Source organism: Calditerrivibrio sp., assembly GCF_049968475.1.
In the GTDB taxonomy this organism is placed as follows: Bacteria; Chrysiogenota; Deferribacteres; order Deferribacterales; family Calditerrivibrionaceae; genus Calditerrivibrio; species Calditerrivibrio nitroreducens_A.
The window spans coordinates 1-191,510 of sequence record NZ_JBMFQS010000003.1; the positions used below are offsets into that span (position 1 = coordinate 1).

Annotated in this window: 181 protein-coding genes, 4 tRNA genes, 2 other RNA genes and 4 pseudogenes; 109 read left to right on the forward strand and 82 right to left on the reverse strand. The window is 35.9% G+C overall.

The features are described from left to right. Nucleotides 1–110: 110 nt before the first annotated feature. On the forward strand, nt 111–569 hold the full coding sequence (locus tag ACP5Q2_RS03790; RefSeq protein WP_428097383.1) for a pilus assembly FimT family protein: 459 nt from the start codon (nt 111–113) through the stop codon (nt 567–569). Here the strand turns inward: ACP5Q2_RS03790 and galE are convergent. Further along, nucleotides 562–1,569 (reverse strand): UDP-glucose 4-epimerase GalE, encoded by a 1,008-nt coding sequence (gene galE, locus ACP5Q2_RS03795; protein WP_428097386.1) that lies wholly within the window; start codon nt 1,567–1,569, stop codon nt 562–564. The genes ACP5Q2_RS03790 and galE overlap by 8 nt on opposite strands. Nucleotides 1,570–1,703: 134 nt before the next feature. On the opposite strand from galE, the gene ACP5Q2_RS03800 reads away from it, so the two are divergent. From ACP5Q2_RS03800 to ACP5Q2_RS03820, 5 genes are all read left to right on the forward strand, one after another. Then, the gene (locus ACP5Q2_RS03800) at nt 1,704–3,425 is read left to right on the forward strand and encodes an ABC transporter ATP-binding protein (RefSeq protein WP_428097388.1); all 1,722 of its coding nucleotides are present in this window, start codon (nt 1,704–1,706) and stop codon (nt 3,423–3,425) included. 87 nt (nt 3,426–3,512) lie between these two features. After that, nucleotides 3,513–5,339, forward strand: a complete 1,827-nt coding sequence (typA, locus tag ACP5Q2_RS03805) for a translational GTPase TypA (RefSeq protein WP_424605061.1) — start codon at nt 3,513–3,515, stop codon at nt 5,337–5,339. A 288-nt stretch (nt 5,340–5,627) separates the two neighbouring features. Then, the gene (locus ACP5Q2_RS03810) at nt 5,628–6,734 is read left to right on the forward strand and encodes a glutamate synthase (protein ID WP_424605060.1); all 1,107 of its coding nucleotides are present in this window, start codon (nt 5,628–5,630) and stop codon (nt 6,732–6,734) included. After that, nucleotides 6,722–8,365 (forward strand): glutamate synthase-related protein, encoded by a 1,644-nt coding sequence (locus tag ACP5Q2_RS03815; protein WP_428097392.1) that lies wholly within the window; start codon nt 6,722–6,724, stop codon nt 8,363–8,365. The genes ACP5Q2_RS03810 and ACP5Q2_RS03815 overlap by 13 nt, the downstream gene beginning before the upstream one ends. A 9-nt stretch (nt 8,366–8,374) precedes the next feature. Next, complete coding sequence (locus tag ACP5Q2_RS03820) at nt 8,375–10,705, forward strand: FAD-dependent oxidoreductase (RefSeq protein ID WP_428097394.1); 2,331 nt, start codon at nt 8,375–8,377, stop codon at nt 10,703–10,705. An 82-nt stretch (nt 10,706–10,787) separates the two neighbouring features. Here the strand turns inward: ACP5Q2_RS03820 and ACP5Q2_RS03825 are convergent, their stop codons facing one another. From ACP5Q2_RS03825 to ACP5Q2_RS03835, 3 genes are all read right to left on the reverse strand, one after another. Next, complete coding sequence (locus ACP5Q2_RS03825; protein ID WP_428097397.1) at nt 10,788–12,074, reverse strand: ammonium transporter; 1,287 nt, start codon at nt 12,072–12,074, stop codon at nt 10,788–10,790. A gap of 9 nt (nt 12,075–12,083) precedes the next feature. After that, nucleotides 12,084–12,422 carry a P-II family nitrogen regulator gene (locus ACP5Q2_RS03830; RefSeq protein ID WP_428097400.1) on the reverse strand — a complete coding sequence of 113 codons (339 nt, stop codon included), beginning with the start codon at nt 12,420–12,422 and terminating at the stop codon, nt 12,084–12,086. Nucleotides 12,423–12,672: 250 nt separating this feature from the next. Next, nucleotides 12,673–13,017 (reverse strand): ArsR/SmtB family transcription factor, encoded by a 345-nt coding sequence (locus tag ACP5Q2_RS03835; protein WP_424605055.1) that lies wholly within the window; start codon nt 13,015–13,017, stop codon nt 12,673–12,675. Nucleotides 13,018–13,115: 98 nt separating this feature from the next. Between ACP5Q2_RS03835 and ACP5Q2_RS03840 the strand changes: the two genes are divergently transcribed. The 8 genes and pseudogenes from ACP5Q2_RS03840 (at nt 13,116) to ACP5Q2_RS03875 (ending at nt 19,163) form a co-directional block, all read left to right on the forward strand. Next, nucleotides 13,116–14,288 (forward strand): permease, encoded by a 1,173-nt coding sequence (locus ACP5Q2_RS03840; RefSeq protein WP_428097403.1) that lies wholly within the window; start codon nt 13,116–13,118, stop codon nt 14,286–14,288. A gap of 14 nt (nt 14,289–14,302) precedes the next feature. Then, nucleotides 14,303–15,262, forward strand: a complete 960-nt coding sequence (locus ACP5Q2_RS03845; RefSeq protein WP_428097406.1) for a cation diffusion facilitator family transporter — start codon at nt 14,303–14,305, stop codon at nt 15,260–15,262. Between the two features lie 10 nt (nt 15,263–15,272). Continuing rightward, complete coding sequence (locus ACP5Q2_RS03850; protein ID WP_424605052.1) at nt 15,273–15,518, forward strand: thioredoxin family protein; 246 nt, start codon at nt 15,273–15,275, stop codon at nt 15,516–15,518. Between the two features lie 45 nt (nt 15,519–15,563). Continuing rightward, nucleotides 15,564–15,755: a DUF2798 domain-containing protein gene (locus tag ACP5Q2_RS03855; RefSeq protein ID WP_424605051.1), complete on the forward strand. Its 192-nt coding sequence runs from the start codon at nt 15,564–15,566 to the stop codon at nt 15,753–15,755. Between the two features lie 106 nt (nt 15,756–15,861). Further along, the gene (locus ACP5Q2_RS03860; protein WP_428097411.1) at nt 15,862–16,281 is read left to right on the forward strand and encodes an arsenate reductase ArsC; all 420 of its coding nucleotides are present in this window, start codon (nt 15,862–15,864) and stop codon (nt 16,279–16,281) included. A 17-nt stretch (nt 16,282–16,298) separates the two neighbouring features. Beyond that, a pseudogene (gene arsB, locus ACP5Q2_RS03865) lies at nt 16,299–17,332 on the forward strand (ACR3 family arsenite efflux transporter). A gap of 137 nt (nt 17,333–17,469) precedes the next feature. Beyond that, entirely contained in the window at nt 17,470–18,438 is a 969-nt protein-coding gene (gene hemB, locus ACP5Q2_RS03870) for a porphobilinogen synthase (protein ID WP_424605049.1), read from the forward strand. Continuing rightward, nucleotides 18,438–19,163 (forward strand): DUF815 domain-containing protein, encoded by a 726-nt coding sequence (locus ACP5Q2_RS03875; RefSeq protein ID WP_424605048.1) that lies wholly within the window; start codon nt 18,438–18,440, stop codon nt 19,161–19,163. Before hemB ends, ACP5Q2_RS03875 begins: the two co-directional genes overlap by 1 nt. Here ACP5Q2_RS03875 and ACP5Q2_RS03880 read toward each other — a convergent pair. Then, nucleotides 19,160–20,389, reverse strand: coding sequence for an EAL and HDOD domain-containing protein (locus ACP5Q2_RS03880; RefSeq protein WP_428097414.1), 1,230 nt, complete (start codon nt 20,387–20,389; stop codon nt 19,160–19,162). The two genes, ACP5Q2_RS03875 and ACP5Q2_RS03880, sit on opposite strands and share 4 nt — an antisense overlap. A gap of 297 nt (nt 20,390–20,686) precedes the next feature. On the opposite strand from ACP5Q2_RS03880, the gene ACP5Q2_RS03885 reads away from it, so the two are divergent. Genes ACP5Q2_RS03885 through nrfD form a run of 3 tightly spaced genes read left to right on the forward strand, consistent with a single transcriptional unit; the run spans nt 20,687 to nt 24,807 of the window. Further along, complete coding sequence (locus tag ACP5Q2_RS03885; RefSeq protein WP_428097417.1) at nt 20,687–23,014, forward strand: molybdopterin-containing oxidoreductase family protein; 2,328 nt, start codon at nt 20,687–20,689, stop codon at nt 23,012–23,014. Between the two features lie 16 nt (nt 23,015–23,030). Continuing rightward, on the forward strand, nt 23,031–23,588 hold the full coding sequence (locus tag ACP5Q2_RS03890) for a 4Fe-4S dicluster domain-containing protein (RefSeq protein ID WP_424605045.1): 558 nt from the start codon (nt 23,031–23,033) through the stop codon (nt 23,586–23,588). A gap of 10 nt (nt 23,589–23,598) precedes the next feature. Continuing rightward, nucleotides 23,599–24,807 (forward strand): NrfD/PsrC family molybdoenzyme membrane anchor subunit, encoded by a 1,209-nt coding sequence (gene nrfD / locus ACP5Q2_RS03895; RefSeq protein WP_428097420.1) that lies wholly within the window; start codon nt 23,599–23,601, stop codon nt 24,805–24,807. Between the two features lie 23 nt (nt 24,808–24,830). Here nrfD and ACP5Q2_RS03900 read toward each other — a convergent pair whose 3' ends face one another. Beyond that, nucleotides 24,831–25,163 (reverse strand): STAS domain-containing protein, encoded by a 333-nt coding sequence (locus ACP5Q2_RS03900; RefSeq protein WP_424605043.1) that lies wholly within the window; start codon nt 25,161–25,163, stop codon nt 24,831–24,833. Nucleotides 25,164–25,311: 148 nt separating this feature from the next. Here ACP5Q2_RS03900 and lnt point away from each other — a divergent pair, with 148 nt between their 5' ends. The 11 genes from lnt (at nt 25,312) to ACP5Q2_RS03955 (ending at nt 35,707) form a co-directional block, all read left to right on the forward strand. After that, entirely contained in the window at nt 25,312–26,772 is a 1,461-nt protein-coding gene (gene lnt, locus ACP5Q2_RS03905; protein ID WP_428097424.1) for an apolipoprotein N-acyltransferase, read from the forward strand. A gap of 2 nt (nt 26,773–26,774) precedes the next feature. Continuing rightward, the gene (locus ACP5Q2_RS03910; RefSeq protein WP_424605041.1) at nt 26,775–27,020 is read left to right on the forward strand and encodes a hypothetical protein; all 246 of its coding nucleotides are present in this window, start codon (nt 26,775–26,777) and stop codon (nt 27,018–27,020) included. A gap of 58 nt (nt 27,021–27,078) precedes the next feature. After that, nucleotides 27,079–27,168 (forward strand) — tRNA-Ser (locus ACP5Q2_RS03915). A 36-nt stretch (nt 27,169–27,204) separates the two neighbouring features. Then, nucleotides 27,205–27,302: signal recognition particle sRNA small type (ffs, locus tag ACP5Q2_RS03920), an RNA gene on the forward strand. Nucleotides 27,303–27,342: 40 nt separating this feature from the next. Then, nucleotides 27,343–29,214, forward strand: coding sequence for a SurA N-terminal domain-containing protein (locus ACP5Q2_RS03925; protein ID WP_428097427.1), 1,872 nt, complete (start codon nt 27,343–27,345; stop codon nt 29,212–29,214). Nucleotides 29,215–29,432: 218 nt separating this feature from the next. After that, nucleotides 29,433–30,419 carry an ABC transporter substrate binding protein gene (locus ACP5Q2_RS03930; protein WP_428097430.1) on the forward strand — a complete coding sequence of 329 codons (987 nt, stop codon included), beginning with the start codon at nt 29,433–29,435 and terminating at the stop codon, nt 30,417–30,419. Further along, nucleotides 30,416–32,893, forward strand: a complete 2,478-nt coding sequence (locus tag ACP5Q2_RS03935) for an ATP-binding protein (protein WP_428097433.1) — start codon at nt 30,416–30,418, stop codon at nt 32,891–32,893. The genes ACP5Q2_RS03930 and ACP5Q2_RS03935 overlap by 4 nt, the downstream gene beginning before the upstream one ends. Before the next feature lies 1 nt (nt 32,894). Next, the gene (locus tag ACP5Q2_RS03940; RefSeq protein WP_428097436.1) at nt 32,895–33,443 is read left to right on the forward strand and encodes an isochorismatase family protein; all 549 of its coding nucleotides are present in this window, start codon (nt 32,895–32,897) and stop codon (nt 33,441–33,443) included. Continuing rightward, nucleotides 33,436–33,918, forward strand: a complete 483-nt coding sequence (locus ACP5Q2_RS03945; RefSeq protein WP_428097438.1) for a SprT-like domain-containing protein — start codon at nt 33,436–33,438, stop codon at nt 33,916–33,918. The genes ACP5Q2_RS03940 and ACP5Q2_RS03945 overlap by 8 nt, the downstream gene beginning before the upstream one ends. Before the next feature lie 44 nt (nt 33,919–33,962). After that, nucleotides 33,963–34,823, forward strand: coding sequence for a hypothetical protein (locus tag ACP5Q2_RS03950; protein ID WP_424605035.1), 861 nt, complete (start codon nt 33,963–33,965; stop codon nt 34,821–34,823). An 89-nt stretch (nt 34,824–34,912) separates the two neighbouring features. Next, on the forward strand, nt 34,913–35,707 hold the full coding sequence (locus ACP5Q2_RS03955; RefSeq protein WP_428097442.1) for a phosphate/phosphite/phosphonate ABC transporter substrate-binding protein: 795 nt from the start codon (nt 34,913–34,915) through the stop codon (nt 35,705–35,707). On the opposite strand, the gene ACP5Q2_RS03960 is transcribed toward ACP5Q2_RS03955, so the two are convergent. The 3 genes from ACP5Q2_RS03960 to ACP5Q2_RS03970 are packed head-to-tail and all read right to left on the reverse strand — an operon-like array spanning nt 35,658 to nt 40,164. Further along, on the reverse strand, nt 35,658–36,440 hold the full coding sequence (locus ACP5Q2_RS03960) for an SDR family oxidoreductase (protein WP_424605033.1): 783 nt from the start codon (nt 36,438–36,440) through the stop codon (nt 35,658–35,660). The two genes, ACP5Q2_RS03955 and ACP5Q2_RS03960, sit on opposite strands and share 50 nt — an antisense overlap. After that, nucleotides 36,424–37,752, reverse strand: coding sequence for a 2-dehydropantoate 2-reductase (locus ACP5Q2_RS03965; protein ID WP_428097445.1), 1,329 nt, complete (start codon nt 37,750–37,752; stop codon nt 36,424–36,426). Before ACP5Q2_RS03965 ends, ACP5Q2_RS03960 begins: the two co-directional genes overlap by 17 nt. A gap of 15 nt (nt 37,753–37,767) precedes the next feature. Beyond that, nucleotides 37,768–40,164 (reverse strand): ATP-dependent Clp protease ATP-binding subunit, encoded by a 2,397-nt coding sequence (locus ACP5Q2_RS03970; protein WP_428097448.1) that lies wholly within the window; start codon nt 40,162–40,164, stop codon nt 37,768–37,770. A gap of 112 nt (nt 40,165–40,276) precedes the next feature. Between ACP5Q2_RS03970 and ACP5Q2_RS03975 the strand changes: the two genes are divergently transcribed. From ACP5Q2_RS03975 to ACP5Q2_RS03990, 4 genes are read left to right on the forward strand one after another with little or no spacing between them, the layout of a single operon-like run. Next, on the forward strand, nt 40,277–41,500 hold the full coding sequence (locus ACP5Q2_RS03975) for an HD-GYP domain-containing protein (RefSeq protein WP_428097451.1): 1,224 nt from the start codon (nt 40,277–40,279) through the stop codon (nt 41,498–41,500). Next, nucleotides 41,493–42,020, forward strand: a complete 528-nt coding sequence (locus ACP5Q2_RS03980) for a glycine cleavage system protein R (protein ID WP_424605029.1) — start codon at nt 41,493–41,495, stop codon at nt 42,018–42,020. The genes ACP5Q2_RS03975 and ACP5Q2_RS03980 overlap by 8 nt, the downstream gene beginning before the upstream one ends. A gap of 1 nt (nt 42,021) precedes the next feature. Continuing rightward, nucleotides 42,022–42,528 carry a peptide deformylase gene (gene def / locus ACP5Q2_RS03985; RefSeq protein WP_424605028.1) on the forward strand — a complete coding sequence of 169 codons (507 nt, stop codon included), beginning with the start codon at nt 42,022–42,024 and terminating at the stop codon, nt 42,526–42,528. Between the two features lie 43 nt (nt 42,529–42,571). After that, on the forward strand, nt 42,572–43,522 hold the full coding sequence (locus tag ACP5Q2_RS03990) for a 2-hydroxyacid dehydrogenase (protein ID WP_428097454.1): 951 nt from the start codon (nt 42,572–42,574) through the stop codon (nt 43,520–43,522). Between the two features lie 47 nt (nt 43,523–43,569). Here ACP5Q2_RS03990 and ACP5Q2_RS03995 read toward each other — a convergent pair whose 3' ends face one another. Next, nucleotides 43,570–43,995 carry a hypothetical protein gene (locus tag ACP5Q2_RS03995; protein ID WP_424605026.1) on the reverse strand — a complete coding sequence of 142 codons (426 nt, stop codon included), beginning with the start codon at nt 43,993–43,995 and terminating at the stop codon, nt 43,570–43,572. 179 nt (nt 43,996–44,174) lie between these two features. On the opposite strand from ACP5Q2_RS03995, the gene sppA reads away from it, so the two are divergent. Continuing rightward, a complete protein-coding gene (gene sppA / locus ACP5Q2_RS04000; RefSeq protein ID WP_424605025.1) occupies nt 44,175–45,029 on the forward strand; it encodes a signal peptide peptidase SppA in 855 nt (284 codons plus the stop codon). A 1-nt stretch (nt 45,030) separates the two neighbouring features. Beyond that, a complete protein-coding gene (locus ACP5Q2_RS04005) occupies nt 45,031–45,471 on the forward strand; it encodes a bacteriohemerythrin (RefSeq protein ID WP_428097458.1) in 441 nt (146 codons plus the stop codon). A gap of 30 nt (nt 45,472–45,501) precedes the next feature. On the opposite strand, the gene ACP5Q2_RS04010 is transcribed toward ACP5Q2_RS04005, so the two are convergent. Next, entirely contained in the window at nt 45,502–46,680 is a 1,179-nt protein-coding gene (locus ACP5Q2_RS04010) for a sodium:solute symporter family transporter (RefSeq protein WP_428097461.1), read from the reverse strand. Nucleotides 46,681–46,753: 73 nt separating this feature from the next. Continuing rightward, entirely contained in the window at nt 46,754–47,275 is a 522-nt protein-coding gene (locus ACP5Q2_RS04015) for a macro domain-containing protein (protein WP_428097463.1), read from the reverse strand. Between the two features lie 161 nt (nt 47,276–47,436). Here ACP5Q2_RS04015 and ACP5Q2_RS04020 point away from each other — a divergent pair, with 161 nt between their 5' ends. From ACP5Q2_RS04020 to ACP5Q2_RS04030, 3 genes are read left to right on the forward strand one after another with little or no spacing between them, the layout of a single operon-like run. Continuing rightward, nucleotides 47,437–48,216 (forward strand): nitrilase-related carbon-nitrogen hydrolase, encoded by a 780-nt coding sequence (locus ACP5Q2_RS04020; RefSeq protein WP_428097466.1) that lies wholly within the window; start codon nt 47,437–47,439, stop codon nt 48,214–48,216. Nucleotides 48,217–48,238: 22 nt separating this feature from the next. Continuing rightward, complete coding sequence (locus tag ACP5Q2_RS04025) at nt 48,239–49,831, forward strand: acetyl-CoA hydrolase/transferase C-terminal domain-containing protein (protein WP_428097469.1); 1,593 nt, start codon at nt 48,239–48,241, stop codon at nt 49,829–49,831. A 43-nt stretch (nt 49,832–49,874) separates the two neighbouring features. Beyond that, on the forward strand, nt 49,875–50,798 hold the full coding sequence (locus ACP5Q2_RS04030; protein ID WP_428097472.1) for an AEC family transporter: 924 nt from the start codon (nt 49,875–49,877) through the stop codon (nt 50,796–50,798). Here the strand turns inward: ACP5Q2_RS04030 and csrA are convergent. The 9 genes from csrA to ACP5Q2_RS04075 all read right to left on the reverse strand — a co-directional run bounded on the left by csrA (nt 50,795) and on the right by ACP5Q2_RS04075 (nt 59,835). Next, entirely contained in the window at nt 50,795–51,025 is a 231-nt protein-coding gene (csrA, locus tag ACP5Q2_RS04035; protein ID WP_428097475.1) for a carbon storage regulator CsrA, read from the reverse strand. The genes ACP5Q2_RS04030 and csrA overlap by 4 nt on opposite strands. Before the next feature lie 3 nt (nt 51,026–51,028). Then, the gene (fliW, locus tag ACP5Q2_RS04040; RefSeq protein ID WP_424605017.1) at nt 51,029–51,496 is read right to left on the reverse strand and encodes a flagellar assembly protein FliW; all 468 of its coding nucleotides are present in this window, start codon (nt 51,494–51,496) and stop codon (nt 51,029–51,031) included. Between the two features lie 10 nt (nt 51,497–51,506). Then, nucleotides 51,507–54,932 (reverse strand): hypothetical protein, encoded by a 3,426-nt coding sequence (locus tag ACP5Q2_RS04045; protein ID WP_428097479.1) that lies wholly within the window; start codon nt 54,930–54,932, stop codon nt 51,507–51,509. Nucleotides 54,933–54,942: 10 nt separating this feature from the next. Then, the gene (gene flgK, locus ACP5Q2_RS04050) at nt 54,943–56,691 is read right to left on the reverse strand and encodes a flagellar hook-associated protein FlgK (RefSeq protein ID WP_428097481.1); all 1,749 of its coding nucleotides are present in this window, start codon (nt 56,689–56,691) and stop codon (nt 54,943–54,945) included. Nucleotides 56,692–56,720: 29 nt separating this feature from the next. Continuing rightward, complete coding sequence (locus tag ACP5Q2_RS04055) at nt 56,721–57,200, reverse strand: flagellar protein FlgN (protein ID WP_424605014.1); 480 nt, start codon at nt 57,198–57,200, stop codon at nt 56,721–56,723. A 39-nt stretch (nt 57,201–57,239) separates the two neighbouring features. Next, complete coding sequence (flgM, locus tag ACP5Q2_RS04060) at nt 57,240–57,521, reverse strand: flagellar biosynthesis anti-sigma factor FlgM (protein ID WP_428097484.1); 282 nt, start codon at nt 57,519–57,521, stop codon at nt 57,240–57,242. Between the two features lie 106 nt (nt 57,522–57,627). Then, nucleotides 57,628–57,993, reverse strand: coding sequence for a rod-binding protein (locus ACP5Q2_RS04065; protein ID WP_424605012.1), 366 nt, complete (start codon nt 57,991–57,993; stop codon nt 57,628–57,630). 9 nt (nt 57,994–58,002) lie between these two features. Beyond that, complete coding sequence (locus ACP5Q2_RS04070; RefSeq protein ID WP_424605011.1) at nt 58,003–59,082, reverse strand: flagellar basal body P-ring protein FlgI; 1,080 nt, start codon at nt 59,080–59,082, stop codon at nt 58,003–58,005. A gap of 18 nt (nt 59,083–59,100) precedes the next feature. Continuing rightward, nucleotides 59,101–59,835: a flagellar basal body L-ring protein FlgH gene (locus tag ACP5Q2_RS04075; RefSeq protein ID WP_424605010.1), complete on the reverse strand. Its 735-nt coding sequence runs from the start codon at nt 59,833–59,835 to the stop codon at nt 59,101–59,103. A 126-nt stretch (nt 59,836–59,961) separates the two neighbouring features. Here ACP5Q2_RS04075 and ssrA point away from each other — a divergent pair. Next, nucleotides 59,962–60,303: a transfer-messenger RNA gene (ssrA, locus tag ACP5Q2_RS04080) on the forward strand. Nucleotides 60,304–61,135: 832 nt separating this feature from the next. Here ssrA and pyk read toward each other — a convergent pair. The 8 genes from pyk to ACP5Q2_RS04120 form a co-directional block, all read right to left on the reverse strand. After that, nucleotides 61,136–62,527 carry a pyruvate kinase gene (gene pyk, locus ACP5Q2_RS04085; protein ID WP_424605009.1) on the reverse strand — a complete coding sequence of 464 codons (1,392 nt, stop codon included), beginning with the start codon at nt 62,525–62,527 and terminating at the stop codon, nt 61,136–61,138. Between the two features lie 99 nt (nt 62,528–62,626). Beyond that, on the reverse strand, nt 62,627–63,301 hold the full coding sequence (locus tag ACP5Q2_RS04090) for a rhodanese-like domain-containing protein (RefSeq protein WP_428097490.1): 675 nt from the start codon (nt 63,299–63,301) through the stop codon (nt 62,627–62,629). After that, complete coding sequence (locus ACP5Q2_RS04095) at nt 63,302–63,649, reverse strand: DUF3783 domain-containing protein (RefSeq protein WP_428097493.1); 348 nt, start codon at nt 63,647–63,649, stop codon at nt 63,302–63,304. After that, entirely contained in the window at nt 63,639–64,388 is a 750-nt protein-coding gene (locus ACP5Q2_RS04100) for a nitrilase-related carbon-nitrogen hydrolase (RefSeq protein ID WP_428097495.1), read from the reverse strand. The genes ACP5Q2_RS04095 and ACP5Q2_RS04100 overlap by 11 nt, the downstream gene beginning before the upstream one ends. 9 nt (nt 64,389–64,397) lie before the next feature. Continuing rightward, on the reverse strand, nt 64,398–64,871 hold the full coding sequence (locus ACP5Q2_RS04105; RefSeq protein WP_424605005.1) for a bifunctional nuclease family protein: 474 nt from the start codon (nt 64,869–64,871) through the stop codon (nt 64,398–64,400). Beyond that, entirely contained in the window at nt 64,868–66,184 is a 1,317-nt protein-coding gene (gene miaB, locus ACP5Q2_RS04110; protein WP_428097499.1) for a tRNA (N6-isopentenyl adenosine(37)-C2)-methylthiotransferase MiaB, read from the reverse strand. Before miaB ends, ACP5Q2_RS04105 begins: the two co-directional genes overlap by 4 nt. Beyond that, nucleotides 66,181–67,407 carry a hypothetical protein gene (locus ACP5Q2_RS04115; RefSeq protein ID WP_428097501.1) on the reverse strand — a complete coding sequence of 409 codons (1,227 nt, stop codon included), beginning with the start codon at nt 67,405–67,407 and terminating at the stop codon, nt 66,181–66,183. Before ACP5Q2_RS04115 ends, miaB begins: the two co-directional genes overlap by 4 nt. Continuing rightward, nucleotides 67,404–70,238: an anaerobic glycerol-3-phosphate dehydrogenase subunit C gene (locus tag ACP5Q2_RS04120; protein ID WP_428097503.1), complete on the reverse strand. Its 2,835-nt coding sequence runs from the start codon at nt 70,236–70,238 to the stop codon at nt 67,404–67,406. Before ACP5Q2_RS04120 ends, ACP5Q2_RS04115 begins: the two co-directional genes overlap by 4 nt. 177 nt (nt 70,239–70,415) lie before the next feature. Between ACP5Q2_RS04120 and ACP5Q2_RS04125 the strand changes: the two genes are divergently transcribed. From ACP5Q2_RS04125 to tpx, 25 genes are all read left to right on the forward strand, one after another. Continuing rightward, the gene (locus tag ACP5Q2_RS04125; protein ID WP_428097506.1) at nt 70,416–71,639 is read left to right on the forward strand and encodes a LarC family nickel insertion protein; all 1,224 of its coding nucleotides are present in this window, start codon (nt 70,416–70,418) and stop codon (nt 71,637–71,639) included. Nucleotides 71,640–71,655: 16 nt separating this feature from the next. Beyond that, the gene (locus tag ACP5Q2_RS04130) at nt 71,656–73,734 is read left to right on the forward strand and encodes a CHASE2 domain-containing protein (RefSeq protein ID WP_428097508.1); all 2,079 of its coding nucleotides are present in this window, start codon (nt 71,656–71,658) and stop codon (nt 73,732–73,734) included. Between the two features lie 18 nt (nt 73,735–73,752). Next, nucleotides 73,753–75,429 carry a cation:proton antiporter gene (locus tag ACP5Q2_RS04135; protein ID WP_428097511.1) on the forward strand — a complete coding sequence of 559 codons (1,677 nt, stop codon included), beginning with the start codon at nt 73,753–73,755 and terminating at the stop codon, nt 75,427–75,429. 77 nt (nt 75,430–75,506) lie between these two features. Next, complete coding sequence (locus ACP5Q2_RS04140) at nt 75,507–76,319, forward strand: ATP-binding protein (RefSeq protein WP_428097514.1); 813 nt, start codon at nt 75,507–75,509, stop codon at nt 76,317–76,319. Continuing rightward, nucleotides 76,319–77,140: an MBL fold metallo-hydrolase gene (locus ACP5Q2_RS04145; protein WP_428097516.1), complete on the forward strand. Its 822-nt coding sequence runs from the start codon at nt 76,319–76,321 to the stop codon at nt 77,138–77,140. The genes ACP5Q2_RS04140 and ACP5Q2_RS04145 overlap by 1 nt, the downstream gene beginning before the upstream one ends. 111 nt (nt 77,141–77,251) lie before the next feature. Beyond that, entirely contained in the window at nt 77,252–77,926 is a 675-nt protein-coding gene (locus ACP5Q2_RS04150) for a GntR family transcriptional regulator (RefSeq protein ID WP_424604996.1), read from the forward strand. Next, nucleotides 77,923–78,591 carry a GntR family transcriptional regulator gene (locus ACP5Q2_RS04155; protein WP_428097519.1) on the forward strand — a complete coding sequence of 223 codons (669 nt, stop codon included), beginning with the start codon at nt 77,923–77,925 and terminating at the stop codon, nt 78,589–78,591. The genes ACP5Q2_RS04150 and ACP5Q2_RS04155 overlap by 4 nt, the downstream gene beginning before the upstream one ends. 1 nt (nt 78,592) lies before the next feature. Beyond that, the gene (locus ACP5Q2_RS04160) at nt 78,593–79,498 is read left to right on the forward strand and encodes a hypothetical protein (protein WP_428097522.1); all 906 of its coding nucleotides are present in this window, start codon (nt 78,593–78,595) and stop codon (nt 79,496–79,498) included. Next, complete coding sequence (locus ACP5Q2_RS04165) at nt 79,482–81,014, forward strand: DUF445 family protein (protein WP_428097524.1); 1,533 nt, start codon at nt 79,482–79,484, stop codon at nt 81,012–81,014. The genes ACP5Q2_RS04160 and ACP5Q2_RS04165 overlap by 17 nt, the downstream gene beginning before the upstream one ends. Continuing rightward, nucleotides 81,011–81,676 (forward strand): hypothetical protein, encoded by a 666-nt coding sequence (locus ACP5Q2_RS04170; protein WP_428097527.1) that lies wholly within the window; start codon nt 81,011–81,013, stop codon nt 81,674–81,676. The genes ACP5Q2_RS04165 and ACP5Q2_RS04170 overlap by 4 nt, the downstream gene beginning before the upstream one ends. Further along, a complete protein-coding gene (locus tag ACP5Q2_RS04175; protein WP_428097529.1) occupies nt 81,669–83,591 on the forward strand; it encodes a M3 family metallopeptidase in 1,923 nt (640 codons plus the stop codon). The genes ACP5Q2_RS04170 and ACP5Q2_RS04175 overlap by 8 nt, the downstream gene beginning before the upstream one ends. Nucleotides 83,592–83,838: 247 nt before the next feature. Next, a complete protein-coding gene (locus ACP5Q2_RS04180; protein WP_424604990.1) occupies nt 83,839–84,612 on the forward strand; it encodes an ABC transporter ATP-binding protein in 774 nt (257 codons plus the stop codon). Continuing rightward, nucleotides 84,603–86,486: an AMP-binding protein gene (locus ACP5Q2_RS04185; RefSeq protein ID WP_424604989.1), complete on the forward strand. Its 1,884-nt coding sequence runs from the start codon at nt 84,603–84,605 to the stop codon at nt 86,484–86,486. The genes ACP5Q2_RS04180 and ACP5Q2_RS04185 overlap by 10 nt, the downstream gene beginning before the upstream one ends. Before the next feature lie 7 nt (nt 86,487–86,493). Continuing rightward, entirely contained in the window at nt 86,494–87,378 is an 885-nt protein-coding gene (locus ACP5Q2_RS04190; protein ID WP_424604988.1) for a branched-chain amino acid ABC transporter permease, read from the forward strand. Continuing rightward, nucleotides 87,375–88,427: a branched-chain amino acid ABC transporter permease gene (locus ACP5Q2_RS04195; RefSeq protein ID WP_424604987.1), complete on the forward strand. Its 1,053-nt coding sequence runs from the start codon at nt 87,375–87,377 to the stop codon at nt 88,425–88,427. Before ACP5Q2_RS04190 ends, ACP5Q2_RS04195 begins: the two co-directional genes overlap by 4 nt. 23 nt (nt 88,428–88,450) lie before the next feature. Beyond that, nucleotides 88,451–89,587, forward strand: coding sequence for an ABC transporter substrate-binding protein (locus ACP5Q2_RS04200; protein WP_428097535.1), 1,137 nt, complete (start codon nt 88,451–88,453; stop codon nt 89,585–89,587). Nucleotides 89,588–89,638: 51 nt separating this feature from the next. Continuing rightward, nucleotides 89,639–90,424 carry an ABC transporter ATP-binding protein gene (locus tag ACP5Q2_RS04205; RefSeq protein WP_424604985.1) on the forward strand — a complete coding sequence of 262 codons (786 nt, stop codon included), beginning with the start codon at nt 89,639–89,641 and terminating at the stop codon, nt 90,422–90,424. Continuing rightward, nucleotides 90,412–91,542, forward strand: coding sequence for a phenylacetate--CoA ligase family protein (locus tag ACP5Q2_RS04210; RefSeq protein WP_424604984.1), 1,131 nt, complete (start codon nt 90,412–90,414; stop codon nt 91,540–91,542). Before ACP5Q2_RS04205 ends, ACP5Q2_RS04210 begins: the two co-directional genes overlap by 13 nt. 15 nt (nt 91,543–91,557) lie before the next feature. Then, nucleotides 91,558–92,226, forward strand: a complete 669-nt coding sequence (locus tag ACP5Q2_RS04215; protein ID WP_428097538.1) for a CBS and ACT domain-containing protein — start codon at nt 91,558–91,560, stop codon at nt 92,224–92,226. 214 nt (nt 92,227–92,440) lie between these two features. Beyond that, nucleotides 92,441–92,620, forward strand: a complete 180-nt coding sequence (locus tag ACP5Q2_RS04220) for a hypothetical protein (RefSeq protein ID WP_424604982.1) — start codon at nt 92,441–92,443, stop codon at nt 92,618–92,620. Between the two features lie 21 nt (nt 92,621–92,641). Then, complete coding sequence (locus tag ACP5Q2_RS04225; RefSeq protein WP_424604981.1) at nt 92,642–93,448, forward strand: transporter substrate-binding domain-containing protein; 807 nt, start codon at nt 92,642–92,644, stop codon at nt 93,446–93,448. Between the two features lie 18 nt (nt 93,449–93,466). Beyond that, nucleotides 93,467–94,414, forward strand: a complete 948-nt coding sequence (locus ACP5Q2_RS04230; protein WP_424604980.1) for an amino acid ABC transporter permease — start codon at nt 93,467–93,469, stop codon at nt 94,412–94,414. After that, nucleotides 94,407–95,150, forward strand: coding sequence for an amino acid ABC transporter ATP-binding protein (locus tag ACP5Q2_RS04235; RefSeq protein ID WP_424604979.1), 744 nt, complete (start codon nt 94,407–94,409; stop codon nt 95,148–95,150). Before ACP5Q2_RS04230 ends, ACP5Q2_RS04235 begins: the two co-directional genes overlap by 8 nt. Nucleotides 95,151–95,179: 29 nt before the next feature. Further along, entirely contained in the window at nt 95,180–96,859 is a 1,680-nt protein-coding gene (locus ACP5Q2_RS04240; protein WP_428097543.1) for a 2Fe-2S iron-sulfur cluster-binding protein, read from the forward strand. 48 nt (nt 96,860–96,907) lie between these two features. Continuing rightward, nucleotides 96,908–97,411, forward strand: a complete 504-nt coding sequence (tpx, locus tag ACP5Q2_RS04245; RefSeq protein ID WP_424604977.1) for a thiol peroxidase — start codon at nt 96,908–96,910, stop codon at nt 97,409–97,411. Nucleotides 97,412–97,467: 56 nt separating this feature from the next. On the opposite strand, the gene dapB is transcribed toward tpx, so the two are convergent. The 6 genes from dapB to ACP5Q2_RS04275 all read right to left on the reverse strand — a co-directional run bounded on the left by dapB (nt 97,468) and on the right by ACP5Q2_RS04275 (nt 105,252). Next, nucleotides 97,468–98,271, reverse strand: coding sequence for a 4-hydroxy-tetrahydrodipicolinate reductase (gene dapB, locus ACP5Q2_RS04250; protein ID WP_428097546.1), 804 nt, complete (start codon nt 98,269–98,271; stop codon nt 97,468–97,470). Between the two features lie 2 nt (nt 98,272–98,273). Continuing rightward, entirely contained in the window at nt 98,274–99,155 is an 882-nt protein-coding gene (gene dapA, locus ACP5Q2_RS04255; protein WP_428097549.1) for a 4-hydroxy-tetrahydrodipicolinate synthase, read from the reverse strand. A 16-nt stretch (nt 99,156–99,171) separates the two neighbouring features. Beyond that, nucleotides 99,172–99,990: a diaminopimelate epimerase gene (gene dapF, locus ACP5Q2_RS04260; protein WP_428097551.1), complete on the reverse strand. Its 819-nt coding sequence runs from the start codon at nt 99,988–99,990 to the stop codon at nt 99,172–99,174. A 159-nt stretch (nt 99,991–100,149) separates the two neighbouring features. Then, complete coding sequence (locus ACP5Q2_RS04265) at nt 100,150–101,562, reverse strand: sigma-54-dependent transcriptional regulator (protein ID WP_428097554.1); 1,413 nt, start codon at nt 101,560–101,562, stop codon at nt 100,150–100,152. Nucleotide 101,563: 1 nt separating this feature from the next. Beyond that, on the reverse strand, nt 101,564–102,682 hold the full coding sequence (locus tag ACP5Q2_RS04270) for a sensor histidine kinase (RefSeq protein WP_424604972.1): 1,119 nt from the start codon (nt 102,680–102,682) through the stop codon (nt 101,564–101,566). Beyond that, nucleotides 102,661–105,252, reverse strand: a complete 2,592-nt coding sequence (locus ACP5Q2_RS04275) for a tetratricopeptide repeat protein (RefSeq protein ID WP_428097557.1) — start codon at nt 105,250–105,252, stop codon at nt 102,661–102,663. Before ACP5Q2_RS04275 ends, ACP5Q2_RS04270 begins: the two co-directional genes overlap by 22 nt. Before the next feature lie 89 nt (nt 105,253–105,341). Between ACP5Q2_RS04275 and ACP5Q2_RS04280 the strand changes: the two genes are divergently transcribed. The 10 genes from ACP5Q2_RS04280 to ACP5Q2_RS04325 are packed head-to-tail and all read left to right on the forward strand — an operon-like array spanning nt 105,342 to nt 115,361. Beyond that, complete coding sequence (locus tag ACP5Q2_RS04280) at nt 105,342–106,304, forward strand: Gfo/Idh/MocA family protein (RefSeq protein ID WP_428097560.1); 963 nt, start codon at nt 105,342–105,344, stop codon at nt 106,302–106,304. A 19-nt stretch (nt 106,305–106,323) separates the two neighbouring features. After that, on the forward strand, nt 106,324–106,974 hold the full coding sequence (locus tag ACP5Q2_RS04285) for an acyltransferase (RefSeq protein WP_424604969.1): 651 nt from the start codon (nt 106,324–106,326) through the stop codon (nt 106,972–106,974). Between the two features lie 8 nt (nt 106,975–106,982). Continuing rightward, entirely contained in the window at nt 106,983–108,092 is a 1,110-nt protein-coding gene (gene wecB / locus ACP5Q2_RS04290; protein WP_424604968.1) for a non-hydrolyzing UDP-N-acetylglucosamine 2-epimerase, read from the forward strand. Next, nucleotides 108,085–109,332 (forward strand): oligosaccharide flippase family protein, encoded by a 1,248-nt coding sequence (locus ACP5Q2_RS04295; RefSeq protein ID WP_428097564.1) that lies wholly within the window; start codon nt 108,085–108,087, stop codon nt 109,330–109,332. Before wecB ends, ACP5Q2_RS04295 begins: the two co-directional genes overlap by 8 nt. After that, nucleotides 109,316–109,876 carry an acyltransferase gene (locus ACP5Q2_RS04300; protein WP_424604966.1) on the forward strand — a complete coding sequence of 187 codons (561 nt, stop codon included), beginning with the start codon at nt 109,316–109,318 and terminating at the stop codon, nt 109,874–109,876. The genes ACP5Q2_RS04295 and ACP5Q2_RS04300 overlap by 17 nt, the downstream gene beginning before the upstream one ends. 3 nt (nt 109,877–109,879) lie before the next feature. Beyond that, nucleotides 109,880–111,091 carry a hypothetical protein gene (locus ACP5Q2_RS04305; protein WP_428097567.1) on the forward strand — a complete coding sequence of 404 codons (1,212 nt, stop codon included), beginning with the start codon at nt 109,880–109,882 and terminating at the stop codon, nt 111,089–111,091. Next, nucleotides 111,088–112,131: a glycosyltransferase gene (locus tag ACP5Q2_RS04310; RefSeq protein ID WP_428097570.1), complete on the forward strand. Its 1,044-nt coding sequence runs from the start codon at nt 111,088–111,090 to the stop codon at nt 112,129–112,131. Before ACP5Q2_RS04305 ends, ACP5Q2_RS04310 begins: the two co-directional genes overlap by 4 nt. Next, on the forward strand, nt 112,121–113,119 hold the full coding sequence (locus tag ACP5Q2_RS04315) for a glycosyltransferase family 2 protein (RefSeq protein WP_428097572.1): 999 nt from the start codon (nt 112,121–112,123) through the stop codon (nt 113,117–113,119). Before ACP5Q2_RS04310 ends, ACP5Q2_RS04315 begins: the two co-directional genes overlap by 11 nt. A gap of 1 nt (nt 113,120) precedes the next feature. Beyond that, nucleotides 113,121–114,206, forward strand: coding sequence for a DegT/DnrJ/EryC1/StrS family aminotransferase (locus ACP5Q2_RS04320; RefSeq protein WP_428097575.1), 1,086 nt, complete (start codon nt 113,121–113,123; stop codon nt 114,204–114,206). Between the two features lie 21 nt (nt 114,207–114,227). After that, complete coding sequence (locus tag ACP5Q2_RS04325; RefSeq protein ID WP_428097577.1) at nt 114,228–115,361, forward strand: DegT/DnrJ/EryC1/StrS family aminotransferase; 1,134 nt, start codon at nt 114,228–114,230, stop codon at nt 115,359–115,361. A 112-nt stretch (nt 115,362–115,473) separates the two neighbouring features. Here ACP5Q2_RS04325 and larA read toward each other — a convergent pair whose 3' ends face one another. The 6 genes from larA to purE are packed head-to-tail and all read right to left on the reverse strand — an operon-like array spanning nt 115,474 to nt 120,344. Further along, nucleotides 115,474–116,727 carry a nickel-dependent lactate racemase gene (gene larA, locus ACP5Q2_RS04330; protein ID WP_428097580.1) on the reverse strand — a complete coding sequence of 418 codons (1,254 nt, stop codon included), beginning with the start codon at nt 116,725–116,727 and terminating at the stop codon, nt 115,474–115,476. A gap of 1 nt (nt 116,728) precedes the next feature. After that, nucleotides 116,729–117,712, reverse strand: a complete 984-nt coding sequence (gene moaA, locus ACP5Q2_RS04335) for a GTP 3',8-cyclase MoaA (protein WP_428097582.1) — start codon at nt 117,710–117,712, stop codon at nt 116,729–116,731. Further along, on the reverse strand, nt 117,705–118,454 hold the full coding sequence (gene tatC, locus ACP5Q2_RS04340) for a twin-arginine translocase subunit TatC (RefSeq protein WP_428097585.1): 750 nt from the start codon (nt 118,452–118,454) through the stop codon (nt 117,705–117,707). The genes moaA and tatC overlap by 8 nt, the downstream gene beginning before the upstream one ends. Further along, nucleotides 118,451–118,750 (reverse strand): twin-arginine translocase TatA/TatE family subunit, encoded by a 300-nt coding sequence (locus ACP5Q2_RS04345; protein WP_424604957.1) that lies wholly within the window; start codon nt 118,748–118,750, stop codon nt 118,451–118,453. The genes tatC and ACP5Q2_RS04345 overlap by 4 nt, the downstream gene beginning before the upstream one ends. Before the next feature lie 57 nt (nt 118,751–118,807). After that, complete coding sequence (locus ACP5Q2_RS04350) at nt 118,808–119,833, reverse strand: L-threonylcarbamoyladenylate synthase (RefSeq protein ID WP_424604956.1); 1,026 nt, start codon at nt 119,831–119,833, stop codon at nt 118,808–118,810. Then, nucleotides 119,823–120,344, reverse strand: a complete 522-nt coding sequence (purE, locus tag ACP5Q2_RS04355; RefSeq protein WP_428097589.1) for a 5-(carboxyamino)imidazole ribonucleotide mutase — start codon at nt 120,342–120,344, stop codon at nt 119,823–119,825. Before purE ends, ACP5Q2_RS04350 begins: the two co-directional genes overlap by 11 nt. 60 nt (nt 120,345–120,404) lie before the next feature. Here purE and flgB point away from each other — a divergent pair, with 60 nt between their 5' ends. The 13 genes from flgB to ACP5Q2_RS04420 are packed head-to-tail and all read left to right on the forward strand — an operon-like array spanning nt 120,405 to nt 131,894. Beyond that, complete coding sequence (gene flgB, locus ACP5Q2_RS04360; protein ID WP_424604954.1) at nt 120,405–120,809, forward strand: flagellar basal body rod protein FlgB; 405 nt, start codon at nt 120,405–120,407, stop codon at nt 120,807–120,809. Nucleotides 120,810–120,817: 8 nt separating this feature from the next. Further along, nucleotides 120,818–121,222, forward strand: coding sequence for a flagellar basal body rod protein FlgC (gene flgC / locus ACP5Q2_RS04365; protein WP_424604953.1), 405 nt, complete (start codon nt 120,818–120,820; stop codon nt 121,220–121,222). A gap of 53 nt (nt 121,223–121,275) precedes the next feature. Beyond that, nucleotides 121,276–121,575: a flagellar hook-basal body complex protein FliE gene (gene fliE / locus ACP5Q2_RS04370; protein ID WP_428097594.1), complete on the forward strand. Its 300-nt coding sequence runs from the start codon at nt 121,276–121,278 to the stop codon at nt 121,573–121,575. 7 nt (nt 121,576–121,582) lie between these two features. Then, entirely contained in the window at nt 121,583–123,247 is a 1,665-nt protein-coding gene (gene fliF, locus ACP5Q2_RS04375; protein WP_428097597.1) for a flagellar basal-body MS-ring/collar protein FliF, read from the forward strand. Between the two features lie 3 nt (nt 123,248–123,250). Beyond that, on the forward strand, nt 123,251–124,255 hold the full coding sequence (fliG, locus tag ACP5Q2_RS04380) for a flagellar motor switch protein FliG (protein ID WP_424604950.1): 1,005 nt from the start codon (nt 123,251–123,253) through the stop codon (nt 124,253–124,255). Between the two features lie 50 nt (nt 124,256–124,305). After that, entirely contained in the window at nt 124,306–125,076 is a 771-nt protein-coding gene (locus ACP5Q2_RS04385) for a FliH/SctL family protein (protein WP_428097600.1), read from the forward strand. Next, entirely contained in the window at nt 125,054–126,358 is a 1,305-nt protein-coding gene (gene fliI / locus ACP5Q2_RS04390) for a flagellar protein export ATPase FliI (protein WP_428097603.1), read from the forward strand. The genes ACP5Q2_RS04385 and fliI overlap by 23 nt, the downstream gene beginning before the upstream one ends. A gap of 4 nt (nt 126,359–126,362) precedes the next feature. Next, the gene (locus tag ACP5Q2_RS04395; RefSeq protein WP_428097606.1) at nt 126,363–126,800 is read left to right on the forward strand and encodes a flagellar export protein FliJ; all 438 of its coding nucleotides are present in this window, start codon (nt 126,363–126,365) and stop codon (nt 126,798–126,800) included. After that, entirely contained in the window at nt 126,790–127,263 is a 474-nt protein-coding gene (locus tag ACP5Q2_RS04400; protein WP_428097608.1) for a MotE family protein, read from the forward strand. Before ACP5Q2_RS04395 ends, ACP5Q2_RS04400 begins: the two co-directional genes overlap by 11 nt. A 3-nt stretch (nt 127,264–127,266) precedes the next feature. After that, nucleotides 127,267–127,896, forward strand: a complete 630-nt coding sequence (locus ACP5Q2_RS04405) for an O-methyltransferase (RefSeq protein ID WP_424604945.1) — start codon at nt 127,267–127,269, stop codon at nt 127,894–127,896. Beyond that, nucleotides 127,886–129,085 (forward strand): peptidase U32 family protein, encoded by a 1,200-nt coding sequence (locus ACP5Q2_RS04410; protein WP_428097611.1) that lies wholly within the window; start codon nt 127,886–127,888, stop codon nt 129,083–129,085. The genes ACP5Q2_RS04405 and ACP5Q2_RS04410 overlap by 11 nt, the downstream gene beginning before the upstream one ends. Continuing rightward, nucleotides 129,082–131,049 (forward strand): NAD-dependent DNA ligase LigA, encoded by a 1,968-nt coding sequence (ligA, locus tag ACP5Q2_RS04415; protein WP_428097614.1) that lies wholly within the window; start codon nt 129,082–129,084, stop codon nt 131,047–131,049. Before ACP5Q2_RS04410 ends, ligA begins: the two co-directional genes overlap by 4 nt. Beyond that, entirely contained in the window at nt 131,049–131,894 is an 846-nt protein-coding gene (locus ACP5Q2_RS04420) for a pyruvate, water dikinase regulatory protein (RefSeq protein ID WP_428097617.1), read from the forward strand. The genes ligA and ACP5Q2_RS04420 overlap by 1 nt, the downstream gene beginning before the upstream one ends. A gap of 37 nt (nt 131,895–131,931) precedes the next feature. Here ACP5Q2_RS04420 and ACP5Q2_RS04425 read toward each other — a convergent pair whose 3' ends face one another. The 10 genes from ACP5Q2_RS04425 to ACP5Q2_RS04470 form a co-directional block, all read right to left on the reverse strand. Then, nucleotides 131,932–133,527, reverse strand: coding sequence for a SulP family inorganic anion transporter (locus ACP5Q2_RS04425; RefSeq protein WP_428097619.1), 1,596 nt, complete (start codon nt 133,525–133,527; stop codon nt 131,932–131,934). Between the two features lie 448 nt (nt 133,528–133,975). Continuing rightward, nucleotides 133,976–134,209 carry a GGDEF domain-containing protein gene (locus ACP5Q2_RS04430; protein ID WP_428097622.1) on the reverse strand — a complete coding sequence of 78 codons (234 nt, stop codon included), beginning with the start codon at nt 134,207–134,209 and terminating at the stop codon, nt 133,976–133,978. A 328-nt stretch (nt 134,210–134,537) separates the two neighbouring features. After that, nucleotides 134,538–135,167, reverse strand: a complete 630-nt coding sequence (nth, locus tag ACP5Q2_RS04435) for an endonuclease III (protein ID WP_424604938.1) — start codon at nt 135,165–135,167, stop codon at nt 134,538–134,540. Beyond that, nucleotides 135,146–136,594: a menaquinone biosynthesis decarboxylase gene (locus ACP5Q2_RS04440; RefSeq protein WP_424604937.1), complete on the reverse strand. Its 1,449-nt coding sequence runs from the start codon at nt 136,592–136,594 to the stop codon at nt 135,146–135,148. Before ACP5Q2_RS04440 ends, nth begins: the two co-directional genes overlap by 22 nt. A 9-nt stretch (nt 136,595–136,603) precedes the next feature. Further along, nucleotides 136,604–137,290: a bifunctional demethylmenaquinone methyltransferase/2-methoxy-6-polyprenyl-1,4-benzoquinol methylase UbiE gene (ubiE, locus tag ACP5Q2_RS04445; RefSeq protein WP_428097626.1), complete on the reverse strand. Its 687-nt coding sequence runs from the start codon at nt 137,288–137,290 to the stop codon at nt 136,604–136,606. A gap of 2 nt (nt 137,291–137,292) precedes the next feature. Next, entirely contained in the window at nt 137,293–138,864 is a 1,572-nt protein-coding gene (locus tag ACP5Q2_RS04450; protein WP_428097629.1) for a SpoIIE family protein phosphatase, read from the reverse strand. Next, nucleotides 138,851–139,930: an HDOD domain-containing protein gene (locus tag ACP5Q2_RS04455; protein ID WP_428097631.1), complete on the reverse strand. Its 1,080-nt coding sequence runs from the start codon at nt 139,928–139,930 to the stop codon at nt 138,851–138,853. The genes ACP5Q2_RS04450 and ACP5Q2_RS04455 overlap by 14 nt, the downstream gene beginning before the upstream one ends. Beyond that, complete coding sequence (locus tag ACP5Q2_RS04460) at nt 139,923–140,288, reverse strand: response regulator transcription factor (protein ID WP_428097634.1); 366 nt, start codon at nt 140,286–140,288, stop codon at nt 139,923–139,925. Before ACP5Q2_RS04460 ends, ACP5Q2_RS04455 begins: the two co-directional genes overlap by 8 nt. Before the next feature lie 2 nt (nt 140,289–140,290). Further along, nucleotides 140,291–140,851 (reverse strand): hypothetical protein, encoded by a 561-nt coding sequence (locus ACP5Q2_RS04465; RefSeq protein WP_428097636.1) that lies wholly within the window; start codon nt 140,849–140,851, stop codon nt 140,291–140,293. 4 nt (nt 140,852–140,855) lie between these two features. Continuing rightward, the gene (locus ACP5Q2_RS04470; RefSeq protein WP_428097638.1) at nt 140,856–141,473 is read right to left on the reverse strand and encodes a pyrimidine 5'-nucleotidase; all 618 of its coding nucleotides are present in this window, start codon (nt 141,471–141,473) and stop codon (nt 140,856–140,858) included. Nucleotides 141,474–141,600: 127 nt separating this feature from the next. Between ACP5Q2_RS04470 and ACP5Q2_RS04475 the strand changes: the two genes are divergently transcribed. Next, a complete protein-coding gene (locus tag ACP5Q2_RS04475) occupies nt 141,601–142,482 on the forward strand; it encodes a DUF362 domain-containing protein (RefSeq protein ID WP_428097641.1) in 882 nt (293 codons plus the stop codon). Between the two features lie 55 nt (nt 142,483–142,537). Further along, nucleotides 142,538–143,812, forward strand: coding sequence for a 4Fe-4S binding protein (locus tag ACP5Q2_RS04480; RefSeq protein ID WP_428097643.1), 1,275 nt, complete (start codon nt 142,538–142,540; stop codon nt 143,810–143,812). 44 nt (nt 143,813–143,856) lie between these two features. On the opposite strand, the gene ACP5Q2_RS04485 is transcribed toward ACP5Q2_RS04480, so the two are convergent. The 10 genes and pseudogenes from ACP5Q2_RS04485 to ACP5Q2_RS04530 all read right to left on the reverse strand — a co-directional run bounded on the left by ACP5Q2_RS04485 (nt 143,857) and on the right by ACP5Q2_RS04530 (nt 146,684). Then, entirely contained in the window at nt 143,857–144,237 is a 381-nt protein-coding gene (locus ACP5Q2_RS04485) for a c-type cytochrome (protein WP_428097646.1), read from the reverse strand. Nucleotides 144,238–144,273: 36 nt separating this feature from the next. Continuing rightward, nucleotides 144,274–144,873: a cytochrome c oxidase subunit II gene (coxB, locus tag ACP5Q2_RS04490; protein WP_428097649.1), complete on the reverse strand. Its 600-nt coding sequence runs from the start codon at nt 144,871–144,873 to the stop codon at nt 144,274–144,276. 15 nt (nt 144,874–144,888) lie between these two features. Beyond that, nucleotides 144,889–144,948: pseudogene (locus tag ACP5Q2_RS04495) on the reverse strand (hypothetical protein); the annotation flags it as partial. Beyond that, nucleotides 144,926–145,244, reverse strand: a pseudogene (locus ACP5Q2_RS04500) (cbb3-type cytochrome c oxidase subunit I); the annotation flags it as partial. The pseudogenes ACP5Q2_RS04500 and ACP5Q2_RS04495, both read right to left, overlap by 23 nt. Nucleotides 145,245–145,367: 123 nt before the next feature. Next, nucleotides 145,368–145,508: a hypothetical protein gene (locus tag ACP5Q2_RS04505; protein ID WP_428097651.1), complete on the reverse strand. Its 141-nt coding sequence runs from the start codon at nt 145,506–145,508 to the stop codon at nt 145,368–145,370. 72 nt (nt 145,509–145,580) lie between these two features. Next, nucleotides 145,581–145,898, reverse strand: coding sequence for a hypothetical protein (locus ACP5Q2_RS04510; protein WP_428097654.1), 318 nt, complete (start codon nt 145,896–145,898; stop codon nt 145,581–145,583). A 206-nt stretch (nt 145,899–146,104) separates the two neighbouring features. Then, on the reverse strand, nt 146,105–146,242 hold the full coding sequence (locus ACP5Q2_RS04515; protein ID WP_428097657.1) for a c-type cytochrome: 138 nt from the start codon (nt 146,240–146,242) through the stop codon (nt 146,105–146,107). A 192-nt stretch (nt 146,243–146,434) separates the two neighbouring features. Beyond that, nucleotides 146,435–146,508, reverse strand: a tRNA-Gly gene (locus ACP5Q2_RS04520). An 11-nt stretch (nt 146,509–146,519) separates the two neighbouring features. Continuing rightward, nucleotides 146,520–146,602, reverse strand: a tRNA-Tyr gene (locus ACP5Q2_RS04525). Between the two features lie 9 nt (nt 146,603–146,611). Continuing rightward, nucleotides 146,612–146,684 (reverse strand) — tRNA-Thr (locus tag ACP5Q2_RS04530). Between the two features lie 207 nt (nt 146,685–146,891). On the opposite strand from ACP5Q2_RS04530, the gene ACP5Q2_RS04535 reads away from it, so the two are divergent. Beyond that, nucleotides 146,892–149,333, forward strand: a complete 2,442-nt coding sequence (locus ACP5Q2_RS04535; protein WP_428097660.1) for a FapA family protein — start codon at nt 146,892–146,894, stop codon at nt 149,331–149,333. 1 nt (nt 149,334) lies between these two features. Here the strand turns inward: ACP5Q2_RS04535 and ACP5Q2_RS04540 are convergent, their stop codons facing one another. From ACP5Q2_RS04540 to ACP5Q2_RS04585, 10 genes are read right to left on the reverse strand one after another with little or no spacing between them, the layout of a single operon-like run. Beyond that, on the reverse strand, nt 149,335–149,778 hold the full coding sequence (locus ACP5Q2_RS04540; RefSeq protein ID WP_428097664.1) for a hypothetical protein: 444 nt from the start codon (nt 149,776–149,778) through the stop codon (nt 149,335–149,337). After that, nucleotides 149,775–150,608, reverse strand: coding sequence for an HDOD domain-containing protein (locus ACP5Q2_RS04545; RefSeq protein WP_424604921.1), 834 nt, complete (start codon nt 150,606–150,608; stop codon nt 149,775–149,777). Before ACP5Q2_RS04545 ends, ACP5Q2_RS04540 begins: the two co-directional genes overlap by 4 nt. Then, nucleotides 150,605–150,916, reverse strand: coding sequence for a hypothetical protein (locus ACP5Q2_RS04550; RefSeq protein ID WP_424604920.1), 312 nt, complete (start codon nt 150,914–150,916; stop codon nt 150,605–150,607). The genes ACP5Q2_RS04545 and ACP5Q2_RS04550 overlap by 4 nt, the downstream gene beginning before the upstream one ends. A gap of 18 nt (nt 150,917–150,934) precedes the next feature. Next, complete coding sequence (locus ACP5Q2_RS04555) at nt 150,935–151,327, reverse strand: hypothetical protein (RefSeq protein WP_424604919.1); 393 nt, start codon at nt 151,325–151,327, stop codon at nt 150,935–150,937. Beyond that, the gene (locus ACP5Q2_RS04560) at nt 151,311–151,913 is read right to left on the reverse strand and encodes a UbiX family flavin prenyltransferase (RefSeq protein WP_424604918.1); all 603 of its coding nucleotides are present in this window, start codon (nt 151,911–151,913) and stop codon (nt 151,311–151,313) included. Before ACP5Q2_RS04560 ends, ACP5Q2_RS04555 begins: the two co-directional genes overlap by 17 nt. A 1-nt stretch (nt 151,914) precedes the next feature. Next, nucleotides 151,915–152,769 carry a UbiA-like polyprenyltransferase gene (locus ACP5Q2_RS04565; protein WP_428097668.1) on the reverse strand — a complete coding sequence of 285 codons (855 nt, stop codon included), beginning with the start codon at nt 152,767–152,769 and terminating at the stop codon, nt 151,915–151,917. Next, a complete protein-coding gene (gene hemH, locus ACP5Q2_RS04570; RefSeq protein ID WP_428097671.1) occupies nt 152,769–153,731 on the reverse strand; it encodes a ferrochelatase in 963 nt (320 codons plus the stop codon). The genes ACP5Q2_RS04565 and hemH overlap by 1 nt, the downstream gene beginning before the upstream one ends. After that, the gene (hemE, locus tag ACP5Q2_RS04575; RefSeq protein WP_428097674.1) at nt 153,718–154,728 is read right to left on the reverse strand and encodes a uroporphyrinogen decarboxylase; all 1,011 of its coding nucleotides are present in this window, start codon (nt 154,726–154,728) and stop codon (nt 153,718–153,720) included. Before hemE ends, hemH begins: the two co-directional genes overlap by 14 nt. Before the next feature lie 9 nt (nt 154,729–154,737). Further along, nucleotides 154,738–156,081, reverse strand: coding sequence for an NAD(P)/FAD-dependent oxidoreductase (locus ACP5Q2_RS04580; protein WP_428097676.1), 1,344 nt, complete (start codon nt 156,079–156,081; stop codon nt 154,738–154,740). Nucleotides 156,082–156,091: 10 nt separating this feature from the next. Further along, nucleotides 156,092–156,577, reverse strand: a complete 486-nt coding sequence (locus ACP5Q2_RS04585) for a metallophosphoesterase (protein ID WP_428097679.1) — start codon at nt 156,575–156,577, stop codon at nt 156,092–156,094. Nucleotides 156,578–156,596: 19 nt separating this feature from the next. Here ACP5Q2_RS04585 and ACP5Q2_RS04590 point away from each other — a divergent pair, with 19 nt between their 5' ends. The 5 genes from ACP5Q2_RS04590 (at nt 156,597) to ACP5Q2_RS04610 (ending at nt 161,015) form a co-directional block, all read left to right on the forward strand. Next, a complete protein-coding gene (locus tag ACP5Q2_RS04590; RefSeq protein ID WP_424604912.1) occupies nt 156,597–157,187 on the forward strand; it encodes a pyruvate kinase alpha/beta domain-containing protein in 591 nt (196 codons plus the stop codon). After that, nucleotides 157,166–158,485: a CCA tRNA nucleotidyltransferase gene (locus tag ACP5Q2_RS04595; protein ID WP_428097682.1), complete on the forward strand. Its 1,320-nt coding sequence runs from the start codon at nt 157,166–157,168 to the stop codon at nt 158,483–158,485. Before ACP5Q2_RS04590 ends, ACP5Q2_RS04595 begins: the two co-directional genes overlap by 22 nt. A 43-nt stretch (nt 158,486–158,528) precedes the next feature. Then, nucleotides 158,529–159,293, forward strand: coding sequence for an amino acid ABC transporter permease (locus ACP5Q2_RS04600; RefSeq protein WP_428097685.1), 765 nt, complete (start codon nt 158,529–158,531; stop codon nt 159,291–159,293). Between the two features lie 10 nt (nt 159,294–159,303). Beyond that, a complete protein-coding gene (locus ACP5Q2_RS04605) occupies nt 159,304–160,098 on the forward strand; it encodes a transporter substrate-binding domain-containing protein (protein WP_428097687.1) in 795 nt (264 codons plus the stop codon). 125 nt (nt 160,099–160,223) lie between these two features. Next, the gene (locus ACP5Q2_RS04610; protein ID WP_428097690.1) at nt 160,224–161,015 is read left to right on the forward strand and encodes an amino acid ABC transporter permease; all 792 of its coding nucleotides are present in this window, start codon (nt 160,224–160,226) and stop codon (nt 161,013–161,015) included. Between the two features lie 37 nt (nt 161,016–161,052). On the opposite strand, the gene ACP5Q2_RS04615 is transcribed toward ACP5Q2_RS04610, so the two are convergent. Next, nucleotides 161,053–162,039 carry an NAD(P)H-quinone oxidoreductase gene (locus tag ACP5Q2_RS04615; RefSeq protein WP_424604907.1) on the reverse strand — a complete coding sequence of 329 codons (987 nt, stop codon included), beginning with the start codon at nt 162,037–162,039 and terminating at the stop codon, nt 161,053–161,055. 522 nt (nt 162,040–162,561) lie between these two features. Between ACP5Q2_RS04615 and ACP5Q2_RS04620 the strand changes: the two genes are divergently transcribed. The 3 genes from ACP5Q2_RS04620 (at nt 162,562) to ACP5Q2_RS04630 (ending at nt 168,936) form a co-directional block, all read left to right on the forward strand. Beyond that, complete coding sequence (locus ACP5Q2_RS04620; protein WP_428097693.1) at nt 162,562–165,636, forward strand: UvrD-helicase domain-containing protein; 3,075 nt, start codon at nt 162,562–162,564, stop codon at nt 165,634–165,636. Continuing rightward, nucleotides 165,629–168,394, forward strand: a complete 2,766-nt coding sequence (locus tag ACP5Q2_RS04625; protein ID WP_428097696.1) for a PD-(D/E)XK nuclease family protein — start codon at nt 165,629–165,631, stop codon at nt 168,392–168,394. The genes ACP5Q2_RS04620 and ACP5Q2_RS04625 overlap by 8 nt, the downstream gene beginning before the upstream one ends. Before the next feature lie 251 nt (nt 168,395–168,645). Then, complete coding sequence (locus ACP5Q2_RS04630; RefSeq protein WP_424604904.1) at nt 168,646–168,936, forward strand: HesB-like (seleno)protein; 291 nt, start codon at nt 168,646–168,648, stop codon at nt 168,934–168,936. Between the two features lie 97 nt (nt 168,937–169,033). Here ACP5Q2_RS04630 and ACP5Q2_RS04635 read toward each other — a convergent pair whose 3' ends face one another. From ACP5Q2_RS04635 to ACP5Q2_RS04675, 9 genes and pseudogenes are all read right to left on the reverse strand, one after another. Then, the gene (locus ACP5Q2_RS04635) at nt 169,034–170,122 is read right to left on the reverse strand and encodes a hypothetical protein (RefSeq protein WP_428097699.1); all 1,089 of its coding nucleotides are present in this window, start codon (nt 170,120–170,122) and stop codon (nt 169,034–169,036) included. Then, the gene (locus tag ACP5Q2_RS04640; protein ID WP_428097702.1) at nt 170,119–171,477 is read right to left on the reverse strand and encodes a TIGR01777 family oxidoreductase; all 1,359 of its coding nucleotides are present in this window, start codon (nt 171,475–171,477) and stop codon (nt 170,119–170,121) included. The genes ACP5Q2_RS04635 and ACP5Q2_RS04640 overlap by 4 nt, the downstream gene beginning before the upstream one ends. Nucleotides 171,478–171,558: 81 nt before the next feature. Then, nucleotides 171,559–171,795: a hypothetical protein gene (locus ACP5Q2_RS04645; protein WP_424604901.1), complete on the reverse strand. Its 237-nt coding sequence runs from the start codon at nt 171,793–171,795 to the stop codon at nt 171,559–171,561. After that, nucleotides 171,770–172,672 (reverse strand): sigma-54-dependent transcriptional regulator, encoded by a 903-nt coding sequence (locus ACP5Q2_RS04650; protein ID WP_428097705.1) that lies wholly within the window; start codon nt 172,670–172,672, stop codon nt 171,770–171,772. The genes ACP5Q2_RS04645 and ACP5Q2_RS04650 overlap by 26 nt, the downstream gene beginning before the upstream one ends. Continuing rightward, entirely contained in the window at nt 172,669–173,340 is a 672-nt protein-coding gene (locus ACP5Q2_RS04655; RefSeq protein WP_428097708.1) for a sensor histidine kinase, read from the reverse strand. Before ACP5Q2_RS04655 ends, ACP5Q2_RS04650 begins: the two co-directional genes overlap by 4 nt. 36 nt (nt 173,341–173,376) lie before the next feature. After that, entirely contained in the window at nt 173,377–173,772 is a 396-nt protein-coding gene (locus tag ACP5Q2_RS04660) for a hypothetical protein (RefSeq protein WP_424604898.1), read from the reverse strand. A 39-nt stretch (nt 173,773–173,811) separates the two neighbouring features. After that, the gene (locus ACP5Q2_RS04665) at nt 173,812–174,078 is read right to left on the reverse strand and encodes an ATP-binding cassette domain-containing protein (protein WP_428097712.1); all 267 of its coding nucleotides are present in this window, start codon (nt 174,076–174,078) and stop codon (nt 173,812–173,814) included. Nucleotides 174,079–174,087: 9 nt separating this feature from the next. Next, nucleotides 174,088–175,248 (reverse strand): ABC transporter permease, encoded by a 1,161-nt coding sequence (locus ACP5Q2_RS04670; RefSeq protein ID WP_428097715.1) that lies wholly within the window; start codon nt 175,246–175,248, stop codon nt 174,088–174,090. A gap of 11 nt (nt 175,249–175,259) precedes the next feature. Next, nucleotides 175,260–175,687: pseudogene (locus tag ACP5Q2_RS04675) on the reverse strand (DUF2318 domain-containing protein). Nucleotides 175,688–175,807: 120 nt separating this feature from the next. Here ACP5Q2_RS04675 and ACP5Q2_RS04680 point away from each other — a divergent pair. The 4 genes from ACP5Q2_RS04680 to mfd are packed head-to-tail and all read left to right on the forward strand — an operon-like array spanning nt 175,808 to nt 181,461. Then, entirely contained in the window at nt 175,808–177,106 is a 1,299-nt protein-coding gene (locus tag ACP5Q2_RS04680; RefSeq protein WP_424604895.1) for a PhoH family protein, read from the forward strand. Nucleotides 177,107–177,113: 7 nt separating this feature from the next. After that, a complete protein-coding gene (gene gmhA, locus ACP5Q2_RS04685; protein WP_424604894.1) occupies nt 177,114–177,701 on the forward strand; it encodes a D-sedoheptulose 7-phosphate isomerase in 588 nt (195 codons plus the stop codon). Further along, complete coding sequence (rfaE2, locus tag ACP5Q2_RS04690) at nt 177,702–178,178, forward strand: D-glycero-beta-D-manno-heptose 1-phosphate adenylyltransferase (RefSeq protein ID WP_424604893.1); 477 nt, start codon at nt 177,702–177,704, stop codon at nt 178,176–178,178. It begins immediately after the preceding gene. Next, nucleotides 178,168–181,461: a transcription-repair coupling factor gene (mfd, locus tag ACP5Q2_RS04695; RefSeq protein ID WP_428097720.1), complete on the forward strand. Its 3,294-nt coding sequence runs from the start codon at nt 178,168–178,170 to the stop codon at nt 181,459–181,461. The genes rfaE2 and mfd overlap by 11 nt, the downstream gene beginning before the upstream one ends. Nucleotides 181,462–181,551: 90 nt before the next feature. On the opposite strand, the gene ACP5Q2_RS04700 is transcribed toward mfd, so the two are convergent. Further along, nucleotides 181,552–182,274 carry a rhomboid family intramembrane serine protease gene (locus ACP5Q2_RS04700; protein ID WP_424604891.1) on the reverse strand — a complete coding sequence of 241 codons (723 nt, stop codon included), beginning with the start codon at nt 182,272–182,274 and terminating at the stop codon, nt 181,552–181,554. Between the two features lie 495 nt (nt 182,275–182,769). On the opposite strand from ACP5Q2_RS04700, the gene ACP5Q2_RS04705 reads away from it, so the two are divergent. The 8 genes from ACP5Q2_RS04705 to cas4 are packed head-to-tail and all read left to right on the forward strand — an operon-like array spanning nt 182,770 to nt 191,118. Next, nucleotides 182,770–184,473, forward strand: coding sequence for a TIGR02556 family CRISPR-associated protein (locus ACP5Q2_RS04705; protein WP_428097724.1), 1,704 nt, complete (start codon nt 182,770–182,772; stop codon nt 184,471–184,473). A 3-nt stretch (nt 184,474–184,476) separates the two neighbouring features. After that, a complete protein-coding gene (cas7b, locus tag ACP5Q2_RS04710; protein ID WP_428097727.1) occupies nt 184,477–185,460 on the forward strand; it encodes a type I-B CRISPR-associated protein Cas7/Csh2 in 984 nt (327 codons plus the stop codon). A 15-nt stretch (nt 185,461–185,475) separates the two neighbouring features. Then, nucleotides 185,476–186,210 (forward strand): type I-B CRISPR-associated protein Cas5b, encoded by a 735-nt coding sequence (gene cas5b / locus ACP5Q2_RS04715; RefSeq protein ID WP_428097730.1) that lies wholly within the window; start codon nt 185,476–185,478, stop codon nt 186,208–186,210. Then, the gene (gene cas3 / locus ACP5Q2_RS04720) at nt 186,185–188,524 is read left to right on the forward strand and encodes a CRISPR-associated helicase Cas3' (RefSeq protein WP_428097732.1); all 2,340 of its coding nucleotides are present in this window, start codon (nt 186,185–186,187) and stop codon (nt 188,522–188,524) included. Before cas5b ends, cas3 begins: the two co-directional genes overlap by 26 nt. A 10-nt stretch (nt 188,525–188,534) precedes the next feature. Beyond that, complete coding sequence (locus ACP5Q2_RS04725; protein WP_424604886.1) at nt 188,535–189,200, forward strand: CRISPR-associated endonuclease Cas6; 666 nt, start codon at nt 188,535–188,537, stop codon at nt 189,198–189,200. Between the two features lie 6 nt (nt 189,201–189,206). Beyond that, nucleotides 189,207–190,190 (forward strand): CRISPR-associated endonuclease Cas1, encoded by a 984-nt coding sequence (cas1, locus tag ACP5Q2_RS04730; RefSeq protein ID WP_428097735.1) that lies wholly within the window; start codon nt 189,207–189,209, stop codon nt 190,188–190,190. Then, nucleotides 190,183–190,485, forward strand: coding sequence for a CRISPR-associated endonuclease Cas2 (cas2, locus tag ACP5Q2_RS04735; protein ID WP_424604884.1), 303 nt, complete (start codon nt 190,183–190,185; stop codon nt 190,483–190,485). The genes cas1 and cas2 overlap by 8 nt, the downstream gene beginning before the upstream one ends. A gap of 3 nt (nt 190,486–190,488) precedes the next feature. After that, on the forward strand, nt 190,489–191,118 hold the full coding sequence (cas4, locus tag ACP5Q2_RS04740; protein ID WP_424604883.1) for a CRISPR-associated protein Cas4: 630 nt from the start codon (nt 190,489–190,491) through the stop codon (nt 191,116–191,118). Nucleotides 191,119–191,510 lie beyond the last annotated feature (392 nt).

Consider the following 191,510-nt stretch of genomic DNA (forward strand, 5'->3'; position numbering starts at 1 on the left):
TACCTTATAAATATAAAAGTAAACTCCACCACATCAAAAGACAAAGCGGAAGTGGAGTTTGCTTATGAGGTGGAAAAGTAGAAAATTAGTAACATAGAAGGTAAGATGGGATGAAAAGGGGGCTGACACTTTTAGAATTGATAATCGCGTTGGTTATTCTTGGGATAGTCTTGTCTGTGGGTGTATATAGCTATGAATCTTATTCCAGAAAGATATCCGTGGAAGATGATGTTCATACCGCATATGCATTTATTATGAAGGCAAGAGTGGCTTCTTTTACCGAAAAGGAAGATACTTATGTTATTTTAATTAATCAGGATGGTAAAGCTCTTGTAATGGATAATGATTCTGATACAAACAATGGATTTATAGAAAGGATCGATCTTAAAAACAGATTCTTGCAGAATATTAGCTATTTCAAGTTTGATAAAAATGGTTTTGCAGATTTTCAGGGGCATATTAGATCATATGAAGATGTTGGAGCACAATATGATTGTGTCGTCATCTCCTGGAGCAGAGTGGCAAAGGGGAAGTACGACCAAAACCAGAACAAATGTGTGGCTAATTAATGTTTAAGAGCTTTTTTTCCCACTCGAGGGCAGTTTTACATATTAGATCGAGATCGTTGAATTTGGGTTCCCATTTCATAATCTCTTTTATCCTCGTATTATCCGCCACCAGCACTGCCGGATCCCCTGGACGTCTTCCGAAAATTTCCACCCGAAAGTCCACTCCGGAAACCTTTTTCATAGTGTCAATTACCTCTTTTACCGTATATCCATAGCCATAACCACAGTTGAAAATGTTGCTATTATTATTCTTAAGATATTCAAGGGCTTTGAGGTGGGCATCCGCAAGATCATCAACGTGTATGTAATCCCTTATGCAGGTACCGTCCTTGGTATCGTAGTCTTCCCCAAAGATGAATAGTTTATCCCTTTTACCTATTGCTGTCTCTGCCGCCACTTTAATTAGGTGGGTGGCATTTGGAAAAGATTGACCAATTCTATTTTTGATGTCTGCACCTGCAACGTTGAAGTATCTGAGAATTACATATTTAAAGTCTTTATAGGCATTGGCGGAATCTCTCAAAACATTTTCGGTCATAAGTTTACTCATTCCGTAGGGATTTATCGGTATTAATTTGGAAGATTCTTTTACCGGAATCTCCTCAGGTTCACCATAAACAGCTGCGGTGGAGGAGAATATAAAGTGATTTATCCCATATTTTACGGCCAGATTAATTAGATTGGTGGTATTCACAGTATTATTTAGGTAGTATTTGAGAGGGTTTTCAACGCTTTCTGGCACCACAATACTTGCTGCAAAGTGGATAATTGCATCAAAATTATTAGATTTTATGATCCCTTCCACCTCTGAAAAGTTTTTCAGATCTGTGTGCAAAAATTTTAATCGATCTACTGAGATATCTTTCAGCGTATCTACAGTTTTCATGAGACCTGTGGACAGATTGTCTATGATTGTTACGTGATGTTCGGTATTTTCCAGCAGCTGTTTTACCACATGACTACCGATATATCCGGCTCCTCCGGTCACTAAAATCTTCACGGCATATCTCCATAATTCTTTTAAAACTTATTTTAGCATATTTCTAATAGATTTGCAAACTTTAATATTGCTATTTTGTAATAAGAAAGGTAAAATAATAGTTTGAAAATATGTAAATTCATGGTGAGGTCTAATTGAATAAGATTGTCCGTTTGTGGGGTTATTTCAAGGAGTATAAGGCTGCTATTTTTTGGTCAGTTTTTGCTTCGTTGCTTGTTTCCATAAGCAATGGTGCATCTGCTTACATTGTAAAGCCGGCTCTGGATGAGATTTTTATAAAAAAAGATGAATCAAAGCTTTATCTTATTGTGGGTTTGATTGTGGGGATATACCTTATGAAGGGTGTGGGGAGATTCTTTCAGAATTATCTTATGAGTATTACTTCACAGAAAGTCATAAAAAAATTGAGGGATGAGCTTTACGAAAAGATAATTGATCTTCCTGTAACATTTTTTAATGAGAGCTCCACAGGTATGTTGATGTCAAGAATTACTTACGACGTGGGGCTGATTCAATCATCCGTGCCAGCTTTTATATCTTTGATTCGGGAGGCTTTCAGTATCATAGGGTTGGCTTTTGTGGTTTTATACCAGGATTGGCAGTTAGGGCTTATAGCACTCATCGTGTTACCTGTTTTTGTGACTCCCATAGTAAAATTGGGTAAGAAGATAAAAAAGTATAGTAAAAAAAGTCAGGAGACGATTGGTGATATCTCTTCGATGCTCAAAGAGACGATCACAGGGATTAAAGTAATAAAAAGCTTTACCAACGAAGAAAAAGAGAAAGAGAGATTTAAGAAAAATAATTCAACCTTTTTAAGTCAACAGATTAAGGCCACATTTTACAATGAGCTTGGGTCCCCCATAATGGAGCTTCTCGGTTCTTTTATTATTGCCTCTGTGGTGATTTATGGTGGAATACAGGTGATAGAAGGTAAATCAACTCCGGGGACATTTTTTTCATTTCTGGCTGCCATTGCCCTTATGTATGATCCTTTTAAAAGGATAAATAGCTCAAATAGCACTATACAGGCCGCAATTGGTGCATCAGAAAGGGTTTTTGAGATCATCGATCAGTATGAGGTGCAAAAATGCCCTGAAGGTAATTTGATCTGTGATGCAAGGGGAAAAGATATTTCCTTTGAAAAGGTGTATTTTAAATACAACCAAAGTGACAGCTATGTTTTAAAAGATATATCATTCGTCATTAATCCCGGAGAAACTGTTGCTTTGGTGGGCCCCAGCGGTTCTGGAAAGACTACAATTGCAAACCTTTTGCCAAGATTTTATGATGTGAGTGAAGGTGCTATAAAGATAGGTGGTATCGATATCCGTGATTTTACCCTCAGGTCACTGAGGGGAAATATCGCTATGGTGAGCCAGGATATTTTTTTATTTAATGACTCTATCATTTATAATATATGCTATGGATCTGATGAAATCGATATGGAGAGGGTTGTGGAGGCTGCCAGAGCTGCTTACGCTCATGATTTTATTATTGAGATGCATGATGGATATAATACAAGAATAGGTGAAATGGGGGTAAGACTATCAGGGGGACAGAAGCAGAGGATTGCAATTGCAAGGGCGATATACAAAAACCCACCCATTTTAATACTTGATGAGGCCACCAGTGCCCTGGATACCGAAGCGGAAAAAACGGTTCAGGCTGCTCTTGACAATCTTATGCTGGGTAAAACTAGTCTTGTGATAGCGCATCGATTATCCACGATTAAAAATGCTGATAAAATTATAGTGATGAATAATGGTAGCATTGAATCGATAGGCACCCACAAAGAGCTTCTGGATGTTTCGCCTCTGTATAAAAAGTTGTATTCTGTACATTTTGGGATGTAATCTTTTTTATAAAGAATAATTTTATTGCTTTTTATATTTTAATCATGTAGAAAAGCCCCTTAAAATTAAAAATCATACGGAGTAAAAATGAAAAAAGTTTTGAGAAATGACAGGATTAGAAATATTGCAATTATTGCACACGTAGATCATGGAAAAACTTCACTTGTGGATAGTCTCTTTAAATATAGTGGCTTTTTCAGGGAGGATCAGCAGGTGGATGATAGAATTATGGACAGTATGGAGCTTGAGAGGGAAAGGGGGATAACAATTGCAGCAAAGAACTGCTCCGTTTATTATAAAGGTGTTAAGATAAATATCATAGATACGCCGGGACACGCAGATTTTGGTGGGGAAGTGGAAAGGGCACTTTCTATGGTGGATGGAGCGATTTTACTGGTGGACGCTTCTGAGGGGCCACTACCCCAGACAAGATTTGTTTTAAGTAAAGCATTTCATGCAGGATTAAAGATTATTGTAGCAATAAATAAAATAGATAGGAAGGATGCAAGACCGGCCGAGGTTCTTGATGAGATATATGATCTATTTTTTGATCTGGATGCAAACGATGAACAGATCGAGTTTCCCATCCTTTATACAATTGGCAGGGAAGGGGTGGTGAAAAAATCTCTTGAGGATGAAAATGGAGACATGTCAATACTCCTTGATGCCATTCTAGAAGAGTTCCCTGGTCCATCATACATAGAAAATGAGCCTTTTCAGATGCTTGTGTCTGATTTGGGGTATTCAGATTATCTCGGTAGACTTGCCATTGGTAAGGTTTTTAATGGTTCCGTAAAGCAGAACGACACATTGGTGTGCATAAATGAAAATGGGGAGAATATCCCCTTGAAGGTATCTAAAATACAGTCTTACGTTGGGCTAAATTTAAAAGAGGCGGAGGTTTCAGAGGAAGGTGATATTGTAGTAATATCTGGAATTGATAATGTCATGATTGGTGATACGATCTGTAAAAAAGATTTCCCCAAACCTTTAAAAAGGATTACCGTAGATGAACCAACAGTTTCCATGAAATTTATGGCAAACACATCACCTTTTGCAGGTAGAGAAGGTAAATTTGTACAATCAAGTAAAATCAAAGAACGTCTGTACAAAGAGGCCATGAGGAACGTTTCCATCAAGGTGGAAGAAACCGCAGATGCAGATTGTCTGATTGTGAAAGGTAGAGGAGAATTTCAGCTTGCCATTATTCTTGAAACGATGAGAAGGGAAGGGTATGAGCTCTGCGTGGGTAGACCTGAGGTAATTATGAAAAAGAAAGGTGACAAATTGCTGGAGCCCATCGAACATCTTTATATAGATTGCGATGAGCCTTTCCTGGGTATTGTTACCGAAAAGATCTCTTTGAGAAAGGGTAAAATGATCAACCTTATCAACAAAGGGAGTGGAAGGATAAGGGCAGAATTTACAATTCCTTCCAGGGGACTTATAGGATATCGGGATGAATTTTTGTCGGATACTAAGGGTACTGGGCTTATAAGCTCTTATTTAAAAGGTTATGAAGAGTATAGAGGTGATTTTCCGGTGAGGTATTCGGGGTCTCTTGTTTCGGATAGGCAGGGGAAGGCGGTGGCTTATGCACTTTTTCATCTGGAACCACGAGGCAGGCTTTTTGTCGTACCAGGAGACGATGTATATGAGGGGATGATAATAGGTGAATACAACAAGATGGGGGATCTGGAAGTAAATCCATGCAAAGAGAAGAAGCTTACAAATATGAGGGCTGCGGGGAAAGATGAAAATATCATTTTAAGACCGGTTTTACCACTCACACTTGAGCAGGCGATAAACTTCATTGCTGAGGATGAGCTTGTGGAAATTACGCCGAAAAATATAAGACTTAGGAAGGAGATATTATCTGCCCAGGACAGACATAATAGAAAAAAGGAGAAATAGAACAGGTAGCTAAATGTTTAAACTAATTTATCTTAGTTTTGGTCAGAAAAATTTTTCCATATAATCCAGCCTGAAATCATTAGTTTATATATGTAGAAGTCTTTAAAAAATAATATTTACTCTGTGGTTTATTTTAAAAAATGTTTTATAAAAAATATCTATTTATGTTATGGTTATGATATTTTGAGTAAATTGTCTTGTTTTGATAGGTATAATTTTTTTTAAAATAATAAAATAAGCATTTACATCATAAAAATTTTATTATATTAGCGTAAAACGGAGGTAGCTATGTGTAGGATAGGTGCAATTAAATCTAAAAAATATTTTCACCCTTCCAAAGCTTTAAGGCTTATGAGATCCCAGCAGGAAGGGCATGATAATTCAGGTTTTGCAATGGTTATGCAGGATCTGGGAGGTGTTTTTGAAAATTACAAAGATCTACCGATATTGTCTATGGCGTGTACGGATGAGGGGATAAAAATAGCAGAAGATATTTTACATAAAAAAGGATTTGTTCGTGTTTTCCAGTGGACACCACTTGTTTATCCAGATGAAAATCTCAATATAAATCCGATGCCTAATTACGTGTTTCAGGTATATCAATACCCAAAGCTTTATAATTATGCCCCTCAGGAGGAAAAAGAAGAGCTGCTTGTTGAGATGAGGCTTACCATCAGATCGATCCTGGATGAAAAAGATGCTGGATACATCTATTCTTTTTGGCCTGACGTAATTATGCTGAAGGAGATAGGGGATCCCACAGATATAGGTAAGTATTTTGATCTATGGAGGGAAAATGATGAGCTCACGGCAAAAATCATCACTGCCCAATGTAGACAGAATACAAACTATGATATCGTTAGATACGCTGCCCACCCGTTTTTCTTACAAGGCTATACTGCCCTTGCTAATGGTGAAAATACCTTTTTTGAGAAAAACAGAAATTTTCAAAAGAAACTATACAAAGGGTATATCGGTTTTGAATCTGATTCCCAATCGTTTCTTTACACCTTACACTACATTCATAAAATTTTGAAATGGCCGCTTATATATTTTAAACATGTTATAACCCCTTTACCTTTTGAAGAAACATTAAACAGAGATGATCAAAAGGTACTTCAATATATCAGAGGCTCTCTAAGCAATCTTGAGATAAATGGTCCTAATACTGTAATCGGTGTATTACCAGATGGGACGGTATTTACCTGCTGCGATGCAAAAAAGCTAAGACCTGTCGTAGTGGGGTGGGATGATGAGACGGTTATCATTACATCCGAAGTTATAGGTATAAATGATCTTTTACCTAACAGGGATTGGTCTTTGGATATATATCCAAGTGAAAGGGAGATGGTAATAGTCAATAACAATTTAGAGGTGCAGAGATGGCAACAATGAAAGTAAATGAATTAGCAAAAGACGATCTGTTTTGGCAGATAGAATACAAACATGATAGATGTACGATGTGCGGTAGATGTGTGGCGGCTTGTCCATTCAAGGCTATCGTAGCAGGTGTTGAAAAGAGGAGAAAAGTTGTAAGTGAGGATATAAAGCCTAATCCAAAGGTATACTTTCAGACGGTACCGGTTATCAAACAGGTTTTGGATACATACAATTTTTGCCGTGGGTGTGGTATATGTGAAAGAGTTTGCCCAAACGACGCTATTCGGCCGGTGAGAAATCCTGACTTCCGATTCCCTGCTAAATACAGAGGTTTTGAGGGAGATCCTTTTAAAAGAGGTGGTAGGAATAATTTAGAAGTTGGCGATAGAACTCTCGATAAAATAAGAATTGGTCGTATATCCCAGATGACAGACCCATCTCTTGATGCTCAACGGCATACCTTTGATCTTCTCACACCCTTTGGAAGGGTTTTGTCCCCAGACGAGATAAATTTTCAGGTAGATAAAGAAGGTAATTTGGTAGTGAAAGATAATCTTCCTCCTGTAAGATGGATATACCCTATAATTATTGGAGATATGTCTATAGGTGCTCTTTCATGGAGAGTATGGGAAGCCCTTGCAATTGCCACTGCGTATCTTAATGAGGTGGTGGGTATTCCTATAAGAATGTGTTCGGGAGAAGGTGGGGTACCGGTGAGACTTTTAAAATCCAAGTATCTGAAATATATGATACTTCAGATTGCATCAGGTCATTTCGGATGGAATAGGATCATAAATGCTATGCCGCATATGGTGGAGGATCCTGCTGGTATTTTAATAAAGATCGGACAGGGGGCAAAACCTGGAGATGGTGGGTTATTAATGGCTAAAAAGGTGGCAAAACATATTCAGGAGATTAGAGGAGTCCCAAGAACTGATCTTCTAAGTCCACCAAACCATCAGGGATTGTATTCCATAGAAGAGTCTGTTCAGAAGATGTTTTTATCGATGAGTGCGGCTTTCAAATTTAGGGTACCTGTTGCTATAAAGGTTGCTGCAAGTGCCACTTCTGTTTCAGTTTATAATAACCTACTGAGAGATCCGTACAACATAGTGGGTGGTTTTTTCCTTGACGGTATTGATGGTGGTACCGGTGCGGCTCATGAAATCTCTCTTGACCACACAGGTCATCCGGTGGTTTCCATATTGAGGGACTGTTATAGAGCTGCTTTACATCAGGGGAAACAGGGACAGATCCCCTTATGGGCTGGTGGCGGTATGGGTAAAGGTTGGAACCTTGCCGCTGATGCTTTTAAGATGATATGTCTTGGGGCAAATGGGATATTCACCGGTAAGCTGATGATACAACTTGCTGGATGTGTTGGAAATGATAAAGGTAAGTGTAATGCATGCAATACAGGGCTCTGTCCTGTGGGTATATGCACACAGGATCCTATACTCGTAAAACGGCTCGACATAGACAAGGCGGCAGAAAATATAGTCAACTATTTTATCGCTGTGGATCATGAATTGAAAAAGCTGATGGCTCCTATCGGGAATAGTTCTTTACCAATTGGTAGATCTACAGCTTTAATATCCACAGATAAGTCGGTTGCGGAAAGGCTTGACATACCTTTTGCTTGTTAGGAGGAAAAGATGGCAGATTTAATAAAAATAAATGGACTTGATAACGAACGGAGAAAATCTACCCAAGAGCTATTGCTTGAGATAAATGAAGCTGTGGAAAAATGTTTTACTGAGATCTCTGTTTATGCTTGTGGTCAACATGATATTGGCGGACCTTTGTGGAATAAGCATGGTAGACCGTTGAAATTTTATGTGAAAAACCCTGGACAAAGGGTTGGTTCAATGGGGATGCAGGGGACTACAATCATCGTGGAAGGATCTGCCACTGCGGATACAGGGTGGCTTAATGCAGGGGCGGAGATAATCGTCAAAGGGAATTCCGGTGATACCACTGCCCATTGTGCAGCTACAGGGAAGATTTATATAGGTGGATCTGCAGGGGCAAGGTCTGGGGCTTTGATGAAGTACGACCCAAAATTCTCTCCACCAGAATTCTGGGTGCTAAAAAATACTGGATCTTTCAGCTTTGAGTTTATGGGTGGGGGTATTGCCGTTGTATGCGGTTATGGCTGTGAAGATATGGAATCTGTGTTGGGGTACCGTAGCTGTGTAGGGATGGTAGGTGGAGTTATATATGTTAGAGGTAACGTAAAAGATTTATCGGATGATGTTTGGCTAATGGATATTGATGAAGAGGATTGGAGGTTTTTGGATACCAATCTACCAGTATTTCTCAAAAAGATTCAGCGTCCTGGGGCATTGGGGAAGCTATTAAAAAGGGAAGAGTGGAAAAAGATTGTGCCTAAGAGTCATGAGGAGAGGAATAAGCATGATCTGCCATCTTTGAGAGATTTCAGATTAAATAAGTGGGTGGAAGGTGGAATATTCGGTGATATGTTGGATGATGACTTTAAGGTCGCAAAATTTGTGGAAACTGGAGATTTAAGACTTAAATATCCTGAGTGGAGAAATGCAAATTATTCTGCTCCATGCGAGTACAACTGTCCAACGTATATCCCCACACAAAAAAGGATTTCTCTATTAAGGCAGGGTAAGATAAAGGAAGCCCTTGAACTTGTGCTGGATTATTCACCTTTTCCTGCTTCTGTGTGTGGTCAGGTGTGTCCAAATCTTTGTATGGATGATTGCTCCAGAAGACATATAGATATACCTGTAAATATAGGTGAGCTTGGGCTTCTTAGCAAAGATATCCCAGCAAAGAGATGTGAAACCACAAAACTTGAGAAGGTAGCCATAGTGGGATCTGGTGCGTCAGGGCTTGCGGCAGCTTATCAATTAAGGTTGATGGGTTATGAAGTAGATATATACGAACAGGATGACAAATTAGGTGGTAAGCTGCGTCAGGTTATACCGGTAGAGAGGCTAAACAGAGAGATACTTGAGTTTGAGATTAAACGGATATTAGATATGGGTGTAAAAGCATTTGTAAATTCAAAAATAGATAAAGATAAGATGAAGTCGCTGCTTAAAGAGTATGATGCTGTGGTATTAGCTATCGGTGCCCACAATCCTGTTGTATTACCTGTGGAAGGGCATGAAAAACTGATAAAAGGGCTTGATTTCCTCAAATCTATTAACAAGGGTGAGATCCCCAAGATTGGTGAAAGGGTTGTTGTGATTGGGGCTGGTAATGCCGGTATGGATGTGGTTTTATCTGCGTATAAAATAGGTGCAAAAAAGGTTACAGCTATAGATATACAGAAGCCTGCAGCATTTGATAAAGAAATTGAGCATGCCAAATCATTAGGTGCAGAGATAATCTGGCCATGTTACACAGAAAAGATCACAGATGAAGGTTTGGTACTGAAGGATGGAAGAGTTATCCCTGCCGATACTGTTATCATATCTATAGGTGATAGACCAGAATTTGTAATGCTCGACAAAGAGTACCTTGATGAGAGGGGTAAAGTAAGAATAAATGAGTATTATCAGTCGGAAATCGAACCAAAGCTCTTTGTAGCAGGTGATGCAATAAAACTGGGTCTTTTTACTCATGCTTTGGGGGATGGTAGAAAGGTTGCGTTAAATATAGATAGAATGTTTAAAGGGTTACCGCTAAGCAATTTTGCAAAAGCTCCGATGATCCCTCAGGATAGAGTGAAAAAAGAGTATTATCAGGCTTTTAATTTGAGTAAAGTTGGTGAAATTCCACCTGAAGAGGAAACGAAAAGATGTATGAGCTGCGGTTTTTGTAGAGACTGTGAGTTGTGTATGGAATCTTGTCCTGAGCAGGCGATTTCACGTGTACAGAAGGATGATGGAAAGTTTGAGTATATAAGTAATCCCAATAAATGTATCGGCTGCGGTATCTGTGCTGGTATCTGTCCATGCGGTATTTGGGAGATGATAGATAATACTATGAAATATTTAGAAAGTTAGCGGTTTGAAAAGGGATTTCTAATTGCTATATGTATAGTTCATCAAACAAAAAAATGGGGGTGGCTTTCCACCCCCATTTTCTTTATATGTTAAACCCTCTTTCACCATGTTCTACTTCGTCAAGCCCTTTGAGCTCAGATTCATCATCAACTCTTACTGGTACAAAAATCTTTGTGATATAGAAGAGTATTATGGTAACAATCCCTGAGTAGACAATTGTGATTATAATAGATAAAAACTGAACCCATAGTTGATGTGGATTGCCGTAAAGTAGCCCTTTCCCTATACTATTTATCTCTGGGTTTGCAAAAATCCCAGTTAATAATGCACCAAGAATACCACATAAACCGTGAACGCCAAAAGCATCGAGGGAATCATCGTACTTTAGCTTACTTTTGAGAACGAATACACCAAAAAATCCCACGATCCCCGACAATATCCCAAATATTACAGATGCTGACACAGATACGAAACCTGCAGCAGGTGTGATAGCCACAAGTCCAGCGATAGCACCTGATGCGGCTCCCAGCATTGTGGGGTGTTTGGCCACTATCCACTCTATGATTATCCAGGTAATTGCACCAACAGCAGCTGATGTGTTTGTTACTAAAAAGGCATTTGCCGCCACACCGTCAGCCGCCAACTGACTACCAGCATTAAACCCGAACCATCCAAACCACAGTAATGCTGCTCCCAATACAGTTAAAACGATGGATGATGGTATAATAGCTGTTTTTCCGTAATCTCTTCTTTTCCCAGCTAAAAGGGCAAGTACTAGTCCAGTCACACCAGCATTTATATGGACAACTGTACCACCTGCAAAATCCAGAGCCCCAATTGAGCCTATAAATCCACCGCCCCACACCCAATGGGCTATAGGAGCATATACGAATATTAGCCATAATACCCCAAATATAAGCCAAAAACTAAACTTAACCCTTTCAACAATGGAGCCACTCACTAATGCAAGTGTAATGCCGGCAAAGGTCATCTGAAATGTTGCAAAAAGGATTTTTGGGATTGAACCTTGTAGGTCTGATACCTTAATATTATTAAAAAAAGCGTAATCAAGACTACCGATTATCCCACCTATATCGGGTCCGAAAGCTAAGCTAAAGAGGAAGAATACCCATAAAACTGATGCGATGGCATATGCCATAAAACTCATCCCTATGGTATTAAGAATATTTTTAGTTCTTGTCATTCCACCATAAAAAAGAGCAAGGCCTGCAGGCGTCATTAGCATTACTAGGGCAGTAGCCACGATTATCCAAGCAGTATCTGCACCATTCAACACCGGTTTGTCTTCTGCGATTGCTAAGCCATTAGCCAAAAGTATCAATAAGACTACACTAGTCATCTTTTTCATAAAAGCCTCCTATAAGCTATTTTCATTTATTTCACCAGTTCTAATCCGTAAGGATTTTTCCACTGGTAACACAAAAATTTTACCATCACCAATTTTACCTGTGCGGGCCGATTTTGTTATAGCTTCTAATGTACTATCAACAATATCATCTGGGACCACAACATCGATATGCAATTTTGGGATAAACTCTATGGTGTATTCTGCTCCACGATAAAGCTCACTGTCCCCTTTTTGTCTGCCGTACCCTTTCACTTCTATTACAGTCATCCCTGTTACACCTATTTCCATCAACGCTGCTTTAACATCATCCAGCTTGAATGGTTTGATTATTGCTCTTATCATCTTCATATATACATCCTTGAGCATGTTGAATATTGAATAGAAAGATTTATGCCAAATATTATTATGTTGATAGTTAAGACTGTTTTTAAGGTAATGTCTATGGCTGATTAATCTTTAGACAGATAATGTTTTGTTTTTAATCGATAATTGCTATATTAGTGGATGGTTGTCTGATACTTTGTAGAATAGTTTTAAATCGAATGATTACTGTTTTGAAACTTTTGTTAAGTGTCTATGCAACCATTTAGGAGATTTTTTACCGGTTTGAACAGGTATATCTGTCTATTTTTGATAGCTTTTCAATGTCTTGCAAGATTATCTGGCAATTTGATAAATTGTTTTTGATGAAAGTTAAAAGTTCTCGTATTTCTTTATCATCTGTTAGCCTGTATTCCACCCATCTTTTATCTTTTACATCGGTTATTATTCCTGCAAACTTAAGTGTTTTAAGATGGGCTGAAATGGTAGAGAGGGCGATATGAAGTATCTCATTTATTTCGCAAACGCAAATAGGTCTTTCAAGGAGCATAATGGCTATTCTGAGTCGGTTTTCATCTGATAGGGCTTTTAATACTGTTGAAACTTTTTTTAAACTGTCCATATAAACCTCTTTCCATATTTCGATAAATATAAAAATATGCTTGACAAATATTACTATCATTATATATTCCTTTTTGTAAAATATTCAAGAGGTGAATTATGAAGGAGATAAACAAGTTTTTGATGTTGGTGGGTATATTTTTGTATGTTTATTTTGTTCCATTTGGCAGTCCAAGAGTTAGCAACGCAATATTGGAAGGGTTTTTTATGCTTCAGGACTATGTAAGGGAACATACCCTAACATGTCTTATCCCTGCACTTTTTATAGCAGGTGCTGTCAGTGTAAAGGTTTCTCAGGCATCTGTGGTACGTTATTTTGGAGTGGGTGCCAAAAAGATAGTATCGTACGGTGTAGCATCTGTTTCAGGTACTCTACTTGCGGTCTGTTCATGTACAATTTTACCACTTTTTACTGGTATATATGCAAGGGGTGCTGGACTGGGTCCTGCTATAGCTTTTGTATATTCAGGGCCTGCCATAAATATATTGGCAATTGTGCTTACTGCAAGGGTACTTGGATCTGAGATGGGTATTGCCAGAGCGATTGGGGCTATATCTTTTTCCATTTTGATAGGTTTGGTTATGGCATTAATCTTTCATAAAGAGGAGAGTCAAAGACAGATAGAGATGGCCAAAGCTACCCCTACAATGAGCTTGACAAAAGGAGGTTCCCCTTTTAAAACAATTTTACTTTTTGTTTCACTTTTGGGGGTATTGCTGTTTGCCACATGGGCAAAGCCAATAAATGAAGGGACTTTATTTGCACTTATCTACCAGTATAAATGGGTACTTACCGCAATCTCTTTGCTAGCAACAATTGTAATTGCATTTACCACAATGGGTAAAGATGAAAATCTTTCATGGATGGAGGAGACATGGATATATGCAAAGCAGATTATTCCCCTTTTGTTTATTGGTGTTCTTGTGGCTGGATTCTTGTTTGGTAGACCCGGACACGAGGGGATCATCCCATCTAAGTATGTGGAGAGTTTGGTGGGGGGTAATTCTATTTTCTCAAATCTTTTTGCTTCGGTTGTTGGGGCTTTTATGTACTTTGCCACTTTGACTGAGATCCCTATACTTCAAGGACTTATGGGGTCGGGCATGGGTAAGGGTCCTGCACTTGCACTTCTGTTGTCAGGTCCGGCTTTAAGCTTACCAAACATGCTTGTTATAAGAAGTGTAATTGGTACTAAAAAAACAGTTGTATATGTTTTGTTAGTTATTGTAATGTCCACCATTGCAGGAATTATATATGGTAAATGGGCATAAGCAAAGGTGAGTAAATGAGCGATAATAATATGAATAACAAATGCTGTGAGTCTGAACATACACACAATCACAACCATGATCACGGTCATAATCATAGTCATGTGGAAGATATATCTGGAAAAAGGCTTTTTTGGGTAATTATACTTAATCTTGCTATTACAACATCTGAAGTCGTAGGCGGTATAATTTCTGGCAGCCTTTCCCTTATATCAGATGCTCTACATAATCTTTCTGATGCGGTGGCGGTGGTAATAAGCTATATTGCCATTCAGCTTGGTAAAAAAAGCAGCAGCTTAAAACATACATTTGGTTTAAAAAGGGCTGAGATTCTTGCGGCTTTATTGAATTCTGCTGTTTTGGTGGGTGTTTCTATATACCTTTTTTACGAAGCGGTAAAAAGATTTTATCATCCTGAGCCGATCATGGCTGGGGCGATGCTTGTCATTGCTGTAATAGGTCTATTGGGTAATGTTATCTCTATTTTTCTTCTGGAATCAGGATCAAAAGATAATATAAACGTAAAGTCGGCTTATCTGCATATGTTATCAGATGCAATTTCTTCTGTGGCAGTTATAATTGGGGCATTAGGGATTATATTCTTTAAAATTTATTGGATAGATCCTGTGCTGACCATTCTAATAGGGATTTATGTTTTTAAGGAGAGCTTTGGTATTTTAAAGAGAAGTGTCCATATACTTATGGAAGGTGCTCCAATAGATATATCGTTGGATGAGATAAAAATGAAGCTTGAATCTATCGAAGATGTTCAAAACGTTCATCATATACACCTATGGCAGGTGGGGGAGAAGGAGATTCATATCGAAATGCATGCTGATGTTACGGATATGATGATAAGTAAGACGGAAGGGATTAGAGAAAAAATTGAGTTGTTGTTGAATGAATACGGTATAACTCATGTTACGGTGCAGTTTGAAACAGGTTGTTGTGAAAATAAAAATATACTATGTAAATAGGAGGTAACTTATGAACATCAAGATTCTTGGGACAGGCTGCAGAAATTGTGAAATACTTTACAAAACGGTTTGTGAAGCAGTTGAACAACTACAGCTTACAGATGTGACGATCGAATATGTAAAAGAGATCAATGAGATAATTAAGTATGTTATGACCACTCCAGGGCTTGCAATTGATGAAGTTGTGGTACATGAAGGTAAACCTTTACCGAATTTAGAACAGGTTAAAAAGATTATTTTGCAGATGAAAAAATAAAACAGGAGATAAAAGCATGACCAAAAACAGGCTAGACTATTAACTATGGCTACTATGGTGTTAATCATGACACTGGTGGTGGTTTTTATATCCACGATTGTAAATTTTGGTTTTAATGATCCTAACTTTTGGTTTAGATTCATCAGGGGCTGGATACTTGCTTTTGTAATTGCGTTTCCTATCGTTGTGGTTATTATGCCGGGGCTACAAAAATATTTTCAAAAATTTGTAAACTAAATTGTAAATAAAAGCAGATTATGTTATAATAAATGGGGAAAGATCCGACGGCAGTTTCTCTTGTAAATAAACCATACTATTTTTGTATGTTAAGGAGTATGATAATATGAAGAAAAGGAATCTTCTTTTTTTATGTACGGGTAATTCATGCCGAAGTCAGATGGCTGAGGGTTATGGCAGATTATTTCTGGGAGAAAGATACAATGTATATTCCGCAGGGATAGAAAAGCATGGATTAAACCCCTATATGGTGAAAGTTATGCAGGAAGATGGCATGGATCTCTCCGGTCATTACTCCAAAACAATAACAGAACTGAAAGATATAGATTTTGATGCTGTTGTAACAGTATGTGATGATGCTAATGAAACCTGCCCTGTCTATTTGAAGAAGACGAGACTCATACATAAGGGGTTTGAAGATCCTGCGAAATTTCAGGGCTCTGAAGAGGACAAACTAAATTTTTTTAGAAAGGTCAGGGATCAGATAAAAAGATATATAAAAGAAGATCTGGCAAAGGAGATTTAAAAACGGCTGAGAAAAAAATGAGTTTTTTTGACCGTTATCTCACAATTTGGGTGGGATTATGTATGGTGGTGGGTGTATTTCTGGGCAGAATAGCTCCGGAATTTATAAAAACTCTTAGGGATATCGAGATTCCAAAGGGATCCCAGATCAATCTGCCAATAGCAATTCTTATATGGCTAATGATATACCCTATGATGCTAAAGGTGGATTTCTCTTCAGTTTTAAATGTTGGTAAAAATCCAAAAGGGTTATTGATAACTGCTTTTGTAAACTGGTTCGTTAAGCCATTCAGTATGGCTATTATTGCATTTTTCTTTTTTAAAGTTTTTTTGCTAAGATCATACCTATAGATATGGCGGATCAGTACATTGCGGGCACTATAATTCTTGCTGCAGCACCCTGTACAGCGATGGTGTTTGTTTGGAGCTACCTTGTGGATGGTGATCCTGCTTATACCCTTGTGCAGGTGGCTTTGAATGACCTTATTATGCTTGTGGCTTTTGCTCCTATTGTGGGGTTACTGGTTAGTGGGGCATCTAATCTCACTGTGCCTATGGGTGTTCTGTTTTACTCTGTGATTATATTCATAGTTGTCCCTTTATCTTTTGGGGTTTTAACCCGTTATATCCTTTTGAAAATTAAATCCAGAGAATGGTTTGACTCATTCATCAAAAAGCTTCACCCTGTAGCTGTAAGTGCTCTTTTACTGACATTGGTACTTATATTTGCATTTCAATCAGATAATATAACAAATAAATGGTTTCACGTTATTTTGATTGCAATACCTATTTTAGTTCAGGTTTATTTCAACTCTTCTGTGGTATATCTACTGATGAAAAAATTCAGGGTAAATTTTGAAATTGCAGCACCAGGTGCTCTTATAGGGGCAAGTAATTTTTTTGAATTGGCCGTTGCCACTGCCATCACACTCTTTGGCCCAGAATCTGGAGCAGCTCTTGCCACAGTTGTGGGTGTACTTGTGGAGGTACCTGTGATGCTCTCTGTTGTGAAGATATGCAAAGTAACAAAAGGGTGGTATTGTAAAGGATAGGGAACTGTTTAGGAAAGTATGTTTATTGTTTGTTTTAATTATTTGGGATTATGGGAGTATTATTTTGCTGTTGAAAAAAGTTTTATTGACTTATACCATTATATTTGTGTATAAAAGCTCAAGCTGGAGGTGGTTTTATGGCATATCCCATAGAAAGAGGTAGAAGATTAAGAAAAAATGAAAAAATAAGACGGATGGTAAGGGAAACTGTTTTATCTCTGGATGATCTTATTTACCCTTTATTCGTTGTGGAAGGGGAGGGCATAAAAAAAGAGGTCTCCTCCATGCCGGATGTTTACCAGATGAGCATCGACTATATTGTAAAAGAATGTATAGAGCTTGAAAGACTTGGTTTGCAATCGATTATATTATTTGGGATACCAAACCATAAAGATGAGCTTGGTAGTGAGGCTTACAATGATAATGGGGTTATACAGCAGGCAATCAGAGCCATAAAACAGAACACAGGATTGTATATAATTACCGATGTTTGTATGTGTGAATATACATCTCATGGGCATTGTGGAATTATAAAAGATGGGGATGTGGACAACGATACAACCCTTAAATACCTTGCGGTGGAGGCTCTGTCTCACGCTAAGGCAGGCGCTGATATGGTGGCTCCCAGTGATATGATGGATGGAAGGGTGGCGGTTATCAGAGATACCTTGGATGATAATGGATTTGAGCATATCCCAATAATGAGCTATTCAGTCAAATATGCATCTGCATTTTATGGACCTTTCAGGGAAGCAGCGGAAAGTACCCCTCAGTTTGGTGACAGAAGAAGCTATCAGATGGATCCAGCTAATAGACGGGAGGCTCTAAGAGAAGCAAGGTACGATCTTGAGGAAGGGGCTGATATACTGATGGTTAAACCTGCTCTGCCTTATCTTGATATAATAAGAGATCTAAGGGAAAATTTTGACCTGCCAATTGCGGCGTACAACGTAAGTGGTGAATATTCGATGATTATGGCGGCTGTACGAAATGGGTGGGTTGATAAGGATAGGGTTATTATGGAATCCCTCACTTCGATAAAAAGAGCCGGAGCTGATCTAATTTTAACGTACTTTGCAAAAGAGGTTGCCAGGATTTTGGGCTGATGTTTTCAAAACATATAGCTTTTTTGTGGGATAATTCTGAGATTATACCTCTAAATATAAGATTAAAGTATGATAATCTAATCTGCCTGGATGAACAGATCAATAGGATAGAAAAGAATATTATATCATTCATAGATGAAGGTGTGTATTTAAATATGCTTTTATGGGGGGAAAGGGGAGGTGGTAAGTCGTCAATTATAAAAAATATTTTGTATAAATACCATTCTAAAGGCCTTAAAATAATTCAGTATATTGATGATAATCTGAAATCTATTTATAGACTATATGAAATTGTTTCAACTTCTGAATATAAATTTATACTTTTCTTTGATGACATATCATTCAACTACGATGATGAGAAATACCGCAGTTTTAAATCTTTGTTGGAAGGGGGGCTGATTTCCCAGCCTGAAAACCTCATGATTGTGGCAACCTCCAATAGAAGGCATCTTATTTTTGAAAAAGCACACGATAGCTCAGATATTTATAGCCGTGATGATGAAAATGAATCTATATCACTTTATTCCCGATTTGGTCTCGTGGTGGGTTTTTATCCAATGAGTAGGGATGATTATCTTCAGATTGTCAGGTATTACCTAAATCTTTTTAATCTCAGCTTATATGAAAACTGGGAAAGAGATGCAGAAAATTTTGCTATGGATAGAGGGGGAAGAAGTGGAAGAGTTGCCAAGCAGTTTGCAATATATAAGAAGATTTTTGGTTAAAGACTCTTTAGAAGAGTGTTAAGCCAAATAAAACTGGAGAGTTTTGCATCGTTAAACAACATCTCATCTATTTTTAATTCTATTGATAATTCTAAAAACTTTTCGTACTCATTTTTTTCATCGTATTCTGTAAGTTGAAGTAGTTTGCCCATTACCCCTTCTTTTTCTATAATTGCTTTTTTTATGTCATCATCCACATTTAAATCTTTTAAAATATCCTCTAAAGGTGTTTTGTATATGGCATCAGATAGAGATAAAACTCCCACTAGAAACCCTTTATCGATAATCCGCTGGTCATTTGAAATTTTTTCTAATAAGTATTCTAATACTTTACCTCTTATAATGGCGGCGTGGAAAAGAGGAGAGCTGGATGGGGATTCCCCTTCGGCGTAGCTCATCAAAAGGAGCCAATTTTGTAATTTAATAAGACCTATAAGATTTATTGCATGTGTAATTGAGTTTATATTTGTTCTAAAATAGAATGCAGCAGAGTTTATAAATTTTAAAAGACTTATCGTAAGGTTTGGTTCGAGTTCAAAATAATTTGCTATCTCTGATGTCCTGACGTTATTATTAATAGCATTGATGATTTTGAAAATAATCGCTCTATTTGAAGAATGTCCCTGCTTTATCATAATTGTGGGCTTTTCGAAATAGTATCCTTGAAACAATTCATATCCTAAATCTCTTGTAAAAACATACTCATCATAGGTTTCAACTTTTTCTGCAAGTAGTTTTGCATTTAAACTTTTGAGATTTCTGGTTTTCTTTATCAGATCGTATTTGGTGGAACCCCTAATATCCACTTTGATAAAATCCACTATTTCAAAAAAAGGTTTGAAGGTCTTGATATATGCTTCTGTAAATATAAAATCGTCCAGAGCAAAGCGGTATCCCTTTTTTTTAAGTTCTAAAACCCTTGAGATAAGTTTATTGTCAACGTTGGAAGTTTCTAAAATTTCAAAAACAAATCTTTTTTTATCTAAAATTTCTATGAAATCCCCCATTAGGAACTCTTCGTTTACATTTAAAAAACCTTTTGCATTGTTTAATATATTGTCTATACCAAACTTATCTATTGCATTTAGTATAGTTCTGGATATTGCGTATCTGGCATCTTTAAAATTGGCTGCATTCTGAGTGCTTTCTCTAAAAAGCAGTTCATATGCATAAACGCTGTTGTTTTTGTCAAGTATAGGTTGTCTACCGATATAAAAATTTTTCATATAAATATATTACTATAACAGATAAAAATTAGCAACATAAAAAATCTTATTAAGATTTTGAATGCATCATATATCTCTATTTTATAGTTAAAAATATTTAACTTTTAATATATAATGATTTATGAATGACTTATTTTTATACAATATAAGTCTTAAATTAACATGGCCAATATCATACTTTTTTTATATAATATATACATAAATCATTGCTAAAAAAATTAAAAAAATATTGACATTATATTGTATTTTGTATAAATTTTGCTAAAAGTTTTTTATACTTTAAAAAGGAGGCATAGAATGTCTTTTAAAACAAAGTTGACAAGAAGAAAGTTTCTGGCTTTCAGTAGTGGGACTATTGCTACTGCTGTACTTGCTTCAAATCTTTCTTCTGTTAGGGCTGTTGCTTCAAAAGAAGGTGTTCCACAGGGTAAAGTTGGTAGAGAATTTGTTTTTAGCTCATGTGAAGTATGCGTAAATAAATGCGGACTTATTGCAGAAGTAAATAATGGTGTAATAAGAAAGCTAAATCCAAATCCAAAGTTTTTCAAATCAAGGGGCATGCTTTGTGCCAGAGGTAATGCTGGTGCAAAATTTCCATACGACCCTGATAGACCTAAAAAGCCTTTAAAGAGGGTTGGTGCCCGTGGCGAAGGTCAGTGGAAAGAGATTTCATGGGAAGAGGCATTTAAGGAGATCTCCCAGAAGACATATGAAATAATTAAAAAATATGACAACAGATCTGCTATTGCTTTTGCTTCCACAGAGGGTTTTCAGGAGGCATTTTTCAAGCATATGGCAGGTATGATAGGTTCTGTCAATACAGTTAGACATCCCACCCTCTGTCTTTCTTCAGTAATTCAGGGTTTCTCCGCTGTATTTGGCACATATCCTGATGCTGATATAGTCAATTCAAAGTTTGTGATTATGTCTGGTGCTAATAGAGCTGAAGCGATATACACCCCAGACACGATTGATATCGCTAAAAAACATAGGGAACAAACACTCATCTATATAGATCCAAGAGCCACTAAAACTGTTGCTATCGCAGATAAATGGTATCCGATAAAGCCTGGTACTGATCTTGCGGTTGTTCTGGCTATGATGAATGTCATAATAGCTGAAAATCTATACGATAAGGCTTTTGTGGAAAAATATACTGTGGGCTTTGAAAAGCTTGCAGAACATGTAAAACAGTACACCCCAGAATGGGCAGAGAAGGAGTGTGAAATCCCTGCCTCAGAGATATATTGGCTTGCAAGGGAGTTTGCCAAGAATGCACCTGCATCTGTGTGGTATCCTGGCAGAAGAACTTCTTGGTATGCCAACGATGTGCAGTTCAGGAAAGCTTGCGCTACACTTAACGCCATCTGTGGGTGCTGGGATAGACCAGGTGGTTTGATGTCTAAAGCACCAATAGCTATTGGTAAGCATGATTTCGATTTCATGGTATACGATAAAACAAACCCTGAAAGGATAGATGTTGGTGTAAGACCTTTCATAAAAGACCTATTGCCTCCTTATGCAAGGGAGAATTACGGATTGTTGACTGATCAATGTGCGTATTTGGGTGAAACTGATGGTAGCTGGGTGGTTTTCAGAGAAGCCATATTAAGAGGCCAGCCATATCCTGTTAAAGGTTTGTTTGTTTACAAGCAGAATCCTGTGGAATCTGTACCTAATAGAAAGAAAACGCTGCAGATGTTGAATCAGATGGATCTTGTTGTGGCTATAGACACACAGTTTTCTGATACCGCATGGTATGCTGACTACGTCCTTCCTGAATCCACATATTTAGAAAGATGGGATCCTGCTGAAACTCAGGGTGGAGTTGTTTCTATAGTTGTCGCCAGGAAAGAGGTTATAAAACCGGTGTATGATACAAAGTCTATGAGAGAGATTGCTCTTGGATTTGCAAAAGCTTTTATGGAACTTCCAGGATGGTTTGAAGATACTGATGATCCAGAAGAGGCAAAAGCTATTTTTGAAGAGTATATCGATGAGTTTAGCAAACCAAGAGAAGCACAGATGAAGCATCAGCTCAAGATGTTTGAAGGGGCTTATGAGATGTTGGAAAAAGAAGGGGTATTTTACCTTACCGATAAAAGGGCTTATGGGAAATCCCTTGAAGATGGGTTTATATTTAAAACAAAATCTGGTAAGATAGAGCTTTACTCTGAAAAATATGCAGAAAAGGGGCTTGATCCTTTACCTGTTTACAGAAGACCTGCTCAGCCAGCTCCTGGACAGTTTAGATTCGTGGTTGGAAGACATGCTCAATTTACCCATGCAAGTACTCAAAATGATGAATATTTGTTGGATGCTTTTGGTTCAAAAGAGAATATGGTCTGGATAAATTCAAAAGTTGCAGCAGAAAAAGGTATCAATAATGGTGATAGAGTTATTGTAAAAAGCAGAGTAGGAGAGCAGGTATTAAAGGCATATGTGACAGAGTTTATTAGACCAGATACAGTTTACTATGTTCATGGATTTGGTAGATTGTCTAAAGGGTTATCTCATATTTATAAAGTGGGTGGCTCAGAAGCTGAGATTCTTGAGGATTATGTTGAGACTATTTCAGGTAATGCCCTTCTTCATGAAACTTTTGTAGAAATAAAGAAGGCTTAGGTAAGAGAGGTGATATATGAGTAATAAAAAAAGATATGCTATCGTTTTAGATGCCTCTAAATGTATAGATTGCAAGGCATGTACAATTGCCTGCAAAATGGAAAACAATGTTCCCAAAGGACCCTATGCTTATAGAATATGGGTGGCAGAAAAACCATTCAGGGGGAGCTTTCCTGTTATAAAAAGGGAATTTTTACCATCCCAGTGTCAGCAATGTTCGAATCCCCCCTGTGTTCAAGTATGTCCTACGCGCGCTTCTTATCAAACTGAGGATGGGGTTGTATTGATCGATTATGATAAATGTATCCTCTGTAAATATTGTATGACTGCATGTCCATATGATGCAAGATATGAAAGCGAAAATGTACATGCCATAGACAAATGTACATTTTGTTATCATAGATTAGCTGAAGGAAGAGAGCCTGCTTGTGTGGAAACATGTCCTCCAAAGGTAAGGGTATTTGGCGATTTAAATGATCCTGAAAGTAAAGTTTCAAAACTTCTTGTGGAACATGAGCATACGGTTTTAAAACCAGAGAAAGGCACAAAGCCTAAGCTCTATTATATAGTTTAAGGAGGTAAAAATGGCTGTACATAGCGAAAATACTGGTGGAGTTTTGGGATTCTTAACTCCTGATATGTTAAAAGGTAATGATAAAATTCCATTAAAAGCAATTATTATTTTTCTAATAATAGGTGGCCTATATATTATTGGTGCTGGAAATATCCTCATAAATGGACAAGCGAAAACTCTTGGAGTTACAAGGTCTGCTCCATGGGGGATATTGATTTCTACATATGTATTCTTTGTTGCTTCAAGCACAGGTTTGGGCTTGGTATCTTCAATGGCTCATGTGTTTGGTATTGAAAAATATGAAGTAATAGGTAAGAGAGCTATTATCCTTGCAATTCTTACGTTACTTTGTGGATTTTCTGTAATAGGTATGGATCTTGGCCATCCTTTTAGAATGGCTATTTACAACGTCATCTCCCCAAATCTGCAATCTGCCATTTGGTGGATGGGTACGCTGTATAGTGTTGAACTCGTGTTTATAATCGTTGAATTCTATTTTCTGATGACCCATAATCATAAAGGGGCTTTCTGGGCTGGTTTAGGTGGATTCCTGGCAGGTATATCTGCGTATTCAAACCTTGGATCTGTATTTGCCTTATTGGAAGCAAGACCTTTCTGGCATGGACCATTTTTACCAATTTACTTCATTCTTTCCGCTATAGTTTCAGGCTCTGCAGTGATTATAATAGTATTCAGCATAGCATATGGAGGAATAGATAGACTTCCAACAAAAGCCAACGAAGCTGTTCGTGGTATAACTAAGCTTTTTGGATTAGTACTGGGAATTTTTATATTCTTTGAAATCTGGAGGCTCATCACATCTGTATATGGTGCTCCACCAGAAAAGTTTGAGGCTACAATGGCTCTTATGTTTGGTCCTTTGAAACTGAGCTTTTGGTTGTTTGAAATATTATTGGGGATGTTAATACCATTTATATTGATAATTGCCACAAAAGCTTCAAGTTTAAAGGCGGCCTACTATGCAGCTATATCTGCAATGATTGGGATCTTTTTTATGAGATACAATCTTGTTGTGGCTGGACAGATTGTTCCTATGAGGGAACCAGCACCAGGTGCAGGTATTGAGGGGGCTACTGCGGATGGTTTAGTGCATTATTTCCCATCGTTCACTGAGATAGCTGTTGTAATTGGTGCTATAGGTATATGTATAGCTCTTTATCTAGCTGCTGAAAGATTTTTGAATTTATCTGAAGAATAAAAAAGGCGGGTAAACCCCGCCTTTTATTTCATTGCATCTTCATAAGATTTATAAATTTTTAGAATCTTATCCAGGTTTGTGATCTGTAGTATCTCCATAACCCTCTGGGTGGGGGATATTAATTTTACATCTCCACCATTTTTTCTGCAGGTACTTATTTTCCCTACTAATGCACCAAGGCCACTGGAATCTATAAAGTGTGTCTGGGTAAGATCAATGATAAGGTTTATATAACCCTTATCCACAAGCTCTGACATCTTTTCTTTGAATGGTTGCGAATTACTTGCATCTAATCTTGTGGGTATCTTTATTACAGCAGCTTTTTTGTCATCAAAAAGTTCTACCGAAACATCCATCTTATCACCCCTGGTATTTTTTATAATAATATTGGATTATATTAAAAAATCAAGAAATATATTGCAACAATTGAATAATTCTGTTAATTGATGGATATATAATAAGATATTTCTGGTATTAGATGAGACATCAAAAATGGATTAGATGATGGATAAGTTGAAGATTTATTTATTGGCAGTTATTTCTGTATTTTTACTAACGATAAGTGGGCCAGGTTTTGGTTATTCGCTATTAGTTTATATTGCACTTGTGCCAGTTATCTATGGGGTTTATAAGTATAAAGACAGATGGTTCAGCATATCCATTACCTTTTCAATGTTGTATAATATTATTGCTTTTTATTGGGTGACTGAAACGGTAAATTATTTTGGGGATGTAAATATTGCGGTAAGAGTAATATTACTGATTATGCTTGCTGGATATTTAAGTGTATTCTGGGTATTATTTTTTAGAATCGTAGTAAAATTTAATAATGTATTTATTATATCGATGGTTTTTGCTGTGATAGAGCTGATTAAAGGCTTATTATTTAGTGGGTTTCCCTGGATGAATCTGGGATTAAATAGCCTGTTATATAGACCATTAGCGCTAAATGCGGCTTATGTGGGGGAGATAGGAGTCAGCTTTATTATAATGTTATCAAATATACTATTGGTATATATCATTATGGGGTATAAAAGATATCTAATCTATTTTATTGGACTTACCATAATTTCACATTTAGCATATTTTAGACTGAAGGAAGATTTTAGAAGATTTGAAAAGATAGATGTGACAATAGTTCAACCTTCGTATAATTACCTTAAAAAATGGGATCCGGATGAGAGGAGTAATGTTGTAAGGGAGGTTTTGCAGACTGCAGATGAGGCGATGAAAAAAGGTAGCAGTCTAGTTGTATTACCTGAGTCATCATTTCCTCTGTATATTCAGGATGATGAAAGAATCATGAACTATTTTAAATCCTATTCATATTATAAAGGGATCATAGTGGGTAATATAAGATACCAAAAAAAAGATGAGAGGGTTGAAGTATATAATAGTAATTTTTATTTTAATAATGGTGAAATGGATTATTACGACAAGATCCATCTTGTACCTTTTGGTGAATATTTTCCGATGAAGTTTATAACTGCACCGATCCAGAGGTACTTTTTTGGCGGTAACAACGATTTTTCGGAAGGGAAAGAGAGCAAGATCTTTCAGTATAAAGGTAAAAAAATTGGTAATCTCATTTGTTTTGAGGATGCATTTTATAAACGGATGATTGAAAATGTGAGAAAGGGGGCAGAGATTGTCGTTGTTACCACTAATGATAGCTGGTTTGGGAAATCACTTGGGAGATATCAGCATTTTGCAATAAGTATAATGAGAAGTATTGAGACGGGAAGAGGTATTGTAAGAAGCTCCCAATCCGGAATATCTGCCTGCATAGCACCGTATGGGCAAGTTACGGCAATAAAAATGATAAATGAAAAAGGGATACTTAGCTGCGATGGATATTTAAATAAAGATAATACTATTTTTAGTATCATAGGGTATTGGTGGCTGGTTTTTTTATTATCTATTGCAATTGTTATTGAAATATTATATAGAAACATAAGGAGTTGACTATGAAAAAGATGACTATTATTCTTGTGATGATTTTCATAAATGGTTCAGTTTTTGCTTTTTCCAAAGAGAGTAACTATGAGGTATTTGCCCAAAAATGCAGCAGTTGTCACGGGCTTGAAATTATCGAGAAAAAACAGAAAAGTAGAGAAGAATGGAAAAATACCATTAAAAGAATGGAGAAATATGGCGCAAAGTTTGATGGTAAGCAGGGGCAGATTTTAGAATATCTTGTAAACAGGAAATAGTTTACAAAAATATTATAGACAAATGAAAAAATCTTGTTATAATAAACATCCCTTTTTTGGAGAGGTGTCCGAGCCCGGTTTAAGGAGCACGCCTGGAGAGCGTGTGTAGGGTAATCCCCTACCGCGGGTTCAAATCCCGCCCTCTCCGTTTTGTCCACCAGGTTGTTGGTGGATATTAATAGCTCGATGGGGACTTTGCAATGGGTCGACTATGAACCCCGCCAGGTCCGGAAGGAAGCAACGGTAGTAGTTACCCCATGTGCCGAAGCAACCCTGTCGGGCTTTTATTAAATAATAAGAAAAATAACTATGAGGGATATATATGCTGAGACACTTTCGCAACCAGAGAAAAATTCTTTCAATTTTCTTGTGGATCGTGATTGCATCATTTATAGGGACAATATTTTTAGTATGGGGAGTTGGTGGCAAAGGAAATCAGAAAACTTATGCACTTAAAATAAATGATCATGTTGTGAGCTTCAATGAGTATAAGACAACTTATGAAAATATTTCAAACACATACAGGCAGCTTTTTGGAAGTAACATAGACCAAAAAATACTTTCAAGACAGGTTATTGAAGAGATAATATCCAAATATCTACTTCTGGATGAGGCAAACAGACTGAAACTGCCTGTTACAGATGCTGAAATATTGGAGGAGATCAAAAAGGTGCCGGCTTTCCAGGTAAACGGTCAGTTTGACAAAAACAGATATCTGGAGGTACTTAGATTAAATCATATCACACCTGATGCTTTTGAAAATGATATTAGAGTGAATTTGCTTTTAAACAAGATCAAAGGTTTAATTGCCACATCCATATATGTAAATGATCAGGAGATTTTAAAAGAGTACAGAATGAGAAATAAAGCGGCTGAGATATCTTACATAAAAGTTTCTCCAGAAGATTTTGAAAAAGATGTAAAATTTGATGACAAAACCATTGAGAAATATTATCTTGAAAATAAAAATGAATTTTTAGAGCCAGTAAAAGTGAAGTTAAAATATGTAGAATTTACGCCTGACAATGTAAAAATTGATGACAATATATCTGAGCAGGAGCTTCAGAGCTATTATCTAAAGAATAAGGAAAAATTTAAACAGGATGAGCAGATAAAAGCAAGGCATATACTTATAAAAATTGATAACTTCCAGGACAACTCATCTGTGGAAAAAGCACTGAAAAAAGCTGAAGAGATTTACAAAAAAGCCAGGTCTGGAGGGAAATTTGAAGAACTTGCAAAACAGTATTCTGATGATATATCCAAAAATAATGGTGGGGATCTTGGCTTTATAAAAAGGGGGATGATGATAAAAGAGTTTGAAGATTCATTGTTTAGCCTTAAAGAGGGTGAGATAAGTAAGCCGGTGAAGACATCATTTGGATATCATATAATCAAAAACGAAAAATATCTTCCTAAAAAAGAGTACACATTTCAAGAGGTGAGGGATCAGATAAGAGCGACAATACTCAAAGATAAAATTATGGCACAGTTTAAACAGACTGTACAGACAAAATATAAAGAAATACAGAGCTTTGGCAATCTGTCTGGTTATATTGCGAAAAATCCTAAGGCACTTGAAATTAAAGAGATAGGCTATCTGTCTGAAGGGGTTAACAATATTTTTATTCCACAGGATATAAAAAATGAGCTTTTAAAAATGGACAAAACAGAATTAAGCCCGCTATTTCTGATAAATGGGAAATATTATCTGTTTGAAGTTGCAGACAAGATAGCACCCACAGTGCCTCCACTGGAGAAGATTAAAGACAAGGTTATAAAATCATACATACAAAAGCAATCCTCCATCATAGCAAAGAAGAAGGCTGACGAGGCGGCAGACAAATCAAGTATTAATGAGGCTGCTAAATTTCTAAATCTTGCTCCACAGGATGTGGCAGCATTTAAAAGGATAGATCCAATACCCAATATAGGGGTGAATAGTACCATGACGGAAGCAATTTTTACAACAAAAGCACCATCTATGGTGAGGAAATCTATTCAGCATGGCAACAGCTATTATGTGATATATGTGAAAAACTTTATACCAGCTTCTGATGATAAGCTTCCGGAGCAGAGAAATACCATAGCTCAGTACCTCATCAATCTAAAACAAACAGAGGCTTACAATAGCTACATAGATAGATTAAAAAAAGATGCCAGGATTGATATATCTCCAAACCTGCTGGATTAAAAGATAAAGCATAAAAAGTCCTGTTTAATTAGTTAAAGCGCAAAGATATAAACAGGCAAAGATATTTGGGTCTTAAAAATATACAATAAAAAAACTCTCTGTGATTCTCTGTGCTATTTGTTGTTAAATAAATCGAATTTTTACTTAGATGCACCAAAAATGTGGTGATGAGGGGTAGATTCTGTTGACAAAAAAAATTTCCATTTTAGAATATAAGTATGAAAAGGATGAAAACATTCTTAATAGTAATAACATTTGTATTGTTCTTTCTGGCGTTATTTTTCATATTTAAGAATAATTCAGAGTCAAGATCATACCCACAAAAGAAAGTAGGCGTTATAATATTTTCAAAGGAATTTGAGGATAGTTTCAGGGGATTTAGCGATGGTGTAAAAAAATATAACTATTTGGATGTTGAATTTCAGGTGGTTAATATAGATGGTGATTTGACTAAGGTGGAGCCGGCACTTGAATTGTTTCATCAGAAAAGTATAAAGATAATTTTAGCCACAACGACCCCAGTTAATCAAAAAATAAAAGAGTTAAACGATAAATATGGTTTTTATGTTATCTTTACTCAGGTGGCATCCCCGCTGGAAAGTGGTTTGACTATGGATGAAAAATCGAGTGGGACAAACTTTGTGGGGGTATCAAGGTTAGCGTTTGTAACTTTAGCTAAAAGGATGGAGATATTCAAAGATGCATTTCCTGAACTTAAGAGGGTGATAATATTCTACGGTCCTAATGAGAAATTTCTTGAGAAACATCTTGCCCAATATAAGGATATTGCAGGGAATATCGGGTTAGAACTATACCTTTTACCTTTAATTGATGAAAAATCGATAGATGATGCACAAAAGCTGGTTTCAGAAAACACCGGTGTTTTTATGGCGCCTTCCCCATACTCTGTAAAATATTTTAGTAAGATTCGTGATTTTGCAGATAGAAATAGAATTCCCATTATGGCTATAGACACCTATCTGGTTCAAAAAGGTGCTACACTTGCTTATTCCCAATCTTTTTACAATGATGGAGTTCAAGCTTCATATTACCTATTCCTAACTTTAAAGGGGATCGAACCTAAAAATTTACCTATATTAAGACCTGATAAGATGGAATTATACTTGAATAGAAAAAGTATAACCAACACAAAGATGAAATTTAATAAATCTTACTTCGGTTATGCTGATAGGATTGTGGAATGAAAAGGATTACCACAGATATATTCTACAAACTGTTTATTTATAGTATAGCCCCAGTTGTTTTATTGCTGATGGTTTTCGGAATTTTGATGATGGAACATGTTTATCAGAATATCAATGAGATAGCCCATAGGCAAGTAGAAATGATGAATAATAAACTTGAAGATGAAATAGAATTTTTTGATGGAAGAATCGCACAAAGAATCGATCATTCAATTCATAGATATGGTTCAATACAGGACGATCTAAAATATTTTATCTATAGAGTGAAGGAACTTTATGATATATATATCGTGGATAAAAATGGTAAAGTTATTGATGGGGAATCTAAATTTTATCGTGTAGATCGGGGTAAACCATTAAATATTGATAACCATAGATATCATGTGGACGATATGGAGGTAATGATTAGGTTTGACAAAGATCTGGCTGATGGTAATAGAGTAGTTTTTAGATTATCCATCAGAAAGATTCTGGACATGGTTTGCTACTCAAACAGCGAGTTTGAATATTTTGTTGTGGATAAGATGGGTAATGTGATATACGATTCAGATCCATCCATATATGTCAAAAGGATAAATTTAAAAGGGTTGGGATTTTTGGAAAGTGGTGGGAAGAACGTTTCAGGTTATTATCCATTGCCAACAGAAACAGGGTCGATCGAACGAAATTACATTAATATAATAAAAGATCTAAATGACGAACTTATTTACGGTGTCAAAGTAAATACAGATCTTTTGAGAAAAGAGATGCGAAAGATTTACCTTCAGACTGGCATGATCTTTGTTGTTTATCTTCTCATTTTATATCTTATTGCTAAATATCTATCAAAATATCTGTCTAATCCTATTATTGCTCTTAAAAGATTTTCAGAAGAAGCTTCAAAATCAGAGAATCTTAATTTTGATGAAAAAGATTTTCCGGATAATGAATTAAGAATACTTGCTAAAAATATTTATGAATCATTTTTAAAAATAAAAAGGCTGAAAGATGAATTGTTCATTACCCTTATGAGTATTGGTGATGGTGTTATAGTTACAGATAATAATGGTAAAGTAGAGATGATGAATCAGGTAGCTGAAAAAATCACCGGATATAAAAATAATGAGTCGGTTGGAAAACCGCTGGTGGAAATATTTAAAATAAATAATGAGATTACAGGAGTGCAGGTGGAAAATCCAGTTGGGAGGGCTTTGAGAGAGGGGAAAATCGTTGGTCTTGCAAATAAGACTGTGTTAACTGATAAAAATGGAAATAGAAAGATAATATCAGATTCTGCAGCACCTATAATTGTAAATGGGGAAGTTAAAGGGGCTATCTTAGTATTTCGGGATGATACGGAGAAAGAGAAATTCAAAAAAGAGATGATCAGAAAAGAGCAGATAGAGACGATTGGGCTTGTGGCGGGTGGTATCGCCCATGATTTTAACAATATCTTATCAGCTATTAATAATTATATGCTTGTGGCTAAGATGAACTTTGGGGAAAATGAAAAGGTGGTTGAATTTGCTAACAACGTCATAACACTTTGTGGAACAGGTAAATTTCTTGCCAATAAGCTGCTGGTATTATCAAAGGGTGGGGAACATATGACCCTTGTGGGAACGGATCTTTTTAGTCTGATATCTGAAACTGCAAGATTTGTATTAAGCGGCACAAATATAAAATATGAAATAAAAAAGACTGATTATTTGTGCTATGGACTTGTTGATCAGAACCTTGTGGCTCAGATATTTCATAATCTTTTAATAAATGCAAAGCAGGCAATGCCTGAAGGTGGGGAAATCAATATAGGTATAGAAATTGATGACTCTTTTCTCATTCATGAAAAGCCATCAATTAAGATAACCGTTAAAGATACAGGACCGGGTATCCCTGAGGATGTAATAGACAATATATTCCAACCTTTTTTTACAACCAAACAGTATGGAAGTGGATTGGGGCTTTATATCGTAAAAACAATTGTGGAAAAACATGATGGTAGGATTAGCGTTGAAAGTGTAAGGGGTAAAGGGACTACTTTTACAATAAATTTACCTGCATCAGATAAATGTGGTATAGAAACTGTAAAAGTAGATAAAGAAGTGGAGGCAGATAGATTCTGTCATAAGATACTGATAATGGATGACGAATACTTTGTAAGAGATTCATTGGGTATGGTATTTGAAGGTTTGGGATGTGAGGTTTTCATGGCTGAGGATGGTGATGAAGCTTTGAAAATATATAAAGAACATCTTGAGAGGGATAAAAAATTTGACATTGTATTTCTGGATATTACTGTGCCGATTGGTAAAGGTGCTAAGTATACAATAGAGAAGTTAAAAATAATCGACCCCGACGTAAAAGCTGTTGTTATGAGTGGATACACCGACAGTGATATTATGGGAAATTATAAGAGTTATGGTTTTATCGATGTTCTCAGTAAGCCTTATGACAGAAAGAGGATCATAGAAATTCTAAGAGAAATAGGAGGGTAGCATGTTTATGCCTAAAAGGGAGAATTCTGGGCTTATCATTATTGATGTACAGGAAAATCTGGTTAAGGCTATGAATCCAGATATATATAGAGAGAAACTTTCAAATATGATAAAACTGGCTAAATTTGCAAAGCTTATCAATCTACCTTATTTTATCACACAACACTATACAAAAGGTCTGGGGGATACTGTTAAAGAATTGCGGGATATCTTAGGTGAGGGATATTTTGAAAAGATCCATTTTTCTGCATACAGAGAGCCCGGATTCACTGATTATCTATGTGAGTGTAAAAATATATTTGTTATTGGTATGGAGGCTCATGTCTGTGTATTGCAGACAGCTCTTGATCTGCTGGATGCTGACTATAATGTTTTTGTTGTGGAGGATGCGGTATTATCCATAAAGAAACACTGCTGGAAAAATGCCCTTGAATATCTCAAAATTGCTGGGGGGATACTCACCAATACAGAAACTTTAATTTTTCAATTGCTGGAAAAGGGTGGGACAGAAGAGTTTAAGGAAGCTTTGAAAATTATTAAAGATGTATGAGATTAAAAAAAGATTATACAGTAAATTATTGGCATTAAACAGTAGGTCAGTTGAAATATTTGGTGTGGATTTGACTGGGGTAACAATCAAGTGCGAACTAAAAGGTATTGCCGCCGGTAAGTATTACCCAAAAAGAGGTTTAATCAATCTTAATAAAGATCTTATACAAAGATATCCGGATGATATGATAAATAATATTTTATGTCATGAGGTGGCTCATCATATTACTTATAAATTGTATGGAGGTAGGGTAAAACCTCATGGTAAGGAATGGAAAGATATATGTATCTCTATAGGTGGTGTACCTGAGATTTACCATAGTCTTCCAACAACTAAAGTGAAAAATTATAAGAGATACAAATACATTTGTGATTGTGGTGAACATCTACTGACAGCCACTAGGCATAACCGTATACAGAAAGGTGTTGCATATTTTTGCAAAAAATGTAAGAAAAAGCTGTCAGAAGGGAGTTAATTTTTCAAAAATTAATTTACATAGATTTATGATGGATGGTTTTTATGATTAAGTTTCTTAAAACTGTTTTTTTGCTGTACATTGCAATATCGATAATGGGTTGTGGAAAAAAGTTAGACCCAAAACCTAAGGATTCTATCATCATCCCTGCCCCACAGAACGTTATCCTTAAAAATACTGATGATGGGATATACATAAAAAATAATGAGAAATATGTTTTATTTATAGAAAAGTCATCAATTGATGACTTGAGGTGTGCTGAAGACTTTAAATTTTTGATAAAATTAAAGCCTGAAGAGGAATTTGTTGACAAAAACGTCATAGAATCCCATAGCTATGTGTATAGATTTACAAATATGGATGAAAATATCGGGGTGGAATCTATTTTTAGACCTAAAAGCATCCTCTTTTCCCGCCCTATAAGTATAAAAAGTTTTGTCATTATGCCAAATCCAAATGGTGAAGCTCTGATATCGCTACAGTTTGATAGAGTGCCAAGAGGATTTATAGTAAAGCTAAATGGCAAAGATCTTGGTAGATTTAGTGGGGACAATGTGACGATTTTGCTTGAGGAAAAGGAACAGAATGAGATCGTAATTATACCATATGATCAGTATAACAATACTGGGGTAGAAAAAAAGATCATTTTCAGTAATCCTAAGATATACTTTTTAACGCCGCCAGAAAAGATAAAATTTATAAGAGATGAGGATAAGATCTTTTTAAGCTGGGAGGCGGTGCCTTATGCAAAAGGGTATAGAATCTATGACAATGAATCTAATCTAATTATCGATACAAAAGTAAATTATGCTAAGATTGTATCCTCTAAATGCATCAATTTTTACATATCTTCCTACAATGATGTGACAGAATCGGATAAGAAATTATATAAAAATTGTGAATAATTTTTGTATAATTTATTTAGGAGGCTGATATGGGTAGATTATTTTTTCTTTTTAGTTAATTTTTCAGTTTTTGCTGAGTTGTACTTAAAATGGGGGTGTTTCCATATTCCAATCCCCAAAAGGTGGTAACTGATTACTCACATATTGCTGAAAAGATATCAAAAGACTTAGGTTGCAAGGTAAAAATCTATACTGCTACTACCTATGAAGAATATATGAACAAAGCTAGTAATCTTGAATATGATATATTTGTCCCATGCGTTAGCTGTATAGTTAAGTTGGTTACAAATAAGGTTCCGTTGGAGGTAATAGCTGCGGGATACCCACCCTTTAAGGGGGCAGTGATTGTTCGACATGATTCTAAAATAGATAGTCTTAATAAACTCAAAGGTATTAAGATAGCAGCTGTGGGGGAGCATAGCTTTGGAGGTTATCTCTTTTTAAAATATAACCTTCAGTCTATGGGTATAGATATACAGAGGGACAATTTTATCTCTTTTGTGGGGAAAACAGCCTATGTTCTTATATCTGTGTTGAATGGAAAGGCTGATGTGGGTGTTACAAGATTGGACGTGTTAAATGAAGATATTTATCTTAATGTCAGGAAGGATCTCAAGGTTATTTACGAAAGTGATCCTATTTTAAATTTTCCGTTTGTTGTTTCAAAGAGTATGGATAAAGAACTCAAGTTAAGTATAAAGCAGTCTCTTTTTAGCTACATTCCGGATAAAAGTAATAACAGCTTGAAGTATGAAAAGATTATTGAAACTACTAGTGAAGATTATGTGATGTTTGCAAAAAAACATGGTATAAAATCTCTTTTTAAGCCACATTTTAAAGGGATTTTACTTTACCACCATCCACAAAAATTGTGCTTCCGGTGATATACGACGATGCATCAGATAATAGAAAAGTAACTACTTTGCCAATCTCTTCTGTAGTTCCATATCTAAGAAGTGGGATAGCGCTTTCCTCTGATGATCTTTGGGCTTCAATGGAGATCCCCTTATTTTTAGCATTTATCTCATCAAGAGCTTTTACTCTATCAGTATATATCCTACCGGGGGCTACATTGTTAAACCTGATATTGAATTGACCGTGAGTTATCGATAGAGATTTTATAAGACTCTGTACGCCGGATCTGAAAACATTTGATAATAGAAGAATATCTATAGGCTCTTTTATAGATGTGGAGGTGATGGTAACGATACTGCCGCTGTTATTTTTCTTCATATAAGGTAGAACCTCCCTTATCATTCTAACTGCACTCATAAGGGTGAGATTGTAGGCATTGAGCCAGTCTTCTTCAGAAAGATCTTCAAAAAAACCTGCTTTGGGTCCACCAGCATTTATCACAAGTCCGTCTATGCGATTATATTTTTTATAAGTTTCGTTAATCCAATTTTTAATTGAAACAGGATCAGATGCATCCATCACAAACGCAGACACTTCGGTGTGTTGTTTTAATTGTTGGGCTGCTTTATCAATTTCAGATCTGTTTCGACTTGCAATTGAAAGGATAGCTCCTTCCTTTGCGGTTTCCTGAGCAATACCGAAGCCTATCCCTCTACTGGAAGCAGCAACTAATATTACTTTATCTTTAAGATTTAAATCCATTCCATCCCCTATTCTTTAGAATATTTTTAAAATCTTCTATTATCTTTTTATGGTCGAATGCTATATCTTCTGGTAATTTATCTATATTAAAAAATTTTGCATCTTTAGCATCATCAGCAGCTTTTGGATCATCATCAGAAAAGGTGTAGTAAACAATACTTACTGTGTGAAATCTACTGTCTCTTCCAGGATCGGAATAGACCCCAAGCATTTCAAATTTATTCACAGCTATCCCTGTTTCCTCTTCCAGCTCCCTTTTGGCGGCATTTTCTACAGTTTCTCCATAGTCTACAAATCCACCAGGAATTGCCCAGCCGTAGGGTGGGTTTTTCCTTTCTATCAGGAGGATCTCATTTTTAGAGTTGCAGACTATCATATCCACAGTAAGTTTTGGGGTATAGATATATTTTTTACCATATTTATACTTCAAAAGTTTGTATATCGTTTCAGTATATGGGGCGGGGTTTGTATCTTTTAATCTATTTATTACTGGCAACATTATCCCATCCACTTCAGGTATTTTTAGCTTTTGTATATCCTGCAGCATACTGGTTTTGTAATTGTATAGGTTACCCTTTACATCCATGATTTTTTCCAGATAATCCTGTGGGATCTCAACACCATCTTTCTTTGCAGCAAGGCAACCTTCCACAAGCATCTTTTCCATGATATATCTACTATGATCATTTTCCACTAATTTGCCGCAGGTGGCCTCCAGAAGTGCGGAAAGAGGGTTGAAAATAAGATTCCAGAGGAGTTTTTTCCACATTACAAGTTTTATGTCATCTGATATAGCGCAGGGGACATCTATACGGTCAAATATCATTTTTATAAGCTTTAAATCAGACTCTAAAACGTTACTAGTATAGGCACCAAGTATTATACGGCCATCGGCTGAATGGGTTACCTCTCCGGGGCTGTCTACAGATGATCCCACAAAAACGGATGCGGCCACGACTTTGTGATCTGGCAGTAATGAAGCGATGGTGGAGGGGTTGTCTATTCCATTTTGCATAGAAATTATTATAGATTCTGGCTTGATAAAATCTTTGATCGATGCACAGGCATTAGCTGTATCCTGAGATTTTACAGCTATGAAAACTATATCATATTGGGATTGGGGTATGTCATAGGCTTTGACGGGAACTATTATATGACCGTATCTATAACTATTTATAGTTAAACTCCCCTTATCCTGTAATCTTTTTAGGTGTTCACCTCTTGCTATAAAATCGATATTATAACCTTTATTTGCCATGAGCCCGCAGAATAAAGATCCAACTGCACCGGCTCCGAAACATAACATTTTCATAAAAAAACCTCTTTATTATCTAAAATGGACACTATTATTTTTGAGAATTACAGAGATATTTTTCCGTTTGTGAAACTTCCCATCCAATAATAGTTCACTTAAAGGATCTTCGATAAACTTAGATATGAGGCGTCTCAATGGTCTTGCCCCATAGCTATAATCGTATTCCTGACTTAAGATAAATTTTTTCACATTTTCACTGACGTTGAGATACTTCCCATTTTTGGACAATAGATCGTTTATTTCTTTAATATACTTGTCAATAATTTTCATAAGATCATCCTGACCAAGTGGTTTAAATACCACTATATTATCGATTCTGTTTAAGAATTCCGGTCTAAAAAACTCTTTTATCTCTTTGTGGGCATACTGGCAGAAGGTTTCGTAATCTATATTATTATTCTCTATTTCATTAAATCCAAGTTTTTTTCTACCAAGAAAAGATTTCGTTCCAAGGTTTGAAGTCATGATGATTATGGCGTTTTTAAAGGAGCATCTTCTACCGTATGAATCGGTTATGAAACCTTCATCCATTATTTGTAACAATATATTCAATACCTCAGGGTCAGCCTTCTCTATTTCATCAAATAAAACCACACTGTAAGGCTTTCTACGGATCATTTCTGTCAGCTTCCCTCCATCATCATATCCAACATAACCTGGAGGAGATCCTAGGAGTTTTGAAACTGAGTGCTTTTCCATAAATTCACTCATATCCACTCTTATTAAAAAATCTTCTTTACCAAAGAAATTTAAAGCAAGCTGCTTTGCAAGCTCCGTTTTACCAACACCTGTTGGCCCCAGAAAGAGGAAATTTGCAATCGGTTTTTTCCCATCGTGTAAACCAGCCACACCTTTTTTAATAGCTTTTGCAACTACTTCTATCGCTTCTGATTGACCAATCACCTCAGATTCAAGCTTGCTTTTTAGCATCAGTGCTTTTTGAATATCTGATGAAGTGACGTTTGAGATATTTATCCTTGAAATTTTTGATACAATTTCATTTATGTCTGATATTGTTATCTCTGAGTAGCTATTTTTACTGCGGTTTAACCATGCGGAGTATCTTTTTCTATAAAGTTCCCCCAGGGATTCAATTTCTGTGGTAATCCTTTCCGCATTGACATAATTTTCAGCATTAATGAGAAGTTTTTTCTTCATCAGGAGGCTATTTAGTTTATCTTTTAAGTTTTTCAGCTCTTCAGGGAATTGTTCATTCTTAAGCTTTACATGGGATGAGGCTTCATCTAAAATATCTATCGACTTATCCGGCTGATATCGATCTGTAATATATCTCTCGGACAGATGGATTATTTTATCTACTATTTCATCAGTTATAAAGACCTTATGGTATTGTTCGTATCTATTTTTTAGCCCAAGGAGTATCTTTTTTGTCTGCTGTGGGGTGGGGGGCTCCACCAAAATTGTTTGAAATCTCCTTTCAAGGGCGGAATCTTTTTCTATATATTTTCTATACTCTTTTATGGTTGTGGCGCCTATGCACTGAAACAAGCCTTTTGATAGATATGGTTTTAAAATATTAGCCGCATCCACTCCCCCTTCAGAGTCTCCGGCCCCCACCATAGTATGTATTTCATCAATGAAAACAATTATATCACCACTATTTTCAACCTCTTTGAGCAAAACCTGCATCCTTTCCTCAAATTGTCCTCTGTATTTTGTACCAGCCACAATAGTACCAAACTCCATACTGATGATCCTTTTATTCCTAAGAGAGAGGGGCACTTCAGCATTTGCGATCTTTATTGCAAGACCTTCCACAATGGCAGTTTTCCCTGTTCCGGGTTCACCAATGAGGATTGCATTGTTTTTAGTCCTTCTGCAAAGGATCTCTATTAACCTATCTATCTCAGAATCCCTTTCAATGACGGGGTCTAATTTATTTTCTGTAGCAAGCTTTGTAAGATCTTTACAAAAATAATCTATATTTGGGGTTTCGGTTTTCGATTTATTGGTTTGTACTTTCAACCGTTGTAATTCTTCCCGCAATGTATACAGATCAAAGCCGTATTTTGTGAGTATCTGGGATGCCTTACCCCTTTTCTCCTTGATTAGACCCAACAGGATATGTTCTGGTTGTACAAACTTTTCCCCCAACAGTCTTGCTTCCTCTAATGCAAACTCCATTGCTCTTTTGGCATTAGCACTAAAAGGCATGCTCCCTTTAAGAAAAAATGTATCTGTCTTTGCGCAGTTTTGCTTTATATCCTGAATCATTGTGTTTATATCTACGTTAAAGGTCTCAAAGAGGGTGGATATGTGTCCTGATTTTTCACGAAGTATCCCAAGAAGGATATGCTCTGTATCGATTGTTCCATTGGCGAGCTTTTCCGCTTCGTCTCTCGAATAGAGGATTGCACGCCTTGTTCTGTCTGTAAAAAGATCAAACATAAAATTCCTTTTGATTTTTATTATTTTTCTATTATAATAATACAAGAAAGATATATGTCAAGAGACCATTGGGGGAGCTTGTAGTTATATAGCTCATAGGATAGGGGGTTTAATGTTAAAAGCTATACCTATTAATGAAATAAAAGCAGGGATGACAATCTTAAAATGTGATAAAGAGTGGTTGAATTTGCCTTTATTTGGGAAACCACTCGAATCTGATGATATTATAAAAATTTTAAAAAATTATGGTGTATCAAAGGTATATATCTCTGTAGATCAGGAAGAAAATCGTTCTTCAAACTTTGAAGCCACAGCGGAAGAGGAGGTATTGAATAACACCGCAGATATAAAGAAGTATTCCGCCACTATAGAAGAGGTCAGTCATATTCAGAGGATTCATAAAAATAGTGTAGAGATTGTTCAGGAGATTTTAAAAGACATCAGAAAAGGTAATTCTATTTCCATGGAGGACATCACACTGGTGATTGATCAATTTCTGGAGGATTGTTTCAAAAATCCTACGCTTGTGGCAAGTGTTACCAGAAAAAAAAATAGTGATGATTACGAAGTAAGCCATGCCATGAATGTGTCCATTCTTAATATGGCTCTAGGGCGCAAGTTAGGGCTTGATATTGAGCAGATGAAAATGGTAGGTATTGGTGGTTTGCTTCATGATATAGGTAAAGCAAAGATCCCGGAAAGTGTGTTAAAAAAGCCTGGTAAGCTTACAGATGAGGAGTTTGCCATTGTAAAAAAGCACCCGGAATATGGTTATGAGATGTTAAAGGGGAGATTTCCCAAGCCGGTTTTGGAGTGTGTACTTTTTCACCACGAAAAGGCGGATGGAAGTGGTTATCCATTTGGTTTAAAAGAGTCTGCTATCCCAAGATATGCAAAAATTACCTCCGTATCCGATGTTTATGATGCTATTACCAGTGACAAGGCATACAAAAATGGTTCCTCAGCCCCAAAGGCCATATCCGAGATGCTGAGGAGCTCTGGTATTCAGTTTAATAATGTACTTCTTAAGATGTTTATAGAGATTCTTGGAGGATATCCGTCAGGAACAGTTGTATTGCTTGACACCGGGGAGATAGCGGTTGTTTTCAAAGAAAATCACAAAGAGCCACAATATCCTCTTGTGATAGTTGTGACTGATAAAAATCAGATGCAATGTCAACCTTACCTTTTTGATTTAAATGAATACAATCTGTTGACTAAAAAGCATTATAAAACTATATTAACAGCTCTGGATGCAAAAAAGTATGGAATAGACCCAAATAAAGTGATAGAGATGTTTATAAATAACACCTCTTTGGAGGCAAGATATGGATAGAAGATTTTATGCACTGACGTTTGTTTCAGAGGATCGGCCTGGGATTGTGGCGGATGTTACGAAGATTCTTTACGAAAAAGGTTTCAATATAGAGGATTCCAGCTCTACGCTACTTAGGGGTATATTTGCTATGATTTTAATAGTAAGCACAAGAGAGGATATCGATGAAGCAACCATTCAGAAACTATTTTCTCCACTTGATTATATGACTATCAGCGCAAAGAGGATAGATCGTGATGTGCCTGAAACTGAGGGGGAAAGTTACTCGATATCTGTTTATGGCGCAGATAAGGCAGGTATTGTATATAATGTGTCTAAGTTTCTGTCGGATAGAAAGATAAATATTGTGGATCTTCAAACTAAAGTTGCTGGTAAAAAGGATAAACCTATATACATAATGATATTAGAGGTTGTTGTACCAAAAGGATCTGATGGTGATTGGGTAGAGAAGTTGAAGGAGATTGCGAGGGGTATGGGTATAGATATATCTGTAAAATCGATAGAGACATTCGAGTTTTAATATGGCCGTAAGAGAGGTTTTGACATATCCAAATCCAAAGCTAAAAGAGATTTCCGAGGAGGTTCGGGAGATTGATGATTATGTAAGATCTGTGATTACAGATCTCAAAGATACTATGGAAGATGCAGGGCATTCCGTTGGTATTGCTGCGCCTCAGATTGGGGAATTAATAAGGGTTATCGTGGTGGATCCGTCTAAAAATCCAAAGTGTAAAGAGCACCATGGACCTAACGTTATGATAAACCCTGAGATTATAAAATGGGAAGGTTTGACGCAATTCAGGGAAGGGTGTATGAGTGTACCCGATTACACCGGCAATGTTACGAGGGCTGAAAAAATATTAGTTCAATTTCTTGACGAAAATGGAGAACAAAAGGTTTTTGAAACGGAAGGTTTTGAGGCTATCCTTATTCAGCATGAGATAGATCACTTAGACGGTGTACTTTTTATAGATAGAATTATATCCAAAAGGACAGATCTGTTTAAAAGGAAAAACTATAAAAAGTAGTTTATCTTTGTATTTTTTAAACTAAATTATTTAGAGGTCTGATGTGGACAAGATCGTGGTTACGCAAAAATTACAATATCCAGTTGTTGAAAAACTGAGTGGATACAACATTTTTTACAACGATAAAGATATGCAGTTGGATAGGGAAGAATTACTGATGCAAACCTCCGATGCGGTTGCCATCGTTTCGATGCTTTCGGATAAAATTGATAAAGAGCTTATAGATAATGCGAAAAAGCTTAAGATTATAGTGAACTACGCTGTGGGATTTAACAATATCGACGTTGTTTATGCAAAAGAAAAAGGGATCGTTGTGTGTAATACACCACATATTTTGACGGAGACAACTGCCGAATTAGCTTTTGCACTCATGATCTCTGTTGCCAGAAGGTTGGTGGAGGCTGATAGATTTATCCGTGAAGGTAGATTTAAAGGGTGGACTCCGAATCTTTTTTTGGGTACAGATCTTTTTAGGAAAAGAGTGGGGATTTTTGGATTTGGTCGAATAGGGCAGGCTTTTGCAAGGTGTTGCAGAGGTTTTGAAATGGATATAGTGTATACAGGTAGGAGTAGAAAATTTGAAGGGGAGTTGCTGACTAACGCTAAGTACCTACCTTTTGAAGAATTTGTATCCACTTCTGATTTTATTGTGGTTACAGCCCCTCTAAATGAATCAACAAGATATACCTTTACAATAGATACTTTTAAAAAGATGAAGAGGGATGCTATCTTTATAAATATAGGCAGAGGACCTATTGTGAAGGAATCTGATCTGGCTTTTGCGTTGAAAAATCATCTTATAAGGGGTGCAGGGCTTGATGTTTATGAGAATGAGCCGGAGATATATCCAGAGCTGATGGATCTGGAGAATGTTGTTCTATTACCCCATATAGGCAGTGCCACGGAAGAAACAAGGTACAACATGGCAGATCTATGCATCAGGAGTATAAAGGATTTTCTTGAAAAAGGGGAGAGACCCTGGAACGAGGTCTAAGATTTTTAAGGGTTATGATAAAGATCACAACCCTTAAAAGAAACTGTTTAGTAAAAAATTATCATTGATAATGATGGAAGGCCTGCTTTATTGAGCATCCCATCGACATTTGTTCTTATATATGGGTAAGCTATAATATTCTGGTTTGCTTTAATAAAATTTTTAAGGAGTTCCAGATCATGTTCATCATCCATGATGATATCCCCTCTGATTAATCCTGCGGCATCAAAAACCAGATAGTTTTTATCTTCCATAGGATTAACGGCTCTAAATTTAAATTCCATAGCATATCTGTAAAGATGTTTTCCATCATCTAATTTGCTTATGTGGGCGGTTTCCTGTACAACTGTGTCGAGGGTGATGCCAGGTTTAAATTTATCCTGCTCCTCAGGTTTCACTAAATATGTATTGTAGGACATAGCTGGAAACCAGGTGTGTCCCACCGCAAATTGTGTTGTGGTTTCATTTGACATAGATTATCTCCTCTCTTAAAAGTATTTCTGACTTTATAATATTGTTCAGTTGTATATGTCAATTGAAAATTTGCATTTAAAATTTATTAAATATAAAAGTTTAAACAAATTGATTGACTTAAAATTGCTTTAATCTATAATATAATAAGAATGAGAATGTTTGCCAAAGGTGTTATGTTATGAAAATTATAAAATTTCTTTTCAAGTTTCTTATTATTTTGTTGATAGCTGGCTTTGTTGGTAGATCAGTATATCTTTTAAATTACAAAAATCCAGTGATAAATAAAAAGCTGATAGTTTTACTTGACCTTGAAGGGATTATACTGGAATCTGATACCCTTATTGAAAAACTTAAAAAATATGAAAAAGATAGCAATGTAATTGGGATCATTTTAAGGATAAATTCTCCAGGGGGTGCAGTTGCCCCAAGTCAGGAGATATATAGATTTATTAAAAAAATGAGCAAACCGGTTTATGCTTCTATGTCTACAGTGGCCGCTTCCGGTGGTTATTATGTGGCGTCAGCCTGTGATAGAATTTATGCTATGCCGGGAACTATTACTGGGAGTATTGGTGTTATAATGAAGTTTACAGACTTATCTAAAATATACGATAAACTTGGTGTTAGGACAGAGACCATCAAGAGCGGAAAATTTAAAGACATAGGTAGTACCACCAGAAGCATGACAGAAGAAGAAAAGTCTATCCTTAAGCAGTCTGTGGATGATGTGTACAACCAGTTTATAGAAGATATACTAAGCAAAAGAACTTTTCTGAATAAAGAGGAACTGCTTAAATATGCAGACGGAAGAATAATTACCGGTAGGGAAGCCAAAAATCTTAAACTAGTCGATAAGTTGGGAAGCTATGAAGATGCTTATGAGGATATGAAAAAGGATAAAAATACTCCGGATGCTGAGCTTTTTATCCCAAAAGATGAAAAAACATTTTTACGAAAATTAATTGAAGAGACGAGAACCTCCATTAAAGAGGTTAAAGCCTTAAATGGACCACTTTATTTGATGGAGTATTGATATGAAAATAGAATGGAAAGATGAATTAAGTGTGGGGAACACCCAAATTGATGAACAGCACAAGACCCTTATAAACATTACAAATAAATTTCATAACGCCATGTTGAATGGAGAAGGTAATGAGGCCATATTGGATGTATTAAAGTTTTTGGATCTATATGTTAAGATACATTTCAGGACAGAAGAGAAATTTATGGAACAAACAAATTATCCCTTTTTGGAAGAACATAAACAACAACACAACGATATGATCGATTTTGTGGAAAATATGAAAAGGACTTTTGTTAGGAATAGAGATGACTACGAAAATGTGTTAAAGTTAAATATAAAGCTTATGAAGTGGTATTTAGACCATATCGGTAATTCGGATAAGAAGCTGGGGGATTATCTTCAGGACAAATCGATAAAAGTAGTGGTTGTGGATGATAATGTGAATAATTAATTCATCATTAACTAAAAAAGCTCCATCTGATTAAGCTATTAGTTTTGTAATTACTGTATAGATAACGTATAAAATCGGAAGTGTGTAAATAAAAAATGAAGTCCTTTTACCATATCTTAAATTGAAGATTATTATGATAAGGGGAAGAAATATCGATGTTCCTCTAAGTCCCATGGATAAAAAACTCCATTCTAATATACTACTTTTTACATTTAGAGTTATCATTGATGAAATTATAATTAAGATAAGTCCGGTTATCCTGTAAAAAAAGATAGGGTTATCACTTACTCTTTTATAGTATATCTTTATATGATCTTCAAAAAGCATAGTAAGTGTACCCAAGAAGAGTCCAGATGCTGTTCCTATCGATATAATAAATATAAAGACGAGAAAAATGGAAGATATACCAAAAGGGATATATGTCTGGATGAAAATGGCAAGTACATCTGATGTTATTGGAATGTCTGGTTTGATATTTTTCATATATAGACCTATCAAATAAAACCCCAATCCCACCGGTGGTATAATTAATGCTGCAAGTAGTGAACCATTTCTTGCGTGTTTTACATCTTTTGCCGCAAAAATAGCCTGTAGGTATGTCTGGGTGGATAACACGCCTAAAATTGTTGAAATAGTGTCTTTTAATCCCCTTGCGAATCCATATTCTTTTAAATTTTGTTGAATAAAATAAAAACCATTTTTAAAAATAATGATTAAAGAGAATGCTAAGATCATATACAGCATATAGAATTTATATTGTCCTAAAAATGATGCCCCTTTTATCCCGAATAGTATTATGAAAAAGAAGATAAAAAAAGATGTAATCACAATAGATGCTTCAAAAGAAACTTTTATATTTGCCCTGATTATTGAGGATGCTGCTATCATTTGGGCTACAGTTTGCAAGAATATACCAGCAAGTGCAAAAAAAGATAAGTATTTTCTGGTATGTTCACCAAATCTCTTCCCAATGAGTTCTATTACCGTAATACTTTCTGATTCCCTCAATTTATAAGAGAAGAATATACCAAGTATCAGGCAAGCAAAGGCACTTGAAAAGGTAAATATAAGTGACGGAGCACCATATTCGTAGGCCATCTGGGTGGTACCTATTGTGGATGCTCCCCCCACTAATGTACCAACTATCAGAAATGCTACATGATAAAAATTGAGTTTACGACCGTATAGTGTCCATTCAGAACTTTCCATTGATACACTATTCTTAAATAGAGTGTAGGTGATAAATATAGCAAGAAATAGAAAAAAAATTAATGAATTTATATCAGTTGTGATCATGTTCTGAAAAGCTGACAAATATTTTATAATCCTCATCGTCAAAAAGACAAAGTATAATATCTTCAAGGTATTGAGGATTGGTGTTTATAAAATCCCTGACTGCCCTGGTGATTATTTCTGCGGCCTCTTTTTTAGGATAGCCAAAGATCCCAGTGGAGATGGCTGGTAGGGCTATAGACTTTAGTCTATTATTTTCAGCTAATTTAAGAGCGTTGAAAACGGCGTTATAAAGTAATTTATCAGAAGGGTTGTCTATTTTATATCTTGGACCTACGGCATGAATGACATATTTTGCTTTGAGGTTGCCACCAGATGTAATAACTGCTTCACCAACGGGGCAATGGCCGATTTTATCACATTCATCCTGAATCTGTTTACCACCTTTTTTTGCTATAGCACCTGCGACGCCTCCCCCAAGCTTTAAAGAGCTATTAGCTGGATTAACTATTGCATCTGTAAAAAGCTCTGTTATATCCCCTTTAAGATAACTTACGGTTACTTTACTCATAAAACCCCCTTTTAAAACAATATCTTTTTATAATAAAAATCATCAGTATTTTCAATAATAAAAAATTAATTTAATTAATAGAAAAAATCTATACTAATTCTTTATATTTAGTGCTTGACTTTTTAAAAATAATGTTTTAAAAAGAGTATAGGGTTGTGAATATGAAAGTTACGTGTATACAGAATATAATTTATACTGGTGATATCCGGAGCAATACTAGTAATTTTATCAATAGAATAGTGTCTTGTAATGAGGATGTGGTTGTTTTGCCAGAGATGTGGTTTTGCGGGTTTGATTATCAAAATATGAAAAGGTATGCCCAGGAAACCAACGGAATTATAGATATTCTAAAATCAAACGGGAAAGGGAAAATTATTGTATCTTCTATGCCGGAAATAGAAGGGAATGACCTTTATAACACGGTGTATGTTGTTGGAGAAAATGGGATTTTAGCTAAATATAGGAAGCAGTTTTTGTTTTCACCACAGAGGGAAGATGAATATTTTAAAGCTTCTGACAACGACATAACAGTATTTGAATATAAAGGTTTTAAATTTGCAGTTGCCACTTGCTATGAGATAAGGTTTCCAGAGATTTTTAGAATTGGGGCTTACAAAGGCGCAGAGGTGTTCCTTGTGCCAGCCATATGGCCTGCGGCAAAATCCTCCCACTGGTTGACCCTATTAAAGGCAAGGGCCATTGAGAATCAGGCATTTGTTGTGGGGTGTTCCTCCTCATCGGTTGTTAGGAGAGAAAAGGTTTTAAAATGTGGTTATTCAGCTGCTTATGATCCATGGGGGGAGCAGCTTTTTTCTTTGGGTGAGGAGAGCTCTATGGCTTCTGCGGAGCTAGATATTTCTAAGATTTCGGCCGTAAGGGAGCAGATCCCGAGTCTTAATGATGCAAAAAAATGTTTTTACATTAATAAAAAACCGCTTTGAGCGGAAAGTTTAGGAGGAATATATGTCAGATTACGGTACACTTGAATCCAGAGTAAGGATGAAAAGTCTTCTTTCAAAAGTTATGAAGCCTGAAGACACAATTCAGTTTTTTAAGCCAGGGATGAATCTTGGTTGGTCAGGGTTTACTCCTGCTGGTTATCCAAAAGTAGTACCAATAGCTCTTGCGGACTACGTTGAGAAGAATAATCTGCAGGGTAAGTGGAAGTTTAACCTTTTTATAGGTGCTTCTGTTGGTGTTGAAACGGAAGACAGATGGGCTGCTCTGGATATGATCGATAGAAGATGGCCTTATCAAACAGGTAAAAATATTCAAAAGGGGATTAACGAAGGTAGAATTAGAATGGGTGATAAACACCTTTCTCTTTTTGCTCAGGATCTGGGCTATGGTTTCTACACAAAAGACACTGAAACAGGGAAGCTTGATCTGGGTATTATCGAGGTGTCTGCAATTACTGAGGATGGTGGACTTGTGCCCACCTCATCATGCGCAGTTATTCCTGAAATTTTGATGATTTGTGATAAAATTATTGTTGAGGTTAACACTGGTGAGCCTTCTTTTGAAGGTATGCACGATATAATGGTTCTGAATCATCCACCTAAGAGGCAGATAATTCCAATTACCAAAGCCAATGATAGAGTGGGGACAACTTATGTTCCTTGTGATCCAAATAAAATTATAGCTATAGTTGAGTCTAAACTCAGAGATAAAGGTAGAGCATTTTCTGAGCTTGATGATACTTCCGATACAATTGCAGCTCACATCCTTGATTTCTTTGACTTTGAGGTTAAAAAAGGTAGATTGCCTAAGAACCTTCTCCCGCTTCAGTCCGGCGTTGGTTCCATTGCAAATGCTGTTGTGGGTGGCCTTGTGAAGGGGCATTTCTACAATCTTTCCGTTTATACTGAAGTTCTTCAGGATACTATGCTTGATCTCTTCGATTCTGGTAAACTGGATTTTGCATCAGCATGCTCACTTTCTCTTTCTGAAGATCCAGGATTCCCAAGATTTTTCGAAAAAATGGATTTTTATGCATCAAGAATAACTTTGAGACCACTTTCCATTTCCAACTCTCCTGAGGTTATCAGAAGACTTGGTGCTATCGCTATGAATACTCCAGTGGAATTTGATATATATGGACATGCAAACTCTACTCTTGTGGGTGGTACAAGAATGATTAACGGTATTGGTGGTTCTGGTGACTTCTTGAGAAATGGTTATCTTTCAATTATGCATACACCATCTGTCCGCCCAAGTAAGACAGATCCTATCGGTATTACGTGTGTTGTTCCAAAAGCACCTCATATAGACCATACTGAGCATGACATTGATGTCTTAGTTACAGAACAGGGTCTTGCAGATTTAAGAGGTCTTGCACCAAAAGACAGAGCTCGTGAAATCATCAAGAAGTGTGCTCATCCAGAGTATAAACCTATCCTGATGGAATACCTTGAAATGGCTGAAAGGGAGTGTTTTAGAAAAGGTGTAGGCCATGAGCCTCAGCTTTTCGACCGTTGCTTCAAGATGCAGCTTAACCTTGAAAGAAACGGTACAATGAGAATCAAAAACTGGGATATAAAAGTAGATCTTGACTAATTATAAATTTTTAGGGGGAGTATTAACTCCCCCAATTTAAAGAATGCTCAATACCTCTTTATTAGTTTTACCAATATTTGTTGTCGTATTTTTTGGTTATTTTTTGAAACGATTTGGGTATATCGACGATGTTTATGTTAAAAGTAATAATAAACTGATATTCAACTTTTTTTTGCCTTTACTGCTATTTTATGAAATATCAAAGACAGCAATCAATGCTGAAAGTTATCTGCTTATAATTATTGTGATGGTTGCTTCTATTTTTACAATTTTTATATTCAGCTTTCTATTTGGTAAAGTTTTAAAAATGCCCCAATACAGCCTTGGAACCTTTGCTATGAATAATTTTAGGGCAAACTATGCTTACATGGGGCTTCCGATATCTTTTTATGCTTTCGGGAAAGAGGGGTTATCGATAGGTAGCATATTGATGGCGGTTATCGTTCCGTTTGTGAATCTTTTATCAGTGGTTGCACTTAGTATAGGGAAAAAGAGTGATAAGAGTAAACTCATGTTTTTTATCCAGTCTACACTTATCAATCCCATCGCTTTTTCCTGTATTTTAGGTTTAATATTTTCATATTTTAAGGTAGAACTACCAGTATTTATTACAAGGTCGATTGATATAGTCAGTAAAGTAGCTCTCCCTCTGGCACTAATCGGTATTGGAGCAACGATAAATTTTAACTATATAAGGGGGAATAAATTTTACCTTTTGATGGTTGTAATTATAAAACTTTTTGTCCTTCCATTTGTGGCACTGTCTTATATTTATCTTTTTAATATTAAATTGGATATCGTTTCCAAGGTTTTAATAGTAATGCTTGCCTCCCCACCTGCAACGGTGAACTTTGTTCTGGCGGATATGATGGGTGGAGATAAAGAGCTTTCCAGCGGAGCTATAATGCTAAGCACTCTTATGGCTATATTTTCATTTATATTTTGGCTAACTGTATTAAAAGTTTAGCCTTTATTCTTTTTCAAATAGTCGATAAGAGAAACGATATTCTCCTGGGCTGTAGCTTCAATATTCTCCTGTTTTATAGCTTCGTAAATCTCTTTTCGGTAGACAGAGACAGACTTGGGTGCCTCTATTCCGATCTTTACAGATTTTTGATTTACGTCCACTATCTTTATCTCAATATCATCGCCTATTATTAAACTTTCCCCTATCTTGCGGGTGAGTACAAGCATATACTATTCCTTGAAGAGTGGTGTTTTTATCTGGTATCTATCATCCTCCAAAATTATCTGTTTTGCAAGTTTTTTTTGTACATTTATTGCAAGGGGAGCTTTCAGATTGACGGTGGCATCTTTTGGGTTTGCAGGAACAACCACAATGCCAAAGAGTACAAGATCATCTCTGGATTTTGCCTGGAGTATCTTCAAGTCTCTTTTATGGATTTCTGGTGCATAGTCAGGGAAAAAAGATTTTATGTCTATTATGACAAAAGATACTGTGGGATCTTCAGAAGAATGAAAAACGTAGAAAGGGAGGTGTTCTTCTGACGAGATCAAAAGAAAGTCGCTCAAATGGGCGAATCCCAAAAGTGGAGATGTCATGTAAAAGATATCGCCATCTGTAAACTCAAGTTTTCCATACTTTAAAGAGTATAAAACCTTTTTCTCCATCTGTTTTCTTTTTGCATTAGCTTTTGCTTCCATATATGGCCTCCTATCTTATGTAATCTAATATTGAGAGTTGCATTATTTTAGATGCTGTGGCAAGGGCTGCCTGGTATGCCTGTTGGGCCAGCTGAAACTCTGTAATCGCTTTTGTGGCATCCTCGCCTCTTGAACCAAGGTATTTGGATTTTATATCTTCTGCAACCGTTTTGACGGTTGCTTGAAAATTTACTACTGCATCAGCTCTATTTTTTCTAGTACCGGCCATTGTGAGTTTTTCATTAATCTGATTTTCTGCTTTATCCAGTATCCCTATTTCGTAGTTTATTCCTGATCCTACCGTTGATGTAAAAGAGTCAGTGGCATAAGCGGTACCGGCATCGAAAGACAATTTTACCCCGTCAGCCACAAATTTGGTTTGATTTGCAGTATCAAATTTAAGTTCGTTTACCAAGTCACCTTTTGAATTGGTTATTTTAATCTTTATTTCATCACCTTTTTTGAAAAATCCGAGGGTACCTTGATGATCACCTGAAACGATCATATTGTTTAATCCGGTGTAATTAAAAACAAGCTGATTATCTAAATTTTGGGCAACTATTGAAGGGGTTGGAGTTAAAGCAGTTATTTTATTGTTTATTTCTGAAATCAGATCATCCAGGGAGGTGTAGTCTCTTTTTTGTACAGTTATATCTGCGTTATTCCAATTTGTACCATCGTAGTAACTAAATTGTAGAGTGCGCTGGAGATCTGTGCTATTTGCAAGGTTTAGATTGGGTGTGGTTTTACTGTAAACGATGTTTTGCTGTAGACCTAAAGCAGTGGCTGAAGCTGAATCTGATGGGTTTATCTCTATCTCCTGAAGCCCAGAACCTGATCTCAAAACGAGCCGGTTGTCCACCAATTCCGCTTTTACGCCAAGGTTGGCCAATGTGGTATCGGTGTTTATCACATTTACGATGTTGCTAATATTCACATTTGAGAAGGTTACCCTTGTCATACTATTATCTGCACCTTTTACTAATATATCAAAAGAAGCTTGGGTAGTGGCATCTATAGTATTTTTGGTGGATGTGGTGAGCTCTTTTTGTAGATAGAATGATGTTTTTTGATCCTGGCTTAGTACCTCATATTTCCACTCATCGTTGTAATTTCCTCTGAAAGTGCCGCCAAGGTAAGGTTTTAATGTGGATATAAAGTTTTCATCCCTCCATGCGGAAGGGGCACCTATACCCTCTTTTGGGATGTTGAGGTTGAGGGCGTTGTAAAGGTTTTTCAATGATCTAAAAGTATTGACGTTTTTCCCTTCCTGGACGATGTTCATATCACCAAAACTAAGGCTTGAAGATGCTTTTAAGCTGACTTTAAAGGATGATGGAATGGATATATCCGGTAAAATTATATTTACACCATAGCCAAGATCTATTGGTTCCCCTTTGTAGGTTGATGGATCTATGGTAATATCTTTTATAGTAATTCCATTTTTATCTTTTACTGTAATTGTTCCGGGAGCTGTGAAGGTTGAAATATACCAGTCGTCATCCAGACCACCATTGTACCTCCCCTGTAGAACGACATTCTGATCAACTTCGGGGTATCCTATACCGGAATTACTCGGGATAAGCTTGATGGAAAGTCTGCTGGTTCCACCCCTTTTGTCGGCCACTTCCAAGTATCCATTGTTTAATTTTGCATCCACCGTATTATCGTAAAGATCTTCGATAAATTTCAATAGATCTGAAATATTTTTCTCAGGTGCATATGGGTATCCATTGTTGCGGGGGGTGGCGGATTTATAGACATTGTTTGTACCATCGTCGAGTCTTACCGTGAGGATCGTATTATTGGAAAAGTTCATATTTAGCTTTTCAGCTACCAGGTTTCCACCATCAACTTTGAAATTATAAAGAAACTTTATGTCTGATGGCAACTGATTATTAAGTTGATTGGCAACATCCGTCAATGTTCTGCCCGCAGAGGCAGGAATCGATATCTGGTGGTTGTCCAGATTTACCGTAATGGCAGATGTGGTAACCACTGAAGTAAATGATACAGAAAGTGAATCGCTAAAATTATCATAACCGAAGTCAAAGGTGGTATCTTTACCTGAGGCTTCGATGGATCCAATTGCCATTCCAAAAGGGTTACCGTCTGATGCTGTTATTTTGAGTTTAACAGCGTTTCCAGCCCTTGTGGTGGCAAGCATAATTTTGTCACCATCCATCACTGCTTTAATCTCTTCCCCAAGCCCCTGACTTTCTAATTCTCTATTTATAGAAAATATTACGTCATTCAAATCAGTATAGCTTCTCGAATCTAACGTAACAGAATAATTGCGATTAGCATAAACTATTGATAGGGTTCTCTGGGCGGAATTATATTTTGTAAAATTGAGGTCAACATTATCCACACCAGTGATTTTGGCTGTACCAATTTTTAATCCGTTGTGATCTGTACCTGATATTTCGATACTATCTGCCAATGAAACGTTGGCGTCCTGAATCTCACTAAATTTTGTAGTTTCGGTAATTGCAAGACCTTTTATTGTATTAAAACGTGTTCCCTTAAGTATTCTTTCAACTTCAGTAAAAACCTCTTTCCCTGTGAAGTTTATGGTAACGTCCTGCTGGTAACCAATTTTTGTGGTAATCTGGCCGTCATCACCAAAGTAATTAATGTCATCTCCCGGTTTGTAATAGAAGGTGGCATTAAAAGAGCTATTAACTTCAGGTAGTTTTACTGCCACACCAACACCTAAATTTACAACTTCTCCAGGTTTATACTTAATCTTGATACTGGTTCCAGCAAAATTACCGTTTTTTGCTGATTCATCTGAACCATTTGAATCGATAATTACGTTTTCTCCATTAGCATTTTTTAGAGATATCTCCGCATAATCCCCCATAGAAATTACCGATACAGAGTAACTTCCCTCCTTTAACTCCGGAAGATCGGCAAAAACATCTCTTTTTATGACATCTGCGCCATTTACATTGCCATTTATTTTTACTGCACTGATGGCTCTACTATCCGCAGCAAAAGGTTTTGTATCGGTTTTATATCCCGCAAAAAAGTATCTACCGAAATAGTTTGCATTTCCAACATCGATGAGTGATTGAAGCATATTTGCCACATCTCCAGCCAGGGCTTTTCGGCTTGTGGCATTCTGGCTGTCATTTGCTCCGGCTACAGCATACTCACTTTTTGCATTTCTTATTATATCAAAAGCCCTTTGTAGTTCATTATCGTAATTCGATAGCCAGCTGATGGCATTTTCTGCATTCCTGGAAAATTGTTGACCTTCATCTATGGTGCGTTGCACATTTATTGCGGAAGCGTAAAACACGACGTCATTTTCAGGATTTATGAGATTTCTCCCTTTCGTTACTTTGTCATTTGCAATTGTTACCTTTTCAAGGCTATTGCCTAAATTATTCAGATATTTTAATGAAAGCATGTTAAAGGTAACTCTCATAGTTCACCTCTTATCTACCAGCAAGTCCTGTACCATTGATAAGTTTATCTATCATCTGATCAACCGCAGTTATAAACCTGGCATTAGCCTCGTAAGCTTTCTGGAATTTTATCAGATTTGTATATTCTTCGTCCATTGAGACACCCTGAATCTGGTCCAATTTTAGTTTTAATTCCTGTACAACGTTTTTCTTTGTGTCGTAGAATGTGTCCACCTGGGCCTTATCACTTCCTATAAGGGATACAAAAGTAGTATAAAATTCATCTATAGTAACGTTATTGCTGAGTGGTTTGTATTTTATGTTTGAAATATTCAATGCATTCTGGTTATCACCTGGCTCACCTGTAAGAGAAGTGGCTATAAAACCTGAATCATCTTTTACCAATGAACTTAAATCTATATCTTTTGCAGATGTACCTTTGAAGAAAGAGTTTAATCCGGAAGCCACGAGGAAGTTAGATGTATCCTCTTTGAAGGTAAATGTGTAGCCCTCGGCGACGGTTATTTTTATAGTGTTATTTTCTGATAAAAAAGCCTGAATTTTTCCTCCGCTGGGGTCAGCATCGGCGGAAGAGATTTTTAAAATTATTGAATTTAATGAATCTTTTTCTGGATCCACATCTATGTCGTAGTAGTTTTCCACCTGATTATTGCTGTTGTATAATGCTATTCTGAAGGTTCCTTTATTTATGGGATAATTAAATTTTCCGGAATCTTCGTTGAATTTATAAGATGGGTTTATTACGCCGTTGTTGGATGAGATCTGATCAAACCTTTTAAGCCCTTGACCTATACTATGAAGTTGGTTTGTGGAAACGATCAGTGTAGATGCCAATTCATTCAGTTGTGCAGTGTATTTGCCGATGTAGCTGTCCCTAGTTTTTATCTCCCCATAAATAGATCCACCGATTATCTTATCTGTAATATTTACCTGTGGTTTATCAATACCACCTGAACCCCAGTAGATATCGAAATGGTCGTTGTTTTTAGGGTTTTCCACTGCATAAAGTTTATTTGATTCGGAAGAGTCCACTATTGCTATTCCACCAATAAAAACTGAAATCTGGCCGTTACTTTGCTCAGATGATACAAAATTTACCTCTTTGCTCAAATCATCTAAAAGCTTATCCCTTTTATCTCTGAGGTCGTTGGCTATATCTCCACCTGATTCTGATTTGGCAATCTGATAGTTAAGGAAGGCTATATTTTTGGCTAAATCATTTATTTTTTCTATTTTAGTTTTGATGTTTTGGTCATTCTGGCGTCTGATACCTTCCAGATTGTTGTAGCTTTCTCTTATTTTCATCGTGAGGGTGGTTGCCTTTTCGATTAAAGTCCTTCTTTTGACGTATGATTCATCTGAATTATCTGGTGCAGTATTTGATAGGTCAGACCAGGCATTGAAATATTCTTTGAGATCATCCCCAAGACCGGATCCTGATTCCAGTTCGTTAAAATAGATTTTTATGTTATCCATTGATGTTTTTAAATTATCCCAATAGTTGAAAGAGCTTGTCTCATTTCTAAGTGTTTTTGCAAGGACATCGTCATATGTTCTTACTACCGCATCGAGTTTTGCTCCTCTTCCAAATGGCCCCGGATGAACGTTTAATGGGGATTCTGTGGTAATTATAACCCTCTGACGGGAATAACCTTCAGTGTTTAAATTAGCAATATTGTGGCCGGTCACATCTATCCCTGACTGTGCCACATAAAGCCCTGAAACCCCTGTATGTAAAATTCCAAATATATTGGCCATACGATTCTCCTAAATTGTGTAAAACCTTATCAAGCTGTTCTAACCACACCTTTAGGTTTTGTTTGGGTCACACCAAAACTATCGTAAGAGCTGCTACCAAGCATGCCAATCTGTTCGAAGAAATCCCTTATGAGTTGTAAATTTGTATGATAAAGAATTTTTATCGCCATGTTCTCAGAGTATATTTTGTTTGTTATATCGAGAATCTCTTTTCTCAAGCTTATTAGCTCCTCTTTAAGGGATGAGTCATCAATGGCATCCACCAGTTCACTTAAGGATGCATTTTTAAGATTAAGTCTTTTTTGAATATTTTTGGCTATTCTATCCCTTGATTCATCAAGTATTTTCTCTTTGTAAAGAAGGGTTTCTTTTTTCTTGACTGTCTCAAGGGTTTTATCTATCTGCCATTTGGAGATATAGCTCTTTTCTTCTTTTAAAAGTTCATAAATAGATTGATACAGCTCTATTTGTTGTTTAAGCACACCTATAAGGCTCTGGATTGTTTCCATAACTACCTCCGTAATATCAGTTTTATGTTTTAACTGTTTTTAAAAGAGGTTGTTTATCGCAGCGCCTACAATCTTTTCCGCCACCTTTTTACCTGAAATGGTATAGGTACCGGCTTCTATCTGATTGCGGATTTGGTCGACCATGTCTTTTCTTACATCAGGAGTAGACTTGACTCTGTCGATGAGAGAAGAGACCTGTGACTTGGCCACGGAAGGTGATTTTTCTTTTAAAACATCACCACTTTTTGCATTTTCAGAACTATTTTTCTTCATATTGGATATCTTATCGTATTGAGATATATATTTTTCATCTACTCTCATGACCGTCTCCTTCTACTTCTTAGACAACATATCGACCAAAATTTACACTACTTTAGGATATTTTTCAATATCTTTTCCGACCTCTTTAATATTTAAATAGCAACATCTATGCCATAATACCGGGATAATTTTTCCCAACGTTGTTTTTCATATTCTGATTATAGTTTTGGTGGAGTGTAGCTTTAAGCTGGTTAAAGAGGATATCTTTTAATCCACCTTTTGTACTTTTTGCTATCTCTTCAGAAAATTTTGAATCTAACATTTCTGTAAAAACATCTTCACCAAAACTTCGCTTGATAATACCGTCGTTTGATACCGTTTTTCTGGCTGATTTCATAACCATATCATAGAATAGTGCTTCAAAATCTTCACAGGCTTGTTTGAGTTGTTTTTCCCTATCCATGTTCATAAAATTTCTTACCTGCAATTTCACTTTTTCGTTTATAACGTTTTGAGTATTGACACTGTTCATATATCCCCCCTAAATTACTTCCAGATCTCCCTGTAGTGCCCCTGCTGATTTTATCGCCTGCAGGATTGCAATGAGATCTCTTGGGGTTACCCCTATTGCGTTGAGGCTTTTTACAAGGTCGCTTATTCTTACCCCTTCAGGTAATACCATAAGCTTTGCTTTGTCCTCTTCAACCTTTATATCGGTTTGTTTTGTGACTGTTGTTTCCCCTTTTGAAAGGGGGTTTGGCTGGCTTACCTGTTCTGTGCTGGTGATTTTTATGGTTAAATTACCGTGGGATACTGCCACCGTATTTACTCTTACGTCTGATCCCATGACTATGGTGCCAGTTCTTTCATCAACGATAACTTTTGCAAAAGTTTCTGTCTCTATTTCAAGATTTAATATCGCATCCATAAATTCGTAAAACCTATCCTTGTATGCATCTGGGATTTTGACTTCAATTGTTGTTGGGTTTACAATCGTTGCTTTGTCTTTAAATATTCTATTTATGACCTGCTTAGCCCTAACCACATTAGAAATACTTACATCTTTAAAGCTTATCCTCAGAATATCTTCTGTCATATTGAAATTTATCTCCTTCTCAATTATTGCTCCATTAGGGATTCTCCCAACGGTGGGGTGATTTTTTACTGCACCTGCTCCTGCCGCCTGAACATTCATACCACCAACGGATATGGGGCCCTGTGCAGAAGCGTAAAACTGACCATTTGGGGCAGCAAGTGGGGTAAGTATCAGAGTTCCCCCTTCGAGACTTTTGGCATCACCAATTGAAGATACAACAACGTCTACTTTGGTACCAGGTTTTGCAAAAGGTGGGAGTTTTGCTGTGACTACTACTGCGGCAACATTTTTCACCTTTACCTTTTTCTTATCTACGGCGATACCCATTCTATCCAACATATTTGTAAGGGATTGGATGGTAAATTCAGTCCCTGATTTGTCTCCAGTGCCATTTAATCCTACCACCAGGCCATAACCAACAAGCTGGTTGTCTCTAATGCCATCTACTTTTGCAAGATCTCTGATCTTTGTCCCGGCAAAACTGTTTATAGCTATCAAAAGTATTACAGTTATCCATCTAAACATAACCTACCTCCTCAGACATTAAAATGGCCATACCCAATCTATTATGTTGCTCAACCATCCTTTTTTATTGGAATCTGAAATTATACCTTTGCCACTGTAGCTAATTTGTGCATCAGCAATGGCAGTGGATAATACCTGATTGTCTGCGTCTATATCTTTTTGTCTTATTATACCTTTTACAGTGATTACCTGTTTTTCTTGATCAACAATGATCTCCCTCTGCCCTTCTATCACAAGATTACCGGAAGGTAATACATCCACGACTCTTGCTGCCATTGTGGCTTTTACCTGGTCGGACTTCTGTTTTTTCCCCTGGCCGGTGAAACTATTTTTTGTACTTTCTTTTACAGTGGGATCAAGTGGGTTGCCAGTTCCAAGGAAGTTTTTAACACCTAAATTTGTGGGTAATCCCAGAAGGTTTGTAAGTCCCATATCGTATGATGAGGTCTTGGATGCAGATGTGCTGTTTGAATTGGTGGCGGAAGATGATTCCACAATTTTTACTATGACTATATCACCTATGGTTCTACCTTTGTAATCCAAAAATAGGGCGCTGCTATTTCCAATATCTGTCCATAATGATGCTGTGGGGGCTTTGGGGGCAGTTCTTTTATGATATTCTTCAATCTCTTTTTTATAGTCTGCAGTTGGGACATTTGTTTCCACTTTTGATGCACACCCGGAAAAGATTATAGTAGAAGCAATTAAAAGTGATAAGATCTTTATGTTTGTTAGCCCTAACTTTTTTTTCATACATGCCTCCTTAAGACGTTTTTACTACTTTTTATCAAGTGGGATGCCAACTTTTCCGGAAATAAATTACCTATTTACATTTTTTGGGAAAAATATATATTCTTATGTGTAAACCACCCTTATAAGGGGGGCGCTAAGGTTTCGACGGGGAAGCCGTAGGCGTGAAGGGCATGCCGAGTTCGGAATCTCGTAAAAATCCGGCTAAAGTAACTGCAAACGACGAATACGCTCTCGCTGCTGCTTAGTCAGCGACGCTCTCTGATGGTTTGCCTGTGACTGTCAGAAGGGCGCCAGAAAGCAGGCTGGTCTGATATGACGCCTTTAAGTATCGGACGAGATTAAAAAGGCTTGCAAAGCTTAAGCCTGCCTGTGGGCTCTAAGCTTAGGACAACCAATCACAGGATAAGCATGTAGTCCTTTATGTCGAAAGTTCTTCGGACGCGGGTTCGATTCCCGCCGCCTCCATATTAATTGTTTTTTTGTCTCATGAAATTTCCAGATAAATTTATAAGATATCTGAGTTGGATAGGATGAAAATTAAGGAAAGTAGGGGGCAGGACTGTGTGTATGCTAAAATAATGCATTTATGGGCAAACATGTAGGTTTTCCCCTATTTATGGTTTATGGATGCAAAAATGGGGGGACAGCAGTTGCAAGTTATTGAAAAATGGAATATAAAAAAGGGTACTGTCGGAATCACTGGCCTGACTTTGTGTGAGTAATGTTTGAACGTTGGAGCCTAAACCGGGAACCGAAAATCAAAAACCGTGAACCGTTAGAACTTTGAAATGTTAGAACATTGAACTTAGAACATTAAACGTTGAACATTTATCAAATATTGTCTACATTCTTCAAAAGCCTTATTAAATAGTGCTCCCAATACTCAATCAAAAGTATCTTCTTTATATGATATACCTACCTACGCAAGGTAAAACAGATGATAGATTACCGGCATATCTATATCAGCAGCTGTTTTTTCATCATACTTAGCCTGATCCGGAAGTTACCATCTGGCAAGGTAAAATTTAAACTTTGCTTTTTATGTATTATCTATTTTTTATAAACAATTTTTTATGGACTACCAAAAACGTTTCATCCTGGATTTTCGATAAAAACTCTTCGGAGGAAACTTTGTTAAAAAGTGGGAATAGCTAAACACGCAGTGATACGATAAACCATCAATTAAAGAGATTTTTAATTTTCTTTATATCTTAATGCTTACTGTATCACCATTTTTCGACCTTAAAGATTTCATTATTTTGCAATAAATTTGAGGTTATGCCATAGTTTAAGCTCCATTTTATACTTCAATTATTCTGAGTAAATTTGTGCTCCCAGGGACTCCAGCCGGATATCCCATTACGGCTATTATCTTTTCACCTTTCTTTAAGATACCATCTTCCGTTGCTTTTTCTAAAAAATCGGAAATTAGTCCATCGATATCATCCGATTTAATCACGAGCATATTTGGTGTTACACCCCAGACAATTGAAAGTTTGCGGGCTACTTTTATATCAGTGACGTTTGCAATGATATCAGCTTTTGGTCTGAAGTAGGATGTCCTTATTGCAGATGCGCCAGTACTGGTAAATACCACCAGCTTATCGATTCCTGTATATTTGGAGAGCTCCGTAGCGGAAAAGGGGATTGCATAGCCACCTTCGATCTTTCTTGTTTTATGATATTCATATATTTTTTCTGCTTCAATAATTGTTTTTTTCATCACCCTTACAGATTCTAAAGGGTACTTCCCCGCTGCTGTTTCATCCGATAACATAACGGCATCTGTGCCATCCAATACCGCATTTGCCACATCGGATACCTCTGCTCGTGTTGGTCTTGGAAGGTTTACCATTGAGTTTAGCATCTGTGTTGCGGTAATTACCGGCTTATTTTTTTCATTTGCTTTACGTATTATCATCTTTTGAATGACTGGTACTTTTTCTAATTCTATCTCCACACCTAAATCACCCCTCGCTACCATTATTCCATCTGATACTTCTATTATCCCATCGATATCTTTTATCGCTTCATGTTTCTCTATTTTGGCTATGATAGGTATGTCTCCACCGTTTTGACGGATAAATTCTTTTAGTTCTAAGACATCTTCCTTTCTTTTTACAAATGAGATGGCAATAAATTCAAATTCATTTTTAATTGCAAAAAGTACATCTTCTTTATCTTTATCAGTGATTGCAGGTATGTCGAGTGAAATATCTGGAAAATTAACCCCCTTCCGGGAAGAGATTCTCCCCCCTACTAATACCACAGTATGAATAAGATCATCAGTTATCTTTTCCACCTCAAGCCTTATGAGTCCATCGGCAATATATATTCTACTACCCACTTTTATCGATTTTAAAATTTCAGGATGGTTTATGGCGAGATGTTCTCTCGTGGATGTTGTCAGACTTTTTTTAATAGATATCTTTTCTCCACTATGAATATCAAAGGGCTCTTCTACTTCTGTAAGCCTTATCTTTGGTCCACCAAGATCCTGCAGTACTCCGATGAATTTTCCTGCGATGGCGGAAAGTTTTCTTATCTTTTGTAAGTTTTCCAGATGTGAGAAATGATCCCCATGAGAAAAGTTTAGCCTGAAAATGTCCACCCCTTCTTTAATTAGACTCACTATCATATTTTCATCATTTGAAGCTGGTCCCAGAGTGGCCACTATCTTCGTTTTTTTCATATTATCACCTCACTAGTTGTATTATAGCCTAAAAATGAATGTGATAACAACAGAAATAATTTTTAGTTTTATATCTTTTCAAGATTTATCATGGTGCAATCAAACAATCTTTGCTTTGTCCCCATTAAAAATTACCGAAGCTCCTAAATAGAAGATTTCACCATCTTTAAAAATATTTTTTTCTTTTAAAAAATAGTATATATCTTCACTCCTTGTTCCGGATGCACAGTAGAATATCAGTTTTTTATTTTTGGGTAGCTTATTGTAGTTTGTAATTATATAGCCGTATGGATAGTTTATAGCTCCCTTTAAATGTTTTATTTTATAGTCGTAGCTATCGTTAACATCTATTATAAGATATTCATCATCTTTTCTTTTGTATATCTCTATGAATTGTTCCTTGGTAAGCTTCCCAGGTTCGTTCATCTGGGGTAGTTCAATGTTCTTTTTTTTAATCCATTCTTCTACTCCACCTTTGTATAAATATACATTTTTATACCCAAGGGATACCGCTTTCTGGGCGGAATTTGGGGATAAAACGCAATATACGTTTTTACAATAGAAGACTAAAGGTGTATCTGTGGAGTCTGGTAGTAGGTGTGAGAGTTCGGTGAATTCTTCATCCGGAATATTTATGGCTCCATCTATGTGGAATTTGGCATAAGAGGATCTTCCTCGGGAGTCCACAAGACAATGGTCAACTTTCATCAGGTTTATCAATTCTTCGTAGGAGATCTCTTTAGGTTTTATCTCTTTACTTCGTTTGAAAAGCATCTAATTGATCTTCTTTAATTCTTTTTCTTCCTGTATTAGGTGATAGATGAGATCTTTTAATTTCCAGTTTATAGAATGTGTTGTGATCATAGCAAAAAGAGCCTTTGGTAGCCCCAGGCTTTTGTAGATCTGGATGAAGGAGAATATCTCTTCTCTGTTGAAACCGTTTAGTAATACAACCTTTATGTCAAGGGGATCCCCAACAGAACTCTCCTTTGTGAGGATATCGGCTATTACGAGGTCTACATCTTCAGATGTCAATACTGAAAATTCGTAAGTTACGTTCGACTTTAATAGATCTATTGTATTTAAAGGGAAACCGCCTACAAGTATTTTTTTATTGTCCATAAATGTCTGGCCTCAGGTATGACTTTATCGGTATCCTCGATCGGAAATCTTTTACAATATTCAGATCAATATCAATGGTGGATATTTCATCAATCGTTTTCCCCATGGATAAAACTGTTTCCCCGGTGGGGGATATCACCCTTGATTCCCCTGCAAACTCTTCACCCCATATCTTCCCCACTGCGTTTGAATAGATAAAATACGATTGGTTTTCTATCGCTCTGGCGGTGGCAAGGGTAACGAGATGATTTTTACGCGAATCTGGCCATTGGGCAGGTAAAAAAACTACTTCCACTCCTGATTTAAAGTATATTCTAAAGATCTCAGGATATCTGAGATCAAAGCAGATGGCACATCCACATACTGCCCCATTTAAACGGAAAGCAGATAGGTTTTTTCCGGCAGTAAAATGTTTATCTTCGTCCATCAGAGGGAAAAGATGGGTTTTATCGTAGGGGAAGTCATATCCTTTGTCGTTTTTGACGAAAAAAGAATTATAGCGCTTCCCATCCTGATATCTTACGATTGATCCTACATATGTGTTTCCCTCTGGAAGATTGGCTATGATCTGGTGATGGTTATGCGGCATTTTTTCGATATGTTCATAGTTGAAACCAGTTGTCCAGAGCTCCGGCAAGATGACTATAGAATCTTTTATAGATTCTGTCAGAGTAACGACTTTTTCAAGATTTTTAAAAGGGTCTTCCTCCACCCTCATCTGTAGAAGAGATATCTTCATTATTCCACCTTATAAATATGTAACTTCTTGATCCATTAAAATCTGCTCCAGAAGAGCCTTTTCATGTTCATTCAGACAGCTTTTGGAGATGCATTTCTTCCGCTGCACCACATGTTCATCTATGAATATTGGATAATTCATCCTTAGACTCATGGCTATTCCATCTGATGGACGGCAATCTATGATTAACGTATTGCCAGAATGATTAAGCTCTAACTTTGCGGTAAAAATACCGTCGTCAAATGTATCGATAAACAATCTGTTAACGGTCACATCCCCAAGTTGTCTTAGTATGTCTGCCATTAGATCATACGTCATAGGACGAGGCTTTTTTAGAGATGATAAGACATAAAAGATTGCCTCCGCTTCAAAAGGCCCCACCGGCAACGGTAATAGTATAGAATCATCAATACTTTCCAATATCACTTTGTAGGATGATATAAAGGGGTCTTTGATCACGCATTTTACTTTAAACTGCCTCATGATACCTCCAAATTGCCGAAAAGGGAGTTCTTTTTCGCCTGAGTGATTTTTACTTTTACAATTTCACCATTCTGTAATGATTTTTCAGAAGTAAAGTTTACAATACGGTTTTTTCTATTTCTACCAGAATACACATTTGTATCCTTTTTACTCTTCCCTTCAACTAAAATTTCCTGAATCTCACCGATCTGACGTTTTAAAAGTTTGTCCGTTATGATCTGTTGAGCATCGAGAAGCTTTTTCAGTCTATTTGCTTTTTCTACATCTGAGATATTATCCGGCATTGATGATGCCTTCGTCCCTGGTCTTGGGGAGTACTTGAAGGCAAAGATTGTCTCATACTCTATCTCATTTACGGCTTTTAATGTTTGTTCAAAATCCTCATCTGTTTCCCCCGGAAATCCCACGATAAAATCCGATGAAAGGGCAAGACCTTTTATTTTTTCTTTTGCATAAGAAATCTTCTCTTCATATTCTTCAAAAGTATATCCTCTATTCATTTTTTTGAGAATATCGTTTGACCCCGCCTGAAGTGGTAAATGAAGATATTCGCAGATCTTACTTTCTGACGCAACGAGATCCACCAAATCTTTATTGAAATCTTTTGGATGAGAAGTAACAAACCTTATTCTATTTAAACCAACAATTTGTGTAGCCATATATAGAAATTGTGTAAAATTAATCTTTTCGTCAAGGGTTTTTCCATAAGAATTGACATTTTGTCCTAAAAATGTCACCTCTCTTACACCATTGTCCACTAAAAATTTCACTTCATCAAGTATCTCTTTGTAGTGTCTGCTTTTTTCTCTTCCTCTAACGTATGGCACTATGCAGTAGCTGCAAAAGTTGTCACATCCTTTCATTATCGTCACAAAGGCTGAAACAGAGCTATTCCTATTGAAAATAGGTACAGTAAAATCATCATGGTAAAACTCCGTAATGGCAAGGCGTTCACCTTTTTCCACTCTAAAAATGGCTTCATACAGCTTTGGAATCCCATCTGTTCCTATAACAAGATCAACACTTTTATTCTCTTTTAGTATAGCTTCCCCATCCTCCTGAGCAACACAACCTGCTATGGCTATTTTAAAGTATGGATTTGAATTTTTAAATCTTTTTAACCTTCCGATTTCACTTTTTACCTTTTCTTTGGGTTTTTCTCTAACACTGCAGGTATTGATTACGGCAAAGTCTGCCTCTTCTGGATCATCTGTTCTGTCGTATCCGGATTCTTCAAATATAGATAAGATTCGCTGGGAATCGTATTCATTCATCTGACAGCCAAAAGTTTTGATGTATACCTTCTTAATCATTTTAAATACCTTTTAAACCTCTTGTATATGTTATTTTTTAGATCTTTGACCGTTATTTTATCGTAATACTTTTTTAATAATTTTTTCTTTCCCTCAAGCCCATAGGCATATGCAAGGTAGTAATAGCTTTTTTGATTCTCCATGCCAAAATGAATCTGGATTAAATGGAATGTAAGCCCCTGTTGCAAAAGATCATTAGAGATATTATCTATATTTTCACAATTTATTAAACGCTTGTAGTTCTTTTTGTCTAAAAGATTGGCAGTTATTATGGATGAACCGAGTTCGCAGAGGATATTTGACTGATTGTCCGGTAGACTGTTTATTAGATTTTTTAGCATGGGGATGTCGTTATTAACGCTATAGGCTCGTATGAGCGCTTTGTAATATTTTTCATCTTTTGCTGTAAAGCATTTTTCGATTATTGAATAGTTTACTTTTTTATTTGTTTTAAAATGGGCATCCAGCACCATACAGTAGGTTTCCGGAAGAAGTGCATGTTGTCTGTTGTAGTTGTACCCTTTTATTACATCTTCATACTTACCCACCTTCCATACCCTTTCGATTGCAAGGTTTATGGTATCTTTATCCCTATAAGTTTCGTAGGCTTTCCAGAATTCAGTGATAAGTTCGTATTTGTAGAGCTTTATACTCAGTTGCTTTATCTGTTCGTTGGTTAAGTTTTTTAGATTTAGCATTTCAAACGTCTTCTTTATCAATGCCTTGTCATTTATCTGCATAATATAGGAAAACTTAAGGCTGTCAGGAAGTTCTTGAATGTCTATATTGGTGCTATTGTCAATGGCGCATTTTGTACCGATGAGGGCTTTATTAAGGGAATAATCCTTTTTCTGGTCTATTATTGCGTATGCTTTACTGCAATTATCAATGGCGGTAAGGTAGACTTCATCAAAAGACATCGATTTATTATCGAATCTGTCGTCGTTTAGATCTTTTATCATCTGGAAATACTCTTTTGCTTTTTGAATATTGTTCTGTTTTAGATAGATTTTGTATAATAGGTACTTTGCAAATATCGCTTCTTTTGAAGCATTGTCTGTTTTTAAAAAATCTTCAAGATTCATAAGAGATACATCGTAGAATCCATCCTGATAAGCCTTTAGCCCTACATAGTAGCTGTCTATTTCGGCAAAGGCAATATTAGAAGCCAGCAAAACGAAAAATAGGTAAAAGAAATTTTTTACAAACGTAGTTCTCTTCATTTTTCCACAATGCACTCTGCTAAAATCTCGATGGGATGTTTTATCTTTTTGTAGCTCATATGTTCCATCTGAATTCTACATGTGGGGCAATCTGTGGCACCTAAATGGGAGTTTGATTTATTGAGCTTTTCTGTCATCGGTGTTCCAATTTTTATACTGAGGTCGTAATTTTGGGCCGAAATCCCCCAACTACCGGCCATACCACAACAGTGGGAATTTAAATTTTCCACCTCGATATTTTCAATATTTTTAAGCATCAAAATGGATGAATCTGCTTCTTTTTGTACTTTGAGGTGGCAGGGCATATGGTAGGATATCTTCAGATTTGTGGGGGCTTTAAAGGAGACCTTACCCGAAAATTTATTCACCAGTGCACTGATATGTATTAGTTTCTGCTTTATCACCGGTATTATACTGTCTGATGATAGATAGCTCCATTCCTCCTGCAGTGATAGCCCACAGGAAGAGCATGTAACCACGATGAAATCCACATCGTATACTAATTTTTTCCAGGATTGCAGATTTTCCTTTATCTTATTTTCGGCATCTTTCACCATACCCTTGGAGAGCATCGGCAAACCGCAGCAATGTTGATTTGGAGTGATCACCTGCATCCCGAGGGAATTTAAAACTTTTATGGCAGCTTCACCAATCTCCGGCCTGATGTATGAGGCATAACATCCGGCAAAGTATAATACCTTTATTTCACCTTCCCCTTCGTACCGTTTTACCCTTTCATAAAGACAATTTTTGGGAAATATTACAGGTTCCCTCTCCGAAGAGATGCCCACCATCTTTTCAGCTAACAGTCTAATAGGCTTTAATTTCATTGGAGCATTTAGGATGGATGAGAATTTTCTCGTGTATCTTCCGGCAAGCTCTGCGTTTACAAGTAGTTTTTTTTCTAGTGATGTACCGAATTTTTTGGCGTACTGGCTTCTGGCTTCAATTGCTAGCTTGGGTATATTTACGTTGGAAGGGCATTCTTTATAACAGCTACCGCAGTTTACGCAGTGATCAATGACGTATTGAAAAGCTGATTCGTATATAGAGCTATCATCAATTTCACCACTTATTAGATATCTCAGTATATTTCCCTTTGCTTTGGGTGCCGCCGCTTCATCCCGTGTAAATTTATATATCGGGCACATACGGGTGGCGGTGGTGACCGTGGTACATTTGGAACAGCCGTGACATTTTTCCACTTCGCTGATGAACTCCCCGTTCCATTTTAAAAGGGGCTGTATTACATTTGAGCTTTTGTAATTTTCCCCATAACGCAGATTTTTCATCACCTGGTATTCATCGTGATATGTTTTTATCTCCGGATTTAAAATATTGTGTGGGTCAAAGAGTGCTTTGACTTTTAAAAATAGTGGGTAAATATTGGAATACTGTTTTGCTATGTAGCAGCTTCTAATCCTTCCATCCCCATGTTCCCCGGATATCGCTCCACCTAAGGAATGAATAAGCTCAAAAAAGTCGTCGGCTATGGCCTTGAGCTTTGCCACATCTTCCGGGTCTTTCATGTTTAGTAGTGGTCTTGTGTGCATGAGCCCTTTTGCTATATGTCCATATACGACAAAATCCACTTGATGTTTATTTAAAAGATCGTATGTCCCTTCGAAATAAGGCACAAGATTGTCCAGTGGTACCGCTGCATCCTCTATTAGGGCTAATATCTTTTTTTCACCTTTCAGTTTATAAAGTATTGGTACGGCAGCTTTCCTAATAGCCCAGAATCTGTTTTTCTCCTCTTCTTCGATGGCAATAAAGCTTGAGCTGGCAAGTCTTTCCTCTTCTAAAATCTTTTTAGCCATTATCGCTTTTTCTTCCACTTCCTCTTTGCTTCCTGAATCGAATTCAATAAGTAGTACGTTGTCTATGCCCAGAGGTATCTTATCTTTTAGTGAATCATCCGATTCTTTTGCAATTTTCAACAATGATTTGTCCATAATTTCGATACCGGCAGGTTTAAGTGGCATAAGCTTTTGTACAGCTTTTGCGGATGAGATTATATCGTTGAAGTATGCCACCACAAGACTATCAAATTCCGGTTTTGGCTCCAGCTTGAATTTCAGCTTCGTAACCACCGCAAGGGTGCCTTCAGATCCTGCAATGAGCTTTCTGATATTTAGCTTTCCATTTTCCACTAACCCTTTAAGGTTGTATCCAGCCACATTATATCTTATATGTGGATAAGAAGATTCTATCTCATCTTTGTTTTCTAAATAAAGGTTGTATATCTCTTTAAATTGGGCAGGTAGATCATCAAAATCTGCTTCTTCTATCTGGCTCAATGAGTATATCTCCCCCGTACTTAATACAATTTCTGCATCTAAGATATAATCAGCCACATTCCCATATTTTACGGAGTGGGCACCGCTGGCATTGGTTCCATACATTCCACCGAAGGTGGCATACTCTCCACTTGATGGGTCTGGTGGGAAAAAAAGACCTTTCCCCTTAAGTAATGCCTCCAGTTCACCAAATCGATAGCCAGGTTCGCAAAGGAAGTATCTGTTTTCATAGTCTATTTCAATTAATCTATTCATATATTTGCTAAAATCTAATACAATCCCTTTCCCAATTGCAGATCCGCAAAGACCACTACCAGCACCCCTTGAGTGGACGCTAAAACCATATTTTCTACAGAAATCCACTGTCTCCACCACATCTTTTCTGGACTTGGGGTAGATGACACATATCGGTTCCACTTTAAAGATACTGCCATCGGTGGAGTGCATCAATCTTCTTAATTTATCTGTAAAGATATCCCCTGATATCTTTTCTTTCAAATCATCAAAGATATTACTTGTCAAATGAGGCATTGTATGCTCCTGATAAATTTTTACTTAAATATTCATAAAAAGATGTCTATTGTCAACAAATAATCTATAGAATTAATTATATTTGTCAATGTAAAAGGAAAAAAAAGTAAGAGAAAATTTAGGTTTTTAGTCCAATAAAATATTTACTTTTATAGGCATATAAGGTAAAATATTGTTATGAGTGGATTATATCTGGATATGATTTCAGGGATATCGGGCGATATGACTATGGCGGCACTTTTGCAAATAGAGGATAAAAGTGTCGAACTGTCGGAAATATTTTCTAATATATTTGGTATTGCAGTGAATATAGGACTAAATAAAAAGTATGTAAATGGAATAAAAGCTTATCAGCTAAAATTAAACTTTAGCAAAGAAAGACTCCCTCGTAGAAATTTTAAAACGATCCGGGAGATTATAGAAGATTATTCTTTTGATGAAAAGGTGAAAAGTGACGCTCTCAGAATCTTTACATTGATTGCGGAGGCGGAATCTAAAATCCACGGGGTTGACATAGATGAAATACATTTCCATGAAGTGGGGGCTATGGATTCCATAATAGACATTGTGGGGGTGGCGTACCTCATAAATAGTATAAATCCTGGTTTTATTTTTTCCTCTCCTGCGAAATTTGGATGCGGTACGATAAAGTCTGCACATGGGATGATTCCGGTTCCGGCACCTGCCACAATAGAGATTCTCAAAGATTTTCCATTTGAAAGGCTAAATATCAATACGGAGCTCACGACGCCCACGGGGGCGGCTATCATCAAGCATTACGTATCAGAGGTGACCTATAATTTTTCCGGAGTGGTGGAAGATATATACTATTCCACCGGTACAAAACAACTTATCTCCGGTAGTAAATTAACTAAAAAAGCCAATCAGCTTACCTTTGAAGAACCTGTGGTCATTTCACCCACTTATCCAAATCTACTTAGAGTCATAAAGTATAAGGATGATAATTCAAAGAAGAAGCTTGTCATGATAGAAACAAATATCGATGATATGTCGTCCGAGCATCTCGGACATACCTTTGACATCCTTTTTGACAAAGGGGCTCTCGATATATTTTTTACCCCTATATTTATGAAAAAAAACAGGCCTTCTTACAAATTATCCGTTATAGCAGAAGAATCACACAAGGATCTACTGATTCAAACAATCTTGCGTCATACTACCACAGGAGGTGTGCGCTTCTACAATATTGGTAGGTATGAGCTTGATAAATCTTTTACTGAGGTGGAGTATTTAGGATGCAGATTTAAAATAAAGATTTTAACCGGCGATGGGGTAAAGAAATATTCACCTGAATGGGAGGATATAAGACGTTACTCTGAATTTCTTAAAATACCCACAAATCAGCTTTATTATGAAGTGATGAAGATAGTGGACATATGATGTTTCTGGAGGTTTTATGAAAAAATTTCTAATCTATCGAATGTTGGTGGCTTTTGGGGTGATTGTTATTTTAACATCTGTATTTAAATATAAAATTTCTCTGGTGGAAAAGATATCAAATAATATAACCGATTCAAAATTCAAAATAAGATCCATCTTAAACATAAAGCATGAGCCTGATAAAAGAGTAGTTGTGGTGGATGTGGATGAGGAGAGCATAAATAAGCTTGGAAGATGGCCGTGGGACAGAAAAGTTATCGCTGGATTGATAGGTAAACTGAACCAGGCTACTGTGGTGGGGCTTGATATTGTATTTTCCGAATCATCAAATCCAGAAAGCGACAGAGCCCTAACCGAGACGATTGCAAAAAATGGGAATGTCATCTTAGGATTTTTTTTCAGGGATAATGCCACTCAGGATATAGATGAATCCAATTTAGAAAAGATTTCAGAGTTTTCAATATTTAGAGTAAAAATGGAATCTAACATGACAAAAGTCAGGGAATTTCAGTTTATAGAGGCGAATATCCCTGAAATCACTGACGCAGGCCTTGCGAGTGCTTTTTTCTCAATAGAGCCTGATCTGGATGGATTGTACAGAAATTACCCTATGGGTTATATTTACAAAGGTAATCTATTCCCGTCGATGGGATTTCAGCTATTGAGGTTTTACCTCAACAAAGATATAGAGGTGATACTAAATGATAAGGGATTCAAAGAATTTAAATTGGGTGACATAAAGGTATCAAATAGGAATTATATCAGGTTGAATTACTATGACAATGTGGAGTATGTTTCAGCCCATAAAGTTTTAAATGGTGAGATCAAAGAGGAGTATTTTAAAGATAAGATCGTTATAATTGGTATAACTGAGGTGGGGGTGTATGACCTTAGACCCACACCTGTAGATCCAGTTACCCCGGGGGTATCCCTCCACTACACCCTTGTATCAAATATGCTAAAATCTGATTATTTAACAGATAAGCCTCTTATAGATATAATTCTTATGATTATTTTGCCTGTTTTGGTATTTGGGGTTACCTTTATAAGAAGAATATCCCTTAGGTTGATGGTCTATATACTTATTATCATTATGGATTTAGTTTTTGTTAATTTTATGTTTATTAAATACTATATATGGCTCAATGAATCTTATCATATCTTTTCTATACTCTTTACCAGTATTATATCTGAGTTGCTACTATTTTTTATAACTGATCAGAAGTCGTTGATGATCAAAAAAGCTTTTGCTACATACGTTTCACCAGAAGTGGTGGATATTATGCTAAAAGATCCCGAAAGGCTTAAGCTTGGGGGAGAAAATAGAGAAGTAACGGTTATATTTACCGATATTAGGGGATTTACAACACTTTCTGAAAAATTAAAATCTGAGCAGGTGGTGTACATACTTAATCAGCTCAATACTCCACTGACTAAAATTATAATAGAACATGGCGGTATGCTGGATAAGTATATTGGTGATGCAATAATGGCGATTTTCAATGCCCCGGTGGATATTGAAAAGCACCCTGATAGAGCTTGCCGTGCGGCTCTTGAGATGTATAGGAAGGTTGAAGAATTAAGTACAAAATTCCAGTCTGAGGGGTTGCCACCTGTGAAGATAGGTATTGGAGTAAACACCGGTGAGGCAACTGTGGGGAATATAGGGTCAGATATCAGGTTTGACTATACAGCAATAGGTGATTCTGTCAATCTTGCATCAAGGTTGGAAGGGCTAAACAAGTACTACAAGACACATATAATAGTAAGTGAATCAACGAAATCAAAAACGACAGAGCCATTTATTTTCAGGAATGTAGATCTTGTGGTGGTGAAGGGTAAGACGGAGCCGATAGCTATTTATGAATTAATGGAAGATACCGAGACGAATAGAAAGATAACAGATCTTTTTTCAGATGCCTTTAGCGACTATCTAAAAGGTGAGTTTTCAGAGGCAAAGTATAAGTTTGAAAGGATCTTCAGGGAATATGAAGATGGACCTTCTGAAGTGTATATGAAAAGATGTGAAGAACTTGCAAATAGCGGTATAGATAAAACGAAATGGACTGGTGTGTATGTGGCTAAAGATAAGTAGCATTTAGGACAGCAGACGATGGAACATAGCTACGGTTATTTTTTTCTATCTCTATTTTTGATACTTTTATCTGCAAAGTTTTTGGGTGAGATCACCCGCAGGTTTTTTAACAGTGCCCTTGTGGGGGAGATTATTGCTGGAATTATCCTTGGGCCTACAGTGTTGGGGATATTTTTCCCAGAATTTTATCAAAAAACGTTTAATCAGGATCTATTTAGAGAATTTTTACACCTTTTCAATGGGGTTGGAGTGGTTATGCTGCTACTTGTGGCGGGGATGGAGTCGGATCTGGGGTCGATTCTCAAGCAGAAGGTGATACTATTTTCTGCCCCTTTAAAGATTGTTGTGTCGCTGTTGGTTTCTTTTTTTGTCTTTTACTATCTTATTGACATAAATTACAATCAAATTGAACAATCATTTTTTATTATCTCCCTGGGGTTTATGTTGGCCATAACGGCTTTGCCAGTTCTTGTGAAGATTCTATCTGATCTAAATCTTTACAGAACAGATGTGGGGATGTCTCTTGTGGGTACTGCTGTTTTCATTGATATGGTTGTATGGATAGGTTTTTCTGTTATATTGATCTTTTTCAAAAAGTTTCATGATACAAATATCTTTTTCATCTTTTTAAATATTTTTTTGGTTATCCTTTTTGTAATAATGGTTCTTACTGTAATCAGAAAGATTGTGGATAAAATTTTACCCTATATTCAATCTCAATTTAGCTGGCCAGAAGGGATAATAGCGTTTGTGTTTTCTTTATGTTTTCTATTCTCCACAATTGCAGAATTTTTGGGGACTCATGCCATAATTGGATCATTTCTATCAGGTCTTATTATAAGCGATTCGGAGCATTTCAGGGATAAGATACATTATAGAATAGAAAGTATCGTAAATTCATTTTTTTCCCCGATATACTTTGGGTCATTGGGCTTGTATTTAAACTTTAGCAACCAGATAGATTTAAAGCTAACAATTTTATTTGTGGTGCTTGGTGTAATAATTTCAGTTACTTCAGGCTTTTTTCCTTATAAGTATTTTAATAAAAGTACACGGGAGGCATATGGCTTTGGATATGGTTTATCCATCAGAGGGGCTACGGATATTATATTTATATCGATGCTTTTATCGCTACAAATTGTAAATGAACAGATTTTTGTTTCTTATGTCTTATCTGTATTGTTTGTAATTCTGTCATCTCCTGTCATTTTGAGAGTGATATTTGCCACAAGGTATCATTATAAGTTTTACGATTATTTGTCGGACAAACTTTTTATTAAAGATTTAAATGCTGATACGGATGAAAAGGCTATAGAGCAGCTGTGTAAGGTCATTTCTAATGTTTATAATCTGGATTTTGAGAATATAAAATATATCGTAACCGAAAGGGAGAGGCTGATGCCAACGGGGATTGGAAATGGTATAGCTATTCCCCACGGAAGGGTTCCGGGGCTTGAGAAACCTATTATTGCAGTGGGAATTTCTAATGTAGGAATAGATTTTGGTAGTAGAGATGGTACATTAGCCCATCTGATCTTTTTGATACTCACTCCTAGTGATAATCCACAGATTCAGCTTGAGATTCTTGCGGATATTGCAAAAACATTCAAATATTTTGAGCCAGATACGATACTTGGGGTAAAAAACTTAAATCAATTTATATCTTTTGTGAGAAATGAACTGCAGACCAAATGATTTCGCATGAAAAATTTCCATTAGATTTAACTTAAAAATTTATTTATTTTTTTAAAATAATTTGGTATACTTATGTCATGAAGTCGATATATTTTAAAACAGATAATGATGGATTAATTGGTGAGATTGGAGCTTTCTGTCAGGAGGAAGGGTTTCAGAGTATAGATCTGTCCAGGGAGCATATCGATCCCTCCGATATAAAATATGGCTTTATCGTTGCGGATGCCAGATTTTCCAATTTGTTTCAAAAAGTCAAGGTACCTATAGCTTTTGTGGGGGATCCTGATGATTACAATACACCACATTACATATTGGACGAAAATGCTAAGTTGATCCATATAAAAAGTTTTATCGATTCTGCCATGAATGGTGGAGTAATTGCAAACATAAGCAGTAATTGTAGATTGAAAAAGATATCGTATCATTATGAAATAGGCAACGATATCTTTTCTATTGATAAGATTGTGTATAATCTTACAAAAGATTTTGTATATTTTTTCAAGATATCAGACCTCCAGAAGATAAGAATCGGTTTGTCAGAGATGATCACAAATGCTATAGAGCATGGAAATCTTGAAATCACCGGTGAAGAGAAGTTCTTTGCAACAGAGAATGATAGCTACTACGACTTATTAAATCAGAAACTTCAGGATAGTAAATTTAAAAATAGAAAAGTGAATATTTTTGTGGCTATCTCACAAAAGCTCCTCAAGATAACCATCAAGGACAAAGGTAAAGGTTTTGATACCTCGAAAATAAAGAAAGAGCATACCGATGAAGATCTTTATAAGCTCCACGGGAGAGGTATTTTGATAGCTTCTATGTATTTTGACGAAATAAATTACAATAAAAAAGGGAATGTTGTTGAGCTTATAAAAAAGGTGACTTGATGCTGAAGATATTAGGCTGTAGAGGGACGATTCCGGTTTCCGGCGAACACTTCACGAAGTATGGGGGTAATACATCTTCCATCTATGTCCCGGTGGACAAATTTTCATGCGTCATTTTAGATTGTGGCACAGGTATTACGGCTTTAAACAGTCCTGAGTACTCATCTATTCAGAACTATAATATTTTTTTTAGTCATCTTCATTGGGATCATATAATTGGGTTACCTATTTTAAGGTCGATGTACAATCCTAAGGCAAATGTAAATATATTTGTGGAAAATAAGGATATTTTCAATTCCCCCACTGATTTCTTAAAGGAGTTATTTAAACCACCTTTTTTCCCGGTTTCATACCAGAATCTCAAGGCCAACATAAATGTTAATTTCATAGATTACAGTAGATCTTATCATTTTGGTGATCTTGAAGTATCTTCTATGAAAGGGAACCATCCGGATGGTGCTCTGGTATACAAGATCAATAGAAATGGATATACTGCAATATATGCCACCGATTATGAACATTCAGAAATATTTGATGATAGGTTGGCTGAATTTGCCCGTAACGCTGATTATATGCTATACGATACTACCTATCTGCCTGACGACTACAATGGTATGTTTGATGGTACACCAAAAATAGGCTGGGGGCATTCCACATACAAGGAGGCCATACGCATTGCCAGAAAAGCAAATGTAAAAAATATAATCCTTTTTCATCATAACCCTGACTATGCCGATTCTATGATTGATGAGATGTGGGAGCTTTCTAAAATGGAATTTGAAAATACCATCTGTGCCTATGATGGTTTGACACTTTATTAAAGTCTTTTAATCTCGTTCTCATTTCAATTTGACAAAATCATTGACTATAAGATTATTTTGTATATAATAAAGTATACTGTATACAAAATACTATTTTATTAGGTGAAAGCTGTGAGTAGTAATATGTTGTTGGATAGCAAACCTCTTAGAGAGAGGATTGCTGATAGAATTAGGACAGATATAGTGAAAGGTATTTTTAGCGATGGTGAAAGGCTTATTGAACCAAAGCTTGCTGAGATTTATGGCATAAGCAGGACTCCAATCAGGGAAGCTTTAAGACAGTTGGAGAGCGAAGGTTTCATTGAGATTGTTCCCCGAAAAGGGGCTGTGGTAAAGGAATTGACCATAAGGGATATCGACAATCTCTATGCAATAAAAGCCAACCTAGAGGGGCTTGCCGCAAGACAGGCTGTCAATCTAATCTCTGATAAAGAGATAGAACGGCTTGTCAATGTGAATGAAAAATTTATTTCTCTGTTTAAGGGGAGTGAAAACATCGTGGAGGAGTATTTAAAGTATAATATCTCTTTCCACAACCTTTTTATTAAGTATTCCCAAAATGATAAGTTAATTGAGATTCTGGAAGGGCTTAATAAAAATTTTCAGAGATTTAGAAGTTTCTTAGTTTCAAAGGTGGATAGAGTAAGGGAAGCTTATATGGAACACAACAGGATTATCGAAGCTTTTAAGGATAGGGATCCGGAGAAGGTGGAAAAGGCTGTTAGGAATCATATAGAAAGTGGATGGAACTATTTGAGAGCCAAAATCCAAGGAGCTAAAAAATGAAAGATATAAATATAGACAATACCCCTTTATCTGAAAAGATAGCTGAAACACTCAGGGATTATATTATGAAAGGGAATTTAAAGCCTGGGGAGAGACTTACGGAGCCCAAACTTTCGGCAATGCTTGGTATCAGTAGAACGCCCATAAGGGAAGCGCTGAGACTGTTAGAAAATGAAGGTTTTATAGATATTTATCCTCGTCGGGGGGCGGTGGTATCAGATATAACTGCTAAGGATGTGGATGAAATATTTGTCATCAAGACAAAACTGGAATCTCTGGCGGCAAGGCTTGCGGTGGAGAATATCTCTGAATCAGACATAAAAAGGATGATGGAAATTAATGAAAGAATGGCTAAATATTCTGAAACAAAAAATGTAGTAAATTTGATAAAACTCAACGCAGAATTTCACAACATCTTCATTGAGAATAGCAACAATTCAAGGTTGATAAAATTTATCGAGAGTTTAAACAAGCAGTTTAAAAGGGTTACCGCATACTCATTTACAGAGGCAGGAAGGATAAAAAAGGTATTGGAAGAGCATGCCAACATTGTGGATGCTTTTGTCAATAGGGATCCAGATAGAGCCGAACAGCTTGTGGATTTACATGTGAAAAATGGATGGCAGTTTATCATATCCAGAATGAACTATAAGACTTCCAATTAAGATGATTACTGCTGGGATTGATATCGGAACAAACACTGTCAGGATGATAGTTGCTGATGTCATCGATGGCAAAATCTCAAGTATCATTCATCAAAATAGATCAGTTACAAGGCTTGGAGAAGGTTTCATCAAGTCAGGTTTGCTGCGGGAAGATGCCATAAAAAGAACATTTGATTCGGTTGTCAAATTCTATTATGAGGCTCTATCTTATAACCCTTTAAAGGTTAAATGCTGTGCCACAAGCGCCGTCAGGGAAGCTGAAAACGGCCATATTTTTACCGAACTACTCAGAGATCATGGTATACAGATAGAGATTATCGATGGTGAAACTGAGGGGAGATTAACCGCTCTGGGGGTTATGTCGGGTCTGAATTTTCGTAATGAACCATCTCTTATTGTTGACATAGGTGGAGGATCCACGGAGCTTATTTATTGGAGTGGAAGGGATCTTGATTTCGCAAAAAGTTTTAAAATTGGTGTTGTGAAGCTTTCCGACATGTTTGATTTTTCAAAACCATCTACAGAAGATCTGCTGGATAGGGTCAATCTCTATATTGCAGATTTCTTTTCTGATTTTAATTTTTCAATAGAAATCAAAAACATCATAGCAACAGCAGGCACCCCCACGACACTTGCCGCCATCGATATGCAGATGGAAAATTATGATTATAGAAGAGTCAACGGCTATATAATTACAAAAAAGAGATTAAATGAATTGATATCTTTTATATCTTCAAAAAATATTGAAGAAAGAAAGATGATAAAAGGACTTGAGCCTGGCAGGGAGGATCTGATCGTTCCGGGATCTTTGATACTTATGTTTTTGCTGGATAGGTTTTCAAAAGATCAACTAATCGTGAGTGATTTTGGCCTCAGGGAAGGGATAGCCATTGCAGCTGCATTATAGTCTTATCCTTACACCATTTTTAACTGGTTTTGTTGGGTATTTTACAAACTATCTGGCTATAAAGATGCTCTTTCGTCCACACAAAAAGAGTTGGTACAGCTTTGGATGGCAGGGGGTTATCCCCAGAAATAGAAGTAAATTGGCAAAAGAGATCGGAAAGCTTGTGGGAAATGAACTTATCAAAGAAGATGATATTATAAAGTCGATAAAAGATGAACAGTTTCAGGCTTTGTTGTCCGATTTCATCAGAAAAGAGTTAAAAAGATTACTAAACTCTGAGGGGAATATCTATTTAAATGATATTTTGAAGAAATTAAATCTACCTGTAGAAGAATTGATAAAAATTACGCTGGATGTAATCATAAAAAATGAAGAGTTTAAGAGTAAGTTTAATGAGGTTCTAAAAGATCTGATAGATTTGATTTCGGATTTTTTGGGGAAAAGAAAAATCGGTGATTTGAAAATAGATATAAATGAGATCTATAGCAGGATCTACGTAAACGCCATTGAAAATGGAAGCTGGCAGCAGATTGTAGTAAGTAGTTTGAAGGAAAAGCTATATGACTGGTTGTATTCCGGGAAAAAAATAAAAGAGATATTGCCGGATAGCTTAAACGATAAAATATATGAACTTTCACCTATATTGGCGGAAAAGCTGATAAATCAGGTCAGACAGCTATTTAATGATCCTATATTCAAAATCAAGATAACGCGTAAAATAATAGATTGGAAAAACAACTATTTTGGAGATTCGTTTTTCGATCAGCTAAAGTTGGGAGTATTAAATGCTTTCCTAGGTGATGATAAGATTGCAGAGCTTGTGGATAATGAATTACCTAAAATACTAAATACCATATCCGAAGATAAGTCAACCTTTGAGAATATCAAAGGGATGATCTCAAACCAATTTAATATTTTGTTGGATAAACAGGTCAGTCATTTTGTGGATTTTTTAGGGGTTGAAAATGTGCATAGTTTTATAAACCGCATTATGGTTTCTTTTGAATGGTATTTACGAAGTGAAGCTTTTGGGGAAACTATTTTTAATTTCCTGAAAAATCTCATGGAGCAGAACGGCCAAAAGAGTTTCAATGAGGTTCTGACACTTTTAGATATCGATATCAAAAATTTTTTGGGAAAACTTTTATCTTATAGTACGATCATAGAAAGAAGAGATGTTATAGAAAAGATCCTGGTTGATTTAATCTCAGGGATAAATATTTCATTAATGTTTAGAAGTATGACTGAGAATAGTTATGAAAATATTGCCGAAAAGATACGTAGTGAGATTAATCTGTTGCTTGATAGGAATATCCCAAATGTTATCAGGAGTTTGAATATTCCAAAAATTGTTGAGGATAGGATAAATACTCTCAACCTTTATCAGGTGGAAGGGCTACTTTTCTCTTTTATGTCGGATCAATTTAAGTGGATAAATATTTTGGGCTTTATTTTAGGTTTTATTTTTGGTATGATGCAATCAGTTTTTGTAATCATATATGGAGGTATAGTATGAAAAGGTTTTTAGTTTATCTTATACTTGGAATTATTCTTTTTGGTTGTGGTGGTAAACATGAGGTTCCCATATCGATCCCTCAAAAGATGGATCAGAAACAGGCCATTTCAATATTGGAGCAGTATATTTCAAAACAGTTTAATGAAAAGGGTTATTACTACTATAAAACCATACAGAACTTAAAGCAGGGGAGGATAGCTTTTGTCTGGAAAAATGATCAATTAGGAAAATATTTCGTAAGATACTACATCGTTTCTGGAAAAGATAGGTATGTGGAATTGTTAGATAAAGGCGGAGAGTACCAGATTTCTGTAAAAAAAGGGGATGTTATCGTAAATTGTTATGGCTATACGTACAAGCTTCCTAATGTGTACGATAGAAATATGAAGATAAATTTTGAGGTATTCTCCCAGAATGACTGTAGAAATGCCATCAGATTCACATTAAAGGATAAGAAGGATGCTGAAGAACTGGCTGCTGCCCTTATGACGCTATTTTCTGTTCCTGAAGATAATGAGGATGCCGAAGTACTGGATCAGATGGAAAAAGCTGACAAAAAAGATTCTACCAAGCAGTATGGTACTAAATGTAGCGTTGATAAGATATTAAAGATGAAAGAGATAGGTCTCACCAACGATGAGATAAAAAAGATCTGTGAGTGATGGTTTAATGGGTGTGTGGACGTCAGAAGGGAGAAAAGATCGTTTTGAAAAACTACTATCAGACTCTAGGCTGAAATTAGATAATCTTCTGCTAAATGCTGATGGATATGAAGGTTTTATGTTGCCGTATCAGTCTGTCATTGCAAAAATACATGAAGAGTTTACACCGATCAGCCACCTTAACGCAGTAAATAATTCAACAGAAACTCAGGATCTTTTTAATCATTGTTTAGAGCTTTATACAGATTTTTTCACTGAAATTAATCAATCAAAAGCGATCTATTCCAAGATCAAGGATATTCAATATAACAATAGGGATGAGAGTAAAGATAGATTGTATTACATCACCTTAAAAGAGTTTGAATTAGAGGGTGTACATCTTTCTCAGGATGAACGCAGTAGAATCAAAGAGATAAACCTTCAATTGAGCAAACTTTCCACAGATTTCTTTCAAAATATCTTAAACGATACAAAAAAATTTGAGTTGATCGTTGATGATAGATCCATTTTAGGGGATATGCCTGAAGAGGATGTTAATACGTATTGTAAAGATGGGAAGTATTACTTTAATCTTACGGCACCGTCCTATAGCACTTTTATGAAGTATTGTACTGATGAGTCTCTAAGGGAAAAGATGTTTAAAGCCTATTTTGAAAGGGCGCCACAGAATTCTGCTTTGATCGAAGAGATATTGAAATTGAGGAAGGATAAGGCTAATCTGTTGGGTTTTAAGAGTTTTGCTGATCTTTCCCTTCAAACCAAAACTGCAAAGGATCCTGAAAATGTGCTAAATTTTCTCAAAAATCTCGGGGAGAAGACGAAGCCTTATCTCAAACAGGATCTGGAAAAGCTTAAAGAGGAATCGGAAATGCTTGGGTTAGGAGATCTCAAAGCTTACAATATCCCATTTCTTATGGAGCAGATTCGTAGAAGAGAGTTAGGGTTAAAAGAGGATGAGATAAGAAGGTTTTTTGAGCAGAAGAGAACGGTGGAGGGGCTAATCAATTTTGTATCTGAATTTTTTGGATTAGAATTTATTAGTATTACAGAAGAGACATGGCATCCAAAAGTTATCGTTTACGATGTCAGAAAAGATGGGAGATATGTGGGTAAGCTATATTTCGATCTGGAAGCCCGTATAGGAAAAAGGGACGGCGCCTGGATGAATGAATGGCTAACCAGATATAGAAATGATAAGGGTGAGATCGTCTATCCTGTAGTATTTATCGTGGCAAATTTTCCCCCTTCAAATGGTGATACTCCGTCCCTATTGAAACATTCCGATGTAGAAACTCTTTTTCATGAAATGGGGCATGCTTTGCATCATCTTTTGAGTAATTCTGATGATTATTTTATAAGTGGGATAAATGGCGTGGAATGGGATGTGGTGGAATTCCCATCACAATTTCTTGAAAATTTTGCCTTTGACGAAAAGGTTTTGACAAATATAGGTATCGATTTTTATACAGGTAAAAGAATTGGATCAGACATTGTAAGTAAGATAAAAAAGGAACGTTCTTTTTTTGCCGGCTATCAGATGGGAAGACAGTTAGAGTTTGGGATATTTGATATGTTGATACATCAGGATGCCTATTCTGCTGAGGAGGTGGATGCTATTTTAAAAGAGACCCGCAGAATGTTGGGAACTTTAGAACAGCCGGACTACGCAAAATTTCAAAACCAATTTTCACATATATTCTCCGGAGGTTATGCCGCTGGGTATTACAGCTATAAATGGGCGGAAGTGCTGAGTGCGGATCTATTTGTGAAACATAATAAAAAGATTGTAGATGGAAAGAAGATAGCAAGCTATCTTTTCGCATCTGGAGGAGCAATTAACATATATGAGGAGTATCTGAATCAATTGGGAACCCCACCTGATCTTTCTTCAATATTTCAGTTATATGGATTATAACTGATATCTGTTAAATTTTAACTCAAGATTAAATTTGAAGTTAGACTGGATCATCCTGCTCAATGTAAGAATATCTTCAACTCTCTGATAAATTGTATATTTTTGGCATTTTCATATTTTCTGAACAAATAGTGTTGTTTACTTATAGTGTGGTATAGCTTAAATAATTTTGATTAAACTTAATTTTTCTTGACATTAAGGGTTAAATCAATTATTAAAATAAAAAATAATTATATTTTGGAGTGCTATGTCGGCATTGCTAGAAGTTAAAAATATTTATCTAAGTTTCGGCGGTATAATGGCTGTGGCTGGAGTATCATTCAAGGTTAATAAAGGTGAGATATTCTCCATTATAGGACCAAACGGTGCAGGCAAAACAAGTGTTTTAAACGTTGTTACAGGGATTTATAAGCCTAAAAGGGGTAAAATATTATTTGAAGATACAGATATTACAAATCTGCCGGTGAAGAAAAGGGCTAAGCTTGGTCTTGTCAGGACGTTTCAAAATCTTGAGCTTTTCAAAGGGATGACTGTCCTTGATAACCTTATGCTTTCAAGACATATTTTCATGAATTACGGTTTGATTTCATCCATCTTCTATTTTGGTAAGGCGTTGAAGGAAGAGGTAAAAAATAGGGAATTTGTGGAGGATGTCATAGATTTCTTAGACCTTTCGGCGGTTAGAAAAAAGTATGTTTTTGAACTTTCCTATGGAATACAGAAAAGGGTGGAGCTGGCAAGGGCATTGTGTCTTCAGCCGAAGCTTCTAATGCTGGATGAGCCTATGGCTGGTATGAATACCGAAGAAACTGAAGATATGGCGAGATACATTATCGATATCAACGAGGAGATGGGGATTACGATCATCTTAATAGAGCATGATATGAATGTGGTGATGGATCTTTCCCATAGGGTGGTGGCTCTTGATTTTGGTGAAAAGATCTGTGAAGGGAAGCCTGAAGAGGTGGCAAATGATGAAAGGGTGCTTTCTGCTTATCTGGGGGAAGAGAAATGGGTATGACACTTCTTCATTACTTTTTTGAGAGATATAAGAACAATCCAAATAAAATTTCATTCAGAGAAAAGGATCTGGGAATATGGAAGGAGTATAGCTGGAAAGATTACTTTGAAAAAGTAACAAAGCTGGCAATCTATTTTGAAACATTGGGGTTGAAAAAAGGGGATACCATTGCAATAATTGGCGACAATAAGCCTGAATGGATAATATCGGAAATAGCAGCCCAGCTTTTGGGTGCCTATCCGATCGGTATTTATCAGGATTCGATTTCCAGCGAAGTGGAATATATTCTTACAAAGGCTGAATCGAAGGTGGTGGTGGTGGAAGATCAGGAACAGGTGGATAAGGTGCTGGAAAATGTGGATAAATTTTCACATCTTAAGAAGATAATCTATTACGACAAAAAAGGGATGTATCAATACAAAGATGGATTGTTGATCTTTTTTGGTGATATTTACCATGAGATTTCTCAAACGGATCTGAATAGCTATTTTGAAGATAAGTTGAAATCGCTTAACGAAAACGATGTTGCAGTCATGTGCACAACATCCGGGACAACGGGATATCCCAAGCTGGCAATGTTGAGTCATAAAAACATGATCTTTATGGCGACATCTCTTGCAAAGGCTGATCCGAAGTATGAGTCGGATGAGTTTGTTTCTTTTCTACCTCTACCCTGGATAGGTGAGCAGATGATGAGTGTTGCAAGTGCTCTAATCTTCGGTTTTACTGTAAACTTTCCCGAAAGTCATAACACGGTTCAGGAGGATATGAAGGAGATAGGGCCACGTATAATCTTTTCACCCCCAAGAGTGTGGGAGAACATAGCATCTACCGTCAATATGAAAATCATGGATGCAACCCCGTTTAAAAGGTTTATTTACAACAAATGTCTTCCTATAGGTTATAAGTATGCCGAATTGAAGTTTGATAAAAAGAAACCATCATTTTTTCAGAAAATACAGTATATGTTTGCATACATTCTTCTTTTTAGAAAGCTTAAGGAGAGGCTTGGATTTAGCTTTTTAAGATCCGCAATGACCGGTGGAGCTGCACTTGGGCCTGATACATTTAAATTTTTCCATGCTCTTGGTATAGAATTAAAGCAGATTTATGGGCAGACAGAAATTGCCGGTATCTCTTGTATTCATAGAAGTGATGATATAGATTTTACCTCGGTGGGGAAACCGATCGAAGGGACAGAAGTAAGAATCACAGAAGCGGGGGAGATTATATCCAAGAGTGATGCGGTTTTTGTGGGATACTACAAAGATGAAAAAGCCACAGCCGAAACCGTAAGGGATGGTTGGTTATATTCCGGAGATGCTGGATATTTTGATGAAAACGGAAAGCTCGTGGTGATTGATAGAATGAAAGACCTAATGTATCTATCGGATGGCACAAGGTTTTCTCCGCAATTTATAGAAAATAAACTCAAGTTTAGCCCTTTTATAAAGGAAGCCGTCGTTCTGGGGGATAAAAAAGATTACATCACTGCCATCATCAATATCGATATGGGGATAGTGGGGAAATGGGCGGAGGATAACAAAATAGCATACACCACCTACACAGATCTTTCCGCAAAAGAGGAGGTATATGAACTTATTCTCAAAGAGGTGGATAAGGTGAATGCCCAACTGATCGAAAAACACAGAGTAAAAAAATTTGTTTTACTATACAAAGAGCTGGATGCGGATGATGGGGAACTCACAAGGACGAGGAAGGTTCGTAGAGGATTTATAATAGAGAAGTATCAGGATATATTCAATGCACTTTATGCTGATGATAAGGATGTTTTTACCACCGCCACCATAAAGCTCCAGGATGGCAGGGTTAAAACTTTTCATACAACTTTAAAGATTATGTTTGTCAAATGAGGTGAATATGGAGTTTTTGACACAGATTATCATAGCTGGGATTGTAATTGGTAGTATATACTCTCTTGTGGCTCTTGGATTTACACTTATTTATAAATCCACTGGTATAGTAAACTTTGCCCAGGGGGAACTTTTGCTCGTGGGGGCATACGTCTGTCTTCATCTCACCGTAAGTTACCAGATACCTTTCATATTTTCATTTTTAATTACACTTATATTTATGTTTTTTTTCGGTTTTCTGATAGAAAGAGTCTTTTTAAGAAGAATGATAGGGGAGCCAATTATATCCATTATAATGCTTACCATAGGGCTTTCATCCCTTTTGAAATCTATAGTGCAGATAATTTGGGGTACGGATACCAGAACATTCCCTAAAATTTTTTCCCATGAACCGGTGAAAATCGGTTTTTTAAACATAAGTATGGTATATATTTTTGCGTTAATATCCATAGCTATATTTCTTGGTATATTTTCCTACTTCTTTAAAACCACCAAGACCGGTGTGGCTATGAGGGCCGTGGCGAGTGATCAGCAGGCTGCCCTATCTATGGGGATAGATGTAAGGAGAATATTTGCTCTCTCCTGGGCTATTGCGGCAATCGTATCCACTGTGGGAGGCGTTTTGCTGGGGAATATAAATGGTATAAACACAAGCTTATCACAGTTTGGTTTAAAGGTTTTTCCGGTTGTCATTCTTGGGGGGCTTGATAGTATCATTGGGGCAATAGTTGGTGGAATAATCATTGGAGTGCTGGAGAATATAGTCGGAGGCTACATAGACCCACTTGTGGGGGGCGGTGCAAAAGAGGTATTCCCCTTTGTTGCCATGATAATAATACTCCTTATAAAACCTTATGGGTTATTTGGAACAGTTAAGGTGGAAAAGGTATGAATTACGTTAATTGTGGTAATTTTAAAACAAGCTATGCTAAAGATGCTGCCATTTATAAAACAGTTTTTTCAAAAATATCGATCTATAGTTTTTTAATACTGATGTTGTTAGTGCCATTTTATGCAAACAGTTATATACTTTATATCCTTAATATGATTTTTATATCTTCCATAGCTGCAGTGGGATTGAATATATTGACAGGGTTTACCGGGCTTATTTCCCTCGGACATGGTGCCTTCATAGGTGTTGGTGCCTTTGCAACTGGTTATTTAGCTTTGAATTACGGCATGAATTTTTATTTTGTAATCCCTTTAGCTGCACTTATTACTGCAATTATCGGAATAATTTTTGGGCTACCATCTTTGAGATTAAAGGATCTGTATCTATCCATAGCAACTCTGGCAGCTCAGTTTATCTTAGAATTTATTTTTATTAGGGCGGAGTCGTTTACTGGTGGTGTAAATGGTATGCCTGTGGCGTACCCAACTATTTTTGGTATTGAGATAAATAACGATTTTAGATTCTACTTTTTTGCTTATTCATTTGCCATAGTTATGATTACCATTGGTAAAAATATTTTGAGAACAAAAATAGGTAGAGCTTTTATAAGCGTCAGGGACAACTACATTGCTGCGGAGGCGATGGGGGTGGATATTTTCAAATACAAACTCTTATCTTTTGGAATTAGCTCCTTTTATGCCGGAGTTGCCGGATCTTTGTGGGCCTACTATGTCCAGTTTATAACGCCGGAGCATTTTACGATCACGGTATCCATTCAATATCTGTCAATGATAATTATCGGCGGGCTGGGGTCTGTACTTGGATCGATCTTTGGTACCATTTTTATGGTGATATTACCTGAGATGTTAAGACATCTTGTGGATCTATTGTCAGGAGTGGCTCCATTTTTAAAACAGATATTCCCAGCCATCAGGGAAGCTTTTTATGGAATTGTAATTATACTTTTTCTCCTTTTTGAGCCGGAAGGGCTTGCCAGGAGATGGAATCTCATCAAAGCTTATTGGAAGTTATGGCCATTTTCATATTAAAATATATAGTTTAGGAGGATGTTATGAAAAAACTTTTTTTTATGGTATTTCTGATCTTTTCAATATCAGCTTTCGCTGCTGATACGATTAAGATCGGGGCAATTTTTGATTTTACAGGTGGTACGGCTGATGTTGGTAAGCCTTATGCTGAAGGGGTGAAAGATTGTGTTAGATGGTTTAATGAAAACGGTGGTATTAATGGTAAAAAGATAGAGCTTTTTGATGTGGACTATTCTTACAAAGTACCAAATGCCCTTGCGGCTTACAAGGATTTCAAAATGAAAGGGGTTGTGGCGATACATGGGTGGGGTACTGCAGACACCGAAGCATTAACGAAATTTGTGGCTCAGGATAAGATACCATATCTTTCAGCTTCTTATTCAGAGCATCTTGCGGATGGTAAAAAGACACCCTATAACTTTTTTGTGGGGGCCTCTTATTCAGACCAGACAGAAGCTGCTTTGCAATTTATAAAAGATAATAAAGGTAAGACGGTTGCTTTTATTTACAACGATACAGGATTTGGTAGATCACCATTCTTTCCTGATGGGGAAAATGCCGCTAAAAAACTTGGAATTCAATTGGTGGACAAGCAGGTTGTGGATCTTAAAGCCCTTGATGCCACTGCCCAGATGCTAAATCTTAAAAAATCTGGTGCTGAGTATGCCATAGTTCAGGAAACTTATATGGCAACTTCAACCATCCTGAAGGATGCGAAGAAGAACGGTCTTACTACCAAATTTATAGGACTAAACTGGACATTTGATAGGCCTCTGATAAAGCTTGCTGGTGATGCAGCCAACGGTTTTTATGGTGTGAGCCCATTTGCCTTCTGGAGCGATACCGATGTGGAGGGGATCAAATTTTTAAGGGAACTAAACAAAAAGTATCACCCAGATGTTCATGAAAGAGAGGTAAATTACATTCAGGGATTCTCATCTATGTATGTACTTTTGAGTGCCATTAAGAATGTCAAAGGTCCTATTACCGGTGAAAGTATAAAACATAGCCTTGAGTCTATGAGAGATTTTAGTACTATGGGACTTACTCCACCTGTAACATTTACGCCTGACATACACAAAGGTGTAAGAGCGGCAAGGATATATCAGATTCAAAATGGTCAGATCAAACCTGTTTCAAAAGTAATTACGCTTCAATAAAAATAAATGGGGGAATATCCCCCTCTTTTTATAACTTTATAAAGGTGAGGAATGCTTAGTATAAAAAATATTGAAGTGGTTTATAATGATGTGATACTTGTTTTAAAAGGGTTGTCTTTAGAGGTTCAGGAGGGAAATATTGTATGTTTACTGGGATCAAATGGTGCCGGGAAAACCACCACCCTCAAAGCCATATCTGGTTTATTAAGGCCGGACAACGGAGATATTACCGATGGAGAGATTCTCTTTATGGGTACCAGAATAGACAGAAAAGATGCCGCTGAAATAGTAAAAATGGGGATATTTCAGGTTATGGAGGGTAGAAGGGTTTTTAAGGATCTGACTGTTGAGGAAAACCTTATCGCTGGTGGATATACAAGAACAAAGGGAGAGATATCTGAAGGGATTGAAAAGGTTTATACCTATTTTCCGAGGTTGAAGGAAAGAAGAAAACAGCTGGCGGGATACATGAGTGGCGGAGAACAGCAGATGCTTGCCATCGGAAGATCCCTGATGGCTAAACCGAAACTTATATTGATGGATGAGCCTTCCCTTGGTCTGAGTCCTCTTCTGGTTAAAGAGATATTTAAGATTATAAAACAGCTTAACGAAATAGAAAAGACCTCCATATTGCTGGTGGAGCAGAATGCCAATATGGCTCTTTCTTTTTCCCACAGGGGGTATATCATGGAGAATGGTAGGATAGTTCTGGATGGTGACAGAGATTACCTTCTGGCGAATGATGATGTGAAAGAGTTTTATCTGGGTGTTTCTTCAGGTAAGAAAAGTTTTAGAGATGTTAAACATTACAGGAGAAGAAAGAGATGGCTTTCTTAGGGGATTTTGGAACTGTGATATCACTTTTAAAAAAGATATATGACACCAATCCGCCTCTGAGGGATTTTTTAAAAAAGAGGTATTCGGGTATTTTTAATGTTGAATCATATGATGATTTCAGGAAACTTCCCATTTTGAGAAAGTCGGAGTACTCAAAGATTCAGCAGGATAATCCACCTTTTGGCAATCTTATAAATGTAAAACCGATAAAATACTTCCAATCTCCTGGCCCAATAAATAATGTAAAATTAGTAGATTATGAACATTATAGATTTTATAAAGGTTTGAACGCGGTGGGTTTTGATGAAAATGACATTGTGGTCAACAGCTTTGGATATTCCATAACACCGGCGGGGGAAATGTTTGATGAGGCGTGTAGATTTCTAAATATCCCAGTTTTCCCTCTTGGACCAACAGATTCCAGCAAAGCAGCAGAGTTGGTGGATACCTTTTCTGCTACAGCTTTTATCGGGACGAAGAGTTTTTTAATAAAGGTTTCTGAGCAGACCAAAAAAAGAAGCTTAAAAAAAGCATACCTTATTGCGGAAAAGATGACTGAGGATGACAGGATTTATATTAAAAAAGAGTTTGGTATAGATGCTTATCAGGGTTATGGTGTAGCTGAAGTGGGGATGATAGCTACTGAGGTGAAAGGTGAAAGGTATATGCAGGTTGATACAGATGCCATTTTTGTGGAGCATATAGATCCAGGTGGTGAACAGGATGTCGAACTAAATTGTTTTGGTGAGCTTGTTTTAACATTCCTCAACGATAAACTTCCTTTTATAAGATTTGCCACAGGGGATATAGTATCTTATGAAAATCGATTTTTGAAAGGGGTTTTTGGGAGAGTCGATTCATCTGTGAAGGTAAAAGGGGTATTCATACATTTCTGGCAATTTGAAGATTTTTGTAACAAAATCGGGGCTAAAATCAGATTGATTGTTGATAATATGGGGAAAAATGATATAATATTACTACAGGTGGATAGAAATATAGATAATTTAAAGGAACTTTTTAAAAGTAAATTTGGACTTTCGATTGGAGGTATAGAGGTTATAAATTCAATTGATAAGAATGAGATCGTTGATAAAAGAACTAACTGGGGCAAAGAATAGTATAAGGAGTGTAATATGCTCGTAAAAGATTGGATGACCACTGAATTAATTACGATAGAACCTGATGATACCGTTTTGGATGCTCTTCACGTCATGAGAGAAAATAGACTTAGGAGAATCCCTGTTGCAAAAGGTAAAAAGTTACTGGGAATTATCACAGAAAAAGATATAAAAACCTTCTCCCCATCAAAGGCAAGTACACTTGACATTTATGAGATGCACAACATCCTTGCGGATACATTGGTGAAAGATGTAATGACCAAAAACCCAATTAATGTTGCTCCGGATGATCCAATAGAAAAAGCGGCTCTGATACTAAGGGATAAAAGGATTGGTGGTTTGCCTGTGGTGGATGAAAATGGTGATCTTGTGGGGATAATAACGGCTATAGATGTCTTTGATGTATTTGTGGAAGCTATGGGGATGAGGATACCTGGGGCGAGGATAAGTATAGTACTGGATGATAGACCTGGGGCTATTGCGGAGATGGCAAAAATAATAAAACAGCACGAACTAAATATTATAAGTCTTGCGACTTTCTTTTTAAAAGATCAGTCTATGAGGGATGTGGTTATCAGGGTAAGCGGTGATGATGTTAAGATAAAAAGTGCAGTGGAAGAGCTAAAGTTTTTGGGGTATAATATATCAAGCTTCATGTATATGACGGGAAAAACGGAAGTGTAAAAGGTTGTTAAATTTTTTCAGGAATACTTAAGAGAGAGTATTTGGTTTAGTTAAAAATCTTTGTGTGGTTTTGTCTGCAGAGTTTTGTGTAGTTTTTGATAATTGATTAAGAAGATAACCCCTCATAACCCCAAATGTTTTCATTAACTATGTAAAGTTTTTCTTGAAATATTCATTTAATTGTAATAAGGTTTGATAAAAAGCAGGAGCGCCTATGGGTCAGCAGGATAAAGGAAAAGGAAAAGTGGAGAGACTTGAAGCTGTGGAGGTTAAATGCCCTAAATGTGGTTATCTCTCAATTATTTATATCCCAAAAGAGGATATCCCAAAATGCCCTGAATGTGGAACCCAGATGGTAATCAATGAGCTTTTAGATGAAGGAAAATCATATTAAACAGAGTATGGAGGTTGCATTATGAAAAAATTGTTTTTTGTAATTTTCAGTTTGCTTTTTGTTGTTTCTTTGTTTGCTGCTGATATGGCAGTTTGGGAAAAATCTACTTTAAACTCTATAATCAAAAGAAAAGAGTTAAGGGTAGGGCTTGAAGCAGGTTACATGCCGTTTGAGTTGAAGGACAAAAAAGGTAATATTATTGGGTTTGACGTGGACATTGCAAAAGAGATGGCGAAAGAGCTTGGGGTTAAGCTTACTCTTGTGAACACTGCCTGGGATGGTATTATTCCCGCTCTTCTCACAAATAAGTTTGATATCATTATGTCTGGCATGACGATTACCCCTCAGAGGAATATGCAGGTGAATTTTGCAGATCCTTATATCGTTGTGGGTCAAACTATACTTATTAGAAAGGATCTCGCAGGTAAGATAAAAAGCTATAAAGATCTCAATGATCCTAAATACACTGTGGTCACCAAGCTCGGTGTGACAGCAGATTTTGCCACTAAAAAACTGATGCCCAAAGCTAAGCTCAGATTATTTGAGACAGAGCAGGAAGCTGCCATGGAAGTTATAAATGGCAAGGCGGATGCATTTGTATACGATCTTCCATACAACGCGATATTTTATACTCAGAATAAAAGCAAGCTTGTTTTTCTTGACAAACCTTTTACTTACGAGCCTCTGGCATGGGCAATAAACAAAGGTGATCCAGATTTTCTCAATTGGATCAATAACTTTTTGATGATCATTAAAGGTGATGGCAGATACGATGCTATTTACAACAAATGGTTTAAGACTACTGATTGGTTAAAAGAAGTTCAGTAAGGAGATAACCGGTAGAAAATGTTTAAATTAGATACAAAAAATCTCTTTTGGAATCTGGTATTTATTTTAATAATCGGGTTGATAGTATATTTTGTTTACTATTCGACTAAAAAAGTGGATTATATATGGCGATGGGAAAGGATCCCGGAATATATAATCAGTAAACAGAACTTGGAAATAAGGGCACCTTTTGAAGGTGTCCTCACTTTTGAAAACAGAACTATTGTTCTAAAAAGCAAAGATGGAACCAATACAATTAGAATTGATGACTATGATGAGACAAATCTTACCTCCAATACCGATGTATATGAAGGTGATCTGGTAGCATTCAAAAAAAGCTACAAAGTTGGCCCCCTCACCATCGGGCTATGGAATACGCTTTATATCTCATTTGTGTCTATCCTTATTGCTATTGTGATTGGTATTGTGACAGGTTTATGTAGAATTTCATCCAACATAGCTTTAAAAAAACTTGCTGTTACGTATATAGAGCTAATAAGAGGTACCCCATTACTCGTCCAGATTTTCATATTTTATTTTTTCATAGGTACGGTGTTTAAGCTTGATAGGATAACGTCAGGTATTGCTGCTCTTGCTATTTTTGCAGGTGCATATATTGCGGAGATAGTAAGAGCTGGAATACAATCGATTCCAAAAGGGCAGATGGAGGCATCTAGAAGTCTTGGTATGAACTATTTTCAAGCTATGAGGTATGTTATCTTACCTCAGGCACTCAAGAGAACATTACCTCCTATGGCGGGTCAGTTTATATCCCTTATAAAGGATTCTTCACTTGTATCAGTGATATCGATAACCGATCTTACAAAAGCAGGTAGAGAAATCGTTTCTTCCACCTTCAGCCCTTTTGAGGTATGGTTTGTGGTGGCTGTGATGTATCTCATATTAACATCAGGATTATCATTTTTAGTACAAATTTTAGAAAGGAGATTGGCTGCAAGTGATTAGTGGGAATGTAATCATAAAAGCTGAAAATGTTGTGAAAATATATCACAATGGTGTTTGGGCACTAAAAGGGGTTTCCCTCGATATATATCAGGGGGAAGTTGTGGTAATTATAGGGCCCAGCGGATCTGGCAAGTCTACTTTTTTACGTACATTAAACCATCTGGAAACCATAAATGAAGGTAAAATCATTATAGATGGTATAGAATTAACACACAATAAAACGAATATAAATAAAATAAGGGAAGAGGTTGGGATGGTTTTCCAACAATTTAATCTCTTCCCACATCTGACGGCTATGGAGAATATCACACTTGCTCCCCGTGTGGTGAAAAAAATGAAAAAAGAGGAAGCTGAGGAGATAGCCCAAAAATTATTAGATAGAGTGGGTTTAGGGGATAGGGGTGGAAGCTATCCTTCACAGTTGTCTGGAGGTCAGCAACAAAGGGTGGCAATAGCAAGAGCTCTTGCTATGAAGCCCAAGATAATGCTTTTTGATGAACCCACCAGCGCTCTTGATCCGGAGATGATAGGTGAGGTTTTAGATGTAATGAAGACTCTTGCTAAAGAAGGGATGACAATGGTTGTGGTTACCCACGAAATGGGTTTTGCAAGAGAAGTATCTGATAGAATAGTATTTATGGATGAAGGGAATATCGTGGAAATGGGGAAACCAGAAGAGATTTTTAATAATCCTAAGAATGAAAGATTAAAGCAATTTTTAGGGCAGATACTATAGCTATGTTTTTTGGAAGTCGCAAATGTAAAGTGATTATTAAAAATTTAAACATTACGGTGGAAGTGAAATCAGGAACAAATCTGTATAATCTCCTTATTGAAAATAATGTTGTTGTCCCTTCTCTATGCAAAGGGAGTGGGCAGTGTGGTAAATGTAAGGTACGAGTAACCTCTGCAGATGGTAAATCGATAAACAAACCTTCCAAAAAAGATACAATAATACTTGCACCAATCAGTATTGATGCCGGATTCAGGCTTGCCTGTCAGTATGAAGTAAAATCTGATATTGTGGTGGATATTTCAGAGTTTCAAAAAAATACTGACCTTGATAGTGATATTATTGCTGTGAAGAAGAAGGGATCTGTGGTAACAGCTATTAGTGAAAGACCTTCGGTATTTGGACAGGGAAAAAATGAATCGGAAACGAGTAAACAATCGTCAGGAAAAGTTATTGAAAATAATGATGAAGATGTTATTTTAGAAGAGCTTATAAAACCACAGGTTATCAAAGTAACTCCCAGGAAGAAGCAGGAGATTGGTGAATCTATTGATGATAAATCCAGCTCTACCGGAGATAGTGTTGTAGAAATAAAAAAAGTTGAAGATATTTATGACCCCGTGGAGGGGATCATATTAATTCAGTATCCACAGGGGATAAAATATTTCACTTATTCCCCAAGCATAGATAACATATCGGGGGAAGGTTTTAATAAAAACGCCGAAAAGATTACCTCTTTGTTAAAGGATAACACCCTGATAGATTTTATATACAACGGTACAAGTGCTAAAAATATCGAAAGGGTATTGTTGATTGATGATAAAACTAGTAACGATGGTGATATATTACTAAATCTGATAAATTACAAACAGATGGATTTAAATGGTATAGTGTGTGAGTATATTGCACCATATAGACATCCAAAAGACCTCCTATCTTTTTTTCGCTTGATTATCAATTTCAAGGATGGGACACTTAATATTCCACTTGACAACCTTGCTGACTGCTATTTTTGCTCCAGTGGCAAACTAATACATTTAAATGCCAATTATGTGGTTGATGATATAAAAATATCTGAATTCTTAAATGTTGGCAAAAACCCGATAATAGATGTCAGTACCGATCTTTCTGAAATAATAACTAAAGATAAGCTCATCAGCCCTGATTCTATGCTGCTGACAGCTTTCATTAAAGTGGTATCCAACTTGAAAGCAATGGGGATTGTGGATAATAAGCTTATACTTAAAAGTAGAAACGAGCTGATGGATAAGATACCATTGGAACTTCTTGTGAAGCTGAGTTATCGCAATGAACAAAAATTATTTAATATATATAGAAGTAAGGAAGTTAATATTTATATTAGCCAGAGGGAACTTGATAGTCTGAATTATCTAAGAGTGTTTATAAATACTCTTTGTAGCTTCGTGGAAAAGAACTGCGGCAAGATAGATTCTTTGACTTTTCACACCCTTGCACCTTTTGAGGCTCTTGTAAACGAATTTTTAAATATGGGTATTATACCAGCCATGCTTGCTAAAAAATGTAAACACCAGTTTGGGGATCCAGCCGTTCACTGCATAAAGCTTTTTGGGTATAAAAACATCCCTGATTTTGTAAACAAAAATTTTGGTGAGGAGTTTGGAATTATTGAGCTTTATAAAAATGAAGATTATAATTCTATTAGCAGCACTTTTGAGAAGGAATTTTTTTAGTTCTGTTATTTCTTAATGTAGAAAGTATAAATATAAGGAGGAAAATATATGTCTTTGACAGTAAAGTTGAAAGGTAATGAAGTAAAGTTAACAGGGGATGTTGTATCTGTGGGTGATTTTGCACCTGAATGTAAAGTGGTTTTATCAGATCTATCTGAAAAAACAGTTGGTGGGAAAAAAGATAAATTTCAACTACTGATAGCAGTTCCATCACTGGATACCCCTGTATGTGCCACAGAGGCCAGAAGGTTTAACGAAGAGGTGGCAAAGCTTGAAAATGTAGATTCAACGATTATTTCTATGGATCTACCTTTTGCTGCAAAAAGATTCTGCACCACTGAAGGTGTAAATATAGCTGTCGGGTCAGACTTTAGAAACAAAAGATTTGGGATATCCTATGGTATTCTAATTGATGAAGGTCCCCTTACAGGGCTTCTGGCGAGGGCTATCTTTGTGGTGGATACAAATGGCAAAGTAGTTTACAAACAGCTCGTTCCAGAGATCACAATTGAGCCGGACTACGCTGACGTACTTAATTTTTTGAAGAAATAGATTTCTTCAATTCAAGATTGAAATAAATAAGGCGGGTATTCCCCGCCTTTTTTCTATCAATTTAATCCCAGCACATCAAACATACTGTATTTACCTTTTGGTTTTCCGTATAACCATTTGGCTGCTGTCACAGCACCTCTGGCAAAGGTATCTCTTGTGTGGGCTTTATGAGTTATTTCAATCCTCTCACCATTTCCACAAAACATTACAGTATGTTCCCCTACGATATCACCGGCTCTGATGGTCTGAATCCCTATCTCTTTATCCTTCCTTTCACCTATTATTCCTTTTCTAGCATAAACAAGATCTTTTTCCATATCTCGCCCCAGGGTGTTTAGGATTGTTTCAGCCATCTTCATTGCTGTGCCACTTGGGGCATCTTTTTTCATTCTATGGTGAGCTTCTATTATTTCGATGTCGTACAGGTCACCAACAGTCTTTGATACCATTTCAAGAACTTTTAATGTTAGATTTACACCAAGACTTGTGTTGGCGGCAAGTATGAAAGGTGCCACTTCTGAAAGTTTATCGATCTCTTTCACCTGTTGACCTGTAAAGCCTGTGCTTCCTATAAGTATAGGTTTTTGAGCTTTCATATAAAAATTGAGATTATGGTATGTGGGTTCTGCACCTGTAAAATCGATGATGACATCAGAAACCTCAGCCCCTTTTAAAATGTCGGAAGAGATTTTAACTCCCAATTCACCACAACCGGCTATAAGACCGGCATCCTGGCCGATCAGAGGGGAGTTTGGATTTTCTATTGCAGCTGACAGTGTTGTACTTCCATCCTCGGTTAAAAAATTTATAATACGTTGCCCCATTTTTCCGGCGGCACCCACCATCATGACCTTTATCATATTTACCTCATAAGTTTGACATTTAAGTCTAAAAGAATTTTTCTAAGTTTTTCAGTACCTTCTGGAGTCATTTCCACAAGCGGAAGTCGTATGTCGTTTTCAATAATACCCATAAGATAGAGAGCTTTTTTAACAGGGATCGGATTTGTCTCTATGAAGATTCCTTTAAACAATGGGAAAAGCTTCAGATGTAAATCTCTTGCAGTAGCTATATCACCTTTCAGCCAAAGATCTACCATTTGGGAGACCTCTTTGGGGATGATATTGCTGGCAACAGAGATAACACCTTTTGCACCTAAGGCCATCATAGGTATCGTAAGGGAATCATCCCCTGATAAAACGTCAAAATCTGGACTTACACCAGCGATGATTTCGGAAACCTGATCAAGTGAACCGCTAGCCTCTTTAACGGCAACAATATTTTTGATCTTTGAGAGTTTAATTACTGTATCAGGTAACATATTTACCGATGTTCTGCCTGGAACGTTGTAAAGGACAATTGGGATATCCACAGCATCCGCAACAGCTTTGAAATGTTCGTATAAACCTTTTTGTGTAGGTTTGTTGTAGTATGGTGTAACTACAAGGGCGGCGTCACAACCAACTTTTTTTGCAAATTCTGTAAGGTATATCGTTTCATGGGTACTGTTGGAACCGGTGCCTGCGATGACAGGTACCCTTTTATTAGATTGTTCCACGACGATTTCGATTACCCTCATATGTTCTTCGTAAGATAGTGTGGCGGCTTCGCCGGTGGTACCACATGGAACTAAAGCGGAAATACCATTATTTATCTGAAACTCCACTAAATTTCTTAATTTCTCTTCATCCACCATCCCATCTTTCATAGGGGTAACTAAGGCAGTTATAGCTCCTTTAAACATAATTCCTCCTTATATTTTAATATTTATAAGCTTCTTCGGTTAATGTTCCTTTGTATACCAACCTTGCTTCACCTTCCAGATATATCTTTTCATTATCGTCGATATGTATTATCAACTTCATACCGCCGGATGTAATCAGCTCCACAGGTGTTTTAAGGATAGATTTTTTGTGTAAGATGAATGCCACAGCCGCAGATCCTGTCCCGCAGGCGAGTGTTTCATCTTCTACACCTCTTTCGTAAGTTCTTATTTTTACCGTTTTGTTGGGAAGAATTTTATAAAAATTCACGTTTGTTCCTGTTGGGGAAAAGAGTTTGTGAAATCTTATCTCTCTTCCATATTTTTTTATATCGAAATTATCTATATCCTCCACCTCTATAGCTATATGGGGGACGCCTGTATTTACAAATGATCCATTTAGGGTTAAATCAGTTAATGGTATTTCAATATCTAATTTTAAATCTGAGGGTCTGGTGAGCTTTACTTTAACGGATGAAGAGCCGGTAATTTCGGCTTCAATAATGCCAGCAAGGGATTCAAATTTCATCTGCTTACCTGCAATGCCATTCTCATAGCAAAATCTTGCGGCACAACGGGAACCATTGCCACACATCTCTGCGGTGGATCCGTCAGAATTGTAAAAATCCCATTTAAAGTCAACCTGTTTGGATGGCTCTATCAGGATCAGCCCATCGGCACCCACTGACATAGAACGTTTGCATAGTTTTGCAACTATATTTCTAAAATCAGTTTTATCGATAAAAAGAGTTCTATTATCAATTATTATAAAATCATTTCCACTCCCACTCATTTTCCAGAAAGATACACCATCCATAAAAATCTCCTTACATTTTCTGAATTTTATTACAGTTTTTTATTATTATCAAGGAAAATTTCACCAACATCAACTCATTTGAATTGCGTATAACAGATATCATATTTTTATGAATGAAAGCTAAAGGAGTATAGCAACATTTTGATAAATCATAATCCGCTACTCCTCCAGATATTCATCCACCTCAATCCCCTGCTCCCTGTATTCGTGCAGCTTGTTTCTCAGCGTCCTTACCGTAATACCCAATAGCTCTGCAGCTTTTGTTCTATTTCCTTTAGTCTCTTTAAGAGTATTAAGGATAAGTTCCCTTTCCATGTCGGCTATCTTCATACCTGCAGATATCTTCATCGGTTTATCTTCATAAGTTAGTTCTGAATTGACAACTTCTGTAATCTCAATCTTATCTTTGTTATTGATATATTCCTTATAGCTGTTTAAGCTTATCCCGTGGAGAAAAAGATTTAGGGGTGTTATATACTGATCCTTTGATAAAATAACTGCCCTCTCGATGGTGTGTTCCAACTCTCTAACGTTTCCAGGCCAATCATAGCTTTTTAAAAGATCAAGGGCTTCTCTTGTCAACTTTTTCTGGGGTTTCTTATTTATATTGCAATATTTATCTATAAAAAATAGTGCAAGGGGTTCTATATCCTCTTTCCTTTCCCTCAATGGGGGGATCTCTATGTTTATCACGTTTAGTCTGTAGAATAGATCCTCCCTAAAGTTTCCATTTTTTACCTCCTCTTTGAGATTTCGGTTGGTCGTGGCTATTATTCTAACATCCACCTTTTGCTTTTTTGTGCCGCCCAGCCGCTCAATCTCCTTCTCCTGGAGCACTCTTAAAAGTTTTGCCTGAAGATTTATAGGTATCTCTCCGATTTCATCAAGGAGAAGTGTCCCTCCGTTTGCCAGCTCAAATTTTCCCTCTTTTCTGTTTATAGCACCGGTAAAAGCACCCCTTTCATACCCAAACAGTTCACTCTCAATGAGAGATTCAGGGATGGCTGCGCAGTTTATCGCCACAAAGTCCCCCTTTCTTTTGCTGTGTTCGTGGATAAACCTTGCCAGAACCTCTTTACCGGTACCCGATTCTCCGGTGATCAAAACGGTAGCCTCACTCTCTGCAATATCTTTTGCTATGGTAAATATTTGACTCATATAAGGGCTTTTGAATACTGTTTTATTTTCATCCACTTCCGGGATAAGATCTTCTATTGCAAAGGCTCTATTTACCAGCTCTTCTATCACTTCAGGTGCAAAAGGTTTTAATATATAATCGAAGGCTCCTTCTTTTATTAATTTCACTGCGGAGTCGACTGTGCCGTAAGCCGTTATGAAACAGACCTTCGTGTTTATCCCTGCTGATTTTAACATTTTAAACATCGTTTCCCCGTCCATAACGGGCATTCTCATATCACTGATAATGAGATCAAAATGTTTATTTGTTGCGTAATCAAGCCCCTCTTTCCCATTTTCTGCGGTGGTTACATCTATACCCATCCTCCTTAGGGTTGTTTCAACTGCTGTTCGCATATTGTCGTCATCATCTACGATTAAGATCCTTTTGTTCATATTAATTCACCTCTTTGGGTAATGTTATCTTAAATATCGTTTGCCCTGGCTTACTGATGGGATAAATATTACCATTGTGGGCTTTGATTATTTTATATACTATTGAAAGCCCAAGTCCAGTCCCCTTGGCTTTTTTGGAGTGGAAGGGTAAAAAGATCTTGTCTATAAAATCCGGGCTTATTCCTGGTCCATTGTCCTCTATAAAGATAGATGAGCTTGTGGAGGTTTCTTCGGAATAGATGGTTATCTTACCCCCCTGAGGTACAGCATCTATGGCATTGTGGATAATATTCATTACCACCTGTTTTATCAATTCTATATCACAGTAGATCTGATCGTTATCTCCTATCCTGTTTTGAAATACGATTTTTTTGTCGTTCATCAGGTGTTTCATGAAAAGGATGACATCATCCACTATGTCAGCAATATATACATATTTTTTATTTAGACGTATATCTTTGGTAAACAGTAATATATTTGAAATGGTATTGTTTATCGTTTTTACACCTTTGATGATTGAGTTTAAGAGATTCTCTTTTTCCCTATCACCCTCTAAGTCTCTACGAAGAAGGGTGGCAAATATTTCTATGCTGCCCAATGGGTTTCTTATATCGTGGGCTATACCTGCCGCCATCTCCCCCATCAGCTTCAGGTTTTCATTTCTCCTCTGCTCCTTTTCTATCTCTTTTATGTTTGTTATGTCATCAATTATGTAGATATAACCATTTTTGTCGGAAAGTGTAAATTTCCCGAGGCTGACGTTGTAATACTTTTCATTCTCTTCGATGACGGAAACGGAAGGGTTTTTTATGCCTAATAGCTTTTCCTGAAAAGCTTTAGATGAAGATTCAAGTAGTATGGTGGCGGAATTATTTTTTAATATGATATTGTTATAGTTATCGGTAACTATTATTGCACTTGTGGCATTCATCATCACCGCATCCAAAAGCTCTGTTTTTTCCTTAAGTTCAACATTTTTTTTCTCGATCTCTTTTCTGAGTCTTTCAGCCTCTTCCTGGAGTTGATTATAAGAGTTTTGCAATTTTACGGTGGCTTCGTTGAATGTTTCAAATGCCTTTCTGAGTAGCTCTATCTGGTCTATTTTTTCAATCTCTTCCATTTTATATCCTCAATCTCATACTTTGCAAGTGTTGCATACTGGTTGTTGGGAAATCTTTTCGTAAGATCCGTGAGATATTTGAGGGCGAGGTTGTTGTCCCCAATTGCAATATATGATTTACCTAAAAAATATAGGGCTTCCGGGTGATTTGGGTCATCTTTTGGGGCATATTTAAGATAATTCAGGTAATTTTTGATGGCATTTTGGTAGTTTTTTGAAATAAATCCGTTTTCAGCTGACTTAAAATATAACCTGTATGCTGATTTTTTTATGTTATCTGGTTGTTTTTCTATATTTTTAAGAAAATTATCAATATTTACCATTTTATCCCCTGTATCCATATTTTCCAAAATATCTATGGCAGTTTTTATCCCAATGGGCTTATTTCTGTTGTAATCTAAAGATAGGTGATAGGCCTTCAAGCTGTTTGTTTTTCTCAGGTCAGAAATAATCTTCTGAAACTGATCTTCGTTGTAGTTGTTGATATTAAACCTGTTTGGGGTAATATTTAGCATATTTCTTACAAATTCTGTTTCATCATTGACCAATTTTATCGATTTTATAAGTTGAGCTGATTTCTCCTTTTCTCCCACCATATACAATGCATATGCTACTTTTGATATGTAGTATTCCCTTTTATCGGATCTATCCAGATCGTTTCTGTTTTTCTGATAGAAAACAATGATAGAGTAATAATCATTGGTTTTTAAGATAGCTTCAAATTCTTTCTGGAGATTTTTAATGATCTGATCTTTTAATTCCGCCACCTTATTACTGTTTGGGAAAAGTGTGATGAATTGTCTTGCATTAAGCCCAAATTTTATAGGATCTGATTTTAAGCTATTAACGTAAGCAAAAAAGGTATCTTCCCAGAGCTTGTACCATCTGTCTTTAAGGAGAGGATTTTTGTTTGTGGTCAAATATTTTTCTATGGTTTTAAGCGCTTCTGCGTACTTTTTGTTATCGTAAAGAGATTTTATTATAGAATACTCCATCTCTTCTTTTAATTTTAGTGCTTCCGTAAGGTATTTTGTTTTAGGAAATTCAGTTGTCAACCTGTCAATGTAGGATGAAGCCTGAGCTATGTCCCCTTTTCCAACATATTCCTTGGCAAGATTGAATAGGATCTCTTCTTTTTTTTCTAATAAGGATTTGCTGTCAGTGGTATCCGGAAATTTATTTATGAATTTATCTATTTCAGCCAGACCATCCTTATATCTTTTGCTGTTTAAAAGGGATTGGATATAGAGTTTTGTAGCTTTCATAGATATATTTGGGTCTGTGTTATTTTTCATGGCATCGTTTAGAAAAATAGACCAGAATTCTGGATCTTTTGATGAAAGTGTCAGCTCTGCTATCTTTATAGCGGCAAGAAGCCCTCCTTTTTTCTGTGGGAATTTATTTTTAGCATCCTTAAGGATATCAAGGGCAATATCGTTTTTACCTTTTTTGAGAAGAATCTCACCTGCTTTATACATAGCCATATCTGTGTAGCTGTTATCCTGGTATTTATTGTAAAATATGGTAAAAAGTTTTAATGCTGTATCATCATCACCTTTATTTTCATAGGTTACTGCCATCCAGTAAAGGGTTGTTGGGGTTACATCATCTATCTTTTTGGGCTTATATTTAGAAAAGAAATCGGAGGCTTTTTCAAAATCCCCTTTCTGGGCATATATTGAACCTACGTATCCGTAAATGGGTGAGTTTTCAGGTTTTGTTTTTTGGAGATAGTCAATGAAATATTTTAGTGCTTTGTCCGGTTGACCCAATTCATTAAATAGCTCTCCTATTTTTGTATAAGCAATATTCAGATACTTTTCATCTTTTACATTTTTTATTATCTCCTGATAAACATAGATGGCTTCATTTTTAAAGCCAAGCTTCTCCTTTGTTTCTGCAGATTTAAGCATTGCTTCCGGAAACAGTCTCGATTTAGGGAACTTTCTGGTAAATTCATCTAAGGTGGATGCGGCGGAAAATAGGGCTTTATCCGATTCTTTGCCCAGCTCAAGGTATGATAGCCCCTGTATAAAAAGGGCTTCTTCCCCATACTTGTCAAGAGGATTCTTTTCTATGAGCTTATCTGCAAGTGTTATGACTGTTTCATAATCTTTATTTTTGAATTTGTTTTTCAATTCTGTCAGAAGTTTTTCAGACTCTTCGTTTTTATAAGTTTGATCCTCCACAGGTATGGCTGCTGTAGTATTTACGTTTATATCGATCTTACCTTTTGGGTTGTTTGCTATTACGATTCTTATCTGATCCTGTTCTTTTGCCACAAAGATGGATGCCCATGGATTGGCTTTCACTATAAGGCTATTGCCGTTTTTCGTGATCTCTTTTAACACTTTTTTATTAAAATCTTTAAGATTTAAATTAAATTTCTTATTGAATTTTATGATTGCCGTATCACCTTTGTAGGTGTAATCTTCCACATAGGATGGGGGTATTTTTAAAATAATTTCACTGATATTGCTACTTTCCTTTATCAAAATAGTTCCGGAAGATGCCATTGCAGATGTAAAAGCTAACAATAAAATAAAGATTTTAAAAGGTAATTTTATCATATACCCTCATGTCATTAGAAAATGTTTGACAATTTCCAGCCATAGGATTATTTAACATCAAACAAAAAAAATGTAAAGGAATGAATTTTATGTATAAAAGCGGATTAAGATTTGCCATTATAGGAGTTGGTGGATATATAGCACCAAGACATCTTAAAGCAATTAAGGATACAGGTAATATTTTGGTGGCGGCACTTGATAAAAATGATTCTGTGGGGATTATGGATAGCTATTTTCCGGATGCAGATTTTTTTACAGAGTTTGAAAGATTTGACAGGCATATCGATAAACTGAGGAGAAGGGGTGAAGGGGTGGATTTTGTCTCTATATGCTCCCCAAACTATCTTCATGATGCTCATATAAGGTTTGCCCTGAGATCAGGGGCTAATGCTATATGTGAAAAGCCGCTTGTTCTCAATCCTTGGAATGTGGATGGATTAAAGGAGATGGAGAAGGAGACCGGTAAGAAGGTTTACACCATTTTGCAGTTGAGATTGCACGAAAATATTATTAAAACGAAGAGAATGGTTGAGGAAACCTTGAAAAGGGATCCTTCAAAGATCTGGGATATAGACCTTACTTATATTACCAGCAGAGGGAATTGGTATTTTACCTCATGGAAAGGGGATGACAGTAAATCTGGTGGGCTTGCCACCAATATAGGTATCCATTTTTTTGATATGCTTTCTTTTATATTTGGGGATTTTAAGAAAAATCTGGTTTACCTGAGGGAAAAGGATGCCTATGCGGGTTATATTGAGCTTGAACATGCAAGGGTGAGGTGGTTTTTAAGTGTAAATGCAAAATATCTGCCGGAATCAGTTGTCTCTCAGGGTAAAAGGACGTATAGAAGTATTACTATGGATGGCGTTGAAATAGAGTTTTCCGAAGGGTTTACCGAATTACACACCGAATCTTACAGGCATATCTTAAGTGGTGGGGGATTTGGCCTTGATGATGCTCTTCCATCAATAAAGGTTGTCAGTGAAATAAGACATCTTGATATTGAAAAAGATGATACTGGCTGGGTTGAAAAGATAATAAAAAAGTGATGGGATTAGAGGTGGTTTTATGAACTACTTTGTACATAGTTCGAGTTTTGTGGATGAAAATGTGGAAATAGGTGATGGTACAAAGATATGGCATTTCTGTCATATTCTACCAGGTACCAGAATAGGTAAAAACTGTTCATTTGGACAGAACTGTATGGTTGGGCCAAATGTAATTGTGGGGAATAATGTAAAAGTTCAGAATAATGTATCCATTTATGAAGGTCTGATTATCGAAGATGATGTTTTCCTGGGGCCTTCCTGTGTCCTTACAAACGTTACAAACCCCAGAAGTCAGGTTAACCGTAAAAATTTTTATGAAAAAACGGTTCTTAAAAAGGGTTGTACAATTGGGGCGAATGCCACCATCGTTTGCGGTATTACTGTGGGTAGATACGCTTTTATATCAGCTGGAGCTGTGGTGGTGAAAGATGTCCCTGATTACGCACTAATGGTGGGGGTGCCTGCAAAACAGAGGGGATGGATGAGCAGGCATGGGCATATATTAAAAAACCCAGATAAAGATGGTGTGATGGTTTGTCCCGAAAGTGGGCTCAGGTATAAAGAGCTGGAGCCTGGCGTTTTGAGATGTCTTGATATCGACGAGGAGGCACCTTTGCCGCCGGATCTTGCGGTGGGGAAACTTTTTTATGACGATTTGAAAAAGAGATAGATTTAATAATGAAGATATTAACAGTAATTGGTGCTCGTCCGCAGTTTATAAAAGCGGCGGCGGTGAGTAGAATCATTTCCAATAAGAAGATACAGGGATTTGATATCGAAGAGGTGATCGTCCACACTGGGCAGCATTTTGACGAGAAGATGAGTGATATCTTTTTTGAAGAGATGGAAATACCCAGACCTAATTATTCTCTTGGCATCAATCAGCTATCCCACGGTGCAATGACGGGGCAGATGCTTGAAAAGGTGGAGGATCTCCTGTTTAAAGAGAAGCCCGATATAGTTTTGGTGTACGGGGATACAAATACCACGCTGGCGGGTGCACTTGCGGCGGCGAAGCTTCACATTAAAGTTGCCCATGTGGAGGCAGGTCTTAGAAGCTACAACATGTTGATGCCGGAGGAGATCAATAGGGTTTTGACCGATAGAATCAGTCACATCCTTTTTTGCCCCACCAACCAGGCGGTGGAAAACCTAAAAAAAGAGGGGTATCCAAACCTGCTGAAAAATGGTGTAATTCAAAGGGTCGAGATGGTTGGGGATGTGATGTATGATACGGCTATTTATTACAATAATAAAATTGATGACAAAGATAACATCTATGCCAGATATGGGGTAAAAAAAGGTGAGTATCATCTGGCAACAATCCACCGTGCGGAAAATACCGATGATGGAAAAAGATTAAGGGATATATTTATGGCATTGGAGGAGATAGCTTCCGACAGAACTATCGTTTTACCCATCCACCCCAGGACAAAAAAGATACTTAATAATCTTGACCTGAGGATTAGAAATATAAAACTAATCGATCCTGTGGGATATTTTGAAATGTTGACTTTACTGGATGGGGCGGATCTGGTATTTACAGATAGTGGAGGTTTACAGAAGGAGGCTTATTTTTTTAAAAAGTTTTGTATTACTCTTCGGGATGAGACGGAGTGGGTGGAGTTGGTGGAAAATAACGTGAATTTTCTTACTGGAGCAGACAAAGATAAAATTTTAGATACTTATAATACCATAAAGGGAAGATCTTTTGATTTGAAAAAAGAGCTTTATGGTGATGGCAGGGCAGCAGATAAAATAGTGGAAATACTATTATCGTATGTTTAGCCTTAAAAGTAGCTTTTTGAAGAATGTACTGACACTCTTTACCGGATCTATCCTTTCCCAGGTGATTACACTTGCCATCTCCCCAATACTTACCAGACAGTATTCCCCAAACGATTTCGGTGAATATGCTTTTTATCTTTCAATTATTACTATCCTGTCCGTTGTGGCGACCGGCAGGTATGAACTGGCTATTATGATAGCAGATGGTAACGAAAAAGCGGATGCCACCACTTACCTTTGTCTCATTATCTCTTTATTGGCGGGTGGTTTTGTGTTGATAACTGCAATTATCTTAAAGTCCTTTGGATTTTTTATCAAATATAATCATTTACTATTTTATGCAGCTTTTCACATTATGCTTATCGGTTTTTATAATACATTCTATCATAGATTAAATAGATACGGTAGATTCAATATGATATCGATGGTGGTGATAGTTCAGTCTTCGGTGGTGGCGATTTACCAGATAGCGTTTGGCTTTATAAACCCCGGATCGATTCATCTTATCGTTGGCAACATATTAGGAATTTTTACTTCTGTATTAACCATTCTCTTTCTGGACAAGGGAATAGGTAATATTTTTAAGTATAGAGGGATGATTTTAGAGATGTCCAGAAGATATATAAATTTTCCAAAATTTGACTTATGGGCGGGTCTTTTCAACATCGGATTTCAACAACTACCTGTGATTCTCATCACCACCCTATTTGGGACAACCAATGGTGGGTATTTTTCCCTTACGCAGAGGGTATTGCAGGCTCCGGTGTCACTCATAGGTGGTTCTATTCTGGGGGCTTTCCGACAGAAGGCGGTGGAAGATTTTAGAAATTATGGGCAGTGTAGCAGACTGTTTTTAAAGGTCATGTACTTTATGTTTTTTGTTGCAATTTTACCTACATTGTTAGTCCTATTTTACGGAAAAAGTATCTTTGAGTATCTTTTTGGCAGTCAGTGGGGAACGGCTGGGTTATTTTCTCAGATTATGATTTTAGCTTTTCTGGCAAGATTTGTGGCATCTCCCCTTACATATCTTTTTTACATCGCCGAAAGGCAGGACTGGAATTTAATCGGGCAGGTGCTTTTTATAATTGTGACCTTTTTAGGTTTTTTTATAGGGTATAAATTTGACAGTGTAGTATTAGGACTTGTTATTTACACAGCAGGCAATTGTGTGCTATATACTCTTTATCTTTACATCTCATATCTATTTTCAAAGGGGCTTTATGTCTATAAAAGGTAGGATAAAAGAGATACTACTCAAGATGGAAGGGGAAGACAGGTTTATAAACCGTTTTGCAGTGAAACTGCTCTTAATGAGGAAGATCGGCTTTCCACTCTATCTTACAAACTTTTTTTTCCAGAGGATACTAAGAAATCAGTCTGAGATAAATTTTTCAGTTCATTTTACATCCAAGGTATCTCACATTGAAAATATTAAAATACATTATGATCTCATCACATTGACCAGCTTTGCGGTGAGTGGTAATTGCTACATACAGGCGTATAATGGTCTTATCTGCGGTAAAAACTTCCTTTTTGCCCCCGGTGTAAAGATTATAACGTCGGGGCATGATTTTAAAGATATCAGCAAACCCACCAAAAACGAACCGGTGATATTTGGAGATAATGTCTGGATTGGTGCAAATGTGGTAATACTTCCGGGTGTAAGGGTAGGTAATAACTGTGTTATTGGGGCGGGATCAGTTGTGACAAAAAGTTTTGTGGATGACAATCTTATCATTGCGGGCAATCCGGCTAAAGTGATTGGTAAAAGGGAAGAATAATAGATGAAAAAATATAATCTTTTATTAATTACCCCATTTTACCCCCCTGTGGAATCTGTAGCTACGAATAGAATGGTTGCGTTTTGTAAATATCTCAAACATTTCAATATTACAGTACTTACAAGATCAAATAAGTTTCATTCTGACGAGATGGTGGATGGAGTAAGGGTCATAAGAGTTCCGGATCGATCTTTATTTAAAAAAGCCACCTTCAATCGTAAGACAAACGTTTTTTTACACAATATCAAAGCACTCTACAACAGAATCTTACTGTTTACACAGCTGGATGAGTACGATGGATGGAGGAGCTCTGTCTTTGATTATCTCAATAAAAATAAACCTGATGTGGATGTGGTGTTAAGCTCATTTGCACCGATTTCCACTCACATAATCGCTTTATATCTTAAAAATCTAAATAAAAAGATTGTATGGGTTGCGGATATGAGGGATCATATGAGTAGCAACATATTTTTCCCCGAAAGGTATAGAAAAAAGATTGGACATTATGAAGGAGAGATCCTATCCAGAGCTGACATCATTACTGCTGTGTCTAAACCTATTATAGAGGAGTTTGAGGGTAAGACCCAGAGAAAAGATATAATTTTCTTAGAGATAAGAAATGGTTATGATTTTGAACCCTGCTTTGATAATCCACCTGCGAATAGTGTATGGACCGTTACGTATACAGGCACATTTTATGGTTTAAGAAATCCGGATAATTTTCTAAAGGGTGTAAAAGAGTTGTTGCAACGGGGGGATATCGATGATATAAGGATAAACTTTGTGGGGGTCACAAAGCCTATGGTGGTGGATGAACTGTTGAAAGAAAAGGTGCATTTTTTTGACAAAGTTTCTAATAAGGAATCTATCGACTTTATGAGAAAATCTGATGCACTTCTTTTGATACACCCCACTTCCGAATTAAAAGGGGTTTATACAGGTAAGCTTTTTGAATATATAGGTGTAGTAAGACCGATATTAGCACTGGTGGATCCTGATGATGTGGCGGCAGATCTTATAAAAAAGGGGAATTTTGGATTTGTGGCGGATAACAACGATATTGAAGGGATAAAAAAATGCATATTGAAATGCTATGATTTGTGGAAAAATGGGGAAAAGTTCAATCCGGATATTGAGTTAGTGAAAACCTGCCACAGGCGTTTTCAGGTGGAAATATTGGAAAAAAGATTAATGGAAGAGTTAGAAAAAAGATGAGATATCTTATAATTGGGGATGGCAACAGTCCACACCTTTTAAAATGGGCAAAAACACTAAAAAAAGATGTTGATCTGTACCTCTTTTCCTTCAACAGAATATCAGATGAATTAAAAAGTATTTTGGGAGAAAAGAAGGCTTTTTCGGCAAATCTTTCCGTAAGTCAGACGGGGGGGAATTATTCGATTTTGAAATATGCAAGTTTACTCAACAGCATTATAAAATATGTTCATCCAGATATAGTAAATCCTCATTACATCACCAGCAACGGTTTTATGGCGGTATTGGTTAAAAAGCTTATGAAGTATGACTACAAGATAGTATCATCCTGCTGGGGTTCGGATATCCTTGTGAATCCAAACAGGAATTTTTTGTATAAAAAGATCACCCGATACATTTTAAAACATTCAGACCTTATAACTTCAGATTCATACTCTATGACCGATAAAATACTGGATTTTTGTAACAAAAGGGTTCTCACATTCCCTTTTGGGGTTGAAAATATCCCCAATGTTACGAATAAAGAGCCTCTGCTATTCTTTTCCAACAGGATGTTAAAGCCGAATTACAACATTGATAAGATAGTGTCATTTTTCAAAAATATCCACGACAGGGACAAAAGATCAAGATTGATAATAGCAAATGACGGAGTTTTAAGGGATGATATCTTAGGACAGATAAGTAGTCTCGGACTGTCTTCGGCTGTGGAATACGTAGGTTTTCTTTCAAAAGAGAAACAGGACGAGATATACGCCAAAAGCACGTTTTATATCTCCATTCCCGATTCGGATGCCACGTCTGTTTCACTTCTGGAAGCAATGTCTTTTGGATGTATCCCAATTGTTTCCAATATCCCATCTAATAGGGAATGGGTATGGGATGGGTACAATGGATTCTACTTCGATGGGAATATAGATAGGCTCTTTTCTGTCCAGAGCAGAATAGATGAATTTCTCAAGATAAATCAGGAGATTATAAGAAAAAGAGGATTATGGCAGAATAATATTAGCAATTTTTTAAAGGTGATATATGAACTATGAAGAACTACCAAAGGTATCATTGGTTATTCCATGTAGAAACGAAGAGAAGTTTATTGGTACATTTTTAGATTCACTTACAAAGATAGATTATCCAAAAGAAAAGTTAGAGATTCTATTTATCGATGGTATGAGCGATGATCGGACAAAAGAGATAATCCTATCATATAGGGATAGGTTACTCGTAAGTGTGACAGATAATCCCAAAAAGATTACCCCTGTTGCTCTGAATATTGGGATAAAGAATTCAAGTGGCGAGTATGTTATTATTTTAAGCAGTCACACAAAGATACCTGATAATTTTGTATTAAAAAATATAGAAACCATCCTATCAACCGGTGCAGATTGTGTGGGGGGAATAATCGAAACGATATCCCCATCGGATAACATTTTAGCCAGATCGATTTCTTATGTTTTATCTAATAGGTTTGGGGTGGGGAATTCACTGTTCAGGACAGGTACGGATAGATTGATGGAGGTGGATACAGTTCCTTATGGATGTTACAAAAGAGGGGTATTTGAACGTTTTGGGTATTTCAATGAGAGTCTTGTAAGAAATCAGGATATAGAGCTTAATTTAAGAATCAAAAAATCAGGTGGAAGGATTATTCTAAATCCAGAGATCAAAAGTACCTATTTTTCAAGAGATACATTAAAAGGGCTTTTTAGGCAGAATTTTTGGAATGGTTTCTGGGTTTTTTATAGTTTGAGATTTGCTAAAATCCCCTTTTCCATAAGACATACGATACCTGCAATCTTTGTATTAACTCTGGTGTCATCCCTTTTACTTAGTAATATCAGCTTTTTTTATATACTGTTCTGGCTTACACTTGGATCCTACTTTATGGCAAACATCTATTTTAGCTATCAGATAGCAAAAAGTAAAGGTTTTAAATATTTTTTACACTGCGTTATCTCTTTTTTCACCCTTCACATATCTTACGGCCTTGGTTCCATCTGGGGATTGATCAGGTATTTATTCGGGAGGTAATATGTCAACAATTTATACATTTTTTAAAGGTAGAGTGGCGCTATATGCTATTTTAAAAGGTATGGGGATAAAAGAGGGGGATGAGGTTATTCTTCCAGGTTTTACCTGTGTAGTGGTGCCTAATGCCATCTGTTATGCAGGTGGAAGGCCTGTATACGTGGATATTGACCCATCTGATTATAACATAGATGTGAACAAGATTGAAGAGAAGATTACGGATAAAACAAAGGCCATAATAGCACAGCATACATTTGGAATTCCTGCCAGGATGGATGAGATAAGATCTATCTGTAAAAAGTATAACCTTTTTCTCATAGAGGATGCATGTCATTGTCTTGGTTCTACCTATAGAGGGGTTGAAATGGGGAATTTCGGTGATGCTGCCTTTTTTTCCTCCCAATGGTCAAAGCCAGTTACAACAGGTTTAGGTGGCTGGGCACAGATAAATAACCCCGATTTAATCTCTGGTATGGAAAAAATTTATAAAGAGTTTAACATGCCATCAAAAAAAGAGGAGTTGCTCCTTGATGCTCAGTACAATCTTTATGAAAAATTTCTCACGCCAAAATTGTTCTGGATAGCCCAGTCTTCATACCGCAAACTATCATCATTGGGTATTACTGTGGGGTCATCTTCCAATGATGAACTGGAATATGAAAAACCTCAAAATTTTGAAAAAAGAATGGGGCTGACTCAGGAAAGATTACTTTTCAAAAAACTTTTGAATAAAGAAGATATTATAGTCCATAGAAAAAAGATAACCAATATCTACAGAGAATATTTTTTAAATGAATACGATAAATTGAAGAATGATAATATGGAAATTATTTTTTTAAGGTTTCCTCTATTGGTTAGGGACAAAAGAGGGATACTCGAAAAAGCAAAGAAGCTTAAAATAGAGATTGGGGATTGGTTTTTATCTCCACTTCATCCAAATTTGACAGGATGGGAAAAGGTTTTTTATTATAAAGGTGCCTGCCCCATTGCGGAAGATATTTCGGATCGCATAATAAACCTTCCCACACACGATAAAATAAACGAAAAAGAGGCTAAACGTATAGCAGAATTCGTAATAAGATATAGATAATAATTTTAAGGAGTGTGTATAATGTATATTCCATTTCATAAAGCACATATTACTGACGAAGAGATAAATTTGGTGGTGGATGCCTTAAGATCCGGATGGATCACCATGGGGCCAAAGGTGATGGAGTTTGAAAAAAAATTTGCTGATTTTATCAACAGGGATAGTTCAAAACAGATTAATGCTTTACTGGTAAATTCCTGTACCGCAGCTCTTCATCTTGCTTTAAAGGCAATTGGCTTAAAAGCAGGTGATGAGGTTATTTTGCCTACGAATACCTTTATTGCTACGGCGGAGGTGGTGACATATTTTAATGCAAAGCCAGTTTTGTGCGATATAGATTACGATACAATGCTGATGAATGTGAATAAGATAGAAGCTTTAATTACTGATAAAACAAAGGCTATAATACCTGTTCATTTTGCGGGTCAGCCCTGTGATATGGATCAGATTTTAGATATTGCAAGAAAGTATAACCTAAAGGTTATCGAGGATGCCGCCCACTCATTCCCTGCCTTTTATAAAGATAAACCTGTAGGTACAATTGGTGATATTACATGTTTCAGTTTTTATGCCACCAAAACTCTTGCTATGGGGGAGGGTGGCGCAATAACCACGGATAACGAAGAATACCTGAAATCAATAAAAATTAATAGACTACATGGGATAAATAGAGATGCCTGGGATAGATACACTATGAAAGGTAGCTGGTATTATGATGTGGTGGATAACGGCTTAAAATACAACTCCACCGATATAAACGCAGCAATGGGGCTTGCTCAATTGAATAAAGCTGAATGGATGATGAAAGAAAGGGAAAAGATAGCAAAAATGTACATCGATGCCTTTAAAGATGATGAAAGGATTGGACTGCCGGTTTTGAAGGATGATAGGGTATCGGCATGGCATCTTTTTGTCATAAAAGTGAAGAATAGAGATCATCTAATCGAAAAATTAAAAGAGGTGGGGGTTGGCACATCGGTACATTTTATACCTGTCCACAAACATCCATACTACAGAAGTAATTTTGGTTATAAAGATGCAGATTACCCCATAGCAAATAGAGTTTTTGAGCTATCCCTTTCCCTTCCAATCTGGCCCGGGATGAAGGATGAAGAGGTGGAATATGTGGTGGATATGGTAAAACGGTACGCCTGATGGAGGGGGGATGAGTAATTAGCGATTATATTGAAATGGCTAATAAGAACAAACCGTATAAAGTTACTATAGAAAATTCTAAACAAATTGAATAATGATTAATGGTAACTCATTAATCTTTTACTTTAAAGAAATAGTTGTAGCTAATGGGGACAAAAGCTACATTGGAATCTCCGATTATTTCAGTCATCTCACCTATTGAATTTAGCTTTTTAAAGCCCATTCGCTCTGTGTCCTCTTTTGAAAAGCTGGAGTAAAGGTGGCAGTTAAATCTTTCTGTGATTGTTTTTAGATTAAAAGCGGTCTGTTTATTGATCTGGTAGTCCTGTAGCAGGATTTCAAACATTTCTTTAGAGGAGGAGATATCGAAAAAATCTCTAAAATAATCATTTCCATATCCATCGATACATTCAGCAAAAAAGAAGATATTACCACCATCTTTTACTATATTTTTTATTCTATCTATAGATTTTTGTGACTGAACCATATTTATGTCCTTAGGGAAACCACCTGCGGAAACCACTACGTTATCGTATTTTTTTTCCACCTCTATGGTGGTATATTGTTTTAGTTTTTCACAGGCTTCTATATGTGAGGTGAAAAGATCGCCACATACCAGATCTACTACTTTATTGTCATCATTTAATATTGTGTTGATGGAAAAAAATGTTTTGCCTCTTCGTGCTATCATTACAGCTTCCACAATATCGCTGTGAACGGGGTTATTTTTCAGGTTACCGGTTGTGGCATATATGTTTTTGCATCTATTTGTTTCATCAAGGACTAATTTATGATTATGCAGGGCAGTTTTCCTGGATGCTATGCCTGGTATTATCAGTTTCCTTCCTCCACCAAATCCACAAAAGTAGTGATAGCTCACAGATCCTATGGGGATTATTGTATCTGCCTTTGTGTAAGCGTTGTTTATCAGTATTGGGGTGTTATTGCGGGTTTTCCCAAAATAGAAATGGTTGTCAAGGTCATCGGGATTGTGGTCAATGATCTTATGATGATATTTATTGAAAAGATCTTCGGTGAGTATCTGCTTTTTCTCTTCAATGGTGAGATTTCTATGTGTGCCGATGGCAAAGATAATGTTGAAATCTTTGTTGTACTGTTCAAAAATGTTGAAAAGATAGGGTAAAAAGATCTCTGCCCCTGATTTTCTGGTGATGTCAGGTAAAATAATTAGGCTCTTATTGGATTTTTCAATGACCTCTTCGATCCCTTCCATTAAAATCGCTTCATTGTTCAATATCTGCAGGATCTTTTCAATCTTGAGGGGTTCCATTATTCTGTCTGTTGCCAATATGTCAATTTTTTTTAACGTAAATTCAAGACTATCTTTTCCATATTTGATAAACATATCAACCACCAATTTTAGACATAGTTCTGTTAAATTTAATAGACTCACAATCGGATATATGATGCGACCAATCTTTTATATCAAGAGATTCTTTAATCTTTTTCAAAAATAGATCTTCGTCCCTCATCTTTATGGCATAAGTCAGATCTATTTCTCTATCGGAGAGTAGACATGGTCTCAGCTTCCCATCCGGGGTGATTCTAAGTTTGTCACATTCTCCACAGAAATGGTTGGATATTGGGGTGATGATCCCGATTCTGGCTCCATTTGAGAGTTTATAGTTCAACGCTGGTCCTTCAAATTTATGTTTTTCTATTTTTGTAAGTGAAAAATGTTCCCTTATTATATCTAAAATCTCTTTACCTCTTATGATGGCATCTTTGTTCCACCCAATACTATTTCCAATAGGCATAAACTCAATAAATCTGACGGTAACATTGTTGTCTGCAGCAAAATGACAGAAATCCACTATCTCATCATCGTTGAAACCTTTTATGAGAACGGTATTTATCTTTATGGGGAATAATCCTGCATCCTGGGCTGATTTTATTCCATCAATTATGTTATTTAAATCAAAACCGCCGGTAATAAGCTGGTACCTTTCAGGTTTTAGAGAATCTATACTTACATTTATTCTGTTTATACCAGCTTTTTTTAAGTTTTCTGCAAATTGGGTTAAAAGGGATCCGTTTGTGGTAAGAGTTATCTCCTCAATATCTGTTTCTGATTTAATATTCCTGATGAAATCGGTAAGTCCTTTTCTTACCAATGGCTCACCACCAGTTAATCTTATCTTTTTGATTCCATATTTAGAGAATATTTTAAGGGCAAAAAGCAGGTCTTCATACCTTAAAATTTCACTGTGATCTATAAATTTAAAATTGTGTGTTGGGATACAGTATTTACATCTAAAATTGCATCTATCTGTTACGGATACCCTCAAATATCTGTATGTTCTACCATATTTATCGGTTAATTCATTCATATATACTCAAATCTTTCCCTTTTTTCTTCCCAAATATTTTTGCCACAAAGATGCTTATTTCATAAAGGATAAGTAGTGGTATTGCCATCAATACCTGACTTACTACATCTGGCGGAGTAAGTATGGCAGCAATTATGAATATACCTACGATCGAATAGCCCCGATACTTTTTTAGCATATCTTCTGTGACCAACCCTATTTTAGCAAGAAAGAACACTATTACAGGTAATTCAAACACAACACCAAAACCGAGCATCAGTTTGACAACAAATGACAGATACCATGTCAATGAAAGGTTTGCTGTGATCCCATCTGTTGCATAAGTTAAGAAAAATTTAAAGGCAATTGGTAAAACAAACTGATAACAGAAAAATGATCCAAAAAAGAAGAGAAAAGATGCGGATATTACAAATCCTGATACATATTTTCTTTCATGGGCGTAAAGTCCTGGTGCGATAAATTTCCATAATTCGTATAATATATATGGCATAGCAAAAAACACTGCAGCCATAAAGGAAAGTTTTAATTCAGTGAGAAACCCCTCCGTTAGCTTCAGCATAGACAGAGATGAATTTGGTGGCATGAACAATATAAGCGGTTTTTTTATAAACTGAAAAAGGTATACACTTTTCCAATAACATATAGAAAAGACTATAGTAAGAGCAATCATTATTCTAATTAGTCTTTTCCTTAGTTCTTCAAGATGTGTCATTAAGGGTTGTTCTGCATCAACAGGCTTCATTTTGTTTCCTTTGTTTCATTTTTTGCTGTTTCGGTATTTGTGGGTGAATCTTTTGATTGTTCACTGTGGGCGGTTTTCCACTTATCTTCATAGACATTTTTTAAGTCATTATCTTTAGGTTTATCGTGGATGACTTCGTCTATATTGACGGCCTCTTTAAAACCATCCATCGCCTTTTTAAACTCAGCGTATCCTTTCCCGAGAGCTCTTGCAACTTCAGGCAGCCTCTTGGGACCTATTACAACTATTGCCACAACAGCTATCAGCAATATCTCTGATAAACCTAAACCAAACATAATAGACCTCTTATATATTTTGCAACAATATGTAATATTTTTATTTTAAAATCAAGCTTAAATAACATCTATGATTTTATCTGAGCCCCTTTCAATTCTATCTTCAATGCTTACCCATAGCCCATGGTGATCTGGTAGGGGAAGTATAATGATTTCGTCCACTGATTTTTCCATCTTCCGCAGTGTCCGGTAAAAAAATTTTGAAGCATGTTCCGGATTGCCTGATAGATTCTCTATTTGAATATTGTTGTAATATCCTTCCATATCAAGCCCAAAGTGTATAACTCCTATCTTTTTATCGATTGAAATGGTACTTAATAGAAGGTTTAAGTGATCCGGTGAAGTGATCTTTTTGATGTAAGTTGTTTTTATCCCAGGTGCGTAATGTTTGTACTTTGTCCCGGGGGATATGGTGCCTTCCCCAGGGCTGGAGAAGTTTACAACTTCCACTACCTTTTCGATCATCTCTTTAGATATAGTTCCTTTTCGTAATATCACAGGTGGATTTATCAGTGTGTTTATGACAGTGGATTCCAGTCCGCATCTTACGATCCCCTCATCTACAATGAGGTCTACTTTACCGTTTAATTCTTCAAATATATCTGAGATTTCCGTTCCGGATGGTTTTCCGGAGATATTTGCTGATGGGGCTGCCAGAGGGCCTGTCATTTCTATAAGTTTTAATGTGAAATCGTTGTCTGGCATTCTTACGGCTATGGTGCTTAGCCCACCTGTAATTTTTTTATTGATACCCTCTTTGGCTTTAAATATGAGGGTGAGGGGGCCAGGCCAGAAGTGTTGCATAAGTTTTTTGGCAGCTTCGTTTATCTCATCTGTTAAGTCATTTAGTTGTTTTGAATCAGAAATGTGAACTATCAGTGGGTTGTCTGCTGGCCTGTTTTTGGCTTCAAAGATCTTCTGGATTGCATAAGAATTATATATAGATGCCGCAATACCGTAAACGGTTTCAGTTGGTATTACGGCTATTCCACCAGTATTGATTATTCCTGATGCGATTTTCAAAGCTTCATTGAAATTCTCTTCTGTTAGTTTTATGATTTTAGTGGAAATTTTATTCTTCAATTTTTATACTTAATACCTTCTGTCTCTGTTTTTCAATGAAATCTTCAAGCTTTCTCTGATACTCATCATATTTTAGTGCAAGAATACGTATGGCAAGAAGTGCAGCATTTTCCGCAATTCCTACCCCAACGGTTGCCACAGGGATCCCTTTTGGCATCTGTACGATTGAAAGTAATGAGTCGAGCCCATCCATAAATTTACTTGGCATAGGGATACCAATCACCGGAAGTGTTGTCTTTGCTGCTATTACACCTGGCAGGTGGGCTGCCCCTCCAGCTCCGGCTATGAGAATTTCTATGCCTCTCTCTTTTGCCTCTTCTGTATATTTTATCGTTTCATCCGGAGTTCTGTGGGCTGATAAAACCTTTATTTCATAAGGGACGTTGAATTCCTTAAAAATGTCAGCCGCTTTTTTCATAACTGGTAAATCACTATCACTTCCCATAAGAATTCCGACGATAGGTTTAGACACTGATAAACTCCATAATTTTATTTTTAAGAGTGGTAGCATAAAAATTTTCCATCGTCAAGTGGCACATAATTTGATATGAGCACTATATGGAGGAAGCTTATGAATATCTTTGATAAGACAGTTATAAAAGATTTGAGTTTTGCATTGAAGGTAAACAGTGTAAAAAACAATATTTTAGCTAATAACATCGCAAATGTTGACACACCAAATTATAAAGCAAAAAAACTTGAGTTTTCCGAAGTAATGAAGGAATATTTTTCCGGTGGTTCAAAATTACCACTTATGACCACTAATGATCGCCATATAAAAGGAACTACTGATATTACTGATCCAAATAGCTTCGTTAGATTGCAAAACAATCCCTCCCTCAGGAATGATGGTAATGATGTAAATTTAGATTATGAAATGAGTGAGATGGCGAAAAATGGTATTCAGTATTCTATGTTCAGCCAAATTATAGCAGGTAAATTTACCGGACTTAAATCTGCTATTCAGGGTAGATAGGAGGTTTTATGGGATTTTTTAATATCTTAAACGTTGCAGCCACAGGTTTATCAGCACAGCGGATAAGGATCAACGTTATATCTTCAAATCTTGCCAACGCAAATACCACAAAAACTGAAACAGGGGAACCATACAAAAGAAAAGATGTGGTTTTTAAAGAGCTTCTGGAAGGGGAATATTCTGGTGGAGTTAGAGTGGAAAAGGTGGTGGAGGATAAAAAGCCTTTTGTTTTAAAATATGAGCCAGGCCATCCGGATGCAAATGAAGAGGGGTATGTGCAGTATCCAAACGTCAACCCGATTGAAGAAATGGTGAATATGATAGAGGCAAGCAGAAGTTATGAAGCAAATGTAACGGTTTTAAATACGGCAAAGCAACTTGCAATGAGGGCACTTGACATCGGTAGGGCTTAAAATTTTTGTTGTAAAATATTAAAAAAATTAATATAATATATAAAAGGTGTGCTATGTCAGAGATAAAGAATATTAATTTACTGTTACCAAACAAGTTGAGTGAGCCTTCGGGCAGTAAATCCACAGAAAAGTCTGATCTTTCTTTTTCTGACGTATTGAAGAAGAGTATAGAGCAGGTTAATGATGCTCAGATTCAGGCGGATGCCGCCATCAAAAAAGCGATGTCAGGAGAGACGGATATTCACGATACTATGATAGCAATTCAGAAGGCAGATGTATCTTTGAAGCTGATGATGGAAGTAAGAAACAAATTACTCGAAGCATATCAGGATATTATGAGGACTCAGGTATAAAGGTTAGATGAATATCAAAGATGTAGGAGAGCAATTTAAAAAAGTATTTCAGAAATTTTCAAAGGTTCAGCAGATAACTATAATATCTGCTGCTGTAGCCATTTTACTATCCATAATAGTCCTTGTTTACTGGGCAAATAAGCCGGTTTACAAGATTCTTTTTGCCAATCTATCACAGGAAGATGCTGCAGAAGTGGTGGCTAAGCTTAAAGCCAAAAAAATTCCCTATAATCTTAAAGATAGTGGTAAAACCATCGAGATACCCGCGAAGGATGTTTATGAAACAAGGATAGAGCTTGCCAAGGAAGGTATACCCAAGGGGGGCGGTGTAGGTTTTGAACTTTTTGATAAGACATCTTTTGGTATTACGGAGTTTGCGCAGAATGTAAATTACCAGAGGGCGTTACAGGGGGAATTATCCCGTACTATTAGTACATTGGAAGAAGTGGAAGAGGCAAGAGTTCATCTTACTCTACCTAAAGATAAACTGTTCATTACCGAAGATGGTGAGTCAAAAGCTGCGGTTGTTTTAAAGCTGAAGAAAGGGGAAACCCTCAACCGTGATAAAGTGAAAGCTATAGCTTCACTTGTGGCAGGGGCTGTTAAGGGTTTGAAAATTCAAAATGTTCAGATTGTGGATACGCAGGGTAATTTGCTTAGTGAATCGTTGAATGAGGAAAATCTTCCTTACGTCAAAACCCAAACACAGTTGGAATATCAAAAGAAAATTGAAAAAATCATTGCTTCAAAAATAAATTCCTTGCTTGCCACAACATTAGGGGAAAACAATGCCGTTGCACAGGTGACCGCAGAAATTGACTTTGACAAAAAAGAGATCAATAAGGAAGAGTATGACCAAAATCCGGTATTGAGGTCATCCCAGACCATAGAGATAGAGAGTAAAAATACACCCAATACACCACAGGGGCAGCCGGGGGTGGAGCCAAATCTTGCTGAGCCGAATATCCAGCAAAATGGTGTCAATTCAACGTATACAAAAAATGAAGAGACCCAGAATTTCGAAATAGGAAAGACTGTTACAAAGGAAGAGAAATCGATAGGTAGTATCAAAAGGCTCACAATAGCTGTAGTTGTAAATGATAGAGCCGAAATTGTGAAGGAAGGGAAAAAAGAGGTAACCAAATATGTACCACGCACCAAAGAGGAGTTAGATAAGATAAAAGGGCTTGTGGCAAAAGCAGCGGGATTTGATGAAAAGCGTGGTGATCAGATCGAGGTGACCAATGTATCTTTTGATACATCACAAATGTCAGAAAGTAAGTTATTAGAGAAGGAAAAGATGAACGAGCTTATCATTCAGATTTCAAAGTACGTAATGGTACTAATCATGTTTCTATTGTTCTATTTCCTTGTGATCCGCCCTATTATGAAAAAATTGGGGGATATCAAGGAAACTAAGAGTGGTGAACTGGCCGCGGTGGGGGATATACCCATTAAAGGTGCCAATGTGGATCTGCAGTTGGATGATAGTGTTAAGTTTCCCAAAACACTGGAAGAACTTGAGCGGGAGATTGAATCTGAACTTGATGAAAAGGTATCAGTTGACGTTGGTACAGTGAAAACAAAAGTTATGGTTAAAAAGATAGAAGAATCGGTAAAAGAAGACCCCGAAATGATAGCTAATTTGATAAAAACATGGTTGAAAGAGTAGTGTATGAGTGAGACAAACGTTTCAGGTGTACAAAAAGCTGCAATACTTTTGATAACGTTAGGGGATGAGCTTTCGGCTCAGATCATGAGTCATCTGGATGATGAAGAGGTTCAGGAGATTTCAAAAGAGATCGCTGTAACAAAGATGGTGTCTCCCGAAGTTGCAGATGCCGTTGTGGAAGAATTTTACAACATGATGCTTGCCAAAAAGTTTATTGCAAAGGGTGGTTTGGAATATGCCAAAACGTTGCTTACCAAATCGCTGGGACCAGAAAGGGCTCGGAAAGTTATTGATAGACTTACCAAGATGCTGGAGCAAACGAGCGGTTTTGAATTTCTCTCAAGGGTGGAGCCGAAGCAATTGGCAAAATTTATAGCAAACGAGCATCCCCAAACTATCGCTCTGGTATTGGCACATCTTGATCCTTCCCATGCAGCAGAATCTCTTGCGGAGTTGCCGGATGATTTAAAGGCAGAGGTGACCATCAGAATTGCCAATCTTCAGGATATATCCCCTTCTGTTGTTAAAACACTTGCTAAGGTTCTGGAGGAGAGGTTTGAATCTATCAGTTCTTATAATGTGGAAGTGGGTGGTGCAAAAGCTGTAGCTGAAATATTCAACAGAATGGACAAAAACACAAGTAAGATCGTTATGGAGAGATTGGAAAAGGATGCTCCAAGCCTTGTGGCATCCATCAGGGATATGATGTTTGTGTTTGATGATATAAAAAGACTTGGTAATACTGCTATTCAGGAGATACTAAAGAGAGCTGATAAAAAGACCCTTACACTTGCCCTTAAAGGTGCCGATGACGAATTGAAGGAAAAGTTTTTTGCAAATATGTCTAAGCGTGGAGTTGAGGCGATGAAAGAGGAGATGGAATTTATGGGACCGGTTAAGCTTAAAGATGTGGAAAAGGCTCAGCACGAGATTGTGGAGATCGTAAGAGAGCTGGATAGTGAAGGTCTTGTGAGTATCTCAGGTGGAGAAGAGGATCAATACGTATAATATTTTTGGCTTCATCCAACGTATCGTATAAAACTTTTCTGGAGTTTTAGATGCCGAGAAAGATTGTGAAAAGGGGTGATAACAAAGGCTTTTCATCTTTTACTTTCAAAACATTTTCCACTGTGGATAGGGGTGTATCGGTATTTTCTTATAAACCTTTTGAAATAAAAAAAGAACAGAGAATTGAGGAGAAAACGGAGGAAGCTCCTGAAGATAACTCCGAAGAAATCTCCACTCTGACTGTTTTGCAGCAGGAGTACGAGGAAAAATTGAAAGAAGAGTATGAGAGGGGATTAAAGGATGGGCTGGAGAAAGGTTTCATCACAGGGAAAGAGGAGGGGTTAGCTGAGGGATACCGGAAGGGGTATGCTGAGGCGGAGCAGAAGCTAAATAAAGAGTATCAGGCCAAAAGGGAAGATTATCTAAATCTCCTACAGAATGAACTATCTGGTATCCAGAATTATATCAAACGACTACATTCTTTTCTGGATGAGATTGATGGAGAAATACCTAAGGTTTTGCTAAATCTGATAAATGAAATTGTGGGTGTGGAAAGAAAGATAAATGATAAGTTAGTTATAAATATCGTTAAAAAGGCCTTTTCAAAGCTCAAGGATATAGAGATTACCGATATAATCGTAAATCCCAAGGATGTTGAAATAGTACAGGAATATTTTCCTGGTTATAATGTCATAGGTGATGGTGGTATATTACAGGGGAGTGCCAGAATAAAGACAAAGATTGGTGAGGCAGATTTCTCCATAGAATCTATTCTAAACGATCTGACCAAGAATATATATGAAGAGCTTGGAATTAATTAAGAGGGTTAAGCTGTCAGATCAGCTTACCATTTACGGTAAAGTCACGAAAATAGTAGGGCTTACAATTGAAGCTGATGGACCTTTGCTAGGTATAGGCACGAGGTGTTTGATTGAAAATGGTTCCAGAAATGGAATTCTGGCGGAGATTATAGGATTTAAAGATGATAGGATAGTTTTGATGCCGTATGGGGAGAGTGAAGGGATAGCCCCCGGCAGTAGGGTACGGAATGTATCCTACGGTAATAGTGTAAAGGTTACGGAGAAGTTATTGGGGCGTATCCTGGACGGGCTTGGTAATCCTATAGATGACAAAGGGCCTATTACCGATTTTGAACTCTGGCCTGTTTACAATGACCCCCCAAAACCACTTGAAAGAGAGATAATAAAAGATGTAATTCCTACGGGTGTAAAGGCTATAGATGGGCTTATTACTGTGGGTAACGGGCAGAGGGTAGGGATCTTTGCCGGTAGTGGTGTGGGGAAATCAGTGCTGTTGGGAATGATTGCCAGAAATACTTCCGCTGAGGTGAATGTAATTGCCCTAATAGGTGAAAGGGGAAGGGAGGTTAGGGAATTTATCGAAAGGGATCTTGGGGAAGAGGGATTGAAAAGAAGTGTAATAGTGGTGGCAACAAGTGATCAGTCTCCATTGGTGAGGAAATTGGGGGCATTTGTGGCGACCACCATAGCTGAATATTTCAGAAGTACAGGTAAAAATGTTATGTTTATGATGGACTCTGTGACGAGATTTGCAATGGCCCAGAGGGAGATAGGTCTTACCGTTGGGGAGCCCCCCACTTCAAAAGGTTATACTCCTTCTGTATTTGCTCTATTACCAAAGCTTTTGGAAAGGGCAGGTACCAAAAAAGGGGAAGGGGCGGTGACAGGTCTTTACACAGTATTGGTGGAGGGGGATGATCTTACGGATCCTATTGCGGATAGTGTGAGATCGATTATTGATGGACATATCGTATTAAGTAGATTGCTTGCGGCAAGAAATCATTTTCCAGCTATAGATGTGCTGATGAGTGCCAGCCGCTTGATGAAGGAGATCGTCACCGACGAACACTTTAGATTGGCAGGCACTATGAGGGATCTTATGGCTGCCTACAACGAAGCTGAGGATCTTATAAACATCGGCGCTTATGCAAAAGGTAGCAATAAAAGGATAGATACGGCTATCGCAAAAATAGATGCAATAAATAGCTTTCTTAGGCAGGGGATCGATGAAAAATTCGATTTTGCGACTAGTTATGAGTTGATGAAAAAGATAGTAGGTTAAAAGATTGGATAAAAAGTTTAAGTTGCAAAAAATACTTGAGTATAGAGAGAGGGTTTTTGAGATTGAAAAACAGAAGTTAACTGACCTGCAGAATAGATTAAAGGATTATCAGTTTAAACGGGAGGCTCTTTCAAAAGAGATTGAGGAAAAGAGATTACAGCTTGATACGTTGAAGAAAGAGGGAAGGTTTGATTTTGCCATTCTTGGTGAAAAATATCTTGAAAAATTGCTGAAGATGTTGCAAACTCTTAATAATATGATTGAGGAAACGAAAAAAGAGATAGAAAAGCAGAAAACTACTGTTGTAACTGCCATAAATGACCTAAAAATTATGGAAAAACTAAAGGAAAAGCATAATATTAATTATTTAGCATATCTAAAGAAAGAGGAATTGAAATTGATAGATGAACTTGTAATAACAAGGAGAGGTAATGAAAATTAGATTTTTAGCTTTAATGCTGCTATTTAGCTTTGGGTCGCTTTTATATGCAGAAGATAGCTTAATCAACATACAGCAGCTCCAAAAGTCACTTCAGGCTAAAGAGAAACAGCTGGCGGAGAAGGAGAAGGCTTTAAACGAAAAGGAGAAAAGACTTAAAACACTTGAAGCGGATCTCAATGCAAAACAGAAGGAGCTGGAGGAAATAAGAAATACTATACAGAAATTGTACAATGACTTAAAAGTGGTGGATGATGAAAATATAGATAAATTGGTGAAAACTCTTTCAAATACAAAACCAAAATCTGCGGCGGCAATAATAGAAAAGATGGATGATAATCAAGCTGTAAAAGTTTTGAAAAAGATGGATTCTAAAAAATCTGGTGCAATAATGACGGCACTTGGAAAGAGTAATCCAGAAAAAGCTGCTAAAATATCAGAGCAATTAATCTCATCACAAAGATAGTCTATGAAAAGTCAGTTGCTTGTCCCGGCGGTTTACGACTTCCTTGAAAATATGGAATTTGAAGGATTTGATCAATTTTACGAATATGCTATAAAAAGGGATGTACCAGTGGTGTCAAAAGCTGTGGGGAATATCATCAGTTTTTTTGTATCACTGTTTAGACCCACAAATATTTTAGAATTGGGGTGTGGAATAGGTACAGCTGCTAAATATATGCTAACAAAGTCAAAAGCTAACTATACAGGGGTGGATAATAATCTTGAAAGGATAGAGGTAGCAAAGAGATTTTTGAAGGATTTTAACAAATTGAAGTTTATTCATTCAAGGGTCGAAACTTTTTTATGTGGCACAGATGAAAAATACGATTTTGTGTTTGTGGATTCGATAAAAAAAGATTATGAAAAGATATGGTATCTACTAAAACCTGTTCTAACGAAAAGAAGTATGGTGATATTCGATGATTTTTTCCTCTATGGCTATATTTTTCAGGAAGAAGCGGAGATACCTTATAAATATAGGGAAGGGGTAAGACTTATAAAGAGGTTTATCAATAATATAAAAAATGATCCAACGGCGGAAATCGTTTTTCTGCCCATAGAAAATGGTATTATGGTGGTACATTATGAAGGTTGAGTTATTATCCCCAGCGGGTAACATGGAGAAGCTAAAAGCAGCAATAAATTTTGGTGCTGATGCAATTTACCTATCCGGAAAAGATTTTGGACTCAGAGCAAGCGCCGATAATTTTACAATAGAAGAGATGCATGAAGCTTTCAGTTTTTTGCATTCTAAAGGGAAAAAAGGGTATGTAACTGTCAATATATATGCAAGAAATTACGATTTTAATGAACTTGGATCTTATCTGGATCAGTTAAAAGAGGTTTCGCCGGATGCTCTCATCGTTAGTGATCCGGGTGTTTTTAAGTTTATCAGGGATAGAAAAATAGATATTCCAATACATATCAGTACTCAGGCTAATATTACAAATTATATGGCGGTAAAATTCTGGCAACAGTTAGGGGCAGAAAGGATTGTACTTGCAAGGGAATTGTCACGGGAGGAGATAAGGTTTATAGCTGAAAATGTTAAGTGTGAGCTTGAAGTTTTTGTGCATGGTGCAATGTGTATATCCCATTCTGGTAGATGTGTATTGAGTAATTATTTTAACAAAAAAGATTCCAACCGTGGAGAATGTACACACCCCTGCAGATGGAAGTATCATCTAATGGAGGAGACAAGACCGGGGGAGTATCTGCCGGTGTTTGAAGATGAAAGGGGGACATACATCTATAATTCAAAAGATCTATGTTTGATAGAGCATGTGGGGGAATTGATCGATATGGGGGTTAAAAGCCTCAAGATAGAAGGCAGGATGAAAAGCTCTATGTACACCGCTGTGGTTACCGGGGTTTATCGTCAGGCCATCGATACCGCATTAAAGGGGGAGTTTAAGGTGGATGAAAAATGGATAAGGCTTTTGAATACTGTAAGTAATAGAACCTATACAAAGGGGTTTTATGCGGATGAGGCTGATGAAAACAGTATAAACTATAAAACGTCATCATATGTTAGAGGTTCAGATTTTTTGGGCGTTGTGACTTCCTGTGAAGATGGCAGGTTAAATTTCCATTGTAAAGGTAAAATCAATATAGGGGATGAGCTACAGATATTAACACCCGATATGGATGAGTTTGTATTCAAAGTGGATGAGATTTATGATATAAATGTTGAAAAGGTGGAGTTTACAAAGCCTAATTATGATTATTTTTTCAATTTTGATATAAAGATACCCGAGAATAGTATAATCAGGAGAATCCTGTGAATTGGACAAAAGCTGATTATGAGAGGCTTGTAAAAGAGCTAAATCATCATTGCATAAGGTACTACCTCCTGAATGATCCTGTGATATCTGATGCTGAATATGATAACCTTTATAAACAGTTACGTAAGATAGAAGAAGATCATCCTGATTGGATCTCACCTGATTCCCCCACCCAGAGGGTTGGTTTTAAAGTAACATCCGGTAAAACGATAAAGCATCTTTATAAGATGTTTTCTCTTGATAATATTTATAGCGAAGGGGAGTTGAACGACTTTTTTGCAAAAGTATATAAAGTGGTGGGTGGTGATATCGATTATGTGGTGGAGCCCAAGATAGATGGAGCTGCTGTATCTGTTGTGTATGAGGATGGGGTTTTAAGTTATGCGGCAAGTCGTGGGGATGGTGTTGAAGGTGAGGATATAACCCATAATATAAAAACGATAAGAGATTTGCCTGTTTCTATTTCTGAAAAAAATAGGATTGTATTGCGGGGTGAGGTGTATCTATCCAAAGAACAGTTTAATAAAATCAACCGTGAAAGAAAAAACGCAGATGAGCCTCTTTTTGCAAACCCAAGAAACGCCGCCGCAGGTACCCTTAAAATACTTGACCCTGCCATTACCGCCAAAAGAGGGCTTTCCATCTTCATATATTCCATTGAAGAGGGAAGAAGATATGATAACCATTTTGACGATCTAAACTGGCTTAAGTCTATAGGTTTTCCAATAAATGAACATATATTTATAGGTAAAGATAGAGATGTTAAAGGGTATATAGATAAGATTGGAGTATTGAGAAAATACCTCGCGTATGATATCGATGGGGCTGTGGTGAAAGTAAATAAGTACGAAGTTAGATCTATCCTGGGTGAAACGATAAAATATCCAAAGTGGGCAATTGCATACAAATATGAAGCGGAGCAGGTGACCACAGTATTAAAGGATGTAATATTTCAGGTGGGTAGGACAGGTATTGTAACTCCAGTGGCAGTACTTGAAACGGTAAATATATCCGGTAGCAATGTATCAAGAGCAAGTTTACATAATGAAGATGAGATTAAAAGGCTTGGGGTAAAGATTGGCGATACGGTGTTTGTGGAAAAAAGTGGTGAGATTATACCGAAGGTCATCAAGGTAGTTCCGGAGTTTAGAACGGGGGAAGAAAAGGGGATCGTCTTTCCATCCAATTGTCCCTCCTGCGGTGATAAACTTGTGAAAATAGATGCCTACTGGAAATGCTTGAATTTAGATTGCCCCGATAGAGTTAAGGGGAGTATTACCCATTATGCCAGTAGAGATGCAATGGATATTCGGGGGCTGGGGGAGAATAATGTGGAGAGATTCTACGGTTTGGGTCTTTTAAGATCGATTCCAGATATCTATAGATTAAAGTATGAGGATCTTGTAAAGCTTGAAAGATTTGGTGAACTGTCTGCGGATAATCTTTTAAAAAGTATAGAGGAAAGCAAAACTAAGGAGTTTTATAGGTTTATATATGCACTTGGTATAGATGGAGTTGGTATAAAAATGGCACAAACTCTGGCATTACATTTTAAGAATATAGATTCTTTAATGACTGCATCTATTGATGAACTGAAGGATATTTACGGCATAGGTGATGAAGTGGGTAGATCTATATTTGAGTTTTTCAGAGAAAAAAGAAACATCGAGATGCTACAGTTTTTACGTAAAGTCGGTGTTAATATGATGCAGAAAGAGGTTATGGGAGATAGACTTTCGGGGTTTACATTTCTTATCACCGGAACACTTTCAAAACCAAGGAAGTACTATGAGGATATTATTATAAAAAATGGCGGTAAGATACTTAGTGGAGTAAGCAAAAATCTAAACTTCCTCATTGTGGGGGAAAATCCCGGAAGTAAGCTGGAAAAAGCAAAATCTTTAGGTATAGAAGTTATAACGGAAGAGGAATTTTTTGAAAAATTTGGGATAAGGGGTGATTGATGGAGATCCATACCATAGGAGAGGATAACGGTTCTGATGTCAAAAAAGTATACATTTTATCAGATGGTACAGGTCAGAGTGCCATAAATGTGGTAAGAGCCTGTCTTATACAATTTGACAATATTAATGCAAAGCTTATTGTATATTCAAAGATGGATGATGAAGAGAAGATTAAGCTTGCACTTTCACGGGCAAAAGAGGATAAGGCATTTGTGGCGTTTACCATTGCAACAAAGTCACTCAGGAGATTGATCCATACCATCTGTCATGAAGACAACATTATGCATCATGATATACTTGGCCCCCCTGTGGAAAAATTTAAAATTTTTCTTGATAGTGAGCCAAGAGAGTTTCCAAACCTCCTCAGGAGACTGGATAGTAAATATTTTAAGAGGATTGAAGCGATAGATTTTGCCATAGAGCATGATGATGGCAAAAGTATGAAAAGGATTCGTGAAGCAGATATCGTTATCCTGGGACTTTCACGTACTTCTAAAACCCCCACCAGCTTTTACCTTGCCCAGATGGGATATAAAGTTGTCAATATTCCTTTGATCTATGGTATGAAGATTCCGGAAGAAGTTTATTCAATTGATCAAAACAAGATCATTTGCCTTGTGATGGATCCGGAGACCCTGCAAAAGATACGACAGGAGAGGTTGAGACACTATAAGACAAATTCTGATTATACAAATATCAAAAAGATTCTTGAAGAGGTGGAGTTTATCTACGAATTGGTAAGTAAGAATAGAAAGTGGCATCTTGTTGATACCACTAATAAATCAGTTGAAGAAACGGCTCGGGAGATTATCGTAAAGGTCTACGGTAGAGAATTGGAGCTTTGACATTAACTTTATCAAAATAGTTTATGTGTGTTTTACCTCATTTGCACTCTTTTATATGTTTCTTCGCATGATCCACACCTTTTTGAAGATCATTAAAAAGATGCTGATGAGGTATAATATTAGTAATGCCCAGATTTTTTATGGTGTCTATAATTTTATTATCAGCGTATATTAATACTTTTATACCTTTATCATTTAGAGTTAAAAATATATCCTCAAGGGCAAATACTGCTGATGAATCGATAAATGGGATTTTAGAGCAATCAAATAATACAACTTTTGTATCTAATAGTTCATTCCCTAGATTTACAACCTTCGTCATTGAACCGAAGAAAAAGGGGCCATCTATCCTTATAATCCTCATACATTTTTCTCCAATTGTTTCAATTTCTCCACTGATTACCTGATCCTGTTGGGGGTTAAGGATATCGATATTCATCTGCTGTGCCATTCTATAAGTGAGAAGTATTGAGGCTAAAACAAGACCCACTCCCACAGCAACTATAAGATCAACTAAAACCGTCAGAAAGAAAACGATAGCCATTACAAATACATCATGTTTTGGGGCGAATTTTATCAATTTCAAGAATTTATAATCTATTATATCAACCCCAACTTTGATAAGAATACCCGAAAGAAGTGCCATTGGTATGTATGAGGCATATTTCCCTGCACCTATAAGAACAATAAATAAAAATATGGCATGTATAATACCAGAAAGTCTTGAATTACCGCCTGTTTTGACATTTATTACAGTTCTCATTGTTGCCCCTGCTCCAGGAATTCCACCGAATAACCCGGCTAAAGCATTTCCCACCCCTTGTCCTATCAATTCTCTGTTTGGGTCATGTTTCGTTCTTGTGATAGAATCTGCAACAAGGGATGTTAGTAGGGAATCTATTGCACCCAGAATAGCAAGGCTAAGGGAGAATGTAAATGCAATACTTATCATATGAAGGTTAATAGATGGAATTATGGGGGATGGTACTCCTTGAGGTATGTTACCAATCTTTTGAATATCAAAATTGAGTATATTTGCAATTGGTGTTACTATAATTAATGCCAGAAGTGGAGTAGGTATGATTTTCCCAATCTTTTTGGGAGTTAGATATAGGATTAATAAAGTGATTATAAAAACAAATAATGCTTGAAGATTTATATTGGACAACGTAGACCCCAGACTTGCAATCGTAAGTATCGGTGATCCTTTTATAGGGCTTCCTAATGCTGGATTTATTTGTAAAATGATAATGATTATTCCTATACCAGACATAAAGCCTGAAACAACGGGATAAGGGATATATCTGATAAAGCTACCAAGTTTTATTATACCGAAGATGATCTGGAATATACCTGCCAACATAATGATCATTACTACAGATGAAACATCCCCTTTTACAGCTGTGACGATCGATGCCATAACGACTGTCATAGGGCCGGTGGGGCCTGAAATCTGTGTTTTAGTACCACCTAAAAGGGCGGCAAAAAAACCTAAAAATATGGCACCATAAAGTCCAGCTTTAGCCCCCATACCACTTGCCACACCAAAAGCAAGAGCCAGAGGTAATGCAACAATTCCAGCTGTAATCCCACCAAACAGATCACCCTTTAATTTTGAAATGCTTATCCCCATATTTAACCTCATTTTAAAAATTTAACTATTAATAAGTTACAATTCTTATTTTACTATTACCATCTATTTTAATTGTCAACATAAAATTTACTGCTGTCACCCCATTTTTTGCAACCCTAAACAATATTTATGGGCAAACTTAAGTGTTTGCCCATAGATGCATTATCAGGGCATACACACAGGTATGCCCCTACTTTTCCTTTCCTTATTCTGGAGGCTTTCACAAACATAACTTATTGAAAATAAAAGATCAAGACATAAAAATGGGGTGATGCCATACGATTTAACAAAATGAAAGATAGTTTATGCTAAATTTTAATTTATGTTATATTTATGAATGTTCTGAATATAATTTCATATTGATATCGGTTTTAATTGTTTTGATTAGTATATAATCTATTGAAAAACAGTGCAATACCACTCCATCTGGCTGGTAAATCGGATTTTCTTAAATGTTTTTAAGCAGTGTACCTAATTCTTTTAATAGAAAATCACCTATACTATGACCATATTTATCGTTTATTGATTTGAAGTTATCTATATCAAAAAGAATTATTGAAAAAACTTCTTTGTGCCTTATATATCTTGTAAATTCAGAATAAAGATGAGTTTCAATTTTTCTTCTATTATACAACCCGGTTAGCTGATCCATCTCAGACAGGGCTTTTAGTTCATCATTCATTTCCTGCAATTCTTTAGTTTTAAGATAGATGGCATCAAAGGTTATTCTTTCTTAATCTTTTTCAATATGTCCAATCTCATTATTTGGGTATACATAACTAGATGTAATCACTTTCCTAATTCAATTAAACCGATTAAAATCCTAAAAAACAATACGATGATTAAAGAATTTAAGAAGATAGTTATAAAAATATCTCTTTTTATAGAATCAACCTTAATTTTATACATAATATCATCTTAGGTCCTACCTACATTCTATCATGCAGAAATTGATTTTAAACAGAAGTTTTTATGATAATTTTGGAATGACTGTATGAAAAGGTAAATTATTATTGTTTATAATAAGAGCAGAAGTCTTTCATCTGGCAATTGCTGCATTCAGGTTTGCGGGCTTTGCATATCTGTCTACCAAAATGGATAATTTGGTGGGATATTTTCCCCCATCGATTCTCTGGTATCAAGCTTATCAGGTCTTTTTCGATTTTTATTGGGTCATCATGGGTAGTAAGCCCCAACCTCTTTGATACCCTTTTTACATGGGTGTCTACTACTATCCCTTCAGCTGTAGCATACTCTGATAGTATGATATTTGCGGTTTTTCTTCCGATACCAGGTAGCTTGACAAGAAGTTCCATCACAAGTGGTAGCTCACCTCCATATTTTGTTACAACTATTTTGGCAAGGGTTGTGATCGATTTTGCCTTGTTGTTATAAAAGCCTGTTGGTCTTATTATCTCTTTGACTTCCCCAATATCTGATAATGCAAGCGCTCTAAAGTCCGGATATTTTTCGAATAGTAGAGGTGTAACTCTATTTACCATTTCATCGGTGCATTGGGCACTTAGTATGGTAGAGATGGCAAGTTCATACAAATTTTTATGGATCAGCTCACATTTCGCATCGGGAAACCTGCCATCTAAAAACTCAAAGAATTTATTTACAACCCAAGTTTTTTCCACTTTTCATCAACCAGTTTTTTAATCTCCTCACTCATTACAATATCATCCGGCCATTCTCTTGTATGCCCTTCAGATGGCCATTTTTTAGTGGCATCTATCCCTATTTTTGATCCCCAGAATGCAAATGGTGATGAGTGATCAAGGGCATCAAGGGGTCCTTCCATAATTACTATGTCTCTCTTCCAATCCACGTTATTACCCAATCTCCAGAGGACTTCAGATGTGTTTTGAACGTCAACATCTTTGTCCACAACCACGATCATCTTGGTAAACATCATCTGTCCTGTTCCCCATACGAAATTCATAATCTTTTTGGCGTGCATTGGGTATTTTTTGTCTATGGAGATAAACATTATGTTGTGGAATACCCCTTCAAGGGGAAGTGCCATGTCCACAATCTCTGGAACTTGTTTTTTCAATAATGGTAAAAATATTCTTCCGGTGGCTACTCCCATATAACAGTCTTCCATTGGTGGTTTACCAACAATGGTTGTGGGGTATATGGCATTTTTCCTGTGTGTTATACATGTGACGTGAAAAACAGGGTACATATCCGCCAGTGAGTAATAGCCGGTATGATCTCCAAATGGACCTTCAAGTCTTAATTCATCCACATCCACATACCCTTCAAGGACGATCTCGCTATTTGCAGGCACCTCGAGATCCACCGTTTCACATTTAACGAGTTCAACAGGTTTTTTTCTTATGAATCCAGCAAGTAACATCTCATCTATACCATCAGGGGCAGGAGCAGTGGCGGAATATATTACAGCAGGATCAGCCCCAAGTGATACAGCCACCTCCAATCTTTTTAATCCCATCCGTTTTGCTTTTCTGAAATGATCTGCTCCGTGGTGATGAATGTGCCAGTGCATACCTGTGGTTTTTCTGTCATAAACCTGCATACGATACATTCCGCAATTTCTTGCACCGGTTTCTGGATCCTTTGTGAAGATATTGGGTAAAGTAATAAAACGTCCGGCATCTTTAGGCCAGCATTGTAGAATTGGGAATTTAAAAAGATCCACATCGTCCCCTTTTAATATAACATCTTTACAGGGGCCACTTTTTACTATTTTAGGGAAGATCTGGTTTAGTTCAAAAAGCATTGGTAAGGATTTCATTTTGTCGAAGAAATTTTGTGGGACATTTCGATCTATCAGGTTTATGATTCTTTCACCCAGTTCATCAAGCTTTTCCACCTCAAGAGCCATATTCATCCTTTTGAATGAACCGAAGGTGTTTATCAGAAGTGGATGTTCTGAACCCTTTGGTTTTTCAAAAAAAAGAGCTGGGCCGTGGTTTTTGGATACCCTGTCGGTAATCTCTGTTATTTCAAGTATTGGATCACATTCCTCTTTGATCCTGATAAGTTCGTTTTCCTGCTCAAGCTTTGCTAAAAACTCTCTTAAATCTCTATAGGCCATAAAACCCTCTTAATATTTTTTATAACATATTGCTGCGTTGCATATACCAAATGTCATGAAGTTGAAATCAGCTTTTTCAAAACCAGCATTAAGTATCATCCTTTTATAATCATCATTTTTGGGGAATTTATATACCGAATCTGGAAGATAGCTATAAGCGTTTCTATTGCCAGAAATGAGTCCTCCAATAAAGGGCATAACTTTTTGAAAATAAAATCTGTATATTTTTGAAAAAATTTTACCTTCCGGTTGAGAAAATTCAAGAATGCACAAAATTCCACCAGGTTTCAGCACCCTGAATAGCTCTTTCAATCCGACTTCTTTGTTTACAACATTTCTGAATCCAAATGCGATCATAATTCTATCAAAACTTCCCTCTTTAAAAGGTAGATAATGGGCATCAGCATTTATAAGGGGATCTATTACCCCTTTCTGTCTTGCTATATCAAGCATATTCTTACTGAAGTCTGCACCTATGATATTTACATCTTTTATCTTTTTTCTAAGTTGTATCATCATATCACCTGTACCACAGGCAAGGTCAAGTACCGTCATCCCATCAGATATTTTTAACAGGTTAATGGACTTTTTTCTCCAGTATAGATCTCTTCTGAAGCTCAACAGCCTGTTTAAAAGATCATATTTAGGTGCTATATTGTTAAACATATTTTGAATCTGTTTTGATTTCTCTTCCAAAATTACCCCTTTATATCAATTTTTATGCAGGTGAAATCATCCATCTGATTATTTTTATCTATCACCAGTTCATTGTATAAACTTTTTATAAAATTTTCCGCATCAGTATTGCACATAAGTACCTTTTTTTCAAGGTCATCGTAATTGGTATACTCCACAAGTCCATCGGAATATATAAATAGCGACGTACCTTTTTTGATTTCAATTATGGAATCTTTATATTCCTCCACTATAATTCCCGCAGGCATATAATCTGATTCTAATTTTTTGAGATCTCCTCCTTCGTATACAAACACCGGTTCATGTCCAAGGGATATATACTCCATCTTGTGTTCTTTTTTGTCTATAATACCTATAAATAGCGTGACAAATCTACCATCTAAATTCTTTTGCATAATAAATGATGAAAGGTCAAAGGCAAAGGATGAAGGTATGGGATTTTGTAATTTCGTGAAAAACTGGAACATTGTGGACATCGAAACAGTTATCACCGCGGCGGAATAACCTTTGCCACATACGTCACCAATAAACACGATTATTTTATTATCAGTATTATGTAGACCTAAAAAGTCTCCACCTGCCTGTTTAGCGGGGTAGCTTACACCGTAAGCATTGCAAAAATCGGATGATAATGATACCTCCCTATCAACGAAACTATTGAGGATTTCGGCGGTGGCTTTCATTTCATTTTCTTCTAATTTTAGTTGCAATTCTTTCTGATGATTAATTGCATTTTCCACTGCTATTGATGTTATGTGGGAGATAATTTCTGAAAATTCTTTATCGGGGTAAAAGCTTGTTGAAATGTTAAACAATACAACTTTTATTTTAAACTTCTCTTCGTGTATTATAAATATGTTGTTTATTAAAAACTTACTTGAATCTATTGAACTGTCGAAGAATTCTGTTGCATGGATGTTGCATACGATATCATATAATGGTGTCCCGTTTATATGGATATTTTCTTGTGAATCTACTTTTTCAACCCCTATGGATAAAAATGTGTCGTTATATTGTAGAAAACCAGCCTGTGCATCGAAAATCTGGATGAAGAAGTCCAGTGCTTTTGAAAAAATAGTCTCAAATTCAAGAAATTTTAATACATCATAAGCATTCTTGATGAAGTCTATTTTCTTTTGATATTCTATAAATATCTCTGTACGATTTTGTGAGGCAATAATGTCATATAATTTGGATGATAGGTAAGGTATTATTTCGTAGAGATCTTTGCATTTTAGATTTGTGGGCTCACAGATAGATACTGCCATGAGTAGGGCGTCATTGTGCTCTAAAAAAAATGTCTGATAGATTTTTGTGTTTTCGGTGAGATTTATGGGTTGGCTAAAATCGGAACATGCTTGATAAAAATATCCTATGTCTGAAATATCCGCAAAAAGAAGGAGTGATTGGTCATTTACCGTTGAAACATTCACTGTGGCGATACTTTTTGATATATCCCAGATTATATATTTTGTAATATTAAGATTATGAAGATATTTTTCTATGCAGTTTACGAAATCTATTTTGTTGTCAGTTAGCAGAGTTTTAAGGATATCTTCATTAAACATCATCATGATCTACCCTAAAATGTTCCAGTATATTGACTAAATCAGTCAGATCTATTTTGATTCTATTTTCTAAATCTTTTATCAGTTCTAACCTTGATTCAACATCTTTTTCGATTAAGTTTGCATAATAAAGGATAATGTTGAAGTTATTATCCGTCATCGTGTGATGGTTTAGGACACTATTAATGATCTGCTTAGCAATATTCCATTTTTCCAATACAAATGCAGCCACCTCCGAATGTGTTAAGCCGGTTTGCTGTTTTTCATCATCAGGTTTTTTTACTTCTTTCACGAGAAAGTCCACAAGAACTACTTTTCCTATATCGTGCATCAGTCCTGCAAGGTAGGCGGAGTCGGTATCCATTTTTAGTTTTCGGGCAATTAATTCAGATATAGTGGCGGTGTGGTGGGAGTGTTCCCAAAGTTTGCCTCCTGTTGTACCATACAATGAAAAGTTTTTCTTATAAAACTCTTCGATCGATATCGACAAAACGATATTTTTAATTGTGGATGTACCGATAAGTATAGCCGCCTGATCAATACTTGTGATCTCTTTTTTTAAAGCATAAAAGGGGGAATTTACCAGCTTTAATACTTTGGATGATATCCCCTGATCGGTTTTTATTTTATCTATAATTTTCTTCATTGAAGTCTCATCATTTCTGGTTAGTTTCAACAGCTCCTGTGCTATAACGGGTAATGGTGGAATGTTGTCTATCTTTGCAAGTACTTTGGTTTTAATTAATTCATTTTCATTTACCGTTTTAGTCTGCTGGACTGAAAGTAACGTTGAAATCTTATTTAGTATCTGTTCTTTAGTAGCAGAAAAAGGTATGATTCCTGAAAAGTTATAATTTTTGATATACTGTACTATCCGTTGATCATTGCTATTTAGACATAGCAGTGCAGGTTTTTCGAAATTTTTGGGCAAAGCATTAAAATCCCCTAAGGTTTCAACGGTAACAATGATGATATCAGCTTTTGACGTTACGGTAATATTTACTGATGAGCTTAGATTGCTTTTCAGGGATTTTATTAACCCTTCGTTACCGATAAAAGAGATATTAACCATTTCTCATTTGCTCCTGGATCTTCTCGATAAGCTCCTTTGGGCTAAAGGGCTTTGTTAGATACTCGTTAGCTCCTGCATTTTTCCCTACTTCTATGTCATCCGATGTGGCTTTAGCGGTAAGCATTATGATGGGTGTTTTGGTAAATTCAGGTAACTTTCTAAGCTCTTTGCAGGCGGTTATCCCATCCACTTCCGGCATCATTACGTCTAATACTATAATTTCTGGATTATGTGTTTTTGCAAGATCGATTGCCTGTTTTCCGTTATTTGCTTCTATTACGTCAAAACCTGCTTTTTTAAGATGCAGCACCACAACCTTTCTAAGTCTCAATTCATCATCAGCCAGCAATACCTTCATATCTAAAACTCCAGAGTATATTCTTTATCATTAAATGTAAATTTAAAACCATATTTATGAAAAATATCAGCCAGAAGATTGAATATTACGGGTGGATTATCTTTGGGATTATTGATCTTTATATGGACTTCCTTATCCGAAACCCTGATATTTAGAAAATCCGAACTATTTTTTATTGCTTCAAAAATAATGAGCTGTAACAAATATTTTAATATATAACCATTTTTATATATTACCAAATCATCACCGCTTACATTAGTTTCAACTTCATTTAACAGGATAAAGCTTTTTTGCTCGTCAAGAAATTTTTTTATTAGATTAGTCACATTCAGTTCATAATCGGTATTTTTTACTTCCTTTTGGATTAGGTGATCGATGCAGATATTTAATGATATATCCAGAATATCCATGATGTATGCCGATTCGTAGACGCTGTTCATCTCCTCATCATTTACATTTATCAGATCCATTTTCAAAGCTTCCAGTGTTGCCACAATTGTTGATGTACAAGTTCTAAAATTGTGGGAAAAGTATTCATAAATTTTGATCAGCTCTTTTTTCATCCTGTTAACCTACGATTATTTTATCTATATCATAAATAGATTCTAAACAAAAATCGGCATTTTCACAAGAGTTTTTTGAAATTAAAACTGTTTTAAAACCAAATTCATTTGCTTTTGAGATATTCTCTGGCATGTCATCAATAAAGTATGATAGATGGGGGGATACCCCAGTTAGTTTAATGAATCGTTCAAAGCTTTCATCTGAAGGCTTGGGATGAAAGTCTAAATCTTCTATTGAATAGATCTTTTCAAAAAATTCTAATATCTCCAAATGGGATAAAACATTTAACGCATGATTTCTGGAACCGTTTGTGTATATATACTTCTTATATGGTATATTACTTAAAATGTTAATCAATTTTTCGTCTCTGAATAATATGAGATGGTACTCAAGGTTGTGAACGTATTCAAGGTAATGATAAGGATCCACATTGTGATGTAAAATAAGACCTTTTAATGTGACACCATACTTTTTTCGATATTCCTGCCTTAATAAATCAACCTCATCGGTATCTATACCCATGATCTCATTCATATATTTGTTGATATTTTTATCTACTACACGTAAAACACCGAGTTCTGGGTGATAAATGGTGTTATCAAGGTCAAAAATCAGATTCATTTTTACATTTTATCAAAGATAAATAAAAATTTCAATATCAAAGCTGGATTAAGATTTACAAAAATTTTATGTAGGTTTAGTTGAAAAAAAGTCTATTCTTATTTAGAATAATGATAAGGGGGTTTGTATGAAAAGAAGAGAATTTATAAAACTTGGTATTACAGCTCCTCTAGTACTAAGTACACCTTCTTTACTGGAAGGGGGTGCAAAATCGGATGTCTACATTGCTGAGTCAGCTAACCATAGAAAGGCTGTGGTGGCTGCAATCGAGATGATGGGGGGGATAGATAAGTTTATCAAAAAAGGGGATAGGGTGGCAATAAAACCAAATATGGCATGGGCGAGGGAGCCGATGTACGCTGCTAATACAAATCCTGAAGTGGTGGCGGAGGTGGTAAAGCTATGCTACAGAGCTGGTGCAAAAGAAGTTTATGTGACGGATAATCCCTGTGACAATGCAAGAACTGTATTTAATCTATCACAGATACCCCTGTTTGCCCAGAAAGAGAACGCAGAAGTTTTTATTCCCCAGAGCAGACATTACGAAAATATGAATATCGGCGGTACTTTTCTTATTGAATGGCCTGTTCTGGCTCTATTTAAAAAAGTGGATAAAGTAATCAACATTCCAGTTGCCAAAAATCATTCATCTTCCAAGGTAACTGTCGGTATGAAAAACTGGATGGGAGCAATCGGTGGTAATAGAGGTTTTTTACATCAGAATCTTCATCAGGCAATATACGAGCTTGCAGTATTTTTCAAGCCCACCCTTACATTGATTGACTGTACGAGAATTATGCTGAAAGGAGGTCCCTCCGGAGGTGATCTAAATTATGTAAAACAGCTTAACAGATTAATTGCTACCAATGATTTTGTTGCGGGGGATTCGGTGGCATCTGAATTTTTGGGGGTAAAGCCAGATGAGGTGGGGTATTTGACAATGGCCGCCAGAAATGGCCACGGTCAGATTTCAAAAGCAAATATGAATATCAGGTATGAAAAGATTTAGATTATTCTCCCAGATATCCTTTTTCATTTTGTTTTTAATCATTTTTTTCTCAGCAATGATCGATTTAGGGAAGTTTGGTGAGGAGTTTTCCCTTAAAGGGGGGATAAAATATATTTTTATTATTGATCCTTTTATAACAATTTCTACCTTCTTTGCTTCACATAAGTTTGAGTTGATTTATTCTTTTAGTATCCTTTTTATATTACTAACATTAGTCTTAGGAAGATTTTTCTGTGGATGGGTCTGTCCATTCGGAACGATGCATCATTTTTTTAGTTTTATATTTGAAAAAATCGGTTTATATAAGAAAGATAATTCATTACAAAACTTTTACAAATGGAAGTATTATATACTTTTTTTTATCCTGTTTGGGGCTATTTTGGGGGTTAATCTGTCTGGTTATTTTGACCCTCTTTCGATAATTGTAAAAGGTTTTGGTATATTTTTATTGCCTGTAGTTTCATTACTGTATAAATATCAGTTTCTTCCATATGGTATAAAAGATATTCTTTTTTATTATATACTTGGAAGGGAAGAGTTTTACTATAGCCAGGCGTTTATGGTTGGTCTGTTTTTTTTGATATTATTAATATTGAATTCTTATAGACAAAGATTTTGGTGTATTTCCCTATGCCCATTGGGAGCTTTTTATGGTTTTTTGTCAAAATATTCTCTTTTCAAGATAAATAGAAAAGATAGTTGCAATAACTGCGGTATTTGTAATACACACTGCACCGTATCGGCGAATCCTGGTTTAGACTCTTTTAAAAGTAGCGAATGTATGCTGTTGTTTGATTGTATTGATAAATGTCCCAGGGGATCTTTGGGCTTCTCGATCAGCACAAAAAAAAGTGATGTCGATATCAGGAGAAGATCTGTTGTGATCTCATCAGCTTCTGCTATTGCGGCTGTAGGTCTGATGAAAATCTCTTTAATGGAACCGGCTAAAAATCAATACCTCATTCGTCCCCCTGGATCTAAACCTGAAGGGGATTTTCTTGCTCTATGTATAAGGTGTGGTGGGTGTATGAAAGTGTGTCCGGAAAACTTTTTGCAGCCTGCATTTCTTGAAGCTGGATTAATAGGGCTATGGACACCTGTTGGTAACCCTAAATTTGGATATTGTATTTATAATTGTAATCTATGTGGGCAGGTGTGTCCCACCGGAGCAATTTCAAAGTTAACCTTAAATGAAAAGAAAAAAATTGTAATAGGTACAGCATTTTTTGACAAAGATAGGTGTTTGCCTCATGCTTATAATGTAAATTGTATGGTGTGTGAAGAGCACTGCCCCACAAGTTGCAATAAAATATCCGGCAAGGGTACTTAAAGCCACCGTAAAAGATAATAAAGGTCTGAAAAGCTTCAAAATCATTATTTTAAGCTTTTTATGTATTCTATAAGATTTTTCACCTCTTCATCACTTAAATTGCTAAATGATGGCATAATATTATCGAATCCTTTTACGATCTCTCTATCAGGGTATTTTATGGCAACAAAGAGGTATTCATCATCTACTGTTATCTCATAGCTCTTACCATTTTTAATTACAGTTTCTTTTAAGTTATATAAGCCCTTCAGGCTGTGGCCAGCCACAACCGAACCATCTGTGGAATGACAACCTGAACAGCCTTCCCTCTCAAATATCTTTTTCCCTTCCACAGCTGAAATTTTTGAATCAGACAGGTTGTTTTTAAAATACTGGATTATGGCGTTAAGTTCTTCATTTGTGACAATACCTTTGAATGATTGCATAACAGGATCAAACCCTTTTACCACTTTTTTTTCTGGTTATAAAATAGATTCTCTTAGGTAATTCTCGTCAGACTTTATTTTATACTCTTTGCCTTTTTCCAGAACCACCACATCTCTGTTGTAGATATTTTTAAAAGATGGACCCACCAGTATGGAACCATCTGTAGAATGGCAATCGAAACAACCATGTTTTTTTAAAATCTGATCTACTTTGGTTATCTTATTATCAGATTTTAACCACTTGGTGTATTCATCTTCTGTGAGAACATTTACCTTTGAAAGCATATAAGCATGTCTTACCCCACAGTATTCAGCACATAAGATATCGTATTTTCCGGCCTTTTCGGCTTTAAACCAAGCATATGTCTCCATCCCGGGGACAGCATCTATCTTGATTCTAAAGGCAGGAACATAAAAACTATGGAGTACATCCACTGAGGTTAAATTGAGTTTTACAGGTTTACCAACGGGTACGTAAAGCTCATTTGTGGTTCTTCCGTCTGGATATATAAATTTCCATGACCACATCTTACCTTCGACTTTAATTTGAAATGAATCCTTAGGAGCATTTCTTAAAGCTCTGAAGCTATCCCATCCGGCGAAGAAAATTCCTATTACTATTAATGTGGGAACCACTGTCCAGATAATTTCCAGAAGGGTGTTACCTTTAATATCAGCAGGCTCTGGATGCTTATTATATAAAGATACCAGGAGAAAAGATTTAGTCTTGGAAAAGATACATCCTCTGCACCTATCATTATTGGTAAAAAGAAATTACCAAGTGATGCTGGGATCCCTGGAATTACGAAGAGGAATATCATTATCACACCATGAAGGGTGAATAGGGCATTATAAGTTTGGGGGCCGACGATATCCTGGCCGGGGTTAAATAGCTCTATCCTTATTAGTAGTCCTATCAATACTCCAACTAAAAATAAGGTAAGAGTGGAATATAAATATAATAGCCCTATCTTTTTGTGGTCTGTAGTCAAAAGCCAGCTTTTAATCTTACTCTGAAACCTGTTATCTTCTAAATAGCCTTTTAAATTCGTTGCTCATTCAGATCTGCTCCTTTTTTCTCTTTTTGCTTAAGTAAAGAAGGTATAAGCCAAGTAATATCAGCATTGTAATTATAATAGTACCTGAAATGGTAGTAGTCTTATGCCATAAAGATATCTTGATATCTTTCCATCCGGATTGACAATGACAGTTACAACAGGATGTATAAAATCTTTTCCTGTAGGTTTGAAATAAAATCTTATAGAATCCATGAATTGTTTAATATTTTTTTCGTCTGATGTTAAAAATAGCCATCCTTCATCAGGAAAATTTTTTCCGGCCGCTTACAAAAAGTTTACTTTTTTATCCTTTGCGATTAAAGGGGTATCATTTTTGTCAAAGCTAACAGAGATTATCCTGTAATCCTTAATCGGTCTAACACCCAATTCATTTATTATCGAAGCAACACTTCCCATTAAAAAATTGCAAACATTCGGGCAGGAATAGTAAACTGGAAGGATGATCAGTGGTGTATCGTTAAGGAGTTGTTTAAATTCTATTTTTTCACCATTTTCCTTAAGGAATACTGTATTAACTGCTACTAAATGACCGCTTTTTTCTATAATGCCAGGGTTATCCTCTGCCGAAAGAGGAGTAACCAATAGTAACAGAATGAACGAAACAATAATTAATAGAAATTTTTTTACTTAAGTGTTCCGATATATTCTGCTAATTTTTTTATCTCTTCATTACTTAACTTGTCCGCATTATTCTTCATGATGTTCTTTTTAGACCCTCCATAAGTGCCATTCTTATAGCCCAGAAGTTTTTTTTCTATTTCTGTTGCAGATTGACCTTTTAGAATATTTCAGGTGCCAAGAGCTTTCTTTTCTCCTGATGTACCATGGCAGCTGGTGCATTTTGATTGAAATAACTCTTTTCCATCAATAGCATATAATGTTGAAACAAAACTTAAAACCATAAAAAAAGATGCAATCTTTTTCATATAATCCTCCAAACAGTAGTATTCAATATAATCGTAGCATATAGTTTCCAAATTAAAATATAATTTTTTGACGTAGAATAATTAGTATTCAATTATATAAAATGTTATGGAACTGTATTAAGATAATTGTTGGATATGAAAAGTGATTTTTGGGTGGTGGTATTTGTTATAAAATTTCAGTTTTTAAAATAGAGCGGGCGACGAGATTCGAACTCGCGACCCTTAGCTTGGAAGGCTAATGCTCTAGCCAGCTGAGCTACGCCCGCCTGATTGGGAGTGGGGAGAGGAGGATTCGAACCTCCGAAGGCGAACGCCAACAGATTTACAGTCTGCCCCCTTTGGCCACTCGGGAATCTCCCCATAAAGAGAAGCTGGCGAAGGGAATTGAACCCCCAACCTGCTGATTACAAGTCAGCTGCTCTACCGATTGAGCTACGCCAGCACACTGAAGTGGATTTGAATACTATAAAAAATTAATCAATTTGTCAATAGATTTTTGATATAAAAATAAAGGTATTGTAAAATCGACGTTTTTTATAAATGAACGGAGAAACCATAATCTTATGTGCAGCAGGGAACGTTTAATCTTATTCATAATTAATATCAAATTTTCCTTGATAATTATTATTTTATATGTTATCAATAAATTATGGATAGCCAATTTTTATCACGATACGATATTAAGGATTTTTTAATCTCCCTTCCATCAGGTGATCTTTACAAAGCTATTGATATTAAGTTTAAAAGAAACGTATTGATAAAGATCGTAGATTTGTCAAATATTAAAGAAATTTCTGATATTGAAAATATTAAAAATAGGTTTATTAGATATGTAAATAATGCGTTAAAACTGATTCATCCGAATATTGTGAATATTCTGGATTACCATATAGATGAAAATAATAAATGTTATACAGTGACGGAATATTTTAATATAAATGATTCAATCTTTAGCAAAGAGATGCTGTTTGACATGAGCTTTAATGCGAAGCTCAAAATAGCAACTTCCCTCGTGGAGGCTATTGAGTTTGCCCATAATATTAAAATTCTTCATCAAAACCTTTATATAGATTCAGTTTTCTTTGCAAATGGTAATATTAAAATCGATAATTTTGACCTTAAAAGATACCTTGCAAAAAACTCCCTCATCAGTGAACTTGGTATTTATAGCAATCCACCTCCATATATTCCACCGGAATACATTTCAAGTTATGAACCTTCTGTTTACGGTGATATCTTCCAAATAGGCTGTATATTGTATTTTATTTTTTGTAGGGAACATCCTTTCGGCGATACCATAAATGATGAAGCAATTCTGAGGATAAAAAATTTAGACTACATAGATCCAACATACTATTCCGATGTTGATATAGATATAGCAAAGATTATAAACCGTGCCCTGATGAAAAAACCTTCTGAAAGGTTTGAAACGGTAAATCAGATGTTTATAGAGTTAAAAAAGATCATCGAAAAGCTTAAAGATAAAAAATATGACATAAGCACCTATAGATTTTTCATACAGAATAATAAGATGTATATTCAGACAAATCCAACCACTCACATCGATATTTCTGAACTTGAAAACAGATTATTGAATGAAAATATATTCAACTACGACTTAGATCGCATTCAAGAGGCCATACATATTTCGAATGGAGAGCCGATCGAAATAGGGGAAGTATTCAAAAAAATAGACAGTGCAGTTTTCAACTATTTTGATATATCTGTATCCGATGATCAGATGGAATGCTATCTCAAAAAATTAACCCCCAAAAAGCTCGATCCAAAAGAGATTTTATTCTATCTAAAAAAGAAAAATATAAGATATGGATATATAAAAGAGAATATAAGTGAGTTAGCTGAGGATGCCGAAGGATCCATAAGGCTTGTGGCTCGGGGAGCTGAGCCTATAAAAGGTGAGGATGCCTACCTTGTATTCTTTTTTGAGCCGGAAAATAAATACAAACCGAAAGAAGATGATGAAGGGAACGTGGATTTCAGGAATATTAGTGTAATTCAGCAGGTGGATAAAGGTGATCCGCTTGTCATAAAAGTGCCAGCCACAAAGGGTGTAGATGGATATAATGTTTTTGGAAACATTATTAAGGCCACTCCGGGAAATGATGTAAAGTTGCCCACCGGGAAAAATGTTTATCTTTCTTCAGATGGACTTAAGATACTCTCCACCACCGATGGAATAGTTAACTATGATAATGGCAAAGTCAATGTCATTGAGATGATCGTTATAGATGGTGATGTAAATTTTTCCACAGGAAATATAAATTACAAAGGGGATGTGCTTATAAGAGGTGATGTTCTCCCCGATTTTAAGGTATTTGCTGGTGGGGATATAAAGATAAGGGGGGTTGTGGAAGGGGCATTTATAGAATCTGAAAGGGGATCGGTCATTATTAGCTCCGGTGTTTTTGGAAAAAATCAAACAAAGATCAAAGCTTTGAAAAATATCAAGGCTGACTTTGTGCAAGATGCGGAACTATTTGCGGGGGAAACGGTGGAGATTACAAACTATACGAGGAATTCAAAGGTGTTCTGCAAATCGTTCCTTTCTTATAAGGGGATGGGGGCTGTACAGAGTAGCTTGATAGAGGCTACTCAATTAATTGATATTAATATAGCAGGTGCAAAGAATTACACCAAAACCACCCTTTATATAAACCAGTTGAACAAGAACAATTTAAAGCTACAAATACAGGATATAATGGAAAAACTTGATACAATTTCCAAATCTATCAACCAGTTAAAGCTTCAGATTAAAAAGATAATAGTATCATCTGGATCTATGGAAAATGCTATACTGGATACCGAATACAAGGCCTGTGTAGAAAAACTAAAAAAGTTGGATAATTTGAACTTGGTTTTGCAGGAAAAACTTCAGTCTTTACAGGATGATATGAATTTCATTCTGAGTGAGCAGAAGGAGATGATAATTATTCGAAGGTATCTTTACAGCGACGTGAAAATTAGAATCGGATCAGCATTAAAAATAACAAAAGATGAATATGAAACAAGGGTTGTTATTATAAAAGATGAAAAGGACGAACTCGTACTTGGGAGTGCAGTAAGTAAATAATTTATTTTATTATCAATATAGTCTTTTCAGTCTTTTCAAATAAACCATTATCCGATATGTTCGGATTTAAAAATGCATCTTCAGGCATGATTTCGTATTTGAAAGATATATAAAGTTTTGAAAGATTCTTGTCAACTTCCAGCGATATCGTCTTTGAATTCAGATTCTTTATGTTACCTATGTATAGATACTTATTTAGCTTACCAGAATCGTCAGTTATATCAAGGGATAGACCTTTTATAAACATATTTGATACATTTTTTATATTTATATCCAAAACTTTATCTGTATTGTTAAACTTTATGTTATAATAAAGTACCATATCTCCAGTTTTCTGTGAGTATGCAAAGTTTTGTTTTAACGTTTTATCCGTTTTGTAGTTAAATGAACTGCTGAAACAGCCGGTAAAAAATACCAGGATAGATAAATAGATTAGTTTTCTCATAATCTTAATAGTTCCTTTTCAGATTTTATAATTTCTTCAAAATATGTATCAAGCTCCCTTAAATCATCCTCTGGGTAGGCATATGATTTAAATAATTCTTCAAAATCTTTGTCGCATCTTGTGGTGAGATTGTATCCAAAACTTTTCACTTTATTGTTGGCAATAAAAAGAAGCTTTGCCATATCTGGATAATTGCTTTTAGAGATATTATGATGGTGATATATTGTATCCACATATAATTCTGGTAATCCCCACTCTCTTAAGAGATATCCACCCACATCAGCATGGTCAAAACCTAAGTATTCCCTTTCAATGGTACATACATCCACATCCTGACCATAAATCATCTCTTTTAATGTATTATATTTGTCCAGATAGATGGAAAGAACGATCTGCCCTATATCATGTATTAAACCGATTATAAAAGCTTCTTCAGCGATACTTCTATGAAACTTTAATGCAAAAATTCTGGCATAAATGGCAGTGGCTACGGAATGTTCCCATAATTTATGTTCAAATACACCTATTTTTGATGCTTCAAAAAGACCCTTAGTGGAAAGAGCAATTACGAGATTTTTTAGATTTTTAATTCCCAAAAGGGAGATAGCCTGAGTTAGATTATTTACCGTTACTTTCAGCCCAAACAGGGGGGAATTGGCAAGTTTTAAAATGGCTGTGGTAATGCTAACATCCCTTGATATTACTGATACGAGATCGGCAAAACTAAAATCTGGTTTTTCAATTATCTGTAAAACCTGAGCCCCCACCTGCGGCATTGGTGGTAGCTCCGTCACCCCTGTTAAAACCTCTTTTATTCTGTTACCAATCATTCAGTATCACTATCAAAGGAGCTTTTGGATTCCTTTATTGCCTTAATTTCCAGCTCCAGATCCTCCACCTTCTGATTTATTTTTGTGATGTCATCATAGTCAGATACCAGCTGTGGATCATCGATTATGCCATCTTCCACCATCTTGAATGCCCTTTTTCCCATAGATTTGTACCTTTCATCTTTTCTTTTTCTGAGGGTGGATATTTCTAACTTCAGCTTACTTATTTTGGAAAATTTTACGAGCTCCTCTTTACCCTTCTCAATTTTGGTCCTCAACCAATCCATGCTTTTTTCTTTATCAAACATACTATTCCTCCATCTATACTATTTTTTTGTTATTATATATATCAAAACAAGCATCACAATATTAGCGGCAAACGACAACATAAATAGATAAAACCAATTTTTAGATTTATCAACTGTTTTTTTAGAATCTGTCAATATCGTTGGCAAAAAAACTGCAAATTCTGAATCCTTGAGCCTCATCCAGGGGGCTCCGTCATAAGTTATATAATCCACAGAGAGATACTTTCCTTTTGCGATCCCCTCCTTTACATCCTCATATTTTAAGTCTGAGATCTTAAGGCCGTTTAGAAGCTTAAGATCATAAGTTTCCGACTTCATATTAAGGTCATATGATTCTCCGCAATTACTACAAGAAAATATCTTCTTGTTTTCAACAATGTCAATGTTACACTTTTTACATATCATCTTCATAATCAATACCCCACCTTTTAAAAAAACTATGCTCTATAGATATTATATCAAAAATTTTACCAACTACAAATAAAATTATATCTTCAATTTTTTTAGGGGAATGATAAAATCCAGGTGCCGCAGGTAGAATCTTTGCACCAGCTCGTGCCAACTTTAAAAGATTTTCAAGATGTATCTGATTTAAAGGCATCTCCCTGAAAACTAAAACTAAATCCCGATACTCCTTCATCGCCACATCAGCACATCGCTCTATAAGATTTGAGCTAACACCGGAAGCAACTCTGCCAATAACTCCCATAGAAGCAGGACATACGATATATTTATCTATTTTAAAAGATCCACTGGATACAGGGGCAGCAAAATTTTTAAAGTTATGGATGAAAGTCTTCTTTTTGTCGAGCATTAATTTGTCTATAAAGGTATAATCAGAAATTTTACCTAATTCTGTCTCCAATTCGATATTCGTATAAGCATCCGGTGTAATCGATATATGAAGCTCCACGTTATTTATTTTATCAAGCTCCTGAATCAGCCTTAAACCATATACTGCACCACTTGCACCAGTCATCCCCACGAATATCTTCATCTCAACCTCTAAGGAAAATATCAGTAGTTGTAGCCAGAAAAATTATAATGCTAATATATGCATTTATGTTAAAAAAAGCCATATTTAGCTTTTTTAAATTGGATTTTTTTAAAATGTAATGTTCGTATATCATAAATAAGCCTGAACCCACCACACCTATTAAATAGAAAATTCCCATAGGCTGCAGATACTTCACCAATATAAACAGGCTAAAAGCCACCATATGAAAAAGTCTTGCCACCCATAAAGAACCATTTACACCTAAAAATCTTGGTATAGAAAAAAGCCCTTTTTCTCTATCGTATTGAATATCCTGAATTGCATAAATCACATCAAAACCCGCCACCCAGAATAGTACACCAAGTCCCATAATAACGATGGGTAGATCTATTCTGCCTGTTATGGCTACGTAAGCACCTATTGGGGCAAGTCCCAGAGCCACACCAAGTACAACATGACAGAGAGCAGTGAATCGTTTTGTATATGAATATAGAAAAAAGATTATCAAAGGTATTGGGGATAATAAAAATGAAAGTTTGTTTAGCTTATAAGTGGCATATTCATATGCAGCAAAAGATATTAAGATGTATATAATTGCCTCTTTTTTACTTATTTTACCGGCAGGTATTTCCCTATTTGCTGTTCTGGGGTTTTCTTTATCTATTTCTGCATCTATTACCCTGTTTAGACCCATTGCACCGCTGCGGGCACCAACCATAGCCACCACTATCCACAAAATCTGCTGAAAAGTTGGTAAACCATTTGCGGCAATGATAGCTCCGGTAAAAGCAAATGGTAGTGCAAAAATGGAGTGTTCAAATTTTATCATTTTTAAAAAATCTACTAATTTTTCCATTAATTCACCATTATATCAATGATACTCGTGGCAAAATCGTCTGAGTCGTTTAAACTATCACTTCTTACGATATTAAGTCCATATTTTCTGGCATAATCGATATATTCCTCGTCGATCTCTATAACAGTTTCGATATGGTCAGAAACAAAAGAGATGGGGCAGACTATTACATTACGGTAATTGTCCTTAATAAGTCTATCGATCTCATCTTTTGTGGATGGCTCCAGCCACCTCATCCTGCCTGTTTTACTCTGAAATGAGATAGAAAAAGATTTTGGCTTTATTCTATCCACAATTAAGTTCACCTGTTCCTTGAGATGTATGGTGTATAGATCCCCTTTTTCTAATGTGTAATAGGGTAGGGAGTGGGCGGAAAAGAGTATATGACATTCTGAAATATCAGTATTAAGCTTGCGGGCAGCATCGATTATCCGATTTGTAATGGCAGAATTATACGATTCATTGCCATACCAGTATGGTATCACCTTGAAACTTCCTTTTGGAGGATTTGATTTTATCTCATTGAAAAATCTTGAAAAACATGCACCACTTGTCGTATAGGAATATTGTGGATACATAGTCATTACAAAAATATTCTGATAATTGCCATTTTGCAGAAACTTTACCGTATCTTTTATATAGGGATGATAGTAGCACATCCCTATAGCAGTTTCAAGCTCAGTACCATATTTTTTAAAGTATATATCTGAAACCTTACCAAGTAAGCTTTTTAATATCGGTAATTGGGGAGAACCACCCCCCAACCTCTCATACTGTGGGGCAACCTTTTTACTTCTAACCTTTGAAATAATTCTGGCAACGATTTTTTGAGGAAAATTGCCTATGCCAAAATCGATTATATCTCTATCGGTAAAAAGATTATATAAAAAAGGCTCAATTGCCTGTAGCGAATCAGGCCCACCCATATACATAACGTATAAAAAATCTTTATTGGCAGCCATTTTTTATAAGCTCCACAAGATATTTTACATTTTCGACAGGAGTATTGGGCAATATGCCGTGTCCTAAATTGAAAATATGCCCTTTTAATCTCTTACCTTTGTCCACGATCAGTCTGGCAATATTTCTAATTTTTTCTTTGTTTGTGAAAAGAATTACGGGATCCATATTCCCCTGCAATACAAATTTCCCTTTTCCCAATTGTATGTCCGCCTCATCAAGCTCAATTTTCCAATCAACACCAATACAGGAAGATTTAAGATTGGAGATATGCTTATAAAATGTTGCACTATCCTTTGCAAAATATACCACGTGGGCATTTTTGAGATTATCCACAAGAATATTGACAAATGGTAAAACCATTTCAGCATATTCGCATGGGGAAAGGATACCCGCCCAGGTATCAAAAATCTGTACCACAGGGCATCCATTGTCTATCTGTGCCTGAAGGTACCTGATGGTGCTTATGGTGAGCTTTTCCATAAGTGTATTGAAAGCTTTATAATCATTATGCATCATCTTTTTGATCTCTATAAAATTTTTGCTTCCACCACCTTCCACCATATAGCAGGCAAGTGTAAAAGGGGCACCCGAAAAACCTATTAAAGGTACTTTTAGATCTTTCACGAGGAGTTTTACGGTCTCAACCACAAAGGGCACATCTTTGTATGGATCTAAAATACTCAATCTGTCTGCATCTTTTTGTGTTCTAACCGGATTTGAAATTACAGGTGCCGGATCGAAATCGAGCCTAACCCCCATTGGCTCCACAGGTATCAGTATATCAGAAAAAAGAATAGCGGCATCCACACCTAAAATATCCACAGGTTGATGGGTAACTTTTGCTGCAAGCTCAGGATTTTTGCATAGTTCAAGAAATGTTACATTCTTTCTCACTTCCATATACTCCGGCATGTATCTACCAGCCTGTCTCATAAGCCATACCGGAGGTCTATCAACCTTTTTACCATCTAAAACATCAATCAATAGACTATTCATATTCTACCCCTAACTTCTTTTTGCTATATCATTTGCTGCAATTATCCCAGAAACAGACGCCTGAATGATCCCTCTTGTAATTCCTGCCCCATCACCAATACAATAAAGATTTTTTATACTTTTAGATCTCATATTCTGGTCTACATTTATCCTTAATGAATAAAATTTCGCTTCCACTCCGTATAATAACGTATTGGGATCCGCCATCCCCGGCATCACCTTATCCAGCTGTAAAATAGTTTCTTTTAAATTCGATAGGTATCTATATGGTAGCACGAAGGAAAGATCTCCCGGCATAGCCTCCTGAAGGGTGGGCCTGACAAAGTTTTTTCTTATTCTACTCTCCGTTGATCTTCGCCCCCTGATGAGATCCCCAAATCTCTGAACGATGACAGATCCACCACTTAGCATATTTGCCAGATAAGCCACATATTGACCATATTTGACAGGTTCCTTGAAAGGCTCTGTAAATTTCGTGGATACGAGTAATGCGAAGTTGGTATTGTTACTTTTCTTATTTTTATAGGAATGACCATTTACCGTTAAAAGATTATTTTCATTCCGCTCTATTGTGATGAACCCACCGGGATTTACGCAAAATGTTCTTACTTCATCCTCAAATTCTGAGGTATAATATTTGATTTTAAACTCGTAAAGGTAATCTGTAAAATGATCTGTAATAGATCTGGGAACCTCCACCCTTACCCCAATATCAACAGGATTTATGGCGGATTCTATCTGATAGCGATTTACAATCTCCTGCATCCATGAATTACCACTTCTACCAACCGCAAGAACTACAATGTGGTAATACCTTTTTTCTCCATTTTCCAAAACCAACCCTTTTATCTCATTATCTACAAGTATGATATCAGAAACTCCACACTCAAAAAATAGATTCACATTACTACTTTTTTCTAACATAACCTGAAGATTTTTCACCGCCAGAAGGCAGTTGTCTGTCCCAAGATGTCTGATTTTAGCTGAATAGAGTCTTAAATTGTGCCTTGAACAGAGGTATTCAAGGTCTTTTATCTTTTCATAATTCTGTGAACTGTCGAGCTTATCAACACCGGATACATCTTTCCATATCGTATCAGCCTCTTCAATAAGATTTTCAAGCTCTTTTTCATCAATGAAATCTGTCAGCCACCCACCAAACTCTGTGGTCAAAGTAAGCTTTCCATCCGAATATGCTCCTGCACCACCAAAACCAGACATAACCTCTTTTCTACTTCTATTTGTGATATCTTTACCTTTTTCGTAAAGATCTACTGTGATACCATTTAGATTCATCAATTTGTATGCAGTAAATATCCCGGCACTGCCTGCACCAACGATTGCTATTCTCATTCAGTCTCCTTTATGAAATATCCACAAATGTAACTTTAAAGTCTTTCTCATAAATATCCATAATATCCATAATAGCATAGCTGTTTTTATTTTTCCATCTATTTTTTGAGGTGCTTCCGGGGTTGATAAGGCATAAATTTTTCTCCCTATAAAAATAAGGGGAATGTATATGTCCAAATACAACAATATCGCATTCCGAAAAATTGTAGATTAAACCGTTGTATAGATTGTTATATTTATGTCCATGGGTTAGTCCTATTTTAAATTTTCCCAATTGGAATATTAGCTCATCTTCCAGTCCTTCAATCTCTACATCCATATTCCCCTTAACTGCGTATAACCTTTTTGATATCTCTTTCAATTCGTTATAAGCTTTTAACCCCACGATATCCCCTGCATGAATGACAGCTTCAGAACTAGAAATATCATCCAATAATTGATCTGGCAAATTTTTTATTGAATAGATGTGAGTATCTGATATAATGGTTATCCTCATCAATCCACCGGAGGTTTTGATGTTTAAAGTTTCAAAAACATATTACTTTGATAAACCAGGAGTTGTCAATACAGAATTAGCCATAACTTTTGCTGTGGAAAGAGCGTTGGAAGCTTGTATAGATACCATCATAATACCCACAGAAACAGGTAAAAGTGCAATTATTCTAAGTAAAATAGCTAAAGAAAAGGGATTTTCAAAGGAATTAATTGCCGTCAGATATCATACAGGATTTGAAAATCTAAATGAGCAATTTATGTCTGAGGATGTTTACAATAATCTTATTAATTCAGGATTTAAAGTCCACACCGGTACACATCTTTTCTCTTCCATATCAAGATCTTTCAGACTGAGATGGGAAGGTATTTTTATGCCGGAAATAGTTGGTGAAACACTAAAGATAGTATCGTCAGGGTTTAAAACCGCCATTGAAGTGGCTGTTATGGCGGCTAATGGCGGGCTTATAAAGGATATAACGAGAGATGTGATTTCTTTAGGCGGTACATCTTCTGGGATAGATACTGCTATAGTTTTAAGAGCTGCTTATCAAAATAATTTTTTGGATTACATTAGAATAAGAGAATTGATATGCAAACCCCGAGATTATTAAAACTGCCGGATTTCCCTTTTAAGGAGTATTTCTTAAAATTTTATAGAGAAACAGGGGTGGATTTCTACTTTGTGGGGGGCTTTGTCAGGGATATTCTTCTGGGAAGGGGTGTCAATGATATAGATATAGTACCAGTAAAGATCGGTTATGTTGATTGTGCAGAAATGTTAAACAGATATATAAGAGGTTCCTTTGTGCATTTTAAAGATAACGTAAGAATTACGAAGGGGGGTTTTACTATAGATATATCACGTTTGAGGGGGGAAACAATCGATGATGACCTAAAAAAGCGTGATTTTACGATAAATAATCTTGCTTACCATTTTGGAAAAGGTTTAGTGGGGGATCCCACCGATCTGAATAACAAAACTATTAGAGCTGTATCGGATGAGTCTTTCGTAGATGATCCACTTAGGGTGTTAAGAGGTTATAGATTTGCTTCCCAATTTGGGTTTACAATTGAACCTCATACAGGGGAGTTGATGAAAAGCTATGCACCACTTTTAGCCGGCATCCCAGCGGAAAGGATAAACAAAGAATTAAATGAAACGCTACTGGGGGAGTATTTTTTAAACATTTTAGATACGATGATCAAAGATGATATATTTTTGATAATATTTCCAATCTTTAAAACTATAAAAGATCTCTATGGGGGTGTTTATCATATCGAAGATGTCCTGTCTCATACCTTTTCGTTGGTTAGGATTATCTATCCTATGGTAAAAGAGTATGGTGAGATGGATAGATTAATTCTGATATTGGCTGCTCTTCTTCACGATATAGGTAAGGGGGATGAGAGATTTAAAACCACTCCGGGAAAATTTGTGGGTCACGAAGAGATAAGTGCAAAATTGACCATTGAGGTACTAAAAAAACTCACCTATCCCGCTAAAATTGTAAAAGAGGTATCAACGCTGGTAAAAAAACATGGAATAATAAGAAAATATGCAACAAATGGTGCTGGAGAGATTACCTTATTAAGGTTTATATTTGAAAATTACAATATCCTTGATAAACTGATGATCTTATCAGTGGCTGATGCCCTATCGAAGAATAGATGTGATATATGCTTCCACAATACAATAGAAAGGATAAGATCGTTGATTCCACGGATAGATCTATCCAGGAAAGAGTTGATAAATGGAAACGATATCATAAATATGGGGGTGGAAAAGGGGCCCCTTCTGGGGAAAATATTGGATGATTTGCATTTTAGATTATGTGCCGGGATTATAAAAGATAGGGGAGAACTGGATAACTATCTGAGGATGAAGATGAAAGAGATAGGAGTATCTTAGAGCTGAATGAAAGATTGATGAATTTTCGAATTACATTTAAATTATGATAAATAACAGTGATAAAAAAAATTTAAATAGAGCAACGGCGGTAATTATTTTTTTTATAATAGCATACTTTTTATTCAATAGATTGGATTACAGATGGGATTTACAGCGTTTGTTGAGGTTTATATACTATGTGCAGGACAATAGCCTATACGCAGGGACATTGATTAAAGGGCTATTAGCAACAATTAAGATATCTTTTTTATCTATATTTTTGGGGATTCTGATAGGTGTCGTTGTGGCTTTTGGTAGTCAATTCCCTTTATACTCCATAAAAACAATATGTAAAATCTACATCCTCACCATCAGAAACACACCTCTTATGACACAGATATTAATAAACTATTTTGTAGTGGGAAATATTTTTAATATCAATGGGTTCTGGGTTGCTGTATTTACTCTCTCCCTTTTTGAAGGTTCATATATTGCAGAAATCATTAGAGGTAGTATCCTTTCGATAGATAAACAGCAATGGCTATCAGGGTATGCCCTTGGTATGAGTAGATTTCAGGTGCTCAAAAATGTAATACTACCACAATCTTATCCAATAATCATTCCATCTCTATCAAATATTTTGGTGTCCACCGTAAAAGACTCATCCCTTCTCTCCATAATTTCCATATACGAACTTACATTTGAAGCCCAAAAAGCTGTTAGTGAAACTTTTATGACATTTGAAATCTGGTTTATGGTTGCATTTTTATATCTTTCGATTAATATTATTATAACTCTATTATTAAAATTTGTAGAAAAAAAATTATGAGGTAGAGAAGATGAAAAGGATTTTTTTTGCTTTAATTATGGTTATTATGGTTTTTGCTATAGGTTTTGCTGAAGATAAGAAGAGTACTCTTGATTCAATAATCAAGAGGGGGAAGATAAAAGTCGGGATGTCCACATTTGTACCCTGGGCAATGCAGACAAAATCTGGGGAATGGATCGGATTTGAAATTGATGTTGCAAAGAGGTTGGCCAAAGATATGGGGGTAGGTATTGAATTTGTCCCCACCAAATGGTCTGGTATAATCCCTTCCCTTTTGACTGGTAATTACGATATAATTATAGGTGGTATGGGGATAACACCAGAAAGAGCCCTAAAGGTGGAGTTTTCCATACCTTACGATTATTCTGGTATGGCTATTGTGGCAAACAGATCAAAAACAAAGGCTAACTCGCTATCAGAACTAAATAATCCAGATGTAACCATAGTTGCAAGACTTGGCACCACCGCTGCAGAAACCGCTAAAAAGTTCTTTCCTAAAGCAAAATTAAAACTGTTTGATGATGAACCACAGGCTATTCAGGAGCTTTTAAACGGAAGGGCTACGGCATTTATAAGCTCTGCTCCATTACCAGCATTTCTGGCTATAGATCATAGCTCCAAACTCTATCAGCCGGTAAAAGGTACTTTTACAAAAGAGCCGATAGGCTTTGCAGTAAGAAAGGGGGATCAGGAATTTTTAAATTATCTTAATAGCTGGATAACCGTAGTATCTTCTGAAGGATGGCTTGAAGAAAGGAAAAAATACTGGTTTGAATCTAAAGATTGGGAAAAGCTTTTAAAATAGGTTCATAATCGGATAGTTGACAAATAATTTAGAGAGCTGAATCAGAAGTGAAGCTTATCAGAAATAGATATTTACCGGTGGATATTTTTATATCTATTCTGGTAGTATCTGTTTTTTTATTTTTAATGAAAAAGATATCGACAGAGATAGATTATCAATTTAACTGGAATGACCTCGTAAAGTTCTTTTTCTATTACGACGATCGGTTAAAAATAGGCCTTATAACTAATGGAATTATCTACACCGTAAAGATCTCTATATTTGTCCTCATCCTATCTTTTATAACTGGTTTGATAACAGGATTTATAATATCTTCCACAAAAGGTGTAATCAAAGAGCTGTTTAAATTATACATAGTGGTATTGAGAAATATTCCACCACTTATTGTGATGTTTATCTTCTACTTCTTTATCGGTAGCAGTTTTGCAAAGGTATTGAATCTGGATACTATCTTCTCAAACCGATTATTCGCATTAATACTTACGGCAATCTTTACTCCGGAGCAGATTTTTGTACCGTTTATTTCAGCGGCAATGGGTCTTGCTTTTTATGAATCTGCATACATAGCTGAAATAATACGGGGAGGTATAAATGGTATAGAAAAAGGTCAGATAGATGCAGGAACAGCACTTGGGCTAAACAGGATAGAGGTTTATCTCTATATAGTTGTACCTCAGGCTATTGAAAAAACGCTCCCCTCTCTTATCGGACAGTTTGTCTCCATCATCAAGAATACAGCCATAGCTTCTGTTGTGGCTATACCGGAATTAACCTTTCAGGCTATGGAGATTCTGGCGTCGTCAAGGCTGATACTCGAAATCTGGATAATAATATTTTTAATCTATCTGGTTATTAATCTTTTTATTTCATACCTTGCAAGCATGGTAGAATCGAGGATAAGAAGAAAATATAAATAACCTCCGGAAGATGTTATCCGGAGGTTATAAAAAACTATCAGCCAATTTTTAATACAATTTTCCCGAAATGTAGATCGTCCTCCATCATTTTGTGTGCATCTTTTACTTCATCCAGCGTAAAAACTTTACTGATTATCGGTACAATTGTCCTATCTGCAAATTTGGGGATAGCAACTTTTGTAAATTCTTTGATTATCTCCCCTTTTTCATTAACAGGTCTGGATCTCAATACGGAACCTATTATCTTGTGTCTTTTTACCATCAGTAGACCTATATTAAGTTCAGCTTTTATACCGCTTATTACACCGATGATCACGAGCCTTCCGGCGTATGCCAGAGATTTTATGTTTGGATCCAGATATTTTGCCCCAACGTGATCAAGGATGACATCCACACCTTTTTTATTGGTAAACTCTTTTATTATATCACTAAAATCAGTTGTCTCTTTGTAGTTTATCAATAGATCTGCCCCAAGTTTTTTTACCCCTTCCATCTTTTCCGGGGCAACGGTGACAGCAATTTTTGACTTTGGGGCAAGAGCCTTCACCAGTTGAATTGCAGCAGTGTTAACGCCCCCTCCACCACCATGCAGAAGAGCTGTTTCACCATCTTTGAGTTCCCCCAACATAAAAACATTCAAATAGGCTGTAATGTAAGATTCACAAACACAGGCCGCCTCTTCAAAGCTCATAGATTCCGGGATCTTAATAAGGTGGTTTGCATAAGCGACTGCATATTCGGCATAACCGCCACCACCCACAAGAGACATTACCCTATCCCCCACCTTCCATCCTTCAACATTAGGGCCAAGTTTTTCTATGACACCAGCCACCTCAAGACCCAATATTTCAGATTCTCCGGGAGGTGGTGGATATTTCCCTTCCCTCTGTACAAGGTCAGGCCTATTTATTGATGTAGCCATTACTTTAATTAAAACCTGATTTTCTTTGGGTTCAGGAATTGGAACATCCCTTATTTCAAGCACATCAATGCTTCCAAAACCGTTGCAAAATACAGCCCTCATAGAAACCTCCATTAAAAGGATATTTTATACTATTGTTTTATATGTTATCAGTATAAAAATCAAGTTAAAGATTACACCTTCTACGGGTTAAGTCATCCTTTTATGTGCAGATGAACTTAGTATTATATTATTTCAAATTCATTAGATACTTAAAAAATATGTAATATCGGGATGATAAAAAATGGCTGATTAAAATTTAATCACTTTCAATATAATCTTATTTTTAAGCCAATTAAAGCAATCTTAATTTTAGATTGAACATTTTTTTCAACAAATTTGTTGAAAAAAAAGTACTTGACAGCCCAAATGCGACTAATTGATGGTTGAAGAACAAGTTATTGCTAAATATGCTCTTTTATTTAAGTTTCCATTTTGTTATTATATATCATAAAGTTTTTCTTCAAATTTTTTCAACAATTTTTCAACAAAACGAATAGTTAAATCTAAGTATGAGTTATAAATTTTATGGAAATCACAAACCTATTATGCTATATTTTATTTAAAATATATTCAGAGGGTGAGATGAACGGCAATCTTAATTGTTCCAGCGAAGACAACAAGTTTAAACAATTTCTTTCCATAAAAGCATCGGCAGGTTCTGGAAAAACATACAATCTTGCCAGCAGATTTATCGAAATTTTGGGGCTTTATTTGAAGAATAAAAATTTCTCCGAGGGTATCATACCAACTAAGAATTTAAGCTCCATCATAGCCATTACCTTTACCAACAAGGCTTCGCTTGAAATGAAAGATAGAGTGATGAAATTTTTAAAAGGGCTTGCGGGGATAAGAAAAAATGAATTAGAAAGATCAGGCATATCTGAAGAGGATGCAAGAAAATTACTGATTGAGATATTGAAAAACTTTGAAGATATAAACGTTACCACAATCGATTCTTTTATGAACACCCTGCATAAAGCCTTTGCCGTTGATCTTGGGGTATACCTAGACTACGACATTACTTTTGATTCAGAAAAAATCTTTGAATCTGCCGTGAAATTGTTGTTTGAAGATGAGAAAAATTTTGAAGATCTTATAAATTTTTTAAACACGCTTCTATTCCTCGGCAAAGATGGGATGAATGGGGAAAAGATAATAATAAAAAATCTAAAAGAATATTACAAAATCGAATTGCCCGAAAATGTCATCTCATACACTGAAATTGAAAAGAAGATAAAAGAATTTATTAATGGTACGATTTCAGATCTCAATGAATATCTATTAAATGAGATAGGTGATCTTTCTAATAAATTAAATAGCTTGATCGATAGATATTATACAATATTCCATAGGAAAAAGATAAAACCCTATCAATCAATTAATCTGAATGAGGTTAATAAAAATTATGCGAAATATCTTAAGTTTCTTGAAAATGAAAATTTCGATGAGATTTTGAAAAAAGATAAAACTCTACCGCCGGAAGTACAGAATCTATTTAAAGAACTGTTAAATGAGATAATAAAAAATTTTAGATACTACGTGCTACTAAAGTATACAAAAGAATCTGAAGCAATATTTAAACAGATTGAAAAACTGAAAGAGAAAGAAAAAGATGTCCAAAAACGACTCAACATCGTGGATGGCAGTCAGATTACAAAGAGAATTACGGAGATATTAAAAAGCGATTCCGGTGTCCCTTATGCCTTCTGCAACCTTGGGGAACAGATAATGCACTATCTTATTGATGAATTTCAGGATACATCAAGAGACCAGTTTGAAGCCATCAGACCACTTCTGGAAAACAGTAAAGGTAGTGGGGGTTCTATATTCATGGTAGGAGACAAAAAACAGAGCATATATGGTTGGAGGGGTGGTGATTACACTCTATTCGACGAGGTGGACGAAGATTTCTTTCTTGAATCTATTACGCTTAAATCAAATTATAGATCGGGTAGGGATATCGTAAAGTTTAACAATATCTGCTTTGCTGAAGCCTTATTAAATGATATTTCAAATCTTATAACAGAATACAATGTAGCAGAAAATCTATCGGAGGAAATTAACAAGGTATATAGCGATGCATCCCAAATTCCTGTGCAGGATTTTAAAGGCTATATAAATATCCATTTAAAAAAGAACAATGATGAGGATACGGATGAATTTTATAAAAATAGACTTATCCGGATACTTGAAACATTATTTAAAAGGGGGGCTAAATATTCTGATATAATGATCCTGGTTAGGAACAACAACGAGATCGAAACTGTGGTGGATTGGATCCATTCAAAGGATGAATTTAAAAATATCCCTTTTATCACAGATGGGAATTTGAAAATAATCAATAATTTTAATATTAAAAAGACACTCCTTACAGCATCCTTCATAATAAATCCTGAAGATGACTTTTATATAAAATCGATTGGAGAGCTTGGGCTATTAACTTGTTTTGATGGATTGAATATCGATCCATCGGGCTATTCTCCATATGAGTTCTTTTTAGCCGTGATAAACTTACTAAAAATCGAAAATGACCTTTATCTAAAACGATTTCTGGAAGAGGTGGCACAATTATCGCTAAAAGGTAAAAATATTAGAGAGATAATAGAGCATTTTTATGAAAATCAGGATATAAGTATATCCTCTTCGGAAGAAACAGATGCCATAAGGATCATGAGTATTCACAAATCTAAAGGTTTACAGAGTGAAATAGTGATCCTGCCAATCTTCGATTGGGAACTTTATAAAAAAGATCGAATATACGATTATATACCGCTTTCTGATTTTTTGGAGGATTATGAAGGTGAAGAGATGATCTTCACCACCATAAACAGTTTAAAAGATATATCCAGGACAGCTAAAAGTATCTATGAGAAAAAAATAAAATTCCAATTGATAGAAGGTCTAAACCTTATGTATGTGGCTCAGACGAGGACAGTAAGGGAACTGTACATTACTGGTATATTTTCAAAAAATGAGTCTGGTAGATATCCAACCCCCATCAGATCCTCAGCTATTTTATGTGAAATGCTGAATAATTTTGAAAAATATGAAGATGGATCTAATATGGACTACACACTTGAACAGAATGAGATGGGAATCTTTTTTGTATGTGGAGAGTTAAAAGATTTTGAATCAAAAGATATTAACAAAACGAATGATTATAAGATGAATAAATATTACTTACCTGATTCTATCCTTTTTAGAATCAGAAAGTCTTTCATTGATGAGCCGGATATTGAAGATCTGAGAGAAGGTATGAAATTTGGGACGGATATTCACAAGCTATTAAGTATAATAAAGAAAATAGATGATGAGGAAAATATAGAAGCTGAAGTGGAAAATGCATTTAAAAGAGCTCATTCGTTGTATGATAATAAAATGTATGAAATAGTCGTTAATACTGTGAGGGATCTTAAAGAATACTTTATAGATATAGATGATTGTTGGACGGAAAAGGAATTTGTCACAAAATCAGGGAATATTTTTAGAATCGATAGGATCGTCAAAAAGGGTAACTTTTTTTATATTATCGATTATAAAACGGGTGAACCAAAAGAGGAAGACCGAAAACAGGTGGATTTATACCGCAGATTGATCCCCTATGAAACCACCGGGATAATCTATTACATCAAAAAAGGGGAAAAAGTGTATGTTTGAGCTGCATCTTGTGGATATCGATTACGATTTAATAGATCATTTATCAAGTATGATCAAAGATATTAAAAAAGATAAAATCATCTTTATTTCAGCAAATAGGCGACCGATAAGGTTTGTGGAGCAAAAGATAGATTCTCATCATATTCTAAAGACTGATTTTTATATTCTTGATGAATTTGTTAAAGATTTTGTGCAATATTTTTCAGATAACCCTCCCACCATACAATCACCCATTGAGAGATATTTTTTTATTCATGACCTTTTGAAGGAAAATCTGGAATTATACAATAAATTGGGTGGATCGATTCAAAAGGTATTCCCCTGGTGCAAGAGGATATCTTCATTATTTGATGAAATTGATAAACACAGGGTGGAAAATAGACTGCAAAACTTTCAGTATACCGAACTTGTGGAACCATCCAGAGGGATAGTGGAAAATCTAAAAAACCTTTATAGACGTTATAAAGAAAGAATGGAGGAAAAGAATCTTACATACACAGGGGATCTTTACGCTCAGATGCTTAATATTCTCAATAATAAAAAAACTTTTCCGGATTATGAAAATACCGCATTTATTCTCACAAATCTTGTGTATATCTCAGTTACAGAGGTGGAGATTCTGAAAAAATTATCAGAATTGTCAGATTTACATTTTGTAGTTTACGATGATTTGAAAAATAGGGGGGATATGTTTGAATCTTTTACAGCTGTGGAAAATCTAAAAAAAAGATTACAAAAGACTTTGTCGATGAAAATCAATGAGGTTTTGGATTCAAAAACTTTTAAAAAACCTGAAATAAATTTTTATTCCTTCAATGATACTATATCAGAAATGGATCACCTTGCAAATATTTTATACGATGGCTATCAAAATGTGGAGGCACCAAACGATACAGCCGTCATATTACCGGATGAAACCTCCCTTTATCCGCTTTTGATAAATCTGCCTCTGGATTACAAACCGAATATAAACATAACAATGGGATACCCTTTTATAAAAACTACGCTGTACATTCTCCTTTCCAATTTATTTGAATTGTGTATTGATATTAAGAAAGGTTTATATGATACCTTAAAAATCCCAGCCGAAAAGTTGATCACTATCTGTGATTATTCATCTATATTTTATGACCAAGATCTGAAAAAAAACCTGAAAGATATAAAATCCCATATATATTCCGTCCAGAGGAGTATAATAGAGATTGAAAAAGAGAGATTTACTCATTTTTACAACCTTATAATGAATTTTATAGAAATATCCACAATACATGATCTTTCTTCTAACTTAGAATATCTTACCTCTTTAATGCACAGGTACCCACCTGAGAAATTGAAGGAGCAGATTTTTACCGTTAATACGATTAATATTTTCGTAGAAAAGTTCTTAGAAACACTAAAAAAACTACCAAACGATAAAGAGATAAATGTAGAATTATCATATATAATATTTAAAGAGATTTCGAAAGATATTTTAATACCATTTGAAGGTAGCCCTTTAAGAGGATTGCAGATAATGGGTATTCTGGAAGCAAGAGGACTAAAATTTAAACATCTCTTTATTCCTGATATGAATGAAGGGGTAATTCCCTCTGTGGATAAAGTGGATCCATTGATACCTGAAAGTATAAAAAGGATTATAGGGCTACCATCTTACGAAGAGAAAGAGATATTGATGCGATACAATTTTTTCAGATTGGTTTATTCCGCCAAAAAGGTGTATCTGTTTTTTAAAACAGGTATGGGTGATAATAGTAAATTTGTAAGAAGTAGATACGTAGATCAGCTTATATTGAAAGAGGAGCTGGATGATAACCAAGAATTTGTTAATATCTATAAGCCGCAATCCAATTTTTTTACACCAAAACATGAGACATTATCTTTTCCAAAACCTTGCGATATAAGCCTAAAAAGCTATTCCCCCACAGCTCTGGATTGCTATCTTTCTTGTCCCTACAAATATTATTTAAGGTATATAAAACAGATACCACCATCCATAAATATCGACAGCGATTTTAAAGCAGATAAGGTGGGTTCAATTGTTCATGCAATTTTAGAGGAAACGATCGAAGTAGATAAACCTGTGAAAGATTCTTTTTCAGTGGAGAATGCTTTAACTATAATAGATCGTGTCAGAGAACAAGATAGCCATTTAACTACGAAGATAAATAATGATGATAATTTAAAAAACTATATTTTAGACATGAGTGAGCTGGAATATGAGATGTTTAAAAAAATACTGGAGTATAGATTCAACAATTTTTTAAGAACCCACTTTAACGATGAAAATTTAAAAAATTCTATAGTAATGGCAAAAGAAAAAATGATTAAAAAAGGGAAGTTGGAAGGAGTTGTGGATAGAATAGATAGATTAGGGGATAAGTTGATAATAATCGATTATAAAACAGGTAATAGTCTGAAACCGCCTTCTAAGAGAAAAGTAAATCAATTGTCAGATAAGATTGGCGATTTTGGTATCAACAGAGAGGATCTCCTTTCTTTGAAAGAGGATTTAAAAAGCGTTCAGCTTCTCACCTATATTGTATTAGCCAGTAGTAAATATAAGGCTGATGAATATGAAGGGATATACTATTTATTTAGCAAAAATAATGGGAATATTGTAAAATTTAAAGTAGAAAATGAAGTGGAGAATATAATAGCTTATATCATCAACCACATTGAAAAAACAGATCAGATCTATCCTCTTCCGGATAAAGATTGTGTTTATTGCGAATATAATAAGATGTGCAGGTTTGTATGAGAATTTGTGTAGGAAAATACTGTTACCACCATATTTGCAAACCTACGTCTTTGTCCATTGATGTATTATTCTGGCAGACACGCAGGTCTGCCCCTACTTTTCTTCCTTATTCTGAAGGATCTTATAATGATCAGTTATTGAAAATACAAGATCAAAATCATAAATATGAGTTGATGGCAGTGGAAAATATCGTTGACAGTTTTTAGCAAAGAACATATTTTATACCGACAAATAATTATAAAAGGTGATGTATGTTAAAAATAAGTGATATTGCCAGAGACAAATTAAACGAATTTATGAAGGACCATCCAGATAAGTGTTTGAGATTGGTTTTAGAAGGGATTGGTTGAGGCGGTCCCAGTCTGGGATTGGTTCTGGATGAGCCAAAAGAAGAGCAAGTCCACTTGATCAACGGTGTCCGTATAATGGTGGAAGATAGGATTCTAAATTATCTAGGGGATGTGCAGATCGATTACATCTCAAATGAGTATGGAGAGGGTTTTGCTATAATTCCTGAAAATTCAGGTGGAAGCTGCTGCTGATAATCAAAAAGATAAAATATGAACTCCCCACCAGCCCCTTGTATATAAGGAAGCTGGTGGGTTTATCTTATTCAAGATATCATCTTTTTTGAATATATTATACGTTTTTTATGCTTTTACTAAAAAGTATGACATAGAGAAAAACAGCAAAACTTATGGTGGCAATAAGGGAAAATATCGGAGAATAATAGCCCAGAGGTATCAAAATTGCCACAGTGATCCAGTGTAGGGTTATGACTGCATTCGAATTTAGAGATATGGGGAAATCTCTAAACCTTAAAATTACCGAAAGCCCTGTGAGATTCCAGCCATATAGTGAAACTATTCTATGTATATCTTTAATAAGTTTTGCATTTTCTAAAGTGTTGAAATTGGTAAAGTAAAGCAAAATATAAGCTATCCCTGTGACTGCTGTAAAATTTAAAAAAGCTATCCCTGAGGATAGAAAAAGCTTTCTCTGCTCCTTATACCCTAAAAAGTAATAAAGTATGAAAACAATGAAAACCATAATAAATAATATACTGGAGATTATGATTTCAAGGATTGGTGATTCAAAAAGTATAAATACAAAGAATACCACCACCCCCACATTTATCACCCAGAAAGATAGTATTTTTAAGAATTTCTGAAAGCCTGAAGGTGCCTTTTGCATGACTGAAAATATTATGGATAGAGTAATAAGGGAAACGGGGAAGGAAAAACCTAAAAAAAAGGTATTAAGCTCGAATTTTCTGAAAGGTAAAAGTTGAAAATATTTATGATTAATGATGGCAAATGAGGAAAGTAAGAGCCCAATGGACAAACAAAGCAGGGAGGCATGATGAAACTTCTCAGACATTTTATATCTACCAAGAAAAAACTGTTTTGGAAAGAAGCCAAATCTCTTAATCCTCACAGATTCCACCACAAAAAACATCACGATCGATATTAATATTGCCGCTTCATATTTTTCAAGAAATGCAAATATGGCATATAAAAAAGATGAAATAAAAAATATAGACGTTTTTCTGGTGAAATTTACCGAACTTTCCGTAAAATAGATAATTAGTGTGCCCCCTGCACATAAGTTTAAAAGAAATATATGTAATCTCTCGAAATGTATCCCCATAAAAAAATGGTGCATGAAACCAAAAATAAGTGCGTTAAGGATTATAAAGTAAAAAAGTGTCCGATTCTTTTCACTCATCCATCACTCCCCAGAAGGTGATCGAGGGCTGAAGTTAGATAAGGGAAATAAAATTTGTAATTTGAAAGATTTAATCTATCAGGTATTACGTAATTATTAGCCAACAATACCTCTTTTCCCAACCTGCCATAGATCAATTCCACTGTTTTTCTATTAAGATTGAGTATTCGCACTTTTTTAAGTTTATTTGATATAGTATCCACCATCTCTTTTTGAGTAACAGGAGATGGTGATACCATGTTGAATACCCCTTCTAATCTATTATGTATTATATGGGTTATCCCATAAATCAGGTCATCCATCGTAATCCAGCTTATATATTGGTTTCCATCTCCCAGGGTGGCTCCCAGATTGAGATTTACAAACTTCAAAAACTGTTTCAAAGCTCCCCCTCTGGGGGTCAAAACTACTCCTATCCTTAATATTGTGGTGGGGAAAAGATCGTTTTTTGCCACCTGTTCCCATTTTTGGCATAGATCGGCAATAAATCCATCCCCTTTTGAGCCATCTTCAGATAATCTTTCTCTTCTATCTCCGTAATACCCTATGGCGGAAGCATTTATGTAATGACTCAAAGGCTTTTCAAGTTTTTTTATTGCCTGAATCAGTTTACTGGTGAATACCACTCTGCTATCATAAATCGCCTGTAATTTCTTATCCGTCCATAACCCCTCAGATATAGGTTCCCCAGCTAAATTGATAACTATATCAAGATGTTCAGGTATATTTGTGAGCTCTTCTTTTTCCAAATTAAAAAATATTTCATCCCTCTGCTTAGCTGTTTTGCGTACTATTTTGTAAACAGTATGCCCAAGTAACCGTAAAAAAGAGGTCAATTCTCTTCCAATAACTCCGCTTGATCCAGCTATCCCTATCACAAACTGTTTATCAGTATGCTGTTTTTTGATGAAATCGATGTCATTCTTTGTAATTGTATGTCTGTAGCTGAAGGTTTTTCTAAGTTTTTCTCTGATCAGCTTTTCAGTAAATATGCTGGAAATTGAAGAAAATAGAGGTTCAAACTCAATGCTATCAGTTAGATAAGATTTGCCATCTTTGTTAGAACCAAATAAATGTGTATGTTCCCACCGTCTGAAAGGTCCGGTAATCTGGATATCCTTAAATTGTTTATTCTTTACATAATCGCAATGCTTTGAAATCCAGCGGAAACAAACCAGAGGTGCCAGCGTAACTAAAAATTCTGCATCAGAATCGATAAGGTTTTGGGGTTCTCTCAACACCACCACATCATCCCATGGCGGAATGAGTCTATTTACAACAGCCTTTCTTTCGTGATAAGAAAAAAGCTCTACAACGCTGCATTCAAACTCTGAAGTATATTCAAATTTTGACATATATTAATTATATTCTCAAAATAAAATAAATCAACAGGATAAATAAAAAGGGGATCTTTTTGGATCCCCAAAATTGTTCAATTATTTTTTTACAGGTATCAAACCATCAACAGTGAAACTGCCTCTGAGTGAAAGTTTAAAATTATTACCATTGCTATCTTTTAAAAATACATCGAAAGCATTGTCGTTTTTTTCTACCTTATCCAGGCTAAACCCTTTCATTTTTGGCAAAAGCTGTTCTTCAACAATATCCTCCACAATAGATTTGCTGACATCAATTATCATTCCTGGATTACCCTTTGATTTTGGACAGGACATATCCTTTTTCTACCATTTTTTTCAAGTCTCTATTTGTAGCCGCAATGACCCTTGTAAATATCTTCTTAGGTTTTGTATCCCCAACTTTTTCTATTTCACCCTCCTGTAGGAATCGCAAAATTTTAGGCTGTATTGACAGAGGTATATCGCCTATTTCATCAAGAAAAATAGTTCCACCGTCGGCTTCTTCAAGTTTCCCTTTTTTATCAGTATCTGCCCCTGTAAAAGCACCTTTTTTAAAACCAAAAAATTCACTTTCAAAAAGGTTTTCCGGTATTGCTGAACAATTTACTGAGATGAAATGTTTATGTTTTCTCAGACTTTTTATGTGGATATATTTTGCCACAAGTTCCTTACCAACTCCACTTTCGCCCATTATCAGGACAGGTGCGTCAGTGGGGGAGACTAAGTTGAGCTTTTGCATCAAATTTTTTATGGCTTCGCTACTACCGATTATCTCTGGTCTGATAGTTTCTTCGGAAATTATTTTTAGATTTTCATTTTCTTTTTTCATCGCAGAAAAGGATAAAGCTCTTTTTACTGCCAGAACAAAATCGTCATTGTCAAAAGGTTTGGAGATATAATCGTAAACCCCTTTTTTGAGAGCATTAACTGCGTCTGAAATATTGCCATATGCAGTCATTATAATTAAGGGTATATCCCTGAGGCTCTCTTTTATCTTTTCAAATAGCTTATATCCATCCCCATCTGGTAGTCGTAAATCTGTTATCACAAGGTCAAAATCATCGGTGTCGATAAGATAAAAAGCATCTTTTATGCAATTGCAGGTTACAGCATCAATCTTTTCTTTTTGTAGAAGCATCTTAATTATTTTTGAAAGTGATTCGTTGTCTTCAACTATAAGAACTCTGTTCATATAGGTATCCTTAGAGTAAATTTAGCTCCATTATCATTCTCCACAAAAATCTTTCCACCTATCTCATCACTTAATTTTAAAGAGATAGACAGACCTAATCCAGTCCCATCTTTTTTTGTGCTATAAAAAGGATCAAAGATCCTGTTATAATCTGATTCTTTAATACCTCTACCATTATCTTTAATCATAAAATATATATATTTTTCGTCATTATAAATAGTAATTTCAACTTTACCATCTGTTATTTCCTCTGCAGCTTCGAATCCATTTACTATAAAATTTAGCAATATATGTTTGAGTGCAATTCTATCAGATATAATATAATCAATATTACTTTTATTATTAATGGAATAACAAACGCTTTTATCTTTTAAATACATCTTTATATAGGTTGTTAATTCATCCAGGATTTCTGAAATACTTGTTCTTTCTTTATTGAATTCAGATTTACGAATAAAATGGTTAAACTTATTTAAAAAACTTTCAAGTTGCTCACTTTCTTTTATAATGATATTGACGAGTTCTTCATTTTCTTTGTCGTCTTTTAAAAGTTTTGCTGATGATTTTATTGATGTTAATGGATTTCTAACTTCATGGGCTATTGAAGCACTTACCTCTCCCATTAGCCTCAATCTGTCTATCCTTGCAAGCTCCTTTTCTATTTTCATTCTCTCTTCAATGCTATTTTGGAGTTCAGTCAAGAGTTATGCCTGCCTTATATTTGCCTGCTCTAATTTCTTCTTTTCTATAAAAAGCTTCTGAGTGAAAAATCCTGTGAAGAGAGCTACGGTATACATCATCAATATCTCTATAAATCCTCTTAATTTATAGTGGGGCAGGTTAAAGAAATACAGATAAACCTCATGATCGTATAAAAACGATATAATAAACGCGGAAATAAATCCACCGAGAAGACCCATTTTGATGGATGCATATATAACTACAAGATAGTATAGATAATAATGCATTATATGTATAAAATGGAACTGATCCTGCACAGATTTATGTAGATAAGTAACCATAACTATTGAAGAAATAATTATAATATACTCTTTTTTCCCGGCTGGTATATATAATTTGTCAATTGACAATTTTCCCATCCTCCAACAAAAAGCTTTTTGAGCCCAAACTGGCAAATTCTAATTCAAGGCAAAATCTTTTCTTCTCAATGATTCTATCATCTTTTTATCTTCAAAATCGATCTTTACGTTATTGAAAAAGATATCCCCCTCATCTGGTTTCAAAAGAGTACCTGCTACATTCAAAAGAGTACTTTTACCAGAACCGGATCTACCTGTTATCGATACAAACTCTTTTTCCTCTATTGTAAGGCTGACATCTTTTAGCACAACAGTATTTTTTTTATTACTATTAAACGATTTTGATACTCCTTTTAAAGTTAACATCTTGCCTCCTTATAGTGAAACGATTGTATCTGCAGGCTCTATTGTGGAAGCTTTATAAGAAGGGTAGCTTGCGGATATTAAGCTTAATAATACCATGGCAATCACCACAAAAAGCATTTCTAACAGATTGAAGGAAAAATTTATATTCTCAACATGAAGATATTTTAAAACTGAATTACTTACCATAAGGCTTAAAAGATAACCCACCAATCCACTTAAAAAACCTATTAATACTCCTTCAAAGCTGAATATTATAAAAATATCTCCACTGGAATAACCCATACTTCGGAGAATCCCTATTTCTTTTTTCCTTTCATTTACAGAATTAAAAATAAAAAGCGCTATCATAAAGCAGGAAGTTATGAGTATCACACCGCTCACCATATAGGATAGGTGTTGAACGAAGTAAATTGCCGACATCCTCTGTTTGACGATCTTCTGTAAAGCGTTGATTTTAACATCTGGGATAACCTTTTCAAGCTCTGCAACAATTTCATCTATTGGGCAGCCGGAGCATAAAGCGGAAATTTCAATAAAATTGCCTTTATTTATAAGCGCTGTCATTTGTTGCAATGTTAAGATGTCTATAAAAACAAGGTAATCCTCTTCAGAACCAACCTTTTCTAATATTCCAGAGACTTTAAATAATTTACCATTCAGGTTAACTTCATCACCTGTTTTTAACTTTAAGTTCATTGACGTTTCTGAACCAACCAGGATCTCATCTTTGTTGTGGGGTACAGTGCCATTTATATTCCAGTAATTTTTTATTTTAAGCTCTTCTGCAAAATTTACACCGACAACACCTATTTTTTTCCCATTAATCTCTTTTACAACTACTAATTTTGGTGCTATTGCACTGATGTTGTTTTTATATTTAATATTTCTGATTTTATCTATTAGTGGTGGTAGTTCCAGATACTTTATGTCATATAATATATTTCCAAGGTTTACACCACCATAATTGATAGTGAGGGATTCAGATTTTGGATTAATTATTATATTAGCACCAAATTTATTCAGTTTCTCTTCAAGAGTTTGGGAAACCACTTTAGAAACTTTATATAAAGAAACTACAGAAACTACACCAACAGAAAAAATGAACAATATTATGCAACTCCTCAAAATTTTTCGTCGAATATTCTTCAAAGGTATTGTAAAGATATTCACCTGAAGTCCTCCTAAAAATAGTTATAATGGGATGCCAATTCACTTACTGAGATCTTTACATAATCTTTTTCTATGTGAAATTTTAATGGTGATGGATTGCAACCACCCCTAAATTCCCTATTCTGGTAATATGGAACTTCTGACCACAGTTGTTACAAATCATAAAATTGTTGGTTTGTGAGTAACCTTTTCTGGCGGGATAACAGACATCACAGGCATCAAAGGACGCTCTGATTTTACCATCATTTGTTTTTAATAGAAAAAATTTAATATTTTTACCTTTGTAATCATAACTGTAAAAAGTTGCTTTTTCATTTTTAATATCCCTGGTGGGGATCATAATAAATCCATTATTGTCATGGAGTTTTTTGTAATTATCACCAAAGAAGGTAAAGCCACTTGTGAGTGTTAAAATTAAAAATATAAGAATATTCCTCATGAATTGCCTCCTGAACTATTTTTATGATTAATATGCAAAAGGTTTGCCAGTTTCCAAAATAATCTTGCATAAGCTAAAAATAATGATATAATTCACATATCCTTTATAAACGGGGGTTATATGATTAATTATGTTTTAGATACAAATGTGATCCTTTACGATCCGAAAGCGATTAATGCATTTGAAGATGCCATAATAAATATACCTATCATGGTAATCGAAGAGATAGATAACTTCAAAAAGAATATGGATCAAACGGGTTATAACGCAAGGTTTTTTGCACGAGTTCTGGATGAGTTGAGAAAAGAGGGGGATTTGAAGACAGGTGTTATGCTGCCAAATGGTTCAAAGATAAGGGTAAATATCTGTAACCATACTATTAGTTCAAAAGTATCAAACGATCTCATAAGAGATAAAGCCGACAACCTCATAATATCAGTGGCAATCTGGCTCAAAGAGCATGAACCTTATGAAACAGTTTTTGTCACAAAAGATGCAAATCTCAGGATAAAAGCTGATGTATTTGGTATAAGGGCGATAGATTACACACAGGAGAAAACAGAGATAAAGGAGTTTTCTGAAGGGACAAGGGTGATTAATGTTGCTGATCATTTGATTGATAAAATCTACAAAGAGGGGATTATACCCAATCCGGGAATTGAGGGTACAATAAATGAATATCTAAGACTGGATTCGGAGGAAAGACCCGGTCACTCAGCACTTGTAAGATTTGATGAACAACTAAATCTAAAAAAAGTATTGGAATTTAAGGATGGGATATGGGGGATATTTGCCAGAAATACAGAGCAAAGATTTGCCTTTGACGCATTAATGGATGATAATATAAAGCTTGTGTCTCTTGCTGGTATTTCCGGAACTGGTAAAACTCTGCTGGCGGTGGCCGCAGGATTAAAAAAAGTTGTGGATGATCAGGTTTACAAAAAGTTACTCGTATCAAGGCCAATTTTCCCAATGGGGAAGGACCTTGGATATCTTCCCGGTGAATTGAAGGATAAGATAAACCCATGGATGCAACCGGTGTACGACAATCTAAATTTGCTGCTGGATCAGAGTGAAAATCCTTTGACTTATAGAGAGCTATTTGCTCAGAATATGGTGGAGATAGAAGCGCTCACCTACATAAGGGGGCGTAGCATACCACATCAATTTTTCATAGTGGATGAAGCCCAGAATCTAACCCCCCATGAGATAAAAACGATCTTAACCAGAGCTGGTGAAAATACCAAAATTGTATTAACCGGAGATCCCAACCAGATTGATAACCCTTACATAGATTTTTATTCGAATGGATTAAGCTATGTAATAGAGCGTTTTAAAAATGATCCTATAGCTGCCGCCATATATTTAACAAAAGGGGAAAGATCGTTGCTTGCATCAAAATCAGCAGAAAAACTGTGAGGTTTATATGGAAAGATATATTGAAGAGATAATCAATGACGTAAGAAGTGTCCAGAATAGGTTTTTTTCAGAAGCAGCACCATTACTACTTGAGATTTCAAGGGATATTGCGAATACCTTCTTATCGGGTGGGAAACTTTTGATATGTGGCAATGGCGGTTCCGCTGCAGATTCCCAGCATATGGCGGCGGAGTTTGTGAATAGATTTAAAATGGAGAGACCCCCATTACCGGCCATTGCCCTTACAACTGACACATCGATTATCACATCTATTGGGAACGATTACAGCTTTGAAGATATATTTTCCAAACAGGTGGAGGCCCTCGGTACGGAAAAGGATATTTTAATAGGTATCTCCACAAGTGGAAACTCACCGAATATTCTTAAGGCTCTTAGATCTGCATCAAAAATCGGTATGAAGGTTATCGGTTTTACAGGTAAAACAGGTGGCAAAATGGTTGGCCTTTGTGATAAGATTGTAAAAGTGGATACCGATGTTACCGCAAGAATTCAGGAGATACATATCATAAGTTTCCACATCATTTGCGGACTTGTGGATGAGATCCTCTTTGGGAAATTTTCCGAGGTGGAATAAATGGCTATTATCGATAGAAATGACGTAAAACCTTTTTTTTCAATTTTAAGAAAAGAACAGAAGATTGTCTTCACAAATGGTTGCTTTGATATCCTCCACATTGGACATATAAAATATTTAACTGAAGCCAAAAGACTCGGTGATATTCTCGTCGTTGGGGTAAATTCTGATGAATCGGTTAAAAGATTAAAAGGGGAAAAAAGACCTATTAATAACCTGTCCGAAAGGATGTATATGCTCGATGCATTAAAGTCGGTGGATTTTGTGACCTATTTTGAAGAGGATACCCCTTATAATCTCATAAAAGATATAATGCCCCATTTCCTTGTAAAAGGGGGGGACTGGAAGGTGGATCAGATCGTGGGATCTGACATAGTATTGAGTAATGGAGGAGATGTATTGTCCTTAAACTTTGAAGAAGGATTCGCCACAACAAACATTATCGAGGAGATTATAAAAAGATACTGTGATAATTAAAGAATACTCCGGCCTCTGGGGGGCTTCAAGATCCTACTTTCTTTCAAAGATTGTTGATAAAGATAAGCGATATCTGGTAATATGTGATGATTTTTTGTACGAAAGGTTATTAAATGAATTGAGCTTTTTTTTAACCAGAAATAAACTTTACCCTTTCCCTTCATACATGCATGAGCCTTTTGAAAAGTCAAGGATATTACCATCAATTGTTGGTGAAAGGATTACAACTTTACTTAATCTTATGGAAGATAAACCAGCCGTTGTACTTACAAACGTATATGCTCTTGCCAAAAAACTCCCCCCCAGAGAGACAATAATTTCTTCAATATGTTATATCAAAAAACATGGCAGATTCGATAGGGATGAATTGATATACTACCTCGATTATTTAGGTTATGTACATGTGGAGATTGTCACTGATCCGGGGGAATATTCTTTTAGGGGTAGCATAGTGGATTTTTACCCTGTGAATAATGATCTACCTATCCGGGTGGAGTTTTTTGATGACGAAATTGAAAATATATTTGAATACAATCTTGAGACACAAAAAAGGGTCAATGAATTAAAAGAGTTCCAGATCATTCCTGCAACAGAAGGGATCTACGATCTGGATGAATTCAGAAAGGCTTTAAAAAATACGCCGATGGAAGAGAAGGCTGAAATTTATGGGAAGTTTGCAGGTCACCACTGGTATGCACCGCTGATATATCAAAATATGTATCAGCTTTTCGATTTTTTAAATGACTTTGGGATAATCTACATAGGTGAGGGGATCGAGAAAGAGATCGATCTGTTTTATAACAGGTTGAGCGATTCTGTTGCCGAATATGAGATATCAGAAAGCCTTTCGCAGGCTAACTTCATCATGAAAAGTGATCTTTATAATTATCTTTCCGACAGGGGGATAATAGTTTTATCTGAGGTCATTTCTGAAAGATCTATCAAAAACCCGGATTATAAGAGTATTCAATTTTTGGTCCCTCCCACTAAAAATAGCTATCAGGCCCTCTCAAATATGGTTGAGATTTTTAAGAAAAATAGAGAAAATGGAATAGCTACGGTATTTTTCACAGAGAGCGAAAAATTTCAAAATATCACTAAGGATTTTTTTAGAGATTACGAAATCGATATCTATTACCCTCTTAATCTTTTTGAAATTAGCAAAGATAAATTAAATATCTATCCTTATACCATAACCGGAGGATTTTTAAATGAAAAGGATAAGCTTTTCCTATTAAAGGATGAAGAGGTATTCGGTTTTGTTAGAAAAGGGAGAAAAAAAGAGAAAAAAGAGGTTTTTCGCACAAATATAAGTGATCTGGAGCTGGGCGATTATGTGGTTCATATAGACTATGGTATAGGTATATTCAGGGGGCTTGAACACAAAACTATAGGTGGGATAGAGGGGGACTATATAGCCATTGAGTATGAAGGTGGAGAGCTACTCTTTGTATCCCTTGAAAATATCTCACATATTCAAAAGTATATTGGAAAGGGGGACGTGGCTGTAAAGCTAAACTCCCTGCAAAATACCAGATGGAAAAAATTAAAAGAGCAGGCACAGAAAAGTGCAAAAAAAGTTGCCATAGACCTGTTGAAATTATATGCCGAGAGGAAGGCAAAGACAGGTTTTTCATTCAAAGATGATGGGATATTTATGAAAATGATAGAGGATAGCTTTGAATACGATGAGACAGAAGATCAGATAAATGCCATCAGGGACGTTATTGCAGACATGGAAAGTGAAAAGGTGATGGACAGGCTAATTTGTGGAGATGTGGGGTTTGGTAAGACAGAAGTTGCAATAAGGGCTGCCTGTAAGTGTTGTGCATCCGGAAAACAGGTGGCATTACTTGCCCCAACGACAATTCTTGTAAAGCAGCATTTTGAAACGTTTAAAAGGAGATTTTCAAATCTTCCATTTAAGATAGAATATGTATCAAGATTTAAATCTAAGAAAGAGATAGATACAACTCTCCAAAGGGTCGCCAATGGTGAGATAGATATAATAATAGGTACCCACAGGTTGTTATCAAACGATGTAAGTTTTCACGATCTGGGGCTTCTCATAATAGATGAGGAGCAGAGGTTTGGGGTAGCCCATAAGGAGAAGATCAAAAATCTAAAAAGCAATATAGATGTGCTTACCTTGAGTGCCACTCCGATACCAAGGACTCTCCAGTTTTCTCTGACGGGAATAAGGGACATAAGCGTCATCGAAACACCTCCGGAGGAAAGATTACCAGTAATTACAAACATTATTAATAACGAAGAGGATGTGAAAAAAGCGATTATTCACGAATTGAAAAGGGGTGGACAGGTATACTATCTCTACAACGACCTTTCAAAAATTGAAGAAAAAGCATATTCAATAAAGTGTATGCTTCCGGAGGCCGAGGTGGCAATAGCTCATGGACAGATGGATCCTGAAAAGGTGGAGAAGACTCTCGATGCATTTTATGATGGGGAAATCGATCTTCTTGTGTGCTCTACAATTATTGAAAACGGCATAGATATACCAAATGTAAATACCATAATTATAGATGGGGCTGATAAATTTGGACTCTCACAGCTATATCAGTTGAAGGGTAGGGTGGGTAGATCAAGGGTGAGAGGGTATTGTTATCTTTATATCAGAAACTTCAATATTTTAAGTGCTATTGCTAAAAAAAGGCTCAAGATTATCCAGCAGATGTCTGAATTAGGCAGTGGATTTAAAATTGCATCCTACGATCTGCAATTGCGTGGGGCAGGGGAGCTTCTGGGTGCCGAACAGTCTGGGCATATTTCAAGTATAGGGTATGAACTTTATATTCAGATGATCAATGATGCTATTAAAGAGCTTCAAGGGGGTAAAGAAAACAGTTTTGAAACAGAGCTACAATCATCTATCCCCTATTTTATTCCTGCAGATTATATTTTGGAGCCATCCGAAAGGATGAGATGGTACAACAGGCTTGTAAAAATAGATGAAAAAAGCTTATCACAGTATTTAGACGAACTAACATCCAACTATGGTACCCCCCCCACACCTGTACTAAATCTATTAAAGACGATGCTCATTAAAGCTTTGGCAACTTCATTAGCAATCAAAAGGGTATCTATTATGAACAAACAGATAAAGTTTAGCTTTGATCAGAATACCCGAATACCCATCGAAAAGATATTAGAGATTTTTAGTGAGCTAAAGCTAAAAGGGAACTTTACAAAAGATAACTCATTAATAGTTCATACAGAAACACCACTTGATACTTGCGTAGAACTGTTAATTTTTCTTAAATAAAAGCTAAATTTCATAACAATCTATTTTTTAATAGCATGATAAATTCGATACAAAATAGAAAGGTAAGCTGATCAACTAAATAGTCGTTTGTTAATTAAAAAACCTCTGATATATCCTATTCGAATAAATATCTTTGTACCTCTTTTTTATAAAAATTCTATGAAATACAACTCCAAAAAGAAATCCACCGATGTGAGCCCACCACGCAATACCAGAGGCATTCTGGTTTGCCACCAACGAGAATGTACCGGAAATGATCTGTGTGTAAAACCAAAAGCCTAAATAGATGATAGCAGGGATTTCAATGAAAAAGGGTATTATGAAAATCGGTATAAGGGTAACGATCCTTGAATGGGGGAACATTATGAAATAAGCTCCCATGATACCAGCAATGGCACCGGATGCCCCCACAGCAGGGATTGTAGAATCGATATTAAATATGAAATGGGTGAAACTGGCTGCTAATCCTGATAACAGGTAAAACAACAGATATTTAAAATGCCCCAGTTTATCTTCCACATTATCCCCAAAGATAAAAAGTGTCCACATATTACTAATCAGATGAAACCAGCTACCATGTAGAAAGATATTTGTTAAAAAAGGCCAATAATTATCAGCATAAAAACCATAAAAAAATTTCCATTCAGTATTGGTAAAGCTTGCAGGCACAAGTCCAAAAAGATAGAATAATTCGTTCAAAAGATGAGGGGGCAGCGAAACCTCATAAAGGAATATTACTACATTCAAAGCAATAAGAGTGTAGTTTACAAAAGGGAAACTACTGCGTGGTATAATATCTCTAATCGGTAACATAATTTTAATTTAACAATTAAAAAAAATAAATCAAGTGGGTAAATTTTATTGTGAAGTTTTAAAAAAAAAGAGATTCCGATCTGGCAACTACCTTGAATATGAGATGATGTTTTTATTCCTATTTGGGGACAACCTCACATGGATATAAAAGGTTTTTGTTTTCCCTATATGCTTATTAATACGAAAAAATAGTTAATTTTTGGGATTTTTCTAATTATTAGTTTAGCTTTAAAAATATGTTGCATTTATAAAGAAATTATGTTACAATAATGCTAATAATTAAAGTTGAAATATGGGGGGTAGAAAAGAATCCTCTCTAAATAGTTAGTAAAAAGGGTGTTTATGTCTATAACTCTTTGTTATCAATGCTATATTTCAAAAATGGGGATTGATTTCCTTTGGCGGTAGCATGCGAAAATGGGTAAGTGAAAAAGGATAAAATTAAGAGAGTTAGAGAAAAGTGTTTTTAATATAATAATATTATAGAGGTAAAAAATGCTTACTGCTATTAAAGAAATTGGAGAAATTGTAACTGTTAAGGAAAAGAATATAGATGGAAAAGTTTTAACTATTATGCTTGATAATGAACAAACCTATTTGGGGATAGAAATAGAAGATTATGATTCTGAAAAAGTTAATAAATACCTATACAAAGAAGGAGCTTCAAAGGGGAATGCTTCATCTCCATTTTGTCCGATCACAGAACCCATCAGAAGTTTTAAAAAATTGGATGATTGGTTAAAAAAGTGTGTTGATATGTTTAGCAATGAAGAAGAAAGTAATAAGTATTTTATAAGTAAGATATATAAAATGATTCGAAAAAACGAAAGTGATATTAGGGAAGATCTTAGAAGTAAAATTAACGAAATCCCTAAGAAAACAAGTAAGTTTCTTACAATAAAGATAGATAGAAAATTTCTTGGAGAGTATGATATTTTTAGAAAATGTGTTGATTCTTTTGCTGAGGAAAAAAGAAAGAAATCTGCTAGCGTTGGCACCTGTTCTGTATGTGGCAAGTTTGATACAGAAGTAAGTGGTAAAACTGATGTTTTTAAATTTTATACAATTGATAAGCGTGGATTTATTACTGGTGGATTTAATGAGTCTCATGCATGGAAAAACTTTCCTGTCTGCATAGAATGTAATTCATTATTGGAGAATGGCAAGAAATTTATAGATACTAAATTAAATTTCAAGTTTGATGGTCTAAACTATTACCTTATACCCAGATTACTTATAGGCAGTAAAGATATACTAAAAGAAATCCTTGAAATTATGTCAGACACTAATAAAGTAATTAGTTTAAAAGAACGTATCAAAAAGAGGATTACTAGCGATGAAAATGAAATTTTAGAATATCTTTCTGAAATCAAAGATATCCTTACAATTAATTTTCTTTTTTTGAGAAGAGAACAAAGTGCTGAAAGGATTTTATTATTGATAGAAGATGTCTTACCTTCAAGGATTAAAAAAATTTTTGAAGCTAAAGATCGTGTTGATAATATTTTTATTGAGGAGTTTAATTTTGGTAGGATACGGATATTTTTCTCAAAATCCGATGAAGGGAAAAAAGAAAACGACCTGAACAAATACTTTCTCGAGATAGTTGACAGTGTTTTCAAAGGCAAGAGGCTTGAGTTTTCATTTATTGTGAAGTTTTATATGGCAGTTATTAGAAAAGAGTTTATAAAAGATAGATATTTTAGTTCAAGGGTAAAAGATGCCTTAATGAGTACAATATTTTTTGAAAATCTTGGTTTGATAACTTTTGAGGAGGTAAAAGATATGGAAGAAAGTATATTTAGCAGCATATTTGGCAGATATGGGAAATCCTTGAGCAGTTCTGTTAAACGAGGAATTTTTCTCATGGGATCGCTAACACAGTTACTCCTTAATAAGCAATGGAGTGAAAGGAATTCAAAGTCTTTTATGAAAAAACTGAAGGGATTAAAAATGGATGAAAAAGATATTAAGGCACTTTTATCAGAAGTACAAAATAAGCTTGAAGAGTATGATGCTTTTGATAAAGGGAAAAGAGCTATAGCTTCAGAGATCTCTAAATATTTTCTCGAAGCAGGAGAAGGATGGAAGATGTCGGTTGATGAAATAAATTTTTATTTTGCTTGTGGTATGAACCTTGCTTCTGATGTTGCAAGTATTGTTTATAAAAAAGAGAATATTATCGATAAGGAGGAATAAAAAATGTCAAAATTGATTAAAAACCGTTCAGAAATATTGTTTATCTATGATGTGACTGATGCAAATCCAAATGGTGATCCTGTGGACGAAAATAAGCCGAGGATAGACGAGGAGACAGGGGTAAATATTGTTACGGATGTAAGACTGAAAAGAACTATCAGAGATTATTTAATTAACTTTAAGGATAAGAGAGACGAAATATTTGTAAAAGAAATTATTAAGGATGACGGAACACAAATGTCTCGGGATGAAAGGATTGAGCTAGAAGATATTAAGAAATTAGAGGATAAAGAAAAACTTATGAGAAAATATATTGATTTAAGATTATTTGGGGCAACCATTGGTTTGAAAGGGAAGAAATCCAACAAGGAAGATGAAGAAAAAAAGCAAAAAGGCACTTCAATTACATGGACAGGCCCTGTGCAATTTAAATATGGAAGATCATTGCACAAGGTTACTCTAACCTTTATAAAAGGGACAACCGTTATACCTTCGAAAGAAGGACTGGCCCAGGGGACATTTACTGAAAGGTATATCCTCCCTTATTCACTTATAGCTTTTTATGGAATCGTTAATGAAAATGCTGCGCAGCAACAAGGCATTGAACTTACAGAAGAGGATATTTTGTTAATGCTCGAGGGGATTTGGAATGGTACTAAAAACTTGATATCTGGTTCAAAATTTGGTCAAATGCCAAGACTGCTTATGCAAGTAATTTACAAAGAAGGAAGCAACTTTTATATAGGAGAACTTGATAAAAGAATTTCCATACATTCAACAAAAAATAGTGATGAAGAGATTAGAAGTATTTCAGACTTAAAAGTTAATATTACGGATTTGATTAAGGCTTTAGATGCTCACAAAGATAAAGTTGAAAAAATAAGATTAAAGGTTGATGAGAGGCTCCTTTTTGTTAAAGATGAAAAAGATATTACAATTAGGGAGGCTTTGTCCAGTTTATTACCAGTTGAAGATCTTGTTTTTTAGTCAAAAGGGAATTGTATGAAAGTTTTAGTTTTTGACATTTGGGGAGATTATGGACATTTCCGTAAGTTTTACACCACTACATCACCTCTCACATTTTCATTCCCGCCGCCGCCGACAATTGCTGGGATACTCGGAGCTATCTATGGCACGGATAAAAATACAAACGAATATTTAGAAATATTTGGAACTAATAAGTGTATGATTGCATTAAGAATATTAAACCCGGTCAAGAAAGTAAGGATGGGGCTCAATCTTCTGGAAACAAGTGGAAAAAATTTTTACCGTCCAATGAGTGATAAGAATCATGCTCCCCTTATCCGTACACAGATAAGGACAGAGTTTCTTAAAGACCCTCGTTTTAGAATTTATGTTAGCCATAAGGATGACAAAGTTTTTGATAGGCTCTCTGAAATCATCGAATTACACCAGCCATATTATACAGTTTCACTCGGATTGAGTGAACTGCTGGCGGATTTCAAATATGTTGGGGTTTATCAAGCAGAGATAATAACCAGCAGCGAAGCGGCAGAATTATCTACTACTGTTTTAGTGGACAATCTTATCAAAGACGGTCTTGAGATTGAAACAGGCAAAAAATATTTTAAAGAAAAGATACCAATGGTAATGAACAAAGATAGGATTGTGGGAAAATATGATTATGTCGTTTTTGAGCCTGATGGGAAGAAGATAAAAGCAAGAGTAAAAACTTATTATAGAATTGAAAATGATGAAAATATTGCCTTCTTCTGAACTTTACTCTCATCCCAATAGATTATTGGAAGAACATCTTACCGGGACTGCTAAACTTGCTGAATTATTCTTATCTGAAAAGCCTCCAGAAGTAAAAAAACAACTTGTTGATATAAGTAAAATCATTGCTCTATCACATGACATCGGTAAGTCAACAAAATTCTTTCAAGATTATTTGAATGCTGAAGATAGAGAAAAAGAAAGACTTAAAACCCAGAAAAAAACAAAACATAGTCTTTTGTCTGCTGTGTGTGCATATTATCTTTCAAAACAAATAACAGATGATAAGCTTTTACCTTTTTTTGCTTTTGTCACTGTGAGAAGGCATCATTCAAATCTTATTGATCTATCTGATGAGGTAACATTGTATGGCGAGGAAGATACAGTAGAATTACACCATCAGGTGGAAAGTATAGATGACAAGAAATTTTCTATTCTGGCGGACATTCTTTTTAAGGCAGGTTTTCCTACACTTTTAAACAAAAAGATTATTGGAAGCTGGGTTGACAATTTAGGTGAAGAATTAAAACTCCTCAAAAAATGCATCAGAAAATTAGATAAAGAACCCATCAATTTCATAACTCTAAATTTACTATACTCCCTTCTCCTTGATGCTGACAAAAGCGATGTGGTATTAAAGGATATTTCACTATTTGAGCGAAAGGGGTCTATACCTGGGAATCTTGTAGATAGCTATAAGGAGCGAAACTCCTTTAAAGATTCTCCTATCAATTATCTAAGAGAAAAAGCTTATCAAGAGATTGCACATAACATTATAAATCTTGAAGAAAAGATTTTCTCCATAAATCTTCCTACTGGGCTGGGCAAAACTCTGACATCCCTGTCTTTTGCATTAAAACTACGAGAAAAGATAGGTTTAAATCATCGCATTATATATGCCCTTCCATTTTTGAGCATCATCGACCAAAACAGCCTCGTTTTTGAGTCTGTCTTAAAATCAAATGGCATTGAACCTTACAGTAATATACTTTTAAAACACCATCATCTTTCGGAGATTGTTTACAAAAAGGATAATAATGAAGAGGATAAAAATGAAATTGAATACGATGGAGCAAAAATTCTCATTGAAGGATGGAATGCCGAGATAATTATAACAACTTTTATTCAACTCTTTCATTCATTGATTTCAAACCAAAACAAATCCATCAGAAAATTTCATAGGCTATCAAATTCCATCATAATCCTTGACGAAATTCAGTTTATTCCTGTTAAATATTGGATGGTGCTGAAAAAATTGTTATTGAAAATTTCCGAGATGTTAAACACTTACATAATATTTGTGACAGCTACAGAACCATTGATTTTTGGGAAAGGGGAGATTAGAGGACTTGGGGATAGGGATTTTTACTTCAAAGCGTTGGATAGAATTGTAATGAAGCCTCTTTTGGATAGGGAGATGACAATAGATGAATTAGCACAGCTTTTTGAAATAAAAGATGGAAGAAGCTATCTTTTTATATTAAACACCATCACTTCTGCCAGAACTTTTTATAATCTGATTAAGGAAGCTGGAATCTCCACAACTTATCTGTCAACACATATAACACCCCGAGAGAGACTTGAAAGAATTGAAAGAATCAGGACTGGAAAGTATAAAGTAGCTGTCTCAACCCAACTTGTGGAGGCAGGAGTTGATATCGATTTTGATGTTGTTGTCCGTGATCTTGCTCCGTTAGATTCCATTAATCAGTCTGCAGGTAGATGTAACAGAAACGGTAAACAAAAGGGGGAAGTTTATATTGTCTCTTTAAAAGATGATCAGGGACGGCTTTATTCCTCTTATATTTACGATGTTGTACTTATAGATATAACAAAAAAAATATTGAATAGACAAAAAGAGATTAAGGAGAGTGATCTTTTGTCGTTGATCGACGAATATTATAGAGAGACAGAAGCAAAGAAATCTCAAGCCATTTCAAGTGAATTAGAAGATGCAATAACAAATCTCAGATATGACAGTAATAAAGAAGGAATATCAATTTCAGATTTTAAATTAATAGATAATGATTATTATAAAATAGATGTATTTATTGAGATAGATGATGTTGCGAAGACAATCTGGCAGCGCTATCTTGACTTAAAATATGTTAAGAACTTATTTGAAAGGAAAAAATTATTTGATTTATTAAAAGCCGATTTTTATCAGTATGTAATATCCATACCTGCGAATACTGAGAATAGGCCATCTCTAACTGAAGGATTCGGATATGTGAAACAGGATATCTTAGAAGAATATTATGATAAAGAAACTGGTTTCAAAATAAAAGATAATAGAACTATTGTCATATGGTAAAGTGAAAATTATGCAAATAAATAATCTTAGACTCTGGCTTATTACAGATTCCAGTTTAAATAGAGCTGATGCTGAGAAGATAAGAGGCTATTTGGGCAATTTTTTTTGGAATAATTCATATGCACATCAGCATAATTATGCTGGTGATTTAATCTATCGTTACCCACGTGTCCAATATAAAGTAATCAATGGTAAAAGCCTACTAATAGGATTCAATGAAGGCTCTGAGATTGTAGAAAAAACCTTTTATAACATTGAAACAATTAATTTAGGAAAAAGTTCAAAAGTAATTATAAATAAGGAGTTGGAAAGTTGTTATTATACTTTTGCTGTTATACCGAATCAGATTAAATACTCCTTCCTCACCCCTTGGCTTGCTTTAAATGAGAAGAATTATGAGAAATATATGATGTTGGGGGATTGGAGGCAAAGGAAAGAATTGTTGGAAAAGATACTTGTTGGCAATATAATTTCTGTCTCTAAAAGTCTTGGTTATACGGTAGATAAACCTATAGAAGCAGGAATCGAACGATTTAAAGAGGTAAGAACAACTCTAAAGGGCACATCAATGATCGGTTTTCTTGGGACATTCTTTGTAAATTTTGAAATCCCTGATTTTTGGGGCATTGGTAAATCAGTGTCTCGTGGATTTGGAACTATAAAAAAGATATATTGAACGGTTATGCAACTTGTTATAAATACTTATGGTGCTTTTATTCAGAAAAATGGTAACTGCTTTAGGGTAAAAATAGAAGATAAGGTTTTGGATATTTCTGCAAATAAAATTTCATCAATTCTTATCTCAACCTCCGCAACGATTACAACTGATGTTATAAAACATGCTCTTGAACATAACATTGATATTGTTTTCCTTGATGATTTTGGAGATCCCTACGGTAGAATATGGCATCCCAAATTAGGAAGCACAACATTAATAAGAAGGAAGCAGTTAGAAATATCTGAAAAAGAAGAGGGTTTAAGATTGGCGATAAGCTGGATAGAAAATAAATTTCAAAATCAGATAGAATTATTAAAGAAATTGAGAGAAACAAGACCGCAAAGATCTGCAGAGATAACATCTTATATTGAAAAGTTAAAAAATATACAGAATAAACTCAAAACATTATCTGGAACTATTGATGATTGCAGAAACTATCTATTATCAATTGAAGGTGAAGGAGGAAGAGTTTATTTTGAATATATAAGTAATCTAATGCCAGATAAATATAAGTTTGAAGGACGCAGTAGAAATCCTGCAAAAGATGCTTTTAATGCACTTTTAAATTATGCCTATGGAGTTTTATATTCAAAAGTTGAAAAAGCATGTATAATAGCAGGATTAGATCCCTATGTAGGTATTATTCACACAGATCACTATAATAAGAAGTCTTTTGTCTTTGATTTAATTGAAAATTATAGAATTTGGGCAGATTCTATAGTTATAAACATGATTGCTGGAAGAAAAGTTAAAGATGACTTTTTTGAAGCATCTGGGGAAGGTATAAAGCTGAATAAAGAAGGCAAATCAGAACTTATATCTGAGTTAAATAATTATCTTGATGAGAAAATTCGTTACAAAGGTAGAAATGTGAAAAGAGAGTATGTAATTCAGTTAGATTGCCATTCAATAGCAAATAGTTTAATAGAGGATAAAGAAAATGAATAAAGCGGATACTCTTGTATGGGTAATTTATGATGTCTCAGATGATAGCATAAGAAATAAAATTAGCAAAGCTTGTAAAAATAAGGGCTTGCAAAGGGTTCAAAAATCAGCATTTTTGGGTAAGTTGAATAGAAATCAGATAGACGAACTAAAAATATTTTGTGAGGACAGTATTAGTGAAGAAGATTCTGTTTATATTTTCCCTATGTGTGAAGATGATTTCAGAAAGGTTAAGTTGATAGGGCGAGGATTTGATAGAAAATTAATAAATGATGAATTAAAAGCATTGGTTGTTTAAATTATGGAAATAGGTTTCGAAATAAATTTAGAAAATATTGATGATGATTCAACACCAATGATAACTCCGTCTGAAGTAATTGAACACATTTTTTGTCCGAGATATACCTATTTTTTAAACTGTCTTGATATCGATCAAAACGAGCATTTGAGATATAAAGTTTTAAAAGGTAGGGAGATTCATGAAAGAAGGGAAAAAACGAATTTTGATTATTTGAGAAAAAGAATGAATTGTGTTAAAAAGGAGATAGCAGTGTATTTGGCATCGAAAAAATATAGGGTAAGGGGGGTGGTTGATGAAGTATTGTGGTTGGGTGATAGGACATTAGCACCGCTTGATTACAAATACACAGAATATTCGGACTTTACCTTTAAAACACATAAAATACAATCTGTAATATATGCATTGTTAATAAGAGATAATTACAGCGCCGAAGTAAATAGAGGTTATATCTGCTACGTTAGAAATGGCAACAAGTTGAAAGAGATAGTTTATTCTGAAAAAGATTTTTTTGAAGCGTTGTCATTGATCAATGAAATTTTTGAAATTATTAAAAAAGGTTATTTTCCCCCCAAGACTAAATACGATGCAAGATGTATTGATTGTTGTTATAGAAATATCTGTCCTAAGTAGGTAGTGTGGTGACTAAATTGAAAAAATTATTGGAAAATCTTGTTTTAAATCTATAAGTATCGAGTATGATTGACTAATTTTGGCTAATATAATATGATAAAATCTCTTTTTTTGTTTAAAATGCAGAGATTTTTTCTAAAAATAATGGGTTTAAACTTAGCAAATTGTTATTGACAAAGAAAATCTTTTATAATATGTTCTGTTTGATAGCAACTTCCAGAAAAATAAGGATTGAAACTGGAATTATACGATTTCGCTGTTTTTCTTTCTAAGGTTTGATAGCAACTTCCAGAAAAATAAGGATTGAAACACCATTCCACAACAAAGAGAAATAGAAAAGTTTTGTTTGATAGCAACTTCCAGAAAAATAAGGATTGAAACAAGTTTATACC

Coding starts and splice junctions, on each gene's coding strand:
- larA (WP_428097580.1), bottom strand. CDS start 116,727: ATGTTTATCAAATATGGAAAAGATAGTCTTGAATTTACGTTAAAAAAA.
- ACP5Q2_RS04640 (WP_428097702.1), bottom strand. CDS start 171,477: ATGTCAAAATTTGAATATACTTCAGAGTTTGAATGCAGCGTTGTAGAG.
- ACP5Q2_RS03790 (WP_428097383.1), top strand. CDS start 111: ATGAAAAGGGGGCTGACACTTTTAGAATTGATAATCGCGTTGGTTATT.
- typA (WP_424605061.1), top strand. CDS start 3,513: ATGAAAAAAGTTTTGAGAAATGACAGGATTAGAAATATTGCAATTATT.
- ACP5Q2_RS04315 (WP_428097572.1), top strand. CDS start 112,121: ATGAACTATGAAGAACTACCAAAGGTATCATTGGTTATTCCATGTAGA.
- ACP5Q2_RS04460 (WP_428097634.1), bottom strand. CDS start 140,288: ATGAAGGTATTGCTGGCTGATGATGAATTGAGACTTAGAAAGGTTGTG.
- ACP5Q2_RS03815 (WP_428097392.1), top strand. CDS start 6,722: ATGGCAACAATGAAAGTAAATGAATTAGCAAAAGACGATCTGTTTTGG.
- flgB (WP_424604954.1), top strand. CDS start 120,405: ATGAATATCTTTGATAAGACAGTTATAAAAGATTTGAGTTTTGCATTG.
- ACP5Q2_RS04020 (WP_428097466.1), top strand. CDS start 47,437: ATGAAAGTTACGTGTATACAGAATATAATTTATACTGGTGATATCCGG.
- ACP5Q2_RS04045 (WP_428097479.1), bottom strand. CDS start 54,932: ATGAGAGTTACCTTTAACATGCTTTCATTAAAATATCTGAATAATTTA.
- ACP5Q2_RS04125 (WP_428097506.1), top strand. CDS start 70,416: ATGAGTGGATTATATCTGGATATGATTTCAGGGATATCGGGCGATATG.
- ACP5Q2_RS03835 (WP_424605055.1), bottom strand. CDS start 13,017: ATGGACAGTTTAAAAAAAGTTTCAACAGTATTAAAAGCCCTATCAGAT.
- ACP5Q2_RS04580 (WP_428097676.1), bottom strand. CDS start 156,081: ATGAGAATAGCAATCGTTGGTGCAGGCAGTGCCGGGATATTTACTGCA.
- ACP5Q2_RS04270 (WP_424604972.1), bottom strand. CDS start 102,682: ATGGAAGAGATTGAAAAAATAGACCAGATAGAGCTACTCAGAAAGGCA.
- ACP5Q2_RS04145 (WP_428097516.1), top strand. CDS start 76,319: ATGCTGAAGATATTAGGCTGTAGAGGGACGATTCCGGTTTCCGGCGAA.
- ACP5Q2_RS04595 (WP_428097682.1), top strand. CDS start 157,166: ATGCAAACCCCGAGATTATTAAAACTGCCGGATTTCCCTTTTAAGGAG.
- ACP5Q2_RS04430 (WP_428097622.1), bottom strand. CDS start 134,209: ATGAATGATGAACTAAAAGCCCTGTCTGAGATGGATCAGCTAACCGGG.
- ACP5Q2_RS03975 (WP_428097451.1), top strand. CDS start 40,277: ATGTTAAAAGCTATACCTATTAATGAAATAAAAGCAGGGATGACAATC.
- ACP5Q2_RS03995 (WP_424605026.1), bottom strand. CDS start 43,995: ATGTCAAATGAAACCACAACACAATTTGCGGTGGGACACACCTGGTTT.
- ACP5Q2_RS04105 (WP_424605005.1), bottom strand. CDS start 64,871: ATGAGGCAGTTTAAAGTAAAATGCGTGATCAAAGACCCCTTTATATCA.
- ACP5Q2_RS04625 (WP_428097696.1), top strand. CDS start 165,629: ATGTTTGAGCTGCATCTTGTGGATATCGATTACGATTTAATAGATCAT.
- ACP5Q2_RS03960 (WP_424605033.1), bottom strand. CDS start 36,440: ATGGATTTAAATCTTAAAGATAAAGTAATATTAGTTGCTGCTTCCAGT.
- ACP5Q2_RS04310 (WP_428097570.1), top strand. CDS start 111,088: ATGAGATATCTTATAATTGGGGATGGCAACAGTCCACACCTTTTAAAA.
- nrfD (WP_428097420.1), top strand. CDS start 23,599: ATGGCTGTACATAGCGAAAATACTGGTGGAGTTTTGGGATTCTTAACT.
- cas1 (WP_428097735.1), top strand. CDS start 189,207: ATGCAACTTGTTATAAATACTTATGGTGCTTTTATTCAGAAAAATGGT.
- hemE (WP_428097674.1), bottom strand. CDS start 154,728: ATGAATAGTCTATTGATTGATGTTTTAGATGGTAAAAAGGTTGATAGA.
- ACP5Q2_RS04180 (WP_424604990.1), top strand. CDS start 83,839: ATGTCGGCATTGCTAGAAGTTAAAAATATTTATCTAAGTTTCGGCGGT.
- ACP5Q2_RS04120 (WP_428097503.1), bottom strand. CDS start 70,238: ATGCCTCATTTGACAAGTAATATCTTTGATGATTTGAAAGAAAAGATA.
- ACP5Q2_RS04155 (WP_428097519.1), top strand. CDS start 77,923: ATGAAAGATATAAATATAGACAATACCCCTTTATCTGAAAAGATAGCT.
- ACP5Q2_RS04700 (WP_424604891.1), bottom strand. CDS start 182,274: ATGTTACCGATTAGAGATATTATACCACGCAGTAGTTTCCCTTTTGTA.
- ACP5Q2_RS04225 (WP_424604981.1), top strand. CDS start 92,642: ATGAAAAAATTGTTTTTTGTAATTTTCAGTTTGCTTTTTGTTGTTTCT.
- ACP5Q2_RS04610 (WP_428097690.1), top strand. CDS start 160,224: ATGAAAAAGATATCGACAGAGATAGATTATCAATTTAACTGGAATGAC.
- tpx (WP_424604977.1), top strand. CDS start 96,908: ATGTCTTTGACAGTAAAGTTGAAAGGTAATGAAGTAAAGTTAACAGGG.
- ACP5Q2_RS03925 (WP_428097427.1), top strand. CDS start 27,343: ATGCTGAGACACTTTCGCAACCAGAGAAAAATTCTTTCAATTTTCTTG.
- ACP5Q2_RS04615 (WP_424604907.1), bottom strand. CDS start 162,039: ATGAGGGCTGTATTTTGCAACGGTTTTGGAAGCATTGATGTGCTTGAA.
- pyk (WP_424605009.1), bottom strand. CDS start 62,527: ATGAAAAAAACGAAGATAGTGGCCACTCTGGGACCAGCTTCAAATGAT.
- cas2 (WP_424604884.1), top strand. CDS start 190,183: ATGAATAAAGCGGATACTCTTGTATGGGTAATTTATGATGTCTCAGAT.
- rfaE2 (WP_424604893.1), top strand. CDS start 177,702: ATGGCTATTATCGATAGAAATGACGTAAAACCTTTTTTTTCAATTTTA.
- ACP5Q2_RS03830 (WP_428097400.1), bottom strand. CDS start 12,422: ATGAAGATGATAAGAGCAATAATCAAACCATTCAAGCTGGATGATGTT.
- dapF (WP_428097551.1), bottom strand. CDS start 99,990: ATGGATGGTGTATCTTTCTGGAAAATGAGTGGGAGTGGAAATGATTTT.
- ACP5Q2_RS04170 (WP_428097527.1), top strand. CDS start 81,011: ATGAAAAGGTTTTTAGTTTATCTTATACTTGGAATTATTCTTTTTGGT.
- ACP5Q2_RS04015 (WP_428097463.1), bottom strand. CDS start 47,275: ATGAGTAAAGTAACCGTAAGTTATCTTAAAGGGGATATAACAGAGCTT.
- def (WP_424605028.1), top strand. CDS start 42,022: ATGGCCGTAAGAGAGGTTTTGACATATCCAAATCCAAAGCTAAAAGAG.
- ACP5Q2_RS04400 (WP_428097608.1), top strand. CDS start 126,790: ATGAAAATTAGATTTTTAGCTTTAATGCTGCTATTTAGCTTTGGGTCG.
- csrA (WP_428097475.1), bottom strand. CDS start 51,025: ATGCTTGTACTCACCCGCAAGATAGGGGAAAGTTTAATAATAGGCGAT.
- flgK (WP_428097481.1), bottom strand. CDS start 56,691: ATGGCCAATATATTTGGAATTTTACATACAGGGGTTTCAGGGCTTTAT.
- ACP5Q2_RS04540 (WP_428097664.1), bottom strand. CDS start 149,778: ATGAGAAAACTAATCTATTTATCTATCCTGGTATTTTTTACCGGCTGT.
- fliI (WP_428097603.1), top strand. CDS start 125,054: ATGAAGAGCTTGGAATTAATTAAGAGGGTTAAGCTGTCAGATCAGCTT.
- ACP5Q2_RS04100 (WP_428097495.1), bottom strand. CDS start 64,388: ATGAAGATATCTCTTCTACAGATGAGGGTGGAGGAAGACCCTTTTAAA.
- ACP5Q2_RS04515 (WP_428097657.1), bottom strand. CDS start 146,242: ATGAAAAAGATTGCATCTTTTTTTATGGTTTTAAGTTTTGTTTCAACA.
- ACP5Q2_RS04115 (WP_428097501.1), bottom strand. CDS start 67,407: ATGAAGAGAACTACGTTTGTAAAAAATTTCTTTTACCTATTTTTCGTT.
- ACP5Q2_RS04275 (WP_428097557.1), bottom strand. CDS start 105,252: ATGATAAAATTACCTTTTAAAATCTTTATTTTATTGTTAGCTTTTACA.
- ACP5Q2_RS04210 (WP_424604984.1), top strand. CDS start 90,412: ATGGCTTTCTTAGGGGATTTTGGAACTGTGATATCACTTTTAAAAAAG.
- dapA (WP_428097549.1), bottom strand. CDS start 99,155: ATGTTTAAAGGAGCTATAACTGCCTTAGTTACCCCTATGAAAGATGGG.
- ACP5Q2_RS04450 (WP_428097629.1), bottom strand. CDS start 138,864: ATGATGATGTTTAATGAAGATATCCTTAAAACTCTGCTAACTGACAAC.
- ACP5Q2_RS04620 (WP_428097693.1), top strand. CDS start 162,562: ATGAACGGCAATCTTAATTGTTCCAGCGAAGACAACAAGTTTAAACAA.
- ACP5Q2_RS04345 (WP_424604957.1), bottom strand. CDS start 118,750: ATGTTTGGTTTAGGTTTATCAGAGATATTGCTGATAGCTGTTGTGGCA.
- ACP5Q2_RS04475 (WP_428097641.1), top strand. CDS start 141,601: ATGAAAAGAAGAGAATTTATAAAACTTGGTATTACAGCTCCTCTAGTA.
- ACP5Q2_RS03900 (WP_424605043.1), bottom strand. CDS start 25,163: ATGGATGTTTCGGTAGAACTTTTTGATGACAAAAAAGCTGCTGTAATA.
- hemB (WP_424605049.1), top strand. CDS start 17,470: ATGGCATATCCCATAGAAAGAGGTAGAAGATTAAGAAAAAATGAAAAA.
- ACP5Q2_RS04055 (WP_424605014.1), bottom strand. CDS start 57,200: ATGGAAACAATCCAGAGCCTTATAGGTGTGCTTAAACAACAAATAGAG.
- flgC (WP_424604953.1), top strand. CDS start 120,818: ATGGGATTTTTTAATATCTTAAACGTTGCAGCCACAGGTTTATCAGCA.
- ACP5Q2_RS04135 (WP_428097511.1), top strand. CDS start 73,753: ATGGAACATAGCTACGGTTATTTTTTTCTATCTCTATTTTTGATACTT.
- ACP5Q2_RS03850 (WP_424605052.1), top strand. CDS start 15,273: ATGAACATCAAGATTCTTGGGACAGGCTGCAGAAATTGTGAAATACTT.
- ACP5Q2_RS04655 (WP_428097708.1), bottom strand. CDS start 173,340: ATGAAAATAGAAAAGGAGCTTGCAAGGATAGACAGATTGAGGCTAATG.
- ACP5Q2_RS04590 (WP_424604912.1), top strand. CDS start 156,597: ATGTTTAAAGTTTCAAAAACATATTACTTTGATAAACCAGGAGTTGTC.
- purE (WP_428097589.1), bottom strand. CDS start 120,344: ATGCTACCACTCTTAAAAATAAAATTATGGAGTTTATCAGTGTCTAAA.
- ACP5Q2_RS04505 (WP_428097651.1), bottom strand. CDS start 145,508: ATGGATTCTATAAGATTTTATTTCAAACCTACAGGAAAAGATTTTATA.
- ACP5Q2_RS04440 (WP_424604937.1), bottom strand. CDS start 136,594: ATGGCCTATAGAGATTTAAGAGAGTTTTTAGCAAAGCTTGAGCAGGAA.
- ACP5Q2_RS03875 (WP_424605048.1), top strand. CDS start 18,438: ATGTTTTCAAAACATATAGCTTTTTTGTGGGATAATTCTGAGATTATA.
- ACP5Q2_RS03860 (WP_428097411.1), top strand. CDS start 15,862: ATGAAGAAAAGGAATCTTCTTTTTTTATGTACGGGTAATTCATGCCGA.
- ACP5Q2_RS04320 (WP_428097575.1), top strand. CDS start 113,121: ATGTCAACAATTTATACATTTTTTAAAGGTAGAGTGGCGCTATATGCT.
- ACP5Q2_RS03890 (WP_424605045.1), top strand. CDS start 23,031: ATGAGTAATAAAAAAAGATATGCTATCGTTTTAGATGCCTCTAAATGT.
- ACP5Q2_RS04535 (WP_428097660.1), top strand. CDS start 146,892: ATGGATAGCCAATTTTTATCACGATACGATATTAAGGATTTTTTAATC.
- ACP5Q2_RS04305 (WP_428097567.1), top strand. CDS start 109,880: ATGAAAAAATATAATCTTTTATTAATTACCCCATTTTACCCCCCTGTG.
- ACP5Q2_RS04405 (WP_424604945.1), top strand. CDS start 127,267: ATGAAAAGTCAGTTGCTTGTCCCGGCGGTTTACGACTTCCTTGAAAAT.
- ACP5Q2_RS04030 (WP_428097472.1), top strand. CDS start 49,875: ATGCTCAATACCTCTTTATTAGTTTTACCAATATTTGTTGTCGTATTT.
- lnt (WP_428097424.1), top strand. CDS start 25,312: ATGGATAAGTTGAAGATTTATTTATTGGCAGTTATTTCTGTATTTTTA.
- ACP5Q2_RS04455 (WP_428097631.1), bottom strand. CDS start 139,930: ATGGTTAATATCTCTTTTATCGGTAACGAAGGGTTAATAAAATCCCTG.
- cas5b (WP_428097730.1), top strand. CDS start 185,476: ATGAAAGTTTTAGTTTTTGACATTTGGGGAGATTATGGACATTTCCGT.
- ACP5Q2_RS04325 (WP_428097577.1), top strand. CDS start 114,228: ATGTATATTCCATTTCATAAAGCACATATTACTGACGAAGAGATAAAT.
- ACP5Q2_RS03820 (WP_428097394.1), top strand. CDS start 8,375: ATGGCAGATTTAATAAAAATAAATGGACTTGATAACGAACGGAGAAAA.
- ACP5Q2_RS04705 (WP_428097724.1), top strand. CDS start 182,770: ATGCTTACTGCTATTAAAGAAATTGGAGAAATTGTAACTGTTAAGGAA.
- gmhA (WP_424604894.1), top strand. CDS start 177,114: ATGGAAAGATATATTGAAGAGATAATCAATGACGTAAGAAGTGTCCAG.
- ACP5Q2_RS04660 (WP_424604898.1), bottom strand. CDS start 173,772: ATGGGAAAATTGTCAATTGACAAATTATATATACCAGCCGGGAAAAAA.
- ACP5Q2_RS03980 (WP_424605029.1), top strand. CDS start 41,493: ATGGATAGAAGATTTTATGCACTGACGTTTGTTTCAGAGGATCGGCCT.
- ACP5Q2_RS04605 (WP_428097687.1), top strand. CDS start 159,304: ATGAAAAGGATTTTTTTTGCTTTAATTATGGTTATTATGGTTTTTGCT.
- ACP5Q2_RS04025 (WP_428097469.1), top strand. CDS start 48,239: ATGTCAGATTACGGTACACTTGAATCCAGAGTAAGGATGAAAAGTCTT.
- ACP5Q2_RS04090 (WP_428097490.1), bottom strand. CDS start 63,301: ATGCTTTTCAAACGAAGTAAAGAGATAAAACCTAAAGAGATCTCCTAC.
- ACP5Q2_RS04220 (WP_424604982.1), top strand. CDS start 92,441: ATGGGTCAGCAGGATAAAGGAAAAGGAAAAGTGGAGAGACTTGAAGCT.
- ACP5Q2_RS04635 (WP_428097699.1), bottom strand. CDS start 170,122: ATGAGTGAAAAGAATCGGACACTTTTTTACTTTATAATCCTTAACGCA.
- miaB (WP_428097499.1), bottom strand. CDS start 66,184: ATGATTAAGAAGGTATACATCAAAACTTTTGGCTGTCAGATGAATGAA.
- ACP5Q2_RS04205 (WP_424604985.1), top strand. CDS start 89,639: ATGCTTAGTATAAAAAATATTGAAGTGGTTTATAATGATGTGATACTT.
- ACP5Q2_RS04565 (WP_428097668.1), bottom strand. CDS start 152,769: ATGGAAAAATTAGTAGATTTTTTAAAAATGATAAAATTTGAACACTCC.
- ACP5Q2_RS04665 (WP_428097712.1), bottom strand. CDS start 174,078: ATGTTAACTTTAAAAGGAGTATCAAAATCGTTTAATAGTAATAAAAAA.
- ACP5Q2_RS04095 (WP_428097493.1), bottom strand. CDS start 63,649: ATGGACAATAAAAAAATACTTGTAGGCGGTTTCCCTTTAAATACAATA.
- ACP5Q2_RS04200 (WP_428097535.1), top strand. CDS start 88,451: ATGAAAAAACTTTTTTTTATGGTATTTCTGATCTTTTCAATATCAGCT.
- sppA (WP_424605025.1), top strand. CDS start 44,175: ATGAAAATTATAAAATTTCTTTTCAAGTTTCTTATTATTTTGTTGATA.
- ACP5Q2_RS04010 (WP_428097461.1), bottom strand. CDS start 46,680: ATGGAAAGTTCTGAATGGACACTATACGGTCGTAAACTCAATTTTTAT.
- ACP5Q2_RS04725 (WP_424604886.1), top strand. CDS start 188,535: ATGCAAATAAATAATCTTAGACTCTGGCTTATTACAGATTCCAGTTTA.
- cas3 (WP_428097732.1), top strand. CDS start 186,185: ATGATGAAAATATTGCCTTCTTCTGAACTTTACTCTCATCCCAATAGA.
- ACP5Q2_RS04230 (WP_424604980.1), top strand. CDS start 93,467: ATGTTTAAATTAGATACAAAAAATCTCTTTTGGAATCTGGTATTTATT.
- ACP5Q2_RS04280 (WP_428097560.1), top strand. CDS start 105,342: ATGTATAAAAGCGGATTAAGATTTGCCATTATAGGAGTTGGTGGATAT.
- fliF (WP_428097597.1), top strand. CDS start 121,583: ATGAATATCAAAGATGTAGGAGAGCAATTTAAAAAAGTATTTCAGAAA.
- ACP5Q2_RS04480 (WP_428097643.1), top strand. CDS start 142,538: ATGATCGATTTAGGGAAGTTTGGTGAGGAGTTTTCCCTTAAAGGGGGG.
- ACP5Q2_RS04005 (WP_428097458.1), top strand. CDS start 45,031: ATGAAAATAGAATGGAAAGATGAATTAAGTGTGGGGAACACCCAAATT.
- ACP5Q2_RS04470 (WP_428097638.1), bottom strand. CDS start 141,473: ATGAATCTGATTTTTGACCTTGATAACACCATTTATCACCCAGAACTC.
- ACP5Q2_RS03880 (WP_428097414.1), bottom strand. CDS start 20,389: ATGAAAAATTTTTATATCGGTAGACAACCTATACTTGACAAAAACAAC.
- ACP5Q2_RS04465 (WP_428097636.1), bottom strand. CDS start 140,851: ATGAAAAAAGAGCTGATCAAAATTTATGAATACTTTTCCCACAATTTT.
- hemH (WP_428097671.1), bottom strand. CDS start 153,731: ATGGCTGCCAATAAAGATTTTTTATACGTTATGTATATGGGTGGGCCT.
- ACP5Q2_RS04065 (WP_424605012.1), bottom strand. CDS start 57,993: ATGAACAGTGTCAATACTCAAAACGTTATAAACGAAAAAGTGAAATTG.
- ACP5Q2_RS04075 (WP_424605010.1), bottom strand. CDS start 59,835: ATGAAAAAAAAGTTAGGGCTAACAAACATAAAGATCTTATCACTTTTA.
- ACP5Q2_RS03825 (WP_428097397.1), bottom strand. CDS start 12,074: ATGAAAAAGATGACTAGTGTAGTCTTATTGATACTTTTGGCTAATGGC.
- ACP5Q2_RS03955 (WP_428097442.1), top strand. CDS start 34,913: ATGGGGGTGTTTCCATATTCCAATCCCCAAAAGGTGGTAACTGATTAC.
- ACP5Q2_RS03970 (WP_428097448.1), bottom strand. CDS start 40,164: ATGTTTGATCTTTTTACAGACAGAACAAGGCGTGCAATCCTCTATTCG.
- ACP5Q2_RS04425 (WP_428097619.1), bottom strand. CDS start 133,527: ATGGGGATAAGCATTTCAAAATTAAAGGGTGATCTGTTTGGTGGGATT.
- ACP5Q2_RS03845 (WP_428097406.1), top strand. CDS start 14,303: ATGAGCGATAATAATATGAATAACAAATGCTGTGAGTCTGAACATACA.
- ACP5Q2_RS03950 (WP_424605035.1), top strand. CDS start 33,963: ATGATTAAGTTTCTTAAAACTGTTTTTTTGCTGTACATTGCAATATCG.
- ACP5Q2_RS04485 (WP_428097646.1), bottom strand. CDS start 144,237: ATGCAATCATTCAAAGGTATTGTCACAAATGAAGAACTTAACGCCATA.
- fliG (WP_424604950.1), top strand. CDS start 123,251: ATGAGTGAGACAAACGTTTCAGGTGTACAAAAAGCTGCAATACTTTTG.
- ACP5Q2_RS04295 (WP_428097564.1), top strand. CDS start 108,085: ATGTTTAGCCTTAAAAGTAGCTTTTTGAAGAATGTACTGACACTCTTT.
- ACP5Q2_RS04650 (WP_428097705.1), bottom strand. CDS start 172,672: ATGAACAGAGTTCTTATAGTTGAAGACAACGAATCACTTTCAAAAATA.
- ACP5Q2_RS03965 (WP_428097445.1), bottom strand. CDS start 37,752: ATGAAAATGTTATGTTTCGGAGCCGGTGCAGTTGGATCTTTATTCTGC.
- ACP5Q2_RS03945 (WP_428097438.1), top strand. CDS start 33,436: ATGTATGAGATTAAAAAAAGATTATACAGTAAATTATTGGCATTAAAC.
- flgM (WP_428097484.1), bottom strand. CDS start 57,521: ATGAGAGTAGATGAAAAATATATATCTCAATACGATAAGATATCCAAT.
- ACP5Q2_RS04265 (WP_428097554.1), bottom strand. CDS start 101,562: ATGAACAAAAGGATCTTAATCGTAGATGATGACGACAATATGCGAACA.
- fliW (WP_424605017.1), bottom strand. CDS start 51,496: ATGGAAGCAAAAGCTAATGCAAAAAGAAAACAGATGGAGAAAAAGGTT.
- cas4 (WP_424604883.1), top strand. CDS start 190,489: ATGGAAATAGGTTTCGAAATAAATTTAGAAAATATTGATGATGATTCA.
- wecB (WP_424604968.1), top strand. CDS start 106,983: ATGAAGATATTAACAGTAATTGGTGCTCGTCCGCAGTTTATAAAAGCG.
- ACP5Q2_RS03930 (WP_428097430.1), top strand. CDS start 29,433: ATGAAAAGGATGAAAACATTCTTAATAGTAATAACATTTGTATTGTTC.
- ACP5Q2_RS04555 (WP_424604919.1), bottom strand. CDS start 151,327: ATGAAGATGATATGTAAAAAGTGTAACATTGACATTGTTGAAAACAAG.
- ACP5Q2_RS03855 (WP_424605051.1), top strand. CDS start 15,564: ATGGCTACTATGGTGTTAATCATGACACTGGTGGTGGTTTTTATATCC.
- moaA (WP_428097582.1), bottom strand. CDS start 117,712: ATGAATGAATTAACCGATAAATATGGTAGAACATACAGATATTTGAGG.
- ACP5Q2_RS04585 (WP_428097679.1), bottom strand. CDS start 156,577: ATGAGGATAACCATTATATCAGATACTCACATCTATTCAATAAAAAAT.
- ACP5Q2_RS04385 (WP_428097600.1), top strand. CDS start 124,306: ATGCCGAGAAAGATTGTGAAAAGGGGTGATAACAAAGGCTTTTCATCT.
- ACP5Q2_RS03940 (WP_428097436.1), top strand. CDS start 32,895: ATGTTTATGCCTAAAAGGGAGAATTCTGGGCTTATCATTATTGATGTA.
- ACP5Q2_RS03885 (WP_428097417.1), top strand. CDS start 20,687: ATGTCTTTTAAAACAAAGTTGACAAGAAGAAAGTTTCTGGCTTTCAGT.
- fliE (WP_428097594.1), top strand. CDS start 121,276: ATGTCAGAGATAAAGAATATTAATTTACTGTTACCAAACAAGTTGAGT.
- cas7b (WP_428097727.1), top strand. CDS start 184,477: ATGTCAAAATTGATTAAAAACCGTTCAGAAATATTGTTTATCTATGAT.
- ACP5Q2_RS04600 (WP_428097685.1), top strand. CDS start 158,529: ATGATAAATAACAGTGATAAAAAAAATTTAAATAGAGCAACGGCGGTA.
- ACP5Q2_RS04190 (WP_424604988.1), top strand. CDS start 86,494: ATGGAGTTTTTGACACAGATTATCATAGCTGGGATTGTAATTGGTAGT.
- ACP5Q2_RS04140 (WP_428097514.1), top strand. CDS start 75,507: ATGAAGTCGATATATTTTAAAACAGATAATGATGGATTAATTGGTGAG.
- ACP5Q2_RS04300 (WP_424604966.1), top strand. CDS start 109,316: ATGTCTATAAAAGGTAGGATAAAAGAGATACTACTCAAGATGGAAGGG.
- ACP5Q2_RS04410 (WP_428097611.1), top strand. CDS start 127,886: ATGAAGGTTGAGTTATTATCCCCAGCGGGTAACATGGAGAAGCTAAAA.
- ACP5Q2_RS04195 (WP_424604987.1), top strand. CDS start 87,375: ATGAATTACGTTAATTGTGGTAATTTTAAAACAAGCTATGCTAAAGAT.
- ACP5Q2_RS04420 (WP_428097617.1), top strand. CDS start 131,049: ATGGAGATCCATACCATAGGAGAGGATAACGGTTCTGATGTCAAAAAA.
- ACP5Q2_RS03840 (WP_428097403.1), top strand. CDS start 13,116: ATGAAGGAGATAAACAAGTTTTTGATGTTGGTGGGTATATTTTTGTAT.
- tatC (WP_428097585.1), bottom strand. CDS start 118,454: ATGAAGCCTGTTGATGCAGAACAACCCTTAATGACACATCTTGAAGAA.
- ACP5Q2_RS04160 (WP_428097522.1), top strand. CDS start 78,593: ATGATTACTGCTGGGATTGATATCGGAACAAACACTGTCAGGATGATA.
- ACP5Q2_RS04545 (WP_424604921.1), bottom strand. CDS start 150,608: ATGATTGGTAACAGAATAAAAGAGGTTTTAACAGGGGTGACGGAGCTA.
- ACP5Q2_RS04560 (WP_424604918.1), bottom strand. CDS start 151,913: ATGAAGATATTCGTGGGGATGACTGGTGCAAGTGGTGCAGTATATGGT.
- dapB (WP_428097546.1), bottom strand. CDS start 98,271: ATGATAAAGGTCATGATGGTGGGTGCCGCCGGAAAAATGGGGCAACGT.
- ACP5Q2_RS04645 (WP_424604901.1), bottom strand. CDS start 171,795: ATGTCCTGTCCAAAATCAAAGGGTAATCCAGGAATGATAATTGATGTC.
- ACP5Q2_RS04070 (WP_424605011.1), bottom strand. CDS start 59,082: ATGTTTAGATGGATAACTGTAATACTTTTGATAGCTATAAACAGTTTT.
- ACP5Q2_RS03910 (WP_424605041.1), top strand. CDS start 26,775: ATGAAAAAGATGACTATTATTCTTGTGATGATTTTCATAAATGGTTCA.
- ACP5Q2_RS04550 (WP_424604920.1), bottom strand. CDS start 150,916: ATGTTTGATAAAGAAAAAAGCATGGATTGGTTGAGGACCAAAATTGAG.
- ACP5Q2_RS04285 (WP_424604969.1), top strand. CDS start 106,324: ATGAACTACTTTGTACATAGTTCGAGTTTTGTGGATGAAAATGTGGAA.
- ACP5Q2_RS03810 (WP_424605060.1), top strand. CDS start 5,628: ATGTGTAGGATAGGTGCAATTAAATCTAAAAAATATTTTCACCCTTCC.
- ACP5Q2_RS04130 (WP_428097508.1), top strand. CDS start 71,656: ATGAAAAAATTTCTAATCTATCGAATGTTGGTGGCTTTTGGGGTGATT.
- ACP5Q2_RS04680 (WP_424604895.1), top strand. CDS start 175,808: ATGATTAATTATGTTTTAGATACAAATGTGATCCTTTACGATCCGAAA.
- ACP5Q2_RS04185 (WP_424604989.1), top strand. CDS start 84,603: ATGGGTATGACACTTCTTCATTACTTTTTTGAGAGATATAAGAACAAT.
- ACP5Q2_RS03935 (WP_428097433.1), top strand. CDS start 30,416: ATGAAAAGGATTACCACAGATATATTCTACAAACTGTTTATTTATAGT.
- ACP5Q2_RS04215 (WP_428097538.1), top strand. CDS start 91,558: ATGCTCGTAAAAGATTGGATGACCACTGAATTAATTACGATAGAACCT.